The sequence below is a fragment of the Mesorhizobium sp. M0664 genome, assembly GCF_040320565.1.
Taxonomy (GTDB): Bacteria; Pseudomonadota; Alphaproteobacteria; order Rhizobiales; family Rhizobiaceae; genus Mesorhizobium.
In genome coordinates, this window is sequence record NZ_JAMYPW010000001.1 from 1 (window position 1) to 229,271 (window position 229,271).

Annotated in this window: 199 protein-coding genes, 1 tRNA gene and 1 pseudogene (1 of these 201 running past the window's edge); 102 read left to right on the top strand and 99 right to left on the bottom strand. The window is 63.4% G+C overall.

Annotation, left to right across the window (positions count from 1 at the left end):
* Positions 1-232 precede the first annotated feature (232 nt).
* The 4 genes from NKI39_RS00005 to bcoG are packed head-to-tail and all read right to left on the bottom strand — an operon-like array spanning position 233 to position 4,043.
* A complete protein-coding gene (locus NKI39_RS00005; protein ID WP_352818774.1) occupies positions 233-1,396 on the bottom strand; it encodes an acyl-CoA dehydrogenase family protein in 1,164 nt (387 codons plus the stop codon).
* 4 nt (positions 1,397-1,400) lie between these two features.
* On the bottom strand, positions 1,401-2,474 hold the full coding sequence (locus NKI39_RS00010; RefSeq protein ID WP_352818771.1) for a 3-hydroxyacyl-CoA dehydrogenase NAD-binding domain-containing protein: 1,074 nt from the start codon (positions 2,472-2,474) through the stop codon (positions 1,401-1,403).
* A complete protein-coding gene (locus NKI39_RS00015) occupies positions 2,471-3,100 on the bottom strand; it encodes an HD domain-containing protein (protein ID WP_352818768.1) in 630 nt (209 codons plus the stop codon). The genes NKI39_RS00010 and NKI39_RS00015 overlap by 4 nt, the downstream gene beginning before the upstream one ends.
* A gap of 31 nt (positions 3,101-3,131) precedes the next feature.
* Positions 3,132-4,043, bottom strand: a complete 912-nt coding sequence (gene bcoG / locus NKI39_RS00020) for a 3-dehydrocarnitine:acetyl-CoA trimethylamine transferase BcoG (protein ID WP_352472538.1) — start codon at positions 4,041-4,043, stop codon at positions 3,132-3,134.
* A gap of 76 nt (positions 4,044-4,119) precedes the next feature.
* Here bcoG and NKI39_RS00025 point away from each other — a divergent pair, with 76 nt between their 5' ends.
* Complete coding sequence (locus NKI39_RS00025) at positions 4,120-5,100, top strand: GlxA family transcriptional regulator (RefSeq protein ID WP_352472537.1); 981 nt, start codon at positions 4,120-4,122, stop codon at positions 5,098-5,100.
* Positions 5,101-5,186: 86 nt separating this feature from the next.
* Here NKI39_RS00025 and NKI39_RS00030 read toward each other — a convergent pair whose 3' ends face one another.
* Both NKI39_RS00030 and NKI39_RS00035 read right to left on the bottom strand, forming a co-directional pair.
* Complete coding sequence (locus tag NKI39_RS00030) at positions 5,187-5,396, bottom strand: hypothetical protein (RefSeq protein WP_023680243.1); 210 nt, start codon at positions 5,394-5,396, stop codon at positions 5,187-5,189.
* Positions 5,397-5,562: 166 nt separating this feature from the next.
* Entirely contained in the window at positions 5,563-6,219 is a 657-nt protein-coding gene (locus tag NKI39_RS00035) for an O-methyltransferase (RefSeq protein ID WP_352748847.1), read from the bottom strand.
* 93 nt (positions 6,220-6,312) lie between these two features.
* On the opposite strand from NKI39_RS00035, the gene NKI39_RS00040 reads away from it, so the two are divergent.
* Positions 6,313-6,945 carry a TetR/AcrR family transcriptional regulator gene (locus NKI39_RS00040; protein WP_352454840.1) on the top strand — a complete coding sequence of 211 codons (633 nt, stop codon included), beginning with the start codon at positions 6,313-6,315 and terminating at the stop codon, positions 6,943-6,945.
* A 132-nt stretch (positions 6,946-7,077) separates the two neighbouring features.
* On the opposite strand, the gene xylA is transcribed toward NKI39_RS00040, so the two are convergent.
* Positions 7,078-8,403 carry a xylose isomerase gene (gene xylA, locus NKI39_RS00045; RefSeq protein ID WP_352782230.1) on the bottom strand — a complete coding sequence of 442 codons (1,326 nt, stop codon included), beginning with the start codon at positions 8,401-8,403 and terminating at the stop codon, positions 7,078-7,080.
* 110 nt (positions 8,404-8,513) lie between these two features.
* Between xylA and NKI39_RS00050 the strand changes: the two genes are divergently transcribed.
* The gene (locus tag NKI39_RS00050) at positions 8,514-8,876 is read left to right on the top strand and encodes a nuclear transport factor 2 family protein (protein WP_352472535.1); all 363 of its coding nucleotides are present in this window, start codon (positions 8,514-8,516) and stop codon (positions 8,874-8,876) included.
* Between the two features lie 38 nt (positions 8,877-8,914).
* Here the strand turns inward: NKI39_RS00050 and xylB are convergent, their stop codons facing one another.
* From xylB to NKI39_RS00065, 3 genes are all read right to left on the bottom strand, one after another.
* On the bottom strand, positions 8,915-10,369 hold the full coding sequence (xylB, locus tag NKI39_RS00055; protein ID WP_352830581.1) for a xylulokinase: 1,455 nt from the start codon (positions 10,367-10,369) through the stop codon (positions 8,915-8,917).
* A 191-nt stretch (positions 10,370-10,560) separates the two neighbouring features.
* Entirely contained in the window at positions 10,561-11,886 is a 1,326-nt protein-coding gene (locus NKI39_RS00060; RefSeq protein ID WP_352830197.1) for a tetratricopeptide repeat protein, read from the bottom strand.
* A 10-nt stretch (positions 11,887-11,896) separates the two neighbouring features.
* Entirely contained in the window at positions 11,897-12,520 is a 624-nt protein-coding gene (locus tag NKI39_RS00065) for a LysE family translocator (protein WP_352830200.1), read from the bottom strand.
* A gap of 187 nt (positions 12,521-12,707) precedes the next feature.
* Between NKI39_RS00065 and NKI39_RS00070 the strand changes: the two genes are divergently transcribed.
* The 9 genes from NKI39_RS00070 (at position 12,708) to NKI39_RS00110 (ending at position 20,120) form a co-directional block, all read left to right on the top strand.
* Entirely contained in the window at positions 12,708-13,472 is a 765-nt protein-coding gene (locus tag NKI39_RS00070) for a L,D-transpeptidase (RefSeq protein WP_352743868.1), read from the top strand.
* A 95-nt stretch (positions 13,473-13,567) separates the two neighbouring features.
* Positions 13,568-14,734, top strand: coding sequence for a diphosphate--fructose-6-phosphate 1-phosphotransferase (locus tag NKI39_RS00075; protein WP_352818747.1), 1,167 nt, complete (start codon positions 13,568-13,570; stop codon positions 14,732-14,734).
* Positions 14,735-14,750: 16 nt separating this feature from the next.
* On the top strand, positions 14,751-15,476 hold the full coding sequence (locus tag NKI39_RS00080) for an MBL fold metallo-hydrolase (protein WP_352818744.1): 726 nt from the start codon (positions 14,751-14,753) through the stop codon (positions 15,474-15,476).
* A 370-nt stretch (positions 15,477-15,846) separates the two neighbouring features.
* Positions 15,847-17,400 (top strand): DegQ family serine endoprotease, encoded by a 1,554-nt coding sequence (locus NKI39_RS00085; protein WP_352818741.1) that lies wholly within the window; start codon positions 15,847-15,849, stop codon positions 17,398-17,400.
* A 133-nt stretch (positions 17,401-17,533) separates the two neighbouring features.
* On the top strand, positions 17,534-18,145 hold the full coding sequence (locus tag NKI39_RS00090) for a molybdopterin-dependent oxidoreductase (RefSeq protein ID WP_023680229.1): 612 nt from the start codon (positions 17,534-17,536) through the stop codon (positions 18,143-18,145).
* Complete coding sequence (locus NKI39_RS00095) at positions 18,142-18,888, top strand: FAD-binding oxidoreductase (RefSeq protein ID WP_352818738.1); 747 nt, start codon at positions 18,142-18,144, stop codon at positions 18,886-18,888. The genes NKI39_RS00090 and NKI39_RS00095 overlap by 4 nt, the downstream gene beginning before the upstream one ends.
* A 443-nt stretch (positions 18,889-19,331) precedes the next feature.
* Positions 19,332-19,535, top strand: a complete 204-nt coding sequence (locus NKI39_RS00100) for a DUF680 domain-containing protein (RefSeq protein WP_352472527.1) — start codon at positions 19,332-19,334, stop codon at positions 19,533-19,535.
* 71 nt (positions 19,536-19,606) lie between these two features.
* A complete protein-coding gene (locus NKI39_RS00105; RefSeq protein ID WP_352743858.1) occupies positions 19,607-19,813 on the top strand; it encodes a DUF680 domain-containing protein in 207 nt (68 codons plus the stop codon).
* Positions 19,814-19,880: 67 nt separating this feature from the next.
* Positions 19,881-20,120 carry a DUF680 domain-containing protein gene (locus NKI39_RS00110; protein ID WP_023680225.1) on the top strand — a complete coding sequence of 80 codons (240 nt, stop codon included), beginning with the start codon at positions 19,881-19,883 and terminating at the stop codon, positions 20,118-20,120.
* A 205-nt stretch (positions 20,121-20,325) separates the two neighbouring features.
* On the opposite strand, the gene NKI39_RS00115 is transcribed toward NKI39_RS00110, so the two are convergent.
* From NKI39_RS00115 to NKI39_RS00135, 5 genes are all read right to left on the bottom strand, one after another.
* Positions 20,326-21,438, bottom strand: a complete 1,113-nt coding sequence (locus NKI39_RS00115; protein ID WP_352469836.1) for an ABC transporter ATP-binding protein — start codon at positions 21,436-21,438, stop codon at positions 20,326-20,328.
* 25 nt (positions 21,439-21,463) lie between these two features.
* Positions 21,464-23,128, bottom strand: a complete 1,665-nt coding sequence (gene bglA / locus NKI39_RS00120) for a beta-galactosidase BglA (protein WP_352830206.1) — start codon at positions 23,126-23,128, stop codon at positions 21,464-21,466.
* Positions 23,129-23,132: 4 nt separating this feature from the next.
* Positions 23,133-24,287, bottom strand: coding sequence for a carbohydrate ABC transporter permease (locus NKI39_RS00125; protein WP_352767362.1), 1,155 nt, complete (start codon positions 24,285-24,287; stop codon positions 23,133-23,135).
* A gap of 1 nt (position 24,288) precedes the next feature.
* Positions 24,289-25,302: a carbohydrate ABC transporter permease gene (locus tag NKI39_RS00130; protein WP_352540346.1), complete on the bottom strand. Its 1,014-nt coding sequence runs from the start codon at positions 25,300-25,302 to the stop codon at positions 24,289-24,291.
* A gap of 227 nt (positions 25,303-25,529) precedes the next feature.
* Positions 25,530-26,885 carry an ABC transporter substrate-binding protein gene (locus NKI39_RS00135; protein ID WP_352813908.1) on the bottom strand — a complete coding sequence of 452 codons (1,356 nt, stop codon included), beginning with the start codon at positions 26,883-26,885 and terminating at the stop codon, positions 25,530-25,532.
* A 361-nt stretch (positions 26,886-27,246) separates the two neighbouring features.
* Here NKI39_RS00135 and NKI39_RS00140 point away from each other — a divergent pair, with 361 nt between their 5' ends.
* Positions 27,247-28,269, top strand: a complete 1,023-nt coding sequence (locus NKI39_RS00140) for a substrate-binding domain-containing protein (RefSeq protein ID WP_031213013.1) — start codon at positions 27,247-27,249, stop codon at positions 28,267-28,269.
* 72 nt (positions 28,270-28,341) lie between these two features.
* Here the strand turns inward: NKI39_RS00140 and NKI39_RS00145 are convergent, their stop codons facing one another.
* Positions 28,342-29,250 carry a LysR family transcriptional regulator gene (locus NKI39_RS00145; RefSeq protein WP_352469841.1) on the bottom strand — a complete coding sequence of 303 codons (909 nt, stop codon included), beginning with the start codon at positions 29,248-29,250 and terminating at the stop codon, positions 28,342-28,344.
* 81 nt (positions 29,251-29,331) lie between these two features.
* On the opposite strand from NKI39_RS00145, the gene NKI39_RS00150 reads away from it, so the two are divergent.
* Positions 29,332-29,826 (top strand): DUF8737 domain-containing protein, encoded by a 495-nt coding sequence (locus tag NKI39_RS00150; protein ID WP_352830210.1) that lies wholly within the window; start codon positions 29,332-29,334, stop codon positions 29,824-29,826.
* A 5-nt stretch (positions 29,827-29,831) separates the two neighbouring features.
* Here the strand turns inward: NKI39_RS00150 and NKI39_RS00155 are convergent, their stop codons facing one another.
* The 13 genes from NKI39_RS00155 to puuE all read right to left on the bottom strand — a co-directional run bounded on the left by NKI39_RS00155 (position 29,832) and on the right by puuE (position 44,303).
* Positions 29,832-31,271, bottom strand: coding sequence for a S8 family serine peptidase (locus NKI39_RS00155; protein WP_352830212.1), 1,440 nt, complete (start codon positions 31,269-31,271; stop codon positions 29,832-29,834).
* On the bottom strand, positions 31,261-31,929 hold the full coding sequence (locus NKI39_RS00160) for an anti-sigma factor (protein WP_352830216.1): 669 nt from the start codon (positions 31,927-31,929) through the stop codon (positions 31,261-31,263). Before NKI39_RS00160 ends, NKI39_RS00155 begins: the two co-directional genes overlap by 11 nt.
* Positions 31,926-32,489, bottom strand: coding sequence for a sigma-70 family RNA polymerase sigma factor (locus NKI39_RS00165; RefSeq protein ID WP_352830219.1), 564 nt, complete (start codon positions 32,487-32,489; stop codon positions 31,926-31,928). Before NKI39_RS00165 ends, NKI39_RS00160 begins: the two co-directional genes overlap by 4 nt.
* A gap of 133 nt (positions 32,490-32,622) precedes the next feature.
* On the bottom strand, positions 32,623-33,462 hold the full coding sequence (locus tag NKI39_RS00170; RefSeq protein WP_352830222.1) for an alkaline phosphatase family protein: 840 nt from the start codon (positions 33,460-33,462) through the stop codon (positions 32,623-32,625).
* 93 nt (positions 33,463-33,555) lie between these two features.
* Positions 33,556-35,241 (bottom strand): ABC transporter ATP-binding protein, encoded by a 1,686-nt coding sequence (locus tag NKI39_RS00175; protein ID WP_352830224.1) that lies wholly within the window; start codon positions 35,239-35,241, stop codon positions 33,556-33,558.
* A complete protein-coding gene (locus tag NKI39_RS00180) occupies positions 35,241-36,068 on the bottom strand; it encodes an ABC transporter permease (protein ID WP_352469848.1) in 828 nt (275 codons plus the stop codon). The genes NKI39_RS00175 and NKI39_RS00180 overlap by 1 nt, the downstream gene beginning before the upstream one ends.
* 11 nt (positions 36,069-36,079) lie before the next feature.
* The gene (locus NKI39_RS00185; protein ID WP_352469849.1) at positions 36,080-37,039 is read right to left on the bottom strand and encodes an ABC transporter permease; all 960 of its coding nucleotides are present in this window, start codon (positions 37,037-37,039) and stop codon (positions 36,080-36,082) included.
* Positions 37,040-37,055: 16 nt separating this feature from the next.
* Positions 37,056-38,642: an ABC transporter substrate-binding protein gene (locus NKI39_RS00190; protein WP_352830227.1), complete on the bottom strand. Its 1,587-nt coding sequence runs from the start codon at positions 38,640-38,642 to the stop codon at positions 37,056-37,058.
* 154 nt (positions 38,643-38,796) lie between these two features.
* Positions 38,797-40,779 carry a CocE/NonD family hydrolase gene (locus NKI39_RS00195; protein WP_352830233.1) on the bottom strand — a complete coding sequence of 661 codons (1,983 nt, stop codon included), beginning with the start codon at positions 40,777-40,779 and terminating at the stop codon, positions 38,797-38,799.
* An 85-nt stretch (positions 40,780-40,864) separates the two neighbouring features.
* Entirely contained in the window at positions 40,865-41,458 is a 594-nt protein-coding gene (locus NKI39_RS00200) for a nucleoside deaminase (RefSeq protein ID WP_352540356.1), read from the bottom strand.
* Positions 41,458-41,961: an ureidoglycolate lyase gene (locus tag NKI39_RS00205; RefSeq protein ID WP_352767343.1), complete on the bottom strand. Its 504-nt coding sequence runs from the start codon at positions 41,959-41,961 to the stop codon at positions 41,458-41,460. Before NKI39_RS00205 ends, NKI39_RS00200 begins: the two co-directional genes overlap by 1 nt.
* Positions 41,958-42,806 (bottom strand): bifunctional allantoicase/(S)-ureidoglycine aminohydrolase, encoded by an 849-nt coding sequence (locus NKI39_RS00210; RefSeq protein WP_502898520.1) that lies wholly within the window; start codon positions 42,804-42,806, stop codon positions 41,958-41,960. The genes NKI39_RS00205 and NKI39_RS00210 overlap by 4 nt, the downstream gene beginning before the upstream one ends.
* A gap of 63 nt (positions 42,807-42,869) precedes the next feature.
* Positions 42,870-44,303 carry an allantoinase PuuE gene (puuE, locus tag NKI39_RS00215; protein WP_352830238.1) on the bottom strand — a complete coding sequence of 478 codons (1,434 nt, stop codon included), beginning with the start codon at positions 44,301-44,303 and terminating at the stop codon, positions 42,870-42,872.
* Positions 44,304-44,476: 173 nt separating this feature from the next.
* Here puuE and uraH point away from each other — a divergent pair, with 173 nt between their 5' ends.
* The 4 genes from uraH to xdhC all read left to right on the top strand — a co-directional run bounded on the left by uraH (position 44,477) and on the right by xdhC (position 49,737).
* Positions 44,477-44,851, top strand: a complete 375-nt coding sequence (gene uraH / locus NKI39_RS00220) for a hydroxyisourate hydrolase (protein WP_352469857.1) — start codon at positions 44,477-44,479, stop codon at positions 44,849-44,851.
* Between the two features lies 1 nt (position 44,852).
* On the top strand, positions 44,853-46,334 hold the full coding sequence (gene xdhA / locus NKI39_RS00225) for a xanthine dehydrogenase small subunit (RefSeq protein WP_352830241.1): 1,482 nt from the start codon (positions 44,853-44,855) through the stop codon (positions 46,332-46,334).
* Positions 46,334-48,685, top strand: a complete 2,352-nt coding sequence (gene xdhB, locus NKI39_RS00230) for a xanthine dehydrogenase molybdopterin binding subunit (protein ID WP_352767441.1) — start codon at positions 46,334-46,336, stop codon at positions 48,683-48,685. The genes xdhA and xdhB overlap by 1 nt, the downstream gene beginning before the upstream one ends.
* Positions 48,686-48,747: 62 nt before the next feature.
* Positions 48,748-49,737 (top strand): xanthine dehydrogenase accessory protein XdhC, encoded by a 990-nt coding sequence (gene xdhC, locus NKI39_RS00235; RefSeq protein WP_352830584.1) that lies wholly within the window; start codon positions 48,748-48,750, stop codon positions 49,735-49,737.
* A gap of 8 nt (positions 49,738-49,745) precedes the next feature.
* Here the strand turns inward: xdhC and dps are convergent, their stop codons facing one another.
* The 4 genes from dps to NKI39_RS00255 form a co-directional block, all read right to left on the bottom strand.
* Positions 49,746-50,234, bottom strand: coding sequence for a DNA starvation/stationary phase protection protein Dps (gene dps, locus NKI39_RS00240; protein ID WP_352830244.1), 489 nt, complete (start codon positions 50,232-50,234; stop codon positions 49,746-49,748).
* Positions 50,235-50,379: 145 nt separating this feature from the next.
* Positions 50,380-51,633: an LLM class flavin-dependent oxidoreductase gene (locus NKI39_RS00245; protein WP_352830246.1), complete on the bottom strand. Its 1,254-nt coding sequence runs from the start codon at positions 51,631-51,633 to the stop codon at positions 50,380-50,382.
* The gene (locus tag NKI39_RS00250) at positions 51,630-52,643 is read right to left on the bottom strand and encodes an LLM class flavin-dependent oxidoreductase (RefSeq protein WP_352830249.1); all 1,014 of its coding nucleotides are present in this window, start codon (positions 52,641-52,643) and stop codon (positions 51,630-51,632) included. Before NKI39_RS00250 ends, NKI39_RS00245 begins: the two co-directional genes overlap by 4 nt.
* 75 nt (positions 52,644-52,718) lie before the next feature.
* Positions 52,719-53,639 carry a LysR family transcriptional regulator gene (locus NKI39_RS00255; RefSeq protein WP_352452229.1) on the bottom strand — a complete coding sequence of 307 codons (921 nt, stop codon included), beginning with the start codon at positions 53,637-53,639 and terminating at the stop codon, positions 52,719-52,721.
* A 140-nt stretch (positions 53,640-53,779) separates the two neighbouring features.
* On the opposite strand from NKI39_RS00255, the gene NKI39_RS00260 reads away from it, so the two are divergent.
* The 4 genes from NKI39_RS00260 to NKI39_RS00275 all read left to right on the top strand — a co-directional run bounded on the left by NKI39_RS00260 (position 53,780) and on the right by NKI39_RS00275 (position 58,334).
* A complete protein-coding gene (locus NKI39_RS00260; RefSeq protein ID WP_352614357.1) occupies positions 53,780-54,997 on the top strand; it encodes a urate hydroxylase PuuD in 1,218 nt (405 codons plus the stop codon).
* Position 54,998: 1 nt separating this feature from the next.
* Positions 54,999-56,312 (top strand): guanine deaminase, encoded by a 1,314-nt coding sequence (guaD, locus tag NKI39_RS00265; protein WP_352830253.1) that lies wholly within the window; start codon positions 54,999-55,001, stop codon positions 56,310-56,312.
* Positions 56,313-56,386: 74 nt separating this feature from the next.
* Positions 56,387-56,893, top strand: a complete 507-nt coding sequence (locus NKI39_RS00270; protein WP_352813880.1) for a heme-degrading domain-containing protein — start codon at positions 56,387-56,389, stop codon at positions 56,891-56,893.
* A gap of 175 nt (positions 56,894-57,068) precedes the next feature.
* Positions 57,069-58,334 carry a glycerate kinase type-2 family protein gene (locus NKI39_RS00275; protein ID WP_352830257.1) on the top strand — a complete coding sequence of 422 codons (1,266 nt, stop codon included), beginning with the start codon at positions 57,069-57,071 and terminating at the stop codon, positions 58,332-58,334.
* 1 nt (position 58,335) lies between these two features.
* On the opposite strand, the gene NKI39_RS00280 is transcribed toward NKI39_RS00275, so the two are convergent.
* From NKI39_RS00280 to NKI39_RS00290, 3 genes are all read right to left on the bottom strand, one after another.
* Positions 58,336-59,058 carry a UdgX family uracil-DNA binding protein gene (locus NKI39_RS00280; RefSeq protein WP_352470171.1) on the bottom strand — a complete coding sequence of 241 codons (723 nt, stop codon included), beginning with the start codon at positions 59,056-59,058 and terminating at the stop codon, positions 58,336-58,338.
* A gap of 86 nt (positions 59,059-59,144) precedes the next feature.
* Positions 59,145-60,566 carry a glutamine synthetase family protein gene (locus NKI39_RS00285; RefSeq protein WP_352540365.1) on the bottom strand — a complete coding sequence of 474 codons (1,422 nt, stop codon included), beginning with the start codon at positions 60,564-60,566 and terminating at the stop codon, positions 59,145-59,147.
* Between the two features lie 14 nt (positions 60,567-60,580).
* On the bottom strand, positions 60,581-61,963 hold the full coding sequence (locus NKI39_RS00290; RefSeq protein WP_352830260.1) for an aspartate aminotransferase family protein: 1,383 nt from the start codon (positions 61,961-61,963) through the stop codon (positions 60,581-60,583).
* A gap of 363 nt (positions 61,964-62,326) precedes the next feature.
* On the opposite strand from NKI39_RS00290, the gene NKI39_RS00295 reads away from it, so the two are divergent.
* Positions 62,327-62,572 carry a hypothetical protein gene (locus NKI39_RS00295; RefSeq protein ID WP_352830263.1) on the top strand — a complete coding sequence of 82 codons (246 nt, stop codon included), beginning with the start codon at positions 62,327-62,329 and terminating at the stop codon, positions 62,570-62,572.
* Between the two features lie 8 nt (positions 62,573-62,580).
* Here the strand turns inward: NKI39_RS00295 and NKI39_RS00300 are convergent, their stop codons facing one another.
* Both NKI39_RS00300 and NKI39_RS00305 read right to left on the bottom strand, forming a co-directional pair.
* A complete protein-coding gene (locus NKI39_RS00300) occupies positions 62,581-63,555 on the bottom strand; it encodes a WD40 repeat domain-containing protein (protein ID WP_352818672.1) in 975 nt (324 codons plus the stop codon).
* A gap of 144 nt (positions 63,556-63,699) precedes the next feature.
* Positions 63,700-64,773, bottom strand: coding sequence for a CobW family GTP-binding protein (locus NKI39_RS00305; protein ID WP_352818669.1), 1,074 nt, complete (start codon positions 64,771-64,773; stop codon positions 63,700-63,702).
* A gap of 197 nt (positions 64,774-64,970) precedes the next feature.
* On the opposite strand from NKI39_RS00305, the gene NKI39_RS00310 reads away from it, so the two are divergent.
* Entirely contained in the window at positions 64,971-65,693 is a 723-nt protein-coding gene (locus NKI39_RS00310; protein ID WP_352830267.1) for an intradiol ring-cleavage dioxygenase, read from the top strand.
* Between the two features lie 202 nt (positions 65,694-65,895).
* The gene (locus NKI39_RS00315; RefSeq protein WP_352818663.1) at positions 65,896-66,378 is read left to right on the top strand and encodes a MarR family winged helix-turn-helix transcriptional regulator; all 483 of its coding nucleotides are present in this window, start codon (positions 65,896-65,898) and stop codon (positions 66,376-66,378) included.
* 1 nt (position 66,379) lies between these two features.
* Here NKI39_RS00315 and NKI39_RS00320 read toward each other — a convergent pair whose 3' ends face one another.
* Positions 66,380-67,252 (bottom strand): AraC family transcriptional regulator, encoded by an 873-nt coding sequence (locus tag NKI39_RS00320; protein ID WP_352830586.1) that lies wholly within the window; start codon positions 67,250-67,252, stop codon positions 66,380-66,382.
* Between the two features lie 51 nt (positions 67,253-67,303).
* Here NKI39_RS00320 and NKI39_RS00325 point away from each other — a divergent pair, with 51 nt between their 5' ends.
* The 5 genes from NKI39_RS00325 to NKI39_RS00345 all read left to right on the top strand — a co-directional run bounded on the left by NKI39_RS00325 (position 67,304) and on the right by NKI39_RS00345 (position 71,410).
* Positions 67,304-67,711: a DUF2000 family protein gene (locus NKI39_RS00325; protein ID WP_352818660.1), complete on the top strand. Its 408-nt coding sequence runs from the start codon at positions 67,304-67,306 to the stop codon at positions 67,709-67,711.
* Positions 67,712-67,908: 197 nt separating this feature from the next.
* Positions 67,909-68,829, top strand: coding sequence for a DMT family transporter (locus tag NKI39_RS00330; RefSeq protein WP_352830271.1), 921 nt, complete (start codon positions 67,909-67,911; stop codon positions 68,827-68,829).
* Positions 68,830-68,860: 31 nt separating this feature from the next.
* The gene (locus NKI39_RS00335; RefSeq protein WP_352470174.1) at positions 68,861-69,883 is read left to right on the top strand and encodes a LacI family DNA-binding transcriptional regulator; all 1,023 of its coding nucleotides are present in this window, start codon (positions 68,861-68,863) and stop codon (positions 69,881-69,883) included.
* Positions 69,880-70,860: a 2-hydroxyacid dehydrogenase gene (locus NKI39_RS00340; RefSeq protein ID WP_352818653.1), complete on the top strand. Its 981-nt coding sequence runs from the start codon at positions 69,880-69,882 to the stop codon at positions 70,858-70,860. The genes NKI39_RS00335 and NKI39_RS00340 overlap by 4 nt, the downstream gene beginning before the upstream one ends.
* A gap of 154 nt (positions 70,861-71,014) precedes the next feature.
* Positions 71,015-71,410: a hypothetical protein gene (locus NKI39_RS00345; RefSeq protein WP_352469876.1), complete on the top strand. Its 396-nt coding sequence runs from the start codon at positions 71,015-71,017 to the stop codon at positions 71,408-71,410.
* Positions 71,411-71,424: 14 nt separating this feature from the next.
* Here the strand turns inward: NKI39_RS00345 and NKI39_RS00350 are convergent, their stop codons facing one another.
* On the bottom strand, positions 71,425-72,198 hold the full coding sequence (locus tag NKI39_RS00350) for a gamma-glutamyl-gamma-aminobutyrate hydrolase family protein (RefSeq protein ID WP_352540375.1): 774 nt from the start codon (positions 72,196-72,198) through the stop codon (positions 71,425-71,427).
* Positions 72,199-72,482: 284 nt separating this feature from the next.
* On the opposite strand from NKI39_RS00350, the gene NKI39_RS00355 reads away from it, so the two are divergent.
* Entirely contained in the window at positions 72,483-73,592 is a 1,110-nt protein-coding gene (locus tag NKI39_RS00355; RefSeq protein ID WP_352540376.1) for a TRAP transporter substrate-binding protein, read from the top strand.
* 65 nt (positions 73,593-73,657) lie between these two features.
* Here the strand turns inward: NKI39_RS00355 and NKI39_RS00360 are convergent, their stop codons facing one another.
* The 4 genes from NKI39_RS00360 to NKI39_RS00375 form a co-directional block, all read right to left on the bottom strand.
* Entirely contained in the window at positions 73,658-74,680 is a 1,023-nt protein-coding gene (locus NKI39_RS00360; protein WP_352540377.1) for a zinc-dependent alcohol dehydrogenase family protein, read from the bottom strand.
* 16 nt (positions 74,681-74,696) lie between these two features.
* Entirely contained in the window at positions 74,697-76,475 is a 1,779-nt protein-coding gene (locus tag NKI39_RS00365; RefSeq protein ID WP_352470175.1) for a TRAP transporter large permease, read from the bottom strand.
* Complete coding sequence (locus NKI39_RS00370) at positions 76,475-77,059, bottom strand: TRAP transporter small permease subunit (protein WP_352830275.1); 585 nt, start codon at positions 77,057-77,059, stop codon at positions 76,475-76,477. Before NKI39_RS00370 ends, NKI39_RS00365 begins: the two co-directional genes overlap by 1 nt.
* A 204-nt stretch (positions 77,060-77,263) precedes the next feature.
* Positions 77,264-78,169 (bottom strand): branched-chain amino acid ABC transporter permease, encoded by a 906-nt coding sequence (locus NKI39_RS00375; RefSeq protein WP_352830278.1) that lies wholly within the window; start codon positions 78,167-78,169, stop codon positions 77,264-77,266.
* Positions 78,170-78,309: 140 nt separating this feature from the next.
* On the opposite strand from NKI39_RS00375, the gene NKI39_RS00380 reads away from it, so the two are divergent.
* The 11 genes from NKI39_RS00380 (at position 78,310) to NKI39_RS00430 (ending at position 92,017) form a co-directional block, all read left to right on the top strand.
* A complete protein-coding gene (locus NKI39_RS00380) occupies positions 78,310-78,918 on the top strand; it encodes a CGNR zinc finger domain-containing protein (protein ID WP_352767310.1) in 609 nt (202 codons plus the stop codon).
* Complete coding sequence (locus NKI39_RS00385) at positions 78,911-79,441, top strand: hypothetical protein (protein WP_352767308.1); 531 nt, start codon at positions 78,911-78,913, stop codon at positions 79,439-79,441. The genes NKI39_RS00380 and NKI39_RS00385 overlap by 8 nt, the downstream gene beginning before the upstream one ends.
* Before the next feature lie 225 nt (positions 79,442-79,666).
* Positions 79,667-83,146 (top strand): indolepyruvate ferredoxin oxidoreductase family protein, encoded by a 3,480-nt coding sequence (locus tag NKI39_RS00390; protein WP_352830281.1) that lies wholly within the window; start codon positions 79,667-79,669, stop codon positions 83,144-83,146.
* A 152-nt stretch (positions 83,147-83,298) separates the two neighbouring features.
* Positions 83,299-85,620, top strand: a complete 2,322-nt coding sequence (locus NKI39_RS00395) for a putative bifunctional diguanylate cyclase/phosphodiesterase (protein WP_352452207.1) — start codon at positions 83,299-83,301, stop codon at positions 85,618-85,620.
* Positions 85,621-85,770: 150 nt separating this feature from the next.
* Complete coding sequence (locus tag NKI39_RS00400) at positions 85,771-86,553, top strand: N-acyl amino acid synthase FeeM domain-containing protein (RefSeq protein ID WP_352469883.1); 783 nt, start codon at positions 85,771-85,773, stop codon at positions 86,551-86,553.
* Positions 86,554-86,674: 121 nt separating this feature from the next.
* Positions 86,675-86,824, top strand: coding sequence for a DUF3096 domain-containing protein (locus tag NKI39_RS00405; RefSeq protein WP_352469885.1), 150 nt, complete (start codon positions 86,675-86,677; stop codon positions 86,822-86,824).
* 173 nt (positions 86,825-86,997) lie between these two features.
* Positions 86,998-87,222, top strand: coding sequence for an aa3-type cytochrome c oxidase subunit IV (locus tag NKI39_RS00410; protein WP_254816044.1), 225 nt, complete (start codon positions 86,998-87,000; stop codon positions 87,220-87,222).
* A gap of 81 nt (positions 87,223-87,303) precedes the next feature.
* Positions 87,304-88,578 (top strand): Re/Si-specific NAD(P)(+) transhydrogenase subunit alpha, encoded by a 1,275-nt coding sequence (locus tag NKI39_RS00415; RefSeq protein WP_352469886.1) that lies wholly within the window; start codon positions 87,304-87,306, stop codon positions 88,576-88,578.
* Positions 88,578-89,000, top strand: a complete 423-nt coding sequence (locus tag NKI39_RS00420) for an NAD(P) transhydrogenase subunit alpha part 2 (RefSeq protein WP_036238371.1) — start codon at positions 88,578-88,580, stop codon at positions 88,998-89,000. Before NKI39_RS00415 ends, NKI39_RS00420 begins: the two co-directional genes overlap by 1 nt.
* 6 nt (positions 89,001-89,006) lie before the next feature.
* Positions 89,007-90,404, top strand: coding sequence for an NAD(P)(+) transhydrogenase (Re/Si-specific) subunit beta (locus tag NKI39_RS00425; protein ID WP_352469888.1), 1,398 nt, complete (start codon positions 89,007-89,009; stop codon positions 90,402-90,404).
* 92 nt (positions 90,405-90,496) lie between these two features.
* Entirely contained in the window at positions 90,497-92,017 is a 1,521-nt protein-coding gene (locus tag NKI39_RS00430; RefSeq protein WP_352818641.1) for a hypothetical protein, read from the top strand.
* Between the two features lie 88 nt (positions 92,018-92,105).
* Here the strand turns inward: NKI39_RS00430 and NKI39_RS00435 are convergent, their stop codons facing one another.
* From NKI39_RS00435 to NKI39_RS00450, 4 genes are all read right to left on the bottom strand, one after another.
* On the bottom strand, positions 92,106-93,023 hold the full coding sequence (locus NKI39_RS00435) for a hypothetical protein (protein WP_352830284.1): 918 nt from the start codon (positions 93,021-93,023) through the stop codon (positions 92,106-92,108).
* Positions 93,024-93,268: 245 nt separating this feature from the next.
* On the bottom strand, positions 93,269-95,740 hold the full coding sequence (gyrB, locus tag NKI39_RS00440; protein WP_352453677.1) for a DNA topoisomerase (ATP-hydrolyzing) subunit B: 2,472 nt from the start codon (positions 95,738-95,740) through the stop codon (positions 93,269-93,271).
* A 146-nt stretch (positions 95,741-95,886) separates the two neighbouring features.
* Positions 95,887-98,553, bottom strand: coding sequence for a caspase family protein (locus NKI39_RS00445; RefSeq protein WP_352830286.1), 2,667 nt, complete (start codon positions 98,551-98,553; stop codon positions 95,887-95,889).
* A gap of 58 nt (positions 98,554-98,611) precedes the next feature.
* A complete protein-coding gene (locus NKI39_RS00450; protein WP_352681479.1) occupies positions 98,612-99,181 on the bottom strand; it encodes an NADPH-dependent FMN reductase in 570 nt (189 codons plus the stop codon).
* Positions 99,182-99,364: 183 nt separating this feature from the next.
* Between NKI39_RS00450 and NKI39_RS00455 the strand changes: the two genes are divergently transcribed.
* Positions 99,365-100,738 (top strand): cytochrome P450, encoded by a 1,374-nt coding sequence (locus tag NKI39_RS00455; RefSeq protein WP_352469893.1) that lies wholly within the window; start codon positions 99,365-99,367, stop codon positions 100,736-100,738.
* Between the two features lie 21 nt (positions 100,739-100,759).
* Here the strand turns inward: NKI39_RS00455 and NKI39_RS00460 are convergent, their stop codons facing one another.
* Positions 100,760-101,734 carry a complex I NDUFA9 subunit family protein gene (locus NKI39_RS00460; protein WP_352501121.1) on the bottom strand — a complete coding sequence of 325 codons (975 nt, stop codon included), beginning with the start codon at positions 101,732-101,734 and terminating at the stop codon, positions 100,760-100,762.
* Positions 101,735-101,976: 242 nt separating this feature from the next.
* On the opposite strand from NKI39_RS00460, the gene NKI39_RS00465 reads away from it, so the two are divergent.
* The gene (locus tag NKI39_RS00465; protein ID WP_352540381.1) at positions 101,977-102,249 is read left to right on the top strand and encodes a hypothetical protein; all 273 of its coding nucleotides are present in this window, start codon (positions 101,977-101,979) and stop codon (positions 102,247-102,249) included.
* 57 nt (positions 102,250-102,306) lie between these two features.
* Here the strand turns inward: NKI39_RS00465 and NKI39_RS00470 are convergent, their stop codons facing one another.
* The 5 genes from NKI39_RS00470 to NKI39_RS00490 form a co-directional block, all read right to left on the bottom strand.
* On the bottom strand, positions 102,307-103,308 hold the full coding sequence (locus tag NKI39_RS00470; protein WP_352830289.1) for an Ldh family oxidoreductase: 1,002 nt from the start codon (positions 103,306-103,308) through the stop codon (positions 102,307-102,309).
* Positions 103,309-103,400: 92 nt separating this feature from the next.
* Positions 103,401-104,207: an ABC transporter permease gene (locus NKI39_RS00475; RefSeq protein ID WP_352830589.1), complete on the bottom strand. Its 807-nt coding sequence runs from the start codon at positions 104,205-104,207 to the stop codon at positions 103,401-103,403.
* 14 nt (positions 104,208-104,221) lie between these two features.
* Positions 104,222-104,887 carry an ABC transporter permease gene (locus NKI39_RS00480; protein WP_352830592.1) on the bottom strand — a complete coding sequence of 222 codons (666 nt, stop codon included), beginning with the start codon at positions 104,885-104,887 and terminating at the stop codon, positions 104,222-104,224.
* Between the two features lie 212 nt (positions 104,888-105,099).
* The gene (locus tag NKI39_RS00485) at positions 105,100-105,894 is read right to left on the bottom strand and encodes a transporter substrate-binding domain-containing protein (protein WP_352469896.1); all 795 of its coding nucleotides are present in this window, start codon (positions 105,892-105,894) and stop codon (positions 105,100-105,102) included.
* A gap of 51 nt (positions 105,895-105,945) precedes the next feature.
* A complete protein-coding gene (locus tag NKI39_RS00490; protein ID WP_023676274.1) occupies positions 105,946-106,755 on the bottom strand; it encodes an ABC transporter ATP-binding protein in 810 nt (269 codons plus the stop codon).
* Between the two features lie 218 nt (positions 106,756-106,973).
* Here NKI39_RS00490 and NKI39_RS00495 point away from each other — a divergent pair, with 218 nt between their 5' ends.
* Genes NKI39_RS00495 through NKI39_RS00505 form a run of 3 tightly spaced genes read left to right on the top strand, consistent with a single transcriptional unit; the run spans position 106,974 to position 110,164 of the window.
* Positions 106,974-107,822: a dimethylarginine dimethylaminohydrolase family protein gene (locus tag NKI39_RS00495; RefSeq protein ID WP_352830595.1), complete on the top strand. Its 849-nt coding sequence runs from the start codon at positions 106,974-106,976 to the stop codon at positions 107,820-107,822.
* A complete protein-coding gene (locus tag NKI39_RS00500; protein ID WP_352830292.1) occupies positions 107,819-109,399 on the top strand; it encodes a 5-guanidino-2-oxopentanoate decarboxylase in 1,581 nt (526 codons plus the stop codon). The genes NKI39_RS00495 and NKI39_RS00500 overlap by 4 nt, the downstream gene beginning before the upstream one ends.
* 57 nt (positions 109,400-109,456) lie before the next feature.
* Positions 109,457-110,164, top strand: coding sequence for an SDR family NAD(P)-dependent oxidoreductase (locus tag NKI39_RS00505; protein ID WP_352464463.1), 708 nt, complete (start codon positions 109,457-109,459; stop codon positions 110,162-110,164).
* 104 nt (positions 110,165-110,268) lie between these two features.
* Here the strand turns inward: NKI39_RS00505 and rpsA are convergent, their stop codons facing one another.
* The 3 genes from rpsA to aroA form a co-directional block, all read right to left on the bottom strand.
* A complete protein-coding gene (rpsA, locus tag NKI39_RS00510) occupies positions 110,269-111,966 on the bottom strand; it encodes a 30S ribosomal protein S1 (protein ID WP_023676278.1) in 1,698 nt (565 codons plus the stop codon).
* Positions 111,967-112,171: 205 nt separating this feature from the next.
* Positions 112,172-112,822: a (d)CMP kinase gene (gene cmk / locus NKI39_RS00515; protein ID WP_352813851.1), complete on the bottom strand. Its 651-nt coding sequence runs from the start codon at positions 112,820-112,822 to the stop codon at positions 112,172-112,174.
* Between the two features lie 273 nt (positions 112,823-113,095).
* The gene (gene aroA, locus NKI39_RS00520; protein WP_352769039.1) at positions 113,096-114,454 is read right to left on the bottom strand and encodes a 3-phosphoshikimate 1-carboxyvinyltransferase; all 1,359 of its coding nucleotides are present in this window, start codon (positions 114,452-114,454) and stop codon (positions 113,096-113,098) included.
* A 194-nt stretch (positions 114,455-114,648) separates the two neighbouring features.
* Between aroA and NKI39_RS00525 the strand changes: the two genes are divergently transcribed.
* Both NKI39_RS00525 and NKI39_RS00530 read left to right on the top strand, forming a co-directional pair.
* Positions 114,649-115,038 carry a TIGR02300 family protein gene (locus tag NKI39_RS00525; RefSeq protein WP_023676282.1) on the top strand — a complete coding sequence of 130 codons (390 nt, stop codon included), beginning with the start codon at positions 114,649-114,651 and terminating at the stop codon, positions 115,036-115,038.
* Between the two features lie 163 nt (positions 115,039-115,201).
* A tRNA-Ala gene (locus NKI39_RS00530) sits at positions 115,202-115,277 on the top strand.
* Between the two features lie 228 nt (positions 115,278-115,505).
* Here the strand turns inward: NKI39_RS00530 and NKI39_RS00535 are convergent.
* Positions 115,506-116,054 carry a hypothetical protein gene (locus tag NKI39_RS00535; RefSeq protein ID WP_352469899.1) on the bottom strand — a complete coding sequence of 183 codons (549 nt, stop codon included), beginning with the start codon at positions 116,052-116,054 and terminating at the stop codon, positions 115,506-115,508.
* Positions 116,055-116,098: 44 nt separating this feature from the next.
* Here NKI39_RS00535 and NKI39_RS00540 point away from each other — a divergent pair, with 44 nt between their 5' ends.
* From NKI39_RS00540 to NKI39_RS00620, 17 genes are all read left to right on the top strand, one after another.
* Positions 116,099-121,810, top strand: a complete 5,712-nt coding sequence (locus NKI39_RS00540) for a HAMP domain-containing protein (protein WP_352501159.1) — start codon at positions 116,099-116,101, stop codon at positions 121,808-121,810.
* 52 nt (positions 121,811-121,862) lie between these two features.
* Complete coding sequence (locus tag NKI39_RS00545) at positions 121,863-123,929, top strand: PAS domain-containing hybrid sensor histidine kinase/response regulator (RefSeq protein WP_352830295.1); 2,067 nt, start codon at positions 121,863-121,865, stop codon at positions 123,927-123,929.
* A 150-nt stretch (positions 123,930-124,079) separates the two neighbouring features.
* Positions 124,080-125,579 carry a helicase HerA domain-containing protein gene (locus NKI39_RS00550; protein WP_352830297.1) on the top strand — a complete coding sequence of 500 codons (1,500 nt, stop codon included), beginning with the start codon at positions 124,080-124,082 and terminating at the stop codon, positions 125,577-125,579.
* Positions 125,580-126,074: 495 nt separating this feature from the next.
* Positions 126,075-127,181 (top strand): efflux RND transporter periplasmic adaptor subunit, encoded by a 1,107-nt coding sequence (locus NKI39_RS00555; RefSeq protein ID WP_352470181.1) that lies wholly within the window; start codon positions 126,075-126,077, stop codon positions 127,179-127,181.
* A complete protein-coding gene (locus NKI39_RS00560; protein ID WP_352830300.1) occupies positions 127,178-130,381 on the top strand; it encodes an efflux RND transporter permease subunit in 3,204 nt (1,067 codons plus the stop codon). Before NKI39_RS00555 ends, NKI39_RS00560 begins: the two co-directional genes overlap by 4 nt.
* A 245-nt stretch (positions 130,382-130,626) precedes the next feature.
* Positions 130,627-130,830, top strand: coding sequence for a hypothetical protein (locus tag NKI39_RS00565; RefSeq protein WP_352540392.1), 204 nt, complete (start codon positions 130,627-130,629; stop codon positions 130,828-130,830).
* Positions 130,827-131,426 (top strand): ANTAR domain-containing response regulator, encoded by a 600-nt coding sequence (locus tag NKI39_RS00570; RefSeq protein WP_023676288.1) that lies wholly within the window; start codon positions 130,827-130,829, stop codon positions 131,424-131,426. The genes NKI39_RS00565 and NKI39_RS00570 overlap by 4 nt, the downstream gene beginning before the upstream one ends.
* 2 nt (positions 131,427-131,428) lie before the next feature.
* Complete coding sequence (locus tag NKI39_RS00575; protein WP_352830303.1) at positions 131,429-132,667, top strand: CmpA/NrtA family ABC transporter substrate-binding protein; 1,239 nt, start codon at positions 131,429-131,431, stop codon at positions 132,665-132,667.
* A 359-nt stretch (positions 132,668-133,026) separates the two neighbouring features.
* Positions 133,027-134,343, top strand: a complete 1,317-nt coding sequence (locus tag NKI39_RS00580) for a CmpA/NrtA family ABC transporter substrate-binding protein (protein ID WP_352767269.1) — start codon at positions 133,027-133,029, stop codon at positions 134,341-134,343.
* A 75-nt stretch (positions 134,344-134,418) separates the two neighbouring features.
* Positions 134,419-135,315 carry a nitrate ABC transporter permease gene (ntrB, locus tag NKI39_RS00585; protein WP_352818604.1) on the top strand — a complete coding sequence of 299 codons (897 nt, stop codon included), beginning with the start codon at positions 134,419-134,421 and terminating at the stop codon, positions 135,313-135,315.
* Between the two features lie 11 nt (positions 135,316-135,326).
* Positions 135,327-136,124, top strand: a complete 798-nt coding sequence (locus NKI39_RS00590) for an ABC transporter ATP-binding protein (RefSeq protein ID WP_352681456.1) — start codon at positions 135,327-135,329, stop codon at positions 136,122-136,124.
* A 391-nt stretch (positions 136,125-136,515) separates the two neighbouring features.
* On the top strand, positions 136,516-136,713 hold the full coding sequence (locus tag NKI39_RS00595; RefSeq protein ID WP_352469909.1) for a twin-arginine translocation signal domain-containing protein: 198 nt from the start codon (positions 136,516-136,518) through the stop codon (positions 136,711-136,713).
* Between the two features lie 58 nt (positions 136,714-136,771).
* Complete coding sequence (locus NKI39_RS00600; protein WP_352818599.1) at positions 136,772-138,073, top strand: MFS transporter; 1,302 nt, start codon at positions 136,772-136,774, stop codon at positions 138,071-138,073.
* 19 nt (positions 138,074-138,092) lie between these two features.
* Positions 138,093-140,543 (top strand): nitrite reductase large subunit NirB, encoded by a 2,451-nt coding sequence (nirB, locus tag NKI39_RS00605; RefSeq protein ID WP_352830307.1) that lies wholly within the window; start codon positions 138,093-138,095, stop codon positions 140,541-140,543.
* Positions 140,544-140,609: 66 nt separating this feature from the next.
* A complete protein-coding gene (gene nirD / locus NKI39_RS00610) occupies positions 140,610-140,939 on the top strand; it encodes a nitrite reductase small subunit NirD (protein WP_352448440.1) in 330 nt (109 codons plus the stop codon).
* A gap of 3 nt (positions 140,940-140,942) precedes the next feature.
* Positions 140,943-143,897, top strand: a complete 2,955-nt coding sequence (locus NKI39_RS00615; protein WP_352448441.1) for a nitrate reductase — start codon at positions 140,943-140,945, stop codon at positions 143,895-143,897.
* Between the two features lie 104 nt (positions 143,898-144,001).
* Positions 144,002-144,487 (top strand): hypothetical protein, encoded by a 486-nt coding sequence (locus NKI39_RS00620; protein ID WP_352448442.1) that lies wholly within the window; start codon positions 144,002-144,004, stop codon positions 144,485-144,487.
* A 25-nt stretch (positions 144,488-144,512) separates the two neighbouring features.
* Here the strand turns inward: NKI39_RS00620 and NKI39_RS00625 are convergent, their stop codons facing one another.
* Positions 144,513-145,544: a hydroxyacid dehydrogenase gene (locus NKI39_RS00625; RefSeq protein WP_352830312.1), complete on the bottom strand. Its 1,032-nt coding sequence runs from the start codon at positions 145,542-145,544 to the stop codon at positions 144,513-144,515.
* Between the two features lie 175 nt (positions 145,545-145,719).
* On the opposite strand from NKI39_RS00625, the gene NKI39_RS00630 reads away from it, so the two are divergent.
* Entirely contained in the window at positions 145,720-147,156 is a 1,437-nt protein-coding gene (locus NKI39_RS00630; protein WP_352448672.1) for an aldehyde dehydrogenase family protein, read from the top strand.
* A gap of 37 nt (positions 147,157-147,193) precedes the next feature.
* Positions 147,194-147,775: a DUF1349 domain-containing protein gene (locus NKI39_RS00635; protein WP_352448444.1), complete on the top strand. Its 582-nt coding sequence runs from the start codon at positions 147,194-147,196 to the stop codon at positions 147,773-147,775.
* A gap of 41 nt (positions 147,776-147,816) precedes the next feature.
* Here the strand turns inward: NKI39_RS00635 and NKI39_RS00640 are convergent, their stop codons facing one another.
* The gene (locus NKI39_RS00640; RefSeq protein WP_352448445.1) at positions 147,817-148,569 is read right to left on the bottom strand and encodes an SDR family NAD(P)-dependent oxidoreductase; all 753 of its coding nucleotides are present in this window, start codon (positions 148,567-148,569) and stop codon (positions 147,817-147,819) included.
* Positions 148,570-148,897: 328 nt separating this feature from the next.
* Here NKI39_RS00640 and NKI39_RS00645 point away from each other — a divergent pair, with 328 nt between their 5' ends.
* Complete coding sequence (locus tag NKI39_RS00645; RefSeq protein WP_352448446.1) at positions 148,898-150,169, top strand: O-antigen ligase family protein; 1,272 nt, start codon at positions 148,898-148,900, stop codon at positions 150,167-150,169.
* A 125-nt stretch (positions 150,170-150,294) separates the two neighbouring features.
* On the opposite strand, the gene NKI39_RS00650 is transcribed toward NKI39_RS00645, so the two are convergent.
* Together NKI39_RS00650 and NKI39_RS00655 are read right to left on the bottom strand one after the other, a co-directional pair.
* Positions 150,295-151,506 (bottom strand): polysaccharide biosynthesis/export family protein, encoded by a 1,212-nt coding sequence (locus tag NKI39_RS00650; protein ID WP_352448673.1) that lies wholly within the window; start codon positions 151,504-151,506, stop codon positions 150,295-150,297.
* 207 nt (positions 151,507-151,713) lie between these two features.
* The gene (locus NKI39_RS00655; RefSeq protein ID WP_352448447.1) at positions 151,714-152,391 is read right to left on the bottom strand and encodes a sugar transferase; all 678 of its coding nucleotides are present in this window, start codon (positions 152,389-152,391) and stop codon (positions 151,714-151,716) included.
* A gap of 558 nt (positions 152,392-152,949) precedes the next feature.
* On the opposite strand from NKI39_RS00655, the gene NKI39_RS00660 reads away from it, so the two are divergent.
* From NKI39_RS00660 to NKI39_RS00695, 8 genes are all read left to right on the top strand, one after another.
* Positions 152,950-153,270 carry an exopolysaccharide production repressor protein gene (locus NKI39_RS00660; RefSeq protein ID WP_352469919.1) on the top strand — a complete coding sequence of 107 codons (321 nt, stop codon included), beginning with the start codon at positions 152,950-152,952 and terminating at the stop codon, positions 153,268-153,270.
* 455 nt (positions 153,271-153,725) lie between these two features.
* Positions 153,726-154,748 carry a glycosyltransferase family 2 protein gene (locus tag NKI39_RS00665; RefSeq protein WP_352818589.1) on the top strand — a complete coding sequence of 341 codons (1,023 nt, stop codon included), beginning with the start codon at positions 153,726-153,728 and terminating at the stop codon, positions 154,746-154,748.
* A gap of 269 nt (positions 154,749-155,017) precedes the next feature.
* Entirely contained in the window at positions 155,018-155,419 is a 402-nt protein-coding gene (locus NKI39_RS00670) for a hypothetical protein (protein ID WP_352469921.1), read from the top strand.
* Between the two features lie 131 nt (positions 155,420-155,550).
* The gene (gene exoK, locus NKI39_RS00675) at positions 155,551-156,417 is read left to right on the top strand and encodes an endo-1,3-1,4-beta-glycanase ExoK (RefSeq protein ID WP_352769067.1); all 867 of its coding nucleotides are present in this window, start codon (positions 155,551-155,553) and stop codon (positions 156,415-156,417) included.
* Positions 156,418-156,502: 85 nt separating this feature from the next.
* Positions 156,503-157,834 (top strand): UDP-glucose dehydrogenase family protein, encoded by a 1,332-nt coding sequence (locus NKI39_RS00680; RefSeq protein ID WP_352469923.1) that lies wholly within the window; start codon positions 156,503-156,505, stop codon positions 157,832-157,834.
* Between the two features lie 31 nt (positions 157,835-157,865).
* Positions 157,866-158,945, top strand: coding sequence for a glycosyltransferase (locus tag NKI39_RS00685; protein WP_352769069.1), 1,080 nt, complete (start codon positions 157,866-157,868; stop codon positions 158,943-158,945).
* Between the two features lie 70 nt (positions 158,946-159,015).
* Positions 159,016-160,302 carry a glycosyltransferase gene (locus NKI39_RS00690; RefSeq protein WP_352769071.1) on the top strand — a complete coding sequence of 429 codons (1,287 nt, stop codon included), beginning with the start codon at positions 159,016-159,018 and terminating at the stop codon, positions 160,300-160,302.
* A complete protein-coding gene (locus NKI39_RS00695) occupies positions 160,299-161,762 on the top strand; it encodes a lipopolysaccharide biosynthesis protein (RefSeq protein ID WP_352769074.1) in 1,464 nt (487 codons plus the stop codon). Before NKI39_RS00690 ends, NKI39_RS00695 begins: the two co-directional genes overlap by 4 nt.
* Positions 161,763-161,984: 222 nt before the next feature.
* Here the strand turns inward: NKI39_RS00695 and NKI39_RS00700 are convergent.
* Positions 161,985-163,037 (bottom strand): annotated as a pseudogene (locus tag NKI39_RS00700) (polysaccharide pyruvyl transferase family protein); the annotation flags it as partial.
* A 302-nt stretch (positions 163,038-163,339) separates the two neighbouring features.
* Here NKI39_RS00700 and NKI39_RS00705 point away from each other — a divergent pair.
* The 6 genes from NKI39_RS00705 (at position 163,340) to NKI39_RS00730 (ending at position 170,948) form a co-directional block, all read left to right on the top strand.
* Entirely contained in the window at positions 163,340-164,512 is a 1,173-nt protein-coding gene (locus NKI39_RS00705) for a glycosyltransferase family protein (protein WP_352830315.1), read from the top strand.
* An 11-nt stretch (positions 164,513-164,523) separates the two neighbouring features.
* The gene (locus NKI39_RS00710; protein WP_352818584.1) at positions 164,524-165,516 is read left to right on the top strand and encodes a glycosyltransferase family 2 protein; all 993 of its coding nucleotides are present in this window, start codon (positions 164,524-164,526) and stop codon (positions 165,514-165,516) included.
* Complete coding sequence (locus NKI39_RS00715; RefSeq protein ID WP_352830317.1) at positions 165,516-166,466, top strand: glycosyltransferase family 2 protein; 951 nt, start codon at positions 165,516-165,518, stop codon at positions 166,464-166,466. The genes NKI39_RS00710 and NKI39_RS00715 overlap by 1 nt, the downstream gene beginning before the upstream one ends.
* Positions 166,456-167,406, top strand: coding sequence for a glycosyltransferase family 2 protein (locus NKI39_RS00720; protein ID WP_352818579.1), 951 nt, complete (start codon positions 166,456-166,458; stop codon positions 167,404-167,406). Before NKI39_RS00715 ends, NKI39_RS00720 begins: the two co-directional genes overlap by 11 nt.
* A gap of 75 nt (positions 167,407-167,481) precedes the next feature.
* Positions 167,482-168,378 (top strand): UTP--glucose-1-phosphate uridylyltransferase, encoded by an 897-nt coding sequence (locus tag NKI39_RS00725; protein WP_352540412.1) that lies wholly within the window; start codon positions 167,482-167,484, stop codon positions 168,376-168,378.
* Between the two features lie 149 nt (positions 168,379-168,527).
* Positions 168,528-170,948, top strand: coding sequence for a polysaccharide biosynthesis tyrosine autokinase (locus NKI39_RS00730; protein ID WP_352469932.1), 2,421 nt, complete (start codon positions 168,528-168,530; stop codon positions 170,946-170,948).
* A gap of 15 nt (positions 170,949-170,963) precedes the next feature.
* Here the strand turns inward: NKI39_RS00730 and NKI39_RS00735 are convergent, their stop codons facing one another.
* Positions 170,964-171,665 (bottom strand): metallophosphoesterase family protein, encoded by a 702-nt coding sequence (locus NKI39_RS00735; RefSeq protein WP_352769088.1) that lies wholly within the window; start codon positions 171,663-171,665, stop codon positions 170,964-170,966.
* 193 nt (positions 171,666-171,858) lie between these two features.
* Positions 171,859-173,766, bottom strand: coding sequence for a propionyl-CoA synthetase (locus NKI39_RS00740; RefSeq protein ID WP_352769091.1), 1,908 nt, complete (start codon positions 173,764-173,766; stop codon positions 171,859-171,861).
* Between the two features lie 172 nt (positions 173,767-173,938).
* Between NKI39_RS00740 and NKI39_RS00745 the strand changes: the two genes are divergently transcribed.
* Positions 173,939-174,730 carry a DUF2259 domain-containing protein gene (locus tag NKI39_RS00745; protein WP_352454688.1) on the top strand — a complete coding sequence of 264 codons (792 nt, stop codon included), beginning with the start codon at positions 173,939-173,941 and terminating at the stop codon, positions 174,728-174,730.
* 284 nt (positions 174,731-175,014) lie between these two features.
* Here the strand turns inward: NKI39_RS00745 and dhaK are convergent, their stop codons facing one another.
* From dhaK to NKI39_RS00815, 14 genes are all read right to left on the bottom strand, one after another.
* Positions 175,015-176,001 (bottom strand): dihydroxyacetone kinase subunit DhaK, encoded by a 987-nt coding sequence (dhaK, locus tag NKI39_RS00750; protein ID WP_352769094.1) that lies wholly within the window; start codon positions 175,999-176,001, stop codon positions 175,015-175,017.
* Between the two features lie 26 nt (positions 176,002-176,027).
* Positions 176,028-176,450, bottom strand: a complete 423-nt coding sequence (locus NKI39_RS00755) for a hypothetical protein (RefSeq protein ID WP_023676327.1) — start codon at positions 176,448-176,450, stop codon at positions 176,028-176,030.
* A gap of 8 nt (positions 176,451-176,458) precedes the next feature.
* On the bottom strand, positions 176,459-178,075 hold the full coding sequence (gene ptsP, locus NKI39_RS00760) for a phosphoenolpyruvate--protein phosphotransferase (RefSeq protein WP_352769097.1): 1,617 nt from the start codon (positions 178,073-178,075) through the stop codon (positions 176,459-176,461).
* Positions 178,059-178,361: an HPr family phosphocarrier protein gene (locus tag NKI39_RS00765; protein WP_023676329.1), complete on the bottom strand. Its 303-nt coding sequence runs from the start codon at positions 178,359-178,361 to the stop codon at positions 178,059-178,061. The genes ptsP and NKI39_RS00765 overlap by 17 nt, the downstream gene beginning before the upstream one ends.
* A gap of 22 nt (positions 178,362-178,383) precedes the next feature.
* On the bottom strand, positions 178,384-178,773 hold the full coding sequence (gene dhaM, locus NKI39_RS00770; protein WP_352469937.1) for a dihydroxyacetone kinase phosphoryl donor subunit DhaM: 390 nt from the start codon (positions 178,771-178,773) through the stop codon (positions 178,384-178,386).
* Complete coding sequence (gene dhaL / locus NKI39_RS00775) at positions 178,770-179,372, bottom strand: dihydroxyacetone kinase subunit DhaL (protein WP_352767236.1); 603 nt, start codon at positions 179,370-179,372, stop codon at positions 178,770-178,772. Before dhaL ends, dhaM begins: the two co-directional genes overlap by 4 nt.
* An 81-nt stretch (positions 179,373-179,453) precedes the next feature.
* Positions 179,454-181,097, bottom strand: coding sequence for a dihydroxyacetone kinase subunit DhaK (locus NKI39_RS00780; protein WP_352769100.1), 1,644 nt, complete (start codon positions 181,095-181,097; stop codon positions 179,454-179,456).
* A 67-nt stretch (positions 181,098-181,164) separates the two neighbouring features.
* Positions 181,165-182,178, bottom strand: coding sequence for an ABC transporter ATP-binding protein (locus tag NKI39_RS00785; protein WP_352769103.1), 1,014 nt, complete (start codon positions 182,176-182,178; stop codon positions 181,165-181,167).
* Entirely contained in the window at positions 182,171-183,283 is a 1,113-nt protein-coding gene (locus NKI39_RS00790; protein ID WP_352818570.1) for an ABC transporter ATP-binding protein, read from the bottom strand. Before NKI39_RS00790 ends, NKI39_RS00785 begins: the two co-directional genes overlap by 8 nt.
* 3 nt (positions 183,284-183,286) lie before the next feature.
* Complete coding sequence (locus NKI39_RS00795; protein WP_023676334.1) at positions 183,287-183,487, bottom strand: hypothetical protein; 201 nt, start codon at positions 183,485-183,487, stop codon at positions 183,287-183,289.
* Complete coding sequence (locus NKI39_RS00800) at positions 183,484-184,434, bottom strand: carbohydrate ABC transporter permease (RefSeq protein WP_352448471.1); 951 nt, start codon at positions 184,432-184,434, stop codon at positions 183,484-183,486. Before NKI39_RS00800 ends, NKI39_RS00795 begins: the two co-directional genes overlap by 4 nt.
* Positions 184,431-185,378, bottom strand: coding sequence for a carbohydrate ABC transporter permease (locus tag NKI39_RS00805; RefSeq protein ID WP_031211681.1), 948 nt, complete (start codon positions 185,376-185,378; stop codon positions 184,431-184,433). The genes NKI39_RS00800 and NKI39_RS00805 overlap by 4 nt, the downstream gene beginning before the upstream one ends.
* Before the next feature lie 110 nt (positions 185,379-185,488).
* Positions 185,489-186,820 (bottom strand): ABC transporter substrate-binding protein, encoded by a 1,332-nt coding sequence (locus NKI39_RS00810; RefSeq protein WP_352448472.1) that lies wholly within the window; start codon positions 186,818-186,820, stop codon positions 185,489-185,491.
* Positions 186,821-187,032: 212 nt separating this feature from the next.
* Positions 187,033-187,722, bottom strand: coding sequence for a PIG-L deacetylase family protein (locus tag NKI39_RS00815; RefSeq protein WP_352448473.1), 690 nt, complete (start codon positions 187,720-187,722; stop codon positions 187,033-187,035).
* 27 nt (positions 187,723-187,749) lie between these two features.
* Between NKI39_RS00815 and NKI39_RS00820 the strand changes: the two genes are divergently transcribed.
* The 5 genes from NKI39_RS00820 to nhaA all read left to right on the top strand — a co-directional run bounded on the left by NKI39_RS00820 (position 187,750) and on the right by nhaA (position 194,661).
* Entirely contained in the window at positions 187,750-188,640 is an 891-nt protein-coding gene (locus NKI39_RS00820) for a DMT family transporter (RefSeq protein ID WP_352448474.1), read from the top strand.
* A 75-nt stretch (positions 188,641-188,715) separates the two neighbouring features.
* Complete coding sequence (gene hrpB, locus NKI39_RS00825; RefSeq protein WP_352818567.1) at positions 188,716-191,334, top strand: ATP-dependent helicase HrpB; 2,619 nt, start codon at positions 188,716-188,718, stop codon at positions 191,332-191,334.
* An 89-nt stretch (positions 191,335-191,423) separates the two neighbouring features.
* A complete protein-coding gene (locus NKI39_RS00830) occupies positions 191,424-192,749 on the top strand; it encodes an ActS/PrrB/RegB family redox-sensitive histidine kinase (RefSeq protein ID WP_352448476.1) in 1,326 nt (441 codons plus the stop codon).
* A gap of 63 nt (positions 192,750-192,812) precedes the next feature.
* On the top strand, positions 192,813-193,376 hold the full coding sequence (locus tag NKI39_RS00835; protein WP_023676342.1) for an ActR/PrrA/RegA family redox response regulator transcription factor: 564 nt from the start codon (positions 192,813-192,815) through the stop codon (positions 193,374-193,376).
* 91 nt (positions 193,377-193,467) lie between these two features.
* Positions 193,468-194,661, top strand: a complete 1,194-nt coding sequence (gene nhaA, locus NKI39_RS00840; protein WP_352830322.1) for a Na+/H+ antiporter NhaA — start codon at positions 193,468-193,470, stop codon at positions 194,659-194,661.
* Positions 194,662-194,678: 17 nt separating this feature from the next.
* Here nhaA and NKI39_RS00845 read toward each other — a convergent pair whose 3' ends face one another.
* The 7 genes from NKI39_RS00845 to NKI39_RS00875 all read right to left on the bottom strand — a co-directional run bounded on the left by NKI39_RS00845 (position 194,679) and on the right by NKI39_RS00875 (position 202,331).
* Complete coding sequence (locus NKI39_RS00845; RefSeq protein WP_352818561.1) at positions 194,679-196,106, bottom strand: gamma-aminobutyraldehyde dehydrogenase; 1,428 nt, start codon at positions 196,104-196,106, stop codon at positions 194,679-194,681.
* Positions 196,107-196,131: 25 nt separating this feature from the next.
* On the bottom strand, positions 196,132-196,947 hold the full coding sequence (locus NKI39_RS00850; RefSeq protein WP_352479858.1) for an ABC transporter permease: 816 nt from the start codon (positions 196,945-196,947) through the stop codon (positions 196,132-196,134).
* On the bottom strand, positions 196,937-197,887 hold the full coding sequence (locus NKI39_RS00855; RefSeq protein ID WP_352614621.1) for an ABC transporter permease: 951 nt from the start codon (positions 197,885-197,887) through the stop codon (positions 196,937-196,939). Before NKI39_RS00855 ends, NKI39_RS00850 begins: the two co-directional genes overlap by 11 nt.
* A gap of 14 nt (positions 197,888-197,901) precedes the next feature.
* Positions 197,902-198,897 carry an ABC transporter ATP-binding protein gene (locus NKI39_RS00860; protein WP_352540420.1) on the bottom strand — a complete coding sequence of 332 codons (996 nt, stop codon included), beginning with the start codon at positions 198,895-198,897 and terminating at the stop codon, positions 197,902-197,904.
* 190 nt (positions 198,898-199,087) lie between these two features.
* Entirely contained in the window at positions 199,088-200,242 is a 1,155-nt protein-coding gene (locus NKI39_RS00865) for an ABC transporter substrate-binding protein (protein ID WP_352540421.1), read from the bottom strand.
* Between the two features lie 307 nt (positions 200,243-200,549).
* Complete coding sequence (locus NKI39_RS00870; protein ID WP_023676350.1) at positions 200,550-201,476, bottom strand: LysR family transcriptional regulator; 927 nt, start codon at positions 201,474-201,476, stop codon at positions 200,550-200,552.
* 90 nt (positions 201,477-201,566) lie between these two features.
* Positions 201,567-202,331, bottom strand: a complete 765-nt coding sequence (locus NKI39_RS00875) for a DeoR/GlpR family DNA-binding transcription regulator (protein ID WP_352469949.1) — start codon at positions 202,329-202,331, stop codon at positions 201,567-201,569.
* Positions 202,332-202,766: 435 nt separating this feature from the next.
* Here NKI39_RS00875 and NKI39_RS00880 point away from each other — a divergent pair, with 435 nt between their 5' ends.
* Positions 202,767-203,651, top strand: a complete 885-nt coding sequence (locus tag NKI39_RS00880; RefSeq protein ID WP_023676353.1) for a phosphotransferase family protein — start codon at positions 202,767-202,769, stop codon at positions 203,649-203,651.
* Positions 203,648-206,101, top strand: a complete 2,454-nt coding sequence (locus NKI39_RS00885) for a GcvT family protein (RefSeq protein WP_352830325.1) — start codon at positions 203,648-203,650, stop codon at positions 206,099-206,101. The genes NKI39_RS00880 and NKI39_RS00885 overlap by 4 nt, the downstream gene beginning before the upstream one ends.
* 18 nt (positions 206,102-206,119) lie before the next feature.
* Here the strand turns inward: NKI39_RS00885 and NKI39_RS00890 are convergent, their stop codons facing one another.
* Positions 206,120-206,752, bottom strand: a complete 633-nt coding sequence (locus NKI39_RS00890) for a class I SAM-dependent DNA methyltransferase (protein WP_352830328.1) — start codon at positions 206,750-206,752, stop codon at positions 206,120-206,122.
* Positions 206,753-206,855: 103 nt separating this feature from the next.
* Between NKI39_RS00890 and NKI39_RS00895 the strand changes: the two genes are divergently transcribed.
* Positions 206,856-207,758 (top strand): phosphotransferase, encoded by a 903-nt coding sequence (locus NKI39_RS00895; RefSeq protein WP_352469952.1) that lies wholly within the window; start codon positions 206,856-206,858, stop codon positions 207,756-207,758.
* Here NKI39_RS00895 and NKI39_RS00900 read toward each other — a convergent pair.
* The 3 genes from NKI39_RS00900 to ilvD all read right to left on the bottom strand — a co-directional run bounded on the left by NKI39_RS00900 (position 207,755) and on the right by ilvD (position 212,245).
* Positions 207,755-208,675, bottom strand: coding sequence for a DMT family transporter (locus NKI39_RS00900; RefSeq protein WP_352813803.1), 921 nt, complete (start codon positions 208,673-208,675; stop codon positions 207,755-207,757). The genes NKI39_RS00895 and NKI39_RS00900 overlap by 4 nt on opposite strands.
* A gap of 219 nt (positions 208,676-208,894) precedes the next feature.
* Positions 208,895-210,169: an amidohydrolase family protein gene (locus NKI39_RS00905; protein WP_352469954.1), complete on the bottom strand. Its 1,275-nt coding sequence runs from the start codon at positions 210,167-210,169 to the stop codon at positions 208,895-208,897.
* Between the two features lie 231 nt (positions 210,170-210,400).
* Positions 210,401-212,245, bottom strand: coding sequence for a dihydroxy-acid dehydratase (gene ilvD, locus NKI39_RS00910; RefSeq protein ID WP_352767211.1), 1,845 nt, complete (start codon positions 212,243-212,245; stop codon positions 210,401-210,403).
* Positions 212,246-212,531: 286 nt separating this feature from the next.
* Between ilvD and NKI39_RS00915 the strand changes: the two genes are divergently transcribed.
* On the top strand, positions 212,532-213,005 hold the full coding sequence (locus tag NKI39_RS00915; protein ID WP_352743080.1) for a VOC family protein: 474 nt from the start codon (positions 212,532-212,534) through the stop codon (positions 213,003-213,005).
* A 172-nt stretch (positions 213,006-213,177) separates the two neighbouring features.
* Here the strand turns inward: NKI39_RS00915 and NKI39_RS00920 are convergent, their stop codons facing one another.
* The 4 genes from NKI39_RS00920 to NKI39_RS00935 all read right to left on the bottom strand — a co-directional run bounded on the left by NKI39_RS00920 (position 213,178) and on the right by NKI39_RS00935 (position 217,032).
* Positions 213,178-214,770: a peptide chain release factor 3 gene (locus NKI39_RS00920; protein ID WP_023676361.1), complete on the bottom strand. Its 1,593-nt coding sequence runs from the start codon at positions 214,768-214,770 to the stop codon at positions 213,178-213,180.
* A 116-nt stretch (positions 214,771-214,886) separates the two neighbouring features.
* Complete coding sequence (locus NKI39_RS00925) at positions 214,887-215,249, bottom strand: hypothetical protein (protein WP_352767209.1); 363 nt, start codon at positions 215,247-215,249, stop codon at positions 214,887-214,889.
* 260 nt (positions 215,250-215,509) lie between these two features.
* Complete coding sequence (locus tag NKI39_RS00930; protein ID WP_352767207.1) at positions 215,510-216,436, bottom strand: haloalkane dehalogenase; 927 nt, start codon at positions 216,434-216,436, stop codon at positions 215,510-215,512.
* Complete coding sequence (locus NKI39_RS00935) at positions 216,433-217,032, bottom strand: TetR/AcrR family transcriptional regulator (protein ID WP_352614617.1); 600 nt, start codon at positions 217,030-217,032, stop codon at positions 216,433-216,435. The genes NKI39_RS00930 and NKI39_RS00935 overlap by 4 nt, the downstream gene beginning before the upstream one ends.
* A 118-nt stretch (positions 217,033-217,150) precedes the next feature.
* Between NKI39_RS00935 and NKI39_RS00940 the strand changes: the two genes are divergently transcribed.
* Positions 217,151-218,227: an NAD(P)/FAD-dependent oxidoreductase gene (locus NKI39_RS00940; RefSeq protein ID WP_352767205.1), complete on the top strand. Its 1,077-nt coding sequence runs from the start codon at positions 217,151-217,153 to the stop codon at positions 218,225-218,227.
* Here NKI39_RS00940 and NKI39_RS00945 read toward each other — a convergent pair.
* The gene (locus NKI39_RS00945; protein WP_352830334.1) at positions 218,221-219,594 is read right to left on the bottom strand and encodes an amidase; all 1,374 of its coding nucleotides are present in this window, start codon (positions 219,592-219,594) and stop codon (positions 218,221-218,223) included. The two genes, NKI39_RS00940 and NKI39_RS00945, sit on opposite strands and share 7 nt — an antisense overlap.
* A gap of 170 nt (positions 219,595-219,764) precedes the next feature.
* Entirely contained in the window at positions 219,765-219,980 is a 216-nt protein-coding gene (locus tag NKI39_RS00950; protein WP_352469961.1) for a DUF6356 family protein, read from the bottom strand.
* Positions 219,981-220,095: 115 nt separating this feature from the next.
* Between NKI39_RS00950 and NKI39_RS00955 the strand changes: the two genes are divergently transcribed.
* The 3 genes from NKI39_RS00955 (at position 220,096) to NKI39_RS00965 (ending at position 221,792) form a co-directional block, all read left to right on the top strand.
* Positions 220,096-220,566 (top strand): Lrp/AsnC family transcriptional regulator, encoded by a 471-nt coding sequence (locus tag NKI39_RS00955; RefSeq protein ID WP_023676368.1) that lies wholly within the window; start codon positions 220,096-220,098, stop codon positions 220,564-220,566.
* Between the two features lie 84 nt (positions 220,567-220,650).
* Entirely contained in the window at positions 220,651-221,136 is a 486-nt protein-coding gene (gene dut, locus NKI39_RS00960; RefSeq protein ID WP_023717930.1) for a dUTP diphosphatase, read from the top strand.
* The gene (locus tag NKI39_RS00965) at positions 221,136-221,792 is read left to right on the top strand and encodes an HAD family hydrolase (RefSeq protein WP_352458656.1); all 657 of its coding nucleotides are present in this window, start codon (positions 221,136-221,138) and stop codon (positions 221,790-221,792) included. Before dut ends, NKI39_RS00965 begins: the two co-directional genes overlap by 1 nt.
* A gap of 33 nt (positions 221,793-221,825) precedes the next feature.
* Here the strand turns inward: NKI39_RS00965 and NKI39_RS00970 are convergent, their stop codons facing one another.
* Positions 221,826-222,410: a TetR/AcrR family transcriptional regulator gene (locus tag NKI39_RS00970; protein WP_352767202.1), complete on the bottom strand. Its 585-nt coding sequence runs from the start codon at positions 222,408-222,410 to the stop codon at positions 221,826-221,828.
* Positions 222,411-222,492: 82 nt separating this feature from the next.
* On the opposite strand from NKI39_RS00970, the gene NKI39_RS00975 reads away from it, so the two are divergent.
* The 4 genes from NKI39_RS00975 to NKI39_RS00990 all read left to right on the top strand — a co-directional run bounded on the left by NKI39_RS00975 (position 222,493) and on the right by NKI39_RS00990 (position 225,730).
* Positions 222,493-222,903: an SRPBCC family protein gene (locus NKI39_RS00975; protein ID WP_352830338.1), complete on the top strand. Its 411-nt coding sequence runs from the start codon at positions 222,493-222,495 to the stop codon at positions 222,901-222,903.
* A gap of 75 nt (positions 222,904-222,978) precedes the next feature.
* Positions 222,979-223,836 (top strand): hypothetical protein, encoded by an 858-nt coding sequence (locus NKI39_RS00980; RefSeq protein ID WP_352767198.1) that lies wholly within the window; start codon positions 222,979-222,981, stop codon positions 223,834-223,836.
* Positions 223,837-223,913: 77 nt separating this feature from the next.
* A complete protein-coding gene (locus tag NKI39_RS00985) occupies positions 223,914-224,717 on the top strand; it encodes an isocitrate lyase/PEP mutase family protein (RefSeq protein ID WP_352469965.1) in 804 nt (267 codons plus the stop codon).
* A 14-nt stretch (positions 224,718-224,731) separates the two neighbouring features.
* Positions 224,732-225,730, top strand: coding sequence for a proline racemase family protein (locus NKI39_RS00990; RefSeq protein WP_352830342.1), 999 nt, complete (start codon positions 224,732-224,734; stop codon positions 225,728-225,730).
* Here the strand turns inward: NKI39_RS00990 and NKI39_RS00995 are convergent.
* The gene (locus NKI39_RS00995; protein WP_352767193.1) at positions 225,727-226,422 is read right to left on the bottom strand and encodes a sulfate transporter family protein; all 696 of its coding nucleotides are present in this window, start codon (positions 226,420-226,422) and stop codon (positions 225,727-225,729) included. The genes NKI39_RS00990 and NKI39_RS00995 overlap by 4 nt on opposite strands.
* A gap of 213 nt (positions 226,423-226,635) precedes the next feature.
* Between NKI39_RS00995 and NKI39_RS01000 the strand changes: the two genes are divergently transcribed.
* Complete coding sequence (locus tag NKI39_RS01000; protein ID WP_352458263.1) at positions 226,636-227,628, top strand: adenosine kinase; 993 nt, start codon at positions 226,636-226,638, stop codon at positions 227,626-227,628.
* A 184-nt stretch (positions 227,629-227,812) separates the two neighbouring features.
* Here the strand turns inward: NKI39_RS01000 and NKI39_RS01005 are convergent, their stop codons facing one another.
* Positions 227,813-229,271, bottom strand: the 3' portion of a protein-coding gene (locus NKI39_RS01005; protein ID WP_352767191.1) for an NADP-dependent malic enzyme. It continues 821 nt past the right edge of the window; 1,459 of the gene's 2,280 nt are visible here — the last part of the coding sequence; the start codon falls outside the window, past its right edge; the stop codon is at positions 227,813-227,815.

Consider the following 229,271-nt stretch of genomic DNA (forward strand, 5'->3'; position numbering starts at 1 on the left):
TCGACCTCAACCTCGTCGAGAGATAGCATGGAGCACTGTTCGCGATGTCCTCGCACACCTGTTCGCGATGTCTCCGGTCCAAACAGGGGGGAGATTGGCAGTTGGGCCGCCGGCCCCAGGCATGCAACGGCAATAACTGGCGAAATCAGGAATGGCGGCCGATCTCCCCCCTTGAGGGGGAGATGTCCGATAGGACAGAGGGGGGCGCGAAGGAATGCAAACATTGCGCTGTTCAGCCCCCGAACGGGCGCAGCAGCGCCCGCGAGATGATGTGGCGCTGGATTTCCGAGGTGCCTTCCCAGATGCGCTCGACGCGGGCGTCGCGCCAGATGCGCTCGAGCGGCAAATCGTCCATCAGCCCCATGCCGCCATGGATCTGGATCGCCTCGTCGGCGACAAAGGCGAGCATCTCGGTGGCCTTCAGTTTGGCCATGGCCATGTCCTGGTCGGTGACGGTACCCTGATCGTACTTCCAGCCGGCTTCGAACACCATCAGGTCGGCGGCCTTCAGCTCGGTCGCCATGTCGGCGAGCTTGAACGACACGCCCTGGAACTTGCCGATCGGCTGGCCGAACTGCTGGCGCTGCGCGGCGTATTCGACGGCGTGGCCAAGCGCCCGCTCGGCGCGGCCGAGGCAGGTGGCGCCGACCTGCAGGCGCGTCGCGCCAAGCCATGAATTGGCGACGTCGAAGCCTTTGTGGACCTCGCCCAGAACCTGACTGGCCGGCAACCGGCAATCGTCGAATTCGAGGATGGCATTGGTGTAGCCGCGATGCGAGACGTTGCGGTAGCCGTCGCGCACGGTGAAACCCTTGGTGCCCTTGTCGACGAAAAAGGCGGTGATCTTCTTGCGTTTTCCACGCGAAGACTCTTCCTCCCCCGAGGCCATGAAGACGATGGCGAAATCGGCGAGGTCCGCATGGCTGATGAAATGCTTGGTGCCGTTCAGCACCCAGTCGTCGCCGTCTTGCACGGCGGTTGCCTTCATGCCGCGCAGATCGGAGCCGGCGCCCGGCTCGGTCATTGCCAGGCAATCCCATTTCTCGCCGCGAATGCAGGGAAACAGATATTTTTCGCGCTGCTCCGGCGTGCCGGCGAGAAGGATGTTCGAAGGCCGCGCCACGCAGGTCCAATGCAGCGCGTAATTGGCGCGGCCGAGTTCCTTTTCATAGAGCAGCCAGGTCACCGTATCGAGCCCGGCGCCGCCGACGTCGGCCGGCATGTTGGCGGCATAGAGGCCGGCTCCGATCGCCTTGGCCTTGATCTCCTCGATCAGCTCGCGGCGCAGCACGCCGGTGCGTTCAACCTCGCGCTCATGCGGGTAAAGCTCGTTCTCGACGAAGGCCCGCGTCGTCTCGACGATGAGCTTCTGCTCCTCCGAAAGACCAAAATCCATGGTCTCAGCCTTTCTTCCTTTTCTTCGGCTTTTCAGCCTTTGCCTTTTCGGCCGCCTTGGAGGCGGTGGGCTTCTTGGCCGCGAGCTTGGCTAGCTGCCTGGTGTAGTCCTTATGCAGGGCGCCGGCACCCCAGCCTTTGCCTTTGTTCTGCTTCGACAGTGCCTCCATGATGGCGACCAGATTGTCGTCGCGGATCTTTTCGAGCTCGCGGATCGACAGACCGTGCGCCTGATCGTCCGACTGGGTCGCGATCAGCTCGACCAGTTCATCGTTGAACTCCGGCACGTCCATCAGCTTGGTCCACGGCCATTTCAGGCACGGGCCAAACTGCGCCATGAAGTGGCGCATGCCGGCCTCGCCGCCGGCGACGCGATAGACCTGGAACATGCCCATCTGCGCCCAGCGCAGGCCGAAGCCGTAGCGCATGATGTCGTCGAGCTCCTCGACCGTGCAGATGCCGTCCTTGACCAGCCACAGCGCCTCGCGCCAGGCCGCTTCGAGCAGCCGGTCGCCGACGAAGGCTTCGATCTCCTTGCGGATCACCACCGGCTTCATGCCGATCGAGGCATACATCTCCTTGGCGACTTCGATCGCCTCGGGAAAGGTCTGTTCGCCGCCGACGATTTCGACCAGCGGCAGCAGATAGACGGGGTTGAACGGATGGCCGACGACCAGCCGCTCCGGGTGCTTCTTCATCGCCACCTGCATGTCGGTCGGCTTGATGCCGGAGGTGGAGGATCCGACAATGGCGTTGGCCGGCGCATAAAGGTCGATCTCGGCCAGCACGCGGTGCTTCAGGTCGAGCCGCTCCGGCACGCTTTCCTGGATGAAGTCGGCGTCTGCCACCGCCTCGGCGATCGTCTTGGCGAAGGTAAGCTTGCCCTCCTTCGGCAGGCCGCCGGGCAGCATCTGCTTGTAGGCGCGTCGCGCTCCCTTCATCACCTCGCCGACCTTGCGTGACGCCTCGGGGTCGGGATCGAAGATCGACGCGTCGATGCCGTTGAGCAGCAGCCGCGCCACCCAGCCGGCGCCGATGACGCCGCCGCCGATGGCGGCCGCCTTGTTGATGATGCTCATGCGGAGGCTCCGGTTCTTGTCCTGGCTGTTGCGGGGTCGGTGAGGGCGACGCGCTCGCCGGCACGGATCACGGACGCGTCATAGGCCTTGCGCGCGAACACTTCGAGCAGGAAGGGCCGGAAGAAATCGATCGGCAATGTCTCGTAATCCGGGTCGAAGCTCGACTGATCCCAGCGTTCGCAAAACTCATCGCAATCGTCGAAGTAGATGTGCCCGGCGAAACGGTCGCGGGCGTGTGGATTGCCGCCGAGGTGGTGGGCGTAATAGAGGCGCTGGAAATCGCCGTGCTTCTCCACCACCCAGGTGCATTGCTCGCGCACAAAAGGCTTCAGGATCGACGCCGCATACTCGTCGTGGTTATAGGGCGCGTAGATGTCGCCGATATCGTGCAGCAAGGCGCAGGCAATCCAGTCGGTGTCGGCGCCGTCGCGCCAGGCCCGCGTTGCCGCTTGCAGCGAATGGCCGAGCCGGGTGATCTTGTAGCCCGAGAGGCTCGCATCGAGCTGGACGAGCGCGTCGAGCAGCCGCTCGCCGGTCTTTGCCGCGTAGTCGATCTCGTGCTCGGTGAGGAAGGCGTAATCCTCGCGGTCGCCGTCCTTCATGGCGGTGAATTTCACGGTCTTCATCGGCGGCTCCTCCCAACCGGCTACCGGCTTTTCAAAGCGGTGCGCGCTTCGTCAGGTTCAGCTTCTTGCGGACTTCGTCCGGGCCGATGACCCTGGCGCCCATATTCGACACGATGCTGACCGCCCGCTCGACCAGCTGCGCATTGGTCGCCAGCACACCCTTGTCGAGCCAGAGATTATCCTCCAGTCCGACGCGGACATTGCCGCCGGCCAGCACCGCGGCCGCGACATAGGCCATCTGGTTGCGGCCAATGGCAAAGGCCGACCAGTTCCAGGTCGACGGTACATTGTTGACCATAGCCATGAAGGTGTTGAGGTCGTCCGGCGCGCCCCACGGCACGCCCATGCACAATTGCACCAAGGCGTCCGGCTTCAGCACTTCTTCCTCGACCAATTGCTTGGCGAACCACAGATGCCCGGTGTCGAAGGCCTCGATCTCCGGCTTGACGCCGAGCGCCGTCATCATGCCGCCCATGGCACGCAGCATGCCGGGCGTATTGGTCATGACATAGTCGGCCTCGGCGAAATTCATGGTGCCGCAATCGAGCGTGCAGATTTCCGGCAGGCACTGGCGCACATGTTCCATGCGGTTGCTCGCGCCGCCCATGTCCGTGCCTTTTTCGTTCAGCGGCAGCGGTTTCTCCGGCGGGCCGAATACCATGTCACCCCCCATGCCGGCGGTCAGGTTCAGCACCACGTCGACGTCTGCCGCGCGGATGCGCTCGGTTACTTCGCGATAGAGATGCACGTCGCGCCTAGGCTTGCCGGTCTCGGAATCGCGCACGTGGCAGTGCACGATCGCCGCACCCGCCTTTGCCGCCTCGATGGCCGAATCGGCGATCTCTCTGGGCGAGCGCGGCACATGCGGGCTGCGATCCTGCGAACTGCCGGACCCGGTCACGGCACAGGTAATGAAAACCTCACGGTTCATCGCTAACGGCATCGGATTCTCTCCCAATAGAACGTAGGGCAAGAATGCCTGACTTGCCGGAAACTGTTTTGCGTTTTACGAAGATCGTGTGACCAAAAACGAAAAACCGACGATCTTTCGGGCCGAGCGTTTGCCGCTCAAGGTAACGCTGCTGGTATTCTCCGGCTCGTCGATCATGTGCGTCGCCTCGGCCGTCGATCCGTTGCGCGCCGCCAACCGCATTGCCGGTGAGACGCTGTTCGATTTCAGGCTGGTCTCGGTGACAGGCGAGGCGCCGGTCACCACATGCGGCCTGCCGGTGGCGGTCAGCGGCCGCTTCGATGCGGCTGACACAACCGATATGCTGGTCGTCGTCGCCGGCTTCGGCTCGCAGAACCATGCCACATCGGCCTTGCTGTCCGGACTGCGCCGGGCGGCGCGCGCGGCACGCGCCTGGGGCGGCGTCGAGGCCGGCACCTGGCTGGTTGCCCGCGCCGGTCTGCTGGAGGGGCGCAGCGCCACCACCCACTGGGAGGACATGGAGGATTTCTCGTCGGCCTTTCCCGGCGTCGACGTGCGCCCCGACCGCTACGTCATCGATGGCCCGGTGTTCACCACCGGCGGCGCCTCGCCGACCTTCGACCTGATGCTGCATCTGATCCGCACGCGGCTCGGCATGGCCGTGGCGCTCGATGTCGCGAGCGTCTTCATCTACGACCAGGCGCGCGCCGCGACGGACGCGCAACCGCTGGTCTCGCTCGGCCGTCTTGACGGCTACGATCCCAGGCTGGCGCAAGCCATCCGGCTGATGGAAGCGCATGTCGACCAGCCGCTGACTATCGCGGCCGTGGCAAAGCGCGCCGGGGTGACGGCACGGACGCTGGAAAGCATCTTTCGCAAGTCGATCGGCGAAACGCCCGGCGCTTATTACCTCAGGCTGCGCCTCGGCGCCGCGCGCCGGCTGGTGGTCGACACGCGCATCGCCATGGCGGACATTGCCGGGCGAACGGGGTTTTCGTCCGCCGCGGCATTTTCCAGAGCGTTTTCAAGAGCGTTCGGCGAAGCGCCGGTCAGGCTGCGTCGGGGATAATGCATGTCGCCCAAAAGCCTGGCCACGGGCTTGACCCGAGCGTGCGTAGCGGTTTTGCGATAACGACATCCATAGGCAAAGGTAGATCAGGCAGCGTCCTGGCGGTCGCTGCTGCCGTCGATCTGCGAGCGCATCTGTCTCGCAAGATGGGTCTCGAAGCGGCTGGCGACCGCGCGATCCCATTCGTTTGCACTCAGCGCACCTTGTTTCGGGTGCGGCAGCGCCATCAGCCGGTCGATGATCGATCCAGCCTCGCCAGATGAGAGCAGGGCGTCGATTTCGCGTTCGTGCTGCATATCGTTTCGCCTCCTTCTTTCTGAATCCCGCCACGAACCACACTATAGGAGGTTCGTGACGGCTCTTTGAAGGCAAGAGCGAGGCGATTGATGGGCGATGCCGGGCAAAGTTTTGTCCGCCGCCGCCCATCTTGGGCACGATCGTTCCGGCAGGTCACGCAGTGCTTCAGCCAAGCCGCATCGACAGTTCAACATCCTCGCCGAACGGCGTGGACATGTAGCCACTCCCGGTCGAGCGCACCCGCTCGAGGTATTCGGGGCAAAGATCTGCGTTGTCGGCAACGACGAAGGCGCCCGGTCTGAGGCGGCTTTCAACCAGACTCAAGATCTCGGGATAGAGCGCTTTGGCGCCGTCGAGCAGAAGCAGGTCGACGCTTTCGGGAAGATCGACGCTTAATGTTTGCAGCGCGTCTCCTTCGCGGGTTTCCACCATGTCAATGAGACCGCCTGCTGTCAGATTACTCCTCGCGCGCGCGACCTTGGATGGCTCGAACTCGCTGGTGATCAGGCGGCCACCGCCATTGTCCCGCAAGGCTGCGGCAAGGTGCAGGGTCGAGATGCCGAACGAGGTTCCAAATTCGACGATCGTCCGTGCGCCGCTGCCTCGTGCCAGCATGTAGAGCAGCGTGCCGGTCTCTCGCGAAACGGGAAGCCAGAGATCCCTTAGCCGCCCATAGAAATCGAGGTATTCGGTCTTGCTTCGAACCAGCCGCATCCGCTCCTCGGCGGAGAGTTCCGCCACTGCAGGGCTTGTTGCCGCAGCGGCTTCCTCGAACAGGCGGTCCAGCAGGGGCGCGAGCGGCGTTGTCGTCAGTGTGGTCATATCGGTCTCCAGTCGGAATTGAACGCGTTCTTGTGCGACATTCAAAATACGACTAATCATTCGCATTCACTAATCGCATTGGCGCGGCTCTCAATGAGCGACAACCGAAGTCCGCGGATTTCCTCGCGAAAACAGCCGAAGCAGGCCCGCTCGGCGGAGCTCGTCGCTGCGATTTTGCAGGCTGCTGTTCAGGTTTTGGCGAGGGAAGGCGCGCAGCGCTTCACCACGGCGCGCGTGGCCGAGAAGGCCGGCGTCAGCGTCGGATCGCTGTATCAGTATTTTCCGAACAAGGCGGCGATCCTGTTCCGGCTCCAGAGCGACGAATGGCGGCAGACGACCAGTTTGCTGCGCGATATCCTCGAGGATATCAGGAAACCGCCGCTTGACCGGCTGCGCGACCTGGTCCACGCCTTCCTCCGCTCGGAGTGTGAGGAGGCTGCGGTGCGTGTGGCGCTCGACGACGCCGCCCCGCTTTACCGCGACGCGCCCGAGGCGCAGGCGGCGAGGGCGTCCGGAGACCGCACCATCCAGCTCTTCATGCAGGAGGCGTTGCCGAGCGCCGCGCAAGCGACTCGCGAATTGGCCGGCGACCTGGTCATGACGACGCTCAGCACGGTGGGGAAGCAGTTCTCGGAGACGCCTCGAACCCCCAAGGAGATTGAAGTCTACGCCAACGCCATGGCCGACATGTTTTGCGCCTACCTGAGAGGCCTCGATCACGGCTAAGGCGCGCCAGACCCGGTCAGCGAACAGGCCACGCGAGTTTCACACGGGGCAAAACCTTCGTCGGTTCAGCCCCGCAGAGAAGCCGTCTTAGCCGGCGGCCGCTGAACAATGCGGCCGCGAACTGGGTACGCCTCAGACGTACCGGTTGACGATGTTTTCGAGCAATTCCTGGCGGCCGGATCTGGGCTGCGGCTCGATCTTCTCTTTGACGACGCGCTCGGCGATTTCCTCCAGCGTGCGCTTGCCGGCAAGCATCGCCTTGGCCTCGGCCGAATCCCAGCCGGCATAGCGCTCGGCGAGCGGGGCGGACAGCGCCTTGTCCTCGACCATGCGCGCTGCCGCCTTCAGGCCGCGAGCGCAGCAGTCCATGCCCCCGATATGGCCGATCAGCAGGTCCTGCGGATCGAGCGACTGGCGCCTGAGCTTGGCGTCGAAATTGGTGCCGCCGGTCTTGAAGCCGCCGGCCTGCAGCACCTGGTAGTAGGCCAGAGCCATCTCCGGCACATTGTTGGGGAACTGGTCGGTGTCCCAGCCCGACTGGTAGTCGTTGCGGTTCATGTCGATCGAGCCAAAAATGCCGAGCGCATTGGCCAGCGCCAGTTCATGTTCGAACGAATGGCCGGCCAGGATGGCGTGGCCCTGCTCGATGTTGAGCTTGACCTCGTTCTCCAGTCCGAAACGCTTGAGGAAGCCATAGACGGTGGCGACGTCGTAATCATACTGGTGCTTGGTCGGCTCCTGAGGCTTCGGCTCGATCAGGATGGTTCCTTCGAAGCCGATCCTGTGCTTGTAATCGACGACCAGGTTGAGGAAACGGCCGGCCTGTTCCTGCTCGCGGGCAAGGTCGGTGTTGAGCAGCGTCTCATAGCCCTCGCGGCCGCCCCACAGCACGTAGTTCTCGCCGTTCAGCCGCTTGGTGACGTCGATGCAGTGTTTCACCGTCGCCGCCGAATAGGCAAAGACGTCCGGATCGGGATTGGTGGCGGCGCCTGACATGAAGCGGCGGTTGGAGAACAGGTTGGCCGTGCCCCACAGCAGCTTGACGCCGGTCTGCTTCATCTTTCCCGAGAAATAATCGGCGATCTCGTCGAGCCGCGCCGCACTTTCGGAAAAGTCCCGGCCCTCCGGCCGCACGTCGGCATCGTGGAAGCAGAAATAAGGCGCGCCCAGCAGCGAAAACATCTCGAAGGCGACGTCGGCCTTGAGTTTGGCCAGCTCCATCGTGTCGGTACCGCCGGCCTTGGGGAACCATGGCCGGTCGAACGTCTGACCGCCGAACGGATCGCCGCCCGGCCAGGCGAAGGAATGCCAATAGGCGACGGCAAAGCGCAGATGGTCTTCCAGCCGCTTGCCGGCGACGATCTCGTCGGGATTGTAGAACCGATAGGCCAGCGGATTGGTCGAATCCGGTCCCTCGTATTTGATCTGTTGGATGTCGCCGAAAAAACCGCTGCTCATGTTTTTTTCCTCTCGCATGGTTCGGCCTGATTACCTCAGGCGTAATTGGTTTCGCGCTGGCGCTGGTCGAAAAGGCTCATGTCAAAGCCACCCAACGAAGGAGACAGACCATGACCGACCTCAACACCATTGCCGAAAACTACATCGCCGCCTGGAACGAGAGCGACGCCGCACGCAGGAAAGCCTTGCTCGAGGCGACCTTCACCGAGGACGTCGGCTACCGCGATCCGATCATGCAGGGCGACGGCCATGACGCCATCGCCGCGCTGATCGAAGGCGTTCAGCAGCGCTTTGCCGGCTTCAGGTTCTCGCTGAAAGGCAAGCCGGACGGCTTCGCCGATACCATCCGCTTCTCCTGGAACCTCGGGCCGGAAGGCGTCGGCTCCGTCATCGAAGGCACCGATATCGGCGTCATCGAAAATGGCCGGCTGAAAAGCGTCACCGGCTTTCTCGACAAGGTGCCGGCACAGTGAGGCCTTCTCGGCGGGCCACGGCGAGGGCGGGAAACCGCTCACGCCGTGGCGCTCCTGATCGCCGGGTAAAGCTGGCGGTAGCGCTGATAGGCATCTGCATAGGCATCGCTTAGTGCGGCGACCGGCTCGACCGTGGCGTCCGTCGCCGGCGCCGTGCACACGGCGCGCGGATCGGCGCCTGTCGCCGCGATCAGGCCAAGCCGGGCCGCTCCGAAGGCGGCGCCGAAATCGCCGTCGGCTGGGATATCGACTGGCAGGCCAAGCGCTGTGGCGATGGCCTTCAGCCAGTAGCGCGAACGCGAGCCGCCGCCGATCGCCGTCACCCGGGTCAGCGTCGTACCGGCTTTGGCCAGGGCTTCGAGGCTGTCGCGGAAAGCGAAGGCGACGCCTTCGAGCACGGCCTGGGTCAGCGCCGCGCGGCCGGACTCGTGGGCAAGCCCGGTAAAGGCGCCCCGAATGACGGAATCATTGTGAGGCGTCCGCTCGCCTGACAGGTACGGCAGGAAAGAGACACCGCTCGGCGCCTGCAGCGAATCGCCGAGTTCGGCGGTCAACTCGCCGGCACTTTTTCCAGCGATCCCCGACAGCCAGTTGAGCGAATCGGTTGCCGACAGGATGACGCCCATCTGGTGCCAGGTGCCGGGCAGTGCGTGGCAGAATGTGTGCACTGCGCTTTCCGGATTGGGCAGATAGGACGCGTTGGCGGCAAAAAGCACGCCCGACGTGCCGAGCGAGACGAACGCCTGCCCGGCGCCGACCGTGCCCATGCCGCAGGCCGAGGCCGCGTTGTCGCCGGCCCCGCCGGCGATCGGGATGCCCGCCTGCATGCCCCATCTGGCGGCCAGTTCGGCGCGCAAGGCACCGGCCTTGGCCGTGCCTTCGACCAACGACGGCATCTGGCTTTCGTCGAGCGACGTGACAGCGAGCAGTTCGGAGGACCAGGCGCGTTTGCCGACATCGAGCCACGACGTGCCAGCCGAATCCGACATTTCCGAAATATGCTCGCCGGCGAGCCAGAGCCGCAAAAAGTCCTTCGGCAGCAGGACCTTTGCCACCTTGGCGAAAACAGCCGGTTCGTTGTTTTTCACCCAGGCCAGCTTCGGCGCGGTGAAACCGGGAAAGACGATGTTGCCGGTCAGCTTGCGAAAGCGCGGGTCGGCATCGAGCGCGGCCGCCTCGGCGTGGCTGCGTGTGTCGTTCCATAGAATGCAGGGGCGCAGCACCTGGTCGGCGGCATCGAGCAGGGTGGCGCCATGCATATGGCCGGAAAGGCCGATGCCTTTGACTGCCGCGAGTTCCTTCGCATGCATTGACCGCAACTCGCCGACCGCCGCTTCGCAGGCGCGGATCCAGTCGGCCGGGTTCTGCTCGGACCAGCCGGGATGCGGGCGCGACACGTCGAGCGGCGCATGGCCGGAACCGACGATGCTCTGCCTTGCATCGATCAGCAGCGCCTTGACGCCCGACGTGCCGAGATCGAGGCCGAGATACATGTTTCCTCCCATGTCCGTCATGCCTGGCGGCGACGGTCTTTCTTGCTTCGCTGCCCAGTCCTGTGACACGGGCGGCGAAGATATCCCGGCAATCGTGCCGCCGGAAACGCACCCCGGTCAACACGCGAAGATTTTTTCGACGCTCGAAAAAATCAGGCCGGGGCAGTTTTTAAGGCAAGATGTGGCCGTGGTCAATTCGCCGCGGGAGCGTTTGCACGCCGTGAAAACAGTGCCGACAACGGGCTGTCCGGCCGTGCCAGCGCGCGTTCCGCCGCAAGCGCCCTCGCCAGCGCGCCATCACCGGAACGCAATGCCGCTTCGATCAGTGTCAGGTCGATGACGTCGCGTTGTGCGTGGCTGCCGCCGAAGCGATGGGCGATTGCCCGCATCGGCCGGATCAGGCGTATCGTCCCGGCATAATTGCCCTCGCCGAATGCCTTGATGGCGAGCGTCAGGGGATGGCCGACATCCCTGGTGAAACCGGCGTTGTCGTCCTTGCCGCGCATCGCCTCGCGCTGCGCCTCGAGCAAGTTGCGGGCCGGCGCTTCGAGGCCGGCACCGACAAACGCCATCATCGCGTGGGCGTCGTTGAAGGCATAGTGGCCGGCGCTGGCCATGGGCAACCAGTTGGCGGCGAGTGTCGCCCAGCGCTCGCCGACATCGACGCCGCCGAGATGCAGCCGCCACAGGATCGCCGAGGCATCGACCATGTTGAGCGCCAGCATCGAGCGTTCGCCATAGATCGGCCCGTCATAGAGCGCCAGCACCTCGTCGATTTCGCCGAGATCATAGTGGAACAGTGCCAGATGCCACCAATTGTGCACCTGCAGGAAGCTCTCCCGCGTCCACGCTTCGGGATTGGCGCGCATCCACAGAATGCCGTCCTTCTGCCGGCTCTGCATCTCCATGACATGGGCCACCGCATGCTGGGCCCAGCCGTCGCGCGGCTCGATATCGACCGCCGTGCGGCCAAGTTTTTCGGCGCGCGCGTAATCGCCCATTTCCTCCAGGCCAAAGGCCTGCATGCCGAGTATGGCGTGATAGCCCGGCATGTCGCGCTGCCAGGACGGCAGCGCGCGGCCGATGCGGTCGCGCAGCATGCGCGCATTGCCGGTGAAGAAGTCGATCTGGTGGCCGGTCTGCAGCGCCAGCGCATCGAGCGGAAACTCGATGGCGATATCCTCCAGCACGCGGGCGGCCTCGTGCCAGCGTCCATCAGCAAGGTGGCCAAGGGCGGCGACATGCGCCTGCTCGCGCGTTGTCGCGGCAAGCGGCAGCGCCGCCTCGTGACATGCCTTGGCCACCGCCGTCGCCTCACGCTCTGTGGCAAGGCCAAAGAGATAACCCTTGAACACCTGCGCCATGACGAAGCCGGGATCTTCGGCGATTGCCTGGTCAATGGAACCGACCGGATCGCCGATGAAGCACTGCAATTCGCGAACGGCCCGGCTGTAGGTCGAGAGCCCGGCCTCCGTCGCGCCAGACAGTGTCAGGCCGAATGCATCGCTCACCGCCATGGTCTGTCCCTCAGTTGCCCGAGCGCATCGCCACTGTGGCGATGCCGGCGCCGACCAGCAGCGTGCCGCCAGTGCGGTTGAAGATGCGGATCGCCTTTGGATTGCGCACCACGTTGCGCGCCCTTGCCGCGATCAGCGCATAACCGAAGGCATTGGCGAAGGCGAGCGCCAGGAAGGTCGTCTCGAAGATCAGCATCTGTGTCCAGAAATCCGCATGCCGGTCGAGGAACTGCGGCAGGAAGGCGACAAAAAAGGTGATGCTTTTCGGATTGAGCGCGGTAACCAGCCAGGCGTGCGTCGTCATTTTCGCCGATGACACCGCATCGGTACGCGGTTCGGCCCGGAGCGCGCCGCCGGCGCGAAACAGCTTGATGCCGAGATAGATCAGATAGCCGGCGCCGATCACCTTCAGCACGGTGAATACGGTGGCGGACGCCGCCAGCAGCGCGCCGATACCCAGCATCGACAGTGTCATCGCGGTGAAGTCGCCGAGCGCCACGCCGACTGCCATCGGCAGCGCGGTGCGCCAGCCCTGGCCGAGCGCATATGAAACCACCAGCATGATGGTCGGGCCCGGAATGACAAGAAGGACTGCCGAGGCGGCGGCAAAGGCGGCCCAGTTTTCGAAGGACATTTTCTTCTCCTTGAGCTCAAAGAAGAGGATAAATCCTTGGCCTCGCGCAGATGTAAAGAGGCAAAGTCGAAAAAGCCTCTCGTTAATGCCAGGCGGCCGGCCTTCACGCTTTTTCAACCATGATTGGCGAAAATGCCTGCTATACGGCCGGAGCGTGTTTCCCGCCGACAGCGTAGGGTTTGGGTAAATGCGTGAGTTGCCGCACGGTCTGTCGCTGCCGCACAATGGCGACGCAATCGAAACCGAAATACAGCTTTCCCGTCGCACGGTGCTGTCCGGCGCCGGTGCGCTGGCGCTGCTCGGCGTCGCCGGCTGCAGCCAGACGCTGGATCTGCCGTCGCTCCAGCTCGACGACGTCACCACCGGCTCGATCCGGCCCATCCGTCCGAGTATCAGCGTCGACAAGAACATTACCAGCCCCGACGTGATGTACGCTTCGCTCACCGACGGTGGCTTCAATGTGCCGGAAGTGCCCTACCTCAAGGTCAAGCCGGAGTTCCGCCGCCAGATCGTCGTCGATCCGACCGGCGAGCAACCCGGCACCATCGTCGTTCACTCGCAGGAACGGCTGCTCTATCTGGTGCAGCCCGGCGGCGAGGCGATCCGTTACGGCGTCGGCATCGGCAAGGACGGATTCCGCTGGTCCGGCCGCGCCAACATCCAGTACGGCAAGGAATGGCCGGTCTGGACCCCGCCGCCCGAGATGATCGCCCGCAGGCCGGAACTGGTGAAATGGCAAAGCGGACAGCCGGGCGGCCTCGACAATCCGCTCGGCGCGCGTGCCCTCTACATCTATCAGAACGGCAGCGACACCGGCTATCGCATCCACGGCTCGCCCGAATGGTGGAGCATCGGCCAGGCGATGTCGTCGGGCTGCGTGCGCCTGATCAACCAGGACATCATCGACCTCTACAGCCGCGTCTCCAAGAAAAACCCGGTCGTCGTCGTCTGAACGGCGGCTTCGCCTTCAGCGATCACTCTGCCGTTGCGCGATGCCGCAAGACAGGCGAATGTGCCTGCGATTTCATCGCCCGGGAGACGTGAACAATGGCCGGAACTTTTGTCATCGCGCAAGGCGGCGGCCCTACCGCCGTCATCAACCAGACGGTGGTTGGCGCCGCGCTCGAAATCCGCAAGCGGCATCTCGGCGCCAAGGTGCTTGGTTCCATCCACGGCGTGCGCGGCATCCGCGACGGCAATTACGTCGATCTTTCGGCCATCCCCGAGGACCGCCTGCGATTGATCGCGGCGACACCGAGCGCCGCGCTTGGTTCGACGCGCGACAAGCCGGATGCCGCCTATTGCGACCTCATCCTCAACGGCTTGAAGAAAGCCGGCGCCGATGCCTTCATCTATATCGGCGGCAACGACACCTCGGGCACGCAGCAGATCCTCACCGACGCTGCCGGCGGCAAGATCGCCTTCGTGCATGCGCCGAAAACCATCGACAACGATCTCGAGGAGAACGACCACACGCCCGGCTTCATGTCGGCGGCCGAGTTCGTCGCGGGAGCATTCCTTTCGGTCGATCTCGATTTCCGGGCTCTGCCGGGCATCTATGTCGGCATTGTCATGGGGCGGCATGCCGGTTTCCTGACGGCCGCGTCCGCGGCCTGGCAGCTCGATCAGGACAGCGGCCCGCATCTCGTCTACGTGCCGGAGCGGCCGTTCTCCGCGGCGGGCTTCATCGACGACGTTCGTGCAACGCTCGATCGCCACAAGCGCTGCATCGTTGCCGTCTCCGAAGGCGTCAGCACCGCCGACGGCAAAGCGCTGGTCGAAAGCCTGGTGCCGCCGGAAAGGCTGGAGCGCGACCAGCACGGCAACGTCAAGCTGTCGGGCAGCGACCTGCCGGCAGCCTTGGAGCGCGCGCTCGCCGAAGGACTGCCGGGCAAGCGGGCGCGCGTCGATGCGCTCGGCTATATGCCGCGCGGCTATGTCGGCGCCATCAGCGCGGTGGACGCGCAGGAGGCCTTCGATGCCGGTGCCTTCGCGGTCACGGTGGCCGACGAGGGCGGCGGTTCGGTGGCGCTGCAATATGACGGCAAGAAAACCGTGCTGAAGAAGGTGCCGCTGAAGAACGTCGCCGGCAAGACGCGCCATATGCCGGATGATTTCATGCTGCCGGATGTCAACCGGCTGTCCGATGCGGGGATGGCCTATCTGAAGCGGCTGGTCCCGCAAAAGTACAAGGTCGGCAAGCCGTTCGTCTGATGCCGGCCTTGATCTGATGGACAGCTGGTTCAGCAAAACCATCGTCAACGCCAATACGACGGTGCTGACCGAGCCCTTCGTGCACGAATTCGTGCGCGCCAACATCTGGCATCTGCGCGGCCGCGATGTCGACCTGCTGGTCGACACCGGCATGGGGATCTGCCCGCTGGCGCCGCAGATCGACACGCCGTCCGGCAAGCCGCTGCTCGTCGTCGCCACGCATATCCATCTCGATCATGTCGGCTCGCTGCACGAGTTTCCGCTGCGGGCAGGGCCGCGCCACAGCGCCGCACAGTTCGACAGCATGGATGAAGCGGTGACCTACGCCTACATGTTCCATGATCTGGAAGGCGCCGTCTCCAGGCTGCCGGCAAAGGGCTGGAAGGCGGCCGATTACAGGATTCAGCCGGCGCCTCTGGCCCGGACCCTGGACGAGGGCGATAGGATCGACCTCGGCGACCGCCAATTCCGCGTCCTGCATCTGCCCGGCCACTCTCCGGATTCGATCGCGCTGTTCGACGAGGCTGACGGCCTGTTCTTCGCCGGCGACGCCATCTACGACGCCATGCTGATCGACGACCTGCCGGATTCGGATCGTGCCGCCTATCGCCGCACGATGCAGCGCCTGCTCGAGCTGCCGATCCGGATCGGCCATGGCGGCCATGGACCGAGCTTCGATGGCAGGCGGATGCGCGAGATCGCCACCACCTATCTCAGCCGGACCGACCGGAAAGGCGAATAGGAGGCCTCGGCTGAGGCGGCGCAAATCTGAGGCGATTTGTCTTGGGCAGCTATTTTGTTCTTGCTTTGTGCCGGCAGCTATGCTACTAATATCGGTATGGTGCTGATTCGCCCCAACCGACCCGCCCCTCCCGAGGCGGGTTTTGTATTTTCGGGTTTCGGCGGCAACGCCGCGAGGCGGTTGCCGGCTGGAAATTAAATCTTCGTAATATTATCTGGAAACCATAATCGGCGCCCTAGATGCGGGGCTGTCGATCCGGTCGGCTGCCGTGACAGGCGAGACAGGCAAGGCCGACGACCGACGCGCCGATGAATTGTTCCGGTGACGGAACGTCGCGGCGCAAGACCAATCTCTCGCCCGGACAACGGCCATGTCACCAATCCAGACCCTTCGCAGACATCGCGTCGCCGCTCTGCTGGGCGCCGCGCTGATCGTCAGCCCCTTCGCCCTGTCCTTCGCTCCCAGGCTGAATGATGTCCTGGCGGCAACAGTGACCCCACCTGTCACCGGCATGACGGCGCCCCGCGGCTCGTTCGCTCCGGTCGTGGCGGCCGACAAACCGGCAGTGGTGACGATCACCACCCTCATGAAATCGGCGCAGTCGGACACCACGAGCGAGGCCTCCCCATTCGGTGGCAACGAGTTCGGTGGCAACTCGCCTTTCGACGACTATTTCCGCCGTTTCTTCGGTGACCAGGGACTGCCCGCCCCCAAGACACCGCCGGAACAGGCGCCGCGCACCGAGGCCCTCGGCTCAGGCTTCATCGTCGGTGCCGACGGCATGATCGTCACCAACAATCACGTCGTCGACGGCGCCCAGTCGGTCAAGGTGATGCTCGACGACGGCACCGAGCTTCCCGCCAAATTGATCGGCCATGACACGAAGAACGACCTTGCCGTGCTCAAGGTCAACGCCGGCAAGGCCTTGCCGACCGTCAAATGGGGCGATTCGGACAAGCTCATGCCGGGCGACCAGGTGCTCGCCTTCGGCAATCCTTTCGGCCTTGGCACCACGGTCACCGCCGGCATTGTCTCGGCGCGCGGCCGCGATCTGCACAGCGGCCCGTTTGACGACTTCATTCAGATCGACGCACCGATCAACCGGGGCAATTCCGGCGGCCCGCTGACGGATGTGTACGGCGATGTCGTCGGCATCAACACCGCGATCTTTTCGCCGAATGGCGGCAGCGTCGGCGTCGGCTTCGCCATCCCCTCGGACCAGGCGCAAAAGGTCGTCGCCAAGCTGATGAAGGGCGGCTCCATCCAGTACGGCTATCTCGGCGTCCAGATTCAGCCGGTGACGCCTGATGTGGCGAGCGCCATCGGCCTCGATCACCCTACCGGCGTGCTGGTCGCGCAGGTCAGCGACGGATCGCCGGCCGCCAAGGCCGGCATCGAGACCGGCGATGTCATTACCAGCTTCGCCGGCCAGGACATAAAGGATCCGAGGGATCTGTCGCGCGCCGTCGCTGACGTTGCGCCTGGCACGAGGGAAGCCCTCAATGTCTGGCGCAAGGGGAAAAGCCTGCAGATCTCCGTCGAGATCGGGCGCAACGAAGACGACACGGCGACGGGATCGGTGACCGGCGATTCAGGTCAGCCGTCGACGGGGCAGGGCCTTCGCGCACCGGCGCTCGGTCTCGGCCTGATGGACGTCACTCCTGATGTGCGCCAGGCAATGAACCTGCCGGAAAACCAGCACGGCGCACTGGTCGAGCGCGTCGACCCGAACAAGGCGGCGTCGGCTTCCGGCATCCAGCCCGGCGACATCATCGTCGGCGTCGACCAGACTCCGGTGAGGAGCGCCAGGCAGGCAAATCAGGCGATTGTGCAGGCTGCCAAATCCGGCAAGAAATCGGTGCTGCTGCTTGTCGAGCGCGGCGACGCCCAGATGTTCGTCGCCGTCCCCTTCGCCAGCGGCTGAAGCGGGCGCCGCGCTGCCAAGATCAATGTAGAGCATTGCCGCCAGGCCGGAGCCAAGATTTCGGTTGCCCGCGCTCGCGTCTTCGAGAAAACTGACAAAGCTCGATTGGACCTTGCGCAAACGGATATTCTCGATGGTTACCCGAGGCTTCTCTTCCGGACGAAAGCCGCCGACGGATACGGATGCACGTATCCCGCCGGGGCAATATCTCGAGCAAGGTTTCCCGGTCCTGTCGGCCGGCCCGACGCCGCATGTCCGCACCGAGGATTGGTCGTTCACGCTTAAGCACGGGCCGCGGCCGATCAAGAAGTGGAACTGGGCCGAGTTCAACGCGCTGCCCTTGACCAAGATGACGCGCGACATCCATTGCGTCACCGCATGGACCAAGTTCGACACGGCGTGGCAGGGCGTGCTCGTCGACGACATCCTTGCCGACGCCGGCATCGAGCCGCCCACCGCCTTCACGCTGGCGTTGGGTTTCGACGGCTATTCCACCAACGTGCCGACGAAGGATCTCACCGGCGGCAAGGCGATGGTGGCACTGCTTTACGAGGGCAAGCCGATCACTCCCGACCATGGCGGCCCGGCCCGGCTGCTCGTTCCGCATCTCTATTTCTGGAAATCGGCCAAATGGCTGAACGGGCTGCAGTTCACAGAGCGTGACGAGCCGGGTTTCTGGGAGTTGCGAGGCTATCACATCTATGGCGATCCGTGGCGCGAGCAGCGCTACACGAACGATCCATGAGCGACGCACCGGCGGCGCAGTCGCCCTGGCAGACGGTCACCATCACCCGCATCCAAAAGCGCACGCCGCGCGTCACCAGCTTTTTCCTGCAGCCGTCGCGGCCCTTCGTCTATCGTGCCGGACAGCATGTCGATGTCAGGCTGACGGCGCCGGACGGCTATCAGGCGCGCCGCTCCTACTCCATCGCCTCGGCGCCGGAGACCGGCGAGACCATCGAGCTGGCGATTGAAAAACTCGAGGACGGCGAGGTCTCGCCGTTCTTTCACGAGATAGCGGCGGTGGGCGACGAGGTCGAATTGCGCGGGCCGCTCGGCGGCCATTTCGTCTGGTCCGACGGCGATGGCGGCCCGCTCCTGCTCGTCGGCGGCGGGTCGGGCGTGGTGCCGCTGATGTCGATGCTCCGTCACCGGGCGATGCGGGGATCGCTGGTCGCCGCCGCCCTGGTGTTTTCGGCGCGGGTCTGGGACGAGGTGATCTTTCGCGACGAACTGATCGACCTCGCCGAGCGCAGGGATGGCTTCGACCTGGTGCTGACGCTGACGCGCGAGCCGGCCCGCCGTCCGGCGGATTATGCGCGGCGGGTCGACGCCGCGATGATGGTGCAAGCCATGACCAGGCTGCCGGCGCCGCCGAAGCTCGCCTTTGTCTGCGGCTCGAACGCATTCGTGACGGCCGCCGCCGAGGCACTGATCGATGCCGGGGTGCCTGCGGCACTCATCCGCACCGAACGTTACGGGGTCTGACCCGGTTCTGCTTGCCCGGTTGCTGCCTTCGTTGGGCGGCATAAGGCAGGCCAAAAGCAGCCGCAACGCCGACGCCGCATTCGGCCGAAATGGTTAACGATTCGACAAAGAACCTCGGCTGCGACTTTTATCGGTTTAAAAAATCGAACCGAACGGTTCGTTTCTGTTGACAATGCGTGCAGGACGCTGTGAACGCTGCCTCCCAAGTCGCCTTGCAGTCAGACCGAGGCGATAGGCTATCTGCTTGACATTAAATGATAAAAATGTGGCGAAGGGAATCTCTGGCACAATTTCAAGGTGTAGATTCTTGGTCCACACCAAAAAACTTCGTGATTGGAAACTGGCCATTGGCTTTCCCACATCGGGGCTGTCCGAACGACGCGAATTCCTCCCAAGGCACGCCGCTAGACGGACGGAAAACTAAGATACTGGAGTACTAAAAAATGAAAAAGATCGCTCTTGCCGCCGTCGCCGTTTTGGCCATCACCGGCAGCGCCTTCGCTGGCAGCGACAACTTTGGTTCCAAGGGTGCGAACCAGCCTGCCGCTGCGGTCGACAGCTCGTATACGGCTTCCATTCAGAAGCCGGCTCATGCTGACCAGCAGGCTGTCCAGGGCGCCGACCGTAACCTCTTCGGCAACAACTAACAGCCGATCCCAGCATCAGGGCGGCGGGCATATCCGCCGTCCGGGGATCTGAAAAATTCAGGAGTATTAAGATGAAAAAGATCGTTCTTGCTGCCGCCGCCGTTTTGGCCATCACCGGCAGCGCCTTCGCCGGCAGCGACAACTTTGGTTCCAACGGAGCCAACCCGCCTGCTGTCTCGGTCGATAGCTCCTACACGGCTTCCGTCAAGACGTCGGACCAGGCTGAAAAGCAGCCGGTTGTCCAGGGCGCCGACCGTAACCTCTTCGGCAACAACTAACAGCCGATCCCACCATCAAGGCGGCGGCATGCCCGCCGCTTGATTTCGAAAATCCAGGAGACCCAAAATGAAAAAGATTGTTCTTACTGCCGCCGCGCTCTTGATTGCCGCCGGCAGCGCTTATGCCCGCAACGACAATGTTGGCGGGACCGACATCAACAAGCAGTCGACCGTCAACGTCGACAACACGCAGACGTATTCGGTACGTGACAGCAACTCGCCGATCTACAAGCTGCTGAATTCGTCTGGCGATGTGCCCAAGTCCGCGCCTCAGGGCGCCGACCGCAACCTCTTCGGCAACAACTAGAGCAATTCCAGGAAAAGTGTGAAACGGTTTTCCCGGGAAAAGCGTGTAGCGCTTTCCCTTGGGAATTGCGTCAAAACAAGGAGATAGAGCGGTTCGGCGTTCCGTGAAACGATGAACCGCTCTAACGGCCGAACTGGAATTCCAGACAAGAGCGGCGGGCCCATCCCGCCGCACTTGTCTCTTGCATGGCGGAAGAACGCCTGCTTCAAGCCGCCTTTGCTTCTGCTTCATGGAGCGCGAAAGAGCGCCCGTCCGCGTCGAAAATATGCAGGTCTCCGGCGTCCGCCGTCAGCCGCAGTGTCGCTCCGCGCTTGATCTCGACATTGCCCGGCAGCTTGGTCACCAGCGGCAGGTCGGCGCGGCCGATGTCGACATAGACGAGCTGGACCTCGCCGAGCTGCTCGACGTAATCGACCGTCCCTTCGAACAAATAGTCGGCGCCGGTGGCAATCATCAGATCCTCCGGCCTCACCCCGAAGCTCACCGCTGCGCCTTTCGCCGACGCAGGCGTTGCGATCGGCACCGTTGCCTTGCGGCCGCCGACATGGCTGACGACCGTCGGGTTGCCGGTCTTGTCGATCGTCGCCGGCAGGATGTTCATCGCCGGCGAGCCGATGAACTGGGCGACGAACAGATTGCCGGGCCGCTTGTAGAGCTCCATCGGCGTGCCGACCTGTTCGATATGGCCTTCCTTCAGCACGACGATGCGGTCGGCCAGCGTCATCGCCTCGACCTGGTCGTGGGTGACGTAGATCATCGTCGTGGCCGGCATCGACTCCTTGAGCTTGGCGATCTCGATGCGGGTGGCGACGCGCAGCGCCGCGTCGAGGTTGGATAGCGGTTCGTCGAACAGAAAAACCTTGGGATTGCGCACGATGGCGCGACCGATGGCGACGCGCTGGCGCTGGCCGCCCGACATCGCCTTGGGCAGGCGGTCGAGATATTTGGTCAGCTGCAGGATCTCGGCCGCCTGGCGCACCCGCTTGTCGATCTCGGCCTTGCTTTCCTTGCCGATCTTCATCGAGAAGGCCATGTTGTCGTAGACGGTCATGTGCGGATAAAGCGCATAGGACTGGAACACCATGGCGATGCCGCGCTTTGACGGCGGCACGTCGTTGACGATCTCGCCGTCGATCTTGAGCTCGCCCGAGGTGATCTCCTCCAGCCCGGCGATGCAGCGCAGCAAGGTCGACTTGCCGCAACCAGAGGGACCGACGAAGACGATGAATTCGCCCGACTTTATGTCGAGGTCGACGCCGTGCAGAATGTTGAGATTGCCATATGATTTCCTCACTTGCCTTAGCGTGACATCGGCCATGGTACCCTCCAGTTCTTCCTTGAATTCAGTCGATACGCCCGAACCAGGCGCCGTAGCCGCCGAGGCGGATCGTGCCGGCGCCAGTCTGTCCCGAAAACCCGTGTCCCGGCAAGGGCTGCAATGAGCGGCCGCCAAGATCGACTTCGGCCGGCTTTGCTCCGAGATTGAAGGCGCAGACGATCTGCTCGTTGCCTTCACGGCGCGTGAAGGCGACGGTGTCGCCCTCGCTTTCGATGAACTCGATATCACCCTTGGCCAGTGCCGGATGGGCGCGGCGGAAAGCCAGGAAGCGCCGGTAGTGCTCGAGCAGCGAGCCGTCGTCGCCTTGCTGCACATTGACGGCTTGCGCAAGGTGCTTGCTGGGCACCGGCAGCCAGGGCTTTGCCGTCGAGAAGCCGCCATTGCGGGCAGCGCCGTCCCAAACCATCGGCGTACGGCAGCCGTCGCGTCCCTTGAATTCAGGCCAGAAGCGGATGCCGTATGGGTCCTGCAGATCCTCGAAGCTGAGCTCGGCCTCGCTGAGCCCGAGCTCCTCGCCCTGATAGATGCAGACCGAGCCGCGCAACGACATCAGCAGCGCCGAGATGACCTTGAGGTAGGCGGTCGGGTCGGGCTCGCCGGCTGCCCAGCGCGAGGCAGGGCGCATCACGTCATGGTTGGAGAAGGCCCAGCACGACCAGCCGTCGCTGGCCACCTTGCCGAAGGTTTCCAGCACCGAGCGTACCTTTGCCGCGCTGATCTTCTCCGGCGCCAGGAAGTCGAAGGAGTAACACATATGCACGCGCTTGCCGCCGGCCGTATAGGCCGCCACCACTTCCAGCCCACGCTGCGAGTCGCCGACCTCGCCAACCGCGGCCGTCGCCGGGTATTCGTCGAGCAAGGCGCGGAAGCGTTCGAGGAAGCCGAGGTTTTCAGGCCGGCTCTTGTCGTAGAGATGGTCCTGGTAGTTGTAGGGGTTGACGGTCGGCGCCGTCTGGTCGTTGCGCTGCTCGGGCGGCAGCGGCGGATTGTCTTCCAGGCCCTGGCTGTGGAAGTAGAAATTGATGGTATCGAGGCGAAAACCGTCGACGCCGCGCTCCAGCCAGAAGCGGGTGACGTCGAGCAGCGCGTCCTGGACCGCGCGGCTGTGGAAGTTGAGGTCAGGCTGCTCGGCCAGGAAATTATGCAGATAATATTGCTGGCGGCTGGTGTCCCACTGCCAGGCCGAGCCGCCGAAGATCGACAGCCAGTTGTTGGGCGGCGTGCCGTCCGGCTTGGCATCCGCCCAGACATACCAGTCGGCTTTTGGATTGCTGCGGCTCGACCGGCTTTCCTTGAACCACGGATGGATGTCGGCGGTGTGCGAGAGCACCTCGTCGATCATCACCTTGAGGCCAAGCCGGTGCGCCTCTGCGGTCAGTGCGTCGAAGTCGGCCAGCGTGCCGAACATCGGATCGACGTCGCAATAATCCGACACGTCGTAGCCAAAATCCTTCATCGGCGATTTGAAGAACGGCGAGATCCAGATGGCGTCGACGCCGAGCAAGGCGATGTAGGCCAGCCGGCCGATCATGCCCCTGAGATCGCCGATGCCGTCGCCGTTCGAATCCTGATAGCTGCGCGGGTAGATCTGGTAGATCACGGCACCTCGCCACCAGTCGCGATCGATAGCGAGATCTGGCTTCGGGGTCGCCTTCAAAGCGGATTGCATGATCTCAACCTCCTTTCACCGAGCCGGCAAGCAGCCCGCGGACGAAATAGCGCTGCAGCGAGAAGAACACGATCAGCGGCACGATGATGGTGACGAAGGCCGATGTCGTCAGGATCTCCCAGTCGCCGCCGCGCGAGCCGAGCAATGCATTGAGCTTGGCGGTCAGTACGATCTGGTCGCCCTCGGTACCGAGGAAAACCATCGCCACCAGCAGATCGTTCCACACCCAGAGAAACTGGAAGATGGCGAACGAGGCCAGCACCGGGAACGACAATGGCAGCACGATCTTGACGAAGATTTCGAAATCGCTGGCCCCGTCGATGCGTGCCGACTCCATGATCTCGCGTGGCAGGCCGGCGATATAGCTCCTCAACAGATAGATGGCGAAAGGCAGGCCGAAGCCGGTATGCGCCAGCCAGATGCCGAGATAGGTCTTCGACGGCACGCCGAAGAAGCTGCCGACGCCGTTATAGAGCTTCAATAGCGGGATCAGCGACATCTGCAGCGGCACGACCAGGAGGCCGATGATGACGGCGATGAGCAGCGCCCGGCCGGGAAAGCGCATCCAGGCCAGCGCGTAAGCGGCGAACGCGGCGATCAGGATCGGGATGACGGTCGCCGGAATGGTGACGGTCAGCGAGTTCATGAAGGAGCGGCCGATGCCCTCCGAAAACAGCACCGTGTCGTAATTGTCGGTGGTGAATTTCGGCGGCGCCGACGAGGCGTAATAGACGCGCTGGCCGCGCTCGCCTTCGAAAGCCTTCGGCGAGGTCATGACGAAACTGCCGTCGGCATTGAGCTGCAGGGTCACGCCGTCGCCGAGATCGGCTGTCGTGCCGGCGGGATATTGCGTCGGCGCTGCCGACTTGACGCCGAAGGCGCTGATGTTGCGGGCCGGACCGTCGCCGAAAATATTGCCTTGCAGGATGAACTTGCCGTCCTTCTCGACTTGCGCCGAGGCGGGCGGCAGCCGTCCGGCCTCCGTCTGGCTGGAACTGGTGAACGAGTTCCACCAGCCCGAAGCGATGATCTGGTCCTTGTCGCGCAGCGACGAGACCAGAATGCCGAGCGTCGGGATCGTCCAGATCGCAACGAAGATGAAGACGGCGATATGGACGCCGAAACGGCTGACAAAGGACTTTCCGGTCGCCACGGCCATCTCAATGCCCTTCCGTCTCTTTGTTTGCCTGGCGGATGTTCCAGACCATGATCGGAATGACCGCTATCATGATGATGATGGCGATGGTGGCGCCGCGGCCAAAATCGCCGCCGCCGCGGAACATCCAGTCGAACATCAGATTGGCCAGCACCTGGCTGTTCCACTGGCCGTTGGTCATGGTCAGCACGATGTCGAAAACCTTCAGCACCAGGATGGTGATGGTGGTCCAGACGACGGCGATGGTGCCCCAGATCTGCGGCACCATGATCTTCCAGAAGATCTGGAAAGGGTTGGCGCCGTCGATGACGGCGGCTTCCAGCGTCTCTTCCGGAATGCCGCGCAAGGCCGACGACAGGATGACCATGGCAAAGCCGGTCTGGATCCAGATCAGGATGACCATCAGGAAGAAGTTGTTCCAGAACGGCAGCGAGATCCAGACCTGCGGCTGGCCGCCGAAATACTGGATGATGGCATTGAGCAGGCCGATCTGCGTCTGGCCCTCGCCGCGATATTCGTAGATGAATTTCCAGATGACGCTGGCGCCGACGAACGAGATGGCGAGCGGCAGGAAGATCAGGCTTTTTGCGATGGTGCCCCACCAGATCTTGTCGGTGAGCACGGCGATGATCAGCCCGAGGAAGGTGCAGGCGGCCGGCACCACCGCCAGCCAGATGATGTTGTTGAGGATCGAGTTGCGGAACTCGCGGTCGCCGAACGCCCATTGATAGTTGGCCAAGCCGACGAAATGGGCGCCGCCGCGATCGAGGAACGACAGCCTCAGCGTCTCCACTACCGGGTAGATCAGGTAGATCGTGAGGATGATCATCGCCGGGCCGACGAACAGCCAGGGTCGGATCACCCCCTGCCGGCGCAGATTGTTGATCGCCGCCTTGCCGGAAACGCCGCGTGCCGGAAAGATCGTGTCGAGTGCCTTGTTGGCGCCCCAGAAATAGGCGACGCAGCCGCCCACGCCGATGATGATGACGAATATCGCCGAGAAAATCTGAGCCGCCATGGGTCCCTCCCCCTGCGCACGGATCCGCCAGTCGAGAATGGCTTTGGCGACGGGATCATGCGCCGATTCAGTTGTCTGGAGCGCGACCAGCCGGAAAGCAGGTCACTGGGCGCGCGTCATGCCGGAATGCGTTGTGCTCACGACAATCGACGCGACGCCAAGCACCGGATAAGGTCCGGGCCGTTTGAGGCCCGGACCACATCACATTTGGAACTCAAGCCGGCCGCTTACTTGATCGCGTCCCAGCTTTTCTGGATGTCGGTGGCGACGTCCTGGGCGGACTTGCCGCCGACCAGGTCGATCATGCCGGTCCAGAACGCACCGGCGCCGATCTTGCCCGGCATCAGGTCGGACCCGTCGAAGCGGAAGGTCGAGGCGTTGGCCAGGATCTCGCCCTGCTTCTTCAGCGCGTCGCTGGCATAGGCGTCCTTGTTGACCGACTTGAACGGCGTCACGAAGCCGCCCTGTGCCATCCAGATCTCATGAGCGAGCGGCAGCTTCAGGAATTCGATGAACGCGCGGGCACTCTTGCTGTCTTTGGTGATCATGGCGAGCGTGCCGGCGCCGAGCACCGGAGTGCCGAGCTCGGGCTTGGAAGCGTAAGGCGGGAAGTAGAAGAAGTCGGCATCCTCGCCGATCTTGGTGCCTTGCGGGAAGAAGGTCGGGATGAACGATGCCTGATGGTGCAGATAACATTTTGGCGGCACCGAGAAGAGGCCCTTCGGGCTGTCACGGAAATCGGTCGCCGCAACCGCCTTGGCGCCGCCCTCGACCATCTTGTCGTCGGTGGCGATCTTGCCGAAAATGTCGATGGCGTTGACCACTGCCGGATCGTTGAACGGAATTTCGTTCTTCACCCATTTGTCGTAGGTCTCGGGCGTCTGGGTGCGCAGCATGATGTCTTCGACCCAGTCGGTCGCCGGCCAGCCGGTGGCGCCGCCCGAACCAAGCCCGATGCACCATGGCGTGCCGCCGTCGGCGATGATCTTCTTTTCGAGCTCGGCAAGCTCTTCCTGCGTCTTCGGCACCTTGTAGCCGGCTTCCTCGAAATTGTCCGGCGAGTACCAGACCAGCGACTTCACGTCGGCCTTGTATGGGAAGGCGAAGAAGCCGGGCTTGCCGTCCTTGTCCTTGAAGGTGCCGAGGTCGACCCAGGATTGGCCGGCGCCGTAATTGTCCTTGACCCAGTTGGCCGTATCGTCGCCGAGCGGCGTCAAAAGGCCCTTCGATGCCAGATCCTGGATCAGGCCCGGCTGCGGCAGCACGGCAATGTTGGGCGGGCTGCCGGCCTGCGTGTCGATGACGATCTGCTGCTCGTAATTCTCCGACGAGGAGTACTTGATCTCGGCGCCGGTGGCTTCGGAGAAGTAATCGAGGACGGTGCGGATAAGCCCTTCGTCCTCGCCGCGCCACGGCCCGAAGATCGTCAGCGTCTCGCCCTTGAGGTCGACTTTCTTGAGATCTTCGTAGTTCGCCCAGTTGAAACGGGGATCTTCGCCCGGCTTGAACTTCAGTTCGGCTTGCGCCGGCATGGCGAGCGCAAGCGTGGCAAACGCAGCGCCCAGCAGAAGCATTTTCTTCATCGGTATTCCCTCCCAGTGGTGACAAACACCGAACGAAACCTCCATTCCGTCCGCCGGCGCTGCAGGACTGTGACTCAGTCGGAAAGGAACTGCAACCTTTCGTAGAGTCTTCCAAAGCGCTTTGGTGATTTTGATCACGCCACTGAATTGGTCCGGAGTCAAGAGAAAGCCAGATTAATCGATTTAATTTCTGCGGCCGGGTGCCGGCGAAAGTGCGCTGCAGCACAGTTTTCTGGCGGTGCAGCAGCAAATTCGGCTTCAAACCGGTCCGAACCGTGCGTATGGTCAGTGCGCTCGGCAACGCGGTTCGTAGCGGCTAGCTCGATTCAGATTAAAAGCGCTTTGAGGTTGGAGGCCTCCGGTGAACCTCAAGCAGCTCTCCCACATGCTGGCGCTTTCGCAGACTACGGTGAGCCGCGCATTGAACGGCTACCCGGAAGTCAACGAGGAAACGCGCCGGCGGGTGGTCGATGCCGCCAAGCGTCACGGCTATCGCCCCAATCCGAGCGCCCGCCGGCTGGCGACCGGCAAGACCGGCATGATCGGCTATGTGCTGCCGACGGGAACGACCGTCGACATCGACCCGCATTTCGTCGAGTTCCTGTCCGGCCTCGGCGACTATGCGCGTTCGCACGAGCTCGACCTGGTGCTGTCACCGGCCGATGCCGACGACCAGGAGACGACCTACCGCCGCATTGTCGCCAACCGGCAGGTCGACGCGGTCTATATCTCGTCGCCGAGGCCGGCCGACCGGCGGGTGGCACTCGTCAACACGCTCGGCATTCCCTTCATCGTCCATGGCCGCAGCGAAGGCTTCGATTTCGACTATCCGTTCACCGACATCGACAATGAGGGCGCCTTCCACGAGGCGGCACGGCTACTCGTTCAGCTCGGTCACAGGCGTCTGGCGCTGATCAACGGCGACGATCGCGAGACCTTCGCCATTCATCGCGAGCGCGGCGTGCGCCGCGCGCTTGCGGCGAGCGGCCTGGTGCTTCGTGATCAGCATGTCTGTTCGCTGACCATGACCGAGGAGAACGGCTATCGCGCCGCCCGGCGCTTGCTGGAACAAAGCGACGCGCCGACGGCGATCGCCTGCTCCAGCCTGATCATGGCGCTCGGCGTGGTGCGCGCGGTGCGCGATCTCGGCCTGACCATTCCGGGCGACCTGTCGCTGATCGCCCATGACGACGTCTTTCCCTGGCTGAAGCCGGAAAATTTTTCGGTGCCATTGTCGACGACGCGTTCGTCGATCCGCCTCGCCGGCGCGCGCATCGCCGAACGGCTGGCGGCGCGGATTTCCGGCCTGGAGGAGGGCGCTCGCGGCGAAGTCTGGCCGGTCGACCTGGTGGTCAGGGGATCGGTCGCCGGCGCGCCGGCCTAGAGGCAATCACTCTGAACGGCCGAGGTCGACTCTTGGCGGCTGTTGGCCAGCACCAGCGGGTGCGTCCTGGTCTCAGGCCGCGGATTTGAGGTGATCGATGAAGGCGCGCAGCTTCGGCAGGACTTGGCGCTTGCCGGGATGATAAAGGAAGACACCCGGCGTCGTCGTGGCGACGCCGTCGAGCACCGACTGGAGTTTTCCTTCGGCTATCGGACCTTCGGCGAGTGGTCGCGGCGTCTGCGCCAACCCGACGCCCCGCATCGCGGCCCCGACCAATGTCGAATAGTCGTGCGCAATCAGCGGGCCTGAGACGATCGCTTCGATTGCACCGTTACCATCGATGAACGACCAGGGTGCGATGGCGCCATTCGAGCGGCGCAAGCGTAAGCAGGCGTGGTGGCGCAAGTCGTCGACACGCTCGGGACGGCCGTAGCGCTCAAAATAGTCAGGGCTGCCGACGACTACGAACGAGAACGGCGGGGTCAGCCGCACCGCGACCATGTCGGCGGCGATGAGTTGCCCGAGGCGGATGCCGGCGTCGAACCCGCCGGTCGCGAGATCGACCATCTGGTCGCTCACGGCGATCTCCAGTTCGATCTCAGGATAGGCTTGGCAGAACGACGCGAGCACCGGCTCCAACATCAGCGGCACGATAGCGCGAGGCACAGACAGGCGCAGCAGACCGGTCGGCCGCTGGCCGATATCGCGGGCAGCCTCGCCGGCCGCTACGAGCTCCTCGAATGCCGGGCCGGCACGGTCGAGGAACCGCTGGCCAGGTTCGGTTAAACCAACGCTCCGCGTCGTGCGGACGAACAACGCCGTGCCCAGGCGAGCTTCCAGCGCGCGCACCGCTTGGCTCACGGCCGATGGCGTCACGCCGAGATCGGCGGCGGCACGGCGGAAGTTACGCCGCCTGGCGACGGCCAGGAACGCCTCGACGCCCTCCAGCGCACCATGTCGGACTGTGTAGTTCTGCTTCATAGGTTGTTGTGATTACACCGGATAGTCGAATTGCGGTAGCGGGCTTAAAGCCGCGAGCATCAACTGTTGAGAGTAGGCCAAATGTCCACGGAAATGGTGTTCCAAACCCATCTTGTTCTCGGCTATGTCGCGTGGCTGCTTTGCTTCGGCGCGTACGGTTTGCCGTGGCTCAGGTCGATGGACCGGGTCGCGGCGCAACGCGCTATCGCTACGCTGCACAGCTTCCGATTCTTCGGGCTCGTCTTCATCGTTCCAGGCGTCGTAAGCCCCAATCTGCCCGCCGATTTCGCCGTATTCGCCGCCTACGGCGATTTCGCGACCGGCGTGCTGGCCATGCTGGCGCTGCTCACGGTGAGGATACGCCCGCTCTTCTGGCCGTTGGTCGTCGCCTTCAACGTCGCAGGGACGGTCGACCTCATCGTCGACTATTACCACGCCATTCAGATCGGCCTTCCTGCACGCGCAGGCGAACTGGGCGCCACCTACGCGATCCCGATCATCTACGTACCGCTGCTGATGATAACGCACGTCGCCGCATTCTATTTTCTCCTACGTCCTCAGCAAAACGCGTCCTGAGCGGGCTATTCATTCGCCGCCTCGGCCGCCTTAGTGTTCAGAAGCCCGTAGCCGAAGTCATTGTCCCGCCCCTTCGCGCCGAGATCCTTTGCCGTGGCGGCAAGTGCTTTCTCGACCCAGTCGGCGGAGCGGTCGGGCGCGGCATGCAACAGATTGGCGACGGCGCCGGTCACGATCGCCGCGGCGAAGGACGTCCCGGTCACCACGTCCGAGCCGGCGCCGCTCGGCGCCACCATCTCAACGCCGGGAGCGGAGATGAAGACATAGGCGCCGCGATTGGCCTGCGGCATCAGCCCGTCCTTGGCATCGGTGGCCGTCACCGCGATCACGCCGTCGAAGGCGGCCGGATAACCATAGGGCGCCTTCGGTCCGTTATTGCCGGCGGCCGCAACCAGCACGATGCCAAGCGCACGCGCATTGCGGCAGGCGATGCCGAGCAGGTCGTTCTTCGGGCCGACGAAGCTCATATTGATGATGCGGACATCCTGCTCCGCCGCCCAGTCAAGCGCCGAAAGGATGACGTCCATGGTCGACTTGCCGCCCTCGAAGGCGCGGGCATGATAGATCCTGGCGCCCGGCGCCATGCCTTTGAACGCGCCGGTGCCGGCGATCAGTCCATCGACCGAAGTGCCGTGGTCGCGCGCCTTGATCGGCACGTCGGGCATGGCATCGAACTGCCCGGCGATGACGCCGGAGAGCGCCGGATTGCCGTCGTCGATGCCGGTGTCGATGACGCCGACGCGCACATTCTCGCCGCTGGCTTTGTCGGCATCGAGCGCGATGCGCTCGAACGCATAATTGGCGATGCTGGCCGCCTGCTGCAGCGAGTAGACATGGTTGGCCTCACGCCGCAAAGTGCGGCCGTCGGCGGCGAGCTGCGCCAGCACGACGCCGACCGGGCGGCCATCGGGAATGCCGAAGCGCACCAGCGTGTTGCCGAGCAGCCGCGACTGCCGCTGCGAGCGTATCTCGAGGCCGAACGAGGCCGCGATCTGCTGGACCGCGCCGGCATCGCCATTGACGGTGACCAGCACCTCGTCGGGCACGAAATCGCCGGTCACGGCGCGCGGCGGCTCGGTTGCCACAAGATCGGTCGGCGCAACCACCGCACCGCCCGGCACCGCAGCCTGTATTGCCGGCGCGACGGCGGGTGGGGTTGCAGTATTGCCAGGAGGTAGCGGCGCCTCGGTGACTACGGCAGGATTGGGGAACAGGTCGACAATCAAGCCCGGAAGAAACACCGCGCCCGTCGTTCCATGAGCCGGCGCTTTGCCGCCATCCTTCACGCCGCCGCCATCCTTGGCGCAGTCGGCGTTGGCAGCACTTCCCCGGTTCAGGCAGTCGATCTCAGCCTGGGTGAGGTTCGGGTCATTGGTCTGCGCCATTGCGGACGCGGCGAAGATTGTCATCGCCGCCGTCAATCGAATGACCGCCTCAGCCGCCATCAGCCGGTTTCCTTCCCTCCAGGGCAGCTTCGGTGAAAGGCTGGGCGGCGATAAGGCCAAGCAGCTTCTGATAGTCGGCAGCGGTCTCGGCCGGGACGCCGACGCGGAAGACGCCGTCGGCGGTCGGCCCGCCGGCGATCTTCAACTGGTTCTGGTCGAGAAAAGCGATGATGTCGGACAGCTTCGCATCCGGCTTGAACTTCACAAGGGCAAACGGCATTTTGGCCAGATCGTCCTCCGATCCGGCAATCTCGAAATCGCCATCTCTGTTGCCGGTCTGCACAAAGGATTGCGCGACGACCAGGGCCAGCAGCACCGCGGCCGCGGCCCAGGCGACGCCGGCGGGCACCGCCATGAAGCGGCTCCAGGCCTGCGCCAGCCAGGACGATGCCGCCGGCGCGCGGGACGGGCCGGCCTCGGCGTCGAGCGCCTTGGCAAAGCGGCTGAGCGCATCGGCCGGCGGGCGGATTGCCTCGTTTGCGGCAGCGGTGCCGGAGAATTCGGCCTCGGCCTCGCCTAGTGCGGCCATCGCCGCCGGATCGCTCGCCAGCCATTCCTCGATGGCTTCGAGCTCGGTGCCCTCCAGCGAGCCGTTCAGATAAAACGGCAGCAGCATTTCCATTTCGTCGCGGCGTGACATCTTTTCAGCGGCGCTCATGGCCACCCCCTGTCGTAACCGGCGGCCTTGAGGGCTTCGCCGAGTTTCTTGCGGGCGTAGAACATCCTGGTCTTGACCGTTGCGACCGGGATGCCGAGTACCACGCCGATCTCGCTCACCGATTGCCCGTGATAATAGGCAAGGTCGATCACCGTGCGGTGCTCTTCCGGCATGGCATCGATAAAGCGTCGCAAGGCGGCGGCCTTGTCTTCCTTCATCGTCACGACTTCAGGCGTGTCGGCGCCGTCGGCGACCTGGGCCGCGTCATCGTCGTCGATCCAGTCTTCCTTCTTCTTGCGCAGCAGGGACAGCGCCTTGAAGCGGGCAATGCCGAGCAGCCATGTCGAGACCTCCGAGCGCCCCTCGAAGGCCGGTGCCTGCCGCCAGAGTTCGAGGAACACCTCGTTCGCGATATCGTCGGCCATCTGTTCCGATCCCGTCTGGCGTGCCACGAAGCGGTAGACCCGCGCGTGGTGGCGCATGAACAGGAGCCGCACGGCGGCACGGTCGCCTTTCGCGACCCGCTCGACAAGCGCGCGATCGGTCTCCGCGGCCGTCATCGCCGGTCGAGCCGCCTGGCTCCTGCCTGCTCTGTCGCTGATCGGCCCAAAAAGGTTCACCGCATCCGCCCGTATATATGCGGAGGCTAACTGAAGAGCGGGAGCGTTGCCAGAGGGAGAAGAGGGCGCGCGCTCAACTCAGGAACGGCTTTGCCTTCATCGTCGCCGGCACCGGCACGCCGAGGCGCGCAAGCACCGTCGGCGCGAGCTGCAACTGATCGAGCAGCGTACTGGCTTCCGGACCCTCGCCGGATCCGAAGTAGTAAAGTGCGAAATCCTGCATCTCCTCGTCGTGGCCGCCATGATGGCCGCGATCGGTCTGGCCATGATCGGCGGTGACGATCACCTCGTAGCCGGCTTCCCGCCAGCGCGGCAGGAAGCCGGCGAGCATGGCGTCCATTGCATAGACGGCATGATCCATCTCGTGGCAGTCATGGCCGAAGCGGTGGCCCATCGAGTCCAGAGTACAGCTGTGCAGGATGCCGTAGTCGATGCCGTAGCGCCCGGTCAGCATGGTCAACGTCGCGAACAGGTCGACGTCGCTCGGTGTCATCTGGTTCCTGGCATTGTAGCCGGTCATGGTGTGAAACCGGCCATGGCTGATCGGCCTGCCCGGCTGGTCGAACTCCATGTCCTCGACCAGATCGAACGGATAGGCCCGGAAGAATTCGGACCAGTAGGAGTGGGTGACCGCACCGGTCTTGCCGCCGGCCCTGCTGACTTCGGAAAAGATGTCCGGCTGTTCGACGCGAAACCGGTTCTCGTTCGACAGGATACCGTGCATTTGCGGCGGCACGCCGGTGTGGATCGAGGCATAGCAGGATGCCGAGGTCGACGGCAGCACGGAGCGCATTTTCCATACGCGGGCTTCGCCTGATTGCACCCAGCCTTCGAGATTGCCCATCAGCCGACGCCAGTTCCGGTAAGGCACGCCGTCGAGGATGATGAGCAATAGTTTTGTGTTGAGCGCCAAGGGCGCCTCCATGCGGCTTAATCGGACAAGTCAGGGCCGGCCTGCCGTTCAATCCACGCCCGGACAGGATCGTCGGGCGCAAAGTGCGGCCCGCTAGTTCCCCGCGCTGGCCATGCGCCGTCCCTTGATCGCCTTTTCCAGCCAGCCGATCTCCATTTCGGGCACCGACGATAGCAAAAGATCGGTGTAGGCATCGAAGGGCGGCGTCAGCACCTTGCTCTTGGCCCCGTAGCGCACCACTTCGCCGCGATACATCACGGCGATCGAATCGGCGATCGACTTCACTGTTGCGAGATCATGGGTGATGAACAGATAAGCGACGTTTTCCTCTTTCTGCAGCTCGAGCAGCAGCTCCAGTATGCCGTGGGCGACCAGCGGATCGAGCGCCGATGTCACCTCGTCGCAGATGATCAGCTTCGGCTTGGCGGCGAGCGAACGGGCGATGCAGACGCGCTGCTTCTGGCCGCCCGAAAGCTCGGCCGGATAGCGGTCGACATAGCCTTTACCCATTTCGATCTTGTCGAGCAGTTCGGCGACGCGTTTGTCGCGCTCGCGCCCGCGCATCCCAAAATAGAATTCCAGCGGCCGGCCGATGATGGTGCCGACCGTCTGGCGCGGGTTCATCGCCACGTCGGCCATCTGGTAGATCATCTGCAGTTGGCGAAGATCCTCTTTCGGCCGGTCGACAAGCCGGTTGGCGAGCGGCCGTCCGTCGAAGGTGACGGTGCCTTGTTCGGGCGGCAAGAGGCCGGTGATGGCGCGCGCCAGTGTCGATTTGCCGGAGCCGGACTCGCCGACCACCGCCAGCGTCTGGCCGGCGAAAATATCGACCGAGACGTTCTTCAGCACCTTGATGTGACTGCGGCCATAGGCGGCGGTGATGTTCTTGACCGACAGGAACGGGCTCGTGCCGGGCTTCTGCTCCTGGTGTTCGATCTCATGCACCGAAACCAGCGCGTTGGTGTATTCCTGGCGCGGCTCCTTGATGATCTGGCGGGTGCCGCCCCATTCGACCAGCCGGCCGTGGCGCAGCACCATGATCTCGTCCGAGACCTGGGCGACGACGGCAAGATCGTGAGTGATGTAGAGCGCCGCGACATGCGTGTCGCGGATGGCATCCTTGATCGCCGCCAGGACATCGATCTGCGTGGTCACGTCAAGCGCCGTGGTCGGCTCGTCGAAGACGATCAGGTCGGGTTCCGAGCATAGCGCCATTGCCGTCATGACGCGCTGCAGCTGACCGCCCGAGACTTGGTGGGGGAAGCGCTCGCCGATGCTTTCGGGGTTCGGCAGGCTGAGCTTCTTGAACAGCGCCACGGCGCGCTTTTCGGCTTCGGCCCGCGTCGCCGTGCCGTGCAGGAGTGCTGCCTCGACCACCTGGTCCATCAGCCTGTGCGCCGGATTGAAGGCGGCTGCCGCCGATTGCGCGACATAGCAGACCTCGCGGCCGCGCAATTTGCGAAACCCTTCGTTGCCGCCCTTCAGGATGTCGCGGCCATTGAGGATGACCTCGCCGCCGGTGATGCGCACGCCGCCGCGGCCGTAGCCCATCGACGACAGGCCGATGGTCGATTTGCCGGCGCCGGACTCGCCGATCAATCCGAGCACCTTGCCCTTTTCGAGCGTCAGCGAGACATCGTGCACCAGCACGATGTTCTTCGGCGCCTCACCAGGCGGATATACCGTGGCCTCGATGCGCAGATTGCGTATGTCGAGCAGCACGCCGGACTTTGGTTGCCCGGGCTTCGGTTGCCCGGGCTTCGGTTGCTTGTCAGCCATTACCCGCGTCCTCCCTTCAGGCTTGTCGTGCGGTTGAGCACCCAGTCGGCGACGAGATTGACGGAAATCGCCAGCGCTGCGATCGCCGCCGCCGGAATGAGGGCGGCGCCTATGCCGAAGACGATGCCATCCTTGTTTTCCTTGACCATGCCGCCCCAATCGGCGTCCGGCGGCTGCACGCCAAGCCCGAGGAAGGACAGCGTCGACAGGAACAGTACGGCATAGATGAAGCGCAGGCCGAGTTCCGAAACCAGCGGCGACAGCGCATTGGGCAGGATTTCCCGGAAGATGATCCAGCCGCTGCCTTCGCCGCGCAATTTGGCCGCCTCGACATAGTCCATGACGTTGATATCGACGGCGACCGCCCTCGACAGGCGGTAGACGCGGGTCGAGTCGAGAACGCCCATGACCAGGATCAGCGTCACCAGATTGGATGGCAGCACCGACAGCACCACAAGGGCCATGATCAGCGTCGGGATTGACATCAGGAGGTCGACGAGACGCGACAGAAGCGTGTCGAACCAGCCGCCGAAAACCGCAGCCGAAAAGCCGAGGATGGCGCCGAGCGAGAAGGACAGCGCGGTCGCCAGCACCGCGATGAACAGGGTGATGCGGGCGCCGTAGATCATGCGCGACAACAGATCGCGGCCGAGATTGTCGGTGCCCAGCCAATGCGCCGCCGACATCGGTTCCCAAGGGACGTCGCTGACGATCTCGGCATTGCCGTGCGGCGCGATCCACGGCGCAAAGATCGCCGCCAGCACGAACAGCGCTGTCAGCACGATGCCGACCAATGCCGGGATAGGGATGCGTTTGATGACGAGCATATCCGCCCCCCTCATTTCGGATGTCTGAGGCGCGGATTGGCGACGATCGCCGCTATGTCCGCGATGATGTTCAGGCTGATGTAGACGGCGGCGAAGATCAGCCCGACCGCCTGCACCACCGGCACGTCACGCTTGGTGACGTGGTCGACGAGGTATTGGCCCATGCCTGGATAGACAAAGATAACTTCGACCACGACGACGCCGACGATCAGGTAAGCGAGATTGAGCATCACGACGTTGATGATCGGCGCGATGGCATTGGGGAAGGCATGCCTGCGGATGACCGCGAAGGCCGAAAGCCCCTTGAGTTCGGCGGTCTCGACATAGGCGGACTGCATCACATTGAGGATCGCAGCGCGCGTCATGCGCATCATATGCGCGAGCACCACCAGGGTCAGCGCTGCCGCCGGCAGTGCTATGGCCTGAATGCGTTCGCCGAAAGGCATCCCGTCATAGACCGTGGAAATGGCGGGAAACCATTGATGTTGCACCGCGAAGAAAAAGACGAGCACATAGCCGATGAAGAATTCCGGAAACGAGGTCGAGGCGAGCGCTAACCCGGAGATCAGCTTGTCGACCCAGCCATTGCGGTAGCGCACCGCGATCAGGCCGAGGATGATCGCCAGCGGCACCGCGACGATCGCCGCCCAGAAGGCGAGGAACAGCGTGTTCCACAGCCTTCCCTTGATCGAGGTTGCGATATCCTGACCGCTCGACATAGCCGTGCCGAGATCACCGGTCAGGATGCCGCCGAGCCAACGAAAATAACGGATGTAAGCGGGATCATTGAGGCCGAGCTGCTCGCGCAGATTGGCGAGCGACTCCGGTGTCGCCGACTGCCCGAGAATGGCTTGCGCGACGTCGCCGGGCAGGATTTGGGTGCCGGCGAAGATCAGGACCGAAACGGCCAAGAGCAGCAGAATGCCCAGCGCGATGCGCTGGGCCACCAGTTTCACGATGGGTGAGGACATATCCGCAAGGCCGGGCTCAGGCTTCGAGCCAGCACTTCGCCAGAGCATATCCGTTCATCAACTCCTGATGCGGATCATCCACCCAGCCGGCGACCTTGGCGCCCGTCGCGTCGATGAACTGATTGAACATCGGCAGGATCAAGCCGCCCTCGTCGCGCACCATCACAGCCATGTCGTGGTACATTGCCTTGCGCTTGGCCTCGTCGAGCTCGGCGCGAGCCGCCAGCACCATCTTGTCGAAATCCGGACGCTTGAAACGTGTGTCGTTCCAGTCGGCCGTCGACAGATAGGCGGTAGAGTACATCTGGTCCTGCGTCGACCGGCCGCCCCAGTAGGAGGCGCAGAAGGGCTGCTTGTTCCAGACTTCCGACCAGTAGCCGTCGCCCGGTTCGCGTTTGATCTCCAGCTTGATGCCGGCCTTGGCCGCGCTTTGCTGGAACAGCTGTGCGGCATCGACGGCACTGGGGAAGGCGACGTCCGACGTCCGGAGCAGGACGGCACCGTCATGGCCCGATTTCTTGTAGTGGAACTTGGCCTTATCGGGATCGTATTTGCGCTGCTCGATCTCGGTGAATAGCGGGTACGATGCATTGATCGGGAAGTCGTTGCCGAGCGAGCCATAGCCACGCAGCACCTTGTTCAGCATCTCCTCGCGGTCGATCGCCAGCTTCAACGCCATCCGCAAGTCGTTGTTGTCGAACGGCGCGGTGTCGCAGTGCATGATGAAGACGTAGTGGCCGGGTCCCGAATGGTTGCGGATGGTGACGCCGGGCACGCGCTTGATCAGATCGACGATCTTCGGCTCGACCCGGTTGATCATGTTGACCTGGCCGCCCTGCAGCGCCGCCGTGCGGGCCGTGGCGTCGTTGATGACGATGATCTCTATCTGGTCGGCATGGCCCATCTTGTCGCCCTGCCAGTAATTGGCGAAGCGCTCGCCGCCATGGCGCACGCCGGGCTCGTTGGTGGTGACCTTGTAAGGACCCGCCGAGATACCGGCATCGGCCTTGTCCTTGCCGCCGTTCGGCTGGATGATTAGGTGATAGTCGCTAAGCAGATAGGGCAGGTCGGCATTCGGCTCCTTCAGCGTCAGCACCACTTCCTTGCCGCTGGCCTTTATGCTCTCGATGCCTTTCATGTAACCGAGCGCGCCGGACTTCGACTTCTCGTCCGAATGGCGTTCGAGGGTGGCGGCCACGTCCTCTGCGGTCACCTTCTTGCCGTTGTGAAACTCGACGCCATCGCGGATCTTCAGCGTCCAGGTCTTGGCGTCGTCCGACGAGCCGATCTCCTCGGCAATGCGGTTCTCGAGCTTGCCTTCGGGAGACAGTTCGACGATCAGTTCGCCCCACATCTTGCCGAAGGCGAACGGCACCTGCGTCATGAACAGCGCCGGATCGAGACTGTTGGTGGACTCGCCACCGACCAGGCCGGCCTTGAGCGTGCCGCCCTTGACCGGACCCGCCGCGCGGGAAGCGCTGGATAGCAGCGAATTGGCGAAGGTTGCGGTGACGCCGAGCGCTGCTGCCCGGCCGAGAAAATCGCGACGGCTCAGCTTGCCGGACGCAACGCGCCGGCTCAGATATTCCAGTTCGTTCGACATGTTGAGTTCCTCACTCTGTTGGTCCGACCTTATGGTCGTTTTTCTCATTTCAATCGGGAGAATAATGACCGTAAGGGAAAGCGGTAAGCAAGACCGAATGCGACATGCCGTGGCGTAAATCGTGCGTCGCAATTGGACCAATCGCTATAAGCGCTCAAAGCAGCACGCGCGGGATTTTCTCCTCGAAATTGCGCTCGAAGACCAGTTTCTCGCCTTCATAGGCTTCAATTCTGGCGCTAACCACGAAGCTTTGCGCGTCGGACCGCATTTCGGCGAAGGTTTCGGTGCGCACCGACCATCCATTTCGCGACAGCGTCTGGCTCCAATGCGTCTTGCCCGAGGCTGACAGCGGATTGTCAGGATGGATCGCCCATGTCTCCCTGGCGATGCTCCCGTGGGCGAGGCCATGCTCCAGGTCGCGCACCTCACCGAAATCGTCGACGATGGAAACCGTAATCATTCCGGTCTTTTCGTCGCGATCGACATGACGCTCGGAATTGGCGGGCCGAAGCGTCTCCGTTGCCCAGGGCGCAGCACCTTCGGGAGCGGGGAAGGTGACCTCGTCGCCTGTCGCTGGCGGGCGTACCGGCAGCATCAATGTCGCGGCCGACAATTCCAGCCGGACCGGCTCCGGCGACGGCCAGATCATCGGCCAGTAGGCGTTCGAAACGGCAACGCGCAGGCGATGGCCGACCGGCACGCGATAGGCGCATTGGTCGAGCACCACCCGGGCGCTGACGGTTTCGCCGGGCACCAGCGCTTCGGGAAATTCGTGCGAGTTGCGATGCGTCAGGTTGAGCACGCCGTACGAGATCAGCTCCGATGCCCCGTCCGGATGGACGTCGCACAGCCGAACCGCGATGTTCGCCTGGCGCCGGTCCGACGAGACCCTGACCACAACTTCGGGAGCACCGACAATGTCGACCGTTTCGGTCAGCACCGGCTGGTCGAAGCACACCGACAGCGCATCGTCGGGGCGCTGGTCACCCGGCAGTTCCGGGCCGAAGGTGAAGGGGAAATATTCGCCGCCGGCGAGGCCGCAGCTTTGCGGCGAAGCGACGATAGCGTGGTTGCCTTCAGCGATAAGCTCAACCTCTTGGGTCTTGATGTTGGGCGACGGCCATTCCGATTCAGCGACCCAGCGGCCCGGGCGCTCGGGATGCCAGCGCGCCGGACGCACGCTGTCCATGACATAGGCGCGGTAGGCGGGGTCGGCCTCGACGCCGGTGTCGATGTCCTTCAGCCAGCGGTCCCACCAGCGCAAGGCCTCCTGCAGGAAGCCGATGCGCGGTTCGGGCGCGGCGTAATGCGGGTATTTGTGGATCCACGGGCCGACGATGCCCTTGACCGGCGCCTCGATATTGACGGCGAGATGGGAAATCGTATTGCGATAGCCATCATGCCAGCCGCCGATCGACAGCACCGCGGCATGGATGGCGGAATAGTCCTCGCAGATCGAGCCGCGCTTCCAATAGGCATCGCGATGCTGGTGCTTCAGCCACAGCGGTGCCAGGAATGGCTGGTTCTCCAGCCTGGTCAGCCACAGGTCGCGCCATCTGTTGTCGCCGGCCAGCAACGGATCCGGCGGCCTTGACGAATAGGACAGCATGGTCGAGGCCCAGCCGAAATTCTCGATCAGCAGGCAGCCGCCCTTGTAGTGGATGTCGTCGGCATAGCGGTCGACCGTCGAACAGAGACTGATGACCGCCTTCAGCGCCGGCGGCTGCTTGGCTGCTACCTGCAGGCAGTTGAAGCCGCCCCACGAAATGCCCATCATGCCGACATTGCCGTTGCACCAGGGCTGGTCCGCCGCCCAGGCGATGACGTCGCAAGCGTCCTGCAATTCCTGCTCGGAATATTCGTCGTCCATCAGCCCTTCGGAATCGCCATTGCCGCGCATGTCGACGCGGATCGAGGCGTAGCCGTGGCCGGCAAAATAGGGATGCGTCAGCTGATCACGATAGATCGTGCCGTCGCGCTTGCGATAGGGCAGGTGTTCGAGGATTGCCGGCACTGGATCGTCGGCAGCATCGGCCGGCATCCACACCCGCGCCGACAGCCGGCAGCCGTCCGGCATGATGATCCCCATATCCGGAAATTCGACGATCTTTCGTGGGAATTCAGTGACGATTTTCATGCGGGCGAACTCCAGGAGCGCCAGATGATGGAGCCCGTGAGAGCGCGTCATGGGCCAGTCAACGAATTCGGCTGGTCAATCCGCGTCAATTCAGCGGTATGTCGTTTTCGGCCTTGCTTGCTTGATAGGCGGCGGACAATTCGTCATAGCGCGCTGATATTGCGCCGATACGCGCTTCCAGCCGCTCGCGCTCGGCATCGGGCAGCGAGCGCACCAATTTGCGGATCGAAAAGCTCTTCCAATAGGCATTCTCGGCATTGTAGCCGCCGGGATCGAGGGTGAAGACCTCTTTCAGGATCTTCAAATCGTGCGGGATGTCGAAGCTGTCGCGCGAGTCTTCGTGGCTGAACAGATAGAAGAAATTGTCGAAGCCGGTCCAGGTGATCGCCGACAGGCAGAGCGAGCAGGGTTCGTGCGTGGCAAGAAAGATCGCGTCCTTGGTGTCGACGCGTTCGGCTTTAGGCATTTCGTAGAAGCGCTTCAGGCAATGCACCTCGCCGTGCCAGAGCGGGTTTTCGGTCTCGTTGTTGGTTTCGGCAAGCACCAGCGAGCGGTCGTCCTTGCGCAGAATGGCCGCGCCGAACAGCTTATTGCCGTGCGCGACGCCTTCGACGGTCTTCGGCACGATGTCGTGCTCGATGACGTCGAGCAGTCGGTCGATCAGCGAAATGTCGGTCATCATCTAATCCCGTCGGGAAGATCGATCTCGTAGGCGTGCGAGAAATGGCACTCTTCGAGATTGGAGCCGTCGCCGCCGCGGTCGACGACCACAAAATCCTGGACATCGCCGATCGGCGTCAGCACTCCGTGCCACAGATTGCGCGGATAGTTGATGCCTTGCCCGGGCGCGGTGATGAAGGCATGCGGCTCGCCCGGGCCCTCTTCGCCGTCATGGCAGACGACGACCAGGAACGGCCGTGGTGACAGCGGGATGAAGGCCTGGCTGCCAAACGGATGGCGCTCCACCATGGTAAGCTTCAACGGCAGCTCATAGGGCGTGCCACGCACCATCGAGATCAGCACGCGCGCATTCGGCCCTCGTGCTTCCGCCGTGGCGAGGTCATGGTAGCGCTCAGCCTTGCCGCCATTGATCGGATAATGGTTGTCGCCGCCCATATCGATGACGTCGCCGAATTCGGCGAAATTCTCGCGGGTCAGCGGCCGCGCGACGATGCGGGTCATGGTGTGGGTCTCACGACGCCGGCGCTGCCAAGCTTGGCGTGGCGGTTGACGTCCTTATAGAGGAGATAGCGGAATTTGCCCGGCCCGCCGGCATAACAAGCCTGCGGGCAGAAGGCGCGCAGCCACATATAGTCGCCGGCTTCGACTTCGACCCAATCCTGGTTGAGACGGTAGACCGCCTTGCCCTCCAGCACATAGAGCCCGTGTTCCATGACGTGCGTCTCGGCGAAGGGAATGACCGCGCCAGGCTCGAGCGTGACGATGGTGACATGCATGTCGTGGCGCATGTCGGCCGGATCGACGAAGCGCGTCGTCGTCCATCGGCCTTCGGTACCCGGCATTGGCGTCGGCGCGATTTCCTGTTCGTTGGCGAAGAACGCTTGCGGCTGGTCGATGCCGTCGACTGCGTCATAAGTCTTGCGGATCCAGTGAAAGCGGACGGCGGCACCGCTTTCATTGCGCACCGTCCACCCGCTCGCCGGCGGCAGGTAGGCAAAGCCGCCCGGCCTTAAGCTATGTTTCTTGTCGGCAAGCGAAACGCATAGCTCGCCTTCGACTACGAACAGGGCACCTTCGGCGGCGGCGTCAAGCTCGGGGCGGTCGCTGCCGCCGCCGGGCGCGAGCTCGACGATATATTGCGAAAACGTCTCGGCAAAACCCGACAGCGGCCGCGACAGCACCCAGACGCGTGTCCCATCCCAGAACGGCAAAGCACTGGTGACAATGTCCTGCATCACGCCTTTGGGGATCACGGCATAGGCCTGTGTGAACACAGCGCGGCCGGTCAGCAATTCACTCTGGCCGGGATGTCCGCCCTGCGGCGCATAATAGGTTCGCTCGGCCATTTTCATCATATCCATAAATTCAAGCCTGTTGCGGAAGCCAGGGCATATGGCGGCAGCCAAAGCCTATTGCGGAAGCATGTCCTTGAGACGAAGCAGCGCGATGCACTCGACCTGTCTGCAGGCGGTTTCGAATTCGACGTCGTGGCTGTTGCCGATACGCGCCTCGAACTCGGCCAGGATCTCCGCCTTGGTCTTTGCTTTCACCGCAATAATGAAGGGGAAACCGAAACTGGTGACGTAGGCGGCATTGAGTTTTGCGAACAGCTCGCGCTCCTTCTCGGTCAGCGCGTCGAGCCCTGCCGAAGCCTGTTCCCTCGACGATTCCGCCGTCAGCCGCTTGGCCTGTGCCAGTTTTCCGGCAAGATCGGGGTGGGCATTGAGCACGGCAAACCGCTCGGCCTCGCTGGCCGCGCGAAACACGCGGCAGAGCGCGTTGTGCAGGCCGCCGGCACTGTCATGGGCCGGGCCGAGCTCCAGCTCATAAGCGCGCTCGGCAACCCACGGCGAATGCTCGAAGACGCCGCCGAATGTGTGGACGAAGGCCTCGAATTCCATTTTCGACGGGCGCAGCGCCGGCAACCGGAACGGATGCGTCTCCTGCCAGTGTTTTGCAATGTCGATGCGTCGTGCCAGCCAGACCTTGTCATGCGATTTGACGTAGTCGATGAAGCGCTTCAGTGCCGCGACCCGGCCCGGGCGGCCGACCAGGCGGCAGTGCAGGCCGATGTTCATCATACGCGGCCGCCCTGCCTTGCCCTCGGCATAGAGCGTATCGAAACTATCCCTGAGATAGGCAAAAAACTGGTCGCCCGAATTGAAGCCCTGCGGCGTGGCAAAGCGCATGTCGTTGGCGTCGAGCGTGTAGGGTATGATCAGCTGCGGTTTCGCCGTGCCATCCGGCACCACTTGCTCGAACCAGTAGGGCAGCTCGTCGTCATAGGTATCCGACACATAGTCGAAGCCGCCCTCTTCCGCCGCCAGCCGCACCGTGTTGATCGAGGTGCGGCCGGTGTACCAGCCGGTCGGCCGCGCTCCTGTCACCTCATAATGCAGCCGGATCGCCGCCTCCATGTCGCGGCGCTCGTCTTCCGGGGTATGGTCGCGGTAGTCGATCCATTTCAGCCCGTGCGAGGCGATCTCCCAGCCGGCCTCCTGCATCGCCGCAACCTGGTCGGGCGAACGCGCCAGGGCCGTGGCGACGCCATAGCAGGTGATCGGCACCTGTGCCTCGCTGAACAGGCGCAGCAATCGCCAGAAGCCGGCTCGGGCGCCGTATTCGTAGATCGATTCCATGTTCCAATGGCGCTGGCCGGGCCAGGGCGCGGCGCCGACGATCTCCGACAGGAAAGCCTCCGAAGCCTTGTCGCCGTGCAGGACGCAATTCTCGCCGCCCTCTTCGTAATTGACGACGAACTGCACCGCGACATGCGCCCCGCCGGGCCATTTCGGATCCGGCGGATTGGCTCCGTAGCCGCGCATGTCTCGTTCGTAACGCATTCTCGCTCCTGCCGGAAATTGTGATCAGGATAGTCGAAAGGAGTGCCGGCGCATTCCCCCGAAATTTTTGAAAGTGTTTTTGTCGCGCTCCGCTCGACCGGGACTTATGCATCGCCTTTAATTGGCGCACAATTCATGAATAGTGTTCGACCGTTCAGGGAATGGAGCAGCCAGTGGCGGAAACGTCGAAAGCCGAAGGCGGGCGCCTGACGACCCACGTCCTCGACACTGCGGCCGGCAAACCGGCGGCCGGTCTGTCGATCGAGCTCTATCATCTTGACGGTCAGGCCCGGACGCATCTGAAAACGGTCGTCACCAATCATGACGGCCGTTGCGATGCTCCGCTGCTTGCCGGCGCGGAATTCCGCACCGGCGAATACGAGCTGGTCTTTGCGGCCGGCGATTATCTGCGCGGGCAAGGGACAAAACTGGCGGAACCGGCCTTCCTCGACCATGTGCCGATCCGCTTCGGTATGGCCGAGCCGATGCACTATCATGTGCCGCTGCTTCTGTCGCCGTACGGCTATTCGACCTACCGGGGAAGCTGAGATGGCAGGGATCAAGACACGCAACGAAATCCGCTTCATCCTCAATGGCGAGGACGTCGCGCTCGGCACGATTGCACCCGACCAGACCCTGCTCGACTGGCTGCGGCTCGACCGCTCGCTGCGCGGCACCAAGGAAGGTTGCGCCGAGGGCGACTGTGGCGCCTGCACGGTGCTGGTCGGCAGGCTCTCCGGTGGAACACTGGTCTATGAAAGCGTCAATGCCTGCATCCGCTTCCTTGGCTCGCTAGACGGCACGCATATCGTGACCGTCGAGCATCTGCGCGGCGACGCAGGAAAACTGCATCCCGTGCAGCAGGCCATGGTCGATTTCCACGGCTCGCAATGCGGCTTCTGTACACCGGGTTTCGTCATGTCGCTTTATGCTCTGTGGATGCGGGCGCCGGAGCCGTCGGACGCCGCCATCGAAAAGGCGCTGCAAGGCAATCTCTGCCGCTGCACCGGCTACGAGGCGATCATGCGCGCCGCACGTGCCATCTCCAGCTACGGCACGGCGGCAAAGGATCCGTTGGCGGCGGAGCGCAAGGCAGTCACGGCCAAGCTCGAAGCGATGAAGGACGGTTCGCGCATTGAGATCGGCTCCGGCAACAAGCGGCTGATCGTGCCGGCCAATGCCGACGATCTGGCCAGCGTACTCGTCAAGGAGCCGGGCGCCACTATCGTCGCGGGTTCGACCGATGTCGGCCTTTGGGTGACCAAGCACATGCGCGATATTGCGCCGGCGGTTTTCATCGGCAATCTCGATGGTCTGTGCGGGATTTCCGAGGACAAGGGCGTCATCTCGATCGGCGCCGGTGTCACCTATAGCGAAGCCTTCTCGACGCTGGCGAAACGCATCCCGGCGCTCGGCCCGCTGTTCGACCGCATCGGCGGCGATCAGGTGCGCAACATGGGCACCATCGGCGGCAATATCGCCAACGGTTCGCCGATCGGCGACACGCCGCCGCCGCTGATCGCACTCGGTGCCCGCCTGACGCTGCGCCGCGGCGACAAGCGTCGAACGATCCCGCTCGAGGAGTTTTTCATCGCCTATGGCAAGCAGGACCGGCAGCCCGGCGAATTCGTCGAGGCCGTGCATGTTCCGGTGCCGGGCAGCGAGACGAAATTTGCCGTCTACAAGATCACCAAGCGCCGCGACGAAGATATCACAGCAGCGCTAGGCGCGTTTTTCCTGAAGCTCGCCGAGCATGGCACGGTGGCGGATGTGCGCATCGCCTATGGCGGCATGGCGGCAACGCCGAAGCGAGCCTTTGGCGTCGAAAAGGCATTGCTTGGCAAGCCCTGGACGGAAGCGACGGTCGAGGCGGCGATGGCCGCGTATGCCGGCGATTTCACGCCGCTAACCGACATGCGGGCAAGCGCCGAATACCGGGCGCTGGCGGCGCGCAACCTGCTGCTGCGCTTCTTTGCCGAAACCACCGGCACCCGGGCGCCGATCCAGGTATCACGGCACGAGGCGGCATGATGAACAAGCACGCCACGCCAAACCTGAAGGCGCAAAAAATCGCCGGCGGCGTCGCCACCGACCAGCGCCATGATTCCGCGCACAAGCATGTCAGTGGCACGGCCGTCTATATCGACGACATGCCGGAACCGGCCGGCACGCTGCACGGCTGCCTTGGGCTTTCGACGGCGACGCATGCCACCATCACCAGCATGGACCTGTCGGCGGTGCGCGCCGCACCCGGCGTCATCGACGTGCTGACGGCGAGCGACGTGCCAGGCGAGAACGACATTTCGCCGACCGGCCGTCACGACGAGCCGGTGCTGGCCGACGGCAAGGTGCAATTCTTTGGCCAACCGATCTTCTGCGTCATTGCCGAAACCCGCGAGCAGGCGCGCCGTGCAACGAGGCTGGCCAAGGTCGAATACAAGGAATTGCCGTTCGTCGCCGATGTCGGTGAGCTCGATCCCCGGAAAGATAAGCTGGTCACGCCGCCGCTGACGCTGAGGCGCGGTGATGCAGCGGCTGCGATCAATGCGGCGCCGCGCCGGCTGAAGGGAAAAATGCGCATAGGCGGCCAGGAGCATTTCTATCTCGAAGGTCATATCGCCTTGGCCATCCCCGGCGAGGACCACGACGTCACCATCTATTCCTCGACCCAGCACCCGAGCGAAATCCAGCACATGGTCAGCCATGCGCTGGGTGTGCCGAGCCATGCGGTGACGGTGGAAATCCGCCGGATGGGCGGCGCTTTCGGCGGTAAGGAAACGCAAGGCAATCAGTTTGCGGCATTGGCCGCTATCGCCGCGAAGAAACATCATCGGGCCGTGAAAATCCGGCCTGACCGCGACGACGACATGATCGCCACCGGCAAACGCCACGATTTCCTCGTCGACTACGAGGTCGGCTTCGACGACGAAGGCAATATTCTGGGCGTAGATTTCATGTTCGCGGCGCGCTGCGGCTTCTCGGCCGACCTCTCCGGCCCGGTCACTGACCGCGCGCTGTTCCATTGCGACAACACCTATTTCTGGCCGGCGGTGCACGCGCAATCGGCGCCGCTCTACACCAATACGGTATCGAACACCGCCTTTCGCGGGTTCGGCGGCCCGCAAGGCATGGTCGGCGCCGAGCGCGTCATCGACGAAGTCGCGTTTGCCGTCGGCAAGGACCCGCTCGAAATCCGCAAGAAGAATTTCTACGGCACCAGCGACCGCAACATCACTCCCTACCACCAGACGGTCGAGGACAACATCATCCACCGCATCGTCGCCGAGCTGGAGGCGAGTTCCGACTATGCGAGGCGCCGCCGCACCATCGATGCTTTCAATGCCAACAGCCGCTTCATCAAGCGCGGACTGGCGCTGACGCCGGTCAAGTTCGGCATCTCGTTCACCGCCACCCATTACAACCAGGCCGGCGCGCTGGTGCATGTCTATACCGATGGTTCGGTGCATCTGAACCACGGCGGCACCGAGATGGGGCAGGGCCTCTATGTCAAGGTGGCGCAGGTTGTGGCGGAAGAGTTCCAGATCGACCTCGATCAGGTCAAGATCACCGCGACGACGACCGGCAAGGTGCCGAATACCTCGGCCACCGCCGCGTCTTCCGGCTCCGACCTCAACGGCATGGCGGCGCAGAATGCCGCCCGCCAGATCAAGGACCGGTTGACCAATTTTGCCGTCGAGAGATACCAGGTGCCGCGCGACCAGGTGCTGTTCCTGCCCAACCGCGTGCGCATCGGCAACCAGGAGATCGCCTTCGCCGATCTCGTCAGGCAGGCTTATATGGCGCGCATCCAGCTTTCTGCGGCGGGTTTCTACAAGACGCCGAAAATCCATTGGGACCGCGACAAGGGCGAGGGCCATCCCTTCTACTATTTCGCTTACGGCGCCGCGTGCTCGGAAGTGTCTGTCGACACGCTGACCGGCGAATATATCGTCGAGCGCACCGACATCCTGCACGAAACCGGCCGCTCGCTGAACCGCGCCATCGACCTCGGCCAGATCGAGGGCGGCTTCATCCAGGGCATGGGCTGGCTGACAACGGAGGAACTGTGGTGGGACGACAAGGGGCGGCTGCGCACCCATGCGCCATCGACCTACAAGATCCCGCTCGCGTCGGACCGGCCGAAGATTTTTAATGTGACTTTGGCCGACTGGGCGCAAGCAGGCGAGCCGACGGTGTACCGCTCCAAGGCGGTCGGCGAGCCGCCCTTTCCGCTCGCAATGTCGGTGCTGCATGCGCTGTCGGACGCAGTGGCGAGCGTTGCCAGCCACAAGATCTGCCCGCGCCTCGACCCGCCGGCCACGCCGGAGCGTGTGCTGATGGCGATCGAACGGCTGAAGCGGGAAGCCAAAACCGGCACTTGAATCCCGGAAAACGTGCAATTCAGGCCGAAAAACTCTATATTTCCCGATAGGGAACGCAAATGATGAACGCGAAAGTGCAGAGCCTGAAAGCCTTTCTTGCCGGCGCCGGCCGGGTCGCCTTCGTTGAGGTGGCCCGGACAAAAGGTTCGACGCCGCGCGAGACGGGTGCCTTCATGCTCGTCTCAGGATCGGCCACTTTCGGTACGATCGGCGGCGGCCAGCTCGAATACATGGCGATCGACAAAGCGCGACAGATGCTTTTCTCCCCCCTTGAGGGGGAGATGGCCGCGGAGCGGCCAGAGGGGGTCGTTTCAGAAGGTACCGCCAGCGCGTCGAGCACTGCCGCGGCGACCCCACCCGGCGGCTTCGCCGCCACCCTCCCCTCAAGGGGGAGGGATATCCGCGCCACCCTCGACATCGCGCTCGGCCCAGACATCGGGCAGTGCTGCGGCGGCAGGGTCGAGCTGCTGATCCAGCTAGTCGACCCCGCGCGTGAAGCCAAGCTGGTTGCGGCGGCGGAAACCGAGGAAGCGCAGCGACCGCATGTCTACATCCTCGGCGGCGGCCATGTCGGCCAGGCGCTGGCCTCCGCGATGGCCTTGCTGCCGGTGCATGTCGTCGTTGTCGAGACGCGAGCCGAGGCGCTCAAAGGCATGCCGGAAGCGGTCGAAACCAAGCTGACGCCGATGCCTGAGGCGATGGTGCGCGAAGCCCCGGCTGGATCCGCCTTCGTCGTCCTGACACATGACCATGCGCTGGACTTCCTGATCGTCGCCGAGGCGCTGAAACGCCGCGATGCCGCCTATGTCGGCATGATCGGCTCCAGGACCAAGAAGGCGACCTTCCGGAACTGGTTCCTTAAGTCGGCGGACGGAAGCGAGGCGGAATTTGCCCGCCTCGTCTCGCCGATCGGCGGCGATGCGGTGAAAGACAAGCGCCCGCAAGTCATTGCAGCGCTCGCCGCGGCCGAGATTATGACGGCGTTGGCCGGCCATGCGGCGGCACCGTCCGCTCAGTCCAAAGCCCCTCACCGCAAGGCGATGGCTGGCTGACGTTTTGGCTATTCGTTCTCCTGCGTGTGCGCCTCAAGGAACCACAGCAATTTGTCGAGCGAGCGTGAATAGGCGGTGAAGATGTCGGCGGTGTCGGCATCGCCCGCGCCGGCCGCCTCGTCGATCGCCGCGCGTGCCCGCTTGGCGGTTGCGGCATAGCGGTCGATCAGCGCCGCCAGATGATCCCGGGTCTTGTGGATGTCGGTCGGATAGGCCTTGAGCATAGTCGCCTTCGACACCTCTTGCGATGTGCCGAGCGCCGTCCCGCCGAGCTGTACGGCGCGCTCGGCAATGGTGTCGACATGGCCGTCGAGCTCCTCGCGGAACGTGTCGAGCATCTCGTGGATGGCGATGAATTGCGGTCCCTTGACGTTCCAGTGCGCCTGCTTGGTGATCAAGGCCAGATCGATGGCGTCGGCGAGGCGGGCATTGAGAAGATCGATACACTCTTTCTTGGCATTGGATTGCAGGTCGTTGCGGGTGGCGATGGCATCCATGATCGGCTCCTGTGGCGGTTGCGTCCGCTTGGTTTGAAAAGAGGGCGAAGTTTGGGATGGTCAATCGAATATGCGCGCAGACGCCCTCATCGCCGCGGCACAGCATCCCAAAACGGCGATCTCCGACTTTCGTTCCGCGCGTCGTTTACGCCGGCGTTTTCAAGCCCAGATGGTCGCGCAGCGTGCTGCCTTCATAATCCTTCCGGAAAAGCCCGCGCCGCTGCAGCTCTGGCACGACAAGCGTGGCAAAGGCTTCGAGTTGGCCGGGAAAATAGGATGGCATGACGTTGAAACCGTCTGCGGCGCCGCCCTCGAAGCGTGCCTCGAGCTGGTCGGCGATCTGGGCCGGAGTTCCGACGACGCGCCAATGACCGCGCGCGCCGGCGAAATGACGGGCAAGCTGGCGAATGGACAGCTTGTCGCGGCGGGATTGCTCGATGACGAGCGCCTGCCGGCTCTGCATGCCTTCGCTGGCCGGCAGCTCGGGCAGCGGTCCGTCGATGGGATAGCGCGCGAGATCGGATATGCTGAGATAGCTGGAAAGCAGCGCGGCACCGATATCGTCCGGTATCAGCTCCTGCAGTTCGTCATGTTTTGCCCGGGCTTCCGCTTCGCTTGCCGCAACCACCGGCGCGACGCCAGGCATGATCTTGAGGTCGTCCGGCTCGCGCCCATAGGCCGCCAGCCGTCCCCTGAGGTCGTCGTAGAAAGCCTTCCCCTCCTCGAATGTCTGCGCCGCAGTGAACACCACATCGGCGGTCCGGGCGGCGAGATCGCGGCCTTCGTCCGACGCTCCCGCCTGAACCATGACCGGCGCACCTTGGGGCGAGCGCGGCAGATCGAGCGGGTCGCGCACCGAAAAGCTTCTGCCTTCGTGTCCGCCCTGGCCTTGCCAAAGGCCAGCAACCACGGCAGCGAATTCGCGCGCGCGTTCGTAGCGGTCGGCATGCGGGCGCAGACCGGTCGAGCCGAAATTGGCGGCCTCGATCTGGCTGGCGGAAGTGACAAGGTTCCAGCCGGCACGGCCGCCGCTCAGGTGGTCGAGCGACAGGAAGGTTCGCGCCAGCCCGTAAGGCTCGTTATAGCTCGTCGACGCCGTTGAGACGAGGCCGATGCGCTCCGTCTGCACCGCGAGCGCGGCAAGCAGGCTGATCGGCTCGAAGCCGATCGAGCGTGAGGTCTGGCTGGCGATATCGACATTGGCCTCACGCACGCCGGCGGCGTCCTCGCAGAAGATCATGTCGAACTTCGCCGCTTCCGCCGTCCGCGCCAGCTGGATGTAGTGATCGATGTCGATGCCGGCCGTGACATGCGCCTGCCGATGGCGCCAGGCGGCGATGTGGTGGCCTGTCGCCCACAGGAAGGCGCCGAGCTTCATCTGCCGTAGACCGGTACTCATTGCCGATCCTCCCCGGCAAGTCCGAGATGGGCGCGCAGTGTCGCCGCGCTGTAGCCGGACCGGACAAGGCCGCGGCGGCGAAGGCCCGGCAGCACGCAATCAACGAAATTGTCGAGCGCTACCATCCGCGGCATGAGAATGTTAAAACCGTCACAAGCTGTGGAGCGAAAGCACTCTTCGAGCCGATCCGCAAACAGGTCCGGGGCGGCGGCTATTTCGGCAACCACGACAACGTTCATCAGCACTTTCAGCGCCTCCGGCCTGCGCCCGAAGGCAAGCGCACGGCGCTTCAGATCGCCAGCCTTCGCCGGCTCGATCGATGGCTCATCCAGCAGGACGACATCGGCGGTGCGGGCGGCGATATACATGGCGGGCTCGGACAGGCCGGACATGACCAGCACCGGCGTGTCCTGCGGCGACCGCGCCACGTTGAGCGGCCCGCGCACGGAAAAGTATTCGCCCCTGTGGTCGAGAAGGTGCATCTTCTCGGGATCGAAGAAGCGGCCGCCAACTTTGTCGAACAGCAGCGCGTCTGCGTCCCAGCCTTTCCACAAGCCTTGCACGATGCCGATGAATTCATCGGCGCGCAGGCGGAAATCGTCGCAGGAAAACCCTTCCGGCCGGCTGAAATTGGCCGCCTCGCGCGGGTCGGGCATCATGCTCGCGTTCCAGCCGGTGCGGCCATGGCTGATGATATCGAGCGAGGCGAAACGGCGCGCGAGATTATAGGGCTGGTGGGCGACCGTCGACGCGGCGGCGACGAGGCCGATCCTGCTTGTCACCGTCGCCAGCGCCGCCAGCAAGGTGGTTGCTTCGAAGCGCATTTGCCGGTTCGGCCAGCCTGCAACCGGTGCGGAATCGCCCAGCAACACCATGTCCAGACCGGCCGCTTCGGCTTCTTGCACGAACCGCGTCAGCAGACTGAAGTCCGGGGCGGCGTCGGGCGGATGGGAAGGGGCGGCTTCCGGAGACAGTGAAACGGCGAGACACATTGTGGCGCCGTTGGCCATCGCTTTTCCCTGTTGAGCGAGATTCCTTGAGAATTATCTCGCCGGCTGGACGCAAAGCAACCGGCCAGCCGACGATCATTTGCCGGCCAGAATATCCCTGATCAGCCGCTGGCAGCGCTCGGCCATGAAATCGAGCAGCAGCCGCACCTTCGGATCCTGCAGCTTCTTGTGCGGGTAGACGGCGGCGAACTGCACCGGCGTCGGCGGCGTGTTGCTCAGGATCACCTTCAGCCGCTGGTCGCGGATAAACGGCTCGACCTCGAAGCGCGGCTTGTTGATGATGCCGCGGCCGGACAGCGCCCAGCCGGTCAGCACGTCGCCATCATCGGTATCGTAGGGGCCGTGCACCTCGAACTTTTGCGGCCCATTCGGCGTCTGCAGTGTCCAGACATATTCGCGCGCGCCGGAATAGCGCAGCATCAGGCAATCGTGTTTCTTGCCGATCAACTCCTGCGGCTCGGTCGGCTCGCCGCGCACGTCCAGATATTGCGGAGCCGCTACCAGCACGCGTTCGCAGTCCATGATGCCGCGCATCCTGAGGCTGGAATCCTCGATGATGCCCAGCCGGAACGCAACGTCGATGCCTTCCTTCATGATATCGACATTGTGATCGGAAAGCCGGAGCCGCACCTCGATATCTGGGTACCTGTCGTGGAAATCCGGGATTCCGGATGCTACCAGCCGCCGCCCGAGGCCGAGCGGCGCTGTCACCTTTATGGTGCCGCGCGGCTGGCCGGATAGCGCGCTGACCGCCGCTTCCGCCTCGGTGACCGCCTCCAGCACCTGCTTGGCGCCAGAGTAGAACACGGTGCCGTGCTCGGTCGGCATCAATTGTCGCGTCGTGCGGTTGAACAGCCTGACGCCCAGGTGCTTCTCGAGCTCCTTGATCCGGTTAGAGGCGACCGCGGGCGAAATGCGCATGTCGCGCCCAGCCGCCGACAAATTGCCGAGCTCGACGACGCGGACGAAAACGGCGATGTTGTCGAGATAGGCCATGCGGCTTCCGTGGCTCTCATGTGGCTGCGTATGATCAGCCTAGTATTTTCCAATTTTTTTTGAAAGTCATCGTGCAGCTCGGCCCTTTCCGTTTGCGCTCCAGTCCGTAAAGTCAGTGGATCGGCAGGGACGATTTTTTCATGATGGATTTCGCGATATTCTGGGATTGGCTGAGTTTCGCCGTGCGCTGGCTGCACGTCGTCACCGGTATCGCCTGGATTGGATCGTCCTTTTATTTCGTCGCGCTCGATCTCGGGCTGCGCCAGCGTCCGGGCATGCCTGCCGGAGCCTTCGGCGAGGAATGGCAGGTGCATGGCGGCGGCTTCTACCATGTGCAGAAATATCTGGTGGCGCCGGCTGAGATGCCCGAGCATCTGACCTGGTTCAAGTGGGAATCCTACGCCACCTGGCTGTCGGGCTTCGCCATGCTGTGCGTCGTCTACTATGCCGGGGCGGACCTGTTCCTGATCGATCCGAATGTCCTTGCTATGTCGGTGCCTACAGGCATCTTGCTGTCGCTGGCGACGATCGGCGTCGGCTGGGTGGTCTACGATCTCTTGTGCCGTTCGCCGCTCGGCAACAGCGACACCGGCCTGATGCTGGTGCTGTATGGGGTGCTGGTATTCATGGCCTGGGGACTGACCCACCTGTTCACCGGCCGCGCCGCCTTCCTGCATCTCGGCGCCATTACCGCGACGATCATGTCGGCCAACGTTTTCATGGTCATCATCCCCAACCAGAAGATCGTCGTCGCCGACCTGATCGCCGGCCGTAAGCCCGATCCGAAATACGGCAAGATCGCCAAGCAGCGCTCGCTGCACAACAATTACCTGACGCTGCCGGTTTTGTTCCTGATGCTGTCGAACCATTATCCGCTGGCGTTCGGGACAGAGTTCAACTGGGTCATCGCCTCGCTGGTGTTCATCATCGGCGTGCTGATCCGGCACTATTTCAACACCAGGCATGCGCGCAAAGGCAATCCTACCTGGACCTGGCTGGCCGCCGCCGTCCTGTTCGTCGTCATCATCTGGCTGTCGACGGCACCGAAGCTGCTGACCGGCGAGGTCAAAACGTCCTCGGCGGCACAGGTCTACGTCGCCTCGGCGCATTTTCCCGCCGTGCGTGATACAGTGCTTGGCCGCTGTTCGATGTGCCATGCGGCGGAGCCGTCCTACGAGGGCATTTACCACGCGCCTAAGGGCGTGATGCTCGATACCGATGCCGGCATCGCCGAGCACGCCGGCGAGATCTACCTGCAGGCCGGACGCAGCCACGCCATGCCGCCCGCCAACGTCACCCAGATCACCGACAAGGAACGGGCACTGCTGGTAGCCTGGTTCGAAGGCGCGGGGAAATAGCATGACCAGCACGCTGCTGCGCGGCCGCACGCTGTCGTTTTTGCGCTGGCCAGAAACCATCGACGACCATTCCGCCTGGCGCTACGAGCAAGATGGCGGCCTGCTGATGCGCGACGGAAGGATCGTTGCCGCGGGCGCCTATGCCGAGGTCGAGAAAAAGGCGGGCGAGGGAACAAAAAAAATCGACCACAGGCCGCATCTGCTGCTACCCGGGTTCATCGATGCGCACGCGCATTTTCCGCAGATGCAGGTCATCGCTTCCTTCGGCGCCGAGCTGCTCGACTGGCTGAACACCTACACTTTTCCGGAAGAGACAAAATTCCAGAACGCCCAGCATGGCCGCCGTATCGCCAGGCTGTTCCTGGATGAAGTATTGCGGCATGGCACCACGACAGTCGCGGCCTATTGCTCGGTACACAAGGAATCTGCCGAGGCGTTCTTTGCCGAGTCGCACGACCGCAACATGCTCAACATCGCCGGCAAGGTGATGATGGACCGCAACGCGCCGGACGGCGTGCTCGACACGCCGCAATCGGGCTATGACGACAGCAAGGCGTTGATCGATGAGTGGCACGGCAAGGGGCGCCAGCACTATGCCATCACGCCGCGCTTCGCCATCACCTCGTCGCCCGAGCAATTGGAGATGGCGGGCGCGCTCTGCCGCGAATATCCTGATCTGCACATGCAGACGCATCTGTCGGAAAACCACGCCGAGATCGCCTTCACGCAGCAATTGTACCCGCAGACGCGGGACTACACCGACATCTACGAACACTATGGGCTGCTCGGGCGCAGAAGCCTGTTCGGCCATTGCATCCACCTGTCGGAGCGCGAGGCGGATGCGCTTTCGGATAGCGGCTCGGTGGCGGTGTTCTGCCCGACCTCCAACCTGTTTCTCGGCTCGGGCCTGTTCGATTATCAGCGCTATAGCCGCCGCGAGAAGCCGCTTCGCATCGCCGCAGCCACCGATGTCGGCGGTGGCACCAACTATTCGATGCTGCGCACCATGGACGAGGGCTACAAGGTGATCGCGCTGAACGGCGAGAAGCTCAATCCGTTCCAGTCCTTCTGGCAGCTGACCCGCGGCAATGCCGAGGCGCTGTCGCTTGCGGAAAAGATCGGCACCCTGGAGGAAGGCAGCGACGCCGATATCATCGTGCTCGACGCCCGCGCCACGCCGGCGATGCGGCTGCGGGTGGAGACGGCGGACACGCTCGCCGAGGAGTTGTTTCTGCTGCAGACGCTAGGCGACGACCGCGCCGTGCGCGAGGTCTATGTCGCCGGCCGGGCGGCCAAGGCGGATATAGCGGTTTAGCCGTCGTATGCGGCCGGCTTGACCGGGCGGCAGCCATCCGCCAAAGCAACAGGCGAGATCGACAGGGGAACGACATGGCCGTTGCGGACGACATCGCTCTGATCAAGAAACAGGAAGCCACGCTTGTCTTTTCGGCCTTCGATGAAGCCGTCGCTTTCGAGATCGGCTCGGCGATCCGCGACCGGGCTCTCAAGGAAAACCTGCCGATCATCGTCGATATCAGAACTTTCGACCGGCCGCTGTTCTATGCGGCAATGCCCGGCTCGAACGCCTCCAATCCGGACTGGGCGCGGCGCAAGATCAACGTCGTGCGGCGGTTCCTGAAAAGCACCTACCGCATGGTGCTGGAGCAGCAGCGCCCCGACCGCAGCTTCAAGCCCGGCGAAGGGCTGGACATTGCCGACTATGTGCTGGCCGGTGGCGGCTTTCCCATCACTGTCAAGGGCGCTGGCGTCATCGGCGTGATCGCCGTCTCCGGTCTACCGGAGCGCGAGGACCACGGAGTTGTCGTCGATACGCTGTGTAGCTACTTGGGCGTCGATAGCCAGGAGTTGGTCCTGCCGCCGGAAGCAACATCGTGACGTTGGCGCTGCCCCTCATCCGCCTGCCGGCACCTTCCCCCCGCGTAGTGACGGGGAGAAGGGCAACGCTCCAACGCTGGCGATCCCCTCTCCCCGTCTCTATACGGGGAGAGGGTAAGGGTGAGGGGCAGCGCAAACGCCGCAGAAGCTCGCACAGCGTCCGTGGTCGCTCAGTATGACCGCGCTCGATCCCAAGTCCTTTCTCATTTCCATCTTCAACGCCGCCGTTGCCGCCGCCGATCCCCAGAGGACGATCAAGGATCATTTGCCCGCAAGGCCGAAGGGGCGGACGATCGTCATCGGTGCAGGAAAAGGCTCGGCGCAGATGGCGGCGGCTTTCGAGAAAGTGTGGGACGGGCCGATCGAAGGGCTGGTCGTCACCCGCTACGGCTATGGCGCGGCCTGCCGGCGCATCGAGATCATCGAGGCGGCGCATCCGGTGCCGGATGCCGCGGGGCTAGAAGCTTCCCGGCGGCTGCTCGAAAAGGTCCAGGGACTGACTGCGGACGACCTCGTCGTGGCGCTCATTTCGGGCGGCGGCTCGGCGCTGCTGCCGTCACCTGCCGAAGGTCTGACGCTGGCCAATGAGATCGCCGTCAACGAGGCGCTGCTCGCCTCCGGCGCGCCGATCGCCGCAATGAACACCATCCGTAAACATGTTTCCACGATCAAGGGCGGCAGGCTGGCAGCCGCTGCCTATCCAGCCAAGGTGGTGTCGCTGGTGGTCTCCGACATTCCGGCCGATAACCCGGCGCTGGTCGCTTCCGGCCCGACCGTTCCCGATTCCGGCAGCCGCGAAGATGCATTAGCGTCGATCGCCGCCTATGACATGAAACTACCGGCTTCAGTGATGGCGCACATCAATTCGCCGGCCGCCGATGCACCGCGCGTCGATGATCCGCGTTTTTCGCGCAACGAGGTACATCTGATCGCCTCGGCCGGCGTATCGCTGGAAGCGGCTGCGGCCGAAGCCAGGTACCAAGGTATCGAAGCGGTCATTCTCTCCGATTCCATCGAGGGCGAGGCGCGTGAGGTCGGCGGCGTCCACGCTGCAATCGCGCGCGAAGTGGCGACGCGCAACCGGCCATTCGCAAAACCGGTGCTGATCCTGTCGGGCGGCGAGACGACCGTGACCTTGCGCGCGAAAGGCAAAGGCGGCCGCAACTCGGAATTCCTGCTCGCCTTCGCCATTGGGATCAGCGGCCTGGCGGGCGTCCACGCACTGGCCGCCGACACCGACGGCATAGACGGTTCGGAAGACAATGCCGGCGCCTTCGCCGACGGCTCGACAGTGTCGCGGATGCATAAGGCGGGCATCGATGCCAAGGCCATGCTTGCCGGCAACAACGCCTGGACGGCATTCAATGCCGTAGATGACCTTTTCGTACCCGGTCCGACCGGCACAAACGTCAACGATCTCAGGGCGATATTGATCAAATAGCTCAGGCGGCCATCAGCTTTTTCACCGCTCTCATATCCTGCAGGAACCGGTCGCGTTCTGCCTGCCTGTCCGCCGGCTCGCGAATGCGCAGGATGAAAGACGGGTGGATGGTGACGAAGACACGCAAGCCATCGTCACGCTCCACGACGGCCCCGCGCATCTTCATGATCGGCACCACCTTGCCGAGCAGCGCCTGCGCCGCCGTTGCGCCGAGCGCCACCGCCAGATTGGGCTTGATCAGATCGATTTCCTTGTCGAGCCACCAGCGACAAGCCTGCACCTCGCCGGCGTTCGGCTTGGAGTGGATGCGCCGCTTGCCGCGCGGCTCGAACTTGAAATGCTTGACTGCGTTGGTGACGTAGACTTTCAGCCGATCGACGCCGGCATCGTCCAGGATGGCGTCGAACACCTTGCCCGCCGGACCGACGAAGGGCTTGCCCGCCAGGTCCTCCTGGTCGCCCGGCTGTTCGCCGACGAAGATCACCTTGGCTTTATCAGGGCCTTCACCGAACACGGTCTGCGTGGCGTCGTGCCATAGCGGACAGCGGCGGCAGATCTTGGCCGTTTCGCGCAGTTCAGGAATCGTCCTGGCGTCGATTTCTGTCGTTTCCGGAGACTTGCTTGCAGGCAAGCGTCTTGCCTGCACTTTGGCATGGTGCGGCGTCGGGGTTGTCTGCATCCTGGCGATCATGACTAAGGCGGCCTTGCTCGCTCCTGCAATCAGACACGCAATGAGCAAAGCCCGCCGAAGGTTCCGCTGAAATTATTCCGCATGGGCCTTCACCGGCGGATGGCCGACGATGTGATGCCCTACACCTCGTGCAGATAGAGGTGATAATCCAGTTCGCTGACCGTGCGCGCCACGCGCAGATATTCCGACTGCTTGATCGCCACGAACGTCCGGTGCAGGTCTTCGCCCAATGCGCCCTTGAGGAAGGTCGACGCCCTTGCCGCCTCGATCGCGGCACGCCAGTCGACCGGCATCGTCGTGCGCGTGACGGCTGATTCGTAGCCATTGCCGGTGGTTTCGGGACCGGGATCGAGGCCTTCGTCGAGGCCTTTGACGACACCGGCCAGCACCGTTGCCGCCACCAGGTAAGGATTCGCGTCGACGCCCGATGGCCGGTGCTCGATGCGGCGGTTCCTGGCATCGCCGGCCGGCACACGCAGTGCCACCGAACGGTTGTTGACGCCCCAGGTCGGCGCCACCGGCGCATAGGATTGCGAGACGAAGCGCCGCCATGAATTGGCGTGCGGCGCGAAGACCAGCATCGATTCCGCCATCGTCTGGATCAGTCCGCCGAGGCCGCGCAGCAGCGGCAGCGACCAGCTTTCGCCGCCGGTTTCGGCAAAGACATTCTTGCCGGCATCGTCTAGCAGCGAGACGTGAAAATGCATGCCCGAGCCGGCATATTTCTCGATCGGCTTGGCCATGAAGCAAGCGGTGACACCATGACGGCGCGCCTGCGCCCGCACCAGTCGCTTGAGCATGACGAGATCGTCGGCCGCCCGCATCACATCCTTGCGGTAGTTGAGCGTCAGCTCGTACTGGCCGGGCGCATATTCCGAGATGACCGTCTCGGCCGGGATGCCTTGCACCTTGGCTGCGGCGTAGATGTCGGAAAACAGCGGCTCCATGCCGTGCAGATGGTCGACGGAATAGACCTCAGTCTTGGCCGAGCGGCGTCCGTCAAGCACCGCGTGCGCCGGCTGCACCTTGCCTTCGGCGTCGCGCTCGTTGGCGAGCAGGAAGAATTCGAGCTCGAAGGCGCCGGCCGGATGCAGGCCCTGGGCCGCGAGGATGTCTACCTGGCGGGCGAGTGCCAGCCGCGGGTCGGACGACATCGGCTGGCCATCGAGATGGTACATCGCCATCAGCACCTGACCGCGCGGCGGCTGGGTGCCGAACAGCGGCACCAGTGTGCCGGGGATCGGCCACGCCCGCAGGTCGCCGTCGCCCGTCGTCCAGATCAGCCCGGTCTCGTGAACATCCTCGCCGGTGATGTCGAGGCCGAGGATCGAGATCGGCATGTGCCGGCCCCCCTCGAAGATGCTCATCAACTCATGCCGGCGCACGATCTTGCCGCGCCCGACGCCATTGGCGTCGGTCAGCACGATGTCGAACGCTTCGATCTCGGGATGAGCGTCGAGAAAGGCCAGCGCCTCGGCGGGCGTCGAGCCCGAAGGGGATGCCGTGACCAGGTTCAAACTTTGCTTGGGCGCTTGTTTCATGCCGCAAGCTTGTCTCACGCCGTAAGCTTTGCCGCAACCGCGTCGAAGGCAGTGATCAGCCGGTTCACCTGGGCGGCGCTGGTCGCAGGAGAGATCAGCATCATGTTGTGGAAGGGTGCGATCAGCACGCCGCGATTGACCAGCGCGACATGGATTGCCGCCTCGAGCTCCGGCACGTGCGCAGCCTCCGCTTCGCCGCCGTTCCTCAGCGGGCCCGGCGCGCAGATGAACTCGACACGGGCACCGACGCGAGCAACATGCCAGGGCAGACGATAGCGATCGATGACGGCGGTCAGCCCGGCGTCGAGCCGCCGCGCCAGATTGTCCATATGGCTGTAGTTCTCGTCGGTCATGACATATTCGAGCGTGGCGCGCATCGCTGCGAATTGCAGCGGATTGGCCGACAGCGTTGTCCCCATGCCGGAGTAGCCGGGCTCTTTCCGGCTGATATAAGCGGCATAGCGGGCCGCAACGTCTTCGCTCATGCCCCAGACGCTCGCCGGTACGCCGCCGGCAATCGGCTTGCCTAGCACGAACAGGTCCGGCTCCAGCCCGTATTTGCTTGTATAGCCGCCGGGACCGGTCGAGATTGTATGCGTCTCGTCGATTAGAAGCAGCGTGCCGGTCGCACGGGTGAGACGCCGCAAGCCATCATGAAAGCCGGCTTCGGGCAGCACCATGCAGGAATTGGTCAGCACCGGCTCGGCGATGACGCAGGCGACATCGTTGCCCCGGAGTGCCGCGTCGAGCGCCGGCAGATCGTTGAACTCGACGACATCAGTCGCCCGCGTCAGGTCGCGGAACTCGCCGGCCAGTCCCGGTCGATTCACCGCTTTCCCGGCGACCAGCCGCACCATCGTCTCGTCGACCGAGCCATGATAGCAGCCGTTGAAGACCAGTATCTTCTCCCGGCCGGTAACGGCGCGGGCAACCCGCAGCGCGAAGCGGTTGGCATCGGTCGCCGTCGTCGCGATCTGCCAGAATGGCAAGCCGAAACGCTGCTGCAGCAGCGGCCCGATGGCGAGGGCGTTCTCGGCAGGCAGCATGTAGGTCAGGCCGCGTCCGGCCTGCCTGCGGATGGCGCGTGCGACCGGCGGCGGCGAATGACCGAACATCGAGCCGGTGTCGCCAAGGCAGAAATCGTCGAGCCGGTTGCCGTCGATATCTCTGATGATGGCGCCCCTGGCACTATCGACAAGGATCGGGAACGGCGTCGGCCAGTCGTTCATCCAATGCATCGGCACGCCGCCGAAGAAGCCGGGCAGGCCATTGCCGATTTTCGCCATCGATTTCGGCCGCGCCCGGCAGAAGACTTCTGCCTCGGTCGCGCGTAACTCGGCGATCCGGGCCGGGCCGATGCCGCCGATGGAAGTCTTTGCATGGCTCATGACGTTCATGGCGGCCCTCTCAGTCGCACATTAGACAATCGGCGGCCGCTACCGCAATTGGCCGGGCGGCTGCCCTGTGTTGGGTCTGCGGTCATTTGAATGAAATCAGGCGCTTGACCGCGAGCCGCCTTCGGGCGCCAATGGTACTTCGGCTGGAGGGCATAAGATGGCGCGGGCGATCGTCTGCGCAGCAACGTTGCTGTCGTCGGTTGGTGCGGCTCTGGCGTCCGGCGGCATCTGGTGTTCCGCCGAGGATGCAGCCGTCAAATTTCAGATCGGTGCCGGGGTCACCAGAGGCATGGGCCGACCTTCAATTTTAGCGGCGAGCTCGAGATTCTGGGCAGGCCGGCTGCCGACAGTCTGCGCAAGACGGTGTTCGAGGATCAGAACCTCACGCAATATTGGCTCGACAACAAGGAATTGCGGCTGCTCGTCAACCACGAACGGCAGGTCGAAAACGCCTACGGCTACGTCGAACTGGCGATCCTGACCAAGGCCAGCGACGAAGGCGTCTATGACGGCCGCTATTTGCTCTCAATCTATGATGGAACGGCTGAGGCCGAAAAGGACGGCAAGCAGGCTGAATTGACCGGCAAAGTATCTTGCGGAGCCGAGTAAGTAACAGGCTACGCCGAAATATCGATGACGCCGCAGTCGCCAGCAGCGCTGCCAAAGGCGACGCGGCGCTCTTCCTTGTCCCACATCATCGAAGTGACGGCGCCCTTGCCGGGCCGGCGCAACAGCACTTCCTTGGCGTCGGCGAAGCGCACCGCCATCACCATCCCGTCATCATAGCCGATAGCAACGACGTCCTGGCTCGGGTGACAGGCGACGGAGGTGACCATCGCATTGCCGCGCGTGCCGAGTTCCAGCGGCGCCTTGCCCATCGGCCCGTCCTTGCCCGAAAACGGCCAGACGATCGCCGCCGGCGCGCCGGAACTCGCCAGCCATTTGCCCTTGGCGCTCCACGACAGGCTTTTGACCTTGCCGGGGTAGCCGGACATGCGCATGTGCTTGCCGTCGGCGAGCTTCCAGCCATGTAGCGCGTTTTCCTGCATGGTGGTGACGAGGAAGCCGCCGTCCGGCGAGAAGGTGATGCCGGTGTGGGCGCCGGCCCATTCGAGCTCGACCGGCCTGCCGTCGGCAGCCGGGAAGTGCAGCGTCGCGCCATTGTAGCGGGCAACGCCGAAGCGCATGCCCTTGGGCGAGAAGGCAAGCCCCTCGACTGAGCGCGGATGCGAGAATTCCCTGGTTTTACCGTCGGCAAAGCGCACATAGGCAATCTTGCCCGAAGCATAGGCAACAGCGCCTTGCGGCCCGGCGGCGACGCTGGTTATCCATTTTTTGCCTGCGGTCGCCAATTCCGTTGTATTGCCGCCTGGGGTCACGGCAAAGATCCTGCCGTCCTCACCACCGGTGATCAGTCGGTCGTTTGCCGCATCATGGAAGGCGGCGAGCATTCCGTCATTGGCCTGCACCGTCTTGTGGCCGTGGTCGAGCCGATGGATTGTGCCGTCGGCCAGCGCAAAATGCGGCACGTCGCCGAGAAACACGGCGGCGAGGCAGTGGCCTTCGAGATCGAGCGGGGCGACTGTCGGCATGAGAGATCATTCCGTTCGAGATTTCTGCTGCCTCACCCTTAAGGGGTTGAGCTGCGGGTCTCAACCCGTGCTTCGGATCGTGGTGAGGAGAGACCGCCAGCGTTTAGGCTGCACTTCTCCCAGAAGGAAGAAAGGGCAGCTAAATCAAGCGGCCTGGCAGGCCTCGAAGCTTGTCTTCAGTCGCTCGGCGTCGAGTTCGCGGCCGATGAACACCAGCCGGCTCTCGTGCTTCTCGTTGTCCTTCCAGGCGCGCTGGTGGTCGCCCTCGATGATCATGTGCACACCCTGGATGACATAGCGCTCGTCATCGCCTTTCAGCGCAATGATCCCTTTCAGCCGCAGGATGTTCGGGCCTTCCATTTGGGTGACCTTCTCGATCCACGGGAAGAACTTTTTCGGGTCCATCTCGCCGCCGCGCAGCGACACCGACTGCACAGTCACGTCATGGATGTCGGAAGGGTGCGCATGATGATGCCCGTCATGATCGTGGTGATCATGGCCGTCGTGATCATGGTGATGGTGGTCATGATCATGATCATGATCATGATGGTCGTGATCGTCATGCGCCTCGAGGAAGTGCGGATCGTTCTCCAGCGCCCGGGACAGGTCGAACGCACCGCGATCGAGCACCTCGGACAGCGCCACGCTGGCGCGCGTGGTGCGATGGATTCGTGCCGCCGGGTTGATGGCGCGGATCGTCGCCTCCACCTTGCTCAGCTCTTCGGGGGTGACCAGATCGGTCTTGTTGAGCACGACGACATCGGCAAAGGCGATCTGGTCCTCGGCCTCGCGGGAATCCTTGAGGCGCAGCGGCAAGTGCTTGGCGTCGACCAGCGCCACCACCGCATCGAGCCTGGTCTTCGAACGCACGTCGTCGTCCATGAAGAAGGTCTGCGCCACCGGCACGGGATCGGCGAGGCCTGTGGTCTCGACGAGGATGGCGTCGAAGCGGCCAGGCCTGCGCATCAGGCCTTCGACGACGCGGATCAGGTCGCCGCGCACGGTGCAGCAGACGCAGCCATTGTTCATCTCGTAGATTTCCTCGTCGGATTCCACGATCAGCTCGTTGTCGATGCCGATCTCGCCGAATTCATTGACGATGACGGCGTAGCGCTTGCCATGGTTTTCCGAAAGGATGCGGTTGAGCAGTGTCGTCTTGCCGGCGCCGAGATAGCCGGTGAGGACGGTTACGGGGATCTGCGTCTGTGCGTCGCTCATATTGTGCCTCGAATAGGGATTGTCGGCTCCATATAGGATGTGTGCTCGGCTTTTGCACGAGGCAAACCGGTGGGCCAAAGAGGGGCTGGTATTGCCGAACTTTCCTCACATTACCGAACTTTCATTGGCGCCGCCTGACAGCGGGCCCTAGATAGGCGGGGTCATTTACGGAGCTGTTCGCGTTGAAGAGGCGCCAGATGTCCGACAAGTCCTTGCCACTAAGCCGTCGGCAGGCGCTCGGTCTCGTTGCGGTTACCGCTGGCGGCATATTCCTGCCCGCCGGTGCAAGGGCCGGGCAGGTTTCGCCCTATGCCGGGCTTGCTTTGTTCGAGGCCGGTGCCGGCGTCTGCGCCATCACGCCCGAGGTCACCGAAGGGCCGTTCTATTTCGACCCGAAGCTCGAACGCGCCGACATCACCGAGGGCAAGAAGGGCATCGCCCTCAATGTGCGGCTGCAAATCGTCGACGCCGCCTGCCGCCCGCTTCCCGGCGCACGCGTCGATATCTGGCATTGCGATGCCCAGGGCGCCTATTCCGGATATCCCGGACAGGGCGACGGGCAGGATATCGACACGTCCGGCCAGAGCTTTCTCCGCGGCTGGCAGAGAACCGATGAAAGCGGCATCGCTTCTTTCGCCACCATCTATCCCGGCTGGTATCGTGGCCGCACCACCCACATCCATTTCAAGATCTTCCCCGACGACCGCTCGGTGATGACCGGCCAGATGTTCTTCCCCGACAGCCTCAGCGAGCAGATATTCGCCACCGTCGCGCCCTATAAAGATCGCCTCGGCAAACGCGATACATCGAACGCGCGGGACGGCATTGCGCGGCAGGCCGGGCCGCTGTCGCAGGCAGCGCTGCGGGAAATGGCGGACGCCTATCAGGCGTTGATGGTGGTCGCGGTGAAACCTGGTTGAGAACACCTCGTCACGTCCCCATCCAGCCATTGCGGAAAGTCGTTTGTCATCTAACTGAAATAAACATCTGGCATTAGCCACGGCGAACACCGCGAAGCTTGCCGGCAAAGCTATTTTCCGAGCCGGAATGTTTCGATCGTCATTGCCAATCGGCGGCCTGCTTCTATGCTGGCCGTTCCGGTTCGGCCGAGGAGGGATGAGCATGGCCAAGGCGGACAAGACTGGAACAATGAGCCGGCTGCATTCGGCGGCGCGGCTGGCGCGCACGGCGCTCGCCGCCCGGCTTCTGGCGCATGGTTTCTATGCCGGCCAGGACCAGATCATGCTGGCGCTCGACCGCGAGGATGGGCAGACGCCCGGCAACCTTGCCGGCCGCCTCGGCGTGCGGCCGCCAACCATCACCAAGACCATCAACCGGCTGCAGGCGCAGGGCTTTCTGGAGAAGCGGGCCTCGTCCGCCGATGCCCGCCAGGCGCATATTTTCCTCACCGACACCGGCCGCGAAATCATCCACGCCATCGAGAAGTCGGTGAAGAAGACCGAAAAGCAGGCATTGAAGGGTCTCGACAAGAAGGACCAGAAAGCGCTGTTCAAGCTGCTTGCCCGCGTCGAGGCGAACCTGTCGAACGGCGAAATGGTGCTCCCGGATGACGAACTGGATATCGAAGACAAGATGCTTGAATAGCTCACGCGTTCGCCGCTGACGGCCGCCGCGTCAGTGCCGACCAACGTCCCGGTGTGACACCGAACGCCTTCTTGAAATGCCGATTGAAATGGCTTTGATCACTGAAGCCGGCTGCGATGGCGATTTGCGCCAGCGGCTCGTCGGCTTCGATCATCCGACGGGCCCGCTGAAGCCGGCGCATCACCAGGAACCGGTGCGGGCTGGTGGAGAAGGTGGCGCGGAAATGCCGCGAAAGGGCATAACGGTCCAATCCGGTTATCGCCTCCAATTCATGCGAACGTACAATCCGCGCAACATTTTCCTCCAGATAGTCGCGCGCCAGGCTGGCGGCGCGCCACGCAGTTTTCGCTACCGGTTTCGCCCGCTGACCGGCGTGCCGCGCTAGGCTTTGCATAAGCTGCGTCATGAAATCGACGACAAACAGCTCGTCCAGTTCCTGATTCAACGGCCCGAGCGCGGAAAGCAGCGTCGCCCGGAGATCGCGGTCTGTCACCACGGCATTCCCGACGAATGGCAGTGATCCGCCGCCGAGACAATCGAGCATCAGGGACGGCTCCAAATAGAGCATTCTGTATCGCAAGCCGTCTTCGGTGCCGGCACCGCCATCGTGCAGTTCGTCGGGATGAAGGATAATGATCTGGCCAGGCAGGCTCTGATGCGTTTGGCCGCGATAGCGGAAGCGCTGCACGCCATAAAGCGTCACCCCGATCGCATAGGTGTCGTGGCGATGGAGATCGAAGGCATTGCCGTGGAACCGGGCCTCGATGCGTTCCATCCCGGCAGCACCGGGTGCCGGTACGATGCAGTTCTCGGCTGCATCCACGCACAAACGTCCAAGACCCTGAAAGGCTTCCCGGTCCAGATCGTGCGCCATCGCTTCACTCGCAGCCTCGGATTGGCCCCCTTTTCGGATGGAAACTGTCGCATGTTCGATACGAAATTTGCAATCGTGCTCAAGGATGATCTTCCCGTCTGGCAAAAGCTCAATGTCACCGCCTTTCTGACCAGCGGCATCGTCGCGCAATTTCCCGACATTATCGGCGACCCCTACCGTGATCGCGCCGGCAATATCTACAACCCGCTGTCGATCCAGCCGGTCATCGTGCTTTCGGCGGACGGCCAGACGCTCGGCGCGATCCAGCGGCGGGCGCTGGAGCGTGGTGTGACGGTTTCGCTCTATGTCGAGGAAATGTTTTCGACCGGGTATGATCTGGCCAACCGCGCCGTCTTTGCCGAATTTGCGCCGGAGCATGCCAAGGTGGTCGGCATCGCGCTTCGCGCCGAAAAGAAGCTCGTCGACAAGATCACCAAGGGCGCCCGCATGCACGCCTGAGTCGTCGGCCACTAGGTCGGCCACTGGGAAACAAACTGAGCCTGCCGGCGGCTGTCGTTGTGCCAGCCTGTTTTGGCTTGCCCGCAGGCGACAATTGCCGCATTGGTGAGGGACTGCCTTGCTTCCCGTCCGGCCTGAAATTGAATGCTCCCCCAAGACAAGACGAAAGCGCGACATCGCCGGCGGCGATCCTGTGCATGCTTTCCGTCTATGTGTTTTTCACCTTCCTCGACACCAGCAGCAAGTACCTTGTGCTGGCCGGCGTCTCGGCGCTGATCGTCGCCTGGACCCGCTTCGCGGTCCATGTGCTGATCGTCGGCGTCTTTCTGCGCGGATGGCGCGAGCCGCTGCGCTTTCGTCCCGCCAACCTGCCGGCGCACATCACGCGCGGTCTGCTCCTGTTCGGATCGACGATGTTCAACATTCTGGCGCTGCGGACGCTGCAACTGGTGGAAACCACCTCGATCTACTTCTTCGGCCCGATGGTGATCACCGCGCTTGCCGGTCCGTTGCTCGGCGAATGGGCTGGCTGGCGGCGCTGGCTGGCCATCATGAGCGGCTTTGTCGGCGTCCTCATCATCACCCGGCCGGGCGTCGGCGTTTTTGGCGTCGGCCATCTCTTTGCGCTCGGCTCGATGCTATCGAACAGTTTCTACGTCATCATGACGCGCCGCATGTCGGCGACGGAAACCTCGGAAAGCCTGATCCTGTTTTCGGCGCTGGCGCCGGCCGTGCTGCTGCTGCCGACACTGCCGTTTTCGCCTTCGCTGCCGCAGGATGGCTGGCACTGGTTCATATTGCTGATGCTTGGCGTCTTCGGCGCCATCGGTCATTGGCTTATTGTGCAGGCCTATCGCCTTGCCACCACCACGGCCCTGGCTCCCTATCCCTATTCGCAGATGATCTGGATGATCATCTCCGGCCTGATCGTCTTCAACCAGTTTCCCGATCGCTGGACGCTGGTCGGTGCCACAGTCATCGTCGCCAGCGGCCTCTACATCGTTCACCGCGAGCACCGGCTCCGCTTGCGCAACCGCGCAACGCTGGGCGCGGACGCGAAGCGCTGGCAAAAAAACTTTGATTTGCTCGGAATCGATGGCATAAGAGCCGGCCTTTAAACAGTTTAAATTGCTTCGGGAGCGCAGGGCGCTGGCACAGAAGATCAAGCTTTCGACCATCGCGGATGCGCTCGGCGTGTCCACGGCCACGGTCTCGCTGGCCTTGCGCGACAGCCCGCTGGTCGCCGGCGGCACCCGCGATCGCATCAAGGAACATGCACGCGCCATCGGCTATATCTACAACCGCCGCGCCGCCAGCCTGCGCACCTCGCGCTCGGGCATAGTCGGCGTCGTCGTCCACGACATCATGAACCCGTTCTTTGCCGAGATATTGCGTTCGATAGAGAGCGAGCTCGACCGCAGCCGGCAAACCTTCATCCTGTCGAACCACTACGACCAGCTCGAGAAACAACGCACTTTCATCGACACGCTTCTGCAGCTTGGCGCTGACGGGGTCATCATGTCGCCGGCCATCGGCACGCCGCCCGAAGACATAATCTTGGCCGAGGAGAACGGTCTCCCGGCAGTGCTGATTGCACGCACCGTCGAAGGTGCCGACGTGCCGGTGTTTCGCGGCGACGATGCCTATGGCACCGGGCTTGCCACCAACCATCTGATCTCGCTTGGCCACAAGCGCATCGCCATGATCGGCGGTACCGACCAGACGTCGACCGGCCGCGACCGCTATCAGGGATATGTCAACGCCATGGAGGCGGCAGGGCTTGAGGTCAGGCCGTCCTGGCGCATTGCCGGCCCGCGCACGAAGCAGGCCGGCTTCGAGGCTGCCGGGCAGTTCCTGGCGCTGAAGGACAGGCCGACCGCGGCCTGCTGCTGGAACGACCTCGTCGCCATCGGTCTGATGAATGGCATTGCCCGCGCCGGGCTGGTGCCGGGCATCGACATCTCGGTTACCGGCTATGACGACCTCGAGGAAGCGGCGATCGCCACGCCGGCGCTGACTACCGTGTGGAACGGCCAGCGCGAGGTTGGCCGCCGCGCCGCCAGCGCGCTGCTCGACAAACTCAACGGACAGACGGTGCGGCCGTCGCAGGAACTGATCAAGCCGGAACTGCATGTGCGCCAGTCGACCGGCAAACCGGTGGAACGTGCATGACAAAAACCGAACAGCAAGCTGTTACCATTCTGGTGCCGGGCCAGTTCAACGACCATGCGGTCGGCCGCATCGACGGGGCGTTCAGCCGCGTCCGGATCGAACGCGCCGATCCGTCGCTGGTCACCGACGAGATGCGTCATACGGTGCGCGGCATAGCCGCCTTTGGCGGCATAAGCGCCGCGTTGATGGACGCGCTGCCAAAGCTCGAGATTATCGCCAATTTCGGCGTCGGCTATGATTCGGTCGATATCCGCCACGCCGCACGGCGCGGCATCATGGTCACCAACACGCCGGATGTGCTGACCGAAGAGGTCGCCGATACGGCGCTCGGCCTGTTGATCAATGCCGTCCGCGAACTGCCGCGCGCCGAGGCCTGGCTGCGCGACGGAAGCTGGCTGCGCAACGGCAACTATCCGCTGAGCCGGCTGACTTTGCGCGGTCGCCATGTCGGCATCTTCGGCATGGGCCGCATCGGCCTCGCCATTGCCCGGCGGCTCGATGCTTTCGGACTGCCCATCGCCTATCACAACCGGCGCCGCGTCGAAGGCCTGTCCTATGACTATCACCCGACGCTGAAAGGTCTCGCCGAGGCGGTCGACACACTGATCTCGGTGGCGCCCGGCGGGGCCTCGACGGAAAAGGCCGTCAATGCCGAAATCCTCTCGGCTCTGGGGCCGAACGGCGTCTTCGTCAATATCGGCCGGGGCAGCACGGTCGACGAACCAGCCCTTGCCGCCGCACTTGCCAGCGGCAGCATCGCCGCTGCCGGGCTAGACGTCTTTGCCGACGAGCCGAATGTGCCAGCGGCGTTGCTTGCCGCGCCCAACACCTCGCTTTTGCCGCATGTCGGCTCGGCGTCCGAGCATACGCGCCGCGCCATGGCCAACCTTTGCGTCGACAATCTGGTCTCGTGGTTTTCGCAGCGCAAGGCGCTGACGCCGGTGCCGGAGACGGCAAATGTCAAGGCAAGGCCGTAAGCGGGCTGCCATATCTATTAACTTCAGCTTAACCCTTCGGAATCATTCTGGTCCCCTCGCAGTGTATGTCCGCCTGACAGGACATGACAGCAAGATGAAGCGCGCCTCCCTGATCTCTTCGAACCGGCGCGCTTGAAATGCGCGGAGAACCAGGATGAAGACGCTTCCTGCATTGATGGCAGTCGCTGTGCTGTTCGGCAGCGCCCAGCTGTTTTACGCCGGTAGCGGTGAAAGCCGTGCGGCCAGTGAGTCACCGCTTTCATCCGGCAACTACAGGCTGGTAGCCCATGGCAACGAGGGGTCTTGTGCGGTCAGCCGCGGCGCCGAGATTTCGCAAGGCCTGTCGCTGTTGACGGTCGCAGCAAATTGCCGCCGGGTGTTGCCCGGCGTCGAGCAGGCGAAGTTCTGGCGAGAGCAGGATGACGGCACGGTCACCTTCAGCGCCAACGGCACCGATCCGATCGTCATGTTCTCAGTCGCCGACGGCGATGGTTACGAATCCTACGCGCCGGCGCTGCCGCTGCTGACGCTGGCGTCAGCCGGCAACTAGCGAGCGCGGCAGGACTATTCCGCGGCTGCGCGCACACCCGATTTCGCCGCCTGATGCAGGCGCACCGCATCGCCGAATGCGCGAAATATCTTTACCGAGATACTGTCCGATTTGACCCAGTATTCGGGATGCCACTGGACGCCGACAGCGAAAGCCCGTGCATCGCGCACCGAAACCGCCTCGACAGTGCCGTCGGCGGCGACCGCTTCGACCTGCAGCTTTGGGCCAAGCCGGTCGATGGCCTGGCGATGCACCGAATTGACCATGATATCGCCGGCGCCGAAGACCCCGGCCAGGCAGCTGCCGGGTTTTATCGCCACGCTCTGGCGGATGGCGAAGCGTTCGTCCTGATTGTCGCTTGCCGGCGCACGATGATCGAGCGAACCGGCGCGTTCCTGGATTTCGGTGGCCAACGTGCCACCCAGCGCCACATTCATCTCCTGGATGCCGCGGCAGATGGCGAGCAATGGCACCCCGCGCTCCACCGCCCGGCGGATCAGCGGCAACGTCGTCGCGTCGCGGGCGGAGTCGTAAGGACCATTGGCTTCGCTGGCGTCGCCGCCATAGAGCGAGGGATGAACGTTCGATTTGGAGCCGGTGACCATGACGCCGTCGACGGCGGAAAGCAGTTCGTCGAAGTCGAGCCGGTCGCCGAAGGACGGTACCAGCAGCGGGAACACGCCTGCACCCGAAAGCGCCGCTTCGAGATATTGCTGTGGCGCGGCATGCCAGGTGTAATTGTCGAACTGGCGGACATCGGTCGATACGGCGACGAGCGGCTGGTGCATTTGGTCCGGATCCCATCGGGTGCAACGAATTATCTGCCTGCAAAATAGGCGATCCGAAGGCGCATTTCCATGGCAAGTTTCGGCGTGTCGCGTAGGCCAGTTAATCGACCTTAGACTATAGTTGCAAGATCTGCCCCAACGCCGTGAATTTCCCCGAAATGCGCCACTCAAACCGGGCTGCCGTGCTGGACTCGACTCCTTGCCTGTGTATTGTCGGCTCGAAGCCGATCCGGGCGCCGAAGTGTCCCGAATGTCGGTCAGTGGATCCAAAAGGGAGGAACTTCATGGATCGTCGTTCGTTCATCCGCAAGGCCGGCACCACCGGTTTCGGCGCTGCGGCCGCTGCCGCGACACTTGCTGCGCCGGCCATCGCCCAGTCCAATCCGAAAGTGACCTGGCGACTGGCGTCGTCCTTCCCGAAGTCGCTCGATACGATCTATGGCGGCGCCGAAGTGTTTTCCAAGATGCTGTCGGAGGCGACCGACGGCAACTTCCAGGTCCAGGTCTTCGCCTCCGGCGAACTCGTTCCCGGCCTGCAGGCCGCCGATGCCACCACAGCCGGCACGGTCGAGGCCTGCCATACCGTGGCATACTATTACTGGGGCAAGGACCCGACGTGGGCGCTGGGAGCGGCGGTTCCGTTTTCGCTCAACGCGCGCGGCATCAACGCCTGGCACTATCATGGCGGCGGCATCGATCTGTTCAACGAGTTCCTGGCGACGCAAGGTCTGTTCGGGCTGCCGGGCGGCAATACCGGCGTGCAGATGGGTGGCTGGTTCCGCAAGGAGATCAAAACGGTCGCCGACCTTTCCGGCCTCAAGATGCGTATCGGTGGTTTTGCCGGCAAAGTGGTGCAAAGGCTCGGGGTGGTTCCGCAGCAGATCGCCGGTGGCGACATTTATCCGGCGTTGGAAAAAGGCACGATCGACGCCGCCGAATGGGTCGGCCCTTACGACGACGAGAAGCTCGGCTTCTATAAGGTTGCGCCCTATTACTACTATCCCGGCTGGTGGGAAGGTGGACCGACCGTCCATCTGATGTTCAACAAGGCGAAATACGACGAACTTTCGCCGGCTTACAAGTCGCTGGTGCATACTGCCGCTCAAGCGGCCGACGCCAACATGCTGCAGAAATACGACTATCTCAATCCGGCGGCGGTTAAGCGGCTGGTTGCCGGCGGTGCCAAGTTGAGCCCGTTCAGCCAGGAGATCATGGCCGCCTGTTTCGAAAAGGCCAACGAAGTCTATGCCGAGATGGAAGCCTCGAATGCGCCGTTCAAGAAGATCTGGGATTCGATCAAGGCGTTCCGCAAGGAGCATTATCTCTGGGCGCAGGTGGCCGAGTACAACTATGACACCTTCATGATGGTCCAGCAGCGCAATGCCAAGCTCTGATCCTGTTGCTTCGCGGCGCCAGTGTTCCTTTCGGAACACTGGCGCCGTAGCGCATTCATTTGCGATCAGTCGGGCACCACCACGACCTTGACCTCGCCTGGCGCCGGCGGGTTGGCAATGATCGCCACCGCCTCGTCGAGGCTGACCTGTCGTGATATCAGCCGATCTACTTCGATCGTCCCCGAGGCGATAAGATTGGCGGCCCGGCGATGGGTAAAGGGGTTGAGGAAGGAACCCAGGACCTTCAACTCACGGAACAGCAGATCGAACGGTTCGAACGCCACTTTCATGCCTTGCGGCATCACGCCGACGACGACGACGGTGCCGCCCGCTTTGGCCAGCCGCATCGCCTGCTCAACAGTGTCTTTCACGCCGGCGCATTCGAACACCACGTCGACGCCGCCCGGCATCAAACCCGACCGGCCGACGATCGCATCGATGACATCGAAGGCGCTGGGATCGAGCGTCGCCGTTGCGCCAAATTGCTCGGCAAGAGCCCGCCGCGAGGCCTGACGGGTCGACAAGATAATGGTCGTCGCACCGGCGAGCTTTGCCAGTTGAACGGTGAGCAGGCCGATCACGCCGCCGCCGAGCACCGCGACCGACGAGCCTGGTTTGATCGCGGCAAGGTCCACGCCATGCAGGCAGCAGCCGAGCGGCTCGCAGAAAGCACCATGCGTAGGCTTCAGATCGCCTGGCAAGACGAAGGCCTGTTTCTGGGGCAGGACAAGATATTCGGCAAAGCCGCCATCGCGATGGATGCCGATGGCGCGTAGATTGCCGCAGAGATTGACCCGGCCGGCCTGACAATGCTCGCATCGGCCACAGGCAATGTTGGGATCGCCGGTGACGCGGTCGCCGACGGAAAAGCCGGATACGGCAGGTCCGACCGCCTCGACGATGCCGGAGAATTCATGCCCGAGCGTCACCGGCGGCGTGCACGGGAATTCACCATGGAAAAGATGCCTGTCGGTGCCGCAGACGCCGCACGCCTCGATGCGTACCAGCAGATCGTTCGGCCCGGCGGTCGGTTTCTCGACCTCGCACACGGCGAGGCTGCCCACTCGCTCCAACCGAACCGCCTTCATGGCTGCCGGGCCTTCCTCAGTTGAAACTCGGTGGTTGCGACAGATCGATTGCCGGCGCCGCCGGTTTCGCGGGCGGCTTTTCGTCGAAGCTCGGCGGCTGCGACAAATCCGGTGGGGAAGGTGAGGCCGGGGCAGTGCCGCCGTTGGCCGGCGGCGTGCCAAGCGGCGACAAGCCGATGCCAGGCGTTTCCGGCACCTGGTAGTTGATGGTGCCAGGATCGACGACAGTGCCTTTGTAGTGCATCACCATCTGCGGGAAGGCGATGGTCAGGCCGATCATGATCACCTGGATGCAGACGAAGGGCACTGCGCCCCAATAGATCTGCCCTGTGGTGACGGGCGCGATCTGCTTGCCGGTGAGTCGGTCGAGATAGGGCACGCGCGCGGCGACCGAGCGCAGATAAAACAGCGCGAAGCCGAAGGGCGGATGCATGAAGGAGGTCTGCATGTTGACGCCCAAAAGCACGCCAAACCAGATCAGGTCGATGCCGAGTTTGTCAGCCGCTGGCGCCAAAAGCGGCACGATGATGAAGGCAAGCTCGAAAAAGTCGAGGAAGAAGGCGAGCACGAAGACGAGGATGTTGACGCCAATCAGGAAACCGACTTCACCGCCCGGCAGCGACGTCAACAGGTGCTCGACCCAGATGTGGCCATTGACGCCGTAGAAGGTCAGCGAGAACACCCGCGCGCCGATCAGGATGAACAGAACGAAGGACGACAGCCTGGTCGTCGAGGCCAGCGCCTGCTTGACCACGTCGAGCGACAGCCGCCCCTTCACCGCCGCCATTGCAAGCGCGCCGACGGCGCCCATGGCGCCGCCTTCCGTCGGCGTGGCGATGCCAAGGAAGATGGTGCCCAGCACCAGGAAGATCAGCGCCAGCGGCGGGATCAGCACGATGATCACCTGCTGTGCCAGTCTGGACATCAGGTTGATCTTCAGGCGCTGGTCGACGATCGCCACGACATAGATGAAGATGACGCCGATGGTGGCGCCGAGAATATCGGCGTTGCCGCCATGGTTCGGCGCGAGGTAGCGATACGCCGCATAGGAAACCACCACCGCCGCCAGCAGCGCCGCCAGCAGCGACAGCACACCGTGGCCGAGCGTGCGGGCCTCAAGCGGCAGTGCCGGCATCGACTTCGGCCGAAAGATCGACATGAGCAGGATGTAGAGCATGTAGATGCCGGTCAAAATGAGCCCGGGGATCAGCGCTCCCTTATACATATCGCCGACTGAGCGGCCGAGCTGGTCGGCCAGGACGATCAGCACCAGCGACGGCGGGATGATCTGGGCGAGCGTCCCGGACGCGGCAATGACGCCGGATGCCAGCCGCCGGTCGTAGCCGTAGCGCAGCATGATCGGCAGCGAAATCAGACCCATGGCAATGACGGAAGCCGCCACCACGCCGGTCGTCGCGGCAAGCAGCGCGCCGACGAAAATCACGGCATAGGCAAGGCCACCACGGACCGGTCCGAACAGCTGGCCGATCGTGTCGAGCAGGTCTTCGGCCATGCCGGATCGTTCGAGCACGATGCCCATGAAGGTGAAGAACGGGATCGCCAGCAGCGTATCGTTCGACATCACCCGACTGCCATAGAAATTATCCGGCAACGCGTGCAGCAACGGCCAGGCGAGATTGATCGAGCCGCCCGAATAGGGCGACAGAAGCACGCCGATGAAGAAGAACATCAGGCCGTTGGCGGCGAGCGAGAAGGCGACGGGATAGCCGATCAGCAGGAAGACGACCAGCGAGGCGAACATGATCGGCGCCATGTTCTGGGCGATGAACTCGATCACGAGCGCACCTCTTCGGCGAGCGCCTTGGCTTCGAGTTCGGCCTGCTCATGCGCCGATATGAACGGAGTGGGATCGTCCATCTGACCGCGCATGATGGCGATTTTCTTGATGATTTCGGAAATGCCCTGCAGTGCGAGCAGAAAAAAGCCGACCAGCAGGATCGCCTTCGCCGGCCAGATGATCAGCCCGCCGGAATTGTTCGACATCTCCCCGCTGCGATACGACAGCGACACATAGGGAACGAAATAGACCACCATCAACGTCACGAACGGCATCAGGAAGAAGACGTGACCGAAAAGGTCGATCCAGTGCTGCACGCGGCGCGAGAACATGCCGTAGACGATATCGATGCGGATATGGTCGTTCTGCTTCAGCGTGTAGGCGGCGGCCAGCATGAAGGCGGCGCCGAACAGATACCATTGCAATTCCAGCCAGGCGTTCGAGGACATGTCGAACACCTTGCGGATGACGGCGTTGGCGGCGCTTACCAGGATCGCCAGCAGGATCAGCCACGAAACCCATTTGCCGATGAATTCGTTCAAACGGTCAATGGTTTTGGAAAGAGCGAGAAGCCCTGCCATGCATTCCTCCCTTGTGTCAGAGCGCGGCGGTTCCCTGTCCGTCGTGTCGCTGTGGACCAACGGTATGCAGTGCGTGGTCCGGCGGGTCAACACGGGACAGCCCGCATAAACACAGTTGTGAGATGACGGGCGGCAAAATGCTGCCGCGTCCTTTGCATGTCCAAGGACATGCGGCGCTTTCACCCAAGCAAAGTCGGGTGCGGCTCAGGCGATCTTCTGTTGGTCGCGGCCGGCGCCGATCAGCACAAGCATGGCGACGAGGAACAGGTACATCCAGCCGTCCCGCCATTCGAGCGGAAAATAGCCGGCCCATAGCGATTCGGCCATGCCGAAAGCGGCGGCGCCCAGTGCCGCCCGCAAAGGCGAAAGATAGCCGCCCACTGCGGTCACGAACAGGATTTTCAACCCGTAGACCAACCCTGTGCCGAAGCTGATGTTGCCGTAGTAGAAGGCGGCGAGCACGCCGGCCAGTGCCGCGCAAAGGCCGCCGAAAAGCACCGTACGCCGAAACACCGCACGGACATCGACGCCGCACATCGCAGCCGCCTTGGGATCGTCGGATACGGCGCGCCAGCTCCGGCCGAAGCTCGAATATGCGAAGCCCCAAGCAGCCAGCGCTATGGCCGCCAGTACGGCGGCGCAATCGAGCAATTGGATCAGCGTCAACGTCGCCTTGAAGCTGGCATTCTGCGCGAAGACGATGGTCTGGGCCAGCATTGGCGGCAACCATAGGTCATGGGTATCGGCGGCGATGCGGCTGGCTTCCGACAAGACCAGCAATATGCCGAGCGTCGTCACCACGATGGCGTTGGGCGAGCGGTCGGCCAGCGGTTCGAAGATACTTCGCGACAGGACATGGCTGAGCAGCGCCGCATAAAGGAATGCCGCAGCTACGCCGAGCGCGACCGATGCAAACAGCGTCAGCCACAGCGCCTGATAGCCGAACGCCGCGGTGAGGATCATCGTATGCCCGCAAAAGGCGAACAGCGCGCCATAGGCAAGATTGGTACGGTGCAGGATGCCGTTGGTCAGCACGTAGCCGAAGGCAAGCAATGCGTAGAGCGCGCCCGAATGCAGCCCGTTCAGAACCTGCTGGAAGAAATAGAGCATGCAAGACCCTCTATGCATGCCCCGCAATCGGGGCAGAGGTTTGGGACGAACGATATTCTCAGTACGGCGGTCGCCTCAGTGACAAGCGTTGCACCCGGAATCTAACTTGTCAAACGCGAGTTATCAGTTAGATTCGCCATATGACAGTATCCTGGACTCCGCACCGCTTTACCGGTGGCATGCTGGCGCTCGATACGGCGAACACCGTCGTTTTGCGGAACGATCCGGAGAAAACTTTCGACCGTTTCGACGATCCGGCCGAGATCGCCCGCTTTGCCGAAGCCGCGAGTGCCTTTCGCGTCGCCGAGCTCGGCGGCAGGCGGCTCGTAGCGCCGGCGCCTGAAAAGATCGCACCGGTGGTGCTGTCGATCCGGGAGACGACCGATCGGCTGTTTCGCGGCGCGGTATCGAAAGGTGCGATCGCGACCGGCGATATGCCGAAATTCTTGGAAGCCTGCGCCGATGGCCTCGCTCATAGCCGCACCGAAATCGGCACGCCTGGAAAACCGTTCGGTGATCCGGCGACGCCGATTGCCTTCGAGGCCGCGCTTGCGGTCTCGGCGCTGTCGCTGCTGCGTAGCGACACCATCGCCAGGCTGCGGATATGTCCGAACTGCAGCTGGCTGTTTGTCGACAAAAGCCGCAATTCCAGCCGCCTCTGGTGCGACATGGCGGTGTGCGGCAACCGCCAGAAGGCAAACCGACACTATCGCCGCCGGACCGCGGCCAGGGAGGTCACCAATGTCTAGAAGATTCTCACGCGCGATGATTGTCGTCGCGACGTTGTTCGCGGCGGCCGCGCTCGGCGCCTGCCGTGATTCCGGCAAGGACCAGCTGTTCGCCATTTCCGGGAAGCTGTTCGAGTTCAACTACCGGCTGGGTATCGCCACCTATGTCATCACCCTCAATCCGCTGCGGCCGGTGGGTGAGGGGCAGGTCGCTGTGGTCTCCTTCCAGAACCCGGCCGGTGGTGATCCGATCATCGTCACCCAGAAAATATGGCCGAAGTTGCCGCATGTGACGCTCACCAGCCCGCCGCTTACCTGCGTTGTCAAGGACAAGCCCTATGCGGTGTCGATCCGCATCGAGGATTCCAGCGGCAAGTTGCTACAGAGTTTCGCGACCACTCTGACGTCCTCGCTCGACCAGTCGGTCCTGCCCGACCGGCCTCTGGTGGTCGGGCCAGTCTACGAGCTCAACAAGGACTTGGCCGGCCATGTCGACGGCAAGCTGCCCGGTGAACCGAAGCCCAGTTGCCCAAAGGCTGCATGATGCATCACTAGCGGCACCGACCGCCGCCGGAATTTTTCATGCTCGGCCATCCTCCCCGACAGGCGTTTCGTGGCGCCACACGGCCAAGCACGGATCGTTTGTTGCGGACCGCCTGGCACCTTCGATTTTGTTTGACCTCCCCGGCAAGGGAAGAAAGACTGTGGGCACTCGACTCCGACGTTGGCCGCGCACCTCCAGGCGCGGCCTCCGCACAGGAAATGCCTGATGACGCTGCACAATGTCGCGCTCGACGACAAGTTCGACCTGGCAAAGGAGCGCATCTTCCTGTCGGGTGCCCAGGCAGTCATCCGCATGCTTCTGATGCAGCGCGAGCGCGACCGCCGGGCTGGCCTGAACACCGCCGGTTTCGTCTCCGGCTATCGCGGCTCGCCGCTCGGCGGCCTCGACATGCAGCTGTGGAAGGCCAGGAACCAGCTCGCGCAGTCGGACATCGTCTTCCAGCCCGGTCTCAACGAGGAGCTCGCCGCCACCGCCTGCTGGGGCTCGCAGCAGGCCGAATTGCTGGGCGAAGGTACCCATGACGGCGTTTTTTCGGTCTGGTACGGCAAGGGTCCGGGCGTCGACCGCTCCGGCGACGTGTTCCGCCACGCCAATCTCGCCGGGTCGTCGAAACATGGCGGCGTGCTGGCTCTGATGGGTGACGACCACATGGCCGAATCCTCGACCAACGCGCATGCTACCGAGTTCCTGTTCGTCGACACCATGGTGCCGATCCTTAATCCGGCCGGCGTTCAGGAGATCATCGACTACGGCCTTTACGGCTTTGCCATGTCGCGTTTTGCCGGCACCTGGGCGGCGATCAAATGCGTCAAGGACAACATCGAATCGACAGCCTCGGTCGATACCGCGCTTGACCGGCTAGATATCGTCATTCCGGACTTCGACATGCCGCCCGGCGGCCTCAACATCCGTAACGAGATCGACATGCTCGGCCAGGAGGAGCGGTTGCATGAATACAAGCGCGCCGCCGCTTCTGCGTTCATCCACGCCAATGGGCTGAATCGGATCGTCTATTCGGGCGGCACCAGCGCCAAGCTTGGCATCGTCACCATCGGCAAGAGTTATCTCGATGTTCGCCAGGCGCTGGAGGATATCGGCGTCGACGAAGCGGCCGCCAGTCGTATCGGTATCAGGCTGTTCAAGGTCGGCTGCCCGTGGCCGCTCGACCTGCAACACATCGCCGACTTTGCTCGCGGCCTCGATACCATCGTCGTCGTCGAGGAGAAACGCTCGCTGATCGAGGTGCAACTGCGCGAGAACCTTTACGGCACCGCGACGCAGCCGGTCATCGTCGGCAAGAAGGACGAGACCGGCGACTGGCTGTTCCCGGCCAAGGGCGCGCTCGACCCCAACGATATTGCCATCGCGCTCGGCGAGAGGATTTTGCGAACTATCGGCCCGTCGGAAGAAATCGCCGCGCGGGTTGCGAAATTGCGCCAGTTCCAGGCGATGCTGGCCGACACGTCAGACATCGCCTCGCGCACGCCCTTCTTCTGCTCCGGCTGCCCACACAATTCCTCGACCAAGGTGCCGGACGGCTCGCTCGCCGCCGCCGGAATCGGCTGTCATTTCATGGCGCTGTGGATGGACCGCAACACCGTCGGCTTCACCGCCATGGGCGGCGAGGGCGCGCAGTGGGTCGGCCAGGCGCCGTTCTCGAAGCGCGAGCACATCTTCCAGAATCTGGGCGATGGCACTTACAACCACTCGGGTGTGCTGGCGATCCGTTTCGCGCTGTCGACCGACGCCAACATCACCTACAAGATCCTCTACAACGACGCCGTCGCGATGACCGGCGGGCAACCGCACGAGGGCGGCCTGACGGTGGACATGATCGCAAGGCAGGTGCGCGCCGAGGGCGTGGAGCGCATCGTCATCGTCACTGACGAGCCGGACAAATATACCGGCAAGGTGGAATTTCCCGCCGGCGCCACCATCCATCACCGCGACGACCTCGATCTCGTCCAGCGCGAGTTGCGTTCGGTCAAAGGCGTCTCGGTGCTGCTCTACGACCAGACCTGCGCCGCCGAGAAGCGTCGCCGCCGCAAGCGCGGCACCTTCCCCGATCCGGACAAGCGTATCTTCATCAACGAGCTGGTCTGCGAAGGCTGCGGCGATTGCGGCGTGCAGTCGAATTGCGTCTCGATCCAGCCGGTCGAGACCGAATTCGGCCGCAAGCGCAAGATCGACCAGTCGAGCTGCAACAAGGACTTCTCTTGCGTCAACGGTTTCTGCCCCTCCTTCGTCACCGTTCACGGCGCCAAAATCAGGAAAGCCGAAGGCATAGCCGGCGCGGCCGACCCGCTCGCGGGGGTGCCGGCGCCGGCGCAATTTGCGCTCGGTGAACAAGGCTGGGCGGCGATCATCGACGGTGTCGGCGGCACCGGCGTCGTCACCATAGGCGCGGTGCTGGGCATGGCCGCGCACCTGGAAGGCAAGGGCTGCGGCATGATCGACATGGCCGGCCTCGCCCAGAAGGGCGGCTCGGTGTTCACCCATGTCCGCATCGCCCGCACGCCGGACGACATCCACGCCATTCGGGTATCGGCCGGCAAGGCCGATCTCGTGCTCGGCTGCGATCTCGTCGTTTCAGGTGCCAAGAAGGTGTTGGCCGCGGTGCGCGAAGGCCATACCATCTTCCTCGCCAACACTGCCGAGATCATGCCGGGCGAGTTCGCCCGTTCGGCCGATTTCTCGCTGCCCGTCGAGCGGCTGAAGAAGGCGATAAGAGCGGCCGCGGGCGACGACAGGACGCATTTCTTCGACGCTACCCGCACCGCCACTGCCCTGTTCGGCAGCTCGCTTGGTGCCAACATGTTCATGCTCGGATTCGCCTTCCAGCATGGCGGCTTGCCGCTGTCGACGGAGGCGGTCGAGAAGGCGATCGAGCTCAACGGCGAGGCGGTAGCGATGAATGTCGCGGCATTTCGCTGGGGCCGCCGCGCCGCCCACCAGCCGGATTTCGTCCGCAGCCTTCTCGCCCAGCCGGGCAAGGCCACGCAGCATGCCGCCATTGCCGAGACGCTGGACGATATCATTGCTCGCCGCGTCGGCTTCCTGACCGCCTACCAGAACGCCGCCTATGGCAAGCGCTATGCCGACAGACTGGCGGCGCTGCGCAAGGCCGAAACCAATGCTGTGCCCGGGTCGACCGTGGTGACCGAGGCTGCCGCAAAGAACCTGTTCAAGCTGATGGCGATCAAGGACGAATACGAGGTGGCGCGGCTTTATACTGACGGCTCCTTTGCCGCAGAGCTCGCAAAGCAGTTCCAGAGCTACGGCAAGCTTGAATTCCATCTCGCACCGCCGATCATGGGCAGGCGCGGCAGTGACGGGAAGCCGAAGAAATCGAGCTTTGGCCCGTGGATGATGAACGCGTTCCGCCTGCTGGCGGCAATGAAGGGCCTGCGCGGCACCGTTTTCGACCTGTTCGGCTACAGCGCCGAGAGGCGTATGGAGCGGCAGCTTCTTGCCCTCTATGAAGCCGACCTGGAACTTGTCGCCGGCGCGCTGGCGCCGGGCAAGATCGAGGTTGCTGCCGCGCTTGTTTCGGTACCGGCGCTCATCCGCGGCTTTGGCCACGTCAAGCAGGCCAGTGCCGAAAAAGCCGCCGGCGAACGCCAGCGTCTGCTCGACCGCCTCTCGACGGCGCCGCTGCGGCCGCAACTTCAAGCCGCCGAATAATTCAGCGCTGTGATACGCCTTGTTTACCTGAACGGTAGTTTCCCTGCTTCCGCCGCGTCACCAATGGATGTTGGCAGGGTTCGAAACGCCGCTCTAAACCTTTCTTAAGGCCAATGTGACACTGCTGGGTTCCCCAGGGTTGGGATCCAGGCGTGAATCTGAGACGAAAAAACGAGATTCCGGTCGACGTTTACATTCCGTTCGTGGAAACGCTGTTTCGCGACGGGTTCACGCTGTCGATCGGCCTTGTTGCGCAGACACTCCTCGTCATTCTGGTCTATTGGAAGACCATGGACTTGGCGTATCTTCTAGTTGCCGCTGGGCTCATCATTGTCGGTACTCTGCGCCTTCGCAACATCCGAAAATACGGGCGACTTCCTTCCCCGACGACGTGGGAAGAAGCCCATGATCGCGAAAACGATTACATAATTTTCGGTTCGATGCATGGTTTCATGCTTGGCGCGTTCTGTTTCGTCAGTATCTATCTGGCAAATGACAGCCACGACAACTATGCCGAAATAGCCTCTGTCTGCGTCACTCTGGCATCGGTCACGTCGATTGCCGGCCGCAATTATGGGTCGCCGCGGATGGTCATGATTTTTATCATAACCACCACATGGCCCATATCGCTTGGCTTTATCCTGCGCGGCGATATCTACCACATCATCCTCGGTCTGATGTCGGCCCCTTTTCTGTTTGCGATCAAACGGTTCGCCGACATCGTCCGCGAAGTCCTGTTTACCGCCCTGTCGGAGGAAAAGAAGGCGAACCGCATCGCGCAGCGTTTCAACCGCGCGCTCAACACCATGTCGCATGGCCTTGTCATGCTTGGTCCCGACGGCCGGGTGGCGGTGGCCAATGCCGAAGCCGCGCACCTGATGTCGCTCAAATCGGCCGATGCGCTGCTAGGCCGCTCGATCCACGGTCTGCTGATGCGCGGCGCTGCAGGCGGCATGCTGGCGCCGAAAGATTGCCGTTACATCGAAGCCCAGCTGACGCGTGCGTTGCGCGAGGGCCGCGACCGCAAGGTCCTGGTCTCGCTCACCAACGGCCAGCACTATGAATTTTCGGCGCGCGAAGGCAGCCAGGAACTGGGCGTCGTCACTTTCGAGGATGTGACCGCCCGGGTCGAGGCGGAAGACAAGATCCGCTTCATGGCGCGCTACGACAGTCTCACCGGCCTGCCCAACCGCGCCTACTTCCACGAGTTGGTGGTGGAAGCCATGGCCTCAGGGGATCCCGAGCGTCTCTGCGGGCTGGTGGTGCTCGATCTCGATGATTTCAAGAGCGTCAACGACACGCTCGGCCATCCGGTCGGCGACGGATTGATCTACGCCGTTGCCGAGCGGCTGGCGGCAGTCGCTGGGCCAGGCATCACCGTCAGCCGCTTCGGCGGCGACGAGTTCATGATCTTCTTCGAGCGCATTGAGGATGAAAGCCACCTGACCGGCCAGGTTGACGAGATCTTTGTCAATCTACAGGGCGAGGTCGATGTCGCCGGCCACGGATTACGCATCCAGGCCTCCGGCGGCGCGGTGCTGTCGCGGGTCAAGGATACCGACGTTGACGCCATGATCGTCAAAGCCGACCTTGCACTCTACAAGGCCAAGGAGCTTGGCAAGAACGGTTGGCGGCTGTTCGAGGCCTCCATGGATGCTGCCTTCCGCAGCCGTCAGCTGATGAAGGCGGACCTGCGCAGCGCCGTGGAAAACAACGAATTGCGGGTGGTCTATCAGCCGATCGTCGCGATGAGCACGATGCGTATCGCCAGTTGCGAAGCGCTGTGCCGCTGGGATCATCCCGATCTCGGGCCGATTTCCCCCGGTATCTTTATTCCGCTGGCGGAGGAAATGGGGATTATTTCCGACATCAGCACCTTCGTCCTGCATGCGGCCTGCACGGAATGCGCCAAATGGCCGGCCCAGACCAGCGTGTCGGTCAATCTCTCGGCCAAGGATTTCCGCAACCGTGATGTCATCCAGAAGGTTCGCGACGCGCTGGCTGAATCCGGTCTCTCCGCCGGACGTCTGGAGATTGAGGTCACCGAGACGGCGCTGCTCGACGACAAATCGCTGACACGCCAATATATCGAGGAGTTGAAGCGGCTCGGCGTGCGCATTGCGCTCGACGATTTCGGTACCGGGTATTCGAGCCTCAGCTATCTCCACAAACTGCCGCTCGACAAAATCAAGATCGACCGCTCGTTCCTGATGGATGTCACTCAGAACAGCCGGTCGCTCGAATTGCTCAAGGGCATCGTCAACCTGTCACGGCCGCTGGGACTTTCGGTTACCGTCGAAGGTGTCGAGACCTTCGAACAGCTCAAGATCCTGGCATTGCAGGTCAAGCCGGACCTGGTCCAGGGCTTTCTGTTCGGGTCGGCACTCAGCGCGTCCGGCATCGAGACGATGTCGAGCACCGTCTGGCCCTTTGCCAAGGACATCCAGACGGCAAGGAAGGCGCCGCGGCGCTGACTTCGCGCTGAAAACCCGCGTATTTTAGTATAATTTTATTAATTGTTAACCTTAACGAGCGGTAAACGAGCTCCTACTTATTTTCATCTTTACATCTCATGACCCGTCCGTAGTGTTGGCTGGTGGCGGTAATCGCGGGGAATAGAGTTCATGTGTGCCCAGTTGAGTTCGCTCGGCCATGCGGCGGGCGCTGGTGGGAAAGATGCGTCCGAGACCATGTCCAGCTTCGCGCAACATGTTTATGCGCTGCTTGACCGGACGGAGTACCGACGCTGTGAAAGCGGCGAGGACTTCGAAAACATTTACAGGCTGCGCTACAATTCCTATCGGATGAACGATCTGGTGCCCGAGAATGCGTCTCGTCAGGTCCATGACGAGTTTGACGAACTGCCCAATTGCCATACGTTCGGAATCTATATCGAGGGGCGGCTGGTCAGCACAATGCGCCTGCATAACGTGTCTGCTGATAACGCCACATCACCAGCGCTCAGCGTCTACAAGGACTTGTTGATGCCGCGTCTGGCGGCCGGCGAAGTCTTTATCGACCCGAGCCGTTTTGCCGTGGACGCCGAATGGTCACGGCTTTACCCGCAGATCCCGTATGTGACGCTGCGCCTTGCGGGCATGGCTTGCTTCCATTTCGGCGCGCCTTATTGCATATCCATGATCCGCGAGGACCATGCGGCTTTCTACAAGCGCATCTATCGGGCGCGACCGATTGGCGATGCGCGGCCCTATGCCGGCGTGATCAACTGTTTCGCGCTGCTTTATCAAGCCGATGTCCTGGCGATCAAGAATGAAACCTACGCTCGCTTTCCGTTCTTCCGTTCGACGCCAATGGAGCAGCGCATGTTGTTCGATACGCCCGGTGCCGGCGAACTCGCCCCGCTGACCATCCTGCCCACCGCCAAGTATTTTCGCGAAGCCGCCTGAACGAGCCCATGGAGCCTTCCGGTCGCTTCGGCGTTCTGGGCAAGGGTGCGCTGGTGGTAGGTCGGCATGGCCGGCATCCACCAAGCATCGCTTCGATAGCCATCCGATCAAAGGAACCGACATGACCATTTCCACGCTCGCCCTCACCCCGCTCATCGCCCTGATCGCAGGCGTGCTGATCCTGGTGATGCCGCGGCTGCTCAATTATATCGTCGCCCTTTATCTGATCGTTGTCGGCCTGCTCGGGCTGTTCCCGCATCTCGCCGGCTAACGGCATCGGCAATAGCGGACCTGCCATCCATTGTGATTGGTATCGCCGCGCTCCGCGCAGCGATTTCAAGTTTTACTTGAGATTGTTGGCTGCGGCGATGCGGCAATAGCGCCATTGCCCTTAACGCGGCTTTTCGCTATGTGCCTGAAAGATGTCTTCGAAGGGGTATTCCAATGGCTGAACACACGCCGACCGGTCCTGTCGAACTGGGCGCGAAGATGGACTATGCCGAGCACGACCGCACCTATGCCGGCTTTGTGATGCTGGCCAAATATGGGTCGCTATTTTGCGCCGCCGTGCTTCTTGCCATGGCGTTCGGCTTCTTTGTGGGCGGCTTCTTCTCGGCGACTATCCTCTTCGTGCTGATCCTGGCCATCGGCGCCTTTATTCTCCGATAACTCCTCCAACCTTTGTCGAAGGCGCCGCCGGGGTCGGTCGGTGTCTTGCGGTAACAGGGTTCCGGCCGAAAGGATCGTGCGGTGGGACAGACGGTTTTCATCCCTCGTGAGCTCGACGCAAACGAGCCTCGCGTCGCGGCCTCGCCCGATACGGTGAAGCGGCTGGCAGCACTGGGTTTCGACGTAATCGTGGAAACCGGCGCCGGCACGGCGTCGCGCGTTCCCGACGAGGAGTTTGCCAAGGCGGGCGCCGCGATCGGCAAGGCCGGCGATGCAGCCAGGGCCGATGTGGTGCTGAAGGTGCGCCGCCCCACGGACGCCGAGCTGAAGGGCTACAAGGCCGGCGCCGCTATCGTTGCGATCATGGATCCTTACGGCAACGACGCTGCCGTCGCAGCCCTTGCCAGGGCCGGTGTTACTGCCTTCTCCATGGAGTTCATGCCGCGCATCACCCGGGCGCAGTCGATGGACGTTCTATCCAGCCAGGCCAACCTCGCCGGCTACCAGGCGGTGATTGATGCGGCTGCCGAATATGACCGGGCGTTGCCGATGATGATGACGGCGGCGGGCACGGTGCCGGCTGCGAAGGCGTTCGTCATGGGCGTCGGGGTCGCCGGTCTGCAGGCCATCGCCACCGCGCGCCGCCTCGGCGCCGTGGTCACCGCCACCGACGTGCGCCCGGCCGCCAAGGAGCAGGTCGCCTCGCTCGGCGCAAAATTCCTGGCCATCGAGGACGAGGAGTTCAAGGCGGCCGAGACGGCCGGCGGCTACGCCAAGGAAATGTCGAAGGAATACCAGGCCAAGCAGGCGGCGCTGACTGCCGAGCACATCGCCAAGCAGGACATCGTCATCACCACGGCGCTGATCCCCGGCCGGCCGGCGCCGAAGCTGGTTTCGGCGGCGATGGTCGCCTCGATGAAACCCGGCTCGGTGATCGTCGACCTTGCGGTCGAGCGCGGCGGCAATGTCGAGGGCGCCGTGCCCGGGCAGGTGATGACCACCGCCAACGGGGTAAAGATCGTCGGCCATCTCAACGTTCCCGGTCGCGTCGCCGCCTCGGCCTCGCTTCTCTATGCCAGGAACCTCTATGCCTTCCTCGAGACGCTGGTCGACAAGGCGGCGAAGACGCTGGCCATCAACCGCGACGACGAGCTGGTCAAGGCAACCATGCTGACCGATGCCGGCAAGATCGTGCATCCGGCTTTCGCAAAGGCTGAGCAGGAGCCGCCAAAGGGCCAATATGTCGAGCCACCGGCCATTCCGGCCAGGACGATGGTTGCCGAGGCTTCGGCGAAGCCGGCTGCGAAGAAAACGGCCGCTGCGAGGAAGCCTAAGACCACCGGAGGGATCGCGTGATGGATCAGACGCTGCAGAAAGCCCTCGACCAGCTCGACCAGGCGACAGCTGCCGTGCGGCTCGCTGTGCAGAACCTGGCGGCCGCGCCCGGCACCGAGGCGGCGGGTGACGCCGCTCACGCGCTGTCCGGCGGTGCCATCGATCCCTTCGTCTTTCGCTTCGCCATCTTTGTCCTGGCGATCTTCGTCGGCTACTACGTCGTGTGGTCCGTCACACCGGCACTGCACACGCCGCTGATGGCGGTCACCAACGCCATTTCCTCGGTCATCGTCGTCGGCGCGCTGCTGGCCGTCGGCATCTCGGCCTCAGGGCTTGCCACCGGCTTCGGCTTCGTTGCTCTGATGCTGGTATCGGTCAACATCTTCGGCGGCTTCCTCGTCACCCAGCGCATGCTGGCCATGTACAAGAAGAAGGAAAAGTAGGCCGCTATGAACGCCAACTTCGCCTCCTTTCTCTATCTGGTCTCCGGCATCCTGTTCATCCTCGCATTGCGCGGCCTGTCGCATCCGACCACCAGCCGCCAGGGCAACATGTACGGTATGATCGGCATGGGCATCGCCATCGCCACGACGCTGGCGCTGGCGACCCCTTCGGCCGGGCGCTTCGGCCTCATAGTGCTCGGGCTGCTGATAGGCGGCTCGGCCGGTGCGGTCACGGCACGGCGCATTGCCATGACCTCGATGCCGCAGCTGGTCGCCGCCTTCCACTCGCTGGTCGGTCTTGCCGCGGTCATGGTGGCGGCCGCCGCCATCTATGCACCGGAAAGCTTCGGCATCGGCACGGTCGCCGATATTCATGCCCAGGCACTGATCGAGATGAGCCTCGGCGTTGCCATAGGTGCCATCACCTTCACCGGCTCGGTCATCGCCTTCTTGAAGCTTGACGGCCGCATGTCGGGCAAGCCGATCATGATCGGTGGCCGCCACTTCATCAACGCGGCCCTGGGCATTGCGCTGATCGTGCTGATCGTGCTGCTCGTCACCACCGAGTCCAAGGTGGTGTTCTGGCTGATCGTTGCCGCCTCGCTGGCGCTGGGTGTGCTTCTCATCATCCCGATCGGTGGCGCCGATATGCCGGTGGTCGTGTCGATGCTGAATTCCTATTCGGGCTGGGCCGCGGCCGCCCTGGGCTTCACGCTCGGCAATCTGGCGCTGATCATCACCGGCGCGCTGGTCGGCTCGTCGGGCGCCATCCTGTCTTACATCATGTGCAAAGGCATGAACCGGAGCTTCATCTCGGTCATCCTCGGCGGCTTCGGCGGCGAGACATCAGCCATTGCCAACGACGGCATCGAGCGCACGGTCAAGCAGGGCTCGGCCGAGGACGCCGCCTATCTGATGATGAATGCGCAAAAGGTCATCATCGTGCCGGGCTACGGCATGGCCGTCGCCCAGGCGCAGCACGCGCTGCGCGAGATGGCCGACAAGCTCAAGGCCAACGGCGTCGACGTCAAATACGCCATCCACCCGGTTGCCGGCCGCATGCCCGGCCACATGAACGTGCTCTTGGCCGAAGCCAACGTGCCTTATGACGAAGTGTTCGAGCTGGAGGACGTCAACTCTGAGTTCGCGCAGGCCGACGTCGCCTATGTCATCGGCGCCAACGACGTCACCAATCCCTCGGCCCGTGACGACAAGTCGTCACCGATCTACGGCATGCCGATCCTCGATGTCGACAAGGCCCGCACCTGCCTGTTCGTCAAGCGCTCGCTCGGCTCCGGCTATGCCGGCATCGACAACACGCTGTTCTACAAGGACGGCACCATGATGCTGCTCGGCGACGCCAAGAAGATGACCGAGGAGATCGTCAAAGCGATAGATCACTGAAACGGCGTCGCTGCCAACTCACTGCCGATCGTCGAATACAGCCCGGCTCCGCACCGGGCTTTTTCTTGGCTGCTACCGGTTCTGAAGCTACGATGCCGACCCGTCGTCTTGCTAACGGCGTCATCGTGGAGGTGCTGGTGCCCGACCCTGGTTCTGCTGCATTGCCGGCCGCCGATCTGACCGCAGCAGAGAAGGCGCCACGCAAGCGCAGCCAGGCGGTAGTGGTCGTGCACGGCATGGGCGAGCAGCGTCCCATGGACACGTTGAGGGAGTTTGTCCAGGCCGTATGGAGCCACGATCCGGCCCGTGCACCGTTCTATGCCCATATCCCCGATCCGGCCGACCCGATGGGTGCGAAGATCAACCAGAGCTGGATCACGCCCGACAGTCGGACCAATTCGCACGAACTCCGCCGGATCACCACGCCCTATGATGTCGATGGCCGCCGCACCGATTTCTACGAGCTTTACTGGGCCGACATCACCCAGGGCACGACCCGAAGCCGCCTTGCTGCCTGGGTGACGACCCTGCTCTGGCGCAAGCCGGCCGATATTCCGCGCGATGTGCTCAAACTCTATGTCGTCACGCTTTTGGCCACCATCGTCGTCCTCGGCGCGGCGCTGGCGCTCGCAACGTCGACCTGGCAAGGCTACATCTCCTGGACGACCGGTGTGCTTGTCACGGTTCTGGCGTCGTTCGTCATCTGGTCGGTGGACCAGTTTGGCTTGCCTTATTTCGGCGACGTCGCCGCCTATGTGCGCGCCGAAGCGGCAACGGTCGAGAAGCGGGCGCTGGTCCGCGAGCGTGGCCTCAAGCTGCTGAAGCGTCTCATGATGGACGATGCCTATGACCGCATCGTGCTGGTCTCGCACAGCCTCGGGTCGATCATCGCCTATGATCTCTTGCAGATATTGTGGGCCGATTTCAGGCCTAGAAAGTTGGAAGCCATTCGCGACAAAGCGAGGCTGAAGGCGATCCACGCCGTCGACAAGGCGACGCTCGCCGCCGATGCCTCCGCTTGGCCCGACAGCCTCGATGACCTCCCCGCATTCCGGCGCAGCCAATGGGAGCTCTACCGGCAGCTTCGCGTCGGCGACGCCGATCATCCGCTGCCGTGGAAGATCAGCGATTTCGTCACGCTCGGCAGTCCGCTGACCCACAGCGAGTTTCTGGTGACCTACAACCTCGCCGAATTCAGGCGCGGCATCGCCGAGCGCCTGTTTTCAGCATGCCCGCCGATCGCCGACAGAGCGGCGGGCGGGACCATGCTCTACCAGGAAGGGCGCAGCCATTCCGGCAAGCCGCAGCGGGCAGTGCATCATGGCGCGGTGTTTGCCGCGACACGCTGGACCAATATTTTCGACAGGGGCAATGGCTGGCTGACCGGCGACCCGATTTCAGGGCGGATGACGGAAAATTTTGGTCCCGGCGTGGAAAACATCCAGGTCGAGCTGCGCGGCTCGGGCGGCCGCGTCTTCACGCACAGGCTCTACTGGTCGCTGACGGCGAGCGGCGTCGAGGTCGACGCGCTGGCCGGCGTACAGCCGCGCTCGCACCTTGCCGTGCTGCGCGATGCGGTCGATCTCGGCCGCAAACTGGAAGCTGAGCTGTAGGCGGCAAGCAATGCGCGGCGGCAGTTCAAAGCAAGGTCCCCTTCGGGCGTAATCTTCCCGAAGCGGACCGAGTTCGCTTAGTCACCGATCAACGATTGGTCAGGAAAATCGCTTCCTCGTCGTCGCGCTGCCTGCCGCCAAGTGCTGCAGCCGCGCTGGCAATGAAGGCCCCGACGACCAGCGACAGCGCGCCAATCAGCGAGAAGGTGGCGCCTGCCTTTCTGGCGGTGTCGGCCGCCTGCTGGGCCTTGACCTTGGCGTCCTGCGCTCTGGCGATTACCGTATCGACGCGAGCGGTGGCATCCGCTTCGGACAGGCCTGTGCGGGCGGCCACCAGCCGCGACAGATAGGTCTTGTCGTCGGCCGATATTTCGCCTGCTGCGGCACTCGCGACTAGAATGCGCGATGCCTGCGCCGTTGCCGCGGCGTCGCTCTCCGGGTTGGCGGCAGCGAGCCTTGCCGGATCGGCCGGGCGGAACAGCGTATCGACGAAATACCATGTGGCGTTGTCGGTCGAGGCGCTACCCGCGTTTGCAGCAGCACCTGCCGAAGCGCCCATTGCCGCGCCCGATGCCACAGTCGAAGCAGCCTGGACACCGGTACCTATCGCGGCCGAAAGCGCCGTGCCGAGCACGCCGGCGACGAGCAGCGTCGCCAGCGCCCAGGCCAGGAAGCCGTGAGCGGTATCGCGGAAGAAGACTTCATCGGTGTGGATGCCGACCCATTTGGTGCGCAGGCGTCCGGCGAGGTAGCCGCCCAGGGCCGACGACAGCCACTGCACGACGATCAGCCAGACGGCGGTGGAAACGGCGAAAGTGGTGACTGACGCACCCGAGCCGGACCATGGCGACACCATGCTCAGCCCAAGCCCGGAGCCGAGCAGCATCAAGATGAAGGTAAGCGTTGACGCAGCAAAGGCGCCGGCGACGATTGGCCCCCAGCTGACAGCAGCGGAAGCGGATTCCGTCGGGGCGGAAACGTCGACAGCTGTTACGGTGGACTGCATCGAAGCCTCCCTACCGTGCGAACAGCATGATCAGAATAATGATCGGAATTGGGACTCCGAGAAGCCAGAGCAAAATGCCACGTCCCATGGATGCCTCCTGCGGCGATTGTGATCAACTACAATGCCTTGAAAGCCTTTCCGTTCCGGCGGTCCTGGTGATCTTTGTTGCGTTGCAGCAGTCGTATTGGTGCGCCAAGGCGCACCAATACACTTCATGCCTGCTGGCTGGGTATCTGGATGGCGGCTCAGATGTCCAGATTGGCAACCGACAGCGCGTTTTCCTGGATGAATTCGCGCCTTGGCTCGACCTCGTCGCCCATCAGCCGTGAAAACAAGCTGTCCGCATCAGTCGCGTCATTGACCTTGACCTGTAACAGCGACCGCACATTCGGGTCGAGCGTCGTTTCCCAGAGCTGCTCGGCGTTCATTTCGCCAAGGCCCTTGTAGCGCTGCATGGTCAGGCCCTTGCGGCCGGTGGCAAACACGGCATTGAGCAGTGCCAGCGGCCCCGAAATGGTTTCCGAGACATCCTTGCGGCGCAGCACCGGCGGCTCGCCGTAGATTTCCGCCAGGCGCGGCGCATAGCGGTCGAGCTGGCGTGCGTCGGCGGAATTGATCAATGCCAGGTCGAGATGCGCGAACTCCTTGACGCTGCGCACCGTTCGCTCGAAGACATAGCCGCCAATGCCCTCGTTCGAGGTCGACATGCGGCCGATCCAGCCGCGCTCGGTGTCCTCGGCGATAATGTCGAGACGACGGGCAACACGCTCGGCCGTTTCGTTGGCGCGGCGGAGGTCGGTGAAGATCTCCGGGTTGAGCGCGCCGGCAATCGCTGCCTGCTCGACCACGCCTCTGTTATAGCGCGTGTGCAATCCGTTGATGAGTTGGCGGACAGCCAAGGCGTCGTCGATGGCGCTGCGCAGGTCCTGTCCAGCCCGCACCTCGCCTGTGCTGAGCGCAAGCGACGCTTCTTCCAGCCCGGAGCCGATCAGGAATTCCTCGAAGGCGGCTTCGTCCTTGATGTATTGCGAGCTCTTCCCGCGCGTCACCTTGTAGAGCGGCGGCTGCGCGATGTAGAGATGCCCGCGTTCGATCAGTTCCGGCATCTGCCGGAAGAAGAAGGTCAGCAGCAAGGTGCGGATGTGGGCGCCGTCGACATCGGCGTCGGTCATCAGGATGATCTTGTGGTAGCGCAGCTTGTCGGCGTTGAACTCGTCCTTGCCGATCGAGGTGCCGAGCGCGGTGATCAGCGTGCCGATCATGTCGGAGCCGAGCATGCGGTCGAAGCGGGCGCGCTCGACATTGAGGATCTTGCCGCGCAGCGGAAGAATGGCCTGGTTCTGGCGCGAACGGCCGCCCTTGGCCGAGCCGCCGGCGCTGTCGCCCTCGACGATAAAGATCTCGGATTTCGCCGGATCGCGCTCCTGGCAATCGGCCAGCTTGCCGGGCAGCGAGGTGACGCCGAGCGAACTCTTGCGGGTGATGTCGCGTGCCTTGCGCGCGGCTTCGCGCGCGGCAGCGGCCTGGATGACCTTCTCGATGACCGCCTTGCCCTCGGTCGGGTGCTCCTCGAGCCAGGTGCCGAGCGCTTCGTTGACAAGCCCTTCGACCACCGGGCGGACCTCGGACGACACCAGCTTGTCCTTGGTCTGCGAGGAGAATTTCGGGTCGGGAACCTTGACCGACAGCACCGCGGTCAGCCCTTCGCGGCAATCATCGCCGATCAGCGCCACTTTTTCCTTCTTGGTCAGGCCCGAGGAGTCGCCATAGCCGGTTATCTGGCGCGTCAGCGCACCGCGGAAGCCTGCCAGATGCGTGCCGCCGTCGCGTTGCGGGATGTTGTTGGTGAAGGCCAGCACGTTCTCGTGGTAGCTGTCATTCCACCACATGGCGACTTCAACCGTGATGCCGTCGCGCTCGGCGCGGATCGAGATCGGCTTGTCGAGCAACGGCTTCTTCGTCCGGTCGAGATATCGGACGAACTCTTCCAGCCCGCCATCGTAGTGCAGTTCATGGCGCACGATGTCGGCATGGCGGGCATCGGTCAAAACGATGCGCACGCCGGAGTTCAGGAAGGCGAGCTCGCGCAGCCGATGCTCCAGCGTACCGTAGTCGAATTCGACCATGGTGAAAGTCTCGGACGACGGCAAAAACGTGATTTCGCTGCCGCTGCGCCCTTCATAGGTGCCGGGGACCTTGTCTTGTTCATAACTGCCGGTGATGCGCAGCGGCGCGTCGGCATTGCCATGCGTGAAACTCATCTCGTAGATCTGGCCGTTGCGGCGGATCTTCAGTTTCAGCCAGGCCGACAGGGCGTTGACGACCGACACGCCGACGCCGTGCAGGCCGCCTGAGACCTTGTAGGAGTTCTGGTCGAACTTGCCGCCGGCATGCAGCTGCGTCATGATCACTTCGGCCGCTGAAATGCCTTCGCCGGTGTGGATATCGGTCGGAATGCCGCGGCCATTGTCGATGACCGTCACCGATCCGTCCGGATTGAGCGTCACTGTCACCAGGTCGGCATGGCCGGCCAGTGCTTCGTCGATGGCGTTGTCGACCACCTCATAGACCATGTGGTGCAGGCCCGAGCCGTCGTCGGTATCGCCGATATACATGCCCGGCCGCTTGCGAACGGCATCCAAGCCCTTCAAAACCTTGATGGAATCGGCGCCGTATTCGGCTTCAACGCCGTTGGCGATGTCGGTCTGGTCGCTCATGAAAACCTGTCTGATTGATGCCGTGTGCAGAGCGCGAAAAATCGGCTTCGAATCGCGCATTCCTAATGTCGTAGATATAGGCGCAAAAGGCGGTTTTTCCAAGGTTTGCAGGCATTTCGGAACGGAATGACCATCGCGTGAGCAGGCTATCGGCGCCTGGCTTCGATCCTGGCCAGCCGCTCACGTAAAAACTTGATCATGAACTTGTGGCGCGGTGCCAACCGCCCGCTCCGGTCGAGCTCGAGCGTCATGTCGAGCGCCTTGGAAAGCACAGCCTTCGGGTCCTTTGCGACTTGGGCGTAGTCGATATAGGCGACCACCAGGTCGCGCTGCCAGGTGGCGTTGTCCGGATCGGACCGGGCAAGTTTCTCGCGAATGGCCAGGCTGTCCTGAAGGGCTTGCCGGGCGCCCCTGACGTCGCGCTGCCTGAGGCGCAGCGTGGCGACTTCGGACAGCGTTATCGACAAGTCCCGCTGCCAGTCGGAATTGGCGGGATCGAGCTTGGCCAGCCTCTGCGCAATCGCGTAGCTGTCCAGATAGGCTTTCAGCGCGCCTTTGTGGTCGCCCTGTATCGCCAGGATGCCGGCGACTTTCTCGATGCACACGGACAGGTCGCGCTGCCATTCGGTGTTGTTCGGGTCGCCGGCGGCGAGCACGCTGGCCTGCGAAAGTGCCTCACGATAAGCCGAAAGTGCCGCCGGCCAATTCTGCTGGTCGCTCAGCGCATTGCCGATCTTGGCGTTGCCGACCGACAGGTCGCGCTTCAACTCGGTGTCGTCCGGATCGCGTTTCGCCAGTTGCTTGACGATCGCCAGACCTTCCTTGTAGGCCGCCAGCGCCCCGGCGGCGTCGCCGCGTTCGCGCAGCAGGTCGCCTATCGTATCGTGGCTGACCGAGACGTCACGCTGCCGGTCGGCGTCTCCCGGTTTGTCCGCCGCCAGCGCCAGCCGCACCTTCAGGCTCTCTTCATAGGCCGCCTGTGCGTTGTCCAGTTGGCCTGCGATATGGGCAAGGTGACCGATCTCATCGTAGGTGATGGTCAGGTCGCGCTGCAGTTCGGCACGGTCCGGCTCTCCGGCGGCGAGCTGTTTCTTGATCGACAGGCTTTCCTGGTAGACCTCTGCGGCGCCGGCCAGATCGCCTTGCGTCGCCAATACGTTGCCGATCTTGTCGTCGGCCATGGCGAAGTCGCCGAACCACTCCAGATTGTCCGGTTCTGCCTCGGTCAGGCCCTGCAGAATGGTCTTGGCGGTCTCATTATTCTGCAGCGCTGACGGCAGATTGCCTTGCGCCATCCGCACGTTGCCGAGCTTGACGTGGCTGACGGCGAAGTCGCGCTTCACGTTGAGATCGGTTTCATGATGCGACCGCCGCTCGAGATCGGCTTGCAGCGCCTCGAAGGCACGGCCAGCCGCATCGATATTGCCGACCGTGGTATACAGCTTGCCGAGCTCGTCCAGCGTGCGGATCAAGCGGTCGGCGTCGTCGAGCGACAGCACCACCTGTCCGGCTTCGTCATAAAGCGCGAGCACGGACTCATAGTCCTTGATGGCTGTGGCGTAGTCGAGGTCGGCGCGCGCCGCCCCGCCGGACAAATAGCGCGTTGCGGCCTCGGAGAGCGTGCGGCTGACGAAATTGGCCTTCAAAGCGTTGCGAGAGACACTGTCGATCTCGGCTGCCTCGGCGAGCTTTTTCCGCGCCGCATCGAACGCTCCCAGCGAAAGCTGCTCTTCGGCCTGCCGGCGCAACGCCGACACTCTGAGATCGTCGGATCCAAGCGTCTGCATTTCGCTCCGCACCTTGACGAAGGCGTCGGCTGCCTCACGCAGCCTGGCGTTCAGACTGTCCGCGGAGAGGTGGCCGGCATCGGAACTGATCAACGCGCCATAGAGCGGTGCCAGCGGCATGTCGGCGTCGCTGGCGATCTTCTCCACTTCGCCGCGCATCTGAGGCGTCACCTCGGCCATGGCCAGCAACAGGCGTTCGCGTTCCGGCAATTTCTCCTTGGCCGAGGCGGCAAAGAACAGCTGCGGCAGGCCGCTCTCGACATAGGGCAATTGCTTGCCGCGCGAGAGGTCGTAAACCTCCTGCTGCACGAGCGTCAGCACGGAGCGGATCTCGAGACCTTCGGTGCCGAGGTATTTCGTCAGCGCCGCGGTAAACGGCGAATTCTGGTCCGTCCCATCCGCGGCGGTCTCGCCGGGCGCCGCCGAGAAGGCAAACAGGATGTTTTCTGCCCGCCCGATGCGGCCAAGACCCGGCCGGACCTTGTCGCTGACCTCTTTTACCAGCGCCGCTGCGCCGCGGCCTTCGCCGCCCGTAGCCGCAAACGGATCGCTGCGGCAGGCATCGAGCACGATCAGTCCGACCTTGCTGGTGGCGGCGACGGTCGCGCGGATCTCCTCCAACGGCAGGCTGGTCCGTTCCAGCGTAGCGAGCGACGACGCGTCTGCATCGACCGGCAGGAGCCGATTCTCGCCGGCTATCTCGACGCCGTGGCCGGAGAAGAACACCAGTGCCACGTCGGCGCCTTTGGCATCCTCGCGGAAATCGTCAAGCGCCCGGCGCATGCGCCGCAGGTCGCGGTTGGTTTCGAGGAAGACCTCGAAACCGAGCTTCCTCAGCACAGTTTCCATGATCTCGCCGTCATTGACGGGATTGGCGAGCGGCCGGATCAGCCGGTAGTCGTTCTCGGCGATGACCAGCGCAGCGCGCCGCTCCGCCATTGCAGCGGAGGCCGTCGAGAGGATCAGCAGCAAGGCAAACAGAAAACGCAAATCGAACCGCCCTGGCCCGGTCATTTGCCGGAGCATTCCATCTCTTTATGGCATGAGCAAGTTATGGCATCGGCCAGTTCGGCCGTTCGCGTTGTTAGCTGGCGCGCATCGGCCTCAGCGCTTCGCTCCAGCGGAACAGCTCGTCCAGCATGGTCCTGGCCCCGCCGAGCACCTGCTCGCTGGGCAGGAAGGCGCCGGTCTCGTCGAGCAGCTTCTGGTACATCGGCAGCGCCACGCCTTCCGGAATCGGCATGACACCGACGGCGGTCAGCAACGGTTTGACCGCCTGCGCCGCTCGCAAACCGCCGGAGACACCGCCGTAGCTGAGGATGGCGGCCGGCTTGTATCGCCATTCCCTGAGCAGGTAGTCGACCGCGTTGACGATCGCGGGAGCGGTGAAATAATTGTACTCCGGCGCCACGAAGACGAATGCGTCGGCTGCGTCGATTGCTTTCGACCAGGCTTTCGTGTGGCTGTTTTCGTATTTGCCGAGTCTCGGATGATGCGGCTCGTCCAGCACCGGCAGGTTGAATGCGGCGATGTCAGTGAGCACCGGCTCGAATTTGCCATGCTCGCGCGCAAAGCTCTCCAGCCACTTTGCGAAAGCGGGTCCGGCGCGGCCCGGCCGCGTGCTGCCGATGATGACGTTCAACTGGTGCTTCAAGGCAGGCTCCCGCCGGTTCTGACATCTGTGGTGCTGCCACCTAAGACACGCAGCCGGACACAGCAAGCAGGCACTTTCCGGTGCCCGGGTCACATTCCAGAGAGCGGATGCATCACCTTGTCGTCCGGTCACATGGACGCCTGCCTTGCCCGCCACTACATTGAGGTGTCAGCGGAGCAAGCCATGGACAGTCAGCCCGTCCCCTTCGTCCCGCCGGCGCCGAAGCCGCGCACCGCGCCGCCTTCAACGCTGGAGATGATCCGCATCGTCTACCGCAATCCGCTCGAACTGTGGGGTGAGGCGACCTACAACGAGCCCTGGATTTCGGTGAACGGCGTCGGGGGACCGCTGGTCATCGCCAACGATCCCGGCCTCATCCGCCATGTGCTTGTCGACAACGCCAAGAACTACAAGATGGCCACGGTGCGCCAGTTGATCCTGCGGCCGATCTTGCGCGACGGGCTGCTGACCGCCGAGGGCGAAGTGTGGCGGCGTTCGCGCAAGGCGATGGCGCCGGTGTTCACGCCGCGCCACATCTTCGGCTTCGCCGAGCCGATGCTGAAACGCACGCTCGAATTCGTCACCCGTTACGAGCAAGGTGGCACGTCGGATATCGCCCACGACATGACGCTGCTCACCTTCGATATCCTGGCCGAGACGCTGTTTTCGGGCGAGATATCGGGCGAGCCCGGTAGCTTCGCCAAGGAGATCGATCGCCTGTTCGAGACGATGGGCCGGGTCGATCCGCTCGACCTTTTGCGTGCGCCCGACTGGCTGCCGCGCCTGACCCGCATCCGCGGACGCAAGACCATGGCCTACTTCCGCAAGATCGTCACCGACACGGTGCAGATGCGCGAGGCGCGGCTGAGGCGCGCTCCGGACACCGTGCCGCAGGATTTTCTCACGCTGCTGTTGAAGGCTGAGGGACCGGGTGGGCTGACCCGGGCCGAGGTCGAGGACAACATCATCACCTTCATCGGTGCCGGCCACGAGACTACGGCCAGGGCGCTCGGCTGGACGCTCTACTGCCTTGCCGAAGCGCCGTGGGAGCGCGAAAAGATCGAGCACGAGATCGATGCGGTGTTGGCGCGTGAGCCCGACCCGACGAAATGGCTCGACGCCATGCCGCTCACCCGCGCCGCCTTCGACGAGGCGCTCAGGCTCTATCCGCCGGCGCCGTCGATCAACCGCGAACCGATCGAGCCCGAAACCTGGAACGGCCTCTACATACCGCGACGTGCCGCGGTGCTGGTGATGCCGTGGGTCGTCCACCGCCATCGGAAATTGTGGGACCGGCCGGACGCTTTCATGCCGGAACGCTTCCATCCGGGAAACCGCGAAAAGATCGATCGTTTCCAGTATTTGCCGTTCGGCGCCGGCCCCCGCGTCTGCATCGGCGCCAGCTTCGCCATGCAGGAGGCAATCATCGCGTTGGCGATCATGCTGTCGCGCTACCGTTTCGACGCCACCGCGGAAACCCGCCCCTGGCCGGTGCAGAAGCTGACGACGCAGCCGCAAGGCGGCCTGCCGATGCAGGTCACCCGGCGCGCCTCGTAGGCAACCGGACGTCCGTTCGTATTATGCGGCGGACTTGCGTTGGAACTGGCCGGCGGCGCGGTAGCGCCAGAGATAGCTGGGCAGGATGGTTCCGATCGACCGTGGCTGGATCCCGAGGCCGGCGAGCGTCCGGTTGTCCTTGACGGCGGCTTCCGACACGACATTGTGCTGGCGCAACAGCAGGACTTGGTCCTTGGTCAACAACGGATTGGGCAACAGCCCGAGAATTGATGCCTGGAGGTTCGCCAGCCACCATGGCACGGGCAGCAAAAACCGCTTGCGTTCGATGATGATAAGCAGCTGTTGCATGCATTCCTTGAAGGTAAGCACTTGCGGCCCGCCGAGTTCATATATCCGGCCGCCCTGGACCTTGCCGTCGACCGAATGCGCCACCGCTTCGGCGACGTCGCCGACATAGACCGGCTGGAATTTCGTCTGCCCGCCGCCGATCAGCGGCAGCACCGGGGAAAAGCGGGCCATGTTGGCAAAGCGGTTGAAGAAACCGTCCTCTGGCCCGAAATTGATCGATGGCCGCAAGATCACGGCGTCTTGGACCGTCTCCAGAACGGCCTTTTCGCCGAGCGCCTTGGTACGCGCGTAGTCCGATTGCGCGTGGAGATCCGCTCCCAGAGCCGAGATGTGGGTGAGGCCGGCGCCGACGGCGCGCGCCGCTTCAGCGACAGCGCGCGCGCCGAATTCGTGGACGGCAGTGAATTTCTGCCGGCCGGCCTCATGCGCGATCGCAACCAGATTGACGACATGGTCCGCGCCTTGCACGGCGCGGTCGACCGACCAGCGCACCCGGACATTGGCCTGCACCGGCTGGATCTGCCCGACATTGCCGAGCGGCTGCAGGTGGCCGGCGAGATCGGGCCGACGGCAGGCAACCCGGATGCGGTAGCCGCGCTTGGCCAGCGCCCGCACGACATGACGACCGACAAACCCGGAGCCGCCGAACACGACCACGAGCTTTGGGGTCTGCAGGATTTCGGTCATGGCTGGCTCCGGCGGCTATCCAGATGGCTTGGTTGAAGCCGTTTCATAGTCGGTTTCGCGCCAAAGGCAAAGGGTGACCATCGGTCGCCCGGCATTGTTGAAGCATGATTTCCAGTATCCGTTGGAAACGGCAGAAAACCCGCCGACGCCGGGCTTTAGGTAACTCCATTCGGGACAGGAACCTTTGTTCCGGCCGGCGATTTTAGGATGTATGGTTTGATTCCGAATGGAGGATATTGCCGATGACGACAAAACGCGTTGCGATCTTCGCTCTGGCTTTCGCAACAGGCTGCAGCATTGGTGCCTCGGCATTCGGGGCAAACCGGCATCACCACCAAGCTCAACCCGAACGCTACGTTCCGGCCAACGGCAACATCATCGACATTCTGTTCGGTGGCCCGCGCTACTATGACAACCACCTGTTCACGACGGCCGCCGAACCCTGCTCCTACAACAGGGTAGGGCCGGACGCGAATGCGGCGAACGTCATCAACGATCATTATTGCGGGAAGTAGGCTCGCGCTGCCGGATCGGCCGGCGTTCTCAGCCGCTCATCGGACAAACGAATTTCTTCAGGACGAATAGCGGGCGGCGAATTCGGAAATGCGCTGCACCACGGCTTTCGGCGCGCTTATGCCGCGCGCCGCCGCCTTCTCCGCGGCCTCGGCCCGGGCACGCCCCGGCACATGCACGCCATAGCGCCGCCGCAGCCGGTCGAGTTGATCCTTCATCCGCTTTTCGAAGTTCGGATCGAGCAGCTTGGGCTCGACGGCAAGCACGAACAGGCCGGTCCCCGGACTGTCCGGCCCGCCGCTGAACCATGGCGCATCGAGCGACCAGTTGGCGCCCGACAGGCCCGCAGCCAGCACCTCGACCATCAGCGCGATGTTGGCGCCGCGCTGGCCGCCGAAGGCAAGCATGGCGCCCTTCATTGCAGCTGCCGGGTCCGTGGTCGGATTGCCGCTCGCATCCAGTGCCCAGCCTTCGGGTATCTTCTTGCCGTCCTCGGCCGCCTTGCGGATGTTGACGAAGGCGGTGGCGCTCGACGATTGGTCGATGACCAGCGCCGCCCCGTCCGCGGCGGGTGCCGCAAAGGACATCGGGTTGGTGCAGTAGACCGGCTTGACCGAGCCCGAGCCGGCAAGCACGGCCGGGCCGTTGGTGGCGGCGAACGACACCAATCCCTGCGCGGCCAGCCTTCCGGTGAAATAGCCGAGCGCGCCGCACGTATAGGCATTCTTCTGCGAAAAAATCGCGACGCCGAACAGCCGCGCCGCCTTGGCGAGTTCATCGATCGTGCGGTCGAAACCGGTATGCGCCAGTCCGCCGCGCGCATCGGAGAGATAGACCGCGAGCGCCGGCCTGGTGATCACCGGATCGGCGTTGCCGTCGATGCGGCCGGCTTCCAGCGCTTCGAGATAATCGATGAAGTGCGACAGCCCAACGGTCGACAGTCCTTCCGCCTCGGCCGCGACGATCGAGGCAGCCAGCGACTGCGCCGCCTCTTCGTTGGCGCCAGCGCCAAGTGCGGCCATCCGGCACAGCCCTGTCGCCTGGTCGAGACTGAGTTGCATCGTAGCTGCCCTGAAATTTCAGCGAGTAGCGAATAGGGAGTAGCGAGTAGGGAAATCAGCAAAACTATTCGCTATTCACTACTCCCTATTCGCTAACCGATCTTGTTCGGAATCCGCGCCTCGATCTTGCCCAGGGTGAAGACGAGGATGCCGGTGATCGCCATATAGATCAACGCCAGGAGCAGCAAGGGTTCATAGGTGAGGTAGGTATCCTGACGCACCTTTGAAGAGACGGCGAATATGTCGATCACGCTGATGGTCGCCACCAGCGGCGTCGATTTCAGCTGCAGCACGATTTCGCCCGTCAGTGTCGGCAGCGCGCGGTAGAAGGCCTGCGGCAGCCAGATTCGCCGGAAAATCCTCCACCGGCTCATGCCGAAGGCGCGGGCGGCTTCCAATTGGCCTTTCGGTACGCCGGCAAAAGCGCCTCGCATCACCTCGCCCTCATAGCCGGCGAAGGACAGCGTCAGCCCGAGCACGCCATAGGGCCATGCCTGCCTCAGATAGGGCCACATCCAGGACTCGCGAATCCATGGATATTGTGGAAACAGCGAGCCCAGTCCGTAATAGAGCAACCAGAGCTGCAGCAGCAGCGGCGTTCCCCTGATGACCGTGCAGAAGGCCTTGGCGGGCGCCGCGAACCAGAAAGAGCCTGCGGCTTGTGCCAGTCCGAGCGGCACTGCGAGCAGGAAGCCCAGCGTGCAGGTGACGGCAAGAATCCACAGCGCGCGCCAGATGCCGAGCAATCCCATCCCGTAATATTTCGGCAGCCAGTCCCAGCGCATGAAGACGGCCGCCGCCAAAACCAGCCCCAGCGCGATCAGGATCAGCGCGATACGATGCGGCTTCAGCCACAGCGAAGCGCGTGCGGCTATCTCGACGGCCGCTTCGCCAGTCATCGCCGGGCCAGCCATCACCGGGCCTCCTTGAGCGACGGCATGCCGCGGCGGGCCCATGTCTCGATGCGGCCGACGATCAGGTTCGAAACCAGCGTCAACAGAAGGTAGATCGCGCCGGCGGCGATAAAGAATGTCAGATAGGCTTTGGTCACGCCGGCCGCCTGCCGTGTCGCCAATGTCAGCTCGAAAAAGCCGACGACCGCCAGCAGGGCTGTGTCCTTGGTGGCGATCAGCCAGAGATTGGCAAGGCCGGGTATGGCGAACGGCAGCATCGCCGGCAGCGTGATGCGCCGCAGCAGCAGGCCGGGAGACATGCCATAGGCGCGCGCGGCTTCGATCTGGCCCTGCGGAATGGCGAGGATCGCGCCGCGGATCACCTCGGTCGAATAGGCGCCCTGGACGAAGCCGAGCACGGCAATGCCGGCCGCCAGCCCGCTAATGTCCATACGCTGATAGCCCGTTGCCGTCAGCATCTGATTGATCAGGTCGGTGCCGGCGTAATAGAGCAGAAGGATCAGCACCAGCTCCGGCACGGCGCGCACGACGGTCGTATAGACTGCCAGGAGATCGCGCACCACCGGACCACCATACAGCTTGCCGGAGGCGCCGCCGATGCCGATCAAAAGGCCGAGACAGGTGGCGCCGACCGCAATCTCGATCGTATGGAGCAGCCCGACGATGAGCGTTCCACCCCAGCCCGGCGGCACGGGCGAGAGAAGCGCGATGGCAGAGGCGGCCCAAGCCGGAACAAATGCGTCGATCAGCGTCGCCCTCGAATTGCTGGCGCTAAAACCGCCGGCGATTTCCGCCCGCGGAAGCTCGCGTCGATGGATTTCGACCAACCACGCGGCTCTATCGGGGCCGCGTGGTTAATCGCTCATGGATGAGGCCGTCAGTTCGACTGCGTGTCGGAGCCGTAAATATCAAAGTCGAAGTACTTCTTCGAAATCTCGTCATATTTGCCGTTGGCGCGGATGGCCTTGATACCGGCGTTGATCTTTTCCTTCAACTCGGTGTCTTCCTTGCGGACGCCGGCGCCGACGCCGGGCCCGAGAATGGCCAGATCCGGCGCGACCATGCCTTTCAGATCGCAGCATTGCTTGCCCTGGTCCGATTTCAGGAAGGCGTCGAGGGCGATGGAATCGGCCTGCACCGCGTCGACCCGGCCGGCGGCAAGATCCTGGTTGGCCTCGTCCTGGGTCTGGTATTCCTTGATTTCCGCCGCGTCGGCGAAGTGCTTCTTGGCGTAGTCGGCGTGTACGGTCGAGACCTGGACGCCGATGATCTTGCCCTTGAGGTCCTCCGGTGTCGAGCCGAACTTCTGGTCCTTCGGCCCGATGATCGCAGTCGGGGTGTTGTAATATTTGTCGGAGAAGTCGATCGTCTTCTTGCGTTCGTCGGTGATCGACATCGAGCTGGCGATGACGTCGATCTTCTTGGTCGTCAACGCCGGGATGATGCCGTCCCAGGCGACCGGCGTGATGACGCAGTCGAGCTTCTCTTCGGCGCAGACAGCGTCGATGAATTCGATTTCCCAACCGACCCATTTGCCGGAAGCATCCGGCGAGGTGAACGGCGGATAGGGCTCGGCAGCGACACCGATCTTGACCGGATCGGCCTTGGCCACGCCCATGGCGGCAACGCCAACCAGCAGCGCTGCGGCAAAGGTCTTGAGAATAATCTTCATCGTCATGACTCCCAGTTTTGTTGTTGTTCCCGGTTTTCGTCCGCCCACAGTTTAACTGATGTTGCGGATGAACTGCTTCAGCCTTTCGGATTTAGGTGCGCCGAAGATCTGTTCCGGCGGCCCTTCTTCCTCGACCAGCCCGTTATGGAGGTAAACGACGTGCGTCGCGACCTCGCGGGCAAACTTCATCTCATGGGTGACCAGCACCATGGTGCGGCCTTCGCGCGCCAGGTCGCCGATCACCTTCAGCACCTCGCCGACGAGTTCCGGGTCGAGCGCCGAAGTCGGCTCATCGAACAGCATGACGCGCGGATTGATGGCCAGCGCCCTGGCGATCGCGGCGCGCTGCTGTTGGCCGCCCGACAGATAGGCAGGATAGACGTCGCGTTTTTCGGCCAAGCCAACGCGGGCGAGCAATTTTTCCGCCTCGCCGATCGCCACATCGCGCTTGACGCCGAGCACATGCACGGGAACCTCGATGACGTTCTCGATCAACGTCATGTGGCTCCACAGATTGAAGTTCTGGAAGACCATGCCAAGCTTGGAGCGGATGCGTTCGATCTGCTTGCGGTCTGCGGGCACGGTGTGGCCGTAGCTGTCGGCCTTCAGCTTTATCTCTTCGCCATTGACCCGGATAATGCCGCTGGTCGGGTTCTCCAGGCAGTTGATGCAGCGCAGCAGCGTCGATTTGCCCGAGCCGCTGCCGCCAATGATGGCGATCACCTCGCCATCGCGCGCCGACAGCGAAACGCCCTTCAATACATGCAGCTTGCCGAAATTCTTGTGCAGGTTCTCGACGTGGATGGCTTCGGCAGCGCCGTTCTGCGCCGTATGCTTCAGGGCAGTGGCCGGCGCTGTCATCGTCGCGGTGCCCCGCGGAGCAGCCGAGGCAGTCCTTGCTGGAATTTTTTACCCATTACCCGTCACTGGACAGCGTTCCGATTCTCAAGATGGACCGTTCCGCTTGTCTCCGTCAACCGCAGTTTTTTGGACCATTGATCACCGCCTGCCGAGTGGCTATTGGCAGGAGAGGCGCGTTTCAGGAGAATTTAGTGGGCAAAGCATACGGGTCGCAGTCGATGGCCGGGACGCTGCAGCGCGTGCTGATGCGCTCCGCTGCCGGCGCCATGCGTCGGGCCGAAGCGCTGGAGTGGCACTATGGCCCCGGCTTCAATCCGCAAAAAGCGGCGGTCCAGCATGATGCGCTGGCCAGGCTGATTTCGGCCTCAGGCGCCGAAATCGAATGGCTGAGTGACGCCGACGACGGGCTTGCCGATTCGGTTTTTACCCACGATCCCTCGCTGATGACCGATCATGGCGCGGTCATCCTTGCCATGGGCAAGGCGCTGCGCCGGCCCGAGCCCAGCCTCCACGAGGCAGCCTATGGGCGCATGGGCATCCCCGTCCTCGGCCGAATCGAGGCTCCCGGCCAGGTCGAGGGCGGCGACTGCGTGTGGGTGGATGCAAACACGCTGGCCATCGGCCGCGGCGTGCGCACCAATCAGCACGGCATCCAGCAGCTCTCCAACCTGCTTTCACCCAAAGGCATCCAGGTCTATGGCTTCGACCTGCCGCTCTGGCAGGGCGAGGAGGCCTGCCTGCATCTGATGTCGGTGATCAGCCCGCTCGCAGACGATCTGGCGCTGGTCTATGCGCCCCTCCTGCCGGTCGCCTTCCACCAGATGCTGCGCGAACGCGGCATTCGGCTGGTCGAGGGCGACGCCGACGAATTCTTCGCCTCGAATGGGCTCAGCCTCAACGTGCTGCCGACCGCGCCGCGCCAGGTTATCGCCGTTGCCGGTTTTCCGAAGACGGCGGCTGCCATGCAAGCCGCCGGCTGTACGGTCTCGACATTCGAGGCCGATGCCCTGTGCATTGCCTGCGAGGGCGGCCCTACCTGCCTCACGCGCCCGGTGCTAAGACAATGACGACCATCGGCGAAGCGCTCATCACCTTGCTCGAAGCGCACGGCGTCGACACCGTCTTCGGCATTCCCGGCGTACACACGGTCGAGCTCTATCGCGGGCTTGCGCGATCGAAGATCCGTCACGTCACGCCGCGCCACGAGCAGGGCGCCGGCTTCATGGCTGACGGCTATGCGCGCGCCAGCGGCAGGCCGGGTATCGTCTTCGTCATCACCGGGCCGGGGCTGACCAACACCATCACCGCCATGGGCCAGGCGCGCGCCGATTCGGTGCCGATGCTGGTAATCTCGGGCGTCAACGCCACACCGACGCTGGGCAAAGGCCTTGGCCATCTGCATGAACTGCCGGACCAGCGCGGCATGATGGAGAAGGTGGCGCTGTTTTCGCACCGTGTCACCGAGCCCGGCGAACTGCCCAGCGTGCTCGCCCGCGCCTTTGCACTGTTCTCATCCTCGCGTCCGGGTCCGGTGCATATTGAGATCCCGACCGATGTAATGACCGTGCCGGCCAACGGCATCGTGCCGCTGCTGCGGAATTCAGCGCCGCCCGAGCCGGATGTAGCGGCGATTGCCGAGGCGGCAAGGCTATGCGCGTCTGCCCGCCGGCCGCTTATCCTGGCCGGCGGCGGCGCCAAAGCTGCCGAAGCGCCGTTGCAGCGCCTGGCCGAGAGGTTGGGAGCGCCGGTCGTCCAGACCGCCAATGCGCGCGGCCTGCTCTATCGCCATCCGCTTGGCGTGCCGGCCAGCCCCAGCCTGAAGGCGGTGCGTGCGCTGATGGCCGGCGCCGACCTGGTCATTGCCGCCGGCACCGAATTCGGTCCGACCGACTATGACGGCTATGGCGACGGCGGTTTTGTCCTGCCAGCCAATCTGATCCGCATCGACATCGGCGCCGACCAGCTTGCCCGCCGGTCGGCCCGGATTTCGATCCAGGCCGATTGCGGTGCAGCGCTCGAGGCGCTACGTGCCGAACTCGGCACGGGCCAGGCGCAATCGGTCGACGGCGCCGCTCGCGCCGCCGCGACGCGACAAGCGGCCTTTGCCGAGATCGGCCCGGCTATGCAGGCGCAACTGCGCGCCGTCGAGACGATCCGCGATGCGCTGCCTGGCGCGATCATCGTCGGCGATTCGACCCAGCCGGTCTATGCCGCCAACCTCTATTACGATCATGACCGGCCGGGCGGCTGGTTCAACGCCGCCACCGGCTTCGGCGCACTCGGCTATGGCCCGCCGGCGGCGATCGGAGCCGTCCTTGCCAGGCCTGAGGCGCCGGTCGTTTGCCTCACCGGCGACGGCGGCTTCCAGTTCACCCTGCCGGAACTGGGCGCCGCGCTCGACGCGGCGGCGCCGGTGATCTTCGCCGTCTGGAACAATCGTGGCTACCGCGAGATCGAAACCTCGATGCTTGACGTCGGCGTCGAGCCGGTCGGCGTCTCCCCGGCACCGCCGGATTTCTGCAAATTGGCCGAAGCCTACGGCATTGCCGCCGAGCGGATTTCCGGCACCGGCGGCTTGGCGGACGCGCTTGGGCGCGCGCGGGTGACTGGACGACCTTACGTCATCGAGATTTCGGTTGAGTGATCGCGCGAAAGGCGCGACCTTCCGCATCGGCGGCGCGCAATGACGGAGCGGTCGAATATGACGGAAACACTGGACGGCAGACATATCGTGGTGACCGGCGGCACCGGTGCCCTTGGCGGCGCGGTCGTAGGGAAACTGCTGGAGCAGGGCGCGATCTGCCATGTGCCCAACGCTCACGCTGCCGCGCCTGCGCATTTCCCTTTCCCGGCGCATGACCGCGTCAGGCTGGCGCATAATGTCGACCTTGCCGATCCTGCCAAGGTCGACGCCTTCTATGCCAGCGTTCCAGATCTATGGGCATCGGTGCATCTGGCCGGCGGCTTCACCGCGGCGCCGGTCGAGAAGATCGAACCCGCCTCCTTCGCCGAGATGATGGACACCAATGCCCGCACCACCTTCCTGTGCTGCCGCGCGGCGATACGCTCGATGCTGGAATCTTCCGTGCCGGGCCGCATCGTGAATGTCACCGCGCGAGCCGGGCTCGATCCGCGGCGCGGCTCCGGCAAGGTGGCGTACGCCGCCGCCAAGGCGGCAGTCGCCGCGATGACCGTGGCGATGGCCGAAGAGCTGAAGGGCAACGGCATTCTGGTCAATGCCGTGGCGCCCTCGACGCTCGACACGCCGGCCAACCGGGCTGACATGCCGAACGCAGATTTCAGCAGATGGGTCAGCCTTGAAGCGGCGGCCGAGGCCATTGCCTACCTTGCCTCGCCGGCCAACATGGCGATCAGCGGCACGCTGGTGCCACTCTACGGCCGGGCCTGAGCCTGCGGTCCGTCGCAAGCAAAGCTCACAAGCAAAAGCCCCGCCGGATCGTTCCGGCGGGGCTTTTTGTTTCGTTTATAACCCGCGCAAGGCGCGGTGTTGGCTTAGCTGCCCTGCTTCTTCAGCGCGGCACCCAAAATATCGCCCAGCGAAGCGCCGGAATCGGTTGAGCCGTACTGAGCGACCGCTTCCTTCTCTTCGGCGATTTCCAGCGCCTTGATCGAGACCTGCAGCTTGCGGGTCTTCTTGTCGAAGGCGATGACGCGGGCGTCGACTTTCTGGCCGACGGTGAAGCGCTCGGGGCGCTGCTCGTCGCGGTCACGGCTGAGGTCGGAGCGCTTGATGAAGGTCTCGATGCCGCTGTCGACCAGCCGCACTTCCAGACCGCCATCCTTCACGCCGATAACCTCGCAGGTGACGACTGCGTTCTTGCGCAGTTCGCCTGACGTCGCTGCTTCGCCGACCGTATCCTTGGCCAGCTGCTTGATGCCGAGCGAGATGCGTTCCTTGTCTATGTCGACGTCGAGCACCTGCGCCTTGACCATGTCACCGCGATTGTACTCCTCGATCACCTGCTCGCCCGGACGGGTCCAGTCGAGGTCGGAAAGGTGGACCATGCCGTCGACGTCGCCTTCGAGGCCGATGAACAGGCCGAACTCGGTCTTGTTCTTGACCTCACCCTCCACCTGGCTTCCGACCGGATGGCTGCGCGCGAAGGCCTCCCACGGGTTCTCCAGCGTCTGCTTGAGGCCGAGCGAGATGCGGCGCTTGGCCGGATCGACCTCGAGCACCACCACGTCGACTTCCTGCGTCGTCGACAGGATCTTGCCGGGATGCACGTTCTTCTTGGTCCACGACATTTCCGAAACGTGGATGAGGCCTTCGATGCCCGGCTCCAGCTCGACGAACGCGCCGTAGTCGGTGATGTTGGTGACGGTACCCTTGATCTTCTTGCCGATCGGGAACTTGGTGCCGATCTCGGACCACGGATCGCTCTCGAGCTGCTTCATGCCGAGCGAGATGCGGTGGGTTTCCTGGTTAATGCGGATGATCTGCACCTTGACCGTCTGGCCGATATTGAGGATTTCGGTCGGATGGTTGACGCGGCGCCATGCCATGTCGGTGACGTGCAGCAGGCCGTCGATGCCGCCGAGGTCGACGAACGCACCATAGTCGGTGATGTTCTTGACGACGCCTTCGACCACCTGGCCTTCTTCGAGATTCTGCACGATTTCCGAACGCTGTTCGGCGCGGCTTTCCTCAAGCACGGTGCGGCGCGACACCACGATGTTGCCGCGGCGGCGATCCATCTTGAGGATCTCGAAGGGCTGCGGGTTGTGCATCAGCGGCGAGACGTCGCGGATCGGACGAATATCGACCTGGCTGCGCGGCAGGAAGGCCACGGCACCGTCGAGGTCGACGGTGAAGCCGCCCTTGACCTGGTTGAAGATGACGCCTTCGACGCGTTCGCCCTTGGTAAATTTCTCCTCGAGACGGACCCAGCTCTCTTCGCGGCGGGCCTTTTCACGCGACAGCATGGCTTCGCCAAGCGCGTTCTCGATACGCTCGACATAGACCTCGACCGTGTCGCCGACCTTGAGCGTCGTGTCCTTGCCCTTGACGCCGAATTCCTTCAGCGGCACGCGGCCTTCGACCTTGAGGCCAACGTCGATGATGGCCATGTCCTTTTCAATGGCAGTGATGATGCCCTTGACGACCTGGCCTTCGCCGGAATGGCCGGCGGAAAATGATTCTTCGAGCAGGCTCGCGAAATCATCGCGAGTGGGATTTGCAACTGACATAGTTTCTCCTGGAATGCCCCGCAATCTGTCGCGGGGCGGGCGCCGTGGGTTAGCGTTGCGTTGGCCTGCCGGCGTTCCGGGCAAAAAGCCCTTGGCCGCCCTTGAGCGGCAATTCCGGCGCATGAAGAATGCTGACAGGCTGGTTCATGCCCGATATGGGAATTCTTTTTGTCGCCGGCAATCGGCGGCGGCAGGAAAACCCGGCTCAGGCTTCGTTTCTCTTGGCCAGGACATCGTCGATGATCGCCCGAGCTGCCAGAAACGCGGCTTCTATAGCCATTTCCGACGTGTCGAGCAAGTGCGCATCGGCGGCCGGCTTCAAGGGTGAGTCCATGCGGCCCATATCGCGCTCGTCGCGGCGCACGATATCGGCAAGGATTTCGTCGAAATTGGCAGTGCCGCCGATGCTCTCGATTTCATCCAGCCGCCGCTTTGCCCGCACCTCGGCACTTGCCGTGACATAGAGTTTTACGTCGGCATCGGGACAGACGACGGTGCCGATGTCGCGGCCGTCGAGCACCGCGCCAGGCGGTGTTCTTGCGAAGTCGCGCTGTTTCTCGACCAGGATGCGCCGCACCGACGGGATCACTGCCACTTTCGAAGCCGCCTCGCCAACGGCGTGTGCCGAAAGCACTGCGCGGTCGAGCTTTGCCAGATCGACCTGCCCGGCCGCGGTTTCAGCGGCCGAAACATTGTCGAGCGGCAGGCCGAGCCGGAGCAGCGCATGCGCCACCGCGCGATAGGTAAGGCCGGTATCGAGCAGGTTCAGCCGGTAATGGTCGGCGAGCCGTCGGGCGAGGGTGCCTTTGCCGGCGCCGGCAGGGCCGTCGATGGCGATGGTGAAGGTTGGGGTCATTGGCCGCCCACCGGAATCGAAAAGCGCAATGATCCAGCTAGGCGTGGCGATCCTTCGCGCCCCCCTCTGTCCTGCCGGACATCTCCCCCACTCGGGGGGAGATCGGCGGCCATCGCGGCTTTCGCCAATTGTCTACGTCGCAGGATTGAGCGGAGCGCCGAAGCTGCCAATCTCCCTCCTTGTGGGGGAGATGTCCGGCAGGACAGAGGGGGGCGCTGTCCCGCCGACGTTCCAGTTTGGCCCCAACCCCCAAGGCTATTGATTGCCATCAAGCTACTCGATCTCCGCCCCAAGCCCCTTCATCAGCCCCATAAACTCCGGAAAACTCGTTGCGATCATCGCCTGATCGTCGATGGTCACCGGTTTTTCCGTCGCCAGCCCCATCACCAGAAAGCTCATGGCGATGCGGTGGTCGAGATGGGTCTGGACGATGGTGCCCTGTCCGTTGGGATGCTGGCCGAGGCCCTTGCCGCCGGGTTTTCCGCGCACGACAAGCGAGGCCTCGCCCTCGGTGCAGTCGACGCCGTTGAGCTTCAGCCCGTTGGCGACCGCCGACAGCCGGTCGGATTCCTTCACGCGCAGCTCTTCCAGCCCGAGCATCAGCGTTTCGCCCTCGGCGAAGCTCGCCGCCACGGCAAGCACCGGATACTCGTCGATCATGGTCGGCGCCCGTTCGGGCGGCACGGTGACGCCCTTCAGCTCGGAATAGCGCACGCGCAGATCGGCGACATCCTCGCCGCCTTCGTTGCGCGGATCGATTATGTCGATGCGCGCGCCCATTTCCTGCAGCGTCAACAGAAGTCCGGTGCGGGTCGGGTTCATCAGCACGTTTTCGATTGTAATGTCCGAGCCGGGCACGATCAGCGCCGCCACCAGCGGGAAGCCGGCCGAGGAGGGGTCGCCAGGCACTGCGATCGTCTGCCCCGTGAGCTTGGCCTGGCCTTCGATGAAAATGTGGCGCACGCCGCGCTCGTCGGTCTCGACCGACAGATTGGCGCCGAACCCCTTGAGCATCTTTTCGGTGTGGTCGCGCGTCATAACCGGCTCGATGACGGTGGTGATGCCCGGCGTGTTCAGCCCAGCCAGCAGCACCGCCGACTTGACCTGTGCCGATGCCATCGGCACGCGGTAGGTGATCGGAGCGGCGTGCTTGGGCCCGTGCAGCGTGATCGGCATGCGGTCGCCGGGCGTCGCCTTCAGCACCTGCACGCCCATCTGGCGGAGCGGCTCGAGCACCCGGCCCATCGGCCGGCCGGACAGCGAGGCGTCGCCGATGAAGGTGGTTTCCATGTCATAGGTGCCGACCAGGCCCATGGTGAGGCGTGAGCCGGTGCCGGCATTGCCGAAATCGAGCGGGCCTTCCGGCTGCAGCAGCGCGCCGTTGCCGGTACCGCGGATCACCCACTCAGCGCCATGCTTCTCGATATGGGCGCCCATGGCCTTCATGGCAGCGCCCGTACGCATCACATCCTCGCCTTCCAGCAGCCCGGTGATGCGGGTTTCGCCGGAGGCCAGGCCACCGAACATGAACGAGCGGTGCGAGATCGACTTGTCGCCCGGCACCCGTGCCGCGCCTGAAAGGCCAGATGATTTGCGGGCGGTGGCCTGCTTCGGGGCGGCAGTGTGCGACATGGTTCTTTCCTGGAAACGCCGGCGGCCGGCCATTTTCTGCTGGTTTGCGGGGTCTCCTATCATGGCGTGCCGAAATGGTCATCCCCTTGGTATGAAGGCCTTCGAATTCAAGCTTTTTGGGACGCCGGCTTTTCGCTTTGACAGCGCCGTAAACTCTGGTTAAGGGGACCAAACTTTCATCGACGAGGCTTGCTGTGGCAAAACCCGAACTTGGCACCAAACGCATCGACCCGGAGACAGGTCGAAAATTCTATGACTTGAACAAGGACCCGATCGTCTCGCCTTACACGGGCAAGAGCTATCCGCGCTCCTATTTCGAAGAAGGCAAGATCGCCGCCCTCGAGGAGGAAGAGGAAGTTGCCGAGAAGGAAGTGGACGCCGAGGAGGAAGAGGGCGTCGAGGTCGTCTCGCTCGAAGAGGCGGACGAGGACGCGAAGGCCGACGAGCTTCCCGATCTCGGCGATGACGAAGACGACGTTGACCTTGGCGATGACGAGGATGACACGTTCCTCGCCGACGAGGAGGAAGAAGACGACGACGTTGCCGACATGATCGGCGTCGGCGAAGACGACGACGAAGTCTGAGCGAACCGCATTCGCCGGCTTTCGCGGCGCTGCTTAGAAAAAGCGGTTCTTGAAGGCTTGATATTGACTGAAGGCGGGGTTAGAAGCCGCCTTCACTAAGGGCGCGGTCTAGAACCCGCGCCGGATCTCTTCGCCGGAAACGGCGCCGGTGAACTGCCGGAGTGGGGCCATAGCTCAGTTGGGAGAGCGCTTGAATGGCATTCAAGAGGTCGTCGGTTCGATTCCGATTGGCTCCACCAGTTCTCTCCGCGAAAATCAGCAGAACGGCCGCCCCGCCCGCCGGGCTGGCCGCCGCCTATCGCAGAACCTAGCTGAGACTAGTTAATCGGCCGCCCGGCTTGGGCTCGCCGATCCATTCAGAAGTAATGAGCCCGTGCCCGGTCTCTGCATATTTCTGGCTGTGGTTTGAACCGCGAGCACCGGTCTGGACCAGGCCGCGGGCTGAATGACCGCTGCGCAAAACTCCGTTACTTGTTGCAGTTCTGCATATCCGACGTCATAGCGCCGCTGGGTGTGTTGTTGTCGGTATCGCTGCCCGCCGTATCCTTGCAGCGATCCTCCATACCGTTTGTCTGCGGCGTGGTAGCGTTCGTTGCGTTCGGATCGATTGTGTTCGGGGTAGTTGCGCTGCCGGTCCCGGTGTTGCCGCCGGAAGTGCCTGTGTTGACGCCGGTATTGCCATCGGCGCTACCGGTCCCGGAGCCCATGGATTGTGCCATGGCAGATGTGGCCAGGCCGATAGCAAGTAGGGATGCAGAGAGAATTTTCATCATCTTAGTGTCTCCATCGAGTTGCATCGCTGGATCGCGATCTATACCAACGAGAGTTTTTTCGAGATGTTCCGTTGGGCAGAAATATTGATCGATACAATCATTATGGATCTTTGTTGCTCGTCGTTTCGTGAATGCGGCTGCGAAATTCCTGCCGCATAGCGGCAATTTCGTCTGGAACCAAATCGAGCATGCCGCGTTCTTGCGCTTGCGGGGAGTTGTGTCGGCCGCAGGGGACAGTTTCACCAGGACATTCAAGAAATCCGTGAGCTGGGAGGGGCGCTGTGAGCGTGCTTGCATCCACAAGGCAATTGGACCGTCGTCAAATACTGAACGCGCTGAAGGCTTTTCGGAGCGGTGATTTCTCCGTTCGTATCGACAATGTCTACGCCGGCCTTGATTCCGAGATCGCCGACACCTTCAACGAAATCGTAGAACTCAACGATCAGGTCACGCGCGAGTTCGAACGCCTCAGCAAGGTCGTCGGCAAGGATGGCCGGATCGGCGAACGCGGCCGTGTCCGCAACGCCACCGGCAGTTGGGAATCGAGCGTCCGTTCCGTCAACGATCTGATCGAGGACATGGTTCAGCCGACGGCCGAAGTGGCGCGCGTCATCGGCGCGGTGGCCAAGGGTGACCTGTCGCAGACGATGATGGTCGAAATCGACGGCCGGCAGCTGCGCGGCGAGTTTCTGCGCATCGGCAAGATCGTCAACACCATGGTCGGGCAACTGGCCTCCTTCGCCTCGGAAGTGACGCGCGTGGCGCGCGAGGTCGGCACCGAAGGCAAGCTGGGCGGCCAGGCTCGCGTGAAAGGTGTGGCCGGAACCTGGAAGGACCTGACCGACAACGTCAACGCCATGGCGACGAACCTGACCGGGCAGGTGCGCAACATCGCCGAGGTGACGACCGCCGTCGCTTCCGGCGACCTGTCGAAGAAGATTACCGTCGACGTGAAAGGCGAAATCCTCGAACTCAAGAACACCATCAACACGATGGTCGACCAGCTCAATTCCTTCGCCTCGGAAGTGACGCGCGTCGCGCGCGAAGTCGGTACAGAAGGCAAGCTCGGCGGTCAGGCGCGCGTCGAAGGTGTCGGCGGCACCTGGAAGGACCTGACCGACAACGTGAACCTGATGGCCGAAAATCTGACAGGCCAGGTGCGCAATATCGCCGAGGTGACCACGGCCGTGGCGCTTGGCGACCTGTCGAAGAAAATCACGGTCGACGTCAAGGGCGAGATCCTCGAACTGAAATCGACCATCAACACCATGGTCGACCAGCTGAACTCATTTGCCGGCGAAGTGACGCGTGTCGCCCGCGAGGTCGGCACCGAGGGCAAGCTCGGCGGCCAGGCTCAGGTGCGCGGCGTCGCCGGCACCTGGAAGGACTTGACCGACAACGTCAATTCGATGGCCGAGAACCTGACCGGCCAGGTCCGCAACATCGCCGAGGTGACGACTGCGGTCGCTTCGGGCGACTTGTCGAAGAAGATCACCGTCGCCGTGCAGGGCGAAATCCTCGAGCTCAAGGACACCATCAACACGATGGTCGACCAGCTCAATTCCTTCGCCTCGGAAGTGACGCGTGTGGCGCGCGAGGTCGGAACCGAAGGCAAGCTCGGCGGCCAGGCCGAGGTGAAGGGCGTCGGCGGCACCTGGAAGGACCTGACCGATAACGTCAACCTGATGGCCGCCAACCTGACCGGCCAGGTCCGCAACATCGCCGAGGTGACGACCGCCGTTGCCCGCGGCGACCTGTCGAAGAAGATCACCGTCGACGTCAAGGGCGAAATCCTCGAGCTCAAGGACACCGTCAACACGATGGTCGATCAGCTCAATTCCTTCGCCTCGGAAGTGACGCGTGTGGCGCGCGAAGTGGGGTCGGAGGGCAAGCTCGGCGGTCAGGCGCATGTCGAGGGCGTCGGCGGCACCTGGAAAGATTTGACCGACAACGTCAATGCCATGGCCGGCAATCTGACCGTGCAATTACGCGACGTCTCCAAGGTAGCAACCGCGATTGCGACCGGCGACCTGACCCAGAAGATCACCGTCGATGCATTGGGCGAGATCCTGCAGATCAAGGACGTCATCAATACGATGGTCGACCAGCTGAATTCCTTCGCCTCCGAGGTGACGCGCGTGGCGCGCGAAGTCGGTTCGGACGGCAAGCTCGGCGGCCAGGCGCAGGTGCGCGGCGTCGCCGGCACCTGGAAAGACCTGACCGACAACGTCAATGCGATGGCCGCCAATCTGACCGGCCAGGTGCGCAACATCGCCGAGGTGACGACGGCAGTGGCGCTGGGCGACCTGTCGAAGAAGATCACCGTCGATGTGCGCGGCGAGATCCTCGAGCTGAAGGACACCATCAATACGATGGTCGACCAGCTGAATTCCTTTGCCTCGGAGGTGACGCGCGTGGCGCGCGAGGTCGGCACCGAAGGCAAGCTCGGCGGCCAGGCGCAGGTGCGCGGCGTTGCCGGCACCTGGAAGGATCTGACCGACAATGTGAATTCGATGGCCGAGAACCTGACCGGCCAGGTCCGCAACATCGCCGAGGTGACCACCGCTGTGGCGCGCGGCGACCTGTCGAAGAAGATCACCGTCGACGTCAAGGGCGAGATCCTGGAGCTGAAATCGACGATCAACACCATGGTCGACCAGCTGAACTCCTTTGCCGGCGAAGTGACGCGTGTCGCCCGCGAGGTCGGCACCGAGGGCAAGCTCGGCGGCCAGGCGCGGGTCGAGGGCGTCGCCGGCACCTGGAAGGACCTGACCGACAACGTCAATCTGATGGCGACGAACCTGACCAACCAGGTGCGCGGCATCGCCGATGTCGTGACCGCGGTCGCGCAAGGCAATCTCAAGCGCAAGCTGACGGTCGATGCCAAGGGCGAGATCGCCTCGCTCGCCGACACCATCAACGGCATGATCGAGACGCTGGCGACCTTCGCCGACCAGGTGACCAACGTCGCCCGCGAAGTGGGCATCGAAGGCAAGCTCGGCGGCCAGGCCCGGGTGCCCGGCGCTGCCGGCCTTTGGCGCGACCTGACCGACAACGTCAATCAGCTCGCGGCCAACCTGACCACCCAGGTGCGCGCCATCGCGGAGGTGTCGACGGCGGTGACCAAGGGCGATCTGACCCGCTCGATCAGCGTCCAGGCCTCCGGCGAGGTGGCGGCGCTGAAAGACAACATCAACGAGATGATCCGCAATCTGAAGGACCAGACGCTGAAGAATGCCGAGCAGGACTGGCTGAAGACCAATCTCGCCCGCTTCTCGCGCATGCTGCAGGGCGAGCGTGACCTGGCCACGGTCTCGCGCCTCATCATGTCCGAACTCGCCCCGCTGGTGAATGCGCAATATGGCGTGTTCTATGTGACCAACCGCGACGAGGATGAATTCTATCTGGAGCTCGCCGCCTCCTATGGCGCCGAAAGCAAGGCGGAAATCAAGCAACGCCTCGATCTGCGTGAAGGGCTTGTCGGGCAGAGTGCCGCCGACAAGCGCGCCATCATGCTGGACAATGTGCCGCCGAATTTCCTGCGCGTTACCTCCGGCCTTGGCAATGCCGCGCCGGCGAACGTGATCATTCTTCCGGCTCTGTTCGAGGACGAGGTGAAGGCCGTCATCGAACTCGCCTCGTTCAGCGAATTCCGCGACACGCACCAGTCCTTCCTCAACCAGCTGATGGAATCCGTCGGCATCGTTCTCAACACCATCGCCGCCACCATGCGTACCGAAGGCCTGCTCAAGCAGTCGCAGCTGCTGACCTCGGAATTGCAGGCGCGTCAGACCGAACTGACCAAGAAGCAGGAGGAGCTGCACGCCACCAACGAGGAGCTGCAGGAAAAGGCGCAGCTGCTCGAGAACGAAAAGAAGCAGGTGGAGAACAAGAACCTGGAAATCGAGATGGCGCGGCGGGCGCTGGAGGAGAAGGCCGAGCAGCTGGCGCTTACCTCGAAATACAAGTCGGAATTCCTCGCCAATATGAGCCACGAACTGCGCACGCCGCTGAACTCGCTGCTCATCCTTTCAAACCTGCTCGCAACCAACCAGCAGGGCAATCTCAACGACAAGCAGGTCGAGTTCGCGCGCACCATCAATTCGGCCGGCACCGACCTTTTGAGCCTGATCAACGACATCCTCGACCTGTCGAAGATCGAATCGGGCACCGTCTCGATCGACATCAACGACATGCCGGTGGTGCATCTTCGCCAGCACATGGAGCGAACCTTCCGGCAACTGGCGACCGACAAGGGACTTGGCTTCACCATCAACGTCGATCCCGAGCTTCCGGAGACCGTCCGCACCGACGAGAAGCGATTGCAGCAAATCGTGCTCAACCTTTTGTCGAACGCGTTCAAGTTCACCTCGCAAGGCGAGGTCCGCTTGAATTTCCGGGCCGAAAAGGCGGGCCGTCACAACGGTTCGGCGCAACCCATGGAGGCGCTCGCGATCGTCGTCAGCGATACCGGCATCGGTATTCCGCAGGACAAGCAGAAGCTGATCTTCGAAGCCTTCCAGCAGGCCGACGGCACCACAAGCCGCAAATATGGCGGCACTGGGCTTGGGCTTTCGATCAGCCGGGAGATTGCCCGGCTGCTTGGCGGCGAATTGAGGGTCGAGAGCACGCCGGGCAAGGGTTCGACGTTCACTCTGGTCATTCCATTCGACGGACCCCGGATGGCCTTGGCCCCGCAAGCGGCGTTGCTGCCGGCGATGGAGGTGGCCGCGACGACGGCGCAGCCGAGCCCGCCGTCCTCCGAATTGCTCGATGACCGCGACACGATCTCGTCGGAAGATCGGGTCGTGCTGATCGTGGAGGACGACCCGACCTTCGGCGGTTTGCTGCTCGGCCTTGCACGTTCGGCCGGGCTGAAAGGCGTCCTGTCGACCGCGGGCTCCGGCACGCTGGCTTTGGCACGCAAGCTGGTTCCCGACGCGATTACGCTCGATCTCGGACTGTCGGATATCGACGGCTGGGTGCTGTTCGATCTGCTTCGCCATGACCCGAAAACCAAGGACATTCCCGTTCATGTCATCTCGGGCGCCGAAGACATCGAGGTGCTTGCCCGCAAGGGTGCATCCAGCATTTCAACCAAGCCCGTATCGTCGGACGAACTGATGAAGGTCTTCCAGGATATTCATTCCAGAAAGCTCCGCGTCCAGAGCCGCGTCCTGATTGCCGATCCCGATCCCGAGCGCCGCCTTTCGCTGATCGAGGCGATCCGCGACGGCGTCACCTCGGTCACCGCGATCGGCCGCGTCGCCGCGAATGCGGACGATATCGGCATCGCCAACTATGATGCCGTTGTGCTCGGCTTTGGCCGCTCGGCCAAGGACAACGCCCAGATGCTGGATGAGATTGCCGTCCTGTTCGGACAGTCGGTGTCGCGGCTGCTGTTCTTTGCGCCTCATCCGGAAGCGCTGCAACAGTCGCTCGCCTTGCATCCGGCATTGGCGGACGTTCCGCGGGCGGAGAATTTCGCGCAGCTGGCTCTCCTGATATCCGCGACGCTCCCGGGGCGAGGCCACGACAACAATAGTGCGGCAGCCGAACAGCCGGACAAGTTCGACCTCGCCGGCGCAAAGGTCCTCATCGTCGACGACGACATCCGCAACATCTATTCACTCACCAGCGTTCTCGAGACCTATGACATCCAGGTGCTGCATGCGGAGCGTGGCCGGGAAGGTATCGCGCTTCTGGAGCAGAGCCCGGACATCGATGCGGCACTGATCGATATCATGATGCCGGAAATGGATGGCTACGAGACGATGCGGCAGATCCGCAGCATGCCGGCGATCGCCCATATCCCGTTGATCTCGGTCACAGCCAAGGCAATGAAGGGCGACCGGCAGAAGTGCCTCGACGCCGGCGCCTCCGACTACATCGCCAAGCCTGTCGACCTTGATCTGCTGCTGGCATTGCTGCGTGTCTGGATCGGCCGTTCGCGATCCCGTGTTCATGGTCCGGAAAAGACGCTCATGGCAGTGAACTGACGGCCGCTCGATGCAGAAACTGTCGAGAAACGGAGCAAGGAAGCTGGAGGTTATGGCGCCGGCAGCAGGGCCGGCAAAGGCGCGCATCCTGGCCGTGGATGACGACGAGCGCAATCTGCTGGCGATCGGCGAGGTTCTGGCCCCTATCGGTGAAGTCGTCTGCGTGCAGTCGGGCGAAGAGGCGTTGCGCGCACTGCTGAAGGAGGATTTCGCAGTCATCCTGCTGGATGTGCTGATGCCCCGGCTGGATGGCTACGAGACCGCGGGATTGATCCGCCAGCGCGAGCAATCCAGGCGAACGCCGATAATTTTTCTCACCGCCATCAACAAGGAAGACGCGCACATGCTGCGCGGCTACGACGCCGGCGCGGTCGATTACGTGTTCAAGCCTTTCGACCCGGCCATGCTACGTTCCAAGGTCGCCGTGTTCGTCGAACTTCATGAGAAGACGCTGGAAATCCAGCAAAAGGCGGCTGCCGAGCAACGGCTGCTGGCCCAGGCACTGCAGGCGCAGAAGGAAAAGCTCGAGGCCGAGCGAGCCCTGCGCAGCGCCCAGGAGCGGCAGCATGCCATTTTGAGCTCTCTTCCGGTCTGCTTCCACGCAAGGGCGGCGGAGCCGCCGTTCGGCGCCAGCTTTGTCACCGAAGGGGTCGAACGCCTGACCGGCTTTCCTCCCGAACGCCTGACATCCGATCCAGGCTTCGGCCTGAGCCGGGTTCATCCCGACGATCTGCCGAGAGTGAGGGAGGTCCTGCTCGCAGCCAAGGCCGCCGGCTCCTACACCTGCGAATTCCGCTGGCAATGCGCCGACGGCAATTACCGGATTTTTCTCGACCAGGGCGTCCTGTCGAATGGCTCCGACGGCAAAGAGCCTGAGATCCTCGGCACGTTGCTGGACGTTACCGAGCGGCGCGAGCTTGAGAACCAGCTGCTGCAATCGCAGCGCCTCGACGCGATCGGCAAGCTTACCGGCGGGCTGGCGCATGATTTCAACAATCTGCTTGCCGCAATTCTCAGCGGATTGGGATTGCTCGAGCGCCACGCCGAGTTCGATGGACAGACCAGGCAGGTTCTGGAACTGACACGCCGGTCGGCAAAACAAGGCGCCGAGCTCGTCAACCGCATGCTTGCGTTCTCGCGCAGCCAGACGCTGAGGCCGCAGGCCGTGCGCCTCGCCGCGCTCGGCGATACAATGAACGGGTTGGTGGCCCCGGTCCTGGGCGGCCTGATCCGTTTCGATTGGCTTGTCGACGACACTGTGTGGCCGGCGCATGTCGATGCCAGCCAGCTGGAGCTCGCGCTGATGAACCTGGTCTTCAACGCGCGCGATGCCATGCCGTCCGGCGGCACGATAATCGTGGAGGCGCAAAATCGAACGCTAGGCCGTGCAGCCGAGGATATTTCGGCGGGCGACTATGTCGTGGTCACCGTCAAGGACACCGGGTCGGGCATACCGGCTGACATTCTCGCCAAGGTCGTCGAACCGTTCTTCACCACAAAACCGGTCGGCAAGGGCACTGGCCTCGGTCTGAGCACGGTGCATGGTTTCGTCAAGCAATCGGGCGGCACGCTTCGCATTGAAAGCACCGTCGGCAGTGGAACATCCGTCCAGCTCTGGCTGCCGCGTTCAATCGAGCGTCCGGTCGAAATCCCCGAGAAATCCGATGCCGACGACAGCGTCGTGAATGCCGGCGAGGACTATCCATCGGTCCTGCTGATCGACGACAGCAACGTACTGCGGGAACTGACGGCGCAATCGCTTCGCCAACACGGCTTTGCGGTTACCTGTGCCGCGGGCGGTGCCGAAGCGCTGGCGATGATCGAGCGCGCGCCGTACGATTTCGATGTCATCGTCACCGATTTTGCCATGCCGCTCGTCTCGGGCCTGGAGGTCATTCGGTTCGCCCGCAATCTGCGGGCCGATTGGCCGGCGGTGATGATAACCGGATATGCCGATGCCGACGCGATCGCCGGCCGGCCCCCCGACGTGCCGCTGCTCGGCAAACCGCTGCGCGACAAGGATCTTGTGGAGAGCATTCTTGCAGCGGCCGCGCGCGCCGGCTCGCAGAAAGCCAGGCAGGCCCAGCCGGTGAAAGGCGGGTACCGGTTTTCGACCTGAGGAGACAAGCCTCATCGAATCGAAACGGTACGTTCCGTATCCTCGATCGTCCGCGACATCCAGCCTGTGCGCAACACGGAGCGCCGGCCATGCCGCGCTCGACGGGCTGTGATGCGATTGATAAGCCCTCTCCGCAAGGAGAGTCGAGACATGACCGTTGCGATCGAGATGGGCCAGACGAGCGCAGGCGCCCCGGCGGCGCTGGATCTCGAGGAGCTGCTGGCGACCCGCCTTTTGGTGCAGGGCAATTCGGGCTCCGGCAAGTCCCACCTGCTGCGCCGGCTCTTGGAGCAGAGCGCGCCCCGGGTGCAGCAGACCATCATCGACCCCGAAGGCGACTTCGTGACGCTGGGCGACCGTTTCGGCCACCTGGTGATCGACGCCGAGGAGCATACCGAGCGCGGCCTGCAGAGCGCCGGCGAGCGGGCGCGCATCCACCGCGTCTCCACGGTGCTCAATCTCGAGGGGCTCGACGCCGAGAACCAGATGCGGCGCGCCGCCGCCTTTCTCGGCGGGCTTTTCGAGGTCGCCCGCGACCACTGGTACCCGATGCTGGTGGTGGTTGACGAAGCGCAGCTGTTCGCGCCGGCTGTCGCCGGCGAGGTTTCCGACGAGGCGCGCAAGCTCTCGCTCGGCGCCATGACCAATTTGATGTGCCGCGGCCGCAAACGCGGGCTGGCCGGCATCATCGCCACCCAGCGGCTGGCCAAGCTTGCCAAGAACGTCGCGGCCGAGGCTTCCAATTTCCTCATGGGCCGGACCTTTCTCGATATCGACATGGCGCGCGCCGCCGACCTGCTCGGCATGGAGCGGCGCCAGGCGGAGGCTTTTCGCGACCTCGAGCGCGGGCAATTCATGGCGCTCGGCCCGGCGCTGTCGCGCCGTCCGCTGGGCTTGCGGATCGGCGCGACCGATACAAGTCCGCGCAACGCGACCCCGCGCCTGATGCCGCTGCCGGAATCGGCGTTGGAGGACGCGCGCGCGATCATCCTGGCGGCCCCGCCGCCCGAAACCGTCCGGCCGCAGCGCCGGTCGTCGCCGGACCTGCTCGACCAGCTGATGGCGGCGAAATCGGCGGCGCTGGAAATCCGCCCCGAAGCGGTGGAGCCGCCGATCAGCGCCGAGGATTTGGCGGAGCGCCGCGAGCGCGTCGACCGGGTGCTGCGCGCCGTGCTGGCGCAACCCGATGCCGGCTTCCGGGTCATCGGCGTGCTTTATCAGGAGTTCGTGGTCCGCTGCCGCATCGAGGGCCTCGCCTCGGTCGTGCCGGACCTGCCGGAGTTCCGCCGCATGCTGACCCGCGCCCGCGCCGGCCTCGGCTCCGACATGGCAGGCGATGACGCTTGGCAGGACGTCTCGGCGCGCGCCTCGCTGCTCCCCGAGGACATGCAAGGCGTGTTCATGATGATCGCCCGCGCCGCCAAGGAGGGCTGGCCCTGCCCGAGCGACGCGGCGATCGCCCGCGCCTACGGCTCGCACTCGCTACGCCGCGCCCGGCGCCTGCTGATATATATCGAGGAGCAGGGGCTGATCGTCTGCCAGCTCGACGGGGTTGGAAGGCGGACGGTGACGCTGGTGGAGCTCGCCTGGGCGACCGCGCCGGGCGATCCCAATGCAGAGGACGCGGAGCAGGGGAGGTTGGTGGTGTAAGGGCTGACGCGGTTTGGGCGAAAGCTGACGTCGCTCAACATCAGCAAGCGCCAGAGTGTTCATCGCCGAACCAGTACTCAGACGTCGCGTTTGGGGCCGATAGCGAAATGGCGGCTTTAACGTTTGAAGAAGGGTTGCGGACGTTCAGCCCGACGGGACCAAGGTCTGTTCCCAGGTCTAGCCGCCCCCTCTCAATGGCATCCCCGGACCGCCCGGTGGATCTGCATCGCAAGTGGCGGGTGGCGGGGCAGCCACAGGGTGGACATTTCAGCCCACATCGAAAATGATCATGTTGCCATGCACACACTGTAGTGCTCTGATTTCGACGAAAAGCCTGAGCGTAGAAGCGGATCAACCGACCTCCGGGTCCAGCGAGCGAGGACGCAAATGGACACCCAAGAGAATGGGCAATTGCATCGCGACGCGGGCGGGCGACCCTGTCGATCGGCCGGCTGGCTTACCCGCGCCGCCGTGTTGGCGGCATTCCTGCTCGGCATGGCTTTCAGCAGCACTGCGTTTGCGCAGGACCAACAGTTACCCGTGGTGACGGCGGCCAAGCCGGTTGTCCGTGAAATCGTCGAAGACGACGAGTTCGTCGGGCGCTTCGAAGCCCTCGACCAGGTCGCCATCCGTTCGCGCGTCAGCGGCTATCTGGACAAGGTCAGCTTCCAGGACGGCGCACTGGTCAACAAGGGCGACCTGCTCTTCACCATCGATCAGCGTCCGTACCAGGCGGCTTATGATGCCGCCAAGTCGCAAGTGGACGTCGCCAAGAGTCTGCTCGAATTCTCCAAGATGCAGCTGGATCGCGCCGACGAACTCGCCAAGACCGGCAATATCTCAACCGCGACGGTCGACGACCGCCGGCGGGAATACCTTTCGGCGCAGGCGCAGATGCAGGGCGCGACGGCTGCGCTGACGACGGCCAGACTGAACATGGAATTCACCGAGATCAAGGCGCCCTTGTCCGGCCGCATCGACCGCCGGCTGGTGTCGGTCGGCAACCTCGTGCAGCCGGATTCCACCTTGCTGACGACCATCGTTACGCGCGATCCGATCGACTTCTATTTCGACGTCGATGAGCGCCTGTATTTCAGCTACGCCCGCGACGCGAAGGAGCGCGGCGGCAGCATGCAGGAAGGCGCCGGCGGGCTCGAGGTGGTGGTTCGCGTCGCCGACCGCGCGGAGGCGGTATTCAAAGGCAAGCTCGATTTTGCCGAGAACCGGATCGACAACGCGACCGGCACCATGCGGGTGCGTGCAAGGTTTCCCAACGCCGACGGCATTCTCCAGCCAGGCATGTTCGGGCGCATCAACGTGCCGGGGTCACTGCCGCATAGCGGCGTGCTGGTGCCCGACGAGGCGATCGGCGCCGATCAGGATCGCCGCATCGTGTTCCTGGTGGATGAGGCCGGGATGGTGTCGGCGAAGCCCGTGCGCACCGGCCCGCTTCTCGACGGCTACCGGGTGATCCGCCAGGGCCTGACCGGCGATGAGACGATCATCGTCAACGGGCTGATGCACGCCAGGCCCGGCACCAAGGTGAAGGTCGAGATGGTGACGTTGCCGCCCAGGGCCGAGACCGCCGAGTTGCAGCAATGAGGTTCGCACATTTCTTCGTCGACCGTCCGATCTTCGCATCGGTCGTTTCGATCGTCCTGCTGATCCTTGGCGGGATTGCTTATACCCAGCTGCCGGTCGCGCAATATCCCGAGATCGCGCCGCCGACCATCGTCGTTCGCGCCCAGTATCCGGGCGCAGACGCCGACACGGTCGCAGCGACGGTGGCAACGCCGATCGAGCAGGAGATCAACGGCGTCGAGGGCATGCTCTACATGTCGTCCTATTCGTCGGGCGACGGGGCGATGGCGCTGACCATCACCTTCAAGCTGGGCACCGACCTCGACCAGGCGCAGGTGCTGGTGCAGAACCGCGTGTCGGTCGCCGAGCCGCGCCTGCCCGAAGAAGTCCGCCGCCTCGGCATCACCACCACCAAGACCTCGCCCGACCTGATGATGGTCGTGCACATGCTGTCGCCCGACAATACCTACGACCAACTCTACGTCTCGAACTACGCCCGCTCGCGGGTGCGCGACATACTGCTCAGACTAGACGGCGTCGGCGACCTCATCATCTTCGGCGAACGCGAATATTCGCTGCGCATCTGGCTCGATCCGGAAAAACTGTCCGCCCTGGGGATGACCTCGGGCGATGTGGTGCAGGCGCTGCGCGACCAGAATGTCCAGGTGTCGGGCGGCTCGATCGGCGCGCCGCCGACCAGCACCGGCACGGCGTTCCAGTACACGGTCACAACGCAAGGCCGCTTCAACGACGCACGCGACTTCCGATACGTGATCGTCAAATCGACCGACGACGGCCGCCTGATCTCGCTCCAGGACGTGGCGCGCATCGAGCTCGGCGCCAAGGATTACGTCACCAACTCCTATCTCAACGGCAAACCGGCGGTGGCGCTCGCCATCTTCCAGCGGCCGGGCACCAATGCGCTCGCCGCAGCCGCGGAGATCCAGGACAAGATGAAGGAGCTTTCCCGCGACTTCCCGAAGGGGTTGAGCTACGACATCGTCTACAATCCGACCGAGTTCGTCGCCGAGTCGATCCAGGAGGTCTACAAGACGATCCTCGAGGCGATGCTGCTGGTCATCATCGTCATCATCGTCTTCCTGCAATCGTGGCGCATGGCGATCGTGCCGATCGTGGCGATTCCCGTGTCGCTGATCGGCACGCTGGCGGTACTTTACGCCGCCGGCTTCTCGCTCAACATGCTGACGCTGTTCGGCCTCGTTCTGGCGATCGGCATCGTCGTCGACGATGCGATCGTCGTGGTCGAAAACGTCGAGCGCAATATCGCCAGAGGGCTGGCGCCCAGTCCGGCGTCGCACCTGACCATGGACGAAGTCGGAACGGCCGTCATCGCGATCTCGCTGGTGCTGATAGCCGTGTTCGTGCCGACAGCCTTCATCCCCGGCATTTCTGGGCAGTTCTATCTGCAGTTTGCTATCACCATCGCGGTGTCGACGGCGATCTCGGCATTCAATTCGCTGACGCTTTCGCCGGCGCTGGCCGCACTGCTGTTCAAGCCGCATCACGCCGCGGCGGCGCCGCCGCGCTTTTTCCTGGCGCGGTTCGGACGGGCGCTCGCCGACGGCTTCAATCGCGGCTTCGACAGGGTCGCCCATTGGTATTCGAGCATTATCCGCGTGCTGGTCGGCTCGTGGATAACGATGGCCGCCATGCTGGCCGTTTTCGCGGCCCTCATCTACGCCACGGTCTACATGGTGCAGGCGGTGCCGCGCGGTTTCATTCCGTCGCTTGACCAGGGCTATGCGATCGTCGTCGTCCAGTTGCCGGACGGCGCTTCGCTGTCGAGGACCGATTCGGTCATCCAGCAGGCGTCGCAGATCATCCAGAAAACGCCAGGCGTCGATTACGCTGTCGCCTTCGCCGGCTTCTCCGGCGCGACCTTCACCAACGCCAGTAACGCGGGCGTGATCTTCGCCAGGTTCAAGCCGTTTGACGAGCGACTGAAAGCCGGCCAGTCGGCGACCCAGGTCATCGGCAATCTGTTCGGCAGCCTGCAAAGCATCAAGGAAGCCTTCATTATCGCACTGCCACCGCCGCCGATCCGCGGCGTCGGCAATGCCGGCGGCTTCAAGCTGCAGATCCAGGAGCGCAACAGCGCCGACATGCGGCAGATCCTGGCGCTTGCCTACGAAATCGCCGGCAAGGCCAACAAGACGCCGGGGCTGACGGGCGTGTTCACCACCTTCTCCGCGTCGAGCCCGCAATTCTTCCTGGCGATCGATCGCGACAAGGCGCGCATCCTGAACGTGCCGATCCCCAACATCTTCGAGACGCTGTCGATCAATTTGGGCACCGCCTACGTCAACGACTTCAACGCGTTCGGGCGCGTCTACCAGGTGCGGGCGCAGGCCGACCAGGCGTTCCGCCTCGATCGCGCCGACATCTTGAAACTGAAGGTGCGCTCGGCGACCGGCGCGCTGGTTCCGCTCGGCACGTTGATCGAGATCCGCGACGTCACCGGCCCGGCGCTGGTCCAGCGCTACAACATGTACGTCTCAGTGCCGCTGCAGGGCAACGCCGCGCCCGGCGTTTCCACGGGCGACGCGCTGGCATTGATGGAAGGGATCACGGCAAAGACGCTGCCGGCCGGTACCTCCTATGAATGGACCGAGCTCGCCTATCAGGAGCGCAACACCGGCAATGCCGCTGTCTATATCTTCGGACTGTCGGTGCTGTTCGTGTTCCTGGCGCTGGCGGCGCAATATGAAAGCTGGGTGCTGCCGTTCGCCATTGTGCTGGTGGTGCCGCTCGGCGTGCTCGCGGCGTTGCTCGGCGTGTCTTTCCGAGGGCTGGACAACAACATCCTCGTGCAGATCGGCCTCATCGTGCTGATCGGGCTTGCCGCGAAGAACGCGATCCTGATCGTCGAATTCGCGCGGCAGGCGCAGGAACGCGGGCTGTCGGCCGCCGAGGCTGCCGTCGAAGCCTGCCGGCTCAGGCTGCGGCCGATCCTGATGACCGCCTTCTCGTTCATCCTCGGCGTCGTGCCGCTGATGATCGCAACGGGACCGGGCGCAGAAATGCGCCAGTCGCTCGGCACCGCGGTATTCTCCGGCATGCTCGGCGTCACCTTCGTCGGCCTGTTCCTGACGCCGGTGTTCTACGTCACGCTCAGGTCGCTGTTTTCACGGCGCAAGCCCCGTGCCGAGGCCGAACCTTCGGGGCCGGCAGAGGCGCCATCGGAGACGGCCGCCGAGTAGGGTTACGAATTCGCCGCGTCGAGCGCGGCTATCACTCCAGAAAATCGGCGCGGCGCGGCAACGGCTACGATCTGCGCAACCTCGGCGTCGAGGTGCCGCGGAGACCCTGCTCGGTCTGATCCAGCCTGACAGCCGCATCCAGTTCAGCGAGACGATGCCGGGCGGCCAGGCCAATGCGATCTTCTATCTGGTCGACCAGGCGGGGCTTGAGGGCGCAACCGCGACCTCCGGAGTCCTCGCTTGCGATGTCCGCTTCCGCCCGACGCGATCACCGTGCGCCGACAGACCTGCAGGCAACTGATCAGGCGGGTGCCGGCGCCCGCGGCGTCAAGTTCGTCGCGCCGGCCGTCGTCCAATTCCTCAGGCGGCGCCTGGACGCCGGCTTTGTTTCCGTGAATCTCGCCATGCCGCATTGCACAATCGTCTCGCCTGCGCAAAATGCGGCATGATCCGCAAATCCCTCACTGTTCTGGTGATCGATGAAAACCACATCCGCGCTTCGATAATCGAAGCGGGATTGCGGGAGGCCGGGCATCAGCAGGTCACGGTCATCCACGACGTCGCCGGCATCGCGCGGCGGATCGCCGAGATCGAACCCGACGTGATCGTCATCGATCTCGAAAATCCCAACCGCGACATGCTCGAAAACATGTTCCAGCTTTCGCGCGTGGTGAAGCGGCCGATCGCCATGTTCGTCGACCGCTCGGATCAGGCTTCGATCGAAGCTGCGGTGGAAGCGGGGGTATCGGCCTATGTCGTCGACGGCCTGCGCCAGGAGCGGGTCAAGCCGATCCTCGACATGGCGATCAGCCGCTTCAACGCCTTCTCGCGCATGGCGCGCGAACTGGAAGAAGCCCGCAGCGAGTTGGAGAGCCGCAAGGTGATCGATCGCGCCAAGGGCATCCTGATGAAATCGCGCGGCCTGTCGGAGGACGCGGCCTACACGCTGCTGCGCAAGACAGCCATGAACCAGAACCGCAAGATCGCCGAAATCGCGCAGAGCCTGGTGACGGCGGCAGGGCTTCTGGATCCCGAGGAGAGTTGAGAATGGCGGCCGAGCACCGGATCAATGCTGGCTTCATGCCGCTCTTCGACAGCGCCATCCTTGTCGCGGCGAAGGAAATCGGCTTTGCTTTGCGCGAAGGCATCGACCTCACCCTCAACCGGGAAACGTCCTGGGCCAACATCCGCGACCGCATCGCCATCGGCCACTTCGATCTGGCGCACATGCTGGGGCCGATGCCGATCGCCTGCAATCTGGGGCTGACGCCGCTCGCCTCCGATACCGTCGTGCCGTTCTCGCTCGGCCTCGGCGGCAATTGCGTGACAGTTTCGAACGCGGTCTGGGCCGGCATGGCCGCGCACGGCGCCCAACCCGATCTCGATCCGGCGCGGGCCGGCAAGGCATTGCGAGCGCTGATTCGCGAACGGGCGAATGGCGGCGGCGATCCGCCGCGCTTCGCCGTCGTCCATCCGCATTCCGGGCACAATTACGAATTGCGCTACTGGCTCGCCGCCTGTGGCATCGACCCGTCGCGTGAAATCGAGATCGTCATCGTGCCGCCCCCCTTCATGGCCGACGCGCTCGCCGCCGGCAGGATCGACGGCTACTGCGTCGGCGAACCCTGGAACAGTGCCGCGGTCGTCGCCGGCACCGGCCGCATCGCCACGGTCAAGGCGGCCATCTGGAAGACCAGCCCGGAGAAAGTCGTTGGCGTGCGCAAGGCATGGGCGGAAAGAGAGCCGGACGCGCTTTCAGCCCTGCTGCGTGCGATTCATCACGCGGCGCGCTGGTGCCAGGATCCGGCAAACCGTGACGAACTCGCGGCCCTGATGGCGCAGCCGGCCTTCCTCGGGCTTGCGCCGGCGCTGCAGATGCCGATTCTCAGCGGGCATCTGGCGCTCGGCGGCGGCGCCGAACTCACCGTCGGTGACTTCTTTCTGCCCTTCAACAAGGCGGCGAACTTCCCGTGGAAGAGCCATGCGCTGTGGTTCTACACGCAGATGGTGCGCTGGGGGCATGTCCCGCACACGCCGGAAAACCTCGCTATTGCCCGCGACTGCTACCGCCCCGATCTCTACCGCTCGGCGTTGAAGCCGCTTGGCGTGGCGCTTCCCGGTGCCAATGCCAAGGTCGAGGGCGCGCTGAAGGCCGCGACTCCGGTCGGTTCGGCGGGGGCAAGCCTGGTGCTCGGTCCCGATGGCTTCTTCGATGGCCAGATATTCGATCCCGACGAGATCGACGCCTACATTGCCGGCCAGAAATTGGCGCGCGCTGATGCCTGATCATTTCTCCGGCATTCTTGTGCGCTGCACAAAAAATGTGCGTGCAACTGCGCTAATGAACAATCCTTGGCTTGCTCGCCCAGCGGGCCGGCGCGCCGAAGATTGTGGCATGCCGTTGATCTCATTGATGTTTGTCACCCATTCCGAAACTGGCACGGTTCCTGCTTTGTAATAGGCAGACTCTTCTCGGGTCACGGAATAGGCGTCCAATGGCGGGCGCTACAGGCAAAGCTGCCGCTCAGGTCAACACGCGATCCCGGATGGACGGACGCGCGCGGCCTGGCCGGCGGCTTTTTTTGTTTTGGTCGAACACGCAATCGACGGCGCCGATCCCAAGCCGCGCCCAACCGGAGATGACGATGACGAAAAGCACCAATAGCCATTCCGCCCAAACGGCGATCAGCCGCCGGGATTTCCTGAGGATCAGCGCGGCCACCGCGGCAACGCTGGCCGCGGCGCGTGCGCTGCTGCCCTCCGGCGCCTATGCGGCGCCCGCCGCGCCGGAAGTCACCGGCGCCAAGCTCGGCTTCATCGCATTGACTGATGCAGCACCGTTGATGATCGCCAAGGAGAAAGGCCTGTTCGAGAAATTCGGCATCCCCGATGTCGAGGTGCTCAAGCAGGCCTCCTGGGGGGCGACGCGCGATAATCTGGTGCTCGGCGGCGAAGCCAACGGCATTGACGGCGCCCATATCCTGACGCCGATGCCTTATCTGATGCACACCGGCAAGGTGACGCAAAACAAGCAGCCACTGCCGATGGCGATCGTGGCGCGGCTCAACTACGACTGCCAGGGCATTTCCGTCGCCCAGGAATATGCCAGCACCGGCGTCGGCCTCGACGCCTCCAAGCTGAAGGACGCCTTCGCTGCGAAAAAGGCCGCAGGCAAGGAGGTGAAGGCCGCCATGACCTTCCCGGGCGGCACGCACGATCTTTGGCTGCGCTACTGGCTGGCTGCCGGCGGCATCGATCCCGACAAGGACGTCTCGACCATCGTCGTGCCGCCGCCGCAGATGGTCGCCAACATGAAGGTCGGCAACATGGACGTGTTCTGTGTCGGCGAGCCGTGGAACGAGCAACTCGTCCACCAGAGCGTCGGCTTCACCGCCGCCACCACCGGCGAACTGTGGAAGGGCCATCCGGAAAAGGCGCTCGGCCTGCGCGCCGCCTTTATCGACAAGTACCCGAACGCCACCAAGGCGATCCTGATGGCCGTCATGGAAGCCCAGCAATGGTGCGAGGCAAAAGAAAACAAGGACGAGATGGCCGCCATCATCGGCAAGCGGCAGTGGATGAACGTGCCGACTGCCGACATCATCGGCCGCCTCAAGGGCGACATCAACTACGGCAATGGCCGCGTCGCCAACGGCACCGACCTCTATATGAAGTTCTGGAAGGGCGGCGTGTCCTATCCCTTCAAGAGCCACGACAGCTGGTTCCTCGCTGAAAATATCCGCTGGGGCAAGTTCGCGCCGACCACCGACATCAAAGCACTGGTCGGCCAAGTAAACCGTGAGGATCTGTGGCGCGAGGCGGCCAAGGATCTTGGTGTCGCCGCGGCCGATATTCCGGCGTCTACGTCGCGAGGCACTGAAACCTTCTTCGACGGCAAGATATTCGATCCGGAGAACCCGTCGGCCTATCTCGACAGCCTGAAAATCAAGGTGTCGGCCTGAGCCTGACAGGGATGCGCGGCAGGCGGTGGCAGCGCCGCCTGCCTTGCACCTGCCGCCAAGGAGTTTTTTCGAGAAATGTCTATCCAAGCCATCGAGGACCGCAAGGTGAAGCCGTTCCCCGCACCGGCCAAGCCCCCCGAGGTCATCGCCTTGACCGCCAGGGCGCGGCGCCGCTTCGACCCGGCCGCGGTCGCCGCCAAGCTGGCCAGCACGCTGGTGCCGCCGGTCATCGTCATCACCATTATGCTCGTCGTCTGGCAGGTCGCCTGTTCGTCGCCCACGGCCAGCCTGCCACCGCCGAGCCAGGTGTGGAACGAGGCCTATGACCTGATCGCCCACCCGTTCTTCGACAATGGCCCGCAGGACATCGGACTCGCCTGGCGGGTGCTGATGTCGCTGCAGCGCGTCGCCATGGGCTTCGGCCTGGCAGCAATCGTCGGCGTCGCGCTCGGCGCGCTCGTCGGCCAGTCGATCTGGGCGATGCGCGGTCTCGATCCGGTCTTCCAGATCCTGCGCACGGTGCCGCCGCTCGCGTGGCTGCCGCTGTCGCTGGCGGCGTTCCGAGATTCCAGCCCGTCGGCGATCTTCGTCATCTTCATCACCTCGATCTGGCCCATCATCATCAACACCGCGGTCGGTGTCCGCAACATCCCCGAGGACTACCGCAACGTCGCCCGTATCCTCCGGCTCAACCAGTTCGAGTTCTTTGTGAAGATCATGGTGCCGGCGGCCGCGCCCTACATCTTCACCGGCTTGCGGATCGGCATCGGCCTGTCCTGGCTCGCCATCGTCGCCGCCGAAATGCTGACCGGCGGCGTCGGCATCGGCTTCTTCATCTGGGACGCGTGGAACTCGTCGCGCCTGCCCGACATCATTGTCGCGCTCGCCTATATCGGCATCACCGGCTTTTGCCTCGACCGCCTGGTCGCGGCGGTCGGCGTCTTCGTCACCCGCGGCACAACGGCAAAGTGAGGAGAGGGACGATGACGGCCTATCTGAAACTCGACCACATCAACAAATCCTTCGCCCGCGGCAGCCAGGTCAGCGACGTGCTGAAGGACATCCGGCTGACTATCGACAAGGGCGAATTCGTCTCGATCATCGGCCATTCCGGCTGCGGCAAGTCGACCTTGCTCAACCTGATCGCCGGCCTGACCAAGGTCTCGGCCGGCGCCGTCCTGCTCGAAGACAAGGAGGTCGACAGCCCCGGCCCGGAACGCGCCGTGGTGTTCCAGAACCACAGCCTGCTGCCTTGGCTCACCGTCTACGAAAACATCAACCTCGCGGTATCCAAGGTCTTCGGCGGCAAAAAGAGCCGGGCCGAGCGGCATGAATGGATCATGCGCAATCTCGATCTCGTGCAGATGGCGCATGCCAAGGACAAACGTCCGGCCGAGATTTCGGGCGGCATGAAGCAGCGCGTCGGCATCGCCCGGGCGCTGGCCATGGAGCCGAAGATCCTGCTGCTCGACGAGCCCTTCGGCGCGCTCGACGCGCTGACCCGCGCGCATCTTCAGGACGCGGTGATGGATATCCATTCGAGGCTCGGCTCGACGACGATCATGATCACTCACGATGTCGACGAGGCGGTGCTGCTGTCCGACCGCATCGTCATGATGACCAACGGGCCGGCGGCCACCATCGGCGAGGTTCTTCCCGTGCCGCTGGCCCGGCCGCGTCGGCGCATTGAGCTTTCCTCCGACCGCACCTTCCTGCGCTGCCGCGAGGCGGTGCTGAAATTCCTCTACGAACGCCACCGCTTCGTCGAAGCCGCGGAGTAAGGCCATAATTGGAAACTCGTCATCATCATTGGCAAATCTGCATCGGCAATGGGCAATCTACCGCATTGCACAAATATTATGCTGCTGTGCAAGGCATTTTGGCTAATCTTTGATCCGCTGCCGAGCTTGGTCAAAAGTCGCGCGGCTGCGGTTCATATTGATTTCATTCTATAATTAAGAGCGCTGTCGAATTGGCACGCTTCCTGCTTTCCAAAATGTAGGGTCCGCAAGGGCCAAGTGACACGGCGTCCAATGGCGGGCGCCACAGGCAAAGCTGCCGCTCAGGTCCACACGCGCTCCCGAAATCCCGGACGCGAAGACCTGGCCGGCGGCTTTTTTGTTTTGACGCAATCGACACGCTGGTCCCAAGCGGCGCCAACAGGAGACGACGATGACGAAACGGATCGGAACTGGCGCGTCCCTCGCGGACTTCACGCGCCGCGATTTTCTGGCCGCCAGCGCGCTGACGGCGGCGCTGTTCACCGCCGCGCTCCTCCTCTTTCCCGCCGGCGCCAAGACTGACGGCAAGGGTCTTGAAGTGACCGCGCAAAGGTCGGTTTCAACCAGTTCGCCGATGCTGCGCCGCTGACAGTCGCGAACGAACAGACAAGGGCGGTGCCTCCCACGCCGCAAACCGGAGCCAGAAAATGACCGCAAATCTCCCACCCGCGCCCAGCCAGGACAGCGCTCCCCGGCAGGCGCTTGCCATGTCCACCATCGCCTTCACCGTCTGCTTCGCGGTGTGGACGATCTTTTCAATCATCGGCGTGCGCATAAAGCAAGAGCTGGGGCTGAACGAGACGGAGTTCGGCCTGCTCGTCGGCACGCCGATCCTCACCGGCTCGCTCGTGCGTATGGTGCTCGGTGTCTGGACCGACCGTTTTGGCGGACGGCTGGTATACACCGCGACCATGCTTGCGGCGGCGGTCGCGACCTTTCTGCTCGCTTTTGCGCACACCTACGGGCAGATGCTGGTCGCCGCACTAGGCGTTGGGCTCGCCGGCGGTTCCTTCGCCGTCGGTGTCGCCTATGTCTCGCGCTTCTTCCCGGCCGGCAAGCAGGGTACGGCGCTTGGCATTTTCGGTGTCGGTAATGTCGGCGCCGCCGTCACCAAGTTCCTGGCACCGTTCGTGCTTCTCTCCTGGGGCTGGCAGTCGGTCGCGCTGATCTGGGCGGCAGCACTCGTCGTCATGGCCGCCGTCTTCTGGTTCACGACTGGCGACGATCCGGTCATCCGCGAGCGCCGCGCCGGCAAGGCAGCGCCCAAGAGAAGCTTCTTGCAGGAATTCGCGCCGCTCAAGAACCTGCAGGTCTGGCGCTTCGCCTTCTATTATTTCTTCGCCTTCGGTGCGTTCGTGGCGCTCTCGCTGTGGCTGCCCCGCTACCTGATCGGCGTCTATGGCTTCGGGCTTGCGACCGCCGGCATGATCGGCGCGGCCTATTCAATACCGGCAAGTATTTTCCGCGCCTATGGCGGCGTGCTTTCCGACCGGATCGGCGCCCGCACCGTGCTCTACTGCACCTTCGCTGTCAGTGCCGTCGCGACTCTCGTTCTGTCTCTCCCCTCGGCAGACTACGTCGTGCGCGGTATCAGCGGGCCGATCGCCTTCCATTTCGAGATCGGCCCGCTCGCCTTCATAGCCGTTGCCTGTGTGCTCGGCTTCTTCATGAGCCTCGGCAAGGCCGCCGTCTACAAGCACATCCCGGCCTACTATCCGCAGAGTGTCGGCGCGGTCGGCGGCGTTGTCGGCATGATTGGCGGGCTCGGCGGCTTTGTCCTGCCAATCGCCTTCGGCGTGCTCAACGACCTCACCGGCGTCTGGTCGAGCTGCTTCATGCTGCTCTTCGTCATCGTCGCCACCTGCTTTGCCTGGATGCATCTTTCCATCCGGCGGATGGAGCGCACGGCGCCTGCCGAAGCTTCAGGCCTTTCCTACGCGGCTGAGTGAGAGCGGAGTGGATCAGGACATGACCGAGAAACTCGTCATCATCGGCAACGGCATGGCCCCCGGGCGCATGCTGGAGCATCTCCTGGAAAAGGCGCCTGGGCGCTACCAGGTCACCATCTTCAACGCCGAGCCGCGCGTGAACTACGACCGCATCATGCTGTCGCCGGTTCTGTCGGGCGAAAAGGCCTATGAGGAGATCATCATCCATGGCGACGGCTGGTACATCAAGCACGGCATCACCCTCTACAAGGGCCACAAGATCGTCGCCATCGACCGGCAGGCAAAGACCGTCACCTCCGATCATGGCGTGACCGAGCCCTACGACAAGCTCGTCATCGCCACCGGCTCGGTGCCGTTTATCATTCCGGTGCCAGGCCATGACCTGCCGGGCGTGCTCACCTATCGCGATCTCGACGACGTCCGGGCGATGATGCTTGCCGCCCAGTCGCGGGCCAAGGCTGTCGTCATCGGCGGCGGCCTGCTCGGCCTGGAAGCGGCTGCGGGTCTGAACGCGCAGGGCATGGACGTCACCGTGCTGCACGTCATGCCGACGCTGATGGAGCGTCAGCTCGATCCGGCCGCCGGATATCTCCTGCAGCGCGCCGTCGAGCAGCGCGGCATCAAGGTCATCACCAAAGCCAACACCCAGGCGATCACCGGCAACGGCAAGGTCGAGCGGGTGGAGCTTGCCGACGGCACAGTCATTCCCGCAACGCTCGTCGTCATGGCGGTGGGCATCAGGCCGAATGCGGCGCTGGCGAAGGAAACCGGCATTGCGGTCAATCGCGGCATCGTCGTCGACGCCGGCATGCGCAGCAACGATCCCGATATCTACGCAATCGGCGAATGCGCCGAGGTCAACGGCCAGGTCTACGGGCTGGTCGCGCCGCTCTACGAGATGGCGCGCGTCGCCGCCAGCCATCTGGCCGGCAATGAGGCGGCGGCTTTCGTCCACATGGACACGCCGACTAAGCTCAAGGTCACCGGCATCGAGCTGTTCTCTCTCGGCGACTTCGCCGAGGGCGATGACCGTCAGGAGATCGTGCTGCGCGATGCCGCGGCCGGCGTCTACAAGCGCCTCGTACTCAAGGACGACCGCATCATCGGCACTGTGCTCTATGGCGAGACGGCGGACGGCGCCTGGTTCAACGACCTCAAGAAGAAGCAGACCGACATATCCGAGATGCGCGATACGCTCATCTTCGGCCAGTCCTACCAGGGAGGTGCCCCCCTGGACCCTATGGCGGCCGTTGCAGCCTTGCCGGATGATGCGGAAATCTGCGGTTGCAACGGCGTATGCAAGGGAAAGATCACCGGCGCGATCACGGCCAGGGGCTTGACCTCGCTCGACGATGTGCGCGCCCACACCAAGGCGTCGGCCTCCTGCGGCTCCTGCACCGGGCTGGTCGAAAAGCTGATGGTGCTGACCATCGGCGACAAATACAACCCCGCGGCGGTCCAGCCGATGTGCAGCTGCACCGCGCTTGGCCATGACGAGGTCCGCCGGCTGATCAAGGCCAAGGGCCTGAAGACCATTCCCGCCGTCATGCAGGAACTGGAGTGGAAGACCTCCTGCGGCTGCGCCAAATGCCGGCCGGCGCTCAACTATTATCTCGTCTGCGACTGGCCCGACGAATACGCCGACGATTACCAGTCGCGCTTCATCAACGAGCGCGTCCACGCCAACATCCAAAAGGACGGCACCTATTCGGTAGTGCCGCGCATGTGGGGCGGCGTCACCAACGCGGCCGAATTGCGCGCCATCGCCGACGTCGTCGACAAGTTCGAGATCCCGATGGTCAAGGTCACCGGCGGCCAGCGCATTGACATGCTCGGCATCCGCAAGGAAGACCTGCCGGCGGTATGGGCCGATCTCGGCCAGGCCGGCTTCGTCTCCGGCCACGCCTATGCCAAAGGACTGCGCACGGTGAAGACCTGTGTCGGCTCGGACTGGTGCCGCTTCGGCACGCAGGATTCGACCGGCTTGGGCATCCGTATCGAAAAATTCATGTGGGGCTCGTGGACCCCGGCCAAGGTCAAGATGGCGGTGTCGGGCTGTCCGCGAAACTGTGCCGAGGCGACCTGCAAGGATGTCGGCGTGATCTGCGTCGATAGCGGCTACGAGATCCATTTCGCCGGCGCCGCCGGTCTCGACATCAAGGGCACCGAAGTGCTCGGCCAGGTCAAGACCGAGGACGAGGCGCTGGAGCATATCGTGGCGTTGACGCAGATGTATCGCGAGCAGGGTCGCTATCTCGAGCGTATCTACAAATGGGCCAAGCGCGTCGGCATAGCTGAGATCAAGCGTCAGATCATGGACGATGGCGAGAAGCGCAAAGCCTATTTCGACCGCTTCGTCTTTTCGCAGAAATTCGCCCAGGTCGACCCATGGTCGGAACGTGCTTCCGGCAAGGACAAGCATGAATTCCGGCCGATGGCTTCGGTCGGCTTTGCCCAGGCGGCGGAGTAGGCGCGTGTTCCCGAAAAGTGGAATGCGGTTTTCGGACAAGAACACGCGCAAAAGAGGAATGGCCACATGAACTGGGTATCGATCGGCACGCTCTCGGACATTCCGCGTCGCGGCGCGCGCTGCGTCGCCACGCCGGAAGGAAAGATCGCCGTCTTTCGCACGGCCGACGATCAGGTCTTTGCCATCGACGACCATTGCCCGCACAAAGGTGGGCCGCTCAGCCAGGGCATCGTCCATGGCACGGCGGTGACCTGTCCCTTGCACAATTGGGTGATCTCGCTGGAGACAGGCAAGGCGCTCGGCGCGGACGAGGGCGCGGTGCGCACCATTGCCGTGCGGGTCGACGGCGAGCGGCTGTTCATTGCGCTGGAAGCGCTGGCCAGCCGCGCGGCGTGAACCATGCAGATTGATGAAGCGCGCGAGGTGAGGACCACCTGCCCCTATTGCGGGGTGGGTTGCGGCGTGCTGGCGAAGGTCGCCGCGGACGGTGAAATAACCGTTCGCGGCGACCCGGACCACCCGGCGAATTTCGGCCGGCTCTGCTCCAAAGGCTCGGCGCTGGCTGAGACCATCGACCTCGACGGCAGGTTGCTATACCCGGAGATCCACGGTCGCCGCACCGACTGGGACGAAGCGCTCGACCTTGTCGCTTCGACCTTCTCGCAAACCATTGCCGAACACGGCCCCGGTTCGGTCGCCTTTTATGTTTCCGGCCAGTTGCTGACCGAGGACTATTACGTCGCCAACAAGCTGATGAAAGGCTTTATCGGCTCGGCCAATATCGACACCAATTCGCGCCTGTGCATGGCCTCGTCGGTCGCCGGCCACCGCCGCGCCTTTGGCTCGGACACCGTTCCGGGAAATTACGAGGACCTGGAACTTGCCGACCTGATCGTGCTGGTCGGCTCCAATCTCGCCTGGTGCCATCCGGTACTCTACCAGCGCATTGCCGCCGCCCGGGAAAAGCGGCCCGAGATGAAGGTGGTGCTGATCGACCCTCGCCGCACCATGACCTCAGACATCGCGGACATGCATCTGGCGATCGCGCCCGATGGCGACGTCGCTTTGTTCACCGGGCTGCTCGCCTATCTCGGCCAGCACAACGCGCTGGACCGCACCTATATCACGGCGCACACGACCGGCTTCGGGCAAGCGCTTTTCGCCGCCTCGGCGCTCGATCTTGCCGGCATCGCGGCTGCCACGGGTCTCAGTGAGGACGAACTGGCCCGCTTCTACAGCCTGTTTGCCGCGACGGCGAAGACGGTGACCGTCTACAGCCAAGGCGTGAACCAGTCGTCTTCGGGCACCGACAAGGTCAACGCCATCATCAACTGCCATCTGGCCACCGGCCGCATAGGCAAGCCCGGCGCCGGGCCGTTCTCGGTGACCGGCCAGCCCAACGCCATGGGCGGCCGTGAGGTCGGCGGCATGGCCAACATGCTGGCCGCCCACATGGAGATCGAAAACCCCGAGCACCGCGAACGCGTGCAGCGCTTCTGGAATGCCCCAACCGTCGCCGAAAAACCCGGCCTGAAAGCGGTCGAGATGTTCCGAGCGGTGGCCGACGGACGCATCAAGGCGCTGTGGATCATGGCCACCAACCCGGTCGATTCGATGCCGGATGCCGATGCCGTCGAAGCGGCGATCAGGGCCTGCCCGTTTGTTGTGGTCTCGGACGTGCTGGGCGAGACCGACACGGTCCGCCACGCCCATGTCCGGCTGCCGGCCACCGCATGGGGCGAAAAGGATGGCACCGTCACCAATTCGGAGCGCCGCATCTCGCGCCAGCGGGCTTTTTTGGCCAGGCCCGGCGAGGCAAGGCCAGATTGGTGGATCATCACTGAAGTCGCCAAGCGGATGGGCTTCGGCGAGGCTTTTTCGCATGTGTCGCCGGCCGACATCTTCGCCGAGCACGCGGCGCTGTCGGGCTTCGAGAATGACGGCGCGCGCGATTTTGATATAGGCGCGTATGGCGATATCGGTGCAGAGGCCTATGAGGATCTTCTGCCGTTCCAATGGCCAGCGCCGGCCCCACCCTCCCCCTTGAGGGGAGGGTCGGCACGCGCGTTGAGCAAAGCGAAACAAGCGGGACGGGGTGGGGTCGGTGGTGAAGTCTCGACCTCTCCGGGTCGCCCCACCGAGGTGGAGGCCGTCGCAGATGACCCCCTCTGGCCTGCCGGCCATCTCCCCCTCAAGGGGGGAGATCAGCCTGCTGCTCGGCTATCGCCAGTCTCCCAGGTTGATGAGTGGGCGCAGCCGGCAAAACTGCCAATCTCCCCCCTTGAGGGGGAGGTGGCCGGCAGGCCAGAGCGGCGCGCGCGGCGCCAGCCGGAGGACAAAAGCACCCGCTTCTTCGCCAACGGCAATTTCTACACACCCGACGGCAAGGCACGCTTCATTGCCATCCGCCCAGCCGCACAAACCCGCACCAGCCTGGACTACCCGCTCGTCCTCAACACCGGGCGCGTCCGCGACCATTGGCACACCATGACGCGGACCGGCAAGAGCCCGCGCCTGTCGCAGCACATGGCCGAACCGTTCGTCGAAATCCACCCGGCGGATGCGCAGCACTTCGGTATCGGCGATGCCGACATCGTGCGCGTCTCGACTGGCCATGGCGAGGTGCTGGTCCGCGCCCTGGTGACGGTGCGCCAACGCCAAGGCTCTGTATTCGTTCCGATGCACTGGACCGATCAGATCTCCGCCCGCGCGCGTGTCGATGCACTGGTCCCGCCGACGACCGATGCGATTTCAGGTCAGCCGGCCTCGAAGAACGTTGCCGCCCGCCTCGAACGCTTCGCTGCCGCAGCCTTCGGTTTCGCGGTGCTTGCCGAACGGCCCGCCTCGATCGACGCCGATTACTGGAGCCTCGCCCGCTGCCCCGCCGGCTGGCGGCTTGAAATTGCGCTGCAGGACAGCCGTGACTGGACCGGGTTTGCCGCCTCCCTGTTAGGCATGGAAGGCGAGACGCTCGCCTATCACGACATCGCCGGCGGGCACCATCGCTTCGCCCGTTTCGCAGGCAATCGGCTGGTCGGCGCGCTCTATCTTGCGCCTACCCCGGTAGCGGTGTCGCGCGGGTGGGCAGTCGAACAACTTGGTGCTGACCATGCCGATCGGCAGGCGCGGTTGGCGATTGTCGCCGGGCGGCCGGGCGGCAACAGCGTCGACCGCGGTGCCACCGTCTGCGCCTGTTTCGGGGTCGGTGCCAACCAGATCGCGGAAGCGGTACGCGGCGGCTGTACCAGCGTCGCGGCAATCGGCGCCGCCCTTCACGCCGGCACCAATTGCGGCTCTTGCCGCGCCGAGATCAAGACCATTATCGACGGGCGGCGTCTGCAAGCTGCGGAGTGAATGCACCGAGAAACTCTGCCGTGCCGCTGCATGATGCTTACTAGCAATTTACAAACCATGGGCTACCAACGTCCTGACTTCGATTCGCTCGGAACGGGAGCCCCATGAGCAAAGCCCTGACCTCATTCGCGCTTGCCACCATGCTGACGGCCTTGCTGATGGCGCTCAGCCTGGCGGTGGCCAGGCATGGCTATCCCTATGGCGCGATCGGCGCCAAGCGCTTGAGCGACGTCGCCGATGCGGGGACGTTCATTCCGCTCGCGGCGATCTATTTTTTCAGCGCACTGCTGATGATGGTTCTGCCGATCAGGCTCGCTGGCATCGTCCTGACACATGCCGCCGATGCGATCTTCTGGACGGTCATCGTGTTGTTTGCGGTCATCGTTGGATGTCTCGCCGCGAGATTTGCTTTCGGTCAGCGCGATGTGCTCTCCGCACTGCTGAACTGGCGCTTCCTGTTTGTCGCAGCCGTCGTCGGGTGTCATCTGTTCATCAACGAGCTGCGCCGCAACATCTTGTTGAGAAGCCTGTTCTTCGTCGTCTTCGCCGCAGCGACACTGGCCTGCCTGTTTTGGTCCTTCACCGTCTGAGCATGTGCGACCGTCGGCAGGCGGCTTAATTCTTGTCGACCGGCTTCGAACGCATTCGCGAAACGGTCTCACGCTCGGCCCGCTTCGAACGCATCGGCGGCAGGCCGCGGTCGATCAGGTCCATGTCTTCCAGCACCATGTCGCCCATCCGCTTGAAGGCGATGTCAAGCGCGCCGGCCCGGTGGGCGGAGCGCAGGAACCCCGGCAATGTACGGACCGGGTGATCCTGGGCCAGAGGCTCCTCAGGAAAAACATCGCTGGCGGCGACGATATGGCCGCTGCGGACGGCGTCCATCAGTGCCGGGAAATCGACCACGCCGGCTCGGCTGAGCAGGATGAAAGCGGCTCCCTTGCGCATCCTGGCAAACGCCTCGGCACCAAGGAAACCCTGGTTTTCGCTGGTCACCGAAGCGACGACGAAGATGAAATCGCTGTTCGACAGAACGTCGTCGAGAGAGGCCGGCTCGACGCCGTTTTCGATCAGGATCGACGGCGGCAGCCACGGGTCCAAGACTTTTGTCCGCGTGCGAAAGCCTGACAGCAGCCGGTTGAGCGCACGGCCAAGATCGCCGAAGCCGATAATGCCGACATCCGCGCCGGAAAGAAGCCGTGCCGTCCGGTTGCCGTCGCCGCCCCACAGCTCCTTGCCATGACGAAATGCGAGATCGGCGTCGACGATGCCGCGGGCGAGGTTGAGCGCCATGGCAAGGCCGAGCTCGGCCACCGGTTCGGCAAACACCAGCCCGGTGGTGACGACATGGATGCCGCGCGAAAACAGCGTCTCGTAGGGCATGTTGTTGATGAGGTTGCTCTCGACATTGAAGATGCAGCGCAGCGCCTTCATTCTTTCCAGCGTCTCCGGCGCGATAGGTGGCTGGCCGACGATGTAGCGCGCCTCGGCAAGGATATCGGCCGGCAGCGCCGCCACCGCTTCGGGCGATATTTCGACGATGCGGTATTTCGATCGAAATTTCGCCAGCGCAGCCGGCGTGAAGATCAGGTCGAGCGTGCGCGGTTCGGGTGCGCTGATCACCAGCGGCAAGGCGCTGTCGGACATGATGATTTCCTCCCGTGCGATCCGCGTCGCACCACACTAGAATCGTCTTCCCCGCCCCGACACCTATCACATGCCTGTCGAGGAGGAGAAGTTTGCCTGCCTTCGGCCTTGCGGTGCGGCGGTCGGTGGTCCAGATAGACGGCGATCGAAGGACGACAAGGAAGACAGCGACATGATCCCGTTTCGAAAGAACCTCATCGATGGAGAGTGGGTAGGCGATGCCGGCTCCCGTAACATCAACCCGTCCAATCTCGACGACGTGGTCGGCGAATATGCATCGGGAGGCGCCGAGCACGCCCGGCAGGCCATCGCGGCGGCGAAAGCGGCATTTCCGGCATGGTCTCGATCGGGCCTGCTGGCACGCCATGCGGTGCTGAGGAAGGCGTCGGACGAGATCACCGCGCGGAAAGATGAAATAGGCCGGGCGTTGGCGCGCGAAGAAGGCAAGACGCTGGTCGAGGGCATCGGCGAGACTGTGCGGGCCGCCCAGATATTCGATTTTTTCGCCGGCGAGGCGTTGCGCCTGTCGGGCGAGCTGGTGCCGAGCGTGCGGCCCGGCGTCGGCGTCGAGATCACCCGCGAAGCGGTCGGCGTCGTCGGCATCATCACGCCGTGGAATTTCCCGATCGCCATTCCGGCTTGGAAAATCGCTCCGGCGCTGGCCTACGGCAACACCATCGTCTTCAAGCCGGCGGAACTCGTTCCGGAGAGCGCCTGGACCATTGTCGACATCCTGCACCGCGCCGGGCTGCCCAAGGGTGTGCTCAACCTGGTGATGGGCAAAGGTTCGGTGGTCGGCCAGGCGATGCTCGACAGTCCTGACCTCAACGCCATCACCTTCACCGGCTCGGTCGGCACCGGCAAGCGCGTCGCCGCCGCCAGCGTCGAGCACATGCGCAAGTTCCAGCTCGAAATGGGCGGCAAGAACCCGCTTGTGGTGCTCGACGATGCCGACCTTGCCGTCGCCGTCGACTGCGCCATCAACGGTGCCTACTTCTCGACCGGCCAGCGCTGCACGGCGTCGTCCCGCCTGGTGGTGACGGACGGCATCCACGACCGCTTCGTCGAGGCGCTCAAGGACCGCATGGCCAAGTTGGTCGTCGGCGACGCTCTCGATGCCAAGACGCAGATCGGGCCGGTTGTCGACCAGAGCCAGCTCAAACAGGACGAGGACTATATCGCCATCGGACGTCAGGAAGGTGCCGATCTCGCCTTCGGCGGCGAGCGGCTCGATCGCGAAACCCGCGGCTTCTATTTGCAGCCTGCGCTGTTCACCGAAACCACCAACGCCATGCGCATCTCGCGCGAGGAGATTTTCGGCCCGGTCGCCAACGTCATCCGCGTCAAGGATTATGACGAGGCGCTGGCGGTGGCCAACGACACGCCGTTCGGGCTGACGTCCGGCATCTGCACCTCGAGCCTCAAGCATGCCACGCACTTCAAGCGCAATTCGGAAGCCGGCATGGTCATGGTCAATCTGCCGACGGCCGGCGTCGACTTCCACGTGCCTTTCGGCGGGCGCAAGGGATCGAGCTACGGCCCGCGCGAGCAGGGCCGCTATGCCGCAGAGTTCTACACCACGGTGAAGACCGCTTACACGTTTGCCGGCTAAGAAAAGGCGGCAGACCAGCCAGGCAGCGAGCAAGTCGATGGCATCTGAGAATACGGACCTGACCTGGCTCAATCCGCCGCCGCACCACGCCTTCGGCAACAATACGGTGCATGTACGGACCGGTGAGGAGACCGACTTCTGGCGCGAGACGTTCTACGGCTTCTGGCGCGACAATGGCCATTTCCTCTATCGTGAGGTCGAGGGCGATTTCAGCGCCGAAGTCACCGTCAAGGGGCACTATGAGGTGCTTTACGATCAGGCCGGGCTTATGGTCCGCCTGAGCGAGACGCACTGGATCAAGGCCGGCATCGAATACACCGACGGGCTGATGTATTTTTCCGTCGTCGTCACCAACGATGCCTCCGACTGGTCGCTGGCCAGCATTCCGGCCGATCCGGACGGGGTCAGGATCCGCATGACCCGCCATGCCGAGACGATCCGCGTCCAGTATCGCGACCCATCTGACAAGCACTGGAAACCGGTGCGGCTTGCCTATTTCCCCCCGTCGAAAACGGTCGATGTCGGCATGATGTGCTGTTCGCCGCAGCGCGAGGGCTTCGAAGTGACATTCAGCGACTTTTCGATCGGCCCGCCGATCTCGCGGGAGCTTCACGACTGAGGCGCCGCGATCCGGTCGGGCGGTTTGCGTCCGGCCCCGCCTCAGTAGGTCGCCCGGCCGCCGGAGACGTCGAAGACGGCCGCCGTTGTGAACGAGCATTCCTCGGACGCGATCCAGCAGATCAGCGCCGCCACCTCCTCGACCTCGCCGAACCGCGCCATCGGTATTTTGGACAGCATGAAGTCGATGTGTTGCTGGCTCATCTGCTGGAAGATCGCGGTGCGCACGGCCGCCGGCGTGACGCAGTTCACCGTTACTTTGGTCTTGGCCAGTTCCTTGCCGAGCGATTTGGTCATGCCGATCACCGCCGCCTTGGAGGTGCTGTAGGCCGAGGCGTTCGGGTTACCTTCCTTGCCGGCAATCGAGGCGATGTTGATGATCCTGCCGTAATTGCGTTCGAGCATATGCGGGACCAGCGCCTTGTTGCAGAAGAAGACGCCGTTGATGTTGATGTCGGTGACCCGGCGCCAATCCTCCACCGAATACTCCCAGGTCGTCATGTTCGGCCCGGTGATGGCAGCACTGGTGACAAGGACATCGACCGCGCCAAGCGCTTCGATCGTCTCTCCGGCGGCGGCTTCGACCGCTATGGGGTCGGCGACGTCTAAGGTGACGCTGTGCAGGCCTGGAACAATGGCCTTGGCCTGCTCGATCTGGGCGGCATCGCGATCCCAGACCGAAACACGCCCGCCTTCGCCAGTGATCCTTTGCGCGACGGCCAGGCCGATGCCTGAGGCGCCGCCGGTGATAACAGCAGATCGTCCGGCAAATCGTCCCGCGAAACTCATCGGCATGTGGTCTTCCTCCCAATTGGCGGCGAATGTGAAGTCAACGGCGGACAAGTTCAAGCGCGGACTTGCAACCTCAGAACAGCTTATGATGGGCCAGCACCGGTCAATTGTACGGCACTGCCTTCTGGCCAAATCGTCTCGCCCGGTATGGAGAGAACGGCTGGAACGACGCGCCCGGTTGGCATCCGGGTGACAGGCGGCGCCGGATGGGTTATATTGCACTGCACAATGCGAGCGCCTGCAGGCGAGGCTCCCATCGATCCGACGAATCGGCCCACGAGCGGCCCATGAAATCGGCATTGAGCTGCAAGGACGGAAAACCGCTATCGAGATGAAGATTCCAAAATCTCTGTTGATCGATCCGGACAAGAACACGGTCTATGGCAGCTTTGCCGTTGCCGTCTCGATCTGGGCGTTTTCCTACTCGACCATTTTCGGCCAGGCCATGATCCTGGCCTACTATGCAGTCTGGCTACCGCTCATCCTGGTCGACTACCGCAAGATATTAAGGCACGCTTCCAGCGCCTGGCTTCCGCTGGCCTTTGCAACCTATGTCTGCTTCTCGGTGTTCTGGTCGGCGGCTCCCGGCACCACGGCAAGAACGGCCGTCCAATATTGCTCCCATATCGCCTGCGCCTACATTGCCGCGCGCACCGTCAGCGTCCGGACCTTGACCATAGGCGCCCTGATCGGGATTTTCGTCGTCCTGCTCTACTCGCTCAAGGTCGCGAGCTATTCCTACGACGTTCTCGATGGGACGTATAATTTCGTCGGCGCGTTCAGCTCCAAGAACCAGATCGGCTTTGTCGCATCGCTTGGCATCTATTTCTGCGTTGTCTACCTGGCCTTTCTCAGGCGCGGCCGGATAAGCTGTTTGTTGATCGTACCGATTGTCCTTCTATCGGGCTATCTGCTGGTGGTGTCGCATTCCGCCACTTCGATGGCATCTACCCCCGCGGTTCTCGCTCTGGTCGCCCTGCTTTCCATCGGCAAGCTGCTTTCGCTCCGCCATCGCCGGGTAATTTTCATAATCGGTGCGGGCGGGCTGGTCGCCTGCACCGTGATTGCGCTGAATCTCGGGCTGATGGACTTTGTCCTTGGCCTTTTCGGCAAGGATTCGACGCTCACCGGACGAACCTACCTCTGGCAACAGGGCTGGAATGCCGCGCAGCAATCGCCCATCCTCGGCGTCGGCTACGCGGCTTATTGGGTGCAGGGCTTCTCCGAGGCCGAGCGGCTGTGGAACGAATTCTATATCGCCGCGCGAAGCGGCTTCCACTTCCACAACACCTACATCGAGACCTTGGTGGAACTCGGCTTCGTCGGCGCGACACTGCTTTCGCTGATCATCCTGCGCACGCTCTGGGGTCACGTCTCGGCGCTGATATTCAGGACATGGCAAGCCGACTCCGTGATTCTTGCCGGCGTCATGGTGCTTCTGTTCATCCGATCCTTCGTCGAGGTCGAGACCCTCAATCCCTACATCATGGGATCGTTCCTGCTGTACTACAGCTACTTCAAGCTGGTGAGGGTGCCGGCCGTCGCTCCTTCCCGGTGGAGCGCCGTGAACCATCTCGAGGAACCGGACGCCGTGCGAGGCTAGAGCGGGCGGATCCAGGCGGTTCGTTGCCCGAAGGCCGCCTTGTTTTCTGATCCATAAGATCCCAAACGCAAAAACCCCGCAGACCGCTGCCTGCGGGGTTGGTGCTTTGCTCCGGTGGAAAGAAGCTACTGGATGGCCATGGGCGCCGGTTTGACCTTGATCACGTCCCCTGGCAGCACCGGCGTGTCTTCATCGGCGGTGATTTCGCTGGTCTTGCCGTCGACCACCCGCACCAGGGAAAATGACAAGGCCGCTGGTTCGTTGTTGCCGTAGAATTGCGGCATGGGGCTGCCCGACAAGGCTTCGGACATCAAGGCCTTTTCCATATTCAGCTTCAGCGTCGCCTCGTTGAGATCGGCTTCCGTCTGTTGCCGGTCGGTCGCGAGGCTGGAGTTCTGGGTGTTCTCGAGATCGATGGCGTCCTGGGTGGCCTTGCTGATCGACTGCTTGGCCGTGAGAATCGCCGTTTCGTAATCCAGGATCTGGCCCTCGAGGTCGGCGATGGTTTGCTGCGAGTTCAAAACCCGCGTGTTGACGACCAGGCCCTTTTGCGCCAGCGAGCCGATGCCGTTGAGCTGCTCCTTCGCCAGATCAACCTGCTTCTGCTGGTTGACGATCTTTTTCTGCAGCGAATCGATCTCGCTCTGCAGCAGCGCCTTCAAATCGTCGAGCGCCTGCAAGCGCAGCTTGAGTTTCTTCTGGTCGGCCGCCAGGATCGCCGTCTCATCGGCAACGATGCTGGGCAGCTTCGGATCGTCGGCCACCTCTTTCGGCACCGCGAATGTCGGCTTGTCCGCCAGTTCCGCTTCGATGCGGGCGCGCTTGACGGTCAGCCTGACCAATTGGTCTTGTAGTACGTCGAAATTGCCCTTGGCATTGATCAGGTCGCGGTCGTAGCGCTGTCCGCTCTCCGGGTTCCGCCGGGCTCCGCCGGCAATGCTCATCGCTTTCAGCACGGACAACCCAGGCACACAAGGATACTGGCCGGGCGATTGCACCTCGCCAGAGATGTAGAATGGCCGGTACTGCGCCATTTCGACGGAAGCCTCCGGCTTGTCGGCCAGAGCGAGCTTGCGCTGCAGCGCCTCGCCGAGCGATGCGGCGATCTCCGAAGTCGTCTTGCCGGATGCGGGCATCTCGCCGACGAAGGGAACCGACAAGGTTCCAGCGGGGCCGACCGTGTATTCTCCATTGATGGCCGACCAGTCACGAAACGTGCCTTCGACGGTCTGCCATTCCGCCACGCGGATGGTCAGCTTGTCCTGTGCTCCAAGCCGATAGTCGTCGGCGAAGGCAAACTGTGGCAAGGCTAGCGACAGGGTCAGGCCGGTCGCCATTGTAAGGCAAGTCGTCAAAAGCCGTACTCGCCGCATGCGTCTGGAGAGAATGCCGGTGCAAAAGATATCGATTATATCTGCTTTCAACTGAGCGTTTCCGATCTGGTTTGCCCCGCCCGATGAGCTGCCGATGCCTGAGTTAGGGGCCTGAGTTCCGGGCCCGAATTCTGGACAGCCGCTCCTCGATGCACGGCCAGCAAGCGGCCGTCAGTAGCAGCCTCGCGACATCCAGACCGCAGGTACGGTCTTGATGATGATGCGAATGTCTTCGAACATCGACCAGTTCTCGACATAGTGCCTGTCGAATGCGACGCGGCTGTCATACGAAACATCGTTGCGTCCGCTGACCTGCCAGAGCCCGGTGAGGCCGGGGCGCGATTTCAGGTAATAGACGGCCGAATTGCCATATATCTCCAGCTCATCGCGCACCACGGGACGAGGCCCGACCAGGCTCATATCCCCCTGCAGGATGTTGATGATCTGCGGCAACTCATCGAGGCTGAGCTTCCTCAGCACCGCTCCGACGCGCGTGATCCGCGGGTCGTTCTTCAACTTGCGGGTCGCTATCCATTCGGCGTTGGCCTCCGGATTCGCGGCGAGATAGGCAGCAAGCACCCGCTCGCCGTCTGCAACCATGGTGCGGAACTTGAGGCACGGAAAAATCCGTCCTCCGCGGCCGATTCGGCTGTGACCATAGAAAATCGGCCCGCCATCGGAAAACCTGACAAGCAGCGCTATCATTACGAACAGCGGGCTGAGAGCGACCAGGCCGATCAGCGAACCGACAATATCGAAGCTGCGTTTGAGCAGGCCGCCAATCGGTGGCGGAAAATCGACGCCGGCCTGCGAAAAATCCGCATCGGCCGGCTTGGCTACGTCCCTCATGCGTAAACTCCATACGTTGAACGGATGGTTTACCGCACGATACCAAAAAAATGTTGCAGCGCAACACACAATTTCTCAGACGGCTGTAATAGTCGCGTCATGAACTGACTAAATAATAAACTCGTCCTGCACAAAATTTCCCATTTATGTCGCAAAAGAGACAGATTATGGGCAATTTTGGAAAAGCTAGTCCAATTTTTGGGCTGATTTTAGGCGAATCGCTCTTTATACCCTCCTGTGGAGCTTTGCCGTCATTTAGAATTTCAAGATAATGACTGATGTTATGATAAAATACTATTCAATATTATGAATCATACTGGAGCGAGTCGATATCCGGCAATCAGTGGTGATGCCGACGTGTGCGTTGCACCATGGCGGAGTCGATCCCGAGGATTCGTTTAAAATTTATTCCGCAGCTGCCCTTGCCGCCTATTGCGCGGCTCAATAGAGTTGCAAATTGTTTCTGTCGGACTATGGACAGATTGGGCTAGGCCGGAAGCAACCGGCCAGAAGCGGGCAACCTAAATAAGCTCGCAGAGTTTAAGGGAGGTGCTCGGGGTGGGCTTGTCGACATTTTTTCCCGAGCCGGTTGATGGGCTATCGGGTATGTCACTGCCAAAGTTCATTATCGGAATGTGTTTTGCGCTGGCGATCGTGATCGTCTGGTCCTATTTAGGCGGCGCCTCGCTCGGTACGACGCTGTTTCGTGTCATCGGCTGCGCTATAGTCATCCAACTGGGTTATTTTCTGCTGGTCTTTGCCATGGTTGCCAGAAATGCCCCGACCCCGGCCGACAAAATCCGCGACGCTGAACGAAAGCTGAGTTCGAACGAAGCGGCCGAAGCCGAGAAACTCAGCGCCAGGAGAGGCCTTCACTGATTTCGGGCCTGGCCGCGGTCTGCGATGTCCATGTGACCTGTGGTTAAGCTCGCCGGTCCCCTGACGAATTGCTCGCCTCAACGACACCGGCAGTCGGCATTCCTGCTCTTTCAATTCCTTGACACTGCGGGCCTCGACGCGCTCGCTCCGCCCCGCCGCCGTCCGGTCGGCGAGGATCAGCAACTGGTTTCTGCCAGTTGAGCGCTCTGATGGAGCGTGTAGGAACGGCTCTGCCAAGCGGCGCATTTCTGGAGCCATCCCGATTGAGGCTCGCCGCCTGCCCAACCGGGCCATGACACCCAGCAAAATGAAAAACTGGACGGCGCCGATGATTTTGGCGATGCTTGCTTCGCACTTGCAGCATAGGCGTTTGGGCCGATGCATTTCAGAATGGGCGGTGGGGCATTGAGCGGACGGGGCGAGGAAATCCGCAACGACTTCTGCAATCGAGAGGCATGTTCATGACATCATTCCAGGTCTGCGTGATCATCGCCGCCCGCAATGCGGCGCGGACAATCCCGGCTGCCATTGCATCGGCATTACGCGAGCCTGAGGTTGCGGAAGTTGTCGTCGTCGACGACGCGTCTACCGACGATACCGCGAAAGTCGCCCACGCGGCCGGCGACGGCACGGGCCGCCTTTCCGTCATCCGCTTCGACGTCAATCGCGGCCCATCGTTTGCACGCAACGCCGCGATAGCCGGTTCCAGGTCGCCGTTCATCAGCATTCTGGACGCTGATGATTTCTTTTTCGAAGGCAGGTTTCACAGACTGTTCGCCAGCACCGATTGGGATTTCGCCGCAGACAACATCATGCTTGTCAGGGATGACGCGGCAACCGACGTTTCGAAAATCGTGGCTCCACCGTTCTCGCCCGAGCCGGAATTCCTCGATTTCGAGGGTTTCATCGACGCCAACATCTCCAGGCGCCGTGTGCAACGAGGGGAACTGGGGTTCCTCAAACCCGTGATCAGCCGCGCCTTCCTCGATCGGCATGGGCTGCGCTACGACGAGAAGCTGCGCCTGGGTGAAGACTATGAACTCTATGCGCGCGCGGTTGCCCTTGGCGCGCGCTTCAAGGTCATCAAATCCTGTGGCTACGGCGCGATCGTGCGCGCCGATTCGCTGAGCGGACGGCACAAGACCCAGGACCTGAAGCATCTGGCCGATGCCGACCTGGCACTGCTTGCGATCGACAGTTTGCCGGAGGCATCGAAGGCTGCGCTGAGAAGGCACGAGCGGCACATCCGCGACAAATACCGGTTGCGGAAGTTTTTAGACGTGAAGGCTGAGCGCGGGTTGGCACCGGCCGCGGCCTACGCCTTGGCCGGCTCGTCCAACCTCACAGCCGTCGTCCGCGGCGTCGCCTCCGATAAGCTGGATGCGCTGTTTCGCCGCGCCGGCCTCGCCGCGAAGCGTCAGCATGTGCCGCCGCTGCGCTTCCTCATGGCCGGAACCAGCACGGCCAACGAAAGCTAGGCACGTCAACGTGCGATGGCGGTAGCCACTCCCTTACCCTTCGGTCGGCTCGCACCATTTCAACGAGATTCATGAGTTTACGATCTAGGTGGTTGCCTATGCGCGCAGGGAATGGCAATCTACGTTGCGGTGCAGCAATTTTGGACGGCCAACCGAACTGGCCCGAGACATACCCTGTCGGAGGAGCTGGACGATGCAAGAAATGTCTTTTGAATGTGGACGGGCACTAAGGCCGTTCACCAGCTCGACGATGATGGGGCGCTGACTGCATGGCCTCGATCTTTCGCTTCCGGTCGAGAGATCCGGCGCGCGACACGCAGACCGACACCTCGCGCCTTGATCGGTTGGCAAAGCTGCTGGACCAGATCTCGGCCGAAGTCGAGGCGGAGAAGAGCGGCCTTGAGAACCGCTACAGGACAACGGCTACCAATGCCGCCTTTCTGGTTGAGGCGATGGAGAACGGAACGGTCTCCTCTCGCAGGTCTTCCGAAGTCGGCGAACTGACCAGGTCGATCCTGAATTGCGAGCGGCGCATCGCAGCGCTGTCGCGCCAGATGCAGAAGATGAAGGATCTCCGTCATTCGCTGGATGAAATCTTCGAAGAGAAGCGGCAGAACGGTCCCGACATAAGGACCGATTTTGTGAAGCCCGCCGATTCCGGCACAGGCTGAGCGAACACCCGGGTCGGCGCAATGGTTTTAGGCACAACACGGAGCTTGGGAGCGACAGAGGTCAAGATCAGGTTGTTTCGTCACGGTTCGAACGATCGCTTTGGGGGCGCACAGCACAAGGTGAGTTTGATATGAACGCAGGTCTTAAAAGCACGCCCGCCCCGGCAACCGGAGGCACCCCGTTCACGCGCCCGATCCCAGGCAAGCTGCGGCGGCTCCGTTCAGACGGTGCGTTTCTGCTGGTCGTTCTCGGCAGTCTGGTTGCGGGCCTGGTGCCCGCCGGCGCGCAGGATCTCCCAACCGCGCCGTCCTTTGTCGATGATTTCACCAGCCTCAGTCGCGCGCGCTGGTACATTTCCGACGGCTGGACGAACGGCAAGCATCAGAACTGCACCTGGTCCAAAAGCCTGATCGGGCTTTCCGACGGCATGCTGACGCTCGGTTTCGAGAAGCGCAAGCTGAAGGATCGCGAATTCGCCTGCGCCGAGATCCAGACCAAGCAGCGCTTCGGCTACGGCACCTACGAGGCGCGGATGAAGACCGACACGGGCTCTGGCGTCAACGCGGCATTCTTCAGCTTCGTCGGCGATGCCGACAAGCAGCCGCATGATGAAATCGACTTCGAGGTGCTGACCAAGGACACGTCCAAGGTCCAGGTCAATGCCTACATAGCCGGCAAAGGCAAGAACGAGAAACTGGTCGACGTCGCCGGCGGCACCGACAAGGCCTTCAACGACTACGCCTTCGTCTGGGAAAAGGACCGGCTGCGCTGGTACGTCAACGGCAAGCTTGTCCACGAGATCACCGATCCGGCGAAGCTGCCCACCCATTCGCAAAGGATCTATTTCAGCCTGTGGGGCAGCGATACGATGAAGGGGTGGATGGGGCCGTTCTCGGATCCGGGCCGCAAGCTCACCATGCAGGTGGATCGTGTTGCATTCACCGCACTTGGCCAGCCCTGCCAATTCCCCGAATCGCTGGCATGCAACACAAACTAGAAGCGCATCTGAACCGGCCGGGCCGAAGGTGGTCGGAAAACCGAAGCTCGAACAGGCCCGAAGCCTTGAACAGGGATGAAACCGAATGAATTTGACTGTCTTTGGAATCGGCTATGTCGGTCTTGTACAGGCGGCGGTGCTTGCCGAAGTCGGCCATCAGGTGGTCTGCGTCGACATCGATGCAAAAAAGGTCGAGCGGCTCAACCAGGGTCATGTCCCGATCTTCGAGCCTGGGCTCGAAAACATCGTCAAGGAGAACCATGCCGCCGGCCGCATCAAGTTCACCACCGACGCCGCCGCGGCGATCAAGCATGGCCAGATCCAGATGATCGCCGTCGGCACGCCGCCGGGCGAGGATGGTTCGGCCGACCTCAAATATGTGCTGGCCGTCGCCGAGGCCATCGGTCGTGAGATGGACGAGCCCAAGATCGTCGTCGGCAAGTCGACCGTGCCCGTCGGCACCTGCGAAAGGATAAAGGCCAGGATCGCCGCAACGCTGAAGGCGCGCGGGCGCGAGGATCTGGCTTTCGACGTCGCCTCCAATCCGGAATTCCTCAAGGAAGGGTCCGCTGTGAGCGACTGTATGAAGCCCGACCGCATCATCGTCGGCACCAGCAACGAGGACACCGAGGCGGTGATGCGCGAGCTCTACGCGCCGTTCAACCGCAACCACGAAAAGATGATCGTCATGGATGTGCGCAGTGCCGAGTTCACCAAATACGCGGCCAATTGCATGCTGGCGACCAAGATCAGCTTCATGAATGAAATGGCCAACCTGGCCGAGCAACTGGGCGCCGACATCGAGGAAGTCCGCAAGGGCATCGGCAGCGACCCGCGGATCGGCTACCACTTCATCTATCCGGGCCTCGGCTATGGCGGCTCGTGTTTCCCGAAGGATGTGCGTGCCCTGATCAAGACCGCCGAGGCCGTCAAGTTCGACGCCAAGCTGCTGCGTGCCGTCGAGGAGCGCAACAACCAGCAGAAGTCGGTCCTGTTCGAGAAGGTGGACCGCTATTTCAAGGGCAATCTCAAAGGCAAGACATTTGCGCTGTGGGGCTTGGCCTTCAAACCCAATACCGACGACATGCGCGAGGCCCCGGCCCGCACGCTGATGGAAGCGCTCTGGGCCGCCGGTGCCAATGTCCAGGCCTACGATCCCGAGGCGATGCAGGAATGCCAGGCGATCTACGGGCTGCGCGACGACCTGCAACTATGCGGCACCAAGGAGGCCGCGCTGCGAGGCGCCGATGCGCTCTTGATCGTGACCGAGTGGAAAAGCTTCAGCGCGCCGTCTTTCGATGCGCTGAAGAACGCGCTGACCACGCCCGTTATCTTCGACGGACGCAATCTCTACGACCCCAAGGTCATCGCCCGCCACGGCATCGAATACCACAGCATCGGCAGAATGGCGGCGTGACGCAAGGGCGGTCCAGCAAGGAGCCAGGTCCATGAAAGTTCTGTTTGCGGGCGGCAACGGCTACACGCCGCAGTTCAGCGGTGGCGTTCAGTCGAGCACGCATCATCTGGTCGAGCAGCTGCGCGAGCACGGTCATGACGCCTCGGTTCTGGCGGCGCTGTTCGGTGACGGCATGTTCGGCTTGAAGGCGCGCGCCAAGATGAAGCTGCTTCGCCAGCGAGCGGTCATCGACAGCTATCCCGGCTATCCGGTCGTGCGGGCATGGTTTCCCTGGGAGGCGGCGCGCTTCGCGGTCGAACGGCTCGATCCCGATGTCGCCGTCGTGCAGTGCCACAAATCGGTGCCGATCGGAAAGGCGCTGCAGGCGCTCGGAATACCGCTGGTGGTCTATCTGCGGAACGTCGAATTCCACGAATTGGCCGGCGACCTGCGCGAATTGCATTCGGCGCTTTATATCGCCAATTCCGAATTCACTGCGCGCACCTATAAGGAAAGGTTCGGCATCGACTCGACCGTGATCCCGCCGACCATCAATCCCGGGCTCTACAGCACGCCGACCACCGGTGAATTCGTCACGCTGATCAATCCTTACAACGAAAAAGGGTTCGAACTCGCCGTGCGCATCGCCGGCCAATGCCCCGAAATTCCGTTCCTGTTCGTCGAAAGCTGGAAGCTCGACGACGACCATCGGGCGCAGATCGAACGGATCATCGCGCCGCTGCGCAACGTCAGGCTGGAAAGCCGCACCAGCGACATGAAGACCGTCTATGGCCGCACCAAGATCCTGCTGGCGCCCAGCAAATGGGAAGAAGCTTGGGGGCGGGTGGCATCCGAGGCCCATTGCAGCGGCATTCCAGTCGTCGGGTCCCGTCGCGGCGGCCTGCCGGAAGCGATTGGCGCCGGCGGCGTGGTGCTCGACTATGATGCACCGCTCGACGACTGGGTCGCCGCGGTCAGGCGACTATGGAGCGACAAGGCCGAGTACGACCGTCTGTCGGCGGCGGCGCAGCTGTTTTCGGAGCGGCCACAAATGAACCCCGACAGCCAGTTCGCGACCTTCCTCCGCGTTCTCGACAACGCCAGGCAAGGCGCGCTGGAGCGTGCCGCCTGATGCATTTCGTCCAAAACCATGCACGTTGCCCAAAAGCCGGCTCTCGCGCCTGACCGGGGTGGGAGCTGCCTTGGGACAAAGACACGCACAACACCAGACGCTTGAGGCGCCTCGCACGGTGGCGACGGGCGTCAGCCCTCATCCGCGCGAGCAGATCGCCGACCGGCCTCGAAAGATCGTCCATCCAATGAAGATTTGCTTCGTAGTTGATAAGTTCCCCTCTTTGTCGGAGACCTTCGTCCTCGACCAGATAGAAGGGTGCCTCGAGCGCGGCATGCAAGTCGGCGTCGTCTGCAACGAGACGTCCTTCGGCAAGGACAGCAACATCGACGATCGCCGCTGGCAGGCTCTCCCTGGCAAGGTCGTCTGCTGGTGGGGCGGGCTGGGGCGCTTTCGCCCGACGCTCAGGAAATGGTCGGGCAGGTTCTGGGATAAGCTCTCGACCGCTGTCGACATCGCTTTTGCGCGCAAATTGCAGAACGCCGATGTGATCGTCGCGCATTTCGGCAATAACGGCATGCGCGTCGCCCGCGCCATGAAACGAGGCCGGATTTCCGCTCCTTTGGTGACCATATTCCACGGCCGCGATGTCGGCGAACCGCTGCATGACAACACGCTCACGCGCTACAAGGTTGTCTTCGACAAGGGCGTTCTCCAGCTCCCGGTGAACGCGTTTTTCCGCGATGCCCTGATCGGCGTCGGCGCACCCCCGGCGCAAGTCATGGTTCACCATATGGGCGTGCGGCCCGGTGAGATCGGCTACCATTGGCGTTCCTGGGACCGGGACACGCTGTCCTTCATCTCGGTCTGCCGGCTGACCGAAAAGAAGGGCATCGAATTCGCCCTTCGGGCGCTCGCCAGCCTGCCGCGGCGCGACTGGGTCTATTCGGTGATTGGCGGCGGCGAATTGCTGGAAGAGTTGAAGAAGCTCGCCGCAAATCTCGGCATTGCCGACCGGGTGACTTTCCTCGGGCCGCGTCCGCACGCCGAGGTCAAGCAGCGCCTGCGCAATGCCCACGTATTCCTGCTGCCTAGCGTTGCCGCGCGAGACGGCGATCTCGAGGGTATTCCGGTGGCGCTGATGGAGGCTATGGCCGCCGGGCTGATCGTCGTCAGCACCTATCACTCGGGCATTCCCGAACTGATCGAGGATCAGGAGACAGGCTTCCTCGCACCGGAGCGAGACGTTGCGGCGTTGGCCCGCAAGCTTGTCTGGGTGGCCGAGAACCCGGACAAATGCGAGCGCATCGCACGTGCGGCGCGCCGCAAGATCGAGCAGGATTTCAACGCGGACGTACTCAACGAACGTTTTGCGCAGATCGTTGCCCAGCTGGCCGAAGCCAGGCAGCCGGCATGAACGCCAACCCGCCCCCCCAGTTCGGTCGCGTCGCCCTGCGCGGCGGCATGGTAACGATCGGCGCGCAAGGCTTCAAGATGGCGATCCAGTTTCTCTCGGTGATCGTGCTTGCGCGTCTGCTCGTCCCCGAGGATTTTGGCCTGGTGGCTTCCGTCGGGCCGATTGTGGCCTTTGTCGGACTGCTTCAAAACCTTGGCCTCCAGCAGGCCGTGGTCCAGCGCAAGGACATAAGCACCGAGCAGCTCAACCAGGTATTCTGGATCAGTGCGCTGGTGGGGTTGGGCAGTGCCGTGGTGGTTGCATGCCTGGCGCCCGCCATCGCTGCCTTCTATGGCGATCAACGCATGGTCGGGATTACCATCGGCTCTGCCTTGCCGCTGCTGCTTGGCAGCCTCGCCGCGGTGCCGCTGGCGCTGATGAACCGTCACTTGCGCTTTGGCCAACTCGCGCTGAACGACGTGATAACCGCTGCTGCCGGACTTGCGACTACCGCAATCGCCGCCTATGCGGGGTTGGGCTACTGGTCGCTGGTCATCGGCCCTGCGGTATCGGCTGTTGTCGCGCTGGCCGCGGCATGGCAGGTGGCGCGCTGGACGCCGTCGCGGCCGGACCTGAAGGTCGATACCGACATATTGTCTTTCGGCGCCAATCTGACCGGCTTCAATCTGGCCAACTTCTTCTCGCGCAATCTCGACAACATCCTGATCGGAAAATATTCGGGCGCGATCGAGCTCGGCTATTATGACCGCGCCTACAAGCTCCTGCTGTTTCCGCTGCAGAACATCAACCAGCCGCTGACACGCGTGATGGTGCCGCTGCTGAGCCGCATCCATGAGGACAAGGCGCGGTTTCGCGACATCTATGTGCGAACCAATTGGATGCTGGCGGCCATCACTATGCCCGGCATCGCGGCGCTGACGCTGACGTCGGACCAGGTCGTCGGGCTTCTCTTCGGCGAGCGCTGGACAGCGGTGGCGCCGATCTTCGCCTGGCTGGGCATCGCCAGCCTGATCCAGTCCGTCTCGAGCACCACCGGCTGGATCTTCATCTGCCAGGGCAAGACCAAGACCATGTTCCACTGGGGCATCTACTCGTCGCTGACGACGGTCGCCGCCTTCATCATCGGCCTGCACTGGGGCGCCGTCGGTGTCGCGGCGGCCTACGCGATCAGCGGCTATGTGCTGCGCGTCCCGGTGCTTGCCGTTCTTGTCCACCGGGTCGGCCCGGTGACCGCAGCCGACTTCCTGGTCATGCAGGGGCTTTTCATCGCGTCATCGCTGCTTGCCTGGTCCGTGTACCGGGAGTTGCCGGCATCGCTGACCAGCCAGTCAGACCTGCTCGCGGTGGTCCTGGCGGGTGCCCTCAATTATTCGATCGGCCTGGTCCTCATGCTCGCCCTTCGCCAGTCGCGCAGCGCCCTGTTCACCACGCTTTCCAGCGCCATGCGCAACGCCCGCTAGGCCGGCAATCACCGGCCTCAAAAGCTCACCTGCCGACATCGCCGACGCATGCTCCTCAAGCACTGCCTGAAGGCTCGTCCTGCGATAGAGGTCGAGATTGGCGGTAAGTCTGCCGAGCTTCTCGCTCGCTTCCTCCGGCGTCACCGTGTCGATGTCGAGCAGCAGGTCGGCGACGCCGATCCGCTTGGCAAGTTCCTTGGTCTTGAATTCATACGCGATCGGCAGCACCGGCGTGCCGACGCAGAGCGACATGATCATCATGTGCATGCGCGTTGCGACAACGAAGTCGAAGCCTTTCACCAGTGCCATCAGTTGCTCCGGCGTGTGGAACGAAGCGTCCACGCTGACATGCTTGGCGATCTCCGGATCGAGTTCGGCAACGATAGCCCGCGCCGTCTTGGAATCGTCATGGGCGTATTCCGGCACGCCCTGGCAGGTGGAGACGAAGGTGACCTCCTTGGCGTGGTCCCTGACCAGGATGGTCGCGATCGCGCGGATCGAGTCGATGTAGCGGCGCATGCCGCCCTCGCCGTCGCTGACATAGTTCCAGTGACGGACGGAAATGGCGACGCGGCCGGTGACGGTCGCCGACTGGCCGGAGGCCAGAATTTTTCCGATCCTGTCGGTGTCGGCCAAGGCAAAGACGGCGTCGGCCACGACGTGGCATTTGCCGGGGTCTTTCACCATGTCCACAATGTGACCTCGCGAACGTTCGTCGCGCAGCAGGATGAGCGGGCTCCGATCGAAGATTGGGCTCAACTCCTGGCGATTGTAACTTTTGTTGAACGGGCCGAGCGATTGCGTGAAGAAGACGGGGTCCTTCCCCAGAATCGCGTCGATCCGGAATTGATTGAGTCGCCGTTCCAGATTGTAAGTCTCGACAAGATAGGTTCCGCCTGTCGTGACCACGAGGTCGGCGTCTTTGTAGATCTCGAGACCACGGCGATTGCTTGAGTTGAACAAACGCCCGAGAACGCCGCGGATGCCGAACCGCCGCAGGGCATTGAGGATGAGCCGATTGTAGATCGGCTTGAACAGGTTCTTCAGCCCGCTGCCGTATTTGTAGCGGAACAGCGATTCCGACAGCAGCTTGTGGAATTCGAGATCAGGATACTCTTTCTTCGTGTAGAGCCTCGCCGCCACCTCCGGCTGGCTGTCGAAGACATAGAACTGGATATCGTCTTGCACGATCGTCTTGAAAACATGGCGGATCGCCAGGAGAATCGCTGCATCCCCGGTATTCAGGCAGACGGTGTTTTCAACCGCGATCTTCATGGAATGACCTCATTTCGTGAGTAGTCCCGTGCTTCCATCGACGGGTGCGAAGGGGCGGATTGCAGGCGGGTTGGCCGAAAATGCTGCACGCCAAGGATGGTCCTCGCGTCGTGATTATTGGCGCGCAGCCCGATGGCAGGCCAACGCGCGGTCCATGTGGCCCAAGCAGAGCGAGATTAACCCATCGATTTTGCAGTGCAACAAAAAACGGGGATCTTTGCTACGCTGCAACCAAAAATGTTGCGATGCAGCAAGAGCTGTACTAGCATTGTCGCGGGCGGGCCAACAGCGGTCGAGTTTTCATGCTGCATGTCTTGTACTTGGTACACGACGTCTCCGACCCGGCAGTGCGCCGGCGGATCATAATGCTCAAGGCAGGCGGCGCCCAGGTTACGCTGGCGGGCTTTCGTCGTACGGCAAGCGCAGTTGCTGATGTCGAGGGCTTGCAGCCGATCGATCTCGGCCCGACTCGTGATGGCCGATTCGCCCAACGTCTGGCCGCGATCATGAAGGCAGTTGTCTCGACCGGCCCGAAGCTGGGCTCAATGCCACGGCCCGACCTCATTGTCGCGCGCAATCTGGAAATGCTGGCGCTTGCCCGCCGCGCCAGATCGGCTTTCCAGGCAACGGTGCCGATCGTCTACGAGTGCCTGGATATCCATCGCCTGCTGCTTCGCGACGATCCGCTGGGATGGGCGATGCGCGGCGCAGAACGCTTCCTGGCTAGGGATGTGAAGCTTCTGGTGACCAGCTCTCCGGCCTTCATCGCCAACTATTTCAAGCCGTTCGGGCAGATTGCCGCCCCAGTCGAACTGCTCGAAAACAAGTATTTCGAGCCAGCCGCGGCCTCGCTGGATGACCGCGCGGCGCCGGAGAACCCCGTAGCGCCGCCTTGGCGGATCGGCTGGTTCGGGGCGCTCCGCTGCCGCCGTTCCCTGGAGCTTCTGGCCGAATTTTCGCGCCGCCTCGACGGCCGCTTTGAAATCGTCCTCAGGGGCCGCCCGGCGCTGTCCGAATTTCCCGATTTCCACGGTTTCGTCGAATCGGAACCCTGGCTCTCGTTTGGCGGGCCCTACCGCAATCCCGAGGATATGGCGGCGATCTACCGCGAGGTCCACTTTTCCTGGGCCATCGACTTTTTTGAGCAGGGCCTGAACTCCGAATGGCTGCTGCCCAACCGGCTCTATGAGGGCTGCCGCTTCGGAGCCGTGCCGATTTCGATGGGAGCCACCGAAACCGGCCGGTTCCTCGACCGGCAAGGCATAGGGGTTCTTTTGCCAGAAGCCACGCCCGAGGCGCTCGAAGTCGCCGTCGGCACGATGGAGCAGCATCGGTTCGGGACATTGAGGGCGCGTGTTCTCGCCCGCAATCCGCGCACCTGGAGCTACGACCGCGCCGATTGTCGGGCGCTCGTCGAAAAGCTCCGCGGGCTGACTGCGGCTCCCGGTCCATATCCTGCCGAAGCATTGGCATAGAAGGACTGCCGATGACGCAAACCGAAATTCCATCCTGCACGATCGTGGTTCCGTGCCTGAACGAGGCGGCCCATATCGGCGCGTTGCTTCGAGAGCTCCGCCCTGCGGCCGAGAGGCTGGGCGCCGTGATCATCGTTGCCGATGGCGGCAGCACGGACGGCACCAGGACGATCGTCGCGGACATCGCCGCAAAAGATCAGCGGGTGATCCTGCTGCACAATGAAAAGCGCTTGCAGAGCGCGGCAATCAATCTCGCCGTCGCCAGGTTCGGGGAAGGCGTCGACTATCTCATTCGCATCGACGCGCATGGCGGCTATCCCGCGGATTATTGCGACCGGCTGGTCGAAGAAGCGCAGGTCACCGGTGCGGATTCGGTCGTCGTCTCGATGCTGACCAGTGGCAGCGGCATGGTTCAGAAAGCAGCGGCAGCGGCGCAGAACTCCAGGCTCGGCACCGGCGGTTCCAAGCACCGGCATCTTTCGGCGGGGGAATGGGTCGATCATGGCCACCACGCACTGATACGGATATCGGCGTTCACCGCGGTCGGCGGCTATGACGAAACCTTCAGCCACAATGAGGATGCCGAACTCGACTATCGGCTCCGCCAGGCCGGCTACCGCATCTGGATGACCGGCAAGACGCAAATGGTCTACTACCCGCGCTCCTCGCTGAAGGGCCTCTATTTTCAATATCTCGGCTATGGCCGTGGCCGGGCGAAGAACGTTCTCAAGCACCGCATGATCCCGAAGATCCGGCAGATGGTGCCGCTTCTGGTGTTCCCCGTGGTTCTTCTCGCCGCCTTTTCCTTCGTCCACTGGCTGGCGGCCGTACCGCTTTTGCTATGGGCGTCGGTCTGCCTCGGCTACGGCTTTTGGACCGCCGTCAGCCAGCGCAAAGCCGACATTGCGCTGGCCGGGGTCTCGGCAATGGTCATGCATTTCGGCTGGTCGGTCGGTTTCTGGCTGCAACTGCTCGCACCGCGACCGCAGCGCGGGGTAGCGTGATGGACTCGGTCAGGAAAAATCGAAGCATCGATATCTGCGTCTGCACATTTCGCCGGCCGGAGCTTGCCGACACGCTTCGCTCCATAGCGGCCATGGATATGCCCGCGGGATTCGACGTCGGTGTTATCATCGCGGACAACGACGATACGCCGACGGCCGAACAGATGGTGACGACGCTGGCTGCGGAGTTGAAGCTGCCGGTGACCTACCGGCACGCCCCGGCCCGAAACATCTCGATCGCGCGCAACGCTTGCCTCGATACCAGTGCGGCGGATTTCGTCGCCTTTATCGACGATGACGAGACGGCCACCGCTGGCTGGCTTGCCGAACTGGTGGCGACGGCGGAAGCAACAGGTGCTGCGACGGTGCTTGGGCCGGTGCAAGCCCGTTACCTGCCGGATGCGCCCGCCTGGATGCGCAAAGGCGATTTCCACTCGACCTTGCCGGTCTGGGTGAGCGGCGAAATCCGCACCGGCTACACCTGCAACGTCCTGCTCAGGATTGGCGCTGAGAGCCTGCGCGGCCGGCGCTTCAGCCTGGCGCGTGGCCAGACCGGCGGCGAAGATACGGAATTCTTCGACCAGATGGTCAAGGCCGGCGGCCGCATCGCCTTTTCGCCGGAGGCTTGGGTCGACGAAGCGGTGCCACCTGCCAGGGCGGCATTCGACTGGCTCGGCCGCCGCCGGTTCCGCGTTGGGCAGACGCATGGTCATCTTCTGGGGCGCAACGCACACGGCCTTGCCCGGCTCAAGCAGGTCGGCATTGCCGCGGCAAAGGCCGCCTACAGTTTCCTGTCGGCAATTCCGGTCGCCATCGACCCCGTACGTCGGAACCGCAGCGTGCTTCGCGGCATTATGCATGTCGGCGTCGTCAGCGGCCTCGTCGGGGTTCGTGAAATCCGCCAATACGGCCTGTCTTCGCCGCAGCAAGGGGGCAAGCGTGCAGCCTGACGTGAGCTTCGTGATTGCCGCCTACAATGCCGAGGCGACCATCGATCGGGCGATTGCCAGCGCCGTCGCCCAGCGCAATATCAGCGTCGAGGTCATCGTCGTCGACGACAAGTCGGGCGACCGGACGCTCGACCTGGCAAGATCCTACCCCGAAGACATCGTACGCGTTGTCGCGCTTGAGCAAAACCGTGGCCCCGGCGGCGCCAGGAATGCCGGCCTTGAGCTTGCACGCGGCAGGTGGGTCGCGGTCCTCGATTCCGACGACGCGGTCTATCCCGGGCGACTCTGCACCATGATCGAGCGCGCGGAGAAAGCGGGCGCCGAGATCGCGGTCGATAATCTGCAGGTCGTTCGCGAGGATGGCGTTGCCGAAGAGACGATGTTCCCGGCTGACTATCTGGAAGGCCTCGGTGAAATCTCGCTGGTAGATTTCATCAGCGGTAATGTCCTCTTCGAATCGAGGTTCAATCTCGGCTACCTCAAGCCGATCTTCCAGCGCCGGTTCCTGAACGAGAACGGGCTTCGTTACGATGAAAGCCTGATCATTGGCGAAGACTATATCCTCCTGGCCAGTGCTCTGGCTAAAGGCGGCAAATGCATGGTCGAGCCGACGACGGGCTATATCTACCACATTCGCACCGGTTCCATCTCCCGGGTGCTCGAACTTCATCACGTCGAGGCGATGCGCAGGGCCGATGCCACCTTCGCCGCGACCCATTCCATGGATGCTGCGGCCGAGGCGGCGTTCGCCAGGCGCGCTCGCAGCCTGCGGCGGGCGGCATCATTCCTGTCGCTGGTTCAGCACATCAAGGCGCGGTCGCCGCTCAAGGCGATATGGACGGCGCTCAGCGATCCGGCGGCGGTTCGGCATATGAGCATGCCGATCGCCGTCCGGCTGCGAAGGGTAGCGGCACAGTTTGCCGTAGTGGCGGGGAGGTGAAGGGCTGCAGGTGAATGAAGACAGTTTCGCCGCCTGCGACAGGGTTGAAATCGATCTCCTCAGAAGGAACATGCAATGAAAAAAGTCAGGAAGGCAGTCATACCGGTGGCGGGGCTCGGAACGCGGTTCCTGCCGGCGACCAAGTCCATGCCGAAGGAAATGCTGCCGGTGGTCGACAGGCCTGTCGTGCAATATGCGGTTGACGAGGCGTTCGAGGCCGGCATCGAGCACATCGTCTTCGTCACCGGCCGCAACAAGGCGGTGATCGAGGACTATTTCGACCTGCATCCTGAACTGATCGGAACCCTGGAGCAGAGCGGCAAGAAGGCGCAACTCGAATCGCTTGAAAGCCTGCTTCCCGTCGCCGGCGCGACGAGCTTCATCCGCCAGCAGTCGCCGCAAGGCCTCGGCCATGCCGTCTGGTGCGCGCGCGAAGTCATCGGTGACGAGCCCTTCGCATTGCTTTTGCCGGACATGGTGTCCTTCGGCGGGCGTGGCTGTCTCGCCGAAGTCGCTGATCTTTACGCACGGACTGGCGCAAACGTCATCGCCGTCGAGCGTTGCGATCCGACCGAGACCAGCAAATACGGCATTGTCGGGCGCGGCGCTGATGTCGGCACGGGCTTCGAGGTAACGGCCATGGTCGAAAAGCCGGCTCCTGCCAACGCGCCGTCGAACTTCTACATCAACGGCCGCTACATCCTGCAGCCCGAGATATTCTCGTTGCTTGCCAGCCAGCAACGCGGCGCCGGAAACGAGATCCAGCTGACCGACGCAATGGTGCGTCTCGCACAGACCCAGGCCTTCTTCGCCCAGCCTTTCGACGGCCGCATGTTCGACTGCGGTTCGAAGGAGGGGTTCATCCAGGCCAATATCGCTTTCGCGCTGGCGCGGGAGGACATGAAGGGCCCGATCTTCGAGATGCTGCAGGAATTCGTCCGGTCGCATCAGCGTCGGGAAGAAGCCGCATAATGTCCATTTTTTCGAGGCATTGTGGGTGCGGCTGATGACGCAGGACAGGCCGTTGCGCCGCGCGTAACGCGCACTGTCCGGCGCAAGGTTTGCACCCTATGTCCCGACCTTCGAGGCGGTAGCGCCTGCAAACTAGAATTGGACCGAAGATGAACTATGCCAATTTTCCTGTCGACAAGAGGACGCCATTGCCGGCTTCTAATGCGGCAAACGCCGAAGACTTCATCGACATCGAGCGCCTGCTTGGCATGGCCGCGCGGCAGGCGAAAGTGGTTGCCGCCTGCGCCGTCATCGGTCTCTTTCTCGGCGTGCTCTATTTGCAGACGACGCCTCCTACCTATGTGGCGACGAGCAGCGTGCTGATCGACGAAGGATTGAACAAGGTCGTCGACGACATTTCGGCGGCGTCGGTCAGCATGCAGACCGACTCCGCCGTTCTGAGCCAGATCGAAATACTACAGTCGGCCAGGCTGGCTGGGGTGGTCGTCGACAAGCTGAAGCTCGATCAGAACGACGCTTTCATGAACCCTCCGACGTCGGCCCTGTCGAAGGTTGCTGGCTTTGTGCGCGGTATCGTCCAGTCTGTCCGCCCCAAGCGCGCCGCTAGCACAACCGATGTCACTCAGCTTGATGCTGCGACGCGTGACGCGATCACCGCATCCTCATCGCCCCGTGACTACGCAATCTTCAAACTGCAGACCCAACTCGATGCCGAGCGGATCGGCCGGAGCTTTGTCATCAGCATCTCCTTCCAGGCGACGGATCCGGCGCTTGCGACCGCCATCACCAAGGCCTATGCCGATGCCTATCTAGCCGATCAACTCGATGCCAGCTTCGACGCGACCGAGCGGGCGGCGGTCTGGCTGCAAGGCCGGCTGACCGAGCTTCGTGAGAGCTCCCAGGCGGCTGCACTGGCGGTCGAAAAGTTCAGGGCCGAACACGGATTGGCCGTCAATGACGGCCAGCTGATCAGCGACAAGCAATTGTCCGATCTCAACACCCAGCTGATCGTCGCGCAGGCCGATACAGCACGTGCCGGCGCCCGCTATCAGCAGTACAAGTCGATCGTCGAAAGCGGCTCGGACAACGCGTTCAAGGACGCTGCGATATCGAACGACCAGCCGAGCAGCTCGGTCATCACGACGCTGAAGAACCGCTATCTCACCGTATCCAAGCGACAGCAGGATGTCGAAGCCAATTTCGGCCCGCAACATCCGCAGGCCGTCGCGCTCGCCAAGGAGAAGGCCGACATATCGGCGCAGATTTTCGGCGAGCTGAAGCAACTGACCGAAAGCTACCGCAACGAATACGAGGTCGCTCTGGCGCGCGAAACCGCGCTCCGCGCAAATGTCGCCTTGGCGGCTGGCAAGAGCTCCATCGACAACCAGTCGCAGGTCAAGCTGCGTGAGCTGGACCAAAAGGCGACGGCGCTGTCGACGCTCTACCAGACGTTCCTGAACCGCTATGAGGAGGCCGCCCAGCAGCAATCCTTCCCGGTCGGCAAGATCCGGGTCATCTCGGACGCGACGATGCCGCAGTCGGCCGCAACCCCCCGCACAGCCATCGTGCTGGGGCTTTCGCTGGCGCTTGGCATGATGCTGGGGGCAGGGGTTGGTGGCCTGAATGAATTCAGGGAACGCTTCTTCAGGACCGGCGAGGATGTGCGCGACCGGGTCGGCCTCAAATTCCTCGGCTACCTGCCGGTCATCGGCAAGGCTGGCAAGGATGACCAGCGCAATGGCGGTCAGCCTGACGTCAAAGTCGTTGAATCCAAGACCGCCAAGTCCTCCAAGTCCCAGCCCTCCAAAACATTGTCGGCAGCCGAAAAACGTGCGCGGATGCGGGTAACCGTCGATGCCCCGGCATCGATGTTCTCCGAGACGCTGCGCAACGCCAAGATCGCCTTCGATGTCGTCATGGAAGGCCAGGGCAGCCGGGTCATCGGCGTGGTCTCGGTGCTTCCCGGCGAGGGCAAGTCGACGGTGGCGGCCAATCTTGCCGGGCTGCTTGCCGTCAACGGATCGAAAACGCTGCTGATCGACGGCGACCTGCGCAATCCCGGCCTCAGCCGCAGCCTCGGTATGGAGGCCGAGCAGGGCCTGATGGAAGCTGTGGTGAGCGGGCAGACATGGCAGTCGGTCGGCAAGATCGACCGGCAGACCAAGCTGGCTATCATCCCGGCCGTCCTGCGTGGCCAGTTTTCGCATACCAGCGAGCTTCTGTCTTCAGCCGGCATGCGGCGTTTCATCGATAACGCCAAGGAAACCTTCGAATACATCATCGTCGATCTGCCGCCGCTCGGGCCTGTCGTCGACGCCAAGGCCTTCGCTCCGCTTGTCGACGGCTTCGTGCTGGTCACCGAATGGGGACGCACGCCGCGTGCGATGGTGCAATCCATGCTCAGCTCGGAGCCCTACATCGCCAAGAAGATCATTGGCGCGGTGCTGAACAAGGTCGAACTGAAGAAGCTGGCCAAATATGGCGCGATCGGCGGCTCGGAAAAATTCTTCGACAAATATTCGAGCTACTATCTGGAAAAATCGGAAGCGCGCACCAAGGCAGCCGCCTGAGCGACGACATCGCGCTCAGGAAAATATCAACCTGGCGCGGTTGTCGACGATCCTGAGGGCGGTCAGCTGGCCGGTTTGGAAGGCGCCGGTGTCTATGCCAAGCCGGCGTCCCTCGAGCTTCGGAGTGTCGACCGGCGTATGTCCGTGCACGACATAGCGGTCGAGAAGATGCGCAGCGTCGAAGAAGTCCGAACGGATATTCAGCAGGTCGTCCTCGTCCTGCGCGGCGAGGTCGATGCCGGGCCTGATGCCGGCATGGACGAACACGAATTTCGCCGAACAGACCATGACCGGCAGCGCGCGCATGAAGCTAATGTGGTCGGCTGGAATGACTTCCCGAATGCGCTTGTCGACCTCCTCGCTTGACCCATAGAGATCGGCCATGCGCGACGGGTCGACGCCGTAGGAAAACAGCGTTTGCAGGCCGCCTATCGCCAGCCACGACTCTCTCGAAATGACCCCGTCGACGTAGTTCAGCATCACGACTTCGTGGTTGCCGGCAAGGCAGATGCGCTGGAAATCACGGAGCGGTGGCGCCAGCAGATGATCGAGCACACGCGCCGACTGGGGTCCACGATCGACATAGTCGCCAAGCATGATTATGAGCTTGCGCCCTTCGAAGGGCGCCGAATCGAGCACGATCTTCTGCTCCAGGGCGCGGAGTTCCTTGTAGCAGCCATGCACGTCGCCGATCGCATAGACGACTGCGCCCCGCATATCGATCTCCAGCCGCTGGCGTGCCGCGGCCTGGGGCTTTCTCGATCGCTGGAACAGGGTCACGTATGGCGTCTCGCATGGCTGTGGGTGCGTCTCGATTCCGAAACAACATGACGACACCGCGCGTGGATACCACGTCCGGCGCCGGTCGTTCCATACCGGAGCTTCGGACGCAACTCGGCTTCGGCGCCCATTACAGGCCGATGCCGCGGCGGTTCAGCGCGGCGGTGATCTCGTCGAGGATGGCCGGGTCGTCGATCGTTGCCGGCATGGCCCATTCCTCCTTGTCGGCGATCTTCTGCATGGTGCCGCGCAGGATCTTGCCGGAGCGCGTCTTCGGCAGGCGCTTGATCGTCACCACCGTCTTGAAGGCAGCGACCGGGCCGATCCGTTCGCGCACTAGGGTGACAACCTCGTTTTCGATGATGCCGGCGTCGCGGTCGACGCCGGCATTCAGCACGACGAAGCCGAGTGGAACCTGGCCTTTCATAGCATCGGCAATACCGACGACGGCGCATTCGGCGACGTCGGGATGCGCGGCCAGAATCTCCTCCATGGCGCCGGTCGATAGCCGGTGGCCGGCGACATTGATGATGTCGTCGGTGCGAGCCATGACATAGAGATAGCCGTCCTCGTCCATCATGCCGGCATCCGCGGTTTTGTAGAAGCCGGGGAACTCGTCGAGATAGGCTTGGCGAAACCGCTCGTCGGCATTCCACAGCGTCGGCAGGCAGCCGGGGGGCAACGGCAATCTCACCACGACATTGCCAAGCGTACCACGCTTGACCTCATGCCCGGCATCGTCGAGCACGCGGATGTCATAACCGGGCATCGGCACGCCGGGCGAGCCGTATTTGACCGGCAACAGGCCCAGTCCGGCGGGGTTGATGGTCATCGGCGAGCCGGTCTCGGTCTGCCACCAATGGTCGATCACCGGCAAGGTCAATTTCTGCTCCGCCCATTTGATGGTTTCGGGATCGGCGCGCTCGCCGGCGAGGAACAGCGTCCGGAATTTGGACAGGTCGTATTTCGGGACGAATTCGCCCTTCGGGTCCTGTCCTTTGATGGCGCGAAAGGCGGTTGGCGCGGTGAACAGCGCGACGACGCCATGCTCGGCGATCACACGCCAATAGGTGCCGGCATCGGGCGTGCCGACCGGCTTGCCCTCGAACAGGATCGTTGTGCAGCCATGCAGCAGCGGGCCGTAGACGATATAGGAATGGCCGACCACCCAGCCGACATCGGAAGCCGCCCAGAACACTTCGCCCGGTTTGACGCCGAACTCGTTTTCCATCGACCATTTCAGCGCGACCATATGGCCGCCATTGTCACGCACGATTCCCTTCGGCTGGCCGGTCGTGCCCGACGTGTAGATGATGTAGAGCGGATCGGTGGCAAGCACCGGAACACAGTCGACATTGGCACCCGCGGCCCGCTCCCGCGCCACGGCGTCGGCATAGTCGATATCGTGGTTTTCCCTGAGTTCGCAGCGCAGTTGGTCGCGCTGCAGGATAAGGCAGCTTTCCGGCTTGTGCCGCGACATCTCGATCGCCTTGTCGAGCAGCGGCTTATAGGCAACGACGCGCCCTGGCTCCAGGCCGCAGGAAGCGGAGATGATCAGCTTCGGCTTGGCGTCGTCGATACGGGTGGCGAGCTCATGCGAGGCAAAGCCGCCGAAGACCACCGAATGCACGGCGCCGATCCGCGCACAGGCAAGCATGGCGAAGGCTGCTTCCGGCACCATCGGCATGTAGATGATGACGCGATCGCCTTTTTGGATGCCACGATTCTTGAGCACCGAGGTCAGCGCGACCACCTCGCGCTTCAACTCGGCATACGTGAATCTCCTGATTGTGCCGGAAATCGCGCTGTCATGGATCAACGCGATCTGGTCGGCACGGCCGCCCGCCACATGACGATCGACGGCATTGAAGCAGGTGTTGCACGAGGCGCCAATGAACCACCTGCCATAGACGCCGGCATTGGCGTCGAACACCGTCTCGAAGGGCGAGAACCAGTCGATTGCGCCCGCGGCATCGGCCCAGAATTTTTCCGGGTCGCGTTTCCAGCCGTCGTAGACCTCGTGGTAGCGTGACGCCATCCAGCTTCCTCCCCAGGAATGTTTGCTGTCCTTGAAATAGCGTATGCTGGTTTGTGTAACCATGTATTTGTGCGTTTCGTTTGCTGTCGTTCTAACTTGGCCGCAAGTGCGGGTCATGAATGGTCTGGGGGCCGGTGTCGTTCGAATTTTCGGCATTAGGGGGCAGGGCGCGATGAAATTGCGATATGAGCTTGGGTTTGCCGCGGTTGCGACGCTGGCGGTGGTGCTCGCTTCAGCTGCTCAGGCAGGCGACGCGGCGGCTCGGCGCGTCATCGGCTTTTCGCCAGACGGCAACTACTTCGCCTTCGAACAGTACGGCACGCTCGATGCCGGTGCTTCGGATTCGGGCTGGTCGGAGATCGACATCATCGACACGCGGACCGATGAGTTCGTCGGCGGCAAGCCGATCGTCATCGCCGACGAGACGGAGGATTCGACATTGACGCTTGCGCAGGCGAGGGCACAGGCCGCCGAACTGGCGGCGCCCTTGCTGGCCAAATATGCCATCGCGCCGCGCGGCGAGCGGACTGCCTTGGACAGGTTCACCTTTCCCGACGACATGGTCGCCTACAATGACATTGCGCGCCTCGAGCAGGTTTCGCAAAAATGGCTTTCGCCGGCCTATGACGAGCTTGGCACCATCCAGCTCGAGCAGATCCGTGCCGACAGCACGGCGGATTGTTCAGCGAGTTTCGACGCGACGCTGCAAGGCGAAACGACCGGCAAGGCGCTCGGCTTTCGCCTGACGCTGCAGGGTCAGGACGGCAAGCCGATCAAGCTGCTGCATGAGGACAAGGCGGTGCCCGGTTCGAGGAATTGCCCGACTTCCTACAGCCTGTCGGAATCTTACGCATTCACCCCGGATGGAAAACCGGGCGTGCTTGCGGTGCTCGTGCAGCGCTTCAGCCAGGGATTTGAAGGGCGCGACCGCCGTTTCATCGCCGTGACTGGCCAGGCGCACTGAGGCAACGCGCTGAGACGTAGTCCGCTACCCGAGTTTGTTGTCCCTAAAGCGGGAGGGCAGCGAGCATAAGTCCGACCCCGCCGACGATCAGCAAGGCGGCTGCCAGCACCTTTCCATGGCGCTCGAAACCCGTCGGCGCCCGATCCCAATTGTAACGCATGCTCGAACTCCCCAAACCCGCAGATTCTTTATCTTACGCAGGGTGAGGAGGGCAACTGTCTGGCGATGCGCGGCGTTGCCGATACCGGTCTTGTCACCGACTATTTCTGGGGCATTCTCCGCCGCTACATGCCCCAGCGCAGCGCGGCCGTATGTACCGGTGCATCCCACCAAACAGCCGCCTCGTCGTCGAGCATGCTCAGCGTGATCGAACAGCCGGCCATATCGATCGAGGTCACATAGGACCCGACCAGCGACCGGATCACCGTCACGCCGTGCTTCTCGAAGATTTTGCGGGCGCTGTTGTACATCAGATAAAGCTCCATCAACGGTGTGCCGCCAAAGCCGTTGACGAAGAGTAGCGCCTGGCCTCTGGCACCGTCGCCCAGGTCACCCAGGATTGCGGTACAGATCTCCTCGGCGATAGCATCGGCGCTTTTCAATGTGTCGCGCCGCCTCCCAGGCTCGCCGTGGATGCCGACCCCGAACTCCATCTCGCCGTCGCCGATATCGAAGGTCGGCTTGCCCGCCGCCGGCACGGTGCAACTGGTCAGCGCCACGCCCATCGAGCGCGTCGCGCCGTTGACGCGCTCGCCGAGCGCCTTCAACGGCTCCAGTGCCATGCCTTGTTCGGCCGCCGCGCCGACGATTTTCTCGACCACCAGCGTGCCGGCGACGCCGCGCCGGCCGGTGGTGTAGGACGAGTTTTCGACCGCAACGTCGTCATTGGTCACGATTTGCATCACGCCTTCCGACATTTCAGCGGCCATGTCGAAATTCATCACGTCGCCCTCGTAGTTCTTGACGATGAACAGGCAGCCGGCGCCCGTATTGACGACTTCGGCCGCCGCCATCATCTGGTCAGGCGTTGGCGAGGTGAATACCTGGCCGGGGCAGGCCGCATCCAGCATGCCGTGCCCGACGAACCCGCCATGTAGCGGCTCGTGACCCGAGCCACCGCCGGAGATCAGCGCCACCTTGCCCGGTGTGAGCAGCTTGCGGCGGACAAATTTGTGTTCCTCGCCAAGCGCCAGGATATCGGCATGCGCGGCAACGAAGCCGTCGAGGCTCTCGGTCAGCACCGTATCGACCGAATTCAAAAATTTCTTCATGGCCGTCCTCCCGAAATAGCCCAGCGTCAGCTGCCCTTGCCGGCGATGCTGGTGATCTTCTGGATGAAATCGTTGACCGCCCGGTCGAGCGCCGCGTTCTGCTTGTCGTCGCCGAAATCGGGAACGATCAGCGAGACATGGCGTGTCTTGCGCAAGCCTGCGGCCAGCGACATCTTTCCCGGATGCGCCCGATGGTAGGCCTCAAGGAAATGATCGCGTTCGGCCGGGCTGAAATGGCAGACGGAGAAGATAGCCGGCAAATGCTTCGACGGGATCGGCGTCGAATAGGCCGGGCTGGAAATCTGCGTGACGAAGCTGCGATGCTTGCCCAGCGCATCGGCGAGGCGCTGGCGCATGCCGGACGGGCGCTGGTCGATCACCTGCGACAGGATCGTCTTGTAGGCGCGGATCGCCTCTTCGGGGCCGGATTGCGACGCCTTGTCTGCCATACCGGGGCCTAGATCGAAACGTCCGCGATGGCCGCCTTGGCCATCGCGAGTTGGGCGGGAGCGACGGAGAGGTCACGCAGGCCGGTTTCGAGCAGCGCCGGGATCGAGGCGGGGTCGCCGCCGGCATCGCCACACAGGCTGACCGGGATATTATGCTCGCGGCCGAAGGCGGCAACCGAGGCGATCAGCCGGAGCACGGCCGGATGCCTGACGGAATTCAAATGTGCGACCGACGCATTGTCGCGCGCGGCGGCCATCACGTATTGGGTCAAATCATTCGAACCGATCGAGAAGAAAGCGGCCTTGGCGAATGCCTCCGGTGCGATGGCCACCGACGGCACCTCGACCATGATGCCAAGCGGCGGCATTTTGTGCGCGATGCCGCGCGCCAAAAGGTCAGCCTGCTCCTCAGCGAACAGCGCGGTGGCGTGTTCATACTCTTCCGGAACGGCGATCATCGGGAACATCACCTTCAGATTGCCGTGCATGGCGGCACGTAGCAAGGCGCGGATCTGCACACGAAAGACCTCCGGACGCATCAGCGACAGCCTGATCCCGCGCAGGCCAAGGAATGGATTACCTTCCTCGACGGTCAGGCCCGGCACAGGTTTATCGCCGCCCGCATCGACAGTACGGATCGTCACCGGCCTGTCGCCTGCCCATTCCAGCACTCTACGGTAGGCGCGATATTGCGTCTCCTCGTCCGGCAGCGTCTTGCCGAACAGGAATTCGGTCCGCATCAGCCCGACACCGTCGCACGCCGCAGCATCGATGCGGTCGACATCGGACGGATCGGCAATATTCACCTGCACGTGGACCGCTATGCCGGTCTTCGTTGCTGCCGGCCTTGTCAAATAGGCTGCCGCTTTGTCGCGATGCGCCGCGAAAGACGATGACGATCGCCGGAATGCATCGATCTCCGCTTTCGAAGGCGCCAACACGATGCCGCCATGTTCGGCATCGAGCAATGCGATTCCGGCAAGGTGAGCCGGCGAAGCACCGGGCCCGGCTGGCCCACGCGCTAGGAGCCCCAACCCCACCACCATTGGCACGCCGCGTGAGCGTGCCAGCATTGCGACATGACTTGCGGCACTTCCGGCCGTAAGTGCTATGCCGCCGCCGGCACTCCAGTCGGTTTCGAGGAAGCGCGTCGGTGCGATATCCTCGCCGTAGAAGATCGCACCTGCCGGCGCGGCAATGTCGCCGCCCCCGGCAAGTGCGTGTAGCACCTGGTCGCGTATGTCGCGCATGTCGGCCGCGCGCGCCCGGAAATAGTCCTGCTCGGATGTTTCATAGCCGGCTATCTCGGCGTCGAGCGCTTTTCGCCAGGCCACATCAGCAGCCATGCCCTCGGCAATTCGCGCAAAGGCCGGGCCGGTCAGCGCGTCGTCCTCCAGCATGGCGAGCTGGAATTCGAGGATCCCGGCCGCCTCGCTGTCGCTGGTTTCGATCAATGTCGCGAGCCGGCCTGCGGCAATGGAGATGGCGGCCTCAAGCGCCGCCTTCTCGTCCGCGGCAGTCGCCTTGCGGACATAACGCACAGCAGCCTGGTCCAGATTGAACAGCGGCCCCTCGGCATAGCCGGCCGATGCCGAAATGCCCTGCAGCCTAAGCGGTTCGGGCATGGTCCTTGCCTTCGTCGAAATCGCGCCGCACCAGCTCGACCAGTGCGCCGACCGCCTCGCCGGCGCCGTCCCCTTTGGCTCTGATATGCAGGACAGTGCCTTTCGGCGCTTTCGCCGCCATCACCTTGACGATGCTCTTGGCGTCGAACCATGGCCCGTTGGCGGCGAGCGCAATCTCGACGTCGGCCGAAAACGTCTTGGCAAGCTTGGTGAACTTCACCGAAGGACGCGCATGCAGTCCCACCTCATGGGTGATCAGGACGCTGGCTTCGGCTGCTGCGGACATGCTTGTCAAAATTCCCGTTCGTTCACGACGGCGACAATTCGTGCGCCGTCGCCACCACTTCCCTGAGCGAGGCGCCGCCGGAAGCCTCGGTCGCCGCCATCACCGCGCCTTCGACGATCGGCGCATTGCAGACAATGATCTTCTGGGCGCGTGGTTCGCCGATCATCTCGACCGCCATCTCGCTATTGGTCTCGGCACCGCCGAGATCGACGAGGATCGCGACCCCCGCCTCCGACCAGGCCTTGTCGATGGCGTCCATGATCGCCTCGACATTGGTTCCCAGCCCGCCATGGCCGTTTCCCCCGCACCATGCAAGCGGCACTTCGTTGCCGACCATCTGCCGCACCATGTCGGCGGTGCCTTCGGCGACCAGCGGCGAATGCGATACGATGACGATGCCGACATTGCTCATGCGCGCCTCTCGATTGCCTCGGCTACGGCTCGCACCAGAAGCGCAGTCGAGCGTGCGCCGGCATCCATATGACCGATCGAACGGTCGCCAAGGAACGAGGCGCGCCCACGCAGCGCCTTCATCGGCACGGTCGCGTCGGCCGCGTTGTCGGCGATCTCGACGATGTCCGCTGCCGTCTTTCCCTGCAGCAGGGCCTCATGCACCGGCTGCAGCACGTCGAGCATGGTTTTTTGCCCGGCCTGCGACTTGCCTCTGGCTGCAACCGCTTCGATCGCCTTGCCGAAGGCCGCCGCCAGGTCGGCGCGACCCGGCGCGGCGGAAATCTCCTTGCCGAGCGCCATGAACAGCGTGCCGAACAAGGGACCGGAGGCTCCGCCGACGGTCATCACCAGTTTGGTGCCGATCGCCTTCAGCGCCTCGGGCAACGGCTTTGTCGCAAACGCGCCGGCCTCGGCCCGCACTGCCTCGAAGCCGCGTTTCATGTTGAGCCCATGGTCGCCGTCGCCGATGGCCTGGTCGAGACTGGTCAGCTCGTCGGCATGTGCGGCGATCGTGTTTGCCGCCGCCTCGATCAGCCTGGAAATATCCGCTGCCGCCATGTCACCCATGCTCCTGGCCCCTGCGCTGCCGGCAGTACGAGAAAATTGCATATCCGGCAATTGAAGCATTCTTTTCCCCAGTCAAGCGGGTTCGAGCAACGCAGCGAGGGCAGTGAAGACCTCGGCGACGGCAAAGGCGCCGGGGTCGACCACGCCGTCGAGCTGGCTGCCAATATAGGCGGACCGCCCGGCCTTGGCCTTGCGCATGGCAGCGGTGGCCTCGGCTCCGCGTTGCGCCGCGACCGCCGCATCTTCCAGACTCCCCCTATCCAGCGCCCTCAAGGCGGGTTCCAGGGCATCGATCATCGTGCGATCGCCGACCCTCGCTCCACCATAGAAGGACATCCGATCGAGGCCGGCGAGAAGCGCCTTGGGAAGCGTTTCGCCAGACTCCAGCGCCTGCGCGGCGGCGGTGAAGAAGATCGACAACAGCACGCCGCTAGAGCCGCCCATGCTGGCGCTCAGGATGTCGCCGACGACGGCGAGCGCTGCGGCAGGCTCAGCGAGCGGCAGTGTCGCAATGCGGCCAAGCACGCTGCGCGCACCGGCCGCCACAGTCGATCCGGTGTCACCGTCTCCCGCCTTGGCATCCAGTCCGTTCAACGCGCCTTCAAGCGAGATCAGCCGTTCGCAGACCGCGACAACCAACCGGTCGGTGCGTGCGTCCTGGCTGGCTTTCGACGCGTTGTTCGGGCCGGCGGCTTTGGCCATCGGCACGACGCTGGCTTGGCGAACGGCTCTTGCCGGCAGCCAGGCGTGAGGGCCTACCGGCGCCCGCAACGCCGCTTCGCGCGACGCATCGAGCCGGATCAGCGACAGGGAAAAGCCGTTCATGTTGAGCGCGGTCACAAGCTGCCCGGGCCCGATTGTCAGCGTCACCTTTTGTGCCAGCGGTGAAGCCAATACCGCATTGGCGACAAGCAACATTTCCAGCGGTGGCACCGAACCGAGATTATTGATCAGCAAGGCGTAGTCGCTGACCGGATCGAGCCGCGCGGCAAGGCGCTCCGACATGATCGCAACCAGCCTTTCGGCACTTTGCACCGCAATCCGCTCAACGCCCGGTTCGCCATGGATGCCGAGGCCGAGTTCAGCGTCGTCGGCGCCAAATCTTTCGTCATGGCTCTGACCGGGGATCGAGCAGGATGACAGCGATATGCCGAGCGAAACGATATCCGCCGCCGCGGCCCGCGCCGCAGCGGCAACCGTCGCCAGGTCAATGCCGGCTTCCGACAGGTGGCCGGCGATCTTGTGCACGAACAAGGTGCCGGCCACGCCACGCGGCTGGGCAATGTCCGGCAGGGCGATATCGTCGGCGACAATCACCATCTCGACCCGAAAACCTTCGGCGCGCGCCTTCTCGGCTGCCAGGCCGAAGTTGAGGCGATCGCCGGTATAGTTCTTGACGATCAGCAGGCACCCGGCGGGACCGGTCACCGCGCGGATGGCGGCCAATACCGCTTCCACGCTCGGCGAAGCAAAGATCTCGCCCGAAACCGCCGCCGTCAGCATGCCAATGCCGACAAAGCCGGCATGGGCAGGTTCGTGCCCGGCCCCGCCGCCGGAAATGACCGCGACCTTCGTCTTATCCCAGTCCGCGCGGAGAATGACCTTGATCTCGGGATAGCCGTCGAGGCGAGCGAGATCGCCGGCGCCGGTCGTACCGAGGAAGCCGTCCAGGGCCTCAGTTACGATCGTATCCCTGCGATTGAAAAAATGCTTCATCGAATTGGTCCAGTCCGGTGCCCGAAATTGCCGGTTGAAAGGTGCCAGGAAAACACTCGCGCAGCGCTCACATCAGCCGTCGCCCATCGGGGCCGAAATACAGCGGCGAGCGATAGCGGATCATGATCTTGTCGCCCTGCGCCAGGTCGGTGTCGGGGTCGGTTAGCGTCACCAGCTTCCTGGTCCCCACCGTCACATGCAGATGGTTCTGGTCGCCGAGATGCTCGACCCAATCGACGACGCCGTCGGCATGGCCGTTCGCCGCCTTCTCGATCGAAAGATGTTCGGTACGGGCACCGATCGTCTTTGTTCCCGCCGGCACGCCGCCATCCGGCAGCAGTCCGACCGGCAACAAATTGATTGCCGGTTGGCCGAGCCTTGCGGCGACGTGAAGGTTTGCCGGCTCAGAATAGATCGTGCGCGGGGAACCGATCTGCACCAGCACGCCGTCGGCGAGAATGCCGATGCGGTCGGCCATGGTCATCGCTTCGATCTGGTCGTGCGTGACGTAGAGCATTGTGGCGCCGAGTTCCGCCTGGATGCGCTTCAGCTCGAGCCTGAGATCGGCGCGCAGCTTGGCGTCGAGCGACGACAGCGGCTCGTCCATCAGGTAGATCGACGGCTTGCGCACCAAAGCGCGGCCGATGGCGACGCGCTGCATCTCGCCGCCAGAGAGTTTGGTCGAGCGATTATTCAGCTTGTGGTGGATGCGCACCATCTTGGCCACGTCCTCGACGCGGCGGCGGATCTGATCCTCCGGCATTTTCCGTGCTGGCGAGCGCAGCGGAAAGGCGAGGTTGTCGTAAACCGACAGATGCGGATAGAGCGAATATTGCTGGAACACGAAAGCGGTGTCGCGCTCGGCCGGCGACAGCGTCGTCGTGTCGTGGCCGGCAATATGGATCGAGCCCGCTTCCGGACGCTCCAACCCGGCGATCAGCCTGAGCGTCGTCGTCTTGCCGGCGCCGGTCGGCCCGAGCAGCACGACGAATTCCCCGTCGGCGATATGCAGGTCGAGATTGTCGACGGCGACATGCTCGCCAAAAGCCTTGGTCACGCTTTTGATGTGAACGTCAGCCATGATGTGCTCTCCCCTGGGAGGCCGAGTCATGGATTTCGGTGCGCACCGCACGCCCGGATCCTTTTGCGAACAGCGACAGCCGCGCGCTGCTCAGCGTCAGGCCCACATGATCGCCCGGATTGAGCCGGATTTCGGCCGGCACCCTGGCCTTGATGATGCCGTCCGCTGTCTCCACCGCGACGATCTGAGTGGTGCCGAGATATTCCGTGCCGTAAATAGCACCGCGCAGCTTCGAAGCGTCATCGAAGCGGATGTGCTCCGGTCGGATGCCAAGCGCCATCTCGGCCGGCGCGACGTCCTCGCGGATCTCCGGCACGGCCACCTTCGCGCCTTGCACAACAATTTCCCTGGCGCCCTTTGAAAGCCCGCCGCCGAAGCCGAGGAAATTCATCGGCGGCGAGCCGATGAAGTCGGCGACGAACATCGTCGCCGGCCGGTCGTAGATCTCGCGCGGCGTGCCGAACTGCTCGATGACGCCGTGGTTCATCACCGCGATCTTGTCGGCCATCGACATCGCTTCCATCTGGTCATGCGTGACATAGACGGTGGTGGCGTGAATGCGGTTGTGCAGTTCTCGCAATTCATGGACCATCAGGTCGCGGAATTCGGTGTCGAGCGTGCCGAGCGGCTCATCCATCAGGAAGCATTTTGGCCGCCGTACGATGGCGCGGCCGAGCGCCACGCGCTGGCGATCGCCGCCGGCAAGCCCGGAGACCGATTTGTTGAGCAGATGGTCGATCCGCAAAAGCTTCGCCGTCTCCTCCACTCGGCTCCGGATTTCAGCGCCTGGCACGCCTTGCGCCAGCAGTGGAAAGCCGATGTTCTTCCGCACATTCATGTGCGGATAGAGCGCGAACAGCTGGAAGACGAAGGCGATGTCGCGCTCGCGGGCACGCCGCATGGTGACGTCCTCGCCGCCAAGCAGGATCTTGCCGCCGGTTGGCAGTTCGAGCCCGGCGATCATGCGCAACGTCGTCGTCTTGCCGCAGCCGGACGGCCCCAGCATGACGAAGAATTCGCCGTCCTCGACGACGAAGTTGGAATCTTGCACGGCGACGAAATCGCCGAATGCCTTCCTCAGATGTTCGACCCTGATCTCGGCCATCGTCTACTCCGGAAATTTCGAGACGATGATGAACATCGCCGTGCCCGCAAGCATGGTGATGAAGGAATAGGTGTAGAGCACCAGTGCGAAGGGCTGGAACAGCATCAGGAAGCCGATGGCGATGATCGCGGTGGCGACGTTTTCCATCAGCCCGCGCCTGGCCCAGACGGGCCAGCGCGATTTGCGTTTTGCGGTCATGCTCATTTACGCACCGCGCCAAAGGTGATGCCGCGCAGCAATTGCTTGCGAAGCAGGATGGTGAAGACCAGGATCGGCACCAGAAAGATCGTCGTGCCGGCCGCGACCGCCGGCCAGTCCTGACCGCCTTCGCCGATGATGGTCGGAATGAAGGGCGGCGCGGTCTGCGCCGTGCCCGAGGTCAGCAGCGCAGCGAAGGCATATTCGTTCCAGGCAAAGATCAGGCAGAAGATGGCGGTTGCGGCAATACCGGTGGTCGCCTGCGGCAGCACCGTGCGCCAGAACGCCTGCAGCCTGGTGTAGCCGTCGATCATCGCCGCTTCTTCATATTCGCGCGGGATCTCGTCGATGAAGCCTTTCAGCAGCCACACCGCCAAGGACACGTTGACCGCCGTATAAAGCAGGATCATGCCGAGAGCCGTGTCCGACAGGCCAAGCTCCCGGTACATCAGGTAGATCGGGATGGCGACCGCGATCGGCGGCATCATCCGCGTCGACAGGATGAAGAACAGAAGGTCGTCGGCGAGCGGCACCTTGAAGCGCGAAAAACCATAGGCCGACAGCGTGCCGAGGAAAACCGCGCAAAACGTCGAGCCGAACGCGATAATCAGCGAATTGACGAAGCGCGGCATGAAGTTGGACGGGCCGGCGATCACCATATTGCGCTTGCGCACCGTCTCGTCGCACAGGCCCGTCGCCGGTCCCAGCGAGTTGATGTATTCCGGTGTTTGCCGAGTCCGGGTCGAGAACAAATTGCAGTAGCCCTCGAGGCTGGGCTGGAACAGGATCTTCGGCGGATAGGCGATCGAATCCGGCGGCGTCTTGAAGCTGGTGGCGAAGATCCACAGCAGCGGCACGATCGAGATCAGCGCGTAGGCGACGATGATGGCGCCGGCGACGCGCTTCGACGTGGCCGACGGCGCGACAACGGAATGGGCTGACGTCAGGCTCATCTCTGCTTCACCTTGTTGAGCGCCTTGACGTAGATGTTTGCGAGGCCAAACACTGCGACGAACAGGATGATGGCGAAAGCCGAGGAATAGCCCGTCCGCCAGCTTTCGAAGGCCTGCCGCTTCAGCGTGATCGAGGCCACTTCGGTGGTCGATCCCGGCCCGCCGCCGGTGAGCAAATTGACCATGTCGAACATCTTGAAGTTCTCGATGCCGCGAAACAGCACCGCCAGCATGATGAAGGGCAGCGCCATCGGCAGCGTGATCGACCAGAACTGCCGCCAGTTGGAGGCGCGGTCGACCTCGGCCGCTTCGTAGATGTATTCGGGGATCGAGCGCAGGCCGGCGAGGCAGATCAGCATTACGTAAGGCGTCCACATCCAGGTGTCGACGATGATGATCGACCATGGCGCCAGTGACACGTTGGAGAGCATGCTGATCTCGGTTGCCGGAATGCCGGTGACGAACGAAACGGCGTAGGCGAACAGCCCGATCTGCGGCTCGTAGAGAAAGCGCCAGAAATTGCCGACCACCGCCGGCGATAGCATCATCGGCACCAGGATGATGGTCGTCCAGAAGGCGTGGCCGCGGAACTTGCGGTCGATCAGCCAGGCCAGAGTGAAGCCGATCAGCGTCTGCAGCAGGATGGTCCAGAACACGAAATGCGCCGTCGTCTGCATGGCGATCCAGATGTCCTGGTCGGCGAGGATGCGCTTGTAGTTGGCCAGCCCGAGGTTCTTCACAACCTCGTTGGGCCGATTGGCGCGAAAATTGGTGAAGGACAGATAGATTGCCCAGAACAGCGGAAAGATGTTGATAGCTAACAGCAACAGGATCGTCGGCGAGATGAACAGCCAGGCGAGGCCCTTGTCGCTGATGCCCCGGACCTTGCGGGCCAACGGCTCGGGCGTAGCCCGGGCAACGCTGTCCGCCGTCCGATTGAGCATGGTCAGTCCTGCTTCGGTCACTTGGCTCGTCTCGACAATGGAATTTATCTGAACTGTGTCCCGTGCCAAGTGGCACGGGACGGTTCGGTCATGGGCTCGGGAGGAGCCGTTTACATCTTGCCATCGTCCTGGAAGACCTCGGTCCAGTCCTTGACCAGGCCGTCGAGCGCATCCTTGGCCGAGCCTTGCCCGGCAACGACATAGTCGTGGAAGCGCTTCTGCGATGCCTGCAACAGCGGGGCATAGCTCGGCTCGGCCCAGAAGTCCTTCACGATGGCCATCGAGTCGAGGAAGGTCTGCGCATAGGGCTGGCTGGCCGGGAAGGCGGGGTCCTTGACGACCGCGTTGAGGCAGGAATAGCCGCCGAGCGACCACCATTTGGACTGCACGTCCTTGTTGGCGAACCATTTGATGTATTTGAGCGCGGCTTCCTGCTTGTCGGAATAGGAGACCACCGAGATGCCCTGGCCGCCGAGCTGGGCGAACTGGTCCCCGTCCGGACCTTTGGGATTGACGAAATAGCCGATCTTGTCGCCGCCGACATTCTCGTCCTTCTGCAGGCCTGGCCAGGTGAAGGCGAAGTTCATGTGCATCGCCACCTGGCCGGATTTGAAGGCATCAACGCCTTCGCCCATGTAGCTGTTCGAGGCGCCGGGAGGGGTGCAGCAATCGTAGAGGGCTTTGTAGAACTCCAGGCCCTTCACCGATTTATCGGAGTTGACGAAGCCTTCCATCTCGTAGGGTTTTTTCGGGTTTTCGTACTGGAAGCCAAAGCTGTAGAGCACGTCCATGGCGCCCATGGTGATGCCTTCCGAGCCGCGCTCGGTGTAGATCGACGCGCCATAGACGGTCTTGCCGTCGATGTCGCGCTTCTGGAAGAATTCGGCGATCTGCTTCAATTGGTCGAAGGTCGTCGGCGGGCCGAGATCCCAGCCGTACTTTTCCTTGAATTCCTTCCGCAGCTCCGGCTTGGAGAACCAGTCCTTGCGGTAAGTCCAACCGACGACGTCACCCATGGCCGGCAGCGCCCAGTAATTCGGCGAGTTCTTCGGCCATTCCGAATAGCCGACGACGGTCGCCGGCACGAAATCATCCATGCTAATCTTCTCCTTGTCGAAGAAGTCGTTCAGCTTGACGTAATGGCCGTTCTCGGCGGCACCGCCGATCCACTGGCTGTCGCCGATGATGAGGTCGCACAGCTTGCCGTGCGAATTCAGCTCGTTGAGAAAGCGATCGGCATAGTTGGTCCACGGCACGAATTCGAATTTCATGCCGATGCCGGTTTCCTTGGTGAAGTCCTTGGACAATTCCACAAGCGCGTTGGCCGGGTCCCAGGCTGCCCAGCAAAGCGTCAGATCTTCTGCCTGCGCGACATTCGAAACGGCTGTCGACGCAAAGAGTGTCGATGCCAGTCCCAACGCCAATTTCAAGGTCGATTTCATGCCTTCCTCCCATTTGCGAAACACGTCCGGATGACGGTTTCAAGAGCCCGCTAAACCCCTCCTCCGGGGCCCAAACACAACGACGCGGCGGCGCACCGGATGTTTAGTAATTTGTTTAGTGATGCAATTTTTACTAAACAAAGCAAGCGAATTCGTTGCTGCACCGCAGCATGCTGGACAGGAAAGCAACGTGAGAAGTTGCGGCGACCTGTCTAGGTCACCGTCTTGTTGCTGACAGCCACCGGACGGATCACTGGGGCCGGCGGCAGCAGCGCGCGGATATCGGCGAAGGGGAAGACTGGCTCGAAGCGGAACGCCTCGGCAAACGATCCGGCTGGGCCGTTGCACTGGCCGGCGCGAAAGGCGTTCTGCGTGCGCGCCGCGTCGACGAAACGCTCGGGATCCTGCGACTGGTGCGCCCTGATCGCCTCCGCCTTGAGATCGAAATGCCTGGAGGTGTCGACGTAGTGCGTTGGCGAAAACCCGGTGCCGCCGAACGTGTCGGCATGTAGCACCGGCACCGAGAATGACGCTGCGATGCGCACGCCATCCGACAGCGCGCGGTGGTCGCCATGATAGTCGTTCGGCGCATGCGTTATCACCAGATCCGGCCCTATCTCGCCGATCAGTGCTTTGAGCGCCCCGATCAGCGCGGCATCCGCGACCAGCCCGCCATCGGGAAAGTCAAGGAAGCGCGGCGTCACGCCAAGCAGGCCGGCCGCCGCCATCGCCTCCTTGCGGCGCGTGCGGGCCAGCGCTGACGGATCGCCGTAGCCGCCCCTGGTGCCATCCGTGGCTATGGCAAAAAAGAGTTCTGCGCCTTGCGCGGCATAGGCCGCCATCGTACCGAACATGAAGATCTCGATGTCGTCCGAATGCGCGCCAAGCGCCAATATCTTCACTCTCATCTCTCCCGGAAATGGAAAAACGTGCCCAACGGAATTCTGCTCGCACTCATCGCCTATGCAAGCTATTCGTGCAGCGACGCCGTTGTCAAAAGCCTGGGCGGGCAGTTCAACGTCTTCGAGATCGGCTTCTTCTCGACATTGTTTGCCGGCTGCTTTCTGCTCTTTGCCAGGCCGGCAGGCGAGCGCTGGCTCGATTTCTGGCGCACCAACCGGCCCTGGGCGGTACAGGCCCGGGCCTGGGCCGGCATCGCCTCGGGCGTGCTCAGCGTCTATGCCTTCACCACCATTCCGCTGGCGGAAGTCTATGCGCTCATCTTTCTGGCGCCGCTGTTCGTCACCATCCTAGCCACGCTGGTCCTCAAGGAGAAGGTCGGCCCGTGGCGGTGGCTGGCGGTGGTCGCCGGCTTTGCCGGGGTCATGCTGGTCGTCAGGCCGGGGTTTCGCGAATTGCATCTTGGTCATCTGGCGGCGTTCATCATCGCCTTCCTGGCCGCCACCAATGTGATCCTGATGCGTTCGCTCGCCGCGCAGGAAAAGCGCACGACGATGCTCGGCGTGCTGATCGGCTACGGCCTGCTCTTCAACGGCGCCGGTGCGGCGGCTACCTCGTTCTCGTTGCCGGATGGCAGGCAATGGGCCTGGCTGGTACTGGCCGGCGCCTTCACCGCCGGCGGCCAGCTGTTGCATCTGCTGGCGGTCAAATACGCACCGGCCAACCGCATCGCGCCGACGCATTACTCGCAGATCGTCTGGGCGGTGGTTCTGGGTGCGCTGTTCTTCAGGGAATATCCGGATTTTCTGTCGCTGGTCGGCTTGGCCGTGGTCGGCGGTTCCGGCCTGCTGACCATGGTGCGCGAGGAGGTGCGGCTCGGCACGGTGCGCTGGAACCCGTTTTCGCGGACCAGGCTTTGAGTCGGCGCCGAGGTTGCGCCGCGACCGCCACCGCTGATATGCGGTTGCTGCCAACTGGCTGCACAGCATAGCACAATGACGACAAAACCCTTGCCGGACCTGCCGGTCTCCGTTGTCTTGCCGGCGCTCAATGAAACGCTGAGCCATGGTAACAGCGCCGTGCTGGTGGCGCCACCCGGTGCCGGCAAGACGACGCTGGTTCCACTGGCGCTGCTCGACGCTGAATGGCTCGGCGCCGGAAAGATCATCCTGCTCGAACCGCGCCGCCTCGCCGCCCGCGCTGCCGCCCGCCGCATGGCCGAATTGCTCGGCCAAGAGCCCGGCGAAACCGTCGGCTATGCCATGCGCATGGAAAACCGCAGTTCCGCAAAGACCAGGGTTCTCGTCGTCACCGAAGGCGTGCTGTCCCGCATGATCCTCGACGACCCGGAACTGCCTGGTGTCGCGGCGGTGCTATTCGACGAGTTCCACGAACGCTCGCTCGACGGCGATTTCGGGTTGGCGCTGGCGCTTGACGTGCAGGGTGCGCTGAGGCCCGAACTCAGATTGCTGGTGATGTCGGCAACGCTCGACGGCGCGCGTGTCGCAAAATTGCTGTCCGGCGCGCCGGTGATCGAGAGCGCGGGCCGCGCCTTCCCGGTCGACATCCGCTATGACGAGCGGCCGGCCGGCGTCACGATCGAGGACGCCATGGCCAAGGCGATCCGCTCGGCGCTTGCCGGGGAGGAGGGCAGCGTGCTCGCTTTCCTGCCCGGCCAGCGCGAGATCGAGCGCACCGCCGAGCGGCTGGCGGGCAAGGTCGGCGCCGATACCGACATCGTGCCGCTCTATGGTATGCTCGACAACAAGGCGCAGGACGCGGCGATCAAGCCGGCGCCGCTCGGCCGCCGCAAGGTCGTGCTGGCGACGTCGATCGCCGAAACCTCCATCACCATCGACGGCGTCCGCGTCGTCATCGATTCCGGCCTGTCGCGGCTGCCGCGCTATGAACCGGCGAGCGGCCTGACGCGGCTGGAGACGGTACGTGCTTCCCGCGCTTCCGCCGACCAGCGCGCCGGCCGTGCCGGGCGCACGCAGCCGGGCGTCGCCATCCGGTTGTGGCGGGCCGAGCAGACGGCGGCCCTGCCGGCCTTCACGCCGCCGGAAATCCTCGAGGCCGATCTTTCCGGCCTGTTGCTCGATAGCGCAGCGTTCGGCGTCGCCGATCCGACCAGTCTATCCTTCCTCGACCCCCCACCGGCTCCGGCGCTCACCGAGGCGAGGGTACTGCTACGTGCGCTCGATGCTGTCGATGCGGCAGGACGCCTGACGGATGCCGGTGCCGCGATGCGCCGGCTGGCGCTACCGGTGCGGCTCGCCCATATGGTCGCCGAGGCGGCAAGGACCGGAGAGGCGCTCGAGGCGGCGATGCTCGCCGTATTATTGACCGAGCGTGGCCTTGGCGGCGATGGTGCCGATCTCGAACGGCGGCTGCTGCGCTTTCGCGCCGAAAGATCGCCGCGCGCCACCGCCGCCCGGCAGCTGGCTGAGAGGCTGGCAAAGCAGGCTTCACCCTCCCCCTCGAGGAGAGGGTCGGCGAGCGAGCCGAGCGCAGCGAGACGAGGGAGACGGGGCGGGGTCGTCGATGCCGTGCCCGAACCGACCCCACCCCGATCCGCTACGCGGATCGACGCGCCGGGGCGAGCCACGGGTCTCGCCCGTCCTTCCGACCCCCTCAAGGGGGAGGGCAGCACAGCCGGCGCTCTCCTCATCCATGCCTGGCCGGATCGGGTCGCCAAAGCGCGCGGCGAGCGTGGCCGCTTCGTGCTTGCCAACGGCTCGGGCGCCATGCTCGACGCCTCCGATCCGCTGGCCGGCGAGACCTGGCTCGTCGTCGCCGACCTGCAGGGCAAGGCGCAGAACGCCCGCATCACCGCAGCGGCAGCCATCGATGAGGCCGACATCCGCACTGCGTTGGCGGAAAAGATCGAGGCCCGCCGCGAGGTGAGCTTCGACCGCGACAGGCGCGCGGTGCGGGTGCGCGAAACGGTTCGCCTCGGCGCCATCACGCTGTCCGAACGCATGCTGCCGGCGCCGACCGGTGCCGACGCGGATCGCGCCATCCTCGACGCCTTGCGCGAACACGGCCTGTCCCTGTTGCCGTGGAACAGGGAGGCGGAGACGTTGCGGCAGCGGCTCGGCTGGCTGCATCGCGGCCTCGGCGTGCCATGGCCCGATGTCTCCGATGCCGCGCTCCTCGAGCGCCTCGACGACTGGCTGCTGCCGTTCCTTTCCGGCGCGGCATCCTTTGCGGCAATCGATCCCAGCGTGCTTTCGCAAGGCCTGATGACGCTGGTGCCGCACGAATTGCAGCGCAAGATCGCCACATTGGCGCCGACCCATTTCGACGCGCCGTCGGGCAGCCGGCTGCCGATCCGCTATGACGGCGAATGGCCGGTGCTGGCGATCCGCGTGCAGGAACTGTTCGGCCTCGACCGGCATCCGGCGATCGCCAACGGCACTGTGCCGCTGACGCTCGAATTGCTGTCGCCGGCGCACCGGCCGATCCAGACGACGCGCGACCTGCCCGGCTTCTGGCGCGGCTCCTGGGCCGATGTGCGGGCAGAGATGCGCGGCCGCTATCCCAGGCATGTCTGGCCGGAGAACCCGCTTCTCGCCGCCGCCACCAGCCGCGCCAAGCCGCGCGGTACCTGATGCTTCCAGACTGTCATCCCGAACCGAGGCCCAGCTTCGACGGTTTTCGGAAAAGACCTCCGGCTGTTTCCCCTCTATAATCACTGGCCATGATAAACATCCTGCACGCACCCGACTTCCAGCAAAGCCAGCGGCTGCGCCTCAACACGCTGATCAGGTTGCGCTGGCTTGCCATCGTCGGCCAGAGCCTGACCGTGCTTGTGGTCGCTTACGGGCTGAAATTTCCGCTACCGGTCAGCATGTGTTTTGCGCTGATCGCCTGTTCGGCCTGGATGAACCTTTTGCTGACTTTCCGCTATCCGGCGGCGCATCGGCTTACCCCGTTCTCGGCCTTCGCCATCCTGACCTTCGACAGCCTGCAGCTTGCCGGCCTGCTCTACATGACCGGCGGCCTTACGAATCCGTTTTCGCTGCTGATGACCGTGCCCGTCGTCGTCTCGGCGACGTCGCTGCCGCTGCGGCTGACCGCCATGCTCGGCGCGCTGGTGATCGTGGCGGCGACGCTGCTGGTCTTTTACCACCTGCCGCTGCCCTGGCATGAGGGGGCGCCATTGGCGATGCCGTTCATCTATGTCGCCGGCATGTGGATGGCGGTGTTCTGCTCCATCGCCTTTACCGCGATCTATGCCTTCCGGGTGGCCGAGGAGGCGCGGCTGCTTGCCAACGCGCTTGCCGCCACGGAATTGGTGCTGCAGCGAGAACAGCATCTCTCGGCCCTCGACGGCCTCGCCGCGGCCGCCGCGCACGAACTCGGCACGCCGCTCGCCACCATCACGCTTGTTGCCAAGGAGATGGAGAAGGCGCTTGGCGAAGATCCGAAATACGGCGAGGACGTGAAGCTGCTGCGTTCGCAGAGCGAGCGCTGCCGCGAAATCCTGAAGCGCCTGACCAGCCTGTCCTCCGAGAGCGAGGTGCACCTCTCGCGCCTGCCGCTGACCTCGCTGGTCGAGGAGGTGACGGCGCCGCACCGCGATTTCGGCATTTCGATCAAGCTTCGGCCGGGCGAGCGCATCGGCCCGGAACCGGTGGGCCGGCGCAATCCCGGCGTCATTTACGGCCTCGGCAATCTGGTCGAGAACGCGGTCGACTTCGCCCGCAACAGCGTGACAGTGCGCTGGAACTGGAATGAGGCCGCCGTCAGCTTCTCGATCATCGACGACGGGCCGGGCTTTCCACCGGAGATCATCGACCGTATCGGAGAACCCTATATGTCGACGCGACAAGGCACCGAAGCCGGCGGCGGCCTCGGCCTCGGCCTATTCATCGCCAAGACCTTGCTCGAACGCTCCGGCGCGACGCTCGATTTCCGCAATTCAAGCGAGCCCGGCGAGGGCGCTATCGTGCAGATATCGTGGCCGCGCAGCGTCTTCCTCAATCCCGAGCAGGCTTCGGCCACCATGTTCGACACGGCCTAAATTGGACAATAGCGTTGCGAAACTATATTTGCGTAAAAATCAGGCAGCAGGATTTTCAGCACGATGAGTACTGACGAAACGATTGGCGCAATGGTCGAAGGCGAGGATACCTCGCTGCTGATCGTGGACGACGACAAGCCGTTCCTGACGCGGCTTGCCCGCGCCATGGAAACCAGGGGTTTCGTGGTCGAGACGGCGGAGAGCGTCGAGGAGGCGGTTGCCAAGGCGCGCGCCAATCCGCCGGCCTATGCGGTGGTCGACATGCGGCTGGCCGACGGCAACGGCCTCGACGTCGTCGCCGCGATTCGCGAGAAGCGCGACGATGCCCGCGCCATCATCCTCACCGGCTACGGCAACATCGCCACCGCGGTGACGGCGGTAAAGCTCGGCGCCATCGACTATCTGTCGAAGCCGGCCGATGCCGACGATATTTTTGCCGCCCTGACCCGCACCGCGGGCGAACGCGCAGCGCCGCCAGAAAATCCAATGTCGGCCGATCGCGTGCGCTGGGAACACATCCAGCGCGTCTACGAAATGTGCGACCGCAACGTCTCGGAAACCGCACGCCGCCTGAACATGCATCGCCGCACGCTGCAACGCATCCTCGCCAAGCGCGCGCCGCGCTAAAGGGCTCTCATTACAGGCTTGCCCGGCCAGCGCTGTTTGCGCATCATCGCTTGGCGGTGTCGGACCTTGCCGCTGATACGACGGAGGCGACATGCAGGACGAAAAGCGGCTGGTCTCCATGCTGCGCGAATTCCTCGACAGCGAGGCGGCCGGCGGCCTCATCCTGATGGCTGCGGCGGCCTTGGCCCTGATCGTCGCCAATTCGCCGCTGGGCGAGGCTTATTTCTCCGCCCTCCATGCCTATCTCGGACCGCTCAGCGTCTCGCACTGGATCAATGACGGCCTGATGGCGGTGTTCTTCCTGCTGGTCGGTCTCGAGATCAAGCGCGAAATGCTTGACGGCCAGCTGTCGACCTGGCCGCGCCGCGTGCTGCCCGGCATCGCCGCCGCCGGCGGCATGGCAGCGCCGGCACTGGTCTACGTCGCCATCAACCGCAACAATCCAGCCGCTCTGTCCGGCTGGGCGATCCCAACCGCCACCGATATCGCCTTTGCGCTCGGCGTGCTGTCGCTGCTCGGCAGCCGCGTCCCGGGTTCGCTGAAGATATTCCTCACGGCGCTTGCCATCATCGACGATCTCGGCGCGGTGCTCATCATCGCGGTGTTCTATACCAGCGGCCTCTCGCTCGCCTATCTCGGCGCCGCCTTCGCCGTGATCGCGCTGCTGGTGGTGCTCAACCGCATGCGGGTGCTGACGCTGCTGCCGTACATCTTGCTCGGCATCGTTCTGTGGGTTTTGGTGCTCAAATCGGGCGTCCATGCGACGCTCGCCGGCGTCGCGCTGGCCCTCACCATACCGCTGAAGATATCGCCGGGCAGCGGCCATGATCTCGACCATTCGCCGCTGCACCGGCTCGAACACGGCCTGCACAAAGTCGTCGCCTTTTTCGTCATCCCGATTTTCGGCTTTGCCAACGCCGGCGCCTCGCTCGCCGGTCTCAGCGCTGCCGCCCTGGCCGAGCCGCTGACGCTCGGCGTCGCCGCCGGCCTCGTCTTGGGCAAGCTGGTCGGCGTGTTCGGGTCTTCCGCGCTTGCCATCCGGCTTGGCTTCGCCGATCTGCCGGTCAATGCCGGCTGGCTGCACATGGTCGGCATTTCGCTGCTCTGTGGCATCGGTTTCACCATGAGCCTGTTCATCGGCCTGCTCGCCTTCGCCAGCGACGCCGCCCTGCAGGACGCGGTCAAGGTCGGCATCCTCGCCGGCTCTTTCATCGCCGCGCTCCTAGGCGCCGCAGTGCTGCTGGTCGCGCCGGCCGCAGGCGAGGCGGAGGAGGCGGAAGAATAGGCGTCTCCTCGCGGGCGCTACCCGTGAGCGACCATGACGTGGCGGACGGCGGTATAGTCCTCCAGCGCGTAGAGCGACATGTCCTTGCCGTAGCCGGATTGTTTCAACCCGCCATGCGGCATCTCGTTGGTCAGCATGAAATGGGTGTTGATCCAGGTGCAGCCATATTGCAGCCGGGCCGCTGTCGCCATGGCCCGCGAAACGTCCTTGGTCCACACCGACGACGCCAGGCCGTAGTCAGAATCATTGGCCCAGTTCACCGCTTCGTCAACTTCGGAAAAGCGGGTGACCGAGACCACCGGACCGAACACTTCGCGGCGCACGATCTCGTCCTCCTGCAGCGCGCCGGCGACGACGGTCGGCTGGTAGAAGAAGCCGGAGCCCTCGCCCGGCTTGCCGCCCGTGGTGATCTCGATGTGCTTGAGCTCAGAGGCGCGCTCGACGAAGCTCGAGACGCGGTCACGCTGGCGACGCGAGATCAGCGGGCCGATCTCGTTCTCGGTATCGTCGGGGCGATCATACTTGATGGTCGAGACCGCAGTGGAGAGGTCTGCGACGAGCTTGTCGTAGATCTTCTTGCCGGCGTAGATGCGGCAGGCCGCGGTGCAGTCCTGGCCGGCATTGTAATAGCCGAAGGCGCGCAGGCCGTTGACCACCGCGCCGAGATCGGCGTCGTCGAAGACGATGACCGGCGCCTTGCCGCCGAGCTCGAGATGCGTGCGCTTGACCGATTTGGCGGCAGCCTGCAGCACCTTCTTGCCGGTGGCGACGTCGCCGGTGATCGAGATCATGTTGACCTTCGGGTGGTTGATCAGCGTGTTGCCGACGCTGTCGCCGCGACCGAGCACGACGTTGACGACGCCTTCCGGCAGGATCTCGGCAAGGATTTTCGCCAGCTTCAGCGCGGTCAGCGGCGTCTGTTCCGACGGCTTGAAGACGACGGTGTTGCCGCCGGCAATCGCCGGCGCCAGCTTCCAGGCCATCATCATCAGCGGATAGTTCCACGGCGCGATCGACGCGACAACGCCGATGGCGTCGCGGCGGACCATCGAGGTGTGGCCGGGAATGTATTCGCCGGCGACCTGGCCGGGCATCGAGCGGACCGCGCCGGCAAAGAAGCGGTAGCAGTCGACGATCGCCGGGATCTCGTCATTGAGCACGGCATTGATCGGCTTGCCGCAGTTCAGCGCCTCGAGCGCCGCGAAATCCTGTGCAGCAGCCTCGATGCGATCGGCGATCTTCAGGAGATAGCCGGCGCGCTGCGCCGGTGTTGTGCGGGACCAGGTGACGAAGGCGTTTTCGGCAGCAAGCACGGCCGCCTCGATCTGCGCTGGGCTGGCCTCAGGCAGATTGAGGATGGTCGCCCCGGTTCTCGGGTTGAGGATCGGCTCCTCGGTCTCGGTGCCTTTTTCGAATTTCGAGCCGATCAGCATCTGCGTGTCCATGGAAGTCTCTCCCTTATGAACGAGATCATTTGCCCGAACCGGCGATCTGGTCGCCGTCGCGGGTCAGGTAATAGGCAGCGAGGATTGGGAGCAGCGTCACCAGCACTACCACCATCGCCACGACATTGGTGACCGGACGCTGGCGCGGACGGATCAATTCTTCGAGCATCCAGATCGGCACCGTCTGCTGCTGGCCGGCGGTGAAGGTGGTGACGATGACCTCGTCGAAGGACAGCGCAAAGGCAAGCATGCCGCCGGCCAGCAGCGCGGTTGCGATGTTGGGCAGCACGACATGCCGAAAGGTCTGGAAACCATCGGCGCCGAGATCCATCGACGCCTCGATCATCGAGCCGGACGTGCGGCGGAAACGGGCGACCGCATTGTTGTAGACGACGACCACGCAGAAAGTGGCGTGGCCGAGCACGATCGTCCAGAACGAGAACGGGATTTCGGCCAGCGCGAAGGCCGAGCGCAGCGCGATGCCGGTGATGATGCCGGGCAGCGCGATCGGCAGGATGACCAGCAGCGAGATGGTTTCGCGGCCGAAGAATTTTGTGCGGGACACGGCAGCGGCGCACAGCGTGCCCAGGACCAGCGCGATGGCAGTCGAGATCGCCGCGACCCGCACAGACAATGACAGCGCCTGCCAGACGTCGGGGCGGTTCCAGGTGACGGCGAACCATTGCGTGGTCAGGCCCGGCGGCGGCCAGACGAAGCTCTTCTCCTCGGTGGTGAAGGCATAGACGAAGATCAGCAGGATCGGCAAATGCAGGAAAAGCAGGCCGCCGGTGGCAGCGAGCTTCAGGCCGATCGGCGCGGATGGGCCACGGTCAGAGCGCATCGAAAGCCCCCATGCGCTTGGCGCCCCAGAGATAGAAGCCCATGATGACGATGGGCACCACGGTGAAGGCGGCGGCGAGCGGGATATTGCCGGCGGTGCCTTGCTGCGAATAGACGGCCTGGCCGATGAACAGCCGCGAGGTGCCGATGATCTGTGGGATGATGTAGTCGCCGAGCGTCAGCGAGAACGTGAAGATCGAGCCGGCGACGATGCCGGGCAGCGCCAGCGGGAACAGCACGTTGCCGAAGGTCTGCCCGGGCGAGGCGCCGAGATCGGACGAAGCCTCGACCAAATTGCCCGGCACGCGCTCGAGTGCGGCCTGCACCGGCAGGATCATGAACGGCAGCCAGACATAGACGAAGACGATGAAGGTACCGGTTGAGGAGACCGACAGCGAGTTGCCGCCGACGACCGGCAGCGACAGCCAGGCATCAAGCAGCCACAGAAGATGCAATTTGGCCAGCAGCCAGGTCAGGATGCCTTCCTTGGCGAGAATCAGCTTCCACGCATAGATCTTGACCAGGTAGCTCGACCACAGCGGCAGCATGACGCCGAGATAAAACAGCGCCTTCCAACGGCCGCGCGCATAGCGCGCCGCGTAATAGGCGATGGGAAAGGCGATGACCGCCGCCGCCAGCGTCACCAGCGCCGCCATAGTCACCGTGCGCAGGATGATGTCGAGATTGGCGGCCTGCAGCAGGTCGCCATAGGTCTTCAGCGTGAACTCGCGGTTGATCAGGCCGGAGAACTCATCGATCGAAAAGAAGCTCTGCAAAAGCAGCGCAAACAGCGAGCCGATATAGACGATGCCGAGCCAAAGAACCGGGGGTAGCAGCATCAAGAGCAGCAAGAATTGCGGCCGGCGCCAGAAGAGATCGGAGAGCCCGCCGCGTACGCCACCACTTCGCGGCAGGATGGCGGGGGCCGTGGCCCGCGGCATGGCAGCGTCCAGGCTCATCCGAGCTCGTCCATCAGATGCAAATGCTCGCGCTTGAAGGTGAGCACCACCGCCTCGCCTTCCCCCGGCAGCACAGCACCCGCCGGCACGATGGCATGCAGTCGCAAGCCCTCTGCATCGAGCGCCAGTCTTGTCGTGGCGCCGAGATAGTTGGTCGAGACCAGGCGGGCGGCAACCCCTTCGCCGTTGGCCCGGCCAATACGGATGGATTCGGGCCGCAGGCTGCCCCAGCGATACTGGCCGGCATAGCGCTGGACGAAATCCGGCGGCAGCACGTTGGACGAGCCGACGAAATCGGCGACGAAGCGGGTCTTGGGGCGCTGGTAGATGTCTTCCGGCGTGCCGATCTGCATGATCTTGCCGTCATTGAAGACGGCCACGCGGTCGGCCATCGACAGCGCTTCGCCCTGGTCGTGGGTGACGAACACGAAGGTGATGCCGAGCGCCTTCTGCAGCGATTTCAACTCCTCCTGCATGTTTTCGCGAAGCTTGAGGTCGAGGGCGCCGAGCGGCTCGTCGAGCAACAGCACCTTGGGCTGGTTGACCAGCGCACGGGCGAGCGCGACGCGCTGGCGCTGGCCGCCGGAAAGCTGGCCAGGGCGACGGGCGCCGTAGCCGGGAAGCCGCACCAGCGCCAGCGCTTCTTCCGCCGCCTGTTGCCGCTCCGGTCTGCCGACGCCCTTGACCATCAGCCCATAGGCGACGTTGTCGAGCACGTTGAAATGCGGGAACAGCGCATAATCCTGGAACACGGTGTTGACGTTGCGGCGATAGGGCGGCACGCCCTCGGCGCGTTCGCCGAAGATCGAGATCGAGCCCGCCGTCGGCTGCTCGAAACCGGCGATGAGGCGCAGGCACGTCGTCTTGCCCGAGCCGGAAGGCCCGAGCATGGCAAAGAACTCGCCCGGCACGATGTCGAGATCGACCGCGTCAACGGCACGCACGCTGCCGAAATGGCGAGAGACGTTTTGGAAGGAAACGGCGGAGGTCATGGGGCTGTCCTGATCTGTCAGGCTCATCAAATTTCAGGCGGTAGCGCTGCCTCTTATCCGCCTGCCGGCACCTTCTCCTCGTATAGTGGACGGGGAGAAGGGAGGCGCTCCAACGCTGGCGACCCCCCGGTTCTTCACCGGGAGAGGGTAAGGGTGAGGGGCAGCGCCGAGCTTCGTAGGTGAGGCGAACTCACCGCCCGCCGATGACGCCGATATAGTCCGACACCCAGCGGTAATAGGGCACGCACTGGTCGTTCTGGGTGGCGCATTTCGAGACCGGCGTCTTCCAGAACTTGATCTTGTCGAAATTGTCGTAACCGTTGGTCTTGCAGCCTTCCTCGCCGAGCAGTTCGTTGCCCTTGCAGGCGGCGGGCACCACCGGCAGCGAGCCGAACCAGGCGGAGACGTCGCCCTGCACTTTTGGCGACAGCGAATGCTCCATCCACATGTAGGCGCAGTTTGGGTGGGCAGCATCGGCCTCCATCATCGTGGTATCGGCCCAGCCGGTGACGCCCTCCTCGGGGATAGTCGAGGCGACCGGCTTCTTGGCCGCGATCAGCGTGTTTACCTGGTAGGGCCAGGAACCGGAGGCGACGACGCCTTCGTTCTGGAAATCGTCGACCTGGATGGCGGCGTCGTGCCAATAGCGTCCGACCAGCGTACGCTGGACCCGCAGCAGGTCGAGCGCCGCCTTGTACTGATCCTCGGTCAGTTCGTACGGATCCTTGATGCCGAGCTCCGGCTTGTGAGCCATCAGGTAATTGGCAGCGTCGGCGATGTGGATCGGCCCGTCATAGGCTTGGACGCGGCCCTTGTTCGACTTGCCGTCGGGAAGCTTCATTTCCTCGAAGACCACGTTCCAGCTCTTCGGCGCCTCCTTGAACACTTCGGTGTTGTACATCAGCACGTTCGGCCCCCACTGATAGGGGACGCCGTAATGGACTCCGCCGACGGTGAACCAGGGCGCATCCTTCAGCCGGTTGTCGACCGTCTTCCAGCTCGGTATGAGGTCGGTGTTGATCGGCTGGACGCGCTTGCCGGCGACAAGGCGCAGCGAAGCGTCGCCCGAGGCGGTGACGAGATCGAAGCCGCCCTCGTTCATCAGCGAGACCATCTCATCGGAGGTGTTGGCGGTCTTGACGTTGACCTTGCAGCCGGTTTCCTTCTCGAACGAAGTGACCCAATCATAGGCCTTGTCGGTTTCGCCGCGCTCGATATAGCCCGGCCAGGCGACGATATTGACCTCGCCTTCGCCTTTGCCGAGCTCCTTGACCTGGGCGATGGCCTGGCCGGAGAAGCTCAGCGCGACCGTCAAGGCAGTGCATGATTTCAGCAATGAATTCATCGTCGATCTCCCATTTTTGCATGACCTCGAAACCGGTTTCGGGTTTCGGAAGAAGGTCATGCGCCCGTTCAAAAACGTTGGATGCGCGGCCCTGAAGGGCCGTGCTCCTCGCATCGGCCCGAAAATCGGAAATCGATTTTCGGAAGGCCCGATGCGAAAACTAAAAGTCTTAGAGCGTACTATGTGCGTCCAATTGGACGCACGTCGCGCTCTAACGGCAGCTTTGTTCCCTGACCGAAAAGTGCTGCGAAATTTCCGGTTTCGCAAATTCATTTATCAGAAAGCCGATATCGATTTTTCCGATACGTCAGCGGCCAATCTTCTCGGGCCGTTGGCGCACCATGCGCTGCGACTGGGCAAGTCCGATGAAGTCGCGCGCCGCCTGCGGCAGACCGGAGCCGCGCCGCCAGACCATGCCGACCTGGACGACCGGCAACGATCCCGAAATATCGCGCGATTCGATGCGGTCGCCTTCCAGCGACCATGGCCGGTAGACGAGGTCGGGCAGCAGCGCCACGCCGGCGCCGGTAGCGACGAGGCTGCGTACCGCTTCGACCGAGCGGGTGCGGAAGGCGACATGCGGCTTGGCGCCGATTGCCGTCAGCAGCTTTCCGGTATTCTCCTCGATCTCGTCGACGGTCAGCATGATCAGCGGTTCCGAGGCGATGTCGCCGATGCCGATGATGTCGGCACCGGCCAAGGGGTGGCCGAGCGGCAGCCACAGCCGGTAGGCCGAGACTTCGAGGATTTCGGACTGCAGTGCCGTGCGGTCGCGCAGGTTCGAGGTGACCATGACGGCAATGTCGAGCTTGCCGCCAATTAACAGGTGCTCGAGATAGTCGCCATTGTCCTCGATTGCCGAGACCTCGACACCCGGATAGGCGCGGCGGTAGCGGGCAAGAAGATCGGAAAGCACATAGCCGGCGACCAGCGAGGTGACGCCAAGTTGCAGCCGCCCGCTTGCCGCGGCCTGTTCGCCGAAGAAGGCGCGGCGCGCATCGGAAACGTCGGCCAGGATCTTTCTCGCATGGCGCAGGAACTGGTGGCCTTTGTGGGTGATGTTCAAGCCGCGCGGGTGGCGCTCGAACAACTCGACGCCGAGATCGTGCTCCAGCTCCTTGATCGCCTCGGTGACCGACGATTGCGAGATCGACAGGTTCTGGGCGGCGCCCGACACTGTGCCCTGCTCGGCGACGGCGATAAAGAACTGCAATTGGCGGATGGTGAAAGCCATGGCCGGACTAAACACGGCAGACGCGGCGCTGGGAAGTGGATGCTGGAGCAGATCTCCCGACAGAGCTCACGATAGAGCTCAGCCCTCGCTTCAGCCATCGGCAATGCTGAGCCGTGCGCCGGCCTGGGCAAGGGCGGCAGCGATGTCGTGCGGCGGCGGACGGTCGGTCGCGAGTTCGGAAAAGCCGCCGAAGCCGCAGACCTGAACAAGGCCCTGGCGGCCGAATTTGCTATGGTCGGTGACGACAAGCGAACGCTGGCCGCGCGACAGCACCATGCGGGCGAATTCGGCCTCTTCCAGATCATAGTCCATGACGCCGGTAACGGCATCGACCGCACCGGTCGATATCACAGCATGGCTGACGGAAAAGCGGCTGACGAATTCGATGGCCGAGACGCCGAAGGCAGCACCGGAATCGCTGCGCAGCTCGCCGCCGGCCATGTAGACCTTATTGCCGTTGACAGTGGCCAGTGTGCGGGCGATGTCGGAGGAGTTGGTGACGACCGTCAGCCGCCGGTGGCCGAGCAGTTCCCGGGCCAGGAAAGAGGTGGTGGTGCCGGTGTCGAGCATGATCGATTCGCCGTCGCGGATGGTGGCGGCGACCATGCGCGCTATTGCTCGCTTGGCATCGGCGTTCTCGCGCATGCGCCGCTCGAACGGCGCTTCGCCGGCAATCGAAGGCAGGCCGACGGCGCCGTGCATCTTGAGGATGGAACCGTCGCTGGTCAGTGGCTTGACGTCGCGGCGTACTGTCTCCAGCGAGACGCCCAGCCGGTCGGCCAGGCTCGCAATGGTCACGGTGCCTTCCTCCTTGAGGAGGCGCAGGATTTCGCCATGCCGCTTCGAGTGGACCATCGGTTCCATCCGGTCGGATTGTTGCACCGCTGACCGCTTCTACGACATAAATGCCACTAACTCCAAGGAATTTAGCAAAATTCGGGCAAAAAACCAGAAAATACCACAAATTCGCGTTGACAACGCCTCCAGCGTGGCGCGACATTATCGCTGTGACAGGCTCGGAACGGAGGACGACGGCTGAGCCGCACGAAAAATCGCTTGCCCGAACGCCCGGGAGATCGTCGGGTGCAAGGGTCCCGAAATTCAGGATCCGCGGGGGCGGATGCCGGCGTCGAAGAACCCGGCACAAAGGGGCTCGTCGGTGCGGTGCGGGATACCGATCCCGAGATCTGCACCGACGAGATCTTCGCGTTGCCTCCATTCCTCCGTCCGATTGTCATCGCTGGCCAGCCGTGACATGCGTGGAAAATTGACCCAATGTTGGACGACATCGTGACTGTCGAAGACCGCATCCGTGCGCTGCCTTGCTGGACCGGCAGCATCGACATCGCGCCGCTGCCGGGCGGGCTGAGCAATGCCAATTATCTGGTCAAGGACGCGGCCGGGCGGCACGTCGTGCGGCTCGGCCAGGACTATCCGTTCCACCATGTCTTTCGCGAGCGCGAGATGATGACGGCGCGGGCAGCGCACGCGGCAGGCTTCGCTCCGGCCGTCCACTACACTGGACCCGGCGTCATGGTGACGGAGTACCTCGGCGCCAAGGCCTATGTCGCGCAGGACGTGCGCGCCGATCTCGGCCGCGTTGCCGCGTTGCTGCGCGGTTTCCACCGGGAGATGCCCGGTCATGTCTCCGGCGCCGGCTTCATGTTCTGGGTATTCCATGTCATTCGCGACTATGCGCGCACGCTGGAGGAAGGCCGCAGCCGCAAGCTGGGCGAACTGCCGCGCCTGCTGACGCTGGCGGACGAGCTCGAGCGCGCGCAAAAGCTGCTGCCGATCGTCTTCGGCCATAATGACCTCTTGCCGGCTAACATAATCGACGACGGTCACAGGCTGTGGCTCATCGATTTCGAATATGCAGGCTTCAACACCGCGATGTTCGACCTTGCCGGCGCGGCGTCGAATGCAGGCATGAGCGACGAGGAGTCCTTCGCCTTCCTCACCGCCTATTTCATGAAGGAGCCGGACCCGGCGATACGGCGCTCGCACGCCGCCATGCAATGCGCGTCGCTGCTGCGTGAGGCGATGTGGGGCATGGTTTCCGAGCTTTACCTCGACGCGCCCGGTGTCGACTACGCCGCCTACGCCGACGAAAACCTGGCGCGGCTCGAAGCCGCCCTGGAAAACTACAGGACAAAATACGGGACGCGGACATGACCTTGCCCGCCCAGGCCGGGATCGTCGTCATCGGCGGTGGCATCATCGGCTGTTCGACGGCCTATCATCTGGCGCGCGACCACAAGGCCGAAATCGTACTGCTCGAACAGGGCAAACTGACCTCGGGTTCGACCTGGCATGCTGCCGGGCTGGTCGGCCAGCTGCGCTCGTCGGCGTCGATCACGCGCGTGCTCAAATATTCGGTCGATCTCTACAAGGGGCTGGAAGCCGAAACCGGCCTCGCCACCGGTTGGAAGATGACTGGCTGCCTGCGCCTCGCCACCAATGGCGACCGCTGGATCGAGTATAAGCGGCTGGCAACGACGGCTAAGAGCTTCGGCATGGACATGCATCTGCTGTCGCCGGCCGAGGTCAAGGAAATGTGGCCGCTGCTGGAAACCGGCGACCTCGTCGGCGCGTCCTGGCTGCCGACCGACGGTCAGGCAAGCCCTTCCGACATCACCCAGTCGCTGGCCAAGGGTGCGCGCATGCATGGCGCAAAATTGTTCGAGGAGGTGCGGGTCACCGGCTTCGAAATGAGAGACGGCCGCATCACCGCGGTAAAGACCAGCAAGGGCGATATCGCCTGCGACAAGGTAGTGAACTGCGCCGGGCAATGGGCGCGGCAGGTGGGTGCGCTCGCCGGGATAAACGTGCCGCTGCAGCCGGTGAAGCACCAGTACATCATCACCGAAAAGATCGATGGCCTGCCGACCGACGCGCCGACAATTCGCGACCCCGATCGCCGCACCTATTTCAAGGAGGAGGTCGGCGGGTTGGTGATGGGCGGCTACGAGCCGAACCCGCAGGCGTGGACGACCGGTCTACCGGGCGGCGATGTGCCGGACGATTGGGAGTTCCGGCTGTTCGACGATGATTACGATCATTTCGAGCAGCATATGAGCCAGGCGATCGAGCGTGTCCCGGCGCTCGCCAATGCCGGCGTCAGGCAGATGATCAACGGGCCGGAGAGCTTTACGCCGGATGGCAATTTCATCCTCGGTGTGGCGCCGGAATGCGCCAATATGTTCGTCGGCGCCGGCTTCAATGCCTTTGGCATCGCGTCCGGCGGCGGCGCCGGCTGGGTGCTGGCGCAATGGGTCGTCGACGGCGAGGCGCCGCTCGATCTGTGGGTGGTCGACATCCGCCGCTTCTCCGATCTCCACCGCGACCGGCAATGGGTCCGCGACCGCACGCTGGAAGCCTATGGCAAGCACTACACGATCGGCTTCCCGCATGAGGAATATGTCAGCGGCCGGCCGCGCATCGTCTCGCCTTTGTACGGGCGGCTGCAAAAACATCGCGCCGTGTTCGGCTCGAAACTTGGCTGGGAGCGGCCGAACTGGTTCGCGCCGGAAGGCATCGAGCCGAAGGACGTCTATTCGATGGGCCGCCAGAACTGGTTCCCGGCGGTTGGCGACGAGCACCGCCACGTGCGCGAAAAGATCGGTATTTTCGACCAGTCGTCTTTCGCCAAATGCGAAGTGACCGGAGCCGACGCGCTGAAGGCGCTGGACTGGATCTGCGCGAACGACGTCGCCAAGCCGGTCGGCCGGCTGACCTACACGCAGCTTCTCAACACGCGCGGCGGCATCGAGGCCGATTTGACCGTGGCGAGGCTCGCTGAGGAGAAATTCTACATCGTCACCGGCACCGGTTTCCGCACGCATGATTTCTCCTGGATTGCCGATCATATCGGCAGGGAGTTCGACGTGACGCTGACCGACGTCACGGAGGATTTCGGCACATTGTCGCTGATGGGGCCGCGCGCCCGTGACGTGCTATCAGCGGTGACCGATGCCGACGTCTCGAATGCCGCCTTTCCATTCGGCCATGTTCGCGAGATCGCCATTGCCGGTCACGCCGTCCGGGCACTGCGCGTCACCTATGTCGGCGAACTCGGCTGGGAACTGCATGCGCCGATCGCGGCGACGGGCGAGGTTTTCGACGCGCTGATGACGGCGGGCGCTGTCCACGACATTCGCCCGGTCGGCTATCGGGCGCTGGAATCGCTGCGGCTGGAAAAGGGCTACCGCGCCTGGGGCGCCGACATTACACCCAACGACACGCCGCAGGAGGCCGGCCTCGGCTGGGCGGTGAAGCTCAGGAAGAACACCGATTTCCTCGGCCGGCGGGCGCTTGAAAAGCTCGATGGCTCGACGCTCAGCAAACGCTTTGCCGGCTTCACCGTCGATGATCCGGACGTCGTGCTGCTCGGGCGCGAGACCATCCTGCGCAACGGCGAGGCGGTCGGTTATCTCACCAGCGGCGGCTATGGCTACACCATCGGCAAGAACATCGGCTACGGCTATGTGCGCAATGCCGATGGCGTCAACGATGATTTCCTTACCTCCGGCAACTACGAGCTGGTGGTGGCAATGGAACGGAAGCCGGCTAAGATACACCTCGAGCCGCTTTACGATCCGGCAGGAGCAAAGGTGAAGGCATAGAGCCTTCCGGTTTCAGCCTCAGTTCACGATGAGCACCAGCCCCCGGCTCGGCACGGTATCGGCCTCGCCTGGCATCGAAACATAGGGCGGCGTCTCTTCGGCGCGCGTGACGGTGCCTTGCGCCTCGAGCTCGGCGATCCGCGCGGCAAACCCGGCATCCCACAGCGTGTTCTTCACTGTCAGCACGATCACCCCGCCCGGCCGGCAGATGCGGATCAGCTCGTCCAGACCCTCGGCCCCGACATGGCCGGACGTGAAGACGCCGGCTGAGATGATCCCGGCATAGGCGTCGTCCACGAAGGGCAGCGGTCCGCCAAGCGCCAGGCAGTGCAGCGCTGAATAGACGCCCTTGCGCGCGGCTTGCGCCAGCATGCCTTCCGAGATGTCGAGCGCCTCGACCTGCGGATAACCGGTAATGGCAAGCCATTCGCCGATGAGCCCGGTGCCGGCGCCGGCATCGAGCAGAGGAGCGGCGCCGCGCGCCAGATGGCGGGCCAGCAAGGCAAGGCAGATGGTGGGATGGCGATAGCGAGCCACCGACATGTCGGCGTCATAGGTGCCTGCCCACCTGTCGTAAAGAGCCGCGACGTCTTCCGGCCGCTTCGCCGCATAGGCTGCGGCGAGCGCGCTCTGATGTTTGCTGTTTGTCATTGCTGTCCGTCGCCTGGTATCGATCCGCAACGCGATCATAGCCAAACGGCGAAAACTGTGGAACCGTCGTCGTCCCAATAATACGGGGAAAGGAGCGAAATCCATGGCGGACGACCGGGCGCGCGCCGCACTTGCGGCCATTCCGATGCTGGCCGGCTATGACGGCCCTCTGGAACGGCTCGGCGGTCTCACCAACCTCGTCTTCAGGGGTAAGGATTTCTGCCTGCGTATCCCCGGCAAGGGTACCGAGGAATACATCAACCGTGCCAACGAGGCAGTGGCGGCGCGGGAAGCGGCGAAGGCCGGCGTCAGTCCCGATGTGCTGCATGTCGATGCCGAGACCGGCGTGCTGGTGACCCGCTTCGTTGCCGGTGCCGAGACGATGTCACCGGAAAAGTTCAAGACTCGGCCGGGCAGCCCGGCACGCGCCGGCAAGGCCTTTCGCAAACTGCACACATCCGGCGCGGTGTTCCCCTTCCGCTTCGAGCTGTTTGCGATGATCGACGATTATCTGAAAGTGCTGTCAACCAAGGACGTCGCCCTGCCTGCCGGCTACCACGATGTGGTCCGCGAGGCGGAGGCAGTGCGCTCAGCACTTGCGGCTCAACCTCTGCCGATCGTCGCCTGCCATTGCGACCCGCTATGCGAGAACTTTCTTGATACGGGCGACAGGATGTGGATCGTCGACTGGGAATATTCCGGCATGAACGATCCGCTCTGGGATTTCGGCGACCTCTCGGTCGAAGGGCAATTCGACGAGGCCCAGGACGAAGAAATGATGCGCGCCTATTTCGGCGGCGAGCCGAGACCGGCGGAGCGCGGCCGCATCGTCATCTACAAGGCGATGTGCGACCTGTTGTGGACGCTCTGGGGCTTGATCCAGCTTGCCAACAAAAATCCGGCCGACGACTTTCGCGCCTATGCCGACGGCCGGTTTGCGCGCTGCAAGGCGCTGATGGAGACGCCGGAATTTTCGCGGCATCTCGCGGCAGTGCGCCGGAGTTAATTCACGCCCTTCGGCACATTTTCCGGCGGCACGGAATCGACCACCTTCTGGCGGTGGAAGATGAACAGGCCGGCCAGCACGACGATGGCCGAGCCGATCAGGATGCGCGGCCCAGGCACATCGCCGAAGAAGGCGAGGCCGAAGACCACTGCCCACAACAGCAGGCTGTAATGCAGCGGCGCCAAGGTCGAGGCCGGCGCCAGCTTCAACGCCCTGGTGATCATCAGATGCGCGCCGCAGGAGACGATGCCGAGAAGCAGCATGGCGCCGAAATCGAGCGAGGACGGCGTCTTCCAGCTACCGAGGGTCAACGCAGCGCCGACCAGCAGCGTGCCGATGGTTTGCCAGGTGACCAGCGAGGTGTCGCTGGTGCCGCGCAGCCGCCGATTGAGGATGATGGCGAAGGCAAAGGAAATGCTGCCGGCGAGCGCGAACATCGACGACAGCGAGAACGCGGCCGAGGACGGCTTCAGCATGATCAGCACGCCGCAGAAACCGACCAGGATAGCCGCCCAGCGGCGCCAGCCGACCCTTTCGCCGAGCAGGAAGTGCGACAGCGCCGCGACATAGATCGGCCCGGCCATGTAAAAACTCATCACATCGGCGAGCGGCAGATAGACGACCGCCGCGTAGAACAGCGCCGTGTCGAGCGTCGTCATCACCACGCGAAGCAGCTGCAGCTCCGGCCGCTCCATGCGAAACAGCTTGGCCGCACCCTGATGTGCAATCATCGGCCCGAGTATGAAAAACGCGCCGATCGAGCGGATCAGCACGACCTGGCCGACGGAAAAACTGGCGACCAGCCACTTGCCCATCGCGTCGTTCAGCGCAAACAGGAAGTCGCCGGCGAGCATCAGCAGGATGCCGGCCAGCAGCACGTTCATGATCGTTGAGCACTGGGCTGCGGGCCGCGCCATTCCGTTACCGGTTCCTCGCCGTGGGGTACGGTGACCCGCGTCGTAGTCGCAAGCTGCGGCCATGACGAGGCGAAAATCGAGAATTCGGTAAGACCAGCGCCGGAAATCGGCTGGACTAATGCATGTCGCGCAAAAGTGTGCAGCGGTTTTGCGATAACGACACGCTTAAAAACAAGACCTTAAAGCGCGTCGCGTGGGTCCGTTCAAACGCGACGCGCTTTAAGCGTGGCGCCGGTTCACCGTGCCCGGCCTTCCGGCGATCGAAAGCCGCGTGTCCTGCCGGCTGCGCTCGGCCACCACCTTGCCCCTGGCGATGACGCAGAGGCGCTCTGGGCGCAGCCGCAGGGCCTCGACTGGGTTGCCGGCATCGAGAACGACCAGGCTGGCGCGCTTGCCGACCGCCAGGCCAAGGTGGTCGAGGCCCATGATGGCGGCATTGACGTTGGTGACCATATCGAAGCAGCGCGCCATCTCGGCCGGGCTCGACATCTGCGCGACATGCAGGCCCATGAAGGCGACGTCGAGCATGTCTGCGGTGCCCAGCGAATACCAGGGGTCGAGCACGCAATCCTGGCCCCAGCCGACGCGGATGCCTTGCGCCAGCATCTCCTTGACCCGCGTCAGTCCGCGGCGCTTGGGAAAGGTGTCGTGGCGGCCCTGCAGCATGATGTTGATCAGCGGATTGGGGATCGCCGAAACGCCGGCCTCGGCAATCAGCGGCAATAGCTTCGAAACGTAGTAATTATCCATCGAATGCATCGATGTCAGGTGCGAGCCGGCCACTCTGCCCTGCAACCCGAGCCGCTGCGTCTCATAGGCAAGCTGCTCGATGTGGCGCGACAGCGGATCGTCGGTCTCGTCGCAATGCAAGTCGACCATAAGGCCGCGCTTCGCCGCGATTTCGCAGAGCTCGGTGACGGAGCGCGTGCCGTCGGCCATTGTGCGCTCGAAATGCGGAATGCCGCCGACGACATCGACGCCTATGTCGAGCGCCCGGATGGTGTTGTCGCGCGCCGTCGGCGAGCGGTAAAACCCGTCCTGCGGGAAGGCGACCAGCTGCAGGTCGATATAGGGGCCAACCGTCTTCTTCACGTCGAGCAGCGCCTCGACCGCCAGCAGGCGGTCGTCGCAAACATCGACATGGGTGCGGATGGCGAGCAGGCCCATCGACACCGCCCAGTCGCAATAGGCGAGCGCACGGTCGCGCACCGCTTCGTGGGTCAGAAGCGGCTTCAACTCGCCCCAAAGCGAGATGCCTTCGAGCAGCGTGCCCGAGACATTGATGCGCGGGATGCCGAGCGAAAGCGTGGCGTCCATATGGAAATGCGGATCGACGAAGGGCGGCGAGACCAGATTGCCATGGGCATCGATCGCCGTGCCGGCGCTGACGTTCAGCTCGGGCTCTATCGCTGCGATCGTTTCGCCGACGATGCCGATATCCGCGATCCTGCCGTCGGGCAGCGTCCCGCCGCGCACCACAAGGTCAAAATCCATCTAGCGCCACCTCGTTCAAAAAAGCCGTTTCTTTCCATGCAGCGTGCTGCCGCAAGGCGGAACCTTCAGGCGCGGCCCTTCCCTTCTTCCCTTGTGGAAGAAGGTGGCCGCGAAGCGGCCAGACGAGGGGTGTTCCAGCTTGGCGCCGGCGGCACTCCGTCCAGCACCCCTCAACCGTCTTGGCGCTGCGCGCCAATCCACCTTCTCCCACAAAGGGAGAAGGAAAAGCCTCTATTCCGGCACGTACCGCACCGCCCCCTTGGCGGCACTTGTCGCCATCGCCGCATAGGCGCGCAAGGCCGTCGTCACCTTGCGCTTGCGCTTTTCTTCGGGCTTCCAGGCAGCCGTTCCCCTGGCCTCCATCGCGGCGCGACGGGCGATGAGTTCGGCGTCGTCGACAGCAAGCCTGATGGTGCGGTTGGGGATATCGATCTCGATCGTGTCGCCTTCCCTGACCAGCCCGATCAGACCGCCTTCCGCGGCTTCCGGCGAGACATGGCCGATCGACAGGCCGGAGGTGCCGCCGGAAAAACGACCGTCGGTGATCAGTGCGCAGGCTTTGCCGAGGCCTTTCGACTTCAAATAGCTGGTCGGGTAGAGCATTTCCTGCATGCCGGGTCCGCCGCGTGGCCCTTCATAGCGAATGACGACGACATCGCCGGCCTTGATCTCGTTCGACAGGATCGCCTTGACGCTGGCGTCCTGACTTTCGAACACTCTTGCCGGACCGGTGAATTTCAGGATCGATTCATCGACGCCCGCCGTCTTCACGATGCAGCCATCGAGTGCCAGATTGCCTTTCAGCACGGCAAGGCCGCCATCCCTGGAGAAAGGATGTTCGGCCGAGCGGATGACGCCCTTCTCGCGGTCGAGATCGAGATCGTCCCAGCGGCGGTCCTGGCTGAACGCGACTTGCGTCGGCACGCCGCCGGGTGCCGCCAGGAAGAAATCGCGGACATTCTGGCTGGTGGTGCGCGAAATATCCCAATGATCGAGCGCTTCGCCGAGGCTTGCGGCGTGCACCGTCGGCAGGTCGCGGTTGATCAGCCCGGCGCTATCCAACTGGCCGAGGATGGCCATGATGCCGCCGGCGCGATGGACATCCTCCATGTGGACGTCAGCCTTGGCCGGAGCCACCTTGCACAGCACCGGCACCCGCCGCGACAGCCGGTCGATGTCCTCCATGGTGAAGTCGACCTCGCCCTCATGTGCTGCGGCGAGGATGTGCAGGACCGTGTTAGTCGAGCCGCCCATGGCGATGTCGAGCGTCATGGCGTTCTCGAAGGCGCCCTTCGAGGCGATGCTGCGCGGCAGCGCGGTGTCATCGTCCTGCTCGTAATAGCGCTGGGCGAGATCGACGATCAGATGACCGGCCTCGACAAACAGCCGCTTGCGGTCGGCATGCGTGGCCAACGTCGAGCCGTTGCCGGGCAGCGAGAGGCCGAGCGCCTCGGTCAGGCAGTTCATCGAATTGGCGGTGAACATGCCGGAGCAGGAGCCACAGGTCGGACAGGCCGAGCGCTCGATGATCCTGACGTCCTCGTCGGACACCTTGTCGTCGGCGGCTGCGACCATAGCGTCGACCAGGTCAAGCGCCTGGGTCTTGCCGGCGAGCACCACCTTGCCGGCCTCCATCGGCCCGCCGGAGACGAAGACGGTCGGGATGTTGAGGCGCAGCGACGCCATCAGCATGCCGGGCGTGATCTTGTCGCAATTCGAGATGCAGACCATCGCGTCGGCGCAGTGCGCGTTGACCATGTATTCGACCGAGTCGGCGATCAATTCGCGCGACGGCAGCGAATAGAGCATGCCGTCATGGCCCATGGCGATGCCGTCATCGACGGCAATGGTGTTGAACTCCTTGGCAACGCCGCCGGCTTTTTCGATCTCGCGGGCAACCAGCTGGCCGAGATCCTTCAAATGGACATGGCCCGGCACGAATTGGGTGAAGGAATTGACCACGGCAATGATCGGCTTGCCGAAATCCGAATCCTTCATGCCGGTAGCGCGCCACAGGCCGCGGGCGCCGGCCATGTTGCGGCCATGGGTGGTGGTGCGGGAACGGTAGGCGGGCATTGAACTGTCCTTGCTGTCTGCGTCGCGCCCAAAGGTGCGGAAAACCGGAATTGAGCCGCAGGCCTTATAGACGGCACACTCTGGTCTGGCCACAATTTTGCGCTGCGCCAGGGTGCGGAACGAGCGGCCAGCCAAAGACGCAGCCGGTCCAGGCCGTAAAAAAGTCAGAAGCGCTGTCGGATCGTGGTTTGCTCGAGCGTCCTTGAGCAGACGGCGGACCGGGCATCAATTGCCAGCCGGCCGTTTGCGAGCGAAACAAGCCAAAACCAGCCCGAGGAGCAAGCGAATGCAAAAGATCACCCCCTGCCTGTGGTTCGACGACCAGGCCGAGGAGGCCATGAACCATTACATCTCCATCTTCAAGAATTCGAAGGTGCTGAGCGTGATGCGCTGGCCCAAGGGCAGCGGCGATAATGAGGGCAAGGTGCTGATGGTCTCATTCGAGCTCGACGGCGTTCAGTTCCAGGCGCTCAACGGCGGCCCGCAATTCAAGTTCACCCAGGCAGTCTCGCTCTCCATCGACTGCAAGACGCAGGAAGAGGTCGACTATTTCTGGGACAGGCTCATCGCGGGCGGTGGCCAGCCCAGCCAGTGCAGCTGGCTGAAGGACAGATTCGGCCTCTCCTGGCAGGTCGTTCCCGAACAGCTGCCCAGGCTGCTGCTGGACCCCGACACGGAAAAGGCTGGCCGCGTGATGCAGGCGATGATGCAGATGAGCAAGATCGACATCGCCAAGATCGAAGAGGCAGCCAAGGGGTGAATGGAACGCGATCTTGCCTTCTCCCCCTGTGGGAGAAGGTGGATCGGCGCGAAGCGCCGAGACGGTTGAGGGGTGTGGGACGGAATGAGACGTTGGTGTTTTCTGGAACACCCCTCATCCGTCGCCTTCGGCGACACCTTCTCCCACAAGGGGAGAAGGGAAAACCAACAGCTCAAGCCGCCCTGTCGCGGACCTGATAATCCTTGACCGCGGTGAAGCGGATCGCCTTCCAGCGCTCGGCCTCGTAGTTGAGCGAGAAGGCGTGCTGGGCGAGGAACACCGGATCGTTGTCGAGATCGCGGGCGATGTCGCCGCGATGCGCCTCGATGAAGCGCTGGAGCTCGGCCCTGTCGTCGGCCGATATCCAGCGGCAGACGGAAAAGCGCGACATCTCGAAATCGACCGGCAGGGTGTATTCGAAGTTCAGCCGCTCTTTCAGGACATCGAGCTGCAGGGCGCCGACGACACCGACGATGGCCGGCGAGCCGTCCTCCGGCGAGAACAATTGCACGACGCCTTCCTCGGCCATCTGGTGCAGTGCTTCCTTGAGCTTCTTGGCTTTCATGGCATCGCCGAGGCGAACGCGGCGCAGGATTTCAGGCGCAAAATTCGGCACGCCGCGAAACAGGATCTCCTCGCCTTCGGTCAGCGTGTCGCCGATGCGCAGCGTGCCGTGGTTGGGGATGCCGACGACATCGCCGGCGAACGCCTCGTCGGCCGTGACGCGGGTGCGGGCGAAGAAGAATTGCGGTGCCGACAGGCTCATCGGTTTTCCCGTGCGCACCAGCTTGGCCTTCATGCCGCGCTCGAGCTTGCCGGAGCAGACGCGGACGAAAGCGATGCGGTCGCGGTGATTGGGGTCCATATTGGCCTGGATCTTGAAGACGAAGGAGGTCATCTTGTCCTCTGTCGCCTCGACCTTGCGGCTGTCGGCCTCCTGCGCGCGCGGCGGCGGCCCATAGGCGCCGAGTGCCTCGATCAGGTCGCGCACGCCGTAATTGCGCAGCGCCGAGCCGAAATAGACCGGGGTCAGATGGCCCTCGCGGAAGGCATCGAGGTCGAGCGGGCGACAGGCCGCGCGCGCCAGCTCCAGCTCCTCGATGAAGGCCTCGCGCTCGTTCTCCGGCAACAGGCCGGCGACGCGGTTGGAATCGGGTCCATTGACCGGCGTGCGCTCCTTTTCGGCGTCGCCCTTGCGCACCGCGTTCAGCGCCAGATGGTAGGTCCCGGAAAAGGTCTTGCCGCGGCCGATCGGCCAGGTGATCGGCGCTGTATCCAGTGCCAGCTTCTGCTCGATCTCGTCGAGGATGTCGAATGGGTCTCGGCTTTCGCGGTCCATTTTGTTGACGAAGGTGATGATCGGGATATCGCGCAGCCGGCAGACCTCGAACAGTTTCAGCGTGCGCGGCTCGATGCCCTTGGCGGCGTCGATCACCATGACCGCGCTGTCGACCGCCGACAGCGTGCGATAGGTGTCGTCGGCGAAATCCTCGTGGCCGGGCGTGTCGAGCAGGTTGAAGACGGTGTCCTCGTATTCGAAGGTCATCACCGAGGTGACCACCGAAATGCCGCGCTCGCGTTCGATCTTCATCCAGTCCGAGCGGGTCTGGATGCGGTCCTTCTTGGCCTTGACCTCGCCGGCAAGCTGGATGGCGCCGCCGAACAAAAGCAGTTTTTCGGTGAGCGTCGTCTTGCCGGCGTCGGGGTGGGCAATGATCGCGAAAGTGCGGCGGCGCGATACCGCTTGTTCGATGTCTTCAGCCAATTTCATGGAATCCTGTCTGTGGCGCGGGCTTCTAGCAGCGCTTTTCCGGCCTGTCGAACGGAAACACCCTTCGCACTCAATGCCAGATGATGCGAATATCACTGCGGGCCGCGAGTTCAGTCACGGATCACAGCCGCTTCAGTGACCGAACCGGCATCATCCGTGCGGATGGCGAGCCATTCATAGTCGATCGAAAGCAATCCCCTTTCCGGGCCAAGGACATAGACCAGGCTCCAATCGGAGAACTTGTCGGTCTCAGGCGGCGCGCCGAGCGCCGCAAGGACTTCTGCCCGCGATTTCCCAACCAACCACCCAGTCAGCACCAGGCTGTCAGCGATGCGATGGCGTTTATGCAAAGGATCCAGCCAGTTGTCGTCCTGCCACCAAGATCGAACGAACGGCAGCGGGCCAAAGAAGACGGCATAGACAATGGCGGCTCCGGCTGCAGCAAAAACCAACCCTTTTATCCAGCGGCGCAAATGACCCTCATGTGATTGAGCTGAACGTTTCCAGTGAGGCGATCGTCATCGACCCGCTTCGAGAGCGGTCCCGGCAACGCCCTTGGTAAGTCTGTAGCATGGTGGCAATGAGGGCAAGAAGTCCTGGGCGTTTGAAGGTACACGGCCGTGAGCAAGAACATCATCGTCATTGGATCCGGCATCATTGGCGCCTCCATCGCTTGGCACCGGCAGAGCTAAGCTGTCGACCTCTCCGGCTGCCGCCGGTTCACGTCCCGACGTCAGGCCGATTCGGTCGCTCGGCTCTCGAAGGCCACCTCCGGAATCCACTCGGCAATTGTGGCGCCGATCCTGTCGGCATGGTCCTCCTGTAGATAATGCGCGCCGGGTCCGAGATCGATCAACCGGCAGTTCTTCATGCCGGCCGCGAATTCCCGTGCCGCATGCGGCGAGACGAGGGCCCCCGGATCGCCTGAGAAAAGCAGCTTCGGGTAGGAGGAGAGCCGGAGCGCCCGATGGTCGTGCTCGCTGATGGCAGCGACATCGGCGGGCTGGCCTTCAATCGGCAGGTCGCGCGGCAGCCGCAGGATCGGCTTGCGCGATTGCGGCGTCGGGAACGGTGCCCGGTAGGAGGCCATTTCCTCATCGCTCATCGTGCGCAGCACCGCAGCCGGAAGCACCTTTTCGACGAAGACGTTGTCTTCCAGGACAAGCTTCTCACCGACGCCAGGCGTGCGCATTGCCTTGAACAATTCGCGCGCCTGCGGACGCTGGTGAAAATCGTCCCAACTCTCGAAGGGGCGGATGAATTCCATGAAGGCGAGGCCGAGGATCCGCTGCGGCCGCTGGGCCGCGAGATGGAAGGCGAGCGCGGTGCCCCAGTCCTGCGCGACGACCACCACGTCACTGATGCCAAGCGTCTCGATGAAGGCGTCGAGATAGCGGACGTGGTCGAAGAAGCGATAGTCGATGTCCGGCTTGCCGGATTGGCCATAGCCGATCAGGTCGGGCGCAATGCAGCGGCCGAACGGCGCCACATGCGGGATGATGTCGCGCCAGATGTAGGACGACGTCGGGTTGCCGTGCAGGAATAGCACCGTCGGACCGGCAGTACCTGCCTCGACATAGGAGATGGTGGAATCGAGTACCGCGACTTCCGAGCGCGGCACCGTTGTGCGGGATTGCTGCTTTTCGAGTTTCGGGTTCATCGGATCAGCTCCTTTTTTACGAAGACTGTTTTGAAGACGATATTCTTGAAACGCTCGAGCGGTTCGGGACTGCGCTCCACCTTCATGCGCAGCATCGCGCCTTGCCAGGAACTCAACAGGAAATCGGCGAGGTCCTCGGCATCGAACGCGTCGGTGATGTCGCCAGCCGCCTGGCCCTCGGCGATGCATTCGGCAAAGGGCTTGCGCCAGCGTTCGAAGATGGCGACGAGTTGCAGCCTCAGCGCCTCACTGTGAGCCGCCGTCTCGAGGCTGAGATTGCCGATCATGCAGCCCCGTGCCCAATCATGCGCCTCCAGCTTCGACGTGATGATTTCGAGATAGCGGCGCAAGCGCCCGACCGGGGGCGTGCCGTCCCGGGCAAGGGCCTGCTCCGCCAAACCGCTCACATAGGCGAAATAGCGGTCCAGCACCTCGCCGGTGAACGCCTCCTTGGAGGCAAAATGATTGGTGAAGGACCCCGGACGGGCATCGGCCGCGGCGACTATGTCGCGTACGCCGGCGGCCGAATAGCCGGAGCTCCAGATGGTTTTGAAACCGGCGTCGAGAAGTTTTTCGCGAAGTGAATGTCTAGCCATGCCAGGTAAAATACGTACGTACGTATTAAAGTCAAGAGGCACATTTGATATGGCTCGCTCTTGGCAGAACCCACGGGCAATGGCATCGCAGTGGTGGCGTTGGAACGAGGAGTGAAGCATGACAGCTGCGAAAGAAGTGATCGTCATCGGCGCCGGTATCATCGGCGCCTCCATCGCCTGGCACCTGACCAGGGCTGGAGCAAAGGTGACGGTCGTTGCCGGCAGCGGCGCCGGCGGCGTCGCGACACCGAATTCCTTTGCCTGGATCAATGCCAGCTGGGGTAATCCGCAGCCTTACTTCCGACTACGGACTCGATCGATGGCCGAATGGACGCGACTGGCGAACGAGGTGCCCGGCATCCCGTTGCAATGGTGCGGCGGCCTGTGCTGGGACCTGCCACGTCCCGAACTCGAAGCCTATGCGGCCGAGCACTCCGCATGGGGCTACGGCATCGAGCGTGTCGACCTTGCCGGAGCGGCCCGCATCGAGCCCAATCTGACCGAGCTTCCCGATTTCGCCCTTTATGTCGCCGAGGAAGGCGTTGCCGAGCCGGTCGCCGCCACGCAAGCACTGCTGGCCGACGCCGAACGGCGCGGCGCGCGAATTGTAGCCGGGACGACCGCGACCGCTCTGGTGCAAGCCAACGGCAGGCTTGCCGGCGTCGATACATCCGGCGGGCGGATTGCTGCCGACGAGGTGGTGATCGCGGCCGGAGCCGGCTCTCCGGCAATCGCTGCCACAGCCGGGATAGAACTGCCGATCGAAACGCCGCCCGGCCTGATCGTGCATTCGCGCCCCTACGAAAAGCTGCTCAACGGCCTGGTGATCGGCGACCGCCTGCATATGCGCCAGACGGCGGAAGGCCGCGTCATCGCCGGCTCGGATTTCGGCGGCGCCGATCCCGGCATGGATGCCCCGGCCACCGCCCGCGACCTGTTTGCGGCGATGAAGGCGATGCTGCGCGGCGCGGATGGGCTGGAACTCGATTTCCACACCATTGGCTACCGGCCGACCCCGGTCGATGGCTTTCCGATCATAGGCCGCGCCGAAGGCACGAGCGGCGTCTATGTTGCGGTCATGCATTCCGGCATCACGCTGGCGCCGGCCGTCGCCCTGTTCGCCGCCCGCGAAATCCTCGACGGCGAGCGCGATCCGCTGCTTGATCCCTACGGACTGGCGCGGTTTACTCAATAACCGGGCGGGCGGCGAAAGCCGCCGGCCAGCGGCTCGATTGCCCTGGCGATCCCGAGCAGGCGCCGCTCCGACCAGCGTTTGCCGACAAGCTGTAGTCCGATGGGCAGGCCGTCGCGATCTTGTCCGCAGGGCAGCGACAGTGCCGGATGGCCGCTGTAGTTGAACACCGCGCCATAGGCCGGCAGCATCCAGTAGCTTTGCGTCTTGCCGTCGACCCCGATCGGCGTTCCCGGCTCGCAATGCGGGAAGGCGGTGGCCATGGCGACCGGGCACAGCAAGGCGTCGCAGCCGTCGAAGAACCGTTCCCACGCCAGGATGGAGCGGTCGCGGCGGGCGAGCGCCTCGAACCAGCGCGAGACCGGCGTCGGCTTCTCCCGCGGTTGGGGCTGGGCCGCCTCCAGCATCATGCCGATCAGCGCACCGCCTTGCTCCAGGTCGTCGTGCAGGTCGAGCTTCGGCAATTTGGCATCCTCGACGATGGCGCCTGCCGACTGAAGCTCCTTTGCCAGACTTTCGACCGCCGCGCTGATCTCGCCGGCCACCGGAAAGCCCGGAAAGGACGGGGCGACGGCAATGCGCAAATTTCTGAGATCCAGCTCCGGCATGGTTTCGACCGGTACCGGCGCAAGGTCGGTATCGCTTCCATCCGGCCCGGCAATGAGGCCGTAGATCAGTGCCAGGTCCTCGACGCTGCGCGCCAGCGGTCCGAGGCAGGACATCAGCCGCACGCTGCGCGGCGCCCCGCCCGGGTCGGGGAAGGCGCCGGCGAGCGAGACGCGGTGCTCGGTCGGCTTGAGGCCGTAGACGCCACAAAAGGCGGCCGGCAGCCGGATCGAATCCTGCATGTCGGTGCCGACCTCGAACGGCGTCATACCAGTGCCGAGCGCCGCCGCCGCACCGCCGCTGGAGCCGCCGGCGGTGCGCTGGAGGTTCCAGGGGTTGCCGGTGCGGCCGAACAGTGGATTGTCAGACTGCCAGTCACCGAGCATCGTCGCCACGTTCGTCTTGCCCACCAGCACGCCGCCTGCCGCCTTCAGCCGGGCAACGACCGGACTGTCTGCCCTCGGAGCATAGTCGGCGAAGGCCGGGAAGCCGACGGTGGTTCTCATGCCGGCGGTTTCATGCGTGTCTTTCAGTGTGAACGGCACGCCATGCAGCGGCCCAAGGGCCTCGCCGCGCGCCTGCGCGTCGTCGGCTTTGACGGCGCGTTGCCGCGCACCGTCCCGATCGAGGGTTACGACGGCATTGACCGCCTTATTGTGCCTGTCGATCTGCGCCAGATGCTCGTCCAGCACCTCTATTGCGGAAACCGTACGGTCGCGGATGGCCGCGGCCAGTTTGGTGGTCGAGGAAAAGACGATATCCATGGTGAATGCTCCGGGCTATCGCGCCGCGATCCTCAAAATGGCGGATTGGCGCGTGGATACAAGCCTGGCTCGGCATTCGACGATGGCGGCGCTTGATCGGGATTGCGCTGCGGGGCCTGTTGAGGGTCGGCGCTGTCCAGCGGCCTCGCTGCGCTCGGTACCTCTGCGGCTTACCGTCCTCTGTTGTGCGTCCGCTCATAGAGCTCACGGATGATGCCGCTTGCCGTGGTCTCGAACAGAAACGGCAAGAAAGCATGAACGAGCGCGGCAAAGGCCGCCATGAACAATCGCGACGAGAACCATGCGGCGAAAGCCATATGGCCGAAATAACTCTCGCCGACCGCGGCCGGGTGAGAGGTGAAAAGTCTTGCGAGCCGTGCGGTCATGTCGATCCCTCCTGCCGGCATGAAGAGCCGGCGATGAGTATACTGGCATGGGTGTTCGGTTCATCGGTCTCAAATTGTCCTTGTGAAAGGCTGAATTTTGGGACAAACATCCCACATGGCGCCGGAAATCGACGAAATAGACCGGAGATTGCTGGCCGAGCTGCAACGCGACGGCACGCTGTCCGTCGACCAGCTCTCGGCAAGAATATCGCTGTCGCGCAATGCCTGCTGGCGCCGGGTGAAGCGGCTGGAGGAGGACGGCGTCATCACCGGCCGGGTGGCGCTGGTCGATGCCGACAAGCTTGGGCTCGGCCTTTCGGTGTTCATCCTGATCCGCACCTCCAACCACGATCCCGACTGGCTGCAAAGATTCCGGGCGGCGGTGACCGGCTTTGCCGAGATCACCGGCGCTTACCGCATGTCCGGCGATCTCGACTATGTCCTGCGCGCCCGCGTCGCCGATGTGAAGGCGTATGACCGGCTCTATCAACGGCTGATCGCCAAGGTGGCACTATCCGACGTTTCGGCCTCCTTCGTCATGGAGGAGATCAAGGAGACCACGGTCGTTCCGATGGAACTGCGCTGAGGCGGAACCGCACTGAAAGAAAGCCGTTGATAGCATTGCCGCCGAGTTGACTGAGCCGGCGTTCGCGACGATAGGATCAGCCTCATGCGCGCAGCACTTTATCCCACCTCCGTCATCGGTCCGGCTGTCGGCTTCGTCAGGCTGCCGCATGGCGAGGGCTTGCCGCTTCCGGCCTATGAAAGCTCGGGCGCCGCCGGCATGGACCTGCGCGCCGCCGTCCCGGACGACAGGCCGCTCTTGATCCTGCCGGGAAAGCGCGCGCTGGTGCCGACCGGGCTGGTCCTGGAAATTCCGGAGGGCGTCGAAGGCCAGGTCCGGCCGCGTTCGGGCCTCGCCTTCAAGCACGGGCTCACCTGCCTCAACACGCCGGGCACCATCGACAGTGACTATCGCGGCGAGGTCAAGGTGCTGCTGATCAATCTCGGCGACGAGGATTTCGCGGTGACGCGGGGCATGCGGATCGCCCAGATCGTCTTCGCCCCGGTGACGCAGGCGACCGTCGAGGAGCGCACATTGGCTGGCGGCACAACGCGCGGCTCGGGCGGCTTCGGATCGACCGGCACGGCCTGATGAAAATACCCAAGCTCGTCATCTTCGATTGCGACGGGGTTCTGGTCGACACCGAGAACCTGGCCAATCGGCGCCTCGCCGAATGGCTGACCGCGGCCGGCTTTCCGGCCAGCTTCGAATATTGCCGGAAGAATTTCTCCGGCCGCAGCATGGTCTCGGTGCAGAAGGAAGTCGAGGCGACCGGCGTCAGCCTCGGCGCCGATTTCGTCGAGCGCTGGAACGCCGGCCTGCCGGACCTGTTCGCGCATGGCGTCGAGGCCATCCCCTACGTTCGCGAGTTCATCGAAACCGTGCACGCCGCCGGCATCGCCACCTGCGTCGCCTCGTCGGCACGGGTATCGAAAATGCACATCACGCTCGGTCAGACCGGGCTGCTGCCGCTGTTCGAGCATGCGCTGTTCAGCTCGACCATGGTCTCGCGCGGTAAGCCGTTCCCCGACCTCTTCCTGCATGCGGCAGCGACGATGGGCTTCGCACCCGCCGACTGCATCGTCATCGAGGACAGCGTCGCCGGCACGGCAGCCGGCATCGCCGCCGGCATGCGCGTCTATTCCTACCACGGCGACCCGCTTTCCGACCGCGACGGGCTGATCGAAGCCGGCGGCATCCTGTTCGACGACATGCGTGAACTGGCCGGGCTGGTGCCGATCCACTGATCGCCTTTGCACAGCCTGCATGCGCGCCCGATCTCAGACCGGGCGCGGCGCCCCAAGTACTCGGTCGACCGTGTCGCGTATGAGACTGCGCAGATTGGCCGGCCTGTCGAGATGACTGACGACAAGGAGGCCGTCGGCCGCCACCGTTAGCGCGTCCGCGGTGCGGTCCGGATCGGGATCTGCGTCGGCGATCAGCAAGTCCCTGAGGGTGCCCCACTTCCAGTGACGATGCTGATCGATCGCCTGGCGAACCGGGCTGCTGGGGTCCGGATATTCAGCAGCGGCGTTCTGAAACGGGCAGCCGCGGTAGCCCGGCTGATCCGCCGCGTCGGCGATGAGATCGAATATGGCAAGGATCATCTGGCGAGGTGGCCGCCGGCCAAGGCTCGCGATTGCCGCCCGTCCTCCCTTGCTGAGCTCCTCGATATAGGCGCGGACGAGGTCGTCCTTGGCCGCGAAGTGATGATAGAACGTCGCCTTGGCAACGCCGGCCTCGGCGATGATGCGGTCGATCCCGACTGCACGGACCCCCTCCAGAGAAAACAGTGCGGTCGCCGTATCGAGGATGCGACGACGCGCAAGGCTTTCGGGACGATCGTTGATTCGGGCTGCGGACATGTCTTGACTGTATAGCAGACAGGTCTGTATACATCCATATGTAGACAGACAGGTCTACCTGTTAACGAAGGGAAGGCGAAACATGGCTTCGATAATCAGGGAAATCATCGTAGATGCTTCACCGGACAGCGTTTGGGCGACGGTGGGCGACTTCGCGGGCGGCGCCCAACGGATAGCCCCAGGCGTTTTCGTCGACTGCCGGGTGGATGAGGGCGCGGTACGGGCCCTTACTTTCGCCGACGGCAAGATTGTGCGAGAGCGGCTCATCGCCCGCGACGAGCATAGCCGGCGGATCGTGTGGGGATGGCTCGGCGACGAGGTCACCCACGATAATACCTCCATGCAGGTCTTTGCCGAGGGCGAGGGCCGGAGCCGCCTGGTCTGGATTCACGACACTCTGCCCGACGAACTCGGCGCGTGGCTCGCAGCCGCCATGGATCAGCTGGTGCCGGTTTTCCAGCAGACCCTGGCGAGCCAAGCCAAGCCAACATAGAGGCAACGCCAGGTGTTTCCTCTTGGTCGCAAAATGCTCTAGCTTGCGCGCGCCCGAGATAACGAGCGCGCGCGCATGACCTTCTCCCTGCTTCGTTTCATCTTTGCCTGCCTGCTGCTGCCCTGTCTTTGGACGACGGCCAGCGCGGAGGCCGTCAGTTTCCCGGAGCTCGGCAGCGCCGTCCCCGGCCACGGCGATGTCACCTATCTCGATCTCGCCAGGATGGTCATTCCCGATCTGACCGCGGACAAGGACGGTTTTTTCCGAGGTTCGATGCCGATCGAGATGCGCCACGTCGCTGGACCGGACTACGACGGCTCGCCGCCGGCGACGTCGGGTCTTTCCAGCGGCGACGTGCTCGGCATCAAGGCCGGCGGCAAGGACCGGCTGGCGATGCTGCTCGACCTCGGCGACTCGCCTGACAGCGCCGAGGGCTATGCCGCGCTGGCACTCTACGACATCACCGGCAAGCCGGCCTTGCTCGACGCGGTCAATGTCGCCGTCGACCGCAGCACCTACTTTCGCGATCCGGGCAAGCTGTCGATCGGGCCCGGCGATGACGCCATCATCAGCATGAGCATGCATTTCAATTCGAGCCAGGGCTATGGGATCACGCCGCTGATCATGGTCCGCAACGACAGGTTCGAGCTGATCGACATGATCTATACGTTCGACGAAAACCTCTGCACTCATAGGAGGACACAGAATGCGGCGTTCCAGGTGATCGCCGACGGCCAGCCCTATGCAGCCATCAAGGTCACGGTGACCGACGCGACGCTGCCGGGAGAAGAAAGCTGCGACGGCCAGCCGCCGCCAGAGGCGTCTTCGCGCGACATCTCCGTCACCTATCATTGGGACAAAAATGCTTCGCGCTACGTCAAGGATTCCGACGCGCTGGATCGATTGGCAGATGACAACGCCAAACGCTTCTGAGCCAACCGCATTTGTTTGCCCGGCGCCTTCCGCCGGGCTAGAATTTGCCTCACATTCTGCACTGGAGGGGAGCATCCATGGACAAGGGCAAGATTTTTCGCGACCTGCATGCCTCGATCTTCGTCATGGCCAATTCCTGGGACGTCGGCACGACCAAGCTCTTGGCCTCATTCGGCTTCAAGGCGCTGGCCACGACCAGCGCCGGCTTTGCCTTTTCGCGCGGCCTGCCGGACGGCGCGGTGACGTTCGAGGCGATGATCCATCATTGCCGTGAAGTGTCAGCGGCGACCGGGCTGCCGGTTTCGGCGGACCTCGAAAAGGGCAAGGGCGACAGCGCGACAAGTGCCGGCGAGACCATCTTCGCCGCCGAGGCGGCTGGCCTCGCCGGCTGCTCGATCGAGGACCATACCGGCGAGCCCGACAAGCCGATCTATGATTTTGCGCATGCCGTCGAGCGCGTCGCGGCGGCGGCGGAAGCGGCACGGGCACTGAAACGCGATTTCGTCTTCACCGCGCGGGCCGAGAATTTCCTGTGGGGCAAGCCCGACCTCGACGATACGATCAAGCGGCTGCAGGCCTTCGAGAAGGCCGGCGCCGACGTGCTCTATGCACCGGGGCTGGGCGACATCGAGATGGTGCGAACCGTCTGCTCGGCGCTGACCAAGCCGGTCAACGTCATGGCCGGGCCCGGCTTCACCATCGCCGACCTGGCCATGGCGGGGGTAAAGCGCGTCTCGCTCGGCCCATGGCTGACCAATTTCGCCTTCGGGATGCTGGAGACCGCGGCGCGCGAGATCCAGCAGGATGGCACCTTCGGCTTCACCCGCGCCGCCATGCCGTTCGGCAAGCTGCAGGCGCTGTTTGCCAAACCTTCCGCCTAGGTTGGGTCCGGCAAATGACGCTCACGGTCGTGGACATGCACACCGGCGGCGAGCCGCTGCGGATCGTCACCGGCGGCTACCCCGATATTCCCAAGGGCACGATCCTCGAAAAGCGTGCGTATGTGCGCGACCATCTCGATCATCTCAGAAAGATCCTGATGTTCGAGCCGCGCGGCCATTACGACATGTATGGCGCGCTGCTGGTGGAGCCCGACCTGCGGGGCGCCGACCTCGCGGTGCTGTTCATGCACAATGAGGGCTATTCGACGATGTGCGGCCACGCCATCGTCGCGCTCGGCCGCTACGCCGTCGACGAGCGGCTGGTGGCGCCACGCGAGCCGCTGTCGACCGTCAATATCGAGGCGCCATGCGGGCTGATTTCGACTGCAGTCGAGGTAAGGGATGGCAAGGCCGGCGCGGTGTCCTTCGAAAGCGTGCCGGCGTTTCTGTTCGTCGGCGACCAGCGGATCGAGCTGCCGGGCTATGGTCCGGTCGGCTTCGACATCGCCTATGGCGGCGCCTTCTATGCACTGGCCGACTGCCGCCAGTTCGGGCTGGAATTTGGCAGGAACCGGGTGCGCGATTTCGTCGATGCAGCGACCGCGCTGACTGATAAGCTGAAGGCCGAATTGCCGCTGTCGCATCCCGACCATGCCGATCTCGCCTTTCTCTACGGCACAATCCTGACCGACGGACAGGATGCGTTCTCCGATACGCCGACCAAAAACATCTGCGTTTTCGCTGAAGCCGAGGTCGACCGTTCGCCGACCGGCTCCGGCGTCACCGCGCGGCTGGCGGCCATGCACGCCAAGGGCCAGATCGAAATTGGCCGGACGCGGCTGTTCGAGAGCATTGCCGGCTCGCGCTTTTCCGGCGCGGTCGTACGCACGGCCACGGCCGGGCCGCATGATGCCATCATCGCCCGCGTCGGCGGCCGCGCCTATTATTCAGGGCGGGCCGAATTCATCGTCGAGGACGATGATGAACTGGGGCGCGGCTTTCTGCTGCGCTAGCTCCCTTCCCGCGCAGAGATCGCCTTGTGCAGGTGCACCATCATGGCGGCGGCGAAGAGCGGCGTCAGAAGGTTGAGCAGCGGCACGGCAAGAAAAGCAGCAATGAGCAGCCCGGCGAGAAACACCGTGCCCGCATATTTCCTGCGCAACGCCCGTGCCTCGGCCTCCGGGCGAAAGCGCATGGCGGCGAATTCGAAGAACTCGCGCCCGAGCAGATAGCCGTTGACGACGAAAAAGGCGGCGATGTTGATGCCCGGCACCAGCAGAAGCAGCAGGGCGACGATGTTGCCGAGGATGACGACGCCGAAAAACCGGATCGCCAGCACCAGCGAGCGCAACGCCGGCACGGCGCGGCCGGGCGGGTCGTTTGGATAATCGGTGCGCTCGACCACTTCGGCGACGTCGTCGAGGAACAGGCCGGCGATGATCGCCGTCACCGGCGCGATGAGCAGCGCCAAGCCCAGCGCAAGGCCGATGCCGGCGACGACGGCGCCCAGCCATCCGGCCCAGGAGGGTAGGGCGGGCAGCCATGCATCGATCCACGGCCAGGCCAGCCATTCGAACAGGCTCTTGATCCCGAACCACAGCGCCGCCAGCGCCAGCAAGGTCAGCCCCAGTGTCTTCAGGAACACGGAACGGAATTCGGGCGAGAACAGCCGGCTCAAGGCGGCACGGGCGGCGTCGAGGATCACGGCGTTTCTAATTCCATGTCAAACGAGGCCCATGGGCGATATTTCGGGATAGGCGGAGACAGGTCGCGAGACAAGCGCAAACCGCGCGATACGAAGCATGCGTTCTGCCCGGATTTATAACTCGCGGCCTAGGCAAAGCCGCATCAAACCGCTAGACCCGCCCGCGCCCGGCGTGGCAGAAAGCCGGTGGGTTTTTGGCGGAGACATGAATTGATGCCGGACTATGACGTGCTTTGTATCGGAAATGCCATCGTCGACATCATCGCCCAGTGCGACGAGGCGTTCCTGGAGACCAACGGCATCATCAAGGGCGCAATGAATTTGATCGACACGAGGCGCGCCGAACTGCTCTACAGCCGCATGGGCCCGGCCATTGAAGCCTCGGGCGGCAGCGCCGGCAACACGGCGGCGGGCGTGGCCTCCTTCGGCGGTCGCGCCGCCTTCTTCGGCAAGGTCTCCAACGACGCGCTCGGCGAAATCTACGCGCATGACATCCATGCCCAGGGTGTCGCCTTCGACACCAGGCCGCTTAACGGCGAACCGCCGACAGCGCGCTCGATGATCTTCGTCACGCCGGACGGCGAGCGCTCGATGAACACCTATCTCGGCGCCTGCGTCGAGCTCGGCCCGGAGGACGTCGAGGCCGACAAGGCGTCGGGCGCCGCCGTCACCTATTTCGAGGGCTATCTGTGGGACCCGCCGCGCGCCAAGGAGGCGATCAGGCAGACGGCTAAGCTCGCCCACGCCGCCGGGCGCGAAGTGTCGATGACATTGTCGGACTCGTTCTGCGTCGATCGCTACCGCGACGAATTCCTCGATCTGATGCGCTCCGGCACCGTCGATATCGTCTTTGCCAACAGTCACGAGATCAAGTCGCTCTACCAGACCGCGTCTTTCGACGAGGCGCTGGCCCAGATCCGAAAGGATTGCAAGATCGCCGCCGTTACCCGCTCGGAAAAGGGCTCGGTGATCGTGCGCGGCGACGAGACCGTGACCATCAATGCGACCAGGATCCGCGAGCTGGTCGACACCACCGGCGCCGGCGACCTCTATGCCGCCGGCTTCCTCTACGGCTACACGCAAGGCCGCAGCCTCAAGGATTGCGGCGATCTCGGCTCGCTGGCAGCCGGGCTGGTCATCCAGCAGATCGGCCCAAGGCCACGGCAGAATCTGCGCCGAGAGGCCGAGCAGGCGGGGCTTCTGTAGCGGCATCTCTTCCTTCTCCCCCTGTGGGAGAAGGTGGATCGGCGCGCAGCGCCGAGACGGTTGAGGGGTGCTGGATGGAGTGCTGCCGGTGCCAAGCTGGAACACCCCTCATCCGACCGAGCTTCGCTCGGCCACCTTCTCCCACAGGGGGAGAAGGGAGAGGCGCTGCTGCTGCCCCCGCTCCTCAAGCCCCCGCGCTATACGCCGCAATCGCTGCCATGTTGACGATGTCCGAATCCTTGGCATTGAGCGAGACGATCTGAACCGGCTTGTTCAGGCCGACCAGCAGCGGGCCGATGACGGTCGAGCCGCCGAGCTCCTGCAGCATCTTGGTCGAGATCGAGGCCGAGTGGAAGGCCGGCATGACCAGCACGTTGGCCGGGCCGGTCAGCCTGATGAACGGGTACTGCGCCATGGCGCGGGCGTTGAGCGCCACGTCGGCGGCCATCTCGCCGTCATACTCGAAATCGACGCGGCGCTTGTCGAGGATGCGCACCGCTTCCTGGACGCGCTCGGAGCGCTCGCCCTGCGGATGGCCGAAGGTTGAATAGGCGAGCATGGCGAGCCTCGGCTCGTAGCCCATGCGGCGGGCAAAACCGGCAGCCTCCTCGGCGATGTCGGCGATCTCGACGGCATCAGGCATGTCGTGCACCGCGGTATCGGCAACGAGGACGGTGCGACCCCGCGCCAGCACGATCGACACGCCGATGACGCAGTGGCCGGGCCTTGCGTCGATGACGCGGCGGATGTCGTCGAGCGCCGTCGAATAGTTGCGGGTAACGCCGGTGACGATGCCGTCGGCATCGCCCAGCGCCACCATGCAGGCGGCGAAATGGTTGCGGTCGTTATTGATCAACCGCTGGCAGTCGCGGAACAGAAAGCCTTTGCGCTGCATGCGCTCGTAGAGATAGTCGGTGTAGATCGAGTTGCGGCGCGACAGCCGCGCATTGATGATCTCGATGCCTTGCTTGCCGAGGTCGATGCCGGCGTTCCTGGCGTTTTCCTTGATGATGTCGTCGCGTCCGAGCAGGATGGCGGTGCCGAGCCGCTGGTTCACATAGGAGACGGCGGCGCGCATCACCTGCTCCTCCTCGCCCTCGGCAAAGACGATGCGCTTGGGCTGGCGGCGGACGCGGTCGTAGATGCGCTGCAGCGTCGAGGCGATCGGGTCGCGGCGGGCGGAAAGCTCCTGCGCGTAACGGTCGAGATCGAGGATCGGCTTGCGCGCGACGCCGGAGTCCATCGCCGCCTTGGCGACGGCGATCGGGATCGCCGATATCAGGCGCGGATCGAACGGCACCGGGATGATGTAGTTGGGGCCGAATTTCGGCCGGTTGCCCTGGTAGGCGGCGGCGACGTCGTCGGGCACGTCCTGGCGCGCCAGTTCGGCGAGCGCTTTGGCCGCGGCGATCTTCATGTCGTCGTTGATGGTGGTCGCCCGCACATCCAGCGCGCCGCGGAAGATGTAGGGGAAGCCAAGCACATTGTTGACCTGGTTGGGATAGTCGGACCGTCCCGTCGCCATGATGGCGTCGGTGCGGATCTCGGCGACTTCTTCCGGCGTGATCTCGGGGTCGGGATTGGCCATGGCGAAGATGATCGGGTTTTTGGCCATCGACTGCACCATCCTGGTGGTCAGCGTG

What these genes read in the sequence shown, in the direction of transcription:
- NKI39_RS00030 (WP_023680243.1), bottom strand. Translation starts at nt 5,396, where the DNA reads ATGCAGCACGAACGCGAAATCGACGCCCTGCTCTCATCTGGCGAGGCT.
- aroA (WP_352769039.1), bottom strand. Translation starts at nt 114,454, where the DNA reads ATGTCGCACACTGCCGCCCCGAAGCAGGCCACCGCCCGCAAATCATCT.
- NKI39_RS00705 (WP_352830315.1), top strand. Translation starts at nt 163,340, where the DNA reads ATGCTGCATGTCTTGTACTTGGTACACGACGTCTCCGACCCGGCAGTG.
- NKI39_RS00730 (WP_352469932.1), top strand. Translation starts at nt 168,528, where the DNA reads ATGAACTATGCCAATTTTCCTGTCGACAAGAGGACGCCATTGCCGGCT.
- NKI39_RS00805 (WP_031211681.1), bottom strand. Translation starts at nt 185,378, where the DNA reads ATGCTCAATCGGACGGCGGACAGCGTTGCCCGGGCTACGCCCGAGCCG.
- NKI39_RS00150 (WP_352830210.1), top strand. Translation starts at nt 29,332, where the DNA reads ATGTCCACGGAAATGGTGTTCCAAACCCATCTTGTTCTCGGCTATGTC.
- NKI39_RS00870 (WP_023676350.1), bottom strand. Translation starts at nt 201,476, where the DNA reads ATGGCTTTCACCATCCGCCAATTGCAGTTCTTTATCGCCGTCGCCGAG.
- NKI39_RS00595 (WP_352469909.1), top strand. Translation starts at nt 136,516, where the DNA reads ATGACGAAACGGATCGGAACTGGCGCGTCCCTCGCGGACTTCACGCGC.
- NKI39_RS00400 (WP_352469883.1), top strand. Translation starts at nt 85,771, where the DNA reads ATGTGTGCCCAGTTGAGTTCGCTCGGCCATGCGGCGGGCGCTGGTGGG.
- NKI39_RS00545 (WP_352830295.1), top strand. Translation starts at nt 121,863, where the DNA reads ATGGCGCCGGCAGCAGGGCCGGCAAAGGCGCGCATCCTGGCCGTGGAT.
- dut (WP_023717930.1), top strand. Translation starts at nt 220,651, where the DNA reads ATGCGCGCAGCACTTTATCCCACCTCCGTCATCGGTCCGGCTGTCGGC.
- NKI39_RS00180 (WP_352469848.1), bottom strand. Translation starts at nt 36,068, where the DNA reads ATGCTCGTCATCAAACGCATCCCTATCCCGGCATTGGTCGGCATCGTG.
- NKI39_RS00285 (WP_352540365.1), bottom strand. Translation starts at nt 60,566, where the DNA reads ATGAAACAAGCGCCCAAGCAAAGTTTGAACCTGGTCACGGCATCCCCT.
- NKI39_RS00565 (WP_352540392.1), top strand. Translation starts at nt 130,627, where the DNA reads ATGTCCGCTTCCGCCCGACGCGATCACCGTGCGCCGACAGACCTGCAG.
- NKI39_RS00980 (WP_352767198.1), top strand. Translation starts at nt 222,979, where the DNA reads ATGACCTTCTCCCTGCTTCGTTTCATCTTTGCCTGCCTGCTGCTGCCC.
- bglA (WP_352830206.1), bottom strand. Translation starts at nt 23,128, where the DNA reads ATGCAATCCGCTTTGAAGGCGACCCCGAAGCCAGATCTCGCTATCGAT.
- NKI39_RS00090 (WP_023680229.1), top strand. Translation starts at nt 17,534, where the DNA reads ATGGTTACCCGAGGCTTCTCTTCCGGACGAAAGCCGCCGACGGATACG.
- NKI39_RS00810 (WP_352448472.1), bottom strand. Translation starts at nt 186,820, where the DNA reads ATGAAATCGACCTTGAAATTGGCGTTGGGACTGGCATCGACACTCTTT.
- NKI39_RS00325 (WP_352818660.1), top strand. Translation starts at nt 67,304, where the DNA reads ATGTTCGATACGAAATTTGCAATCGTGCTCAAGGATGATCTTCCCGTC.
- NKI39_RS00065 (WP_352830200.1), bottom strand. Translation starts at nt 12,520, where the DNA reads ATGTCCTTCGAAAACTGGGCCGCCTTTGCCGCCGCCTCGGCAGTCCTT.
- hrpB (WP_352818567.1), top strand. Translation starts at nt 188,716, where the DNA reads ATGACGACAAAACCCTTGCCGGACCTGCCGGTCTCCGTTGTCTTGCCG.
- NKI39_RS00765 (WP_023676329.1), bottom strand. Translation starts at nt 178,361, where the DNA reads ATGTCCGCAGCAGCCGAAGCCAGCGTCCTGATCACCCATGAGGTGGGA.
- NKI39_RS00210 (WP_502898520.1), bottom strand. Translation starts at nt 42,806, where the DNA reads ATGGCCGAGCGAACCTATTATGCGCCGCAGGGCGGACATCCCGGCCAG.
- NKI39_RS00130 (WP_352540346.1), bottom strand. Translation starts at nt 25,302, where the DNA reads ATGGCGGCTCAGATTTTCTCGGCGATATTCGTCATCATCATCGGCGTG.
- nirB (WP_352830307.1), top strand. Translation starts at nt 138,093, where the DNA reads ATGACCGAGAAACTCGTCATCATCGGCAACGGCATGGCCCCCGGGCGC.
- NKI39_RS00290 (WP_352830260.1), bottom strand. Translation starts at nt 61,963, where the DNA reads ATGAACGTCATGAGCCATGCAAAGACTTCCATCGGCGGCATCGGCCCG.
- NKI39_RS00435 (WP_352830284.1), bottom strand. Translation starts at nt 93,023, where the DNA reads ATGCAGTCCACCGTAACAGCTGTCGACGTTTCCGCCCCGACGGAATCC.
- NKI39_RS00475 (WP_352830589.1), bottom strand. Translation starts at nt 104,207, where the DNA reads ATGACTGGCGAAGCGGCCGTCGAGATAGCCGCACGCGCTTCGCTGTGG.
- NKI39_RS00250 (WP_352830249.1), bottom strand. Translation starts at nt 52,643, where the DNA reads ATGGCCAACGGCGCCACAATGTGTCTCGCCGTTTCACTGTCTCCGGAA.
- NKI39_RS00060 (WP_352830197.1), bottom strand. Translation starts at nt 11,886, where the DNA reads ATGGCGGTGAGCGATGCATTCGGCCTGACACTGTCTGGCGCGACGGAG.
- NKI39_RS00355 (WP_352540376.1), top strand. Translation starts at nt 72,483, where the DNA reads ATGGATCGTCGTTCGTTCATCCGCAAGGCCGGCACCACCGGTTTCGGC.
- NKI39_RS00835 (WP_023676342.1), top strand. Translation starts at nt 192,813, where the DNA reads ATGAGTACTGACGAAACGATTGGCGCAATGGTCGAAGGCGAGGATACC.
- ilvD (WP_352767211.1), bottom strand. Translation starts at nt 212,245, where the DNA reads ATGCCCGCCTACCGTTCCCGCACCACCACCCATGGCCGCAACATGGCC.
- NKI39_RS00905 (WP_352469954.1), bottom strand. Translation starts at nt 210,169, where the DNA reads ATGGATTTTGACCTTGTGGTGCGCGGCGGGACGCTGCCCGACGGCAGG.
- puuE (WP_352830238.1), bottom strand. Translation starts at nt 44,303, where the DNA reads ATGCGTTACGAACGAGACATGCGCGGCTACGGAGCCAATCCGCCGGAT.
- NKI39_RS00125 (WP_352767362.1), bottom strand. Translation starts at nt 24,287, where the DNA reads ATGGCCGTGGCGACCGGAAAGTCCTTTGTCAGCCGTTTCGGCGTCCAT.
- NKI39_RS00895 (WP_352469952.1), top strand. Translation starts at nt 206,856, where the DNA reads ATGGCGGACGACCGGGCGCGCGCCGCACTTGCGGCCATTCCGATGCTG.
- NKI39_RS00405 (WP_352469885.1), top strand. Translation starts at nt 86,675, where the DNA reads ATGACCATTTCCACGCTCGCCCTCACCCCGCTCATCGCCCTGATCGCA.
- NKI39_RS00085 (WP_352818741.1), top strand. Translation starts at nt 15,847, where the DNA reads ATGTCACCAATCCAGACCCTTCGCAGACATCGCGTCGCCGCTCTGCTG.
- NKI39_RS00155 (WP_352830212.1), bottom strand. Translation starts at nt 31,271, where the DNA reads ATGGCGGCTGAGGCGGTCATTCGATTGACGGCGGCGATGACAATCTTC.
- NKI39_RS00735 (WP_352769088.1), bottom strand. Translation starts at nt 171,665, where the DNA reads ATGCGGGGCGCAGTCGTCTATGCGATCGGCGACGTGCATGGCTGCTAC.
- NKI39_RS00410 (WP_254816044.1), top strand. Translation starts at nt 86,998, where the DNA reads ATGGCTGAACACACGCCGACCGGTCCTGTCGAACTGGGCGCGAAGATG.
- NKI39_RS00385 (WP_352767308.1), top strand. Translation starts at nt 78,911, where the DNA reads ATGTCTAGAAGATTCTCACGCGCGATGATTGTCGTCGCGACGTTGTTC.
- guaD (WP_352830253.1), top strand. Translation starts at nt 54,999, where the DNA reads ATGACCAGCACGCTGCTGCGCGGCCGCACGCTGTCGTTTTTGCGCTGG.
- NKI39_RS00965 (WP_352458656.1), top strand. Translation starts at nt 221,136, where the DNA reads ATGAAAATACCCAAGCTCGTCATCTTCGATTGCGACGGGGTTCTGGTC.
- NKI39_RS00160 (WP_352830216.1), bottom strand. Translation starts at nt 31,929, where the DNA reads ATGAGCGCCGCTGAAAAGATGTCACGCCGCGACGAAATGGAAATGCTG.
- NKI39_RS00665 (WP_352818589.1), top strand. Translation starts at nt 153,726, where the DNA reads ATGTTCATGACATCATTCCAGGTCTGCGTGATCATCGCCGCCCGCAAT.
- NKI39_RS00345 (WP_352469876.1), top strand. Translation starts at nt 71,015, where the DNA reads ATGAAGACGCTTCCTGCATTGATGGCAGTCGCTGTGCTGTTCGGCAGC.
- NKI39_RS00315 (WP_352818663.1), top strand. Translation starts at nt 65,896, where the DNA reads ATGGCCAAGGCGGACAAGACTGGAACAATGAGCCGGCTGCATTCGGCG.
- NKI39_RS00245 (WP_352830246.1), bottom strand. Translation starts at nt 51,633, where the DNA reads ATGAGTACCGGTCTACGGCAGATGAAGCTCGGCGCCTTCCTGTGGGCG.
- NKI39_RS00490 (WP_023676274.1), bottom strand. Translation starts at nt 106,755, where the DNA reads ATGACAGCGCCGGCCACTGCCCTGAAGCATACGGCGCAGAACGGCGCT.
- NKI39_RS00615 (WP_352448441.1), top strand. Translation starts at nt 140,943, where the DNA reads ATGCAGATTGATGAAGCGCGCGAGGTGAGGACCACCTGCCCCTATTGC.
- NKI39_RS00375 (WP_352830278.1), bottom strand. Translation starts at nt 78,169, where the DNA reads ATGCTCTATTTCTTCCAGCAGGTTCTGAACGGGCTGCATTCGGGCGCG.
- NKI39_RS00710 (WP_352818584.1), top strand. Translation starts at nt 164,524, where the DNA reads ATGACGCAAACCGAAATTCCATCCTGCACGATCGTGGTTCCGTGCCTG.
- NKI39_RS00865 (WP_352540421.1), bottom strand. Translation starts at nt 200,242, where the DNA reads ATGAATTCATTGCTGAAATCATGCACTGCCTTGACGGTCGCGCTGAGC.
- NKI39_RS00050 (WP_352472535.1), top strand. Translation starts at nt 8,514, where the DNA reads ATGACCGACCTCAACACCATTGCCGAAAACTACATCGCCGCCTGGAAC.
- NKI39_RS00955 (WP_023676368.1), top strand. Translation starts at nt 220,096, where the DNA reads ATGGCGCCGGAAATCGACGAAATAGACCGGAGATTGCTGGCCGAGCTG.
- NKI39_RS00010 (WP_352818771.1), bottom strand. Translation starts at nt 2,474, where the DNA reads ATGAGCATCATCAACAAGGCGGCCGCCATCGGCGGCGGCGTCATCGGC.
- dhaK (WP_352769094.1), bottom strand. Translation starts at nt 176,001, where the DNA reads ATGAAGAAATTTTTGAATTCGGTCGATACGGTGCTGACCGAGAGCCTC.
- NKI39_RS00185 (WP_352469849.1), bottom strand. Translation starts at nt 37,039, where the DNA reads ATGTCCTCACCCATCGTGAAACTGGTGGCCCAGCGCATCGCGCTGGGC.
- NKI39_RS00420 (WP_036238371.1), top strand. Translation starts at nt 88,578, where the DNA reads ATGGATCAGACGCTGCAGAAAGCCCTCGACCAGCTCGACCAGGCGACA.
- NKI39_RS00940 (WP_352767205.1), top strand. Translation starts at nt 217,151, where the DNA reads ATGACAGCTGCGAAAGAAGTGATCGTCATCGGCGCCGGTATCATCGGC.
- NKI39_RS00465 (WP_352540381.1), top strand. Translation starts at nt 101,977, where the DNA reads ATGACGACAAAACGCGTTGCGATCTTCGCTCTGGCTTTCGCAACAGGC.
- xylA (WP_352782230.1), bottom strand. Translation starts at nt 8,403, where the DNA reads ATGAGCAGCGGTTTTTTCGGCGACATCCAACAGATCAAATACGAGGGA.
- NKI39_RS00795 (WP_023676334.1), bottom strand. Translation starts at nt 183,487, where the DNA reads ATGAGCATGACCGCAAAACGCAAATCGCGCTGGCCCGTCTGGGCCAGG.
- NKI39_RS00370 (WP_352830275.1), bottom strand. Translation starts at nt 77,059, where the DNA reads ATGGCAGGGCTTCTCGCTCTTTCCAAAACCATTGACCGTTTGAACGAA.
- NKI39_RS00600 (WP_352818599.1), top strand. Translation starts at nt 136,772, where the DNA reads ATGACCGCAAATCTCCCACCCGCGCCCAGCCAGGACAGCGCTCCCCGG.
- NKI39_RS00305 (WP_352818669.1), bottom strand. Translation starts at nt 64,773, where the DNA reads ATGAGCGACGCACAGACGCAGATCCCCGTAACCGTCCTCACCGGCTAT.
- NKI39_RS00425 (WP_352469888.1), top strand. Translation starts at nt 89,007, where the DNA reads ATGAACGCCAACTTCGCCTCCTTTCTCTATCTGGTCTCCGGCATCCTG.
- NKI39_RS00570 (WP_023676288.1), top strand. Translation starts at nt 130,827, where the DNA reads ATGATCCGCAAATCCCTCACTGTTCTGGTGATCGATGAAAACCACATC.
- NKI39_RS00040 (WP_352454840.1), top strand. Translation starts at nt 6,313, where the DNA reads ATGAGCGACAACCGAAGTCCGCGGATTTCCTCGCGAAAACAGCCGAAG.
- NKI39_RS00590 (WP_352681456.1), top strand. Translation starts at nt 135,327, where the DNA reads ATGACGGCCTATCTGAAACTCGACCACATCAACAAATCCTTCGCCCGC.
- NKI39_RS00390 (WP_352830281.1), top strand. Translation starts at nt 79,667, where the DNA reads ATGACGCTGCACAATGTCGCGCTCGACGACAAGTTCGACCTGGCAAAG.
- NKI39_RS00635 (WP_352448444.1), top strand. Translation starts at nt 147,194, where the DNA reads ATGGCATCTGAGAATACGGACCTGACCTGGCTCAATCCGCCGCCGCAC.
- NKI39_RS00900 (WP_352813803.1), bottom strand. Translation starts at nt 208,675, where the DNA reads ATGGCGCGGCCCGCAGCCCAGTGCTCAACGATCATGAACGTGCTGCTG.
- NKI39_RS00205 (WP_352767343.1), bottom strand. Translation starts at nt 41,961, where the DNA reads ATGACCCGCATCGTCGCGCGGCCGCTGACCCGCGAGAATTTCGCCGAA.
- NKI39_RS00350 (WP_352540375.1), bottom strand. Translation starts at nt 72,198, where the DNA reads ATGCACCAGCCGCTCGTCGCCGTATCGACCGATGTCCGCCAGTTCGAC.
- NKI39_RS00745 (WP_352454688.1), top strand. Translation starts at nt 173,939, where the DNA reads ATGAAATTGCGATATGAGCTTGGGTTTGCCGCGGTTGCGACGCTGGCG.
- NKI39_RS00310 (WP_352830267.1), top strand. Translation starts at nt 64,971, where the DNA reads ATGTCCGACAAGTCCTTGCCACTAAGCCGTCGGCAGGCGCTCGGTCTC.
- NKI39_RS00985 (WP_352469965.1), top strand. Translation starts at nt 223,914, where the DNA reads ATGGACAAGGGCAAGATTTTTCGCGACCTGCATGCCTCGATCTTCGTC.
- nirD (WP_352448440.1), top strand. Translation starts at nt 140,610, where the DNA reads ATGAACTGGGTATCGATCGGCACGCTCTCGGACATTCCGCGTCGCGGC.
- NKI39_RS00670 (WP_352469921.1), top strand. Translation starts at nt 155,018, where the DNA reads ATGGCCTCGATCTTTCGCTTCCGGTCGAGAGATCCGGCGCGCGACACG.
- NKI39_RS00445 (WP_352830286.1), bottom strand. Translation starts at nt 98,553, where the DNA reads ATGCTCCGGCAAATGACCGGGCCAGGGCGGTTCGATTTGCGTTTTCTG.
- NKI39_RS00945 (WP_352830334.1), bottom strand. Translation starts at nt 219,594, where the DNA reads ATGGATATCGTCTTTTCCTCGACCACCAAACTGGCCGCGGCCATCCGC.
- NKI39_RS00485 (WP_352469896.1), bottom strand. Translation starts at nt 105,894, where the DNA reads ATGAAGATTATTCTCAAGACCTTTGCCGCAGCGCTGCTGGTTGGCGTT.
- NKI39_RS00330 (WP_352830271.1), top strand. Translation starts at nt 67,909, where the DNA reads ATGCTTTCCGTCTATGTGTTTTTCACCTTCCTCGACACCAGCAGCAAG.
- exoK (WP_352769067.1), top strand. Translation starts at nt 155,551, where the DNA reads ATGAACGCAGGTCTTAAAAGCACGCCCGCCCCGGCAACCGGAGGCACC.
- NKI39_RS00755 (WP_023676327.1), bottom strand. Translation starts at nt 176,450, where the DNA reads ATGGCAGACAAGGCGTCGCAATCCGGCCCCGAAGAGGCGATCCGCGCC.
- xylB (WP_352830581.1), bottom strand. Translation starts at nt 10,369, where the DNA reads ATGTATCTCGGCCTCGATCTCGGCACGTCGGGCGTCAAGGCGCTGCTG.
- cmk (WP_352813851.1), bottom strand. Translation starts at nt 112,822, where the DNA reads ATGACCCCAACCTTCACCATCGCCATCGACGGCCCTGCCGGCGCCGGC.
- NKI39_RS00075 (WP_352818747.1), top strand. Translation starts at nt 13,568, where the DNA reads ATGGCCGGAACTTTTGTCATCGCGCAAGGCGGCGGCCCTACCGCCGTC.
- NKI39_RS00785 (WP_352769103.1), bottom strand. Translation starts at nt 182,178, where the DNA reads ATGGCTGACGTTCACATCAAAAGCGTGACCAAGGCTTTTGGCGAGCAT.
- NKI39_RS00650 (WP_352448673.1), bottom strand. Translation starts at nt 151,506, where the DNA reads ATGGCGACCGGCCTGACCCTGTCGCTAGCCTTGCCACAGTTTGCCTTC.
- NKI39_RS00575 (WP_352830303.1), top strand. Translation starts at nt 131,429, where the DNA reads ATGGCGGCCGAGCACCGGATCAATGCTGGCTTCATGCCGCTCTTCGAC.
- NKI39_RS00790 (WP_352818570.1), bottom strand. Translation starts at nt 183,283, where the DNA reads ATGGCCGAGATCAGGGTCGAACATCTGAGGAAGGCATTCGGCGATTTC.
- NKI39_RS00260 (WP_352614357.1), top strand. Translation starts at nt 53,780, where the DNA reads ATGATGGATTTCGCGATATTCTGGGATTGGCTGAGTTTCGCCGTGCGC.
- NKI39_RS00915 (WP_352743080.1), top strand. Translation starts at nt 212,532, where the DNA reads ATGCAAAAGATCACCCCCTGCCTGTGGTTCGACGACCAGGCCGAGGAG.
- NKI39_RS00100 (WP_352472527.1), top strand. Translation starts at nt 19,332, where the DNA reads ATGAAAAAGATCGCTCTTGCCGCCGTCGCCGTTTTGGCCATCACCGGC.
- NKI39_RS00860 (WP_352540420.1), bottom strand. Translation starts at nt 198,897, where the DNA reads ATGACCTCCGCCGTTTCCTTCCAAAACGTCTCTCGCCATTTCGGCAGC.
- nhaA (WP_352830322.1), top strand. Translation starts at nt 193,468, where the DNA reads ATGCAGGACGAAAAGCGGCTGGTCTCCATGCTGCGCGAATTCCTCGAC.
- ntrB (WP_352818604.1), top strand. Translation starts at nt 134,419, where the DNA reads ATGTCTATCCAAGCCATCGAGGACCGCAAGGTGAAGCCGTTCCCCGCA.
- xdhC (WP_352830584.1), top strand. Translation starts at nt 48,748, where the DNA reads ATGAACGCGAAAGTGCAGAGCCTGAAAGCCTTTCTTGCCGGCGCCGGC.
- NKI39_RS00300 (WP_352818672.1), bottom strand. Translation starts at nt 63,555, where the DNA reads ATGCCGACAGTCGCCCCGCTCGATCTCGAAGGCCACTGCCTCGCCGCC.
- NKI39_RS00035 (WP_352748847.1), bottom strand. Translation starts at nt 6,219, where the DNA reads ATGACCACACTGACGACAACGCCGCTCGCGCCCCTGCTGGACCGCCTG.
- NKI39_RS00175 (WP_352830224.1), bottom strand. Translation starts at nt 35,241, where the DNA reads ATGGCTGACAAGCAACCGAAGCCCGGGCAACCGAAGCCCGGGCAACCA.
- NKI39_RS00275 (WP_352830257.1), top strand. Translation starts at nt 57,069, where the DNA reads ATGACCGCGCTCGATCCCAAGTCCTTTCTCATTTCCATCTTCAACGCC.
- NKI39_RS00970 (WP_352767202.1), bottom strand. Translation starts at nt 222,410, where the DNA reads ATGTCCGCAGCCCGAATCAACGATCGTCCCGAAAGCCTTGCGCGTCGT.
- NKI39_RS00935 (WP_352614617.1), bottom strand. Translation starts at nt 217,032, where the DNA reads ATGGCTAGACATTCACTTCGCGAAAAACTTCTCGACGCCGGTTTCAAA.
- NKI39_RS00115 (WP_352469836.1), bottom strand. Translation starts at nt 21,438, where the DNA reads ATGGCCGATGTCACGCTAAGGCAAGTGAGGAAATCATATGGCAATCTC.
- NKI39_RS00740 (WP_352769091.1), bottom strand. Translation starts at nt 173,766, where the DNA reads ATGGCGTCACGCTACCACGAGGTCTACGACGGCTGGAAACGCGACCCG.
- xdhB (WP_352767441.1), top strand. Translation starts at nt 46,334, where the DNA reads ATGAACAAGCACGCCACGCCAAACCTGAAGGCGCAAAAAATCGCCGGC.
- NKI39_RS00560 (WP_352830300.1), top strand. Translation starts at nt 127,178, where the DNA reads ATGAGGTTCGCACATTTCTTCGTCGACCGTCCGATCTTCGCATCGGTC.
- NKI39_RS00950 (WP_352469961.1), bottom strand. Translation starts at nt 219,980, where the DNA reads ATGACCGCACGGCTCGCAAGACTTTTCACCTCTCACCCGGCCGCGGTC.
- xdhA (WP_352830241.1), top strand. Translation starts at nt 44,853, where the DNA reads ATGGCAGGGATCAAGACACGCAACGAAATCCGCTTCATCCTCAATGGC.
- NKI39_RS00270 (WP_352813880.1), top strand. Translation starts at nt 56,387, where the DNA reads ATGGCCGTTGCGGACGACATCGCTCTGATCAAGAAACAGGAAGCCACG.
- NKI39_RS00340 (WP_352818653.1), top strand. Translation starts at nt 69,880, where the DNA reads ATGACAAAAACCGAACAGCAAGCTGTTACCATTCTGGTGCCGGGCCAG.
- NKI39_RS00255 (WP_352452229.1), bottom strand. Translation starts at nt 53,639, where the DNA reads ATGGCCTATCTCGACAACATCGCCGTTTTCGTCCGCGTCGTCGAGCTC.
- NKI39_RS00990 (WP_352830342.1), top strand. Translation starts at nt 224,732, where the DNA reads ATGACGCTCACGGTCGTGGACATGCACACCGGCGGCGAGCCGCTGCGG.
- NKI39_RS00830 (WP_352448476.1), top strand. Translation starts at nt 191,424, where the DNA reads ATGATAAACATCCTGCACGCACCCGACTTCCAGCAAAGCCAGCGGCTG.
- dhaM (WP_352469937.1), bottom strand. Translation starts at nt 178,773, where the DNA reads ATGAGCAATGTCGGCATCGTCATCGTATCGCATTCGCCGCTGGTCGCC.
- NKI39_RS00645 (WP_352448446.1), top strand. Translation starts at nt 148,898, where the DNA reads ATGAAGATTCCAAAATCTCTGTTGATCGATCCGGACAAGAACACGGTC.
- NKI39_RS00680 (WP_352469923.1), top strand. Translation starts at nt 156,503, where the DNA reads ATGAATTTGACTGTCTTTGGAATCGGCTATGTCGGTCTTGTACAGGCG.
- NKI39_RS00800 (WP_352448471.1), bottom strand. Translation starts at nt 184,434, where the DNA reads ATGAGCCTGACGTCAGCCCATTCCGTTGTCGCGCCGTCGGCCACGTCG.
- NKI39_RS00725 (WP_352540412.1), top strand. Translation starts at nt 167,482, where the DNA reads ATGAAAAAAGTCAGGAAGGCAGTCATACCGGTGGCGGGGCTCGGAACG.
- NKI39_RS00640 (WP_352448445.1), bottom strand. Translation starts at nt 148,569, where the DNA reads ATGCCGATGAGTTTCGCGGGACGATTTGCCGGACGATCTGCTGTTATC.
- NKI39_RS00850 (WP_352479858.1), bottom strand. Translation starts at nt 196,947, where the DNA reads ATGCGCTCTGACCGTGGCCCATCCGCGCCGATCGGCCTGAAGCTCGCT.
- NKI39_RS00620 (WP_352448442.1), top strand. Translation starts at nt 144,002, where the DNA reads ATGAGCAAAGCCCTGACCTCATTCGCGCTTGCCACCATGCTGACGGCC.
- NKI39_RS00890 (WP_352830328.1), bottom strand. Translation starts at nt 206,752, where the DNA reads ATGACAAACAGCAAACATCAGAGCGCGCTCGCCGCAGCCTATGCGGCG.
- NKI39_RS00505 (WP_352464463.1), top strand. Translation starts at nt 109,457, where the DNA reads ATGACGGAAACACTGGACGGCAGACATATCGTGGTGACCGGCGGCACC.
- NKI39_RS00470 (WP_352830289.1), bottom strand. Translation starts at nt 103,308, where the DNA reads ATGCAACTCAGTCTCGACCAGGCGACAGGGCTGTGCCGGATGGCCGCA.
- NKI39_RS00780 (WP_352769100.1), bottom strand. Translation starts at nt 181,097, where the DNA reads ATGAAGCATTTTTTCAATCGCAGGGATACGATCGTAACTGAGGCCCTG.
- NKI39_RS00200 (WP_352540356.1), bottom strand. Translation starts at nt 41,458, where the DNA reads ATGACCGACATTTCGCTGATCGACCGACTGCTCGACGTCATCGAGCAC.
- NKI39_RS00165 (WP_352830219.1), bottom strand. Translation starts at nt 32,489, where the DNA reads ATGACGGCCGCGGAGACCGATCGCGCGCTTGTCGAGCGGGTCGCGAAA.
- NKI39_RS00875 (WP_352469949.1), bottom strand. Translation starts at nt 202,331, where the DNA reads ATGGTCCACTCGAAGCGGCATGGCGAAATCCTGCGCCTCCTCAAGGAG.
- NKI39_RS00580 (WP_352767269.1), top strand. Translation starts at nt 133,027, where the DNA reads ATGACGAAAAGCACCAATAGCCATTCCGCCCAAACGGCGATCAGCCGC.
- ptsP (WP_352769097.1), bottom strand. Translation starts at nt 178,075, where the DNA reads ATGCCCGAACCGCTTAGGCTGCAGGGCATTTCGGCATCGGCCGGCTAT.
- NKI39_RS00685 (WP_352769069.1), top strand. Translation starts at nt 157,866, where the DNA reads ATGAAAGTTCTGTTTGCGGGCGGCAACGGCTACACGCCGCAGTTCAGC.
- NKI39_RS00495 (WP_352830595.1), top strand. Translation starts at nt 106,974, where the DNA reads ATGGCCGGGACGCTGCAGCGCGTGCTGATGCGCTCCGCTGCCGGCGCC.
- NKI39_RS00005 (WP_352818774.1), bottom strand. Translation starts at nt 1,396, where the DNA reads ATGGATTTTGGTCTTTCGGAGGAGCAGAAGCTCATCGTCGAGACGACG.
- NKI39_RS00135 (WP_352813908.1), bottom strand. Translation starts at nt 26,885, where the DNA reads ATGAAGAAAATGCTTCTGCTGGGCGCTGCGTTTGCCACGCTTGCGCTC.
- NKI39_RS00845 (WP_352818561.1), bottom strand. Translation starts at nt 196,106, where the DNA reads ATGGACACGCAGATGCTGATCGGCTCGAAATTCGAAAAAGGCACCGAG.
- NKI39_RS00455 (WP_352469893.1), top strand. Translation starts at nt 99,365, where the DNA reads ATGGACAGTCAGCCCGTCCCCTTCGTCCCGCCGGCGCCGAAGCCGCGC.
- NKI39_RS00460 (WP_352501121.1), bottom strand. Translation starts at nt 101,734, where the DNA reads ATGACCGAAATCCTGCAGACCCCAAAGCTCGTGGTCGTGTTCGGCGGC.
- gyrB (WP_352453677.1), bottom strand. Translation starts at nt 95,740, where the DNA reads ATGAGCGACCAGACCGACATCGCCAACGGCGTTGAAGCCGAATACGGC.
- NKI39_RS00430 (WP_352818641.1), top strand. Translation starts at nt 90,497, where the DNA reads ATGCCGACCCGTCGTCTTGCTAACGGCGTCATCGTGGAGGTGCTGGTG.
- NKI39_RS00070 (WP_352743868.1), top strand. Translation starts at nt 12,708, where the DNA reads ATGCGTGAGTTGCCGCACGGTCTGTCGCTGCCGCACAATGGCGACGCA.
- NKI39_RS00550 (WP_352830297.1), top strand. Translation starts at nt 124,080, where the DNA reads ATGACCGTTGCGATCGAGATGGGCCAGACGAGCGCAGGCGCCCCGGCG.
- NKI39_RS00715 (WP_352830317.1), top strand. Translation starts at nt 165,516, where the DNA reads ATGGACTCGGTCAGGAAAAATCGAAGCATCGATATCTGCGTCTGCACA.
- NKI39_RS00930 (WP_352767207.1), bottom strand. Translation starts at nt 216,436, where the DNA reads ATGAACCCGAAACTCGAAAAGCAGCAATCCCGCACAACGGTGCCGCGC.
- NKI39_RS00855 (WP_352614621.1), bottom strand. Translation starts at nt 197,887, where the DNA reads ATGCCGCGGGCCACGGCCCCCGCCATCCTGCCGCGAAGTGGTGGCGTA.
- NKI39_RS00105 (WP_352743858.1), top strand. Translation starts at nt 19,607, where the DNA reads ATGAAAAAGATCGTTCTTGCTGCCGCCGCCGTTTTGGCCATCACCGGC.
- NKI39_RS00555 (WP_352470181.1), top strand. Translation starts at nt 126,075, where the DNA reads ATGGCTTTCAGCAGCACTGCGTTTGCGCAGGACCAACAGTTACCCGTG.
- NKI39_RS00655 (WP_352448447.1), bottom strand. Translation starts at nt 152,391, where the DNA reads ATGAGGGACGTAGCCAAGCCGGCCGATGCGGATTTTTCGCAGGCCGGC.
- dhaL (WP_352767236.1), bottom strand. Translation starts at nt 179,372, where the DNA reads ATGGCGGCAGCGGATATTTCCAGGCTGATCGAGGCGGCGGCAAACACG.
- NKI39_RS00695 (WP_352769074.1), top strand. Translation starts at nt 160,299, where the DNA reads ATGAACGCCAACCCGCCCCCCCAGTTCGGTCGCGTCGCCCTGCGCGGC.
- rpsA (WP_023676278.1), bottom strand. Translation starts at nt 111,966, where the DNA reads ATGTCAGTTGCAAATCCCACTCGCGATGATTTCGCGAGCCTGCTCGAA.
- NKI39_RS00195 (WP_352830233.1), bottom strand. Translation starts at nt 40,779, where the DNA reads ATGAAAATCGTCACTGAATTCCCACGAAAGATCGTCGAATTTCCGGAT.
- NKI39_RS00080 (WP_352818744.1), top strand. Translation starts at nt 14,751, where the DNA reads ATGGACAGCTGGTTCAGCAAAACCATCGTCAACGCCAATACGACGGTG.
- NKI39_RS00380 (WP_352767310.1), top strand. Translation starts at nt 78,310, where the DNA reads ATGACAGTATCCTGGACTCCGCACCGCTTTACCGGTGGCATGCTGGCG.
- dps (WP_352830244.1), bottom strand. Translation starts at nt 50,234, where the DNA reads ATGGATGCCATCGCCACCCGCAACGACCTGCAATCCAATGCCAAGAAA.
- NKI39_RS00145 (WP_352469841.1), bottom strand. Translation starts at nt 29,250, where the DNA reads ATGAAGCAGAACTACACAGTCCGACATGGTGCGCTGGAGGGCGTCGAG.
- NKI39_RS00885 (WP_352830325.1), top strand. Translation starts at nt 203,648, where the DNA reads ATGACCTTGCCCGCCCAGGCCGGGATCGTCGTCATCGGCGGTGGCATC.
- bcoG (WP_352472538.1), bottom strand. Translation starts at nt 4,043, where the DNA reads ATGCCGTTAGCGATGAACCGTGAGGTTTTCATTACCTGTGCCGTGACC.
- NKI39_RS00360 (WP_352540377.1), bottom strand. Translation starts at nt 74,680, where the DNA reads ATGAAGGCGGTTCGGTTGGAGCGAGTGGGCAGCCTCGCCGTGTGCGAG.
- NKI39_RS00015 (WP_352818768.1), bottom strand. Translation starts at nt 3,100, where the DNA reads ATGAAGACCGTGAAATTCACCGCCATGAAGGACGGCGACCGCGAGGAT.
- NKI39_RS00320 (WP_352830586.1), bottom strand. Translation starts at nt 67,252, where the DNA reads ATGGCGCACGATCTGGACCGGGAAGCCTTTCAGGGTCTTGGACGTTTG.
- NKI39_RS00110 (WP_023680225.1), top strand. Translation starts at nt 19,881, where the DNA reads ATGAAAAAGATTGTTCTTACTGCCGCCGCGCTCTTGATTGCCGCCGGC.
- NKI39_RS00095 (WP_352818738.1), top strand. Translation starts at nt 18,142, where the DNA reads ATGAGCGACGCACCGGCGGCGCAGTCGCCCTGGCAGACGGTCACCATC.
- NKI39_RS00625 (WP_352830312.1), bottom strand. Translation starts at nt 145,544, where the DNA reads ATGTCCGACAGCGCCTTGCCGCTGGTGATCAGCGCACCCGAACCGCGC.
- NKI39_RS00975 (WP_352830338.1), top strand. Translation starts at nt 222,493, where the DNA reads ATGGCTTCGATAATCAGGGAAATCATCGTAGATGCTTCACCGGACAGC.
- NKI39_RS01000 (WP_352458263.1), top strand. Translation starts at nt 226,636, where the DNA reads ATGCCGGACTATGACGTGCTTTGTATCGGAAATGCCATCGTCGACATC.
- NKI39_RS00190 (WP_352830227.1), bottom strand. Translation starts at nt 38,642, where the DNA reads ATGTCGAACGAACTGGAATATCTGAGCCGGCGCGTTGCGTCCGGCAAG.
- NKI39_RS00500 (WP_352830292.1), top strand. Translation starts at nt 107,819, where the DNA reads ATGACGACCATCGGCGAAGCGCTCATCACCTTGCTCGAAGCGCACGGC.